Origin of the sequence: Microbacterium sp. Beta (assembly GCF_005502545.1) — a bacterium.
Taxonomy (GTDB): Bacteria; Actinomycetota; Actinomycetes; order Actinomycetales; family Microbacteriaceae; genus Microbacterium; species Microbacterium oxydans.
The window spans coordinates 167346-394136 of the sequence record NZ_SCOG01000001.1; the positions used below are offsets into that span (position 1 = coordinate 167346).

The 226791-nt window shown below is 68.1% G+C and carries 215 protein-coding genes, 2 tRNA genes, 1 other RNA gene and 1 pseudogene (2 of these 219 running past the window's edge); 75 read left to right on the forward strand and 144 right to left on the reverse strand.

Translation table 11 applies throughout. The features are described from left to right. Both FFS56_RS00850 and FFS56_RS00855 read left to right on the forward strand, forming a co-directional pair. Positions 1 to 590, forward strand: the 3' portion of a protein-coding gene (locus FFS56_RS00850) for an MFS transporter (RefSeq protein ID WP_046748389.1). Its footprint begins 640 nt before the window's first position; 590 of the gene's 1230 nt are visible here — the last part of the coding sequence; its start codon lies beyond the left edge, outside the window; the stop codon is at positions 588 to 590. 76 nt (positions 591 to 666) lie between these two features. Further along, the gene (locus tag FFS56_RS00855; protein WP_046748388.1) at positions 667 to 1149 is read left to right on the forward strand and encodes a YbaK/EbsC family protein; all 483 of its coding nucleotides are present in this window, start codon (positions 667 to 669) and stop codon (positions 1147 to 1149) included. Between the two features lie 140 nt (positions 1150 to 1289). Here FFS56_RS00855 and FFS56_RS00860 read toward each other — a convergent pair whose 3' ends face one another. Continuing rightward, positions 1290 to 2795: an Ig-like domain-containing protein gene (locus FFS56_RS00860; RefSeq protein WP_127012264.1), complete on the reverse strand. Its 1506-nt coding sequence runs from the start codon at positions 2793 to 2795 to the stop codon at positions 1290 to 1292. Positions 2796 to 3077: 282 nt separating this feature from the next. Next, positions 3078 to 3150, reverse strand: a tRNA-Lys gene (locus tag FFS56_RS00865). A gap of 156 nt (positions 3151 to 3306) precedes the next feature. Here FFS56_RS00865 and hisN point away from each other — a divergent pair. Beyond that, positions 3307 to 4104, forward strand: a complete 798-nt coding sequence (gene hisN, locus FFS56_RS00870; RefSeq protein WP_127012265.1) for a histidinol-phosphatase — start codon at positions 3307 to 3309, stop codon at positions 4102 to 4104. Between the two features lie 41 nt (positions 4105 to 4145). Next, a complete protein-coding gene (locus FFS56_RS00875) occupies positions 4146 to 4712 on the forward strand; it encodes a hypothetical protein (RefSeq protein WP_127012266.1) in 567 nt (188 codons plus the stop codon). Between the two features lie 7 nt (positions 4713 to 4719). Here the strand turns inward: FFS56_RS00875 and FFS56_RS00880 are convergent, their stop codons facing one another. Continuing rightward, complete coding sequence (locus FFS56_RS00880) at positions 4720 to 7590, reverse strand: HAD-IC family P-type ATPase (protein ID WP_233437290.1); 2871 nt, start codon at positions 7588 to 7590, stop codon at positions 4720 to 4722. Positions 7591 to 7669: 79 nt separating this feature from the next. Then, positions 7670 to 8039: a transfer-messenger RNA gene (ssrA, locus tag FFS56_RS00885) on the reverse strand. 141 nt (positions 8040 to 8180) lie between these two features. Here ssrA and FFS56_RS00890 point away from each other — a divergent pair. Further along, a complete protein-coding gene (locus FFS56_RS00890) occupies positions 8181 to 8849 on the forward strand; it encodes an SIMPL domain-containing protein (protein ID WP_127012268.1) in 669 nt (222 codons plus the stop codon). 4 nt (positions 8850 to 8853) lie between these two features. Here FFS56_RS00890 and hflX read toward each other — a convergent pair whose 3' ends face one another. Then, entirely contained in the window at positions 8854 to 10365 is a 1512-nt protein-coding gene (hflX, locus tag FFS56_RS00895) for a GTPase HflX (protein WP_127012269.1), read from the reverse strand. 68 nt (positions 10366 to 10433) lie between these two features. On the opposite strand from hflX, the gene FFS56_RS00900 reads away from it, so the two are divergent. Next, positions 10434 to 11075, forward strand: a complete 642-nt coding sequence (locus tag FFS56_RS00900; protein WP_046748333.1) for a methyltransferase — start codon at positions 10434 to 10436, stop codon at positions 11073 to 11075. 45 nt (positions 11076 to 11120) lie between these two features. On the opposite strand, the gene dapF is transcribed toward FFS56_RS00900, so the two are convergent. The 15 genes from dapF to FFS56_RS00975 form a co-directional block, all read right to left on the reverse strand. Further along, positions 11121 to 11993 (reverse strand): diaminopimelate epimerase, encoded by an 873-nt coding sequence (dapF, locus tag FFS56_RS00905; RefSeq protein WP_127012270.1) that lies wholly within the window; start codon positions 11991 to 11993, stop codon positions 11121 to 11123. A 35-nt stretch (positions 11994 to 12028) separates the two neighbouring features. Further along, a complete protein-coding gene (locus FFS56_RS00910; protein WP_046748331.1) occupies positions 12029 to 12565 on the reverse strand; it encodes a dihydrofolate reductase family protein in 537 nt (178 codons plus the stop codon). 51 nt (positions 12566 to 12616) lie between these two features. Continuing rightward, on the reverse strand, positions 12617 to 13528 hold the full coding sequence (gene miaA, locus FFS56_RS00915) for a tRNA (adenosine(37)-N6)-dimethylallyltransferase MiaA (protein ID WP_127012271.1): 912 nt from the start codon (positions 13526 to 13528) through the stop codon (positions 12617 to 12619). After that, complete coding sequence (gene miaB, locus FFS56_RS00920; RefSeq protein WP_046748472.1) at positions 13525 to 15072, reverse strand: tRNA (N6-isopentenyl adenosine(37)-C2)-methylthiotransferase MiaB; 1548 nt, start codon at positions 15070 to 15072, stop codon at positions 13525 to 13527. The genes miaA and miaB overlap by 4 nt, the downstream gene beginning before the upstream one ends. 49 nt (positions 15073 to 15121) lie before the next feature. Beyond that, complete coding sequence (locus tag FFS56_RS20735) at positions 15122 to 15595, reverse strand: regulatory protein RecX (protein ID WP_231589704.1); 474 nt, start codon at positions 15593 to 15595, stop codon at positions 15122 to 15124. A 407-nt stretch (positions 15596 to 16002) separates the two neighbouring features. Continuing rightward, positions 16003 to 17052, reverse strand: a complete 1050-nt coding sequence (gene recA / locus FFS56_RS00930; protein WP_046748328.1) for a recombinase RecA — start codon at positions 17050 to 17052, stop codon at positions 16003 to 16005. 267 nt (positions 17053 to 17319) lie between these two features. Next, positions 17320 to 17544, reverse strand: coding sequence for a DUF3046 domain-containing protein (locus FFS56_RS00935; RefSeq protein WP_046748327.1), 225 nt, complete (start codon positions 17542 to 17544; stop codon positions 17320 to 17322). Between the two features lie 18 nt (positions 17545 to 17562). Further along, entirely contained in the window at positions 17563 to 17871 is a 309-nt protein-coding gene (locus FFS56_RS00940) for a helix-turn-helix transcriptional regulator (protein ID WP_026049981.1), read from the reverse strand. A 141-nt stretch (positions 17872 to 18012) separates the two neighbouring features. Then, positions 18013 to 18498, reverse strand: a complete 486-nt coding sequence (locus FFS56_RS00945; RefSeq protein ID WP_046748326.1) for a CinA family protein — start codon at positions 18496 to 18498, stop codon at positions 18013 to 18015. Next, entirely contained in the window at positions 18495 to 19070 is a 576-nt protein-coding gene (pgsA, locus tag FFS56_RS00950; RefSeq protein ID WP_046748325.1) for a CDP-diacylglycerol--glycerol-3-phosphate 3-phosphatidyltransferase, read from the reverse strand. Before pgsA ends, FFS56_RS00945 begins: the two co-directional genes overlap by 4 nt. Next, positions 19070 to 21805, reverse strand: coding sequence for a DNA translocase FtsK (locus FFS56_RS00955; RefSeq protein ID WP_046748324.1), 2736 nt, complete (start codon positions 21803 to 21805; stop codon positions 19070 to 19072). Before FFS56_RS00955 ends, pgsA begins: the two co-directional genes overlap by 1 nt. Positions 21806 to 21879: 74 nt before the next feature. After that, a complete protein-coding gene (locus FFS56_RS00960; RefSeq protein WP_046748323.1) occupies positions 21880 to 22374 on the reverse strand; it encodes a GNAT family N-acetyltransferase in 495 nt (164 codons plus the stop codon). 72 nt (positions 22375 to 22446) lie between these two features. Continuing rightward, positions 22447 to 24123, reverse strand: a complete 1677-nt coding sequence (locus FFS56_RS00965) for a ribonuclease J (RefSeq protein WP_046748322.1) — start codon at positions 24121 to 24123, stop codon at positions 22447 to 22449. 53 nt (positions 24124 to 24176) lie between these two features. After that, positions 24177 to 25154 (reverse strand): 4-hydroxy-tetrahydrodipicolinate synthase, encoded by a 978-nt coding sequence (gene dapA / locus FFS56_RS00970; RefSeq protein ID WP_046748321.1) that lies wholly within the window; start codon positions 25152 to 25154, stop codon positions 24177 to 24179. Between the two features lie 28 nt (positions 25155 to 25182). Next, positions 25183 to 25602: an EF-Tu/IF-2/RF-3 family GTPase gene (locus FFS56_RS00975; RefSeq protein ID WP_127012272.1), complete on the reverse strand. Its 420-nt coding sequence runs from the start codon at positions 25600 to 25602 to the stop codon at positions 25183 to 25185. Positions 25603 to 25647: 45 nt separating this feature from the next. Here FFS56_RS00975 and FFS56_RS00980 point away from each other — a divergent pair, with 45 nt between their 5' ends. Then, positions 25648 to 26211: an NUDIX hydrolase gene (locus FFS56_RS00980; RefSeq protein WP_127012273.1), complete on the forward strand. Its 564-nt coding sequence runs from the start codon at positions 25648 to 25650 to the stop codon at positions 26209 to 26211. Positions 26212 to 26243: 32 nt separating this feature from the next. Here FFS56_RS00980 and FFS56_RS00985 read toward each other — a convergent pair whose 3' ends face one another. Genes FFS56_RS00985 through FFS56_RS00995 form a run of 3 tightly spaced genes read right to left on the reverse strand, consistent with a single transcriptional unit; the run spans position 26244 to position 28287 of the window. Then, complete coding sequence (locus FFS56_RS00985) at positions 26244 to 27005, reverse strand: SDR family oxidoreductase (RefSeq protein WP_127012274.1); 762 nt, start codon at positions 27003 to 27005, stop codon at positions 26244 to 26246. Further along, on the reverse strand, positions 27005 to 27481 hold the full coding sequence (locus FFS56_RS00990) for a dihydrofolate reductase (protein WP_046748317.1): 477 nt from the start codon (positions 27479 to 27481) through the stop codon (positions 27005 to 27007). Before FFS56_RS00990 ends, FFS56_RS00985 begins: the two co-directional genes overlap by 1 nt. Further along, entirely contained in the window at positions 27478 to 28287 is an 810-nt protein-coding gene (locus tag FFS56_RS00995; protein ID WP_046748316.1) for a thymidylate synthase, read from the reverse strand. Before FFS56_RS00995 ends, FFS56_RS00990 begins: the two co-directional genes overlap by 4 nt. A gap of 117 nt (positions 28288 to 28404) precedes the next feature. On the opposite strand from FFS56_RS00995, the gene FFS56_RS01000 reads away from it, so the two are divergent. From FFS56_RS01000 to FFS56_RS01010, 3 genes are all read left to right on the forward strand, one after another. After that, on the forward strand, positions 28405 to 28818 hold the full coding sequence (locus FFS56_RS01000; RefSeq protein ID WP_046748471.1) for a thioredoxin family protein: 414 nt from the start codon (positions 28405 to 28407) through the stop codon (positions 28816 to 28818). 20 nt (positions 28819 to 28838) lie between these two features. Continuing rightward, positions 28839 to 29414 carry a DUF4395 domain-containing protein gene (locus FFS56_RS01005; RefSeq protein WP_046748315.1) on the forward strand — a complete coding sequence of 192 codons (576 nt, stop codon included), beginning with the start codon at positions 28839 to 28841 and terminating at the stop codon, positions 29412 to 29414. 80 nt (positions 29415 to 29494) lie between these two features. Further along, positions 29495 to 29920 carry an OsmC family peroxiredoxin gene (locus tag FFS56_RS01010; RefSeq protein ID WP_046748314.1) on the forward strand — a complete coding sequence of 142 codons (426 nt, stop codon included), beginning with the start codon at positions 29495 to 29497 and terminating at the stop codon, positions 29918 to 29920. 32 nt (positions 29921 to 29952) lie between these two features. Here FFS56_RS01010 and FFS56_RS01015 read toward each other — a convergent pair whose 3' ends face one another. From FFS56_RS01015 to FFS56_RS01035, 5 genes are all read right to left on the reverse strand, one after another. Beyond that, positions 29953 to 30387, reverse strand: coding sequence for a hypothetical protein (locus FFS56_RS01015; protein ID WP_052748741.1), 435 nt, complete (start codon positions 30385 to 30387; stop codon positions 29953 to 29955). Beyond that, positions 30387 to 31127, reverse strand: a complete 741-nt coding sequence (gene dapB, locus FFS56_RS01020) for a 4-hydroxy-tetrahydrodipicolinate reductase (RefSeq protein WP_058630523.1) — start codon at positions 31125 to 31127, stop codon at positions 30387 to 30389. The genes FFS56_RS01015 and dapB overlap by 1 nt, the downstream gene beginning before the upstream one ends. A gap of 99 nt (positions 31128 to 31226) precedes the next feature. Continuing rightward, a complete protein-coding gene (locus FFS56_RS01025; protein WP_046748311.1) occupies positions 31227 to 31829 on the reverse strand; it encodes a histidine phosphatase family protein in 603 nt (200 codons plus the stop codon). A 69-nt stretch (positions 31830 to 31898) separates the two neighbouring features. Further along, entirely contained in the window at positions 31899 to 32927 is a 1029-nt protein-coding gene (locus tag FFS56_RS01030) for an aldo/keto reductase (protein ID WP_218867343.1), read from the reverse strand. Between the two features lie 219 nt (positions 32928 to 33146). Then, positions 33147 to 35423: a polyribonucleotide nucleotidyltransferase gene (locus tag FFS56_RS01035; RefSeq protein WP_046748310.1), complete on the reverse strand. Its 2277-nt coding sequence runs from the start codon at positions 35421 to 35423 to the stop codon at positions 33147 to 33149. A 359-nt stretch (positions 35424 to 35782) separates the two neighbouring features. On the opposite strand from FFS56_RS01035, the gene FFS56_RS01040 reads away from it, so the two are divergent. Next, complete coding sequence (locus tag FFS56_RS01040) at positions 35783 to 37093, forward strand: UDP-glucose/GDP-mannose dehydrogenase family protein (RefSeq protein ID WP_127012275.1); 1311 nt, start codon at positions 35783 to 35785, stop codon at positions 37091 to 37093. A gap of 12 nt (positions 37094 to 37105) precedes the next feature. On the opposite strand, the gene FFS56_RS01045 is transcribed toward FFS56_RS01040, so the two are convergent. Then, positions 37106 to 39046: a GDSL-type esterase/lipase family protein gene (locus tag FFS56_RS01045; RefSeq protein WP_127012276.1), complete on the reverse strand. Its 1941-nt coding sequence runs from the start codon at positions 39044 to 39046 to the stop codon at positions 37106 to 37108. 140 nt (positions 39047 to 39186) lie between these two features. On the opposite strand from FFS56_RS01045, the gene FFS56_RS01050 reads away from it, so the two are divergent. Together FFS56_RS01050 and FFS56_RS20395 are read left to right on the forward strand one after the other, a co-directional pair. Then, positions 39187 to 39771: a VTT domain-containing protein gene (locus FFS56_RS01050; protein ID WP_127012277.1), complete on the forward strand. Its 585-nt coding sequence runs from the start codon at positions 39187 to 39189 to the stop codon at positions 39769 to 39771. A gap of 31 nt (positions 39772 to 39802) precedes the next feature. Beyond that, a complete protein-coding gene (locus FFS56_RS20395; protein ID WP_017830923.1) occupies positions 39803 to 39979 on the forward strand; it encodes a DUF5302 domain-containing protein in 177 nt (58 codons plus the stop codon). Positions 39980 to 40033: 54 nt separating this feature from the next. Here the strand turns inward: FFS56_RS20395 and FFS56_RS01055 are convergent, their stop codons facing one another. Continuing rightward, complete coding sequence (locus FFS56_RS01055; RefSeq protein WP_127012278.1) at positions 40034 to 41473, reverse strand: cation:dicarboxylase symporter family transporter; 1440 nt, start codon at positions 41471 to 41473, stop codon at positions 40034 to 40036. Positions 41474 to 41618: 145 nt separating this feature from the next. Here FFS56_RS01055 and FFS56_RS01060 point away from each other — a divergent pair, with 145 nt between their 5' ends. Continuing rightward, entirely contained in the window at positions 41619 to 42908 is a 1290-nt protein-coding gene (locus FFS56_RS01060) for an ATP-binding protein (protein ID WP_127012279.1), read from the forward strand. Continuing rightward, the gene (locus FFS56_RS01065; protein WP_046748305.1) at positions 42905 to 43594 is read left to right on the forward strand and encodes a response regulator; all 690 of its coding nucleotides are present in this window, start codon (positions 42905 to 42907) and stop codon (positions 43592 to 43594) included. The genes FFS56_RS01060 and FFS56_RS01065 overlap by 4 nt, the downstream gene beginning before the upstream one ends. A gap of 1 nt (position 43595) precedes the next feature. Here FFS56_RS01065 and FFS56_RS01070 read toward each other — a convergent pair whose 3' ends face one another. From FFS56_RS01070 to FFS56_RS01080, 3 genes are read right to left on the reverse strand one after another with little or no spacing between them, the layout of a single operon-like run. Beyond that, positions 43596 to 44948, reverse strand: a complete 1353-nt coding sequence (locus FFS56_RS01070; protein ID WP_164734096.1) for an FAD-binding oxidoreductase — start codon at positions 44946 to 44948, stop codon at positions 43596 to 43598. Positions 44949 to 44999: 51 nt separating this feature from the next. Further along, positions 45000 to 45644 carry an FMN reductase gene (locus FFS56_RS01075; protein WP_046748304.1) on the reverse strand — a complete coding sequence of 215 codons (645 nt, stop codon included), beginning with the start codon at positions 45642 to 45644 and terminating at the stop codon, positions 45000 to 45002. 1 nt (position 45645) lies between these two features. Next, positions 45646 to 46872 (reverse strand): LLM class flavin-dependent oxidoreductase, encoded by a 1227-nt coding sequence (locus FFS56_RS01080; RefSeq protein WP_046748303.1) that lies wholly within the window; start codon positions 46870 to 46872, stop codon positions 45646 to 45648. A gap of 110 nt (positions 46873 to 46982) precedes the next feature. Between FFS56_RS01080 and FFS56_RS01085 the strand changes: the two genes are divergently transcribed. Then, positions 46983 to 48125 (forward strand): acyltransferase family protein, encoded by a 1143-nt coding sequence (locus FFS56_RS01085; protein WP_046748302.1) that lies wholly within the window; start codon positions 46983 to 46985, stop codon positions 48123 to 48125. A 10-nt stretch (positions 48126 to 48135) separates the two neighbouring features. Beyond that, a complete protein-coding gene (locus FFS56_RS01090; protein WP_046748301.1) occupies positions 48136 to 49011 on the forward strand; it encodes a serine hydrolase in 876 nt (291 codons plus the stop codon). Positions 49012 to 49015: 4 nt separating this feature from the next. Here FFS56_RS01090 and efeB read toward each other — a convergent pair whose 3' ends face one another. From efeB to efeU, 3 genes are read right to left on the reverse strand one after another with little or no spacing between them, the layout of a single operon-like run. Next, on the reverse strand, positions 49016 to 50320 hold the full coding sequence (gene efeB / locus FFS56_RS01095; protein ID WP_171010954.1) for an iron uptake transporter deferrochelatase/peroxidase subunit: 1305 nt from the start codon (positions 50318 to 50320) through the stop codon (positions 49016 to 49018). Between the two features lie 37 nt (positions 50321 to 50357). Then, positions 50358 to 51590: an iron uptake system protein EfeO gene (efeO, locus tag FFS56_RS01100; RefSeq protein ID WP_127012281.1), complete on the reverse strand. Its 1233-nt coding sequence runs from the start codon at positions 51588 to 51590 to the stop codon at positions 50358 to 50360. Then, on the reverse strand, positions 51587 to 52531 hold the full coding sequence (gene efeU / locus FFS56_RS01105) for an iron uptake transporter permease EfeU (protein ID WP_046748299.1): 945 nt from the start codon (positions 52529 to 52531) through the stop codon (positions 51587 to 51589). The genes efeO and efeU overlap by 4 nt, the downstream gene beginning before the upstream one ends. Positions 52532 to 52682: 151 nt before the next feature. Between efeU and FFS56_RS01110 the strand changes: the two genes are divergently transcribed. Further along, a complete protein-coding gene (locus FFS56_RS01110) occupies positions 52683 to 53687 on the forward strand; it encodes a 2-oxoglutarate and iron-dependent oxygenase domain-containing protein (protein ID WP_046748298.1) in 1005 nt (334 codons plus the stop codon). A gap of 6 nt (positions 53688 to 53693) precedes the next feature. On the opposite strand, the gene FFS56_RS01115 is transcribed toward FFS56_RS01110, so the two are convergent. The 6 genes and pseudogenes from FFS56_RS01115 to FFS56_RS01140 form a co-directional block, all read right to left on the reverse strand. Next, complete coding sequence (locus FFS56_RS01115) at positions 53694 to 54023, reverse strand: transcriptional regulator (protein ID WP_046748297.1); 330 nt, start codon at positions 54021 to 54023, stop codon at positions 53694 to 53696. Further along, positions 54016 to 54885, reverse strand: a complete 870-nt coding sequence (locus FFS56_RS01120) for a hypothetical protein (protein ID WP_127012283.1) — start codon at positions 54883 to 54885, stop codon at positions 54016 to 54018. The genes FFS56_RS01115 and FFS56_RS01120 overlap by 8 nt, the downstream gene beginning before the upstream one ends. Positions 54886 to 55054: 169 nt before the next feature. Beyond that, the gene (gene rpsO, locus FFS56_RS01125) at positions 55055 to 55324 is read right to left on the reverse strand and encodes a 30S ribosomal protein S15 (RefSeq protein WP_017830938.1); all 270 of its coding nucleotides are present in this window, start codon (positions 55322 to 55324) and stop codon (positions 55055 to 55057) included. Between the two features lie 154 nt (positions 55325 to 55478). Beyond that, positions 55479 to 56068 (reverse strand): annotated as a pseudogene (locus FFS56_RS01130) (IS5 family transposase); the annotation flags it as partial. A 52-nt stretch (positions 56069 to 56120) separates the two neighbouring features. Further along, a complete protein-coding gene (locus FFS56_RS01135; protein WP_046748295.1) occupies positions 56121 to 56954 on the reverse strand; it encodes a type II CAAX endopeptidase family protein in 834 nt (277 codons plus the stop codon). A 10-nt stretch (positions 56955 to 56964) separates the two neighbouring features. Beyond that, positions 56965 to 57732 carry a CPBP family intramembrane glutamic endopeptidase gene (locus FFS56_RS01140; RefSeq protein ID WP_231589703.1) on the reverse strand — a complete coding sequence of 256 codons (768 nt, stop codon included), beginning with the start codon at positions 57730 to 57732 and terminating at the stop codon, positions 56965 to 56967. A 236-nt stretch (positions 57733 to 57968) separates the two neighbouring features. Here FFS56_RS01140 and FFS56_RS01145 point away from each other — a divergent pair, with 236 nt between their 5' ends. After that, positions 57969 to 59261 carry an MFS transporter gene (locus tag FFS56_RS01145; protein ID WP_127012284.1) on the forward strand — a complete coding sequence of 431 codons (1293 nt, stop codon included), beginning with the start codon at positions 57969 to 57971 and terminating at the stop codon, positions 59259 to 59261. A 32-nt stretch (positions 59262 to 59293) separates the two neighbouring features. Here the strand turns inward: FFS56_RS01145 and FFS56_RS01150 are convergent, their stop codons facing one another. The 4 genes from FFS56_RS01150 to FFS56_RS01165 all read right to left on the reverse strand — a co-directional run bounded on the left by FFS56_RS01150 (position 59294) and on the right by FFS56_RS01165 (position 62548). Further along, entirely contained in the window at positions 59294 to 59848 is a 555-nt protein-coding gene (locus tag FFS56_RS01150) for a YceI family protein (RefSeq protein ID WP_045265072.1), read from the reverse strand. Positions 59849 to 60028: 180 nt separating this feature from the next. Then, on the reverse strand, positions 60029 to 60397 hold the full coding sequence (locus tag FFS56_RS01155; RefSeq protein ID WP_046748293.1) for an FKBP-type peptidyl-prolyl cis-trans isomerase: 369 nt from the start codon (positions 60395 to 60397) through the stop codon (positions 60029 to 60031). 218 nt (positions 60398 to 60615) lie between these two features. Beyond that, on the reverse strand, positions 60616 to 61296 hold the full coding sequence (locus tag FFS56_RS01160) for an alpha/beta hydrolase (protein WP_127012285.1): 681 nt from the start codon (positions 61294 to 61296) through the stop codon (positions 60616 to 60618). A 49-nt stretch (positions 61297 to 61345) separates the two neighbouring features. Next, on the reverse strand, positions 61346 to 62548 hold the full coding sequence (locus FFS56_RS01165) for a PrsW family intramembrane metalloprotease (protein ID WP_046748291.1): 1203 nt from the start codon (positions 62546 to 62548) through the stop codon (positions 61346 to 61348). Between the two features lie 202 nt (positions 62549 to 62750). On the opposite strand from FFS56_RS01165, the gene FFS56_RS01170 reads away from it, so the two are divergent. Further along, positions 62751 to 63620, forward strand: coding sequence for a fumarylacetoacetate hydrolase family protein (locus FFS56_RS01170; RefSeq protein ID WP_046748290.1), 870 nt, complete (start codon positions 62751 to 62753; stop codon positions 63618 to 63620). An 18-nt stretch (positions 63621 to 63638) separates the two neighbouring features. Here the strand turns inward: FFS56_RS01170 and FFS56_RS01175 are convergent, their stop codons facing one another. From FFS56_RS01175 to FFS56_RS01215, 9 genes are all read right to left on the reverse strand, one after another. Next, entirely contained in the window at positions 63639 to 64772 is a 1134-nt protein-coding gene (locus tag FFS56_RS01175; protein ID WP_046748289.1) for a LacI family DNA-binding transcriptional regulator, read from the reverse strand. 53 nt (positions 64773 to 64825) lie between these two features. Further along, entirely contained in the window at positions 64826 to 66664 is a 1839-nt protein-coding gene (locus FFS56_RS01180; RefSeq protein WP_127012286.1) for a glycoside hydrolase family 3 N-terminal domain-containing protein, read from the reverse strand. Positions 66665 to 66709: 45 nt separating this feature from the next. After that, positions 66710 to 67603, reverse strand: coding sequence for a carbohydrate ABC transporter permease (locus FFS56_RS01185; RefSeq protein ID WP_046748287.1), 894 nt, complete (start codon positions 67601 to 67603; stop codon positions 66710 to 66712). Between the two features lie 4 nt (positions 67604 to 67607). Continuing rightward, positions 67608 to 68558 (reverse strand): sugar ABC transporter permease, encoded by a 951-nt coding sequence (locus FFS56_RS01190; RefSeq protein ID WP_046748286.1) that lies wholly within the window; start codon positions 68556 to 68558, stop codon positions 67608 to 67610. A gap of 4 nt (positions 68559 to 68562) precedes the next feature. Continuing rightward, the gene (locus FFS56_RS01195) at positions 68563 to 69828 is read right to left on the reverse strand and encodes an extracellular solute-binding protein (RefSeq protein WP_127012287.1); all 1266 of its coding nucleotides are present in this window, start codon (positions 69826 to 69828) and stop codon (positions 68563 to 68565) included. A 167-nt stretch (positions 69829 to 69995) separates the two neighbouring features. Beyond that, complete coding sequence (locus FFS56_RS01200; protein WP_046748284.1) at positions 69996 to 71456, reverse strand: aspartate ammonia-lyase; 1461 nt, start codon at positions 71454 to 71456, stop codon at positions 69996 to 69998. Positions 71457 to 71518: 62 nt separating this feature from the next. After that, positions 71519 to 72439: a phosphodiesterase gene (locus FFS56_RS01205; RefSeq protein WP_127012288.1), complete on the reverse strand. Its 921-nt coding sequence runs from the start codon at positions 72437 to 72439 to the stop codon at positions 71519 to 71521. Between the two features lie 59 nt (positions 72440 to 72498). Beyond that, positions 72499 to 72834 carry a hypothetical protein gene (locus tag FFS56_RS01210; RefSeq protein ID WP_046748282.1) on the reverse strand — a complete coding sequence of 112 codons (336 nt, stop codon included), beginning with the start codon at positions 72832 to 72834 and terminating at the stop codon, positions 72499 to 72501. Continuing rightward, positions 72831 to 74222 carry an inorganic phosphate transporter gene (locus tag FFS56_RS01215; RefSeq protein ID WP_046748281.1) on the reverse strand — a complete coding sequence of 464 codons (1392 nt, stop codon included), beginning with the start codon at positions 74220 to 74222 and terminating at the stop codon, positions 72831 to 72833. Before FFS56_RS01215 ends, FFS56_RS01210 begins: the two co-directional genes overlap by 4 nt. 155 nt (positions 74223 to 74377) lie before the next feature. Between FFS56_RS01215 and FFS56_RS01220 the strand changes: the two genes are divergently transcribed. Then, positions 74378 to 76477, forward strand: coding sequence for a S9 family peptidase (locus FFS56_RS01220; RefSeq protein ID WP_127012289.1), 2100 nt, complete (start codon positions 74378 to 74380; stop codon positions 76475 to 76477). 217 nt (positions 76478 to 76694) lie between these two features. On the opposite strand, the gene FFS56_RS01225 is transcribed toward FFS56_RS01220, so the two are convergent. The 7 genes from FFS56_RS01225 to FFS56_RS01255 all read right to left on the reverse strand — a co-directional run bounded on the left by FFS56_RS01225 (position 76695) and on the right by FFS56_RS01255 (position 83697). Next, positions 76695 to 77723 (reverse strand): 6-phosphofructokinase, encoded by a 1029-nt coding sequence (locus FFS56_RS01225; RefSeq protein WP_046748279.1) that lies wholly within the window; start codon positions 77721 to 77723, stop codon positions 76695 to 76697. 203 nt (positions 77724 to 77926) lie between these two features. Then, positions 77927 to 80071 (reverse strand): DEAD/DEAH box helicase, encoded by a 2145-nt coding sequence (locus FFS56_RS01230; RefSeq protein WP_127012290.1) that lies wholly within the window; start codon positions 80069 to 80071, stop codon positions 77927 to 77929. Between the two features lie 226 nt (positions 80072 to 80297). Further along, entirely contained in the window at positions 80298 to 81248 is a 951-nt protein-coding gene (locus FFS56_RS01235) for a bifunctional riboflavin kinase/FAD synthetase (protein ID WP_046748277.1), read from the reverse strand. Beyond that, a complete protein-coding gene (locus FFS56_RS01240) occupies positions 81245 to 81655 on the reverse strand; it encodes a hypothetical protein (protein WP_171010960.1) in 411 nt (136 codons plus the stop codon). Before FFS56_RS01240 ends, FFS56_RS01235 begins: the two co-directional genes overlap by 4 nt. Positions 81656 to 81740: 85 nt before the next feature. After that, the gene (locus FFS56_RS01245) at positions 81741 to 82109 is read right to left on the reverse strand and encodes a hypothetical protein (protein WP_046748275.1); all 369 of its coding nucleotides are present in this window, start codon (positions 82107 to 82109) and stop codon (positions 81741 to 81743) included. Next, positions 82106 to 82999, reverse strand: a complete 894-nt coding sequence (truB, locus tag FFS56_RS01250) for a tRNA pseudouridine(55) synthase TruB (protein WP_127012291.1) — start codon at positions 82997 to 82999, stop codon at positions 82106 to 82108. Before truB ends, FFS56_RS01245 begins: the two co-directional genes overlap by 4 nt. A gap of 44 nt (positions 83000 to 83043) precedes the next feature. After that, the gene (locus FFS56_RS01255) at positions 83044 to 83697 is read right to left on the reverse strand and encodes a hypothetical protein (RefSeq protein WP_127012292.1); all 654 of its coding nucleotides are present in this window, start codon (positions 83695 to 83697) and stop codon (positions 83044 to 83046) included. Positions 83698 to 83751: 54 nt separating this feature from the next. On the opposite strand from FFS56_RS01255, the gene FFS56_RS01260 reads away from it, so the two are divergent. Then, positions 83752 to 84648, forward strand: a complete 897-nt coding sequence (locus FFS56_RS01260) for an A/G-specific adenine glycosylase (RefSeq protein WP_046748272.1) — start codon at positions 83752 to 83754, stop codon at positions 84646 to 84648. 51 nt (positions 84649 to 84699) lie between these two features. Here FFS56_RS01260 and FFS56_RS01265 read toward each other — a convergent pair whose 3' ends face one another. From FFS56_RS01265 to nusA, 5 genes are all read right to left on the reverse strand, one after another. Next, on the reverse strand, positions 84700 to 86739 hold the full coding sequence (locus tag FFS56_RS01265; protein ID WP_137771843.1) for a helix-turn-helix transcriptional regulator: 2040 nt from the start codon (positions 86737 to 86739) through the stop codon (positions 84700 to 84702). A gap of 200 nt (positions 86740 to 86939) precedes the next feature. Next, positions 86940 to 87365 carry a 30S ribosome-binding factor RbfA gene (gene rbfA, locus FFS56_RS01270; protein ID WP_127012294.1) on the reverse strand — a complete coding sequence of 142 codons (426 nt, stop codon included), beginning with the start codon at positions 87363 to 87365 and terminating at the stop codon, positions 86940 to 86942. 98 nt (positions 87366 to 87463) lie between these two features. Next, on the reverse strand, positions 87464 to 90214 hold the full coding sequence (gene infB, locus FFS56_RS01275; protein WP_127012295.1) for a translation initiation factor IF-2: 2751 nt from the start codon (positions 90212 to 90214) through the stop codon (positions 87464 to 87466). A gap of 94 nt (positions 90215 to 90308) precedes the next feature. Then, positions 90309 to 90692 carry a YlxR family protein gene (locus FFS56_RS01280; protein ID WP_307723508.1) on the reverse strand — a complete coding sequence of 128 codons (384 nt, stop codon included), beginning with the start codon at positions 90690 to 90692 and terminating at the stop codon, positions 90309 to 90311. Further along, positions 90625 to 91608, reverse strand: coding sequence for a transcription termination factor NusA (gene nusA / locus FFS56_RS01285; protein ID WP_046748267.1), 984 nt, complete (start codon positions 91606 to 91608; stop codon positions 90625 to 90627). Before nusA ends, FFS56_RS01280 begins: the two co-directional genes overlap by 68 nt. A 131-nt stretch (positions 91609 to 91739) precedes the next feature. Between nusA and FFS56_RS01290 the strand changes: the two genes are divergently transcribed. Then, positions 91740 to 93095 (forward strand): FAD-dependent oxidoreductase, encoded by a 1356-nt coding sequence (locus FFS56_RS01290; RefSeq protein WP_052748739.1) that lies wholly within the window; start codon positions 91740 to 91742, stop codon positions 93093 to 93095. Here FFS56_RS01290 and FFS56_RS01295 read toward each other — a convergent pair. Both FFS56_RS01295 and FFS56_RS01300 read right to left on the reverse strand, forming a co-directional pair. After that, a complete protein-coding gene (locus FFS56_RS01295; protein ID WP_127012296.1) occupies positions 93064 to 94104 on the reverse strand; it encodes a TIGR00730 family Rossman fold protein in 1041 nt (346 codons plus the stop codon). The two genes, FFS56_RS01290 and FFS56_RS01295, sit on opposite strands and share 32 nt — an antisense overlap. Before the next feature lie 53 nt (positions 94105 to 94157). Then, entirely contained in the window at positions 94158 to 95318 is a 1161-nt protein-coding gene (locus FFS56_RS01300; protein ID WP_127012297.1) for a P1 family peptidase, read from the reverse strand. Positions 95319 to 95469: 151 nt separating this feature from the next. Between FFS56_RS01300 and FFS56_RS01305 the strand changes: the two genes are divergently transcribed. From FFS56_RS01305 to FFS56_RS01315, 3 genes are all read left to right on the forward strand, one after another. Beyond that, complete coding sequence (locus FFS56_RS01305) at positions 95470 to 96930, forward strand: APC family permease (protein ID WP_127012298.1); 1461 nt, start codon at positions 95470 to 95472, stop codon at positions 96928 to 96930. A gap of 21 nt (positions 96931 to 96951) precedes the next feature. Then, positions 96952 to 97551, forward strand: a complete 600-nt coding sequence (locus FFS56_RS01310; RefSeq protein WP_046748263.1) for a TetR family transcriptional regulator — start codon at positions 96952 to 96954, stop codon at positions 97549 to 97551. A 100-nt stretch (positions 97552 to 97651) separates the two neighbouring features. Next, the gene (locus tag FFS56_RS01315) at positions 97652 to 98155 is read left to right on the forward strand and encodes a pyridoxamine 5'-phosphate oxidase family protein (protein WP_127012299.1); all 504 of its coding nucleotides are present in this window, start codon (positions 97652 to 97654) and stop codon (positions 98153 to 98155) included. Between the two features lie 29 nt (positions 98156 to 98184). Here FFS56_RS01315 and FFS56_RS01320 read toward each other — a convergent pair whose 3' ends face one another. Together FFS56_RS01320 and FFS56_RS01325 are read right to left on the reverse strand one after the other, a co-directional pair. Next, positions 98185 to 99945, reverse strand: coding sequence for a proline--tRNA ligase (locus FFS56_RS01320; protein WP_058631274.1), 1761 nt, complete (start codon positions 99943 to 99945; stop codon positions 98185 to 98187). Positions 99946 to 99987: 42 nt separating this feature from the next. Then, a complete protein-coding gene (locus FFS56_RS01325) occupies positions 99988 to 100758 on the reverse strand; it encodes an isocitrate lyase/phosphoenolpyruvate mutase family protein (protein ID WP_127012300.1) in 771 nt (256 codons plus the stop codon). 68 nt (positions 100759 to 100826) lie between these two features. Between FFS56_RS01325 and FFS56_RS01330 the strand changes: the two genes are divergently transcribed. After that, entirely contained in the window at positions 100827 to 102242 is a 1416-nt protein-coding gene (locus FFS56_RS01330; protein WP_127012301.1) for an RNB domain-containing ribonuclease, read from the forward strand. A gap of 44 nt (positions 102243 to 102286) precedes the next feature. Here FFS56_RS01330 and FFS56_RS01335 read toward each other — a convergent pair whose 3' ends face one another. The 3 genes from FFS56_RS01335 to ispG all read right to left on the reverse strand — a co-directional run bounded on the left by FFS56_RS01335 (position 102287) and on the right by ispG (position 104708). Further along, positions 102287 to 103153 carry a hypothetical protein gene (locus FFS56_RS01335; protein ID WP_127012302.1) on the reverse strand — a complete coding sequence of 289 codons (867 nt, stop codon included), beginning with the start codon at positions 103151 to 103153 and terminating at the stop codon, positions 102287 to 102289. 74 nt (positions 103154 to 103227) lie between these two features. Then, positions 103228 to 103560, reverse strand: coding sequence for a nuclear transport factor 2 family protein (locus FFS56_RS01340; RefSeq protein ID WP_127012303.1), 333 nt, complete (start codon positions 103558 to 103560; stop codon positions 103228 to 103230). A gap of 17 nt (positions 103561 to 103577) precedes the next feature. Beyond that, positions 103578 to 104708, reverse strand: a complete 1131-nt coding sequence (gene ispG, locus FFS56_RS01345; protein ID WP_045265366.1) for a flavodoxin-dependent (E)-4-hydroxy-3-methylbut-2-enyl-diphosphate synthase — start codon at positions 104706 to 104708, stop codon at positions 103578 to 103580. 81 nt (positions 104709 to 104789) lie between these two features. Between ispG and FFS56_RS01350 the strand changes: the two genes are divergently transcribed. After that, complete coding sequence (locus tag FFS56_RS01350) at positions 104790 to 105416, forward strand: pyroglutamyl-peptidase I (protein ID WP_127012304.1); 627 nt, start codon at positions 104790 to 104792, stop codon at positions 105414 to 105416. A gap of 171 nt (positions 105417 to 105587) precedes the next feature. Continuing rightward, on the forward strand, positions 105588 to 107471 hold the full coding sequence (locus FFS56_RS01355; protein WP_127012305.1) for a chorismate-binding protein: 1884 nt from the start codon (positions 105588 to 105590) through the stop codon (positions 107469 to 107471). 106 nt (positions 107472 to 107577) lie between these two features. Here the strand turns inward: FFS56_RS01355 and FFS56_RS01360 are convergent, their stop codons facing one another. Continuing rightward, a complete protein-coding gene (locus FFS56_RS01360; RefSeq protein ID WP_127012306.1) occupies positions 107578 to 108891 on the reverse strand; it encodes a M50 family metallopeptidase in 1314 nt (437 codons plus the stop codon). Positions 108892 to 108955: 64 nt separating this feature from the next. Here FFS56_RS01360 and FFS56_RS01365 point away from each other — a divergent pair, with 64 nt between their 5' ends. The 3 genes from FFS56_RS01365 (at position 108956) to FFS56_RS01375 (ending at position 112023) form a co-directional block, all read left to right on the forward strand. Further along, entirely contained in the window at positions 108956 to 109540 is a 585-nt protein-coding gene (locus tag FFS56_RS01365; RefSeq protein WP_052748738.1) for a hypothetical protein, read from the forward strand. A gap of 93 nt (positions 109541 to 109633) precedes the next feature. Next, complete coding sequence (locus FFS56_RS01370) at positions 109634 to 110308, forward strand: YcnI family protein (protein ID WP_058631282.1); 675 nt, start codon at positions 109634 to 109636, stop codon at positions 110306 to 110308. 92 nt (positions 110309 to 110400) lie between these two features. Then, positions 110401 to 112023 carry a UDP-N-acetylmuramoyl-L-alanyl-D-glutamate--2,6-diaminopimelate ligase gene (locus FFS56_RS01375; RefSeq protein WP_046748254.1) on the forward strand — a complete coding sequence of 541 codons (1623 nt, stop codon included), beginning with the start codon at positions 110401 to 110403 and terminating at the stop codon, positions 112021 to 112023. Positions 112024 to 112094: 71 nt separating this feature from the next. Here the strand turns inward: FFS56_RS01375 and dxr are convergent, their stop codons facing one another. Further along, entirely contained in the window at positions 112095 to 113177 is a 1083-nt protein-coding gene (dxr, locus tag FFS56_RS01380) for a 1-deoxy-D-xylulose-5-phosphate reductoisomerase (RefSeq protein WP_046748253.1), read from the reverse strand. Positions 113178 to 113214: 37 nt separating this feature from the next. Then, positions 113215 to 114177, reverse strand: a complete 963-nt coding sequence (locus FFS56_RS01385; RefSeq protein WP_046748252.1) for an FKBP-type peptidyl-prolyl cis-trans isomerase — start codon at positions 114175 to 114177, stop codon at positions 113215 to 113217. 123 nt (positions 114178 to 114300) lie between these two features. Between FFS56_RS01385 and FFS56_RS01390 the strand changes: the two genes are divergently transcribed. After that, positions 114301 to 115098, forward strand: a complete 798-nt coding sequence (locus FFS56_RS01390) for a lysophospholipid acyltransferase family protein (protein ID WP_046748251.1) — start codon at positions 114301 to 114303, stop codon at positions 115096 to 115098. A gap of 29 nt (positions 115099 to 115127) precedes the next feature. Here the strand turns inward: FFS56_RS01390 and FFS56_RS01395 are convergent, their stop codons facing one another. Further along, positions 115128 to 115622 (reverse strand): OsmC family protein, encoded by a 495-nt coding sequence (locus FFS56_RS01395; RefSeq protein WP_058631286.1) that lies wholly within the window; start codon positions 115620 to 115622, stop codon positions 115128 to 115130. A 67-nt stretch (positions 115623 to 115689) separates the two neighbouring features. On the opposite strand from FFS56_RS01395, the gene FFS56_RS01400 reads away from it, so the two are divergent. Beyond that, complete coding sequence (locus tag FFS56_RS01400; RefSeq protein WP_046748249.1) at positions 115690 to 116685, forward strand: asparaginase; 996 nt, start codon at positions 115690 to 115692, stop codon at positions 116683 to 116685. 33 nt (positions 116686 to 116718) lie between these two features. Here the strand turns inward: FFS56_RS01400 and FFS56_RS01405 are convergent, their stop codons facing one another. The 16 genes from FFS56_RS01405 to prmC form a co-directional block, all read right to left on the reverse strand. Next, complete coding sequence (locus tag FFS56_RS01405; protein WP_127012307.1) at positions 116719 to 119478, reverse strand: FtsK/SpoIIIE domain-containing protein; 2760 nt, start codon at positions 119476 to 119478, stop codon at positions 116719 to 116721. 58 nt (positions 119479 to 119536) lie between these two features. Then, complete coding sequence (locus tag FFS56_RS01410) at positions 119537 to 120334, reverse strand: protein phosphatase 2C domain-containing protein (RefSeq protein WP_046748247.1); 798 nt, start codon at positions 120332 to 120334, stop codon at positions 119537 to 119539. A gap of 299 nt (positions 120335 to 120633) precedes the next feature. Continuing rightward, a complete protein-coding gene (locus FFS56_RS01415; RefSeq protein WP_212742656.1) occupies positions 120634 to 121446 on the reverse strand; it encodes a DUF5684 domain-containing protein in 813 nt (270 codons plus the stop codon). A 142-nt stretch (positions 121447 to 121588) separates the two neighbouring features. Further along, positions 121589 to 122335 carry a peroxide stress protein YaaA gene (yaaA, locus tag FFS56_RS01420; RefSeq protein WP_127012308.1) on the reverse strand — a complete coding sequence of 249 codons (747 nt, stop codon included), beginning with the start codon at positions 122333 to 122335 and terminating at the stop codon, positions 121589 to 121591. Positions 122336 to 122411: 76 nt separating this feature from the next. Then, on the reverse strand, positions 122412 to 122672 hold the full coding sequence (locus tag FFS56_RS01425) for a F0F1 ATP synthase subunit epsilon (RefSeq protein WP_046748245.1): 261 nt from the start codon (positions 122670 to 122672) through the stop codon (positions 122412 to 122414). A gap of 2 nt (positions 122673 to 122674) precedes the next feature. Next, complete coding sequence (gene atpD, locus FFS56_RS01430) at positions 122675 to 124129, reverse strand: F0F1 ATP synthase subunit beta (protein ID WP_058631290.1); 1455 nt, start codon at positions 124127 to 124129, stop codon at positions 122675 to 122677. Positions 124130 to 124150: 21 nt separating this feature from the next. After that, positions 124151 to 125047, reverse strand: a complete 897-nt coding sequence (locus tag FFS56_RS01435; RefSeq protein ID WP_046748243.1) for a F0F1 ATP synthase subunit gamma — start codon at positions 125045 to 125047, stop codon at positions 124151 to 124153. A gap of 18 nt (positions 125048 to 125065) precedes the next feature. Beyond that, positions 125066 to 126706: a F0F1 ATP synthase subunit alpha gene (gene atpA / locus FFS56_RS01440; RefSeq protein WP_046748242.1), complete on the reverse strand. Its 1641-nt coding sequence runs from the start codon at positions 126704 to 126706 to the stop codon at positions 125066 to 125068. A 47-nt stretch (positions 126707 to 126753) separates the two neighbouring features. After that, positions 126754 to 127545 carry a F0F1 ATP synthase subunit delta gene (locus FFS56_RS01445; protein WP_046748241.1) on the reverse strand — a complete coding sequence of 264 codons (792 nt, stop codon included), beginning with the start codon at positions 127543 to 127545 and terminating at the stop codon, positions 126754 to 126756. Beyond that, complete coding sequence (locus FFS56_RS01450; RefSeq protein WP_046748240.1) at positions 127545 to 128102, reverse strand: F0F1 ATP synthase subunit B; 558 nt, start codon at positions 128100 to 128102, stop codon at positions 127545 to 127547. Before FFS56_RS01450 ends, FFS56_RS01445 begins: the two co-directional genes overlap by 1 nt. A gap of 27 nt (positions 128103 to 128129) precedes the next feature. After that, the gene (gene atpE, locus FFS56_RS01455; protein ID WP_028502887.1) at positions 128130 to 128366 is read right to left on the reverse strand and encodes an ATP synthase F0 subunit C; all 237 of its coding nucleotides are present in this window, start codon (positions 128364 to 128366) and stop codon (positions 128130 to 128132) included. 59 nt (positions 128367 to 128425) lie between these two features. Continuing rightward, positions 128426 to 129145, reverse strand: a complete 720-nt coding sequence (atpB, locus tag FFS56_RS01460) for a F0F1 ATP synthase subunit A (RefSeq protein WP_230977929.1) — start codon at positions 129143 to 129145, stop codon at positions 128426 to 128428. Between the two features lie 210 nt (positions 129146 to 129355). After that, complete coding sequence (locus FFS56_RS01465; protein WP_058631294.1) at positions 129356 to 129874, reverse strand: hypothetical protein; 519 nt, start codon at positions 129872 to 129874, stop codon at positions 129356 to 129358. Then, entirely contained in the window at positions 129874 to 131037 is a 1164-nt protein-coding gene (locus FFS56_RS01470) for an MraY family glycosyltransferase (RefSeq protein WP_046748237.1), read from the reverse strand. The genes FFS56_RS01465 and FFS56_RS01470 overlap by 1 nt, the downstream gene beginning before the upstream one ends. Next, the gene (locus tag FFS56_RS01475) at positions 131034 to 131783 is read right to left on the reverse strand and encodes an L-threonylcarbamoyladenylate synthase (protein WP_046748236.1); all 750 of its coding nucleotides are present in this window, start codon (positions 131781 to 131783) and stop codon (positions 131034 to 131036) included. The genes FFS56_RS01470 and FFS56_RS01475 overlap by 4 nt, the downstream gene beginning before the upstream one ends. A gap of 52 nt (positions 131784 to 131835) precedes the next feature. Continuing rightward, entirely contained in the window at positions 131836 to 132696 is an 861-nt protein-coding gene (prmC, locus tag FFS56_RS01480; protein ID WP_127012309.1) for a peptide chain release factor N(5)-glutamine methyltransferase, read from the reverse strand. Positions 132697 to 132796: 100 nt separating this feature from the next. Here prmC and cysK point away from each other — a divergent pair, with 100 nt between their 5' ends. Together cysK and epsC are read left to right on the forward strand one after the other, a co-directional pair. After that, positions 132797 to 133735: a cysteine synthase A gene (gene cysK, locus FFS56_RS01485; RefSeq protein WP_127012310.1), complete on the forward strand. Its 939-nt coding sequence runs from the start codon at positions 132797 to 132799 to the stop codon at positions 133733 to 133735. An 8-nt stretch (positions 133736 to 133743) separates the two neighbouring features. Beyond that, entirely contained in the window at positions 133744 to 134316 is a 573-nt protein-coding gene (gene epsC, locus FFS56_RS01490) for a serine O-acetyltransferase EpsC (protein WP_046748233.1), read from the forward strand. 10 nt (positions 134317 to 134326) lie between these two features. On the opposite strand, the gene FFS56_RS01495 is transcribed toward epsC, so the two are convergent. Together FFS56_RS01495 and FFS56_RS01500 are read right to left on the reverse strand one after the other, a co-directional pair. Further along, entirely contained in the window at positions 134327 to 134734 is a 408-nt protein-coding gene (locus FFS56_RS01495; RefSeq protein ID WP_046748232.1) for a phage holin family protein, read from the reverse strand. Between the two features lie 67 nt (positions 134735 to 134801). Next, a complete protein-coding gene (locus FFS56_RS01500) occupies positions 134802 to 136346 on the reverse strand; it encodes a CitMHS family transporter (protein WP_137771878.1) in 1545 nt (514 codons plus the stop codon). 166 nt (positions 136347 to 136512) lie between these two features. On the opposite strand from FFS56_RS01500, the gene FFS56_RS01505 reads away from it, so the two are divergent. Together FFS56_RS01505 and FFS56_RS01510 are read left to right on the forward strand one after the other, a co-directional pair. Further along, entirely contained in the window at positions 136513 to 138174 is a 1662-nt protein-coding gene (locus FFS56_RS01505) for a sensor histidine kinase (protein WP_231589702.1), read from the forward strand. Next, positions 138171 to 138824: a response regulator gene (locus tag FFS56_RS01510; protein WP_127012312.1), complete on the forward strand. Its 654-nt coding sequence runs from the start codon at positions 138171 to 138173 to the stop codon at positions 138822 to 138824. Before FFS56_RS01505 ends, FFS56_RS01510 begins: the two co-directional genes overlap by 4 nt. Positions 138825 to 138842: 18 nt before the next feature. Here the strand turns inward: FFS56_RS01510 and prfA are convergent, their stop codons facing one another. The 5 genes from prfA to lysA all read right to left on the reverse strand — a co-directional run bounded on the left by prfA (position 138843) and on the right by lysA (position 145749). Beyond that, the gene (gene prfA / locus FFS56_RS01515) at positions 138843 to 139922 is read right to left on the reverse strand and encodes a peptide chain release factor 1 (protein ID WP_046748229.1); all 1080 of its coding nucleotides are present in this window, start codon (positions 139920 to 139922) and stop codon (positions 138843 to 138845) included. An 11-nt stretch (positions 139923 to 139933) separates the two neighbouring features. Next, entirely contained in the window at positions 139934 to 141859 is a 1926-nt protein-coding gene (gene rho / locus FFS56_RS01520) for a transcription termination factor Rho (RefSeq protein WP_212742657.1), read from the reverse strand. A gap of 180 nt (positions 141860 to 142039) precedes the next feature. Then, positions 142040 to 143002, reverse strand: coding sequence for a homoserine kinase (thrB, locus tag FFS56_RS01525; protein ID WP_046748227.1), 963 nt, complete (start codon positions 143000 to 143002; stop codon positions 142040 to 142042). 2 nt (positions 143003 to 143004) lie between these two features. Further along, the gene (locus FFS56_RS01530; RefSeq protein ID WP_046748226.1) at positions 143005 to 144309 is read right to left on the reverse strand and encodes a homoserine dehydrogenase; all 1305 of its coding nucleotides are present in this window, start codon (positions 144307 to 144309) and stop codon (positions 143005 to 143007) included. A gap of 21 nt (positions 144310 to 144330) precedes the next feature. Further along, on the reverse strand, positions 144331 to 145749 hold the full coding sequence (lysA, locus tag FFS56_RS01535) for a diaminopimelate decarboxylase (protein WP_127012314.1): 1419 nt from the start codon (positions 145747 to 145749) through the stop codon (positions 144331 to 144333). Positions 145750 to 145896: 147 nt separating this feature from the next. Here lysA and FFS56_RS01540 point away from each other — a divergent pair, with 147 nt between their 5' ends. From FFS56_RS01540 to FFS56_RS01555, 4 genes are all read left to right on the forward strand, one after another. Next, on the forward strand, positions 145897 to 146958 hold the full coding sequence (locus tag FFS56_RS01540) for a YihY/virulence factor BrkB family protein (protein ID WP_127012315.1): 1062 nt from the start codon (positions 145897 to 145899) through the stop codon (positions 146956 to 146958). Positions 146959 to 147026: 68 nt separating this feature from the next. Then, positions 147027 to 147929, forward strand: coding sequence for an alpha/beta hydrolase (locus FFS56_RS01545; protein WP_046748224.1), 903 nt, complete (start codon positions 147027 to 147029; stop codon positions 147927 to 147929). Continuing rightward, positions 147907 to 148488 carry a TetR/AcrR family transcriptional regulator gene (locus FFS56_RS01550; RefSeq protein WP_127012316.1) on the forward strand — a complete coding sequence of 194 codons (582 nt, stop codon included), beginning with the start codon at positions 147907 to 147909 and terminating at the stop codon, positions 148486 to 148488. The genes FFS56_RS01545 and FFS56_RS01550 overlap by 23 nt, the downstream gene beginning before the upstream one ends. A 2-nt stretch (positions 148489 to 148490) precedes the next feature. After that, entirely contained in the window at positions 148491 to 149237 is a 747-nt protein-coding gene (locus tag FFS56_RS01555; RefSeq protein ID WP_127012317.1) for an alpha/beta hydrolase, read from the forward strand. 17 nt (positions 149238 to 149254) lie between these two features. Here FFS56_RS01555 and FFS56_RS01560 read toward each other — a convergent pair whose 3' ends face one another. Together FFS56_RS01560 and argS are read right to left on the reverse strand one after the other, a co-directional pair. Beyond that, positions 149255 to 150103 carry a DUF2993 domain-containing protein gene (locus tag FFS56_RS01560; RefSeq protein WP_127012318.1) on the reverse strand — a complete coding sequence of 283 codons (849 nt, stop codon included), beginning with the start codon at positions 150101 to 150103 and terminating at the stop codon, positions 149255 to 149257. Between the two features lie 40 nt (positions 150104 to 150143). Continuing rightward, positions 150144 to 151808: an arginine--tRNA ligase gene (gene argS / locus FFS56_RS01565; protein ID WP_046748220.1), complete on the reverse strand. Its 1665-nt coding sequence runs from the start codon at positions 151806 to 151808 to the stop codon at positions 150144 to 150146. 92 nt (positions 151809 to 151900) lie between these two features. Here argS and FFS56_RS01570 point away from each other — a divergent pair, with 92 nt between their 5' ends. Then, a complete protein-coding gene (locus FFS56_RS01570; RefSeq protein ID WP_127012319.1) occupies positions 151901 to 152716 on the forward strand; it encodes an SGNH/GDSL hydrolase family protein in 816 nt (271 codons plus the stop codon). A 16-nt stretch (positions 152717 to 152732) separates the two neighbouring features. Continuing rightward, positions 152733 to 152805 (forward strand) — tRNA-Arg (locus FFS56_RS01575). Between the two features lie 81 nt (positions 152806 to 152886). Here FFS56_RS01575 and FFS56_RS01580 read toward each other — a convergent pair. The 3 genes from FFS56_RS01580 to FFS56_RS01590 form a co-directional block, all read right to left on the reverse strand. Continuing rightward, positions 152887 to 154401, reverse strand: coding sequence for a DUF4041 domain-containing protein (locus FFS56_RS01580; protein ID WP_127012320.1), 1515 nt, complete (start codon positions 154399 to 154401; stop codon positions 152887 to 152889). 51 nt (positions 154402 to 154452) lie between these two features. Continuing rightward, positions 154453 to 155907 carry a hypothetical protein gene (locus tag FFS56_RS01585; RefSeq protein ID WP_127012321.1) on the reverse strand — a complete coding sequence of 485 codons (1455 nt, stop codon included), beginning with the start codon at positions 155905 to 155907 and terminating at the stop codon, positions 154453 to 154455. Positions 155908 to 156085: 178 nt separating this feature from the next. Then, positions 156086 to 156412, reverse strand: coding sequence for a hypothetical protein (locus FFS56_RS01590; protein WP_127012322.1), 327 nt, complete (start codon positions 156410 to 156412; stop codon positions 156086 to 156088). Between the two features lie 555 nt (positions 156413 to 156967). Here FFS56_RS01590 and FFS56_RS20400 point away from each other — a divergent pair. Then, positions 156968 to 157141, forward strand: coding sequence for a hypothetical protein (locus tag FFS56_RS20400; protein WP_164734097.1), 174 nt, complete (start codon positions 156968 to 156970; stop codon positions 157139 to 157141). A gap of 66 nt (positions 157142 to 157207) precedes the next feature. Next, positions 157208 to 158485 (forward strand): Na+/H+ antiporter NhaA, encoded by a 1278-nt coding sequence (nhaA, locus tag FFS56_RS01595; protein WP_127012323.1) that lies wholly within the window; start codon positions 157208 to 157210, stop codon positions 158483 to 158485. A 2-nt stretch (positions 158486 to 158487) separates the two neighbouring features. Here nhaA and FFS56_RS01600 read toward each other — a convergent pair whose 3' ends face one another. Beyond that, positions 158488 to 160026, reverse strand: a complete 1539-nt coding sequence (locus FFS56_RS01600) for an amino acid permease (RefSeq protein ID WP_127012324.1) — start codon at positions 160024 to 160026, stop codon at positions 158488 to 158490. 7 nt (positions 160027 to 160033) lie between these two features. Continuing rightward, complete coding sequence (locus FFS56_RS01605; protein ID WP_233437291.1) at positions 160034 to 161404, reverse strand: glutamate decarboxylase; 1371 nt, start codon at positions 161402 to 161404, stop codon at positions 160034 to 160036. Between the two features lie 271 nt (positions 161405 to 161675). On the opposite strand from FFS56_RS01605, the gene FFS56_RS01610 reads away from it, so the two are divergent. After that, complete coding sequence (locus FFS56_RS01610; RefSeq protein WP_046748216.1) at positions 161676 to 162170, forward strand: DUF1269 domain-containing protein; 495 nt, start codon at positions 161676 to 161678, stop codon at positions 162168 to 162170. Between the two features lie 82 nt (positions 162171 to 162252). Here the strand turns inward: FFS56_RS01610 and FFS56_RS01615 are convergent, their stop codons facing one another. From FFS56_RS01615 to FFS56_RS01635, 5 genes are all read right to left on the reverse strand, one after another. Next, positions 162253 to 164421, reverse strand: a complete 2169-nt coding sequence (locus FFS56_RS01615; RefSeq protein WP_137771879.1) for a heavy metal translocating P-type ATPase — start codon at positions 164419 to 164421, stop codon at positions 162253 to 162255. A gap of 70 nt (positions 164422 to 164491) precedes the next feature. Continuing rightward, positions 164492 to 164752: a YHS domain-containing protein gene (locus FFS56_RS01620; RefSeq protein ID WP_046746401.1), complete on the reverse strand. Its 261-nt coding sequence runs from the start codon at positions 164750 to 164752 to the stop codon at positions 164492 to 164494. 19 nt (positions 164753 to 164771) lie between these two features. Continuing rightward, positions 164772 to 167099: a heavy metal translocating P-type ATPase gene (locus FFS56_RS01625; protein ID WP_046746402.1), complete on the reverse strand. Its 2328-nt coding sequence runs from the start codon at positions 167097 to 167099 to the stop codon at positions 164772 to 164774. 64 nt (positions 167100 to 167163) lie between these two features. Next, the gene (locus FFS56_RS01630; protein WP_127012327.1) at positions 167164 to 168126 is read right to left on the reverse strand and encodes a heavy-metal-associated domain-containing protein; all 963 of its coding nucleotides are present in this window, start codon (positions 168124 to 168126) and stop codon (positions 167164 to 167166) included. After that, complete coding sequence (locus FFS56_RS01635; RefSeq protein ID WP_046746404.1) at positions 168126 to 168335, reverse strand: heavy metal-associated domain-containing protein; 210 nt, start codon at positions 168333 to 168335, stop codon at positions 168126 to 168128. The genes FFS56_RS01630 and FFS56_RS01635 overlap by 1 nt, the downstream gene beginning before the upstream one ends. Before the next feature lie 207 nt (positions 168336 to 168542). Between FFS56_RS01635 and FFS56_RS01640 the strand changes: the two genes are divergently transcribed. Continuing rightward, positions 168543 to 169478, forward strand: a complete 936-nt coding sequence (locus FFS56_RS01640) for an HAD family hydrolase (RefSeq protein ID WP_127012328.1) — start codon at positions 168543 to 168545, stop codon at positions 169476 to 169478. Here FFS56_RS01640 and FFS56_RS01645 read toward each other — a convergent pair whose 3' ends face one another. After that, positions 169479 to 171062, reverse strand: a complete 1584-nt coding sequence (locus FFS56_RS01645; RefSeq protein WP_233437292.1) for a sulfatase-like hydrolase/transferase — start codon at positions 171060 to 171062, stop codon at positions 169479 to 169481. Between the two features lie 33 nt (positions 171063 to 171095). Between FFS56_RS01645 and FFS56_RS01650 the strand changes: the two genes are divergently transcribed. The 3 genes from FFS56_RS01650 to FFS56_RS01660 are packed head-to-tail and all read left to right on the forward strand — an operon-like array spanning position 171096 to position 173018. Continuing rightward, a complete protein-coding gene (locus FFS56_RS01650) occupies positions 171096 to 171554 on the forward strand; it encodes a MarR family transcriptional regulator (protein WP_227750928.1) in 459 nt (152 codons plus the stop codon). A gap of 29 nt (positions 171555 to 171583) precedes the next feature. Next, complete coding sequence (locus tag FFS56_RS01655; protein ID WP_127012329.1) at positions 171584 to 172561, forward strand: zinc-binding dehydrogenase; 978 nt, start codon at positions 171584 to 171586, stop codon at positions 172559 to 172561. A gap of 55 nt (positions 172562 to 172616) precedes the next feature. Further along, complete coding sequence (locus FFS56_RS01660) at positions 172617 to 173018, forward strand: RidA family protein (protein WP_046749442.1); 402 nt, start codon at positions 172617 to 172619, stop codon at positions 173016 to 173018. A 35-nt stretch (positions 173019 to 173053) separates the two neighbouring features. Here FFS56_RS01660 and FFS56_RS01665 read toward each other — a convergent pair whose 3' ends face one another. The 5 genes from FFS56_RS01665 to FFS56_RS01685 form a co-directional block, all read right to left on the reverse strand. Further along, positions 173054 to 174127: a DNA polymerase IV gene (locus FFS56_RS01665; RefSeq protein WP_127012330.1), complete on the reverse strand. Its 1074-nt coding sequence runs from the start codon at positions 174125 to 174127 to the stop codon at positions 173054 to 173056. A 45-nt stretch (positions 174128 to 174172) separates the two neighbouring features. Continuing rightward, complete coding sequence (locus FFS56_RS01670; protein ID WP_046749444.1) at positions 174173 to 174565, reverse strand: DUF1304 domain-containing protein; 393 nt, start codon at positions 174563 to 174565, stop codon at positions 174173 to 174175. A gap of 67 nt (positions 174566 to 174632) precedes the next feature. Beyond that, entirely contained in the window at positions 174633 to 175505 is an 873-nt protein-coding gene (locus FFS56_RS01675) for a CPBP family intramembrane glutamic endopeptidase (protein ID WP_046749445.1), read from the reverse strand. Further along, the gene (gene trmB / locus FFS56_RS01680; protein WP_046749446.1) at positions 175502 to 176227 is read right to left on the reverse strand and encodes a tRNA (guanosine(46)-N7)-methyltransferase TrmB; all 726 of its coding nucleotides are present in this window, start codon (positions 176225 to 176227) and stop codon (positions 175502 to 175504) included. The genes FFS56_RS01675 and trmB overlap by 4 nt, the downstream gene beginning before the upstream one ends. Positions 176228 to 176280: 53 nt before the next feature. After that, a complete protein-coding gene (locus FFS56_RS01685; protein ID WP_137772320.1) occupies positions 176281 to 177120 on the reverse strand; it encodes a DUF3097 domain-containing protein in 840 nt (279 codons plus the stop codon). Between the two features lie 122 nt (positions 177121 to 177242). On the opposite strand from FFS56_RS01685, the gene FFS56_RS01690 reads away from it, so the two are divergent. From FFS56_RS01690 to FFS56_RS01705, 4 genes are all read left to right on the forward strand, one after another. Next, entirely contained in the window at positions 177243 to 179279 is a 2037-nt protein-coding gene (locus FFS56_RS01690; RefSeq protein ID WP_127012332.1) for a TPM domain-containing protein, read from the forward strand. Between the two features lie 58 nt (positions 179280 to 179337). Beyond that, on the forward strand, positions 179338 to 180081 hold the full coding sequence (locus FFS56_RS01695) for a PspA/IM30 family protein (RefSeq protein WP_046749449.1): 744 nt from the start codon (positions 179338 to 179340) through the stop codon (positions 180079 to 180081). Positions 180082 to 180145: 64 nt separating this feature from the next. After that, positions 180146 to 180949, forward strand: coding sequence for an arginase family protein (locus tag FFS56_RS01700; protein ID WP_046749450.1), 804 nt, complete (start codon positions 180146 to 180148; stop codon positions 180947 to 180949). Then, entirely contained in the window at positions 180946 to 181389 is a 444-nt protein-coding gene (locus FFS56_RS01705) for a hypothetical protein (RefSeq protein WP_058631339.1), read from the forward strand. Before FFS56_RS01700 ends, FFS56_RS01705 begins: the two co-directional genes overlap by 4 nt. A gap of 72 nt (positions 181390 to 181461) precedes the next feature. On the opposite strand, the gene FFS56_RS01710 is transcribed toward FFS56_RS01705, so the two are convergent. Genes FFS56_RS01710 through FFS56_RS01720 form a run of 3 tightly spaced genes read right to left on the reverse strand, consistent with a single transcriptional unit; the run spans position 181462 to position 183193 of the window. After that, complete coding sequence (locus FFS56_RS01710) at positions 181462 to 181932, reverse strand: SIP domain-containing protein (protein WP_046749452.1); 471 nt, start codon at positions 181930 to 181932, stop codon at positions 181462 to 181464. A 59-nt stretch (positions 181933 to 181991) separates the two neighbouring features. Beyond that, on the reverse strand, positions 181992 to 182720 hold the full coding sequence (locus FFS56_RS01715) for a tyrosine-protein phosphatase (RefSeq protein WP_082682561.1): 729 nt from the start codon (positions 182718 to 182720) through the stop codon (positions 181992 to 181994). After that, a complete protein-coding gene (locus tag FFS56_RS01720) occupies positions 182717 to 183193 on the reverse strand; it encodes a carboxymuconolactone decarboxylase family protein (protein ID WP_046749454.1) in 477 nt (158 codons plus the stop codon). The genes FFS56_RS01715 and FFS56_RS01720 overlap by 4 nt, the downstream gene beginning before the upstream one ends. A 172-nt stretch (positions 183194 to 183365) precedes the next feature. Between FFS56_RS01720 and FFS56_RS01725 the strand changes: the two genes are divergently transcribed. The 6 genes from FFS56_RS01725 (at position 183366) to FFS56_RS01750 (ending at position 189321) form a co-directional block, all read left to right on the forward strand. Further along, complete coding sequence (locus FFS56_RS01725; protein ID WP_046749455.1) at positions 183366 to 184292, forward strand: alpha/beta hydrolase; 927 nt, start codon at positions 183366 to 183368, stop codon at positions 184290 to 184292. Positions 184293 to 184384: 92 nt separating this feature from the next. Beyond that, the gene (locus FFS56_RS01730) at positions 184385 to 185905 is read left to right on the forward strand and encodes an ABC transporter substrate-binding protein (RefSeq protein ID WP_046749456.1); all 1521 of its coding nucleotides are present in this window, start codon (positions 184385 to 184387) and stop codon (positions 185903 to 185905) included. Positions 185906 to 185922: 17 nt separating this feature from the next. Next, positions 185923 to 186873: an ABC transporter permease gene (locus FFS56_RS01735; protein ID WP_127012334.1), complete on the forward strand. Its 951-nt coding sequence runs from the start codon at positions 185923 to 185925 to the stop codon at positions 186871 to 186873. Then, positions 186870 to 187739, forward strand: a complete 870-nt coding sequence (locus tag FFS56_RS01740) for an ABC transporter permease (RefSeq protein ID WP_046749458.1) — start codon at positions 186870 to 186872, stop codon at positions 187737 to 187739. Before FFS56_RS01735 ends, FFS56_RS01740 begins: the two co-directional genes overlap by 4 nt. Next, positions 187736 to 188527 carry an ABC transporter ATP-binding protein gene (locus tag FFS56_RS01745; RefSeq protein WP_046749459.1) on the forward strand — a complete coding sequence of 264 codons (792 nt, stop codon included), beginning with the start codon at positions 187736 to 187738 and terminating at the stop codon, positions 188525 to 188527. Before FFS56_RS01740 ends, FFS56_RS01745 begins: the two co-directional genes overlap by 4 nt. Further along, a complete protein-coding gene (locus tag FFS56_RS01750; protein WP_046749460.1) occupies positions 188524 to 189321 on the forward strand; it encodes an ABC transporter ATP-binding protein in 798 nt (265 codons plus the stop codon). The genes FFS56_RS01745 and FFS56_RS01750 overlap by 4 nt, the downstream gene beginning before the upstream one ends. A 35-nt stretch (positions 189322 to 189356) precedes the next feature. Here FFS56_RS01750 and FFS56_RS01755 read toward each other — a convergent pair whose 3' ends face one another. Genes FFS56_RS01755 through FFS56_RS01765 form a run of 3 tightly spaced genes read right to left on the reverse strand, consistent with a single transcriptional unit; the run spans position 189357 to position 191477 of the window. Further along, on the reverse strand, positions 189357 to 189974 hold the full coding sequence (locus FFS56_RS01755; protein ID WP_046749461.1) for a GNAT family N-acetyltransferase: 618 nt from the start codon (positions 189972 to 189974) through the stop codon (positions 189357 to 189359). 4 nt (positions 189975 to 189978) lie between these two features. After that, a complete protein-coding gene (locus tag FFS56_RS01760; protein ID WP_137771880.1) occupies positions 189979 to 190692 on the reverse strand; it encodes a uracil-DNA glycosylase in 714 nt (237 codons plus the stop codon). A 2-nt stretch (positions 190693 to 190694) separates the two neighbouring features. Continuing rightward, a complete protein-coding gene (locus tag FFS56_RS01765) occupies positions 190695 to 191477 on the reverse strand; it encodes an SDR family oxidoreductase (RefSeq protein ID WP_171010962.1) in 783 nt (260 codons plus the stop codon). 197 nt (positions 191478 to 191674) lie between these two features. Here FFS56_RS01765 and FFS56_RS01770 point away from each other — a divergent pair, with 197 nt between their 5' ends. The 3 genes from FFS56_RS01770 to FFS56_RS01780 all read left to right on the forward strand — a co-directional run bounded on the left by FFS56_RS01770 (position 191675) and on the right by FFS56_RS01780 (position 195324). Next, entirely contained in the window at positions 191675 to 192997 is a 1323-nt protein-coding gene (locus FFS56_RS01770; RefSeq protein ID WP_046749463.1) for a bifunctional o-acetylhomoserine/o-acetylserine sulfhydrylase, read from the forward strand. 124 nt (positions 192998 to 193121) lie between these two features. Then, the gene (locus tag FFS56_RS01775) at positions 193122 to 194078 is read left to right on the forward strand and encodes an endonuclease/exonuclease/phosphatase family protein (protein ID WP_164734098.1); all 957 of its coding nucleotides are present in this window, start codon (positions 193122 to 193124) and stop codon (positions 194076 to 194078) included. 40 nt (positions 194079 to 194118) lie between these two features. Further along, on the forward strand, positions 194119 to 195324 hold the full coding sequence (locus FFS56_RS01780) for a homoserine O-acetyltransferase (RefSeq protein ID WP_046749464.1): 1206 nt from the start codon (positions 194119 to 194121) through the stop codon (positions 195322 to 195324). Between the two features lie 9 nt (positions 195325 to 195333). Here FFS56_RS01780 and FFS56_RS01785 read toward each other — a convergent pair whose 3' ends face one another. From FFS56_RS01785 to FFS56_RS01810, 6 genes are read right to left on the reverse strand one after another with little or no spacing between them, the layout of a single operon-like run. Continuing rightward, complete coding sequence (locus FFS56_RS01785; protein WP_127012337.1) at positions 195334 to 195942, reverse strand: NUDIX domain-containing protein; 609 nt, start codon at positions 195940 to 195942, stop codon at positions 195334 to 195336. A gap of 9 nt (positions 195943 to 195951) precedes the next feature. Continuing rightward, positions 195952 to 197286: an MFS transporter gene (locus FFS56_RS01790; RefSeq protein WP_127012338.1), complete on the reverse strand. Its 1335-nt coding sequence runs from the start codon at positions 197284 to 197286 to the stop codon at positions 195952 to 195954. 9 nt (positions 197287 to 197295) lie between these two features. Then, positions 197296 to 197772 carry a GNAT family N-acetyltransferase gene (locus tag FFS56_RS01795; RefSeq protein WP_127012339.1) on the reverse strand — a complete coding sequence of 159 codons (477 nt, stop codon included), beginning with the start codon at positions 197770 to 197772 and terminating at the stop codon, positions 197296 to 197298. Beyond that, on the reverse strand, positions 197765 to 198124 hold the full coding sequence (locus FFS56_RS01800; protein ID WP_046749467.1) for a thiamine-binding protein: 360 nt from the start codon (positions 198122 to 198124) through the stop codon (positions 197765 to 197767). Before FFS56_RS01800 ends, FFS56_RS01795 begins: the two co-directional genes overlap by 8 nt. Positions 198125 to 198128: 4 nt before the next feature. Then, a complete protein-coding gene (locus FFS56_RS01805) occupies positions 198129 to 199361 on the reverse strand; it encodes a hypothetical protein (protein WP_233437293.1) in 1233 nt (410 codons plus the stop codon). Next, positions 199358 to 200191 (reverse strand): NAD(P)H-hydrate dehydratase, encoded by an 834-nt coding sequence (locus tag FFS56_RS01810; protein ID WP_046749468.1) that lies wholly within the window; start codon positions 200189 to 200191, stop codon positions 199358 to 199360. Before FFS56_RS01810 ends, FFS56_RS01805 begins: the two co-directional genes overlap by 4 nt. Positions 200192 to 200247: 56 nt before the next feature. Here FFS56_RS01810 and FFS56_RS01815 point away from each other — a divergent pair, with 56 nt between their 5' ends. Next, entirely contained in the window at positions 200248 to 201315 is a 1068-nt protein-coding gene (locus FFS56_RS01815) for an NADH:flavin oxidoreductase/NADH oxidase (RefSeq protein WP_127012340.1), read from the forward strand. Positions 201316 to 201379: 64 nt separating this feature from the next. On the opposite strand, the gene FFS56_RS01820 is transcribed toward FFS56_RS01815, so the two are convergent. From FFS56_RS01820 to FFS56_RS01830, 3 genes are all read right to left on the reverse strand, one after another. Beyond that, positions 201380 to 202441 carry a hemolysin family protein gene (locus FFS56_RS01820; protein WP_127012341.1) on the reverse strand — a complete coding sequence of 354 codons (1062 nt, stop codon included), beginning with the start codon at positions 202439 to 202441 and terminating at the stop codon, positions 201380 to 201382. Next, positions 202438 to 203754, reverse strand: a complete 1317-nt coding sequence (locus FFS56_RS01825; protein ID WP_058631355.1) for a hemolysin family protein — start codon at positions 203752 to 203754, stop codon at positions 202438 to 202440. Before FFS56_RS01825 ends, FFS56_RS01820 begins: the two co-directional genes overlap by 4 nt. A gap of 113 nt (positions 203755 to 203867) precedes the next feature. Further along, a complete protein-coding gene (locus FFS56_RS01830; RefSeq protein ID WP_058631356.1) occupies positions 203868 to 205322 on the reverse strand; it encodes a GuaB1 family IMP dehydrogenase-related protein in 1455 nt (484 codons plus the stop codon). A gap of 160 nt (positions 205323 to 205482) precedes the next feature. Between FFS56_RS01830 and FFS56_RS01835 the strand changes: the two genes are divergently transcribed. Continuing rightward, a complete protein-coding gene (locus FFS56_RS01835) occupies positions 205483 to 209169 on the forward strand; it encodes a multifunctional oxoglutarate decarboxylase/oxoglutarate dehydrogenase thiamine pyrophosphate-binding subunit/dihydrolipoyllysine-residue succinyltransferase subunit (protein ID WP_046749473.1) in 3687 nt (1228 codons plus the stop codon). A gap of 57 nt (positions 209170 to 209226) precedes the next feature. On the opposite strand, the gene FFS56_RS01840 is transcribed toward FFS56_RS01835, so the two are convergent. Genes FFS56_RS01840 through FFS56_RS01850 form a run of 3 tightly spaced genes read right to left on the reverse strand, consistent with a single transcriptional unit; the run spans position 209227 to position 211415 of the window. Then, the gene (locus FFS56_RS01840) at positions 209227 to 210534 is read right to left on the reverse strand and encodes a GNAT family N-acetyltransferase (RefSeq protein ID WP_127012342.1); all 1308 of its coding nucleotides are present in this window, start codon (positions 210532 to 210534) and stop codon (positions 209227 to 209229) included. Positions 210535 to 210567: 33 nt separating this feature from the next. Next, on the reverse strand, positions 210568 to 210813 hold the full coding sequence (locus tag FFS56_RS01845) for a zf-HC2 domain-containing protein (RefSeq protein WP_046749475.1): 246 nt from the start codon (positions 210811 to 210813) through the stop codon (positions 210568 to 210570). Continuing rightward, positions 210810 to 211415: a sigma-70 family RNA polymerase sigma factor gene (locus FFS56_RS01850; protein ID WP_227751106.1), complete on the reverse strand. Its 606-nt coding sequence runs from the start codon at positions 211413 to 211415 to the stop codon at positions 210810 to 210812. Before FFS56_RS01850 ends, FFS56_RS01845 begins: the two co-directional genes overlap by 4 nt. 129 nt (positions 211416 to 211544) lie before the next feature. Here FFS56_RS01850 and aroA point away from each other — a divergent pair, with 129 nt between their 5' ends. From aroA to bcp, 3 genes are read left to right on the forward strand one after another with little or no spacing between them, the layout of a single operon-like run. Continuing rightward, positions 211545 to 212861, forward strand: coding sequence for a 3-phosphoshikimate 1-carboxyvinyltransferase (aroA, locus tag FFS56_RS01855; protein WP_127012343.1), 1317 nt, complete (start codon positions 211545 to 211547; stop codon positions 212859 to 212861). Positions 212862 to 212863: 2 nt separating this feature from the next. Continuing rightward, positions 212864 to 213934 carry a ribosome small subunit-dependent GTPase A gene (gene rsgA / locus FFS56_RS01860; RefSeq protein WP_127012344.1) on the forward strand — a complete coding sequence of 357 codons (1071 nt, stop codon included), beginning with the start codon at positions 212864 to 212866 and terminating at the stop codon, positions 213932 to 213934. Positions 213935 to 213943: 9 nt separating this feature from the next. After that, positions 213944 to 214417: a thioredoxin-dependent thiol peroxidase gene (gene bcp / locus FFS56_RS01865; protein WP_046749479.1), complete on the forward strand. Its 474-nt coding sequence runs from the start codon at positions 213944 to 213946 to the stop codon at positions 214415 to 214417. A 54-nt stretch (positions 214418 to 214471) separates the two neighbouring features. Here bcp and FFS56_RS01870 read toward each other — a convergent pair whose 3' ends face one another. After that, on the reverse strand, positions 214472 to 214858 hold the full coding sequence (locus tag FFS56_RS01870; protein ID WP_231589744.1) for a hypothetical protein: 387 nt from the start codon (positions 214856 to 214858) through the stop codon (positions 214472 to 214474). Positions 214859 to 215088: 230 nt separating this feature from the next. Here FFS56_RS01870 and FFS56_RS01875 point away from each other — a divergent pair, with 230 nt between their 5' ends. Beyond that, complete coding sequence (locus FFS56_RS01875) at positions 215089 to 215337, forward strand: WhiB family transcriptional regulator (protein ID WP_017203224.1); 249 nt, start codon at positions 215089 to 215091, stop codon at positions 215335 to 215337. Positions 215338 to 215400: 63 nt separating this feature from the next. On the opposite strand, the gene FFS56_RS01880 is transcribed toward FFS56_RS01875, so the two are convergent. Together FFS56_RS01880 and FFS56_RS01885 are read right to left on the reverse strand one after the other, a co-directional pair. Next, complete coding sequence (locus tag FFS56_RS01880; protein ID WP_046749481.1) at positions 215401 to 216885, reverse strand: PAS domain-containing sensor histidine kinase; 1485 nt, start codon at positions 216883 to 216885, stop codon at positions 215401 to 215403. Positions 216886 to 216909: 24 nt separating this feature from the next. Further along, on the reverse strand, positions 216910 to 217296 hold the full coding sequence (locus FFS56_RS01885; protein ID WP_045262053.1) for an Rv3235 family protein: 387 nt from the start codon (positions 217294 to 217296) through the stop codon (positions 216910 to 216912). A 130-nt stretch (positions 217297 to 217426) separates the two neighbouring features. On the opposite strand from FFS56_RS01885, the gene FFS56_RS01890 reads away from it, so the two are divergent. Continuing rightward, the gene (locus FFS56_RS01890; protein ID WP_046749482.1) at positions 217427 to 218038 is read left to right on the forward strand and encodes a hypothetical protein; all 612 of its coding nucleotides are present in this window, start codon (positions 217427 to 217429) and stop codon (positions 218036 to 218038) included. Here FFS56_RS01890 and FFS56_RS01895 read toward each other — a convergent pair. Further along, entirely contained in the window at positions 218026 to 218304 is a 279-nt protein-coding gene (locus FFS56_RS01895) for a helix-turn-helix domain-containing protein (RefSeq protein ID WP_046749818.1), read from the reverse strand. The two genes, FFS56_RS01890 and FFS56_RS01895, sit on opposite strands and share 13 nt — an antisense overlap. A 97-nt stretch (positions 218305 to 218401) precedes the next feature. Here FFS56_RS01895 and FFS56_RS01900 point away from each other — a divergent pair, with 97 nt between their 5' ends. Next, positions 218402 to 219022: an SAF domain-containing protein gene (locus FFS56_RS01900; protein WP_127012345.1), complete on the forward strand. Its 621-nt coding sequence runs from the start codon at positions 218402 to 218404 to the stop codon at positions 219020 to 219022. Further along, positions 219019 to 220254 carry a P-loop NTPase gene (locus FFS56_RS01905; RefSeq protein WP_127012346.1) on the forward strand — a complete coding sequence of 412 codons (1236 nt, stop codon included), beginning with the start codon at positions 219019 to 219021 and terminating at the stop codon, positions 220252 to 220254. The genes FFS56_RS01900 and FFS56_RS01905 overlap by 4 nt, the downstream gene beginning before the upstream one ends. Here the strand turns inward: FFS56_RS01905 and FFS56_RS01910 are convergent. Then, complete coding sequence (locus FFS56_RS01910) at positions 220178 to 221404, reverse strand: pyridoxal phosphate-dependent aminotransferase (RefSeq protein ID WP_061015948.1); 1227 nt, start codon at positions 221402 to 221404, stop codon at positions 220178 to 220180. The genes FFS56_RS01905 and FFS56_RS01910 overlap by 77 nt on opposite strands. Positions 221405 to 221469: 65 nt before the next feature. Then, positions 221470 to 224271 carry a preprotein translocase subunit SecA gene (gene secA / locus FFS56_RS01915; RefSeq protein ID WP_046749819.1) on the reverse strand — a complete coding sequence of 934 codons (2802 nt, stop codon included), beginning with the start codon at positions 224269 to 224271 and terminating at the stop codon, positions 221470 to 221472. A 188-nt stretch (positions 224272 to 224459) separates the two neighbouring features. On the opposite strand from secA, the gene FFS56_RS01920 reads away from it, so the two are divergent. Together FFS56_RS01920 and FFS56_RS01925 are read left to right on the forward strand one after the other, a co-directional pair. After that, positions 224460 to 225080 carry a PadR family transcriptional regulator gene (locus FFS56_RS01920; protein ID WP_046749486.1) on the forward strand — a complete coding sequence of 207 codons (621 nt, stop codon included), beginning with the start codon at positions 224460 to 224462 and terminating at the stop codon, positions 225078 to 225080. Between the two features lie 101 nt (positions 225081 to 225181). After that, entirely contained in the window at positions 225182 to 226507 is a 1326-nt protein-coding gene (locus tag FFS56_RS01925) for a hypothetical protein (RefSeq protein WP_046749487.1), read from the forward strand. A gap of 81 nt (positions 226508 to 226588) precedes the next feature. Here the strand turns inward: FFS56_RS01925 and raiA are convergent, their stop codons facing one another. Beyond that, positions 226589 to 226791, reverse strand: the end of a protein-coding gene (gene raiA / locus FFS56_RS01930; protein WP_046749488.1) for a ribosome-associated translation inhibitor RaiA. 454 nt of this gene lie beyond the right edge of the window; only the last 203 of its 657 coding nucleotides appear in the window; its start codon lies beyond the right edge, outside the window — the gene reads right to left on this strand; the stop codon is at positions 226589 to 226591.

The window sequence follows — 226791 nt, forward strand, 5'->3', positions numbered from 1 at the left end:
TCGCGGTCACGGCCCTGCTCTACAACATCGGCTTCTTCGTCCTCCTCGCCTTCTCCCCGTTCCCGCTGGGCTTCGGCGCGATGGGCATCGGCTTCACCTTCTTCGGTTGGGGAGTCGCACTCGCGGTCACCAGCGTCTGGGTCGCACCTCTCCTCATGCGCCGCATGCCCAGGACGCGCATCATCCTGGTCGTCCTCCCCCTGTTGGCGGTCGATCTGATCGCTGCCGGGCTCGTGGTGGAGAATGCCGCGGCGCTGGTCACCTGCATCGTGGTGGGCGGGCTTCTGCTCGGCGTGATGAACACCGTGCTCACCGAAGCGGTGATGGAGGCGACCGATCTGCCGCGCTCCGTCGCTTCGTCGGCGTACTCCGCCGTCCGGTTCCTCGGAGGCGCCATGGCTCCCCCGATCGCCGCCCTCCTGTGGCACGCGTTCAACGCAACGGTTCCCTATCTGTTCGCCGCGGCCTCCGTCCTGCTGGCCGCGCTCACCGTCTTCCTGGGTCGGCGGGTACTCGCCCACATCGACGACGAGCCCGACGACACGGTGACGGAGGATGCGGCGGCCATCCTGGTGGGGGACGCCGGCTGATCCGGACTCCTGGCGTCGGAGTGGTCACCGAAGACCGCTCCGACGCCAGGGCACGAGCGTTGGATATCGTGGATCGATGACCGAGACCCCCGCACTCCCCGAACGCAGCAGGCAGGTGCACCGGCAGCTCCTGGAGGCAGGCGTCGATGTCCGGATCCGGGTGCTCCCCGAGTCTGCACGAACCGCAGCCGAAGCAGCCGCCGCGATCGGCTGTGAGATCGCGGCGATCGCCAACAGCCTGGTCTTCGTCGCGGACGATGTGCCGCTGCTGGTCATGACCAGCGGCGGGCACCGGGTGGACCTCGACGCGCTGAAGGCGAGCATCGACGCGGAGGAGGTGACGATGGCTCCGCCCGCCCTGGTCCGCTCGGCCACCGGCCAGGTCATCGGCGGCGTCGCACCCATCGGTCACCCGACACCGCTTCGCACCTACATCGATGAGGCGTTGCGGGCCCACGACGAGCTGTGGGCGGCGGCAGGCCATCCCCACACGGTCATGCCCTTGACCTTCGACCAGCTCGCCGCCCTGACCCGGGGAACAGTGATCTCCGTCGCGTGACCTCTATCGCGTGATCTCCGTCGCGTGAGTTCCGCCCCCCTCACCTCACGCAGGGGCCGGGCCCGCATCCGGACACGCTGCGGTTCGCCCTGAGAGCCGGGTCGCGAAGCGCATGCTCCACGACCCGGCTCTCTCGACGATCAGCTGTGTGCTGCCCGCTTCCGAGCACGAACGGCTCCGAGCAGGGTGAGGGCGATTCCGAGCAGGAGCGCCGATCCTCCGGCCCACAGCAGCCCACCGGGGGCATCGGCGCCCGTGGTCGCCAGCGACGATCCGCCCGTGAGGGGCAGCTCCTTCGGCGGAGAGACCACGGGCGGCGGTGTCGTCGGCGGTGTCGTCGGCGGTGTCGTCGGCGGAATGACCGGCGGCGTCGCGGTCGCGGTGTTGGTGAGGGTCACCGAGAGAGTCGCACCGGCGCCGACCGTGATCTGCGTTCCACCGTCGGGACGTACCTGCACACCTGTGCCCGAGAACGCGGGTGTTCCCCAGTCGATGCCTTCGATCGCGGGCGGGGTGAGCTCGACGAGGGTGACCACGGTGCCGGCGGGCAGCGGGATCAGCGGCGAGGTGGCGCCGGCGGTGACGGCGACCGTCCGCTCGACGACCGGATCGCCGAAGCTGTATCGCACCGTGTACACGGAGTCGGCGGGCACAGTCGGCGCGCCGGATCCGGACATCGCCTTGGTCACGGTGAATGCCCCGGTGGCGTCGCCGTCGCCGGTTCCCCCGCCCGTGACGTTCCACACTTCCTTGTCCTCGAGCTTGATCCCGTTCACGTCGGCGGTGTTGGCGAAGGTCGCCCCGTCCACATGGGTGCTCGGCACGGTGAAGTACTTGACGAAGTAGATCCGGGTCGGGTCGATCGGACCGGGGATCTCGAGGTGGAATGCCGTGCCCTCAGCGTTCCACGACCCCGTCCAGTCCGTGATCGTCTGCGCGTCCTGATCCTGCATGGTGGCGCTGCGCACAGCGAGCTGGCCGTCCTCGTTGTGGTGCTCGGCGAGCCCGTCACCGGCGCCGACGAGGGTGTCATCGATCACGATCGACTCCGCTCCGGTGAAGCTCGCTTCCGGGAGGGCCAGTTCCCACGCGATCCTGCCGTCGTCCGTCTGCCAGGACCACTTCTGCGGTTCGGTGGGCAGCGGTGCGGAGGGTCCGATCCCCCCGCCGGGGAGCTCGACCGGTGTGATCGTGCCGTCGACGGTGAACTCGACGGTCGACTGCGTCGTCTGCTCATCCGCAGAGGCGACGAACCACAGCGAACCCGTGACGCCGGTTCGGCCGTTCACGTAGTCGGTGAGGGTGCAGGTCACGACGGGAGCCGCATCTGTGCTCACCGTGCACTGGGCGATCGCCACGCTCGGGTCCTCAGCCGATGGCACGGAGAAGGAGGTCCCCGCGCGGGCGAACTCCTTCGGGAGTGTGAACCCGAACGTCTGGCCTCCTGTCGCTCCATCCGGCACCGCCCAGTCGGCATCGACACGCACCTGATCCCACTGCGAGACGCCTCCGCCGCCGTTGACGGTCGTCACGGAGATCGACGCAGGATCGATGGCCGCGGGATAGTCGTACTCCGCTGCCGAAGCGCTCCCGGCGCCGGCGAGAGTGATCACGGCGGTGAGCGCCGCGGCGGCCGCAGCGATCATCGCGGTTGTCTTTCGGCGCACGACGGCGCCGCCATTTCTTTCGTACAAGATCTTCCCCAGTTCTTGATGAAGCCCGCGGCTCGGTGCTGACGCTGTGGAACGGCAGTACGGAGGCGCAAGGCATGTGTCCCCATATGAGAGACGACGGGGTGCGCGATCTATTACGCGATTCTCGAACTCTCGGAGCAGGAGGCGATCGGAGTCGTGCTCGACGAGGTGTGGGAAGGTGCTCAGGAAGCAGAAAAGCCTCGGTAGATGGCGAGATCTACTGAGGCTGTTCCGTGCACCCCCTGGGACTTGAACCCAGAACCCACTGATTAAGAGTCAGTTGCTCTGCCGATTGAGCTAGAGGTGCGTGGCCCGGGATAACCCCGACCGAGGAATTACATTACCAGCCGACCGGGTCCATGTGAAATCGGCGTCGGCACCCGGGCGCGCCGCGACGATGAGAGACCGCAGACATGGTCTTTCGGCCCTCGGGCGCCGCGGAGTCGACGACTATTCTTAGACCGTGAACACCTCTCCCCACGCCGATGCCCTGCGTCACGACCTCGAACTCGCGCTCCGCCTGGCTGACGCCGCGGACGCCCAGTCCCTCCCGCGTTTCGACGCATCGGATCTCGAGATCTCGACCAAGGCCGACAACTCGCATGTGACGGATGCCGACCTCGCCACGGAGCGCGCGATCCGCAGCATCCTCGAGCAGGAGCGGCCCGAGGACGGCATCTTCGGCGAGGAGTTCGGCGCCCAGGGCAGCACTCAGCGCCAGTGGATCATCGACCCGATCGACGGAACCGCCAACTTCCTCCGCGGGGTCCCGCTGTGGGGAACGATGATCGCTCTCGCGGTGGACGGCGTGCCCCAGGTCGGTGTGGTCAGCATGCCGGCGCTCGGTCGACGCTGGTGGGCGTCGACCGGTGGTGGCGCCTGGACGGACGGCGAGAACGGACCGCGCCGGATCCAGGCGTCCTCGGTCTCCTCCCTCGACAACGCGAGTGTGAGCTTCCAGAGCATCGCGCAGTGGTCGGATGCCGGGCGCCTCGACACGCTCCTCGCGGTCGCCGCACGGGTCTGGAGGGACAGAGCGTACGGTGACGTGTACTCGTACATGCTCCTTGCGGAGGGCCGCATCGACATGGTGGCCGAGTTCGGCGTCAAAGAGTACGACATCGCTGCTGCCGTCCCCATCGTCCGAGAGGCCGGCGGCCGGATGACGGCGATCGACGGCGCGGAGACGATCAGCGCGCGCTCGACACTCGCAACCAACGGGACTCTGCACGAGGAGTTCCTGAGCTTGACGCAGAGCTGATCGGCCTGCTGCAGCCCCGACCGGAACGACGAGGCCTCGCGATGAATCCCCGCATCATGTCCGCCGCCGCGGGCGTCCTGCTGCTCGTCGCAGCGCTCTCCGCGTGCGCGGCCCCCGAGCCAGGCCCCTCCTCGACGCCCGACGCCGGCGACACGCGCCCGTCGCAGTCTCCCGTCCCGCCCTCCTCGCCGACATCGCCGGCCGCCGAGGATGAACTCACGTGCGAGTCGATGATCTCCGACGGCACCGTCACCGCGCTCGCTGATGCCGGTTGGACCGCCGAGACGAAGGAGTTCGTCGCCGGCGGCGTCGAGCTGACCGAAGGACTGCTCTGCTTCTGGGCCGACTACTCCGTCGGTTCGGATCACGGACAGCTCTACGGCTGGTCGGCGATCGACGGTGCGGACGCCGCGACGGCGCAGGCCGCTCTGCTCGCCGAGGGGTGGAAGCGAGAGGACGGCCCTGACGGCGTCTACTTCACAGAGGATGCGCAATACGCGATGGGTACCGACGAGGACGGCTACGGGATGACGTACCTGTTCGGGGACGGTTGGGTTCGGCTCGCCGACACTCGGCAGGGACTCATCCTCATCGAATGGCCGCGCTGAAGACGCTTCAGCGACCCGGCGACCCCATCGAGCTCTCGAGAACACGGCCGAACGTCCGCGAGACGGGCGGCGTCCACAGGAGCACGATGATGCCGGTAGCGACCACTGCAGTGAGCGCGGCACCCCAGTCCCAGCGGTCTCCCCCCACGAGCACCACGGTGCTGAGTGCGACGGCGAGGCCGAGGAAGATCGTGAGCATGAGGCGGGAGAGCCCGCTTCCTCGGCGGACGCCGGCGGCGACGGCCAGGATGAGCAAGCCGAACAGCGCAATCGCGGCTCCGGTGAGCGAGAAGGCGGAGGTGCTCGCATCCGGGTCGTAGCGCCCCAGGAACACGAGGATGCCGAGGGCCGTCGCCAGTAACCCGGAGCCGTAGGCGAGGACGGCGACCACCGTCGTGATCACGGTCGCGACGCCGGAAGGAACGGGATCGGACGGCGTGGGTGCATGCGTCGCCGCACCGTGGGTGGGGTTCGACGCCGGGGACAGCACGAGACGACGATGCAGCAACCGGACCACCTCGATCGCCAACACCATCGCGATCGTGATCCCGGTGAGCGCGACCGCGAGCTCCGCGCCGGGATCGACGAGCACGAAGAACTGGCGGGCGAGCGGGATCGTGAAGACCGCGACGAGCAGGACGAACATCGCACCCACGACAGCCACCTTGAAGCGGTTGAGCGGACGGGAGAGAACGGCCAGCACCCAGATGCCGACGACGGCCAGGATCACAGTGGCTCCGGTGCGCAACTGCTCCTCGTGCGCCCCGAGCCCGCGGGCGACGAACGTGTACCAGGTCAGTCCCAGCGCGACGACGACGCCTGAGGGTATCGCGAAGCTCAGCGAACGGCGGAGGAAGCCCGGCTGGTAGCGGGCAGCGTTCGGCATGAGCGCGAGGAAGAACGCGGGAATGCCGATCGTGAGGCCATCGGTGATGGAGAGCTGGCGCGGCAGGAATGGGAACTCGAGGACGAACACTCCGAAGATGATCGCGAGCAGCGTCGCGTAGACGGTCTTGTTCAGGAAAAGCATCGACACGCGCTCGATGTTCGCGATGACCTGACGTCCTTCGGCGACGACATCCGGCAGGTGCGAGAACTGCCCGTCGAGCAGCACCAGTCTCGCCACGGCCTTCGTGGCAGCTGACCCCGAGTTCATCGCGATTCCGATGTCGGCGGCTTTGATCGCGAGAGCATCGTTGACGCCGTCGCCGGTCATCGCAACGGTGTGTCCATGGCTCTGCAGCGCGACGACCATCCGCTTCTTCTGTTCCGGTGTGACACGGCCGAAGACCGTATGCCGGTCGAGCACATCGGCGAGCTCCGCGTCGTCGTCGGGCAGTTCCCTGGCGTCGAACCCGTCGGCCACGTCGAGACCGACTTCGCGGGCGATGGCGGCGACGGTGCGGGGATTGTCGCCCGAGATGATGCGGATGCCGACCTGTTGGCGTCCGAAGTACTCGAGGGTCTGTGCGGCGTCGGGGCGAACCTGTTCCCGGAAGGTGAGCACCATGGCGGGCCGGAGTCCGCCGGGGAGCTGCTCGGAGTCGATGTCGGCCGACGAGAGCCCAGAGTCCGCATGCCCGAGCACCAGCGTGCGCCGCCCTGTCTCCGCGAGGCCGGTCACCGTGCGCCCGAGCTCCGTGCGCGGTGACGTGGCCTCGTCGCCGAACACCATCTCCGGCGCACCCATCACCCATGTGCCGGAGACGCCGTCGAACGACACGGCGCTCCACTTCCGCGCGGACGAGAACGGAATGTATCCCGAGACCGAGAGCGGTGACGCGACCGGATAGGCCGCTCGCATCGACCGCGCTGTCGCGTTGGCGTCGGGAGACGCCGCATACCAGGCCAAGGCAGCCGCCGCGTCGTCGGTCAGCTCCGTCGCGGCATCGTCGAGAGAATGCACCGCGTCGAAGCCGATCTCCCCCACGGTGAGCGTGCCCGTCTTGTCGAGGCAGACGACATCCACGCGCGCGAGACCCTCCACCGCCGGCAGCTCGTTCACGAGCACCTGCCTGCGAGCCAGTCTCGACGCGCCGACAGCGAAGGCGATGCTCGTCATGAGCACGAGGCCGAGCGGGATCATCGCCGTCAGGGAGGCGATCGTGTTGACGACGGCCTGCACCCAGGCATCGGTCGAGAACACCCTTGAATACCCACCGAGGACGAGGATCTGGGCGTTCAGTACCAGCAGGCCGACAGGGCCGATGATCCAACTCACCCATTTCAAGACCCGGTTGACCGACGTGCGAAGCTCGCTGGAGACCAGGGAGAATCTCTTGGCCTCTCCGGCGAAGTGATTCGCATACGAGTCAGCGCCCACCCGCGTGGCGATGGCCGTCCCCTCCCCGGCGACGACCACGGCGCCGGACAGCGCATCGTCGCCGGGCTGCTTCTCCACGGGGTCCGATTCGCCGGTGAGCATCGACTCGTCGATCTGCAGGCCGCGCGAGGTGAGGACCCGCGCGTCAGCCGGGACCTGCTCGCCCGCTCTGAGCACGAGCACGTCGTCGAGCACCACCTCTCCCGGTGCGATCTCCCGCTCGTCGCCGTCGCGCAGCACCAGTGCGCGCGGAGCGTTCATCAGGGCGAGCCGATCCAGAGCCGACTTCGCGCGGAACTCCTGGATGCATCCGATGATCGCGTTCGCGAAGGCCGCGAGACCGAAGAGAGCGTCCTGCCACCTTCCGACCAGGAACAGCACGAAGAAGCAGGCGAACACGATGCCGTTGAAGAGGGTGAAGACGTTCGCGCGCACGATGCTCCACGCGCTGCGACTGGTGTCCGCGACGAACGCGTTCGTCTTGCCCGCAGCCACCCGCTCCGCGACCTCGGTTTCGGAAAGGCCGGAAGGGCGCGCAGGAGCAGTGGTGTCCACAGACCTCAATATAGACGCGAAGAGGCCCGCCTCCCCTTGTTTCCAAGGGGAGGCGGACCTCATTCCTGTGACAGCGACCTTGTGGAGCTGGGGGGAATCGAACCCCCGTCCAACGCTGAGTCTCCACGCCTTCTCCGGGCGCAGTCTGTGAAGACGTTCTGCTCGGCTCCGACCTTTGTCACAGACACCTAAGTCGACGAGCCCAGCCTGGGAAGAGTCCCACGTGACGTCCAGACGCCATCACGCAGCAAGATTCCTAGATGACGCCAGGATCCGTATCGGAATCACATACGGCCTGACGGACTATCGGGCTCGCTTATGCAGCGAGGGCGAAGTCGTTGCGCTTGGTTTCGGCAACTATTTTTTTGCAGAGAGCGTTTACGAGATAACTCTGCATCCTCGGCCCGCTTCTCGTGGATTCACAGGCGCTGTCGAAACCGATCAGCCCCGTGGTCCTTCTCTCGAAGGAGCCGCTGTCACACTGTGGAATTACCATCTCGGGCGGCGACCGCCCGAGCATCTCAGACTACAACGTTCTCCGCCGCTGCACCATTCCCCTGTCGCACCGAGGGCTGGCGTAGAGTCGCCCCATGAGCAGCGAAGTCACCGTCACCGTCCGCGGCGAGCACGAGGCGCGAGTGGCGCCAGAGCGCGCCACCGTCAACGTGAGCGTTCGCACCGACGGCTCCGAACGAACCGACGTCGTCGAGAGCGCACTGCGGCTCGCAGACCCGGTGCGCCGCAGCATCAGCGATCGGTCGGATGCCGGCACCGTGGTCGACTGGTCGAGCAAGCGCATCTCCGTTCGGGCCGAACGCCCCTGGAGCAGCGAGGGCACAAGACTCGATCCCGTGTACTACGCGAGCATCGACTTCACGGCGACGTTCGCCGAGGCCTCGGAGCTCTCCCTCTGGGTCTCCGACGTGTCAGCCTGGGACGGCGTCGAGATCGGCTGGGTGGACTGGCACCTGACCCCGGAGACGCGCACGCAGGTGGAACGTGACGTCGCCGCATCGGCCGTCGGCGTGGCTGTCACCCGCGCCGAGGCCTACGCCGGGGCGCTCGGCCTGGATGAGGTCACCCCGCTGGAGATCGCTGACGTCGGTCTCATCTCCAGCGGGCAGCCCGCGCCCGGCGCCCCGATGCTCAAGGCCCGAGGAGCCGCGGCATTCGCCGCCGACTCTGCACCAGCCATGGAGTATGAGCCGGAGGAGATCGTGATCTCCGCCACCGTCGAGGCCAGATTCCTCGCCCGCTGACCGATCAGATCGGCGCGACGAAGGGCGCGAGCTCCGCAGCCAAGCGCTCCGAGACGCGCGCATGCACAGCCGTGCCGTCCTCGCGGTGCACCACGGAGAGCAGCATGCCCGACTCGTGGATCGATGCGATGAGGTCGCCACGATCGTACGGAATCACCGCTTCCACCTCGACCGCGGGCTTCGGCAACGCCGCTTCGACCGCTGCCCGCAACTCTGCGATCCCGTCGCCCGACCTCGACGACACGAAGTGAGCGTGAGGTTGCAGGCCACGGAGGACGAGACGTTCATCCTCCGTGATCAGGTCGGCCTTGTTGAAGACGACGATCTCCGGCAGGTCTCTGACGCCCACGTCGCCGAGGACGTCACGCACCGTCTGCAGCTGCCCCGCAGGATCGGGGTGCGACCCGTCGACCACGTGGAGCACGACGTCGGCCTCACCCACCTCTTCCAGAGTCGAGCGGAACGCTTCGACGAGCTGATGGGGGAGATTGCGGACGAACCCGACCGTATCGGTCAGCGTGTAGACGCGGCCGTCTTCCGTCTCCGTCCGGCGGACGGTGGCGTCCAGCGTCGCGAACAGCGCGTTCTCGACCAGGACACCCGCGCTCGTGAGGGCGTTGAGCAGACTGGACTTGCCGGCGTTCGTGTATCCGGCGATGGCGACGGACGGAATGGTATTGCGCTTGCGCTCGGCGCGCTTGGCGTCCCTGGCGGGACCGAAGTCGCGGATCTGTCGTCTGAGCAGCGCCATCTTGGTGCGGATGCGTCGACGATCCAGCTCGATCTTCGTCTCACCAGGACCGCGCGAGCCCATACCTGCACCACCCGCGCCCACCTGGCCACCGGCCTGACGGCTCATCGAGTCGCCCCACCCACGCAGGCGTGGGAGCAGGTACTCGAGCTGAGCGAGCTCGACCTGAGCCTTGCCCTCACGGCTCTTCGCGTGCTGACTGAAGATGTCGAGGATCACCGTCGTGCGGTCGATCACCTTGACCTTCACGACGTCTTCGAGCGCACGCCGCTGACTGGGCGCGAGTTCGGTATCGGCGATGACCGTGTCGGCTCCGACCGCGGCGACGATGTCCTTGAGCTCCTGCGCTTTGCCCCGACCGAGATAGGTTGCGGCATCAGGGTGCGGGCGACGCTGCAGCACACCGTCTAGCACCACGGCGCCGGCCGTCTCGGCGAGGGCGGCGAGCTCTCGGAGCGAGTTCTCCGCGTCTTCCTGGGCTCCCTGGGGGTAGACACCCACGAGGACGACGTTCTCCAGCCGCAGCTGCCGGTACTCGACCTCGGTGACGTCCTCGAGCTCCGTCGACAGACCTCCGACGCGTCGAAGCGCATGACGGTCCTCCAGATCCCACTGCGCGCCGTCTGCGCTCCCGTGTGATGCGGTCGATTCGTCCTGCAGCGCCTGAGCGGCGCCGAACACTCGGACGTCCGAGCGCTTCTCCGCGTTCGCGAGCACACGATCGACCGTCTGATCGTCGGTGGAGGGGGTTGTGGTCTCCGTCATCCGTTCCTTGTCTCTGGGTTTCGTTGCGAGCCTTAACCTTAGCCCGCGGTGTCCGGTACGCTCACCGTATGGGGTCAGATCACTACTTCACTGCGGCCCCGGCAAGCCCCGAGAATCTGCGCAAGCTCCGTGTGACTCTCGCGGGTCGAGAGCTGGAAGTCACCACCGCCGGTGGCGTCTTCAGCCCAGACCGTCTCGACGCCGGCACTGCAGTGCTCCTCGCCAACATGCCCCCGGTTCCGCCGGGCGGCGATCTTCTCGACCTCGGCAGCGGCTGGGGGCCGGTGACGCTGTCGATGGCTCTGGCTGCTCCCCACGCGACGGTCTGGGCCGTCGACGTCAATGAGCGTGCCCTCGATCTCGTGCGTCGCAACGCGGCAGCTCTCGGGCTCACCAATGTCAACGCTTCGCTGCCCGACGATGTTCCCGAACACGTGTCATTCCGCACGATCCGCTCCAATCCGCCGATCCGCGTCGGCAAGAACGAGCTCCACGGGCTTCTCGAACGGTGGATCCCGCGCCTCGATGAGCGCAGCGACGCCTGGCTGGTCGTGCAGCGCAACCTCGGAGCCGATTCTCTCCAGCGCTGGATCGGATCGACGTTCCACCCCGGCTACAGCGTGTTCCGAACCGCCACGGGCAAGGGATACCGCATCCTCAAGGTGCGAAAGCACGGAAACCCGCCGACGGAGCCGATTCTCCTCAGCTGAGCAGACCGAGGCCGAGTCGATCCGCGCGATGGCCGGACGGAGCCGTCAGACGAGGTCGACCTCGCCCTGGAAGACGAGTTGCGCCGGCCCCGACAGGGCGACGTGCTCGCCGTCTTCTGCGGGGAACATGCGAACGCCGAGCGTACCTCCAGGCACCTCGACCTGCCAGTTGCTCGGAGCGTTCGCTCCCGCCCAGTGCCTGACCGCGAGTGCCGTCGCGGCGACACCCGTGCCACAACTGAGGGTCTCCCCCACACCACGCTCGAACACCCGCATGCTCACGTGACCGATTCCATCGCGCACGAGCGGCTCACCCGGAACCACGAACTCGATGTTCGCACCCTCGGGGAGCGGAGGCTCGAGATCGGGCGCCCTGTGCAACTCGAGTGACGCGAGCTCGACCTCCGAGGCGAGGGCGACCACGACGTGCGGGTTGCCGACGTCGATACCGAGTCCCGGTCGCGTCACGGACAGGCCGTCCACACGAACCAGCGGGTCATCGCCGGAGAGCTTCCAGCGCCCGAGGTCGACCTGGTATCCGGTAGCGCTGCGCGTGACGTCGCGCACGCCCGCCCTCGTCCCGATCGGCAGCGTGGAGCCGGGTTCGATCGTCGCCAGACCTGAGCGCACGAGGTAGTGGGCGAACACGCGGACACCGTTCCCGCACATCTCGGCGATCGATCCGTCCGCATTGCGGTAGTCCATGAACCACTCCGCCTGCGGCTCCTCCTCCAGGGTAGCCTCGCCCTCGGGGATGGCCGAGGACCTCACGACACGGAGAATCCCGTCGGCACCGATGCCGAAATGACGATCGCACAGCACCGCGACCTGCTCGACGGTGAGGTCGAGCTCGGCGTCGGGGTCGGCGATGATGATGAAATCGTTGCCCGTGCCGTGACCCTTGGTGAATGCGACCATGGCTCCAGTCTAGGGATCGTGAAGAGCAGCTCCCGTCACGAACGCCCGTCGCGAGCAACCCGATAGCGCCCGCAGAGGAAGTTGCGATTGCGTGCCACCTCCAGCAGTTCGAGGTCGAGCCTGCGCGGAAGCAGCGGGGCGCCAGAACCGAGCGTCACGGGGGCGTACTGCACCCAGACCTCGTCGAGCAGCCCGGCATCGGCGAACTGGCCTGCCAGGTCTCCCCCACCGACGACCCAGAGGTCTTTTCCTCCGGCGGCCTCCTCCATCTGAGAATGCACCGTCCGGATGTCGGCCTGGGTCAGCCGCACGTCTGCGCCGGTGGGCAGATCGAGCTCGCGGTGAGTGAACACCCACGTGGGCTGCGAGTATCCCCAACGCCCCTCTTCGTGGCGCATCACCCACTCATACGTCGAGGCCCCCATCGCCAGGGCGCCGATGTTCCGCTCGAACCCCGTGTAGGCCATCGGTCCGTCCTGGTCGATGTCCTGCGTGAGTAACCAGTCCAGCGAATGCTCGTCGGTGGCGATGAATCCGTCGAGGCTGGATGCGGTGTAGAAGTGAGTCGTCATCCATCGAGACTGTCAGGGACTACCGACATCGCAGGCCACCGACATCGCAGATCAGGACGGGAGGAGCGCAGCAACCTCCGCGGGGGCGTCCCACCACTCGAGGTCGGGATACCGCTTGAACCACGACACCTGTCGACGGGCGTATCGCCGCGTGAGGGCCTGGGTCTGCGCGATGGCCTCGTCCTGCGTGAGACGACCGTCGAGCTGGTCCAACGCCTGCGCGTAGCCGATGGCGCGCGGCGCTGTTCCTCCGCGCTCGAGCCCGCGGGAGCGCAGCCCGGCGACCTCGTCCGGCAGACCTTCGGCCCACATGCGCTCGACCCTGGCGTCGAGGCGCTCCACCAGTGCGGGGCGATCGACGCGGAGTCCGATCAGTCTTGTGTGCGGGTGCCACAGCACTGGCGTGTCGGGCAGCGCCGCACCATGGGTCGCGCTCCCCTGTTCCAGCACCTCGAGAGCGCGGATGACGCGGCGGGGGTTGCGCCGATCGACACGGTCGGCCGCTTCGGGATCCAGCCCGCGCAGCCGCTCGATCATGACCGCGGCTCCGAGCATCTCGAACTCCTGCTCGAGGCGCTCGCGCAGCGCCGTGTCCCGCGGCGGGAAACGGAAGTCGTAGACGACGCTCGACACGTACAGGCCCGAGCCACCGACGAGGATCGCATCACCCCCGCGACGGTGGATGTCCTCCACGGCGGCGCGCGCTCGGGGCTGATACCAAGCGACAGCCGCGTCCTCATCGACATCGAGCTCGTCGAAGAGATGATGCGGGATCCCCCGCCTCTCCGCCGACGACACCTTCGCTGTGCCGATGTCCATACCGCGGTAGAGCTGCATGGCATCGGCGTTCACGATCTCAGCCGGGTTCCCTCGGGCTCGCAGCGCCTCGGCCAGCTCTATCGCGAGGTCGCTCTTCCCGGTACCGGTCGCCCCGACGATCGCCCAGAGGCGAGGTTCGGTCACACCCCGACGCGCAGTGTCGGAAGCCCGAGTGACACAGCCTTTTTCTCGCCGTTGCCGCTCGGGGCGGGTACCGCGCACGACTCCGACTGCGAACGGTCCCAGGCGTCTCCGCCTCGAGTGCGACGGATCTTGAGAGGCGCTCCCGTCGGGTCGTCTGCGAGCAGGTGGAACGGAGCTCCATGGGTCACCGTCACGGTAACGACGTCTCCTGGACGAGGAAGGTCCGACCCCGGTGTCACCTCGAAGTGCACGAGTCTGTTGTCCTCCGCGCGACCGGTGAGCCGGTGGGTCTCGGTGTCCTTCTTGCCCTCACCCGTGGAGACGAGAACCTCGATCTGCCGACCCACCTGCTTCTGGTTCTCTTCCAGCGAGATGCGCTCCTGAAGGGCGATCAGGCGGTTGTAGCGCGCCTGGACTACGTCCTTCGGAACCTGATCCTCCATGGTCGCCGCAGGCGTGCCTTCGCGGATCGAGTACTGGAAGGTGAAGGCGCTGGAGAAACGAGCCTGCTCGACGACACGCATGGTGTCTTCGAAGTCCTCCTCGGTCTCCCCCGGGAACCCGACGATGATGTCGGTCGTGATGGCGGCGTTCGGGATGCGCGCGCGGACGCGGTCGAGGATCCCGAGGAAGCGCTCACTGCGGTAGGAACGTCGCATCGCCTTGAGGATGCGATCGCTCCCCGACTGCAATGGCATGTGAAGCTGCGGCATGACGTTCGGAGTCTCCGCCATGGCATCGATCACGTCATCCGTGAAGGCTGCGGGGTGCGGGCTGGTGAATCGGACGCGCTCGAGGCCTTCGATCTCACCGGCCGCGCGCAGGAGCTTGCCGAACGCCTGTCGATCGCCGAATTCGACGCCGTAGGAATTCACGTTCTGCCCGAGAAGCGTCACCTCGATCGCACCGTCTTCGACCAGAAGCCGGATCTCGTTCAGGATGTCGCCGGGACGACGGTCCTTCTCCTTGCCGCGCAGGCTGGGCACGATGCAGAACGTGCAGGTGTTGTTGCACCCGACCGAGATCGACACCCAGCCGCTGTGCGCCGAGTCTCGCTTCGTAGGCAAGGTTGAGGGGAACACTTCGAGCGACTCGAGGATCTCGAGTTCGGCATCCCCGTTGTGGCGGGCGCGCTCGAGCAGCCCCGGAAGGGAACCCATGTTGTGGGTGCCGAACACGACATCGACCCACGGCGCCTTGTCGAGCACAGCCTGCTTGTCCATCTGTGCGAGGCAGCCGCCGACGGCGATCTGCATCCCGTCTTTGCGGCGCTTGACCGACGCGAGATGGCCGAGTGTGCCGTAGAGCTTGCCTGCGGCGTTGTCGCGGACCGCGCAGGTGTTGATGATCACCACATCGGCTTCCGCACCGTCGACTGCCCTGACGTAACCTGCGCTCTCCAACGAGCCCGAGAGGCGCTCGGAGTCGTGCACGTTCATCTGGCACCCGAAGGTGCGTACTTCATACGATCGCTGTCGTCCGTCGACGTCGACGGCTGCCGACGACGCGCCGATGATCGTCGGTTCGCTGCGCGGGATAGTCATGATCACCCCATTGTACGAGCCGTTTCCGTGCGGAAGCGGCGCTCACTGCTCAGTCGGAATCGACGAACCGCACCCCTGAGGTCGCTCCGCCGAACGAAGCCTCGCGCAGCGCGACCTTCGCCGCCTTCATGGCGACCGCTCCGCCGTAGCCACGACGAGAAAGCTGTCCCACCAGACGACGGAGCGCCGCGTCGGGGTCGAGTCGAGTCATCGACCGCGCCTTGGTGCGGGCGAACTCCAGTGCGCGTTCGTCGTCGTCGTCCGGAAGCTCTTCGAGCGCGCTATCGATGACCTCACGCGGAATCCCCCGCTGAGCGAGCGCGCGAGACAGAGCGACTCTCCCCTGCCCCTTTCGATCCACTCCCGACCTCACGAGGACGCCGGCCAGGGCCGCATCATCGAGGTAACCACGACGGCAGAAGTCGTCGATCACATCGCTGATCGCACTACCTTCGAGGCCCGCACCACGCAGCACCTGCCGGGCTTCAGAGATCGACAACGACCGGGCTCGCAGCTTTCGCACGAGCGACTCCTCGGCCGCGACCCGGATCTCAGCGTGTGACGCCTCTTGCTGAGTCGCGCCGTCTCCTTCCGTCGCGTCGAGCGCGCGGAGCCTGGGAGCCGGCCGCGAGGGATGAGAGCTCCTGGCGCCGGAGGGATCCCTGCGCCCGCGCGCCGGATGGCGCTCACTCGGGGTTCCCGCGTGAGCTGCATCGTCGGCTGTGTCGATGGAAGCAGGGTCGCCTGGAGGAGAGTCCCAGGTCGTACGCCAGACCGCATCCCCGTCGCCTCGCGATGATGGCAGTGTCGCTGATTCGCCGTACTGCGTGACCGGCGTGGAAGGCGTCGCTCCTGGTTTCTTCGCTGTTCCGCCGAAGAGGGGGATGATGGGGGCGATCCGGTCAGGATCGCCCCCACGCGAGTCGTTCATCAGGCCGGACGACGCTCTGCGAGCTCATCGGCAGCTGCCGGGGCACCGGACGGCCCGCCGATACCGAGCTTCTGCTTGATCTGCGTCTCGATAGCCAGAGCGATGTCGGGGTTGTTGAGCAGGAACGTGCGTGCGTTCTCCTTGCCCTGACCCAGCTGATCACCGTCATAGGTGTACCAGGAACCCGACTTCTTCACGATGGCGTGTTCGACGCCGAAGTCGATCAGGCTGCCTTCGCGGGAGATGCCGACGCCGTAGAGGATGTCGAACTCCGCCTGCTTGAACGGCGGCGCCATCTTGTTCTTCACGACCTTGACCCTGGTGCGGTTTCCGACGGCATCGGTTCCGTCCTTCAGCGTCTCGATACGACGGATGTCCATGCGGACCGAGGCGTAGAACTTCAGCGCCTTACCGCCGGCGGTGGTCTCGGGGGAACCGAAGAAGACGCCGATCTTCTCACGCAGCTGGTTGATGAAGATCATGGTGGTGTTGGTCTGGTTCAGACCACCGGTGAGCTTACGAAGGGCCTGCGACATGAGTCGCGCCTGCAGACCCACGTGCGAGTCGCCCATCTCGCCCTCGATCTCGGCACGAGGCACGAGCGCCGCGACGGAGTCGATGACGATGAGGTCGATGGCTCCGGAGCGCACCAGCATGTCGGCGATCTCGAGCGCCTGCTCACCGGTGTCGGGCTGCGACACCAGGAGAGCATCGATGTCGACGCCCAGCTTCGCGGCATAGTCGGGGTCGAGCGCGTGCTCGGCATCGATGAACGCCGCGATTCCCCCGGCGCGCTGAGCGTTGGCGATCGCGTGCAGCGTGAGAGTCGTCTTACCCGAGGACTCCGGTCCGTAGATCTCTACGATTCGGCCACGCGGCAGTCCTCCCACGCCGAGGGCGACGTCGAGGGCGATGGAGCCGGTCGGGATGACGGCCACAGGGGCACGCTCATCGCTGCCCAGCCGCATGACCGAGCCCTTTCCGAACTGGCGGTCGATCTGAGCGAGGGCGGTCTCGAGGGACTTCTCGCGGTCGGCGGGTGATGGCATGATGTGCTCCTTCTGCGCGCGTGATGCCGCCTGTAGGCTGTCGCGGCTCTTCCGGTTGGGAGAAACTCTCCGACAAGGCGTAATGGCTCTTCGGCTTGTTTCCACCGTAGGAGGGACCACCGACATCGGTGCGACGATCTCACATACAGTGCAGAACAAACGGTCCGGACCACTTGTGCAGAAGACTACGCCCGCTTCGAACGAATCTTCGACGACACGCCGCAAATGGTGCGTCGTGTTCCGTAGAGGGCGGACGAGGAACGTAGGTCAGCGCCGCCGCGGCTCCTGCCGTCCGACTCCGTGGCGCCTGTCCTCGGGAACGTCCATCTCCGCGCACAGCGCCAGCCAGATGTCTCGCGGCGGCGTGCCGTCGGCGAGAGCTTCGAGAGCGGTACGCCCACCTACGGCACTCAGGCCGAGGTCGTTGACCAGAGAGGAAGCCCTCAGCCCGAACTCGGTATCGACGGCGCGAAGGAACTCGCTACGACGCATCACCACCCCATTCGGGGGTCAGTGCAGCGAGAGCTGAGGCTCGACCGACGCCACGAGGTCGTCGGGAACGACGTCAGGGAAGACCTGAATGCCCTCGAGCACCGAAATGCGGTCACCGACTTCGCGCATGATCGTCGAGATGGGGACGTCGAGAGCGTCTGCGACCGAGGCGAGAATCTCGCTCGAAGCCTCTTTCTGACCGCGCTCCACCTCGCTGAGGTAGCCGAGTGCGACCGATGCCTTGCTGGCGACCTGCCGGAGCGTACGCCCCTTCTGCAGGCGGAAGTCCCTCAGCACATCGCCGATTTCCTGTCGTACAAGAATCATCGGAACCTCCTCCCCCTGTGTTCGCTCGAGGTCTCCCCCGATGAGACAGCCAGTCTAGTACCCCTGGCGTGCACAGAATCTACTCCTGCACTCTGTGGTTTACGTGTGAGCACATCAGAGATAACCAGCCGCAGGGCTCTGCTATTCCGAGAGCAGGGCGAGCATCTCCTGGAGTGCCGCGTCCACCGTCTGCGCCCGGATCGATTCCCGGTCGCCGACGAAGAGAAAGGCCCTGGTCCGCGATGCCGCGGGGGTGACGACGCCGATGTGCACCGTGCCGACGGGCTGCCCGTCCGGAGACACCGGTCCGGCGATCCCGGTCGTGGACACCCCCACATCGGCAGCCTCGCCGTCGACGCCGACGACGCGTCTGACGCCGTCTGCCATCTCCAGTGCGACCTGCGGATGCACCGGCCCGTATCTCGACAGCAGGCCCTCATCCACGCCCAGCACGGACGACTTGACCGGCGTGGCATATGCCACGACGCCTCCGAGCAGCACGGCTGACGCTCCGGGAACCGCGACGAGATCGGCGCACAGGGCGCCCCCGGTCAGGGATTCGGCCACGCCGAGCTTCCATCCTCGTCGGCCCAGCGCAGCGAGGACCTCGGCTGCCGCCTGACTCATGACTTCCGGCGCGACCCGCGTACCTGCGCCACGACGTAGTCGATGCCGCTCGCCACCGTGAGGACCAGGACGATGAGCATGAGGATGAACGTGATCAATGTCCAGGCGTCGAGACCGATGACGTAGTGCAGCGGGAGGAGTGCCCACCCGAGCGCCACCCCTTGGAACGCGGTCTTGATCTTGCCCATCCAGGCCGCGGCCACGACGTGTTCGCTGGCCACCATGAGCCGATGGATCGTGATGCCCCATTCGCGCACGAGGATGATCGCAACGATCCACCAGTTGACCTCGCCCAGAATCGCGAGCCCGATGAAGCCGGCACCGGTGAGCATCTTGTCGGCGATCGGATCCCAGAGCTTGCCGAAATCACTGACGATGTCGTACTTGCGGGCGAGGTACCCGTCGACCCAGTCCGTCGAGATCCCGACGATGAAGATGACTCCGGCCGTCCAGCGGAGACCCGGGTCCGAGAACCCATAGGTGCCACCCAGCAGGAGCAGGACGAAGAAGACGACGGCCAGCGGGATGCGCGCGACCGTGATGGCGTTGGGGAGCTGCCGTGGGATCGCCATCAGTCGCGTCCCGTCAAGCCCCAGGCATCTTCGTCGCCCTCAGCTTCCACCTCGGGAAGACCCTCGTACTGAGCCGCGATCGGGTCATGCGTCTGCGGGAGCGGCGGGACGGGCGGAACCGCAGGCGCAGCCGATGCCGATGTCGGTGCCGGAACGTCCTCTCCGCGCAACTTGGCCATCACCTGCGGGAGCTGCTCGGCGGTCGCCAGCACGTCTCGCGCCTTCGACCCCTCGGAGGGGCCGACGATCTCGCGCGACTCGAGCAGATCCATGAGACGACCTGCCTTCGCGAACCCGACGCGGAGCTTGCGCTGGAGCATCGACGTCGATCCGAACTGCGAGGAGACGATGAGCTCGGCGGCTGCGAGCAGCAGCTCCAGGTCATCCCCGATGTCCTCGTCGACTTCCTTCTTCTTCGTCGGCTCCATCGCCTCCTGCACGTCCGGACGGTAGTCCGGACGTGCCTGACGTGTGACGTGCTTGACGACCGCGTCGATCTCCTTCTCATCGACCCACGCGCCCTGCAGGCGGAACGGCTTCGATGAGCCCATCGGTGAGAAGAGGGCGTCACCTTGACCGATGAGCTTGTCGGCACCGGGGCTGTCGAGGATGACCCGGCTGTCCGTGACGCTCGTCACGGCGAAGGCGAGTCGTGACGGGACGTTGGCCTTGATCAGGCCCGTCACGACGTCGACGCTCGGGCGCTGAGTCGCTAGCACGAGATGGATGCCGGAGGCACGTGCGAGCTGCGTGATGCGGACGATCGAGTCCTCGACGTCGCGAGGGGCGACCATCATGAGGTCGGCGAGCTCATCGACGACCACCAGAAGGTACGGGTACGGCTTCAGGACACGCTCGCTGCCCACCGGGAGCTCGACCTCGCCCGCGCGGACAGCCCGGTTGAAGTCGTCGATGTGCCGGAAACCGAACGACGCGAGATCGTCGTACCGCATGTCCATCTCCTTCACGACCCACTGCAGCGCCTCCGCCGCCTTCTTCGGGTTCGTGATGATGGGCGTGATCAGATGCGGGACACCGGCGTAGCTGGTCAGCTCGACACGCTTCGGGTCGATCAGCACCATGCGCACGTCGGACGGGCGGGCACGCATCAGCAGACTCGTGATCATGGAGTTCACGAAGCTCGACTTACCCGAACCGGTGGAGCCGGCCACGAGGAGGTGCGGCATCTTCGCGAGGTTCGCGATGACGATGTTGCCGCCGACGTCTTTGCCGACGCCGATGGTCATGGGGTGCGTGCTCTTCTGCGCAGCGGGCGAGCGCAGCACATCGCCGAGAGCCACCATCTCCTTGTCGGCGTTCGGGATCTCGATGCCGATTGCGCTCTTGCCCGGGATCGGCGAGAGGATGCGCACGTCGTTCGAGGCCACGGCGTAGGCGAAGTTGTTGCTCAGCTGCAGGATCTTCTCGACCTTGACGCCGTGGCCCACCTCGACCTCGTACTGCGTGACCGTCGGTCCGCGGGAGAAGCCGGTCACCTTGGCATCGACCTTGAACTGCGACAGCACGCTGGTGATCTGCTCGATCACCTTGTCGGTCGCCTCTGAGCGCATGACGGGCGGCGGGCCTTCGACCAGGAGTCCGGGAGACGGGAGGATGTATGGCGTGACGGGGGCCTGCGGGCCGCGGTCGCCCGGACCATCGGTGCCGAACCCGTCGAGACCGGGTAGTTCCGGCACCTCTCCTGTCTCAGAGGAGTCATCGAGCAGGGCCGTGGTCTGCTGCTCGGCGAGCGAGTCGGCGACCGACCTGACCTCGGACAGCACCTCGGTGGCCGCGTCGTAAGGATTCTCGACGACCACTGCCTGGTCGTACGCAGGCGTGGGATCGGAGGTGGTCAGGAGCGCGGTGATGTCGTCGGAATCGAGTGTGCCCTCATCCGGGTCCTCTTCGCGGCCGGTCTTGTTCCGGCGCCACCACGGCAGTACGTCGGGGTCATCGGTCTTGTCCGCGTCGTCGATCGCTGCGGCGTCCTTCGTCGGCTTCTCCGGTCGCTCCGCGTCGAACATCCAGGCGTAGAGATCCCCGAGGCGCGAACCGATGCGATTCGGCGGTGTCTTGGTGAGGATCAGGATGCTGAGTGCCACGAGCAGCGACAGCACGATGTACGCCGGGATGTCGGTGAGGTACGTCAGCGGCTGCCCCACCAGCCAGCCCAGCAGACCGCCCGACTCGCTGAGCGCAGGCATCCCCTGGTTCGGATGCGGGCGAGGCCCTGCGACATGGAAGATCCCCGCGAGGGCGAGGACGAACATGCCGAAGCCGATGCCGATACGACCGTTGTCGTGGACAGAGGACGGGTGCCGGAACAGCCATCCGGCGAGCAGGAGGAGCAGCACGGGCATGATGAAGGCCACGCGTCCGACGAAGAGACCCACCGAGTAGGCACTGATGTTCGCTGCGACCTCGTTGCCGATGAAGAACCACTCGTTGACCGCACCGAGCACGGCGAGGAGCACGAGGAAGAACGGGAAGCCGTCGCGACGGTCGTCCTTCTCGAGGGTCTCAGGGCCGAACGCGCGGAAGAGTCCTCCGACCCCGTGCGCCAGCCCGACCCAGGCACGGACGGCGACTGGAGGCTTGTCGGCCTCGTCGATGTACTTCTTGGGAGCGGGTTGGGCCTTGCGAGCGGGCGTGGCCTTGGGAGCCGTCTGCCGCTTGGGGCGCGACGGTGCGCTCGTCGACGCGCGCTCTGTCTTCGTGGTACTCCTGGCCATGCTCTCACGTTACGTCCAACAGGCGACATCGCCGCGTAATGACGCGGCTTTCCACGGATCGGAGAGAGCGTACGCTACCCCGTACCGCGAGCCATCGTGTCGCGCGTCGACCCCTGACCCACCACGGCGAACCCTTCCGCACGATACAGATTGCGCGCGAAGTTGTCCCGCTCCACGCTCAAGCTGATCCTGGCATGGCCTTGGGACCCGGCGAGCTGCACGATGCCGCGCAGCAGGGACCGACCAACACCCCGAGCGCGCCAGAGCGGGTGCACGCCGACGATCAGCTCGGGGACCGCGATGCCGATGAAACCGAATCCCGGCTCGTTCTGCGGAAGCACCCGATACCAGGCGGCACCGACCGCGACGTCATCGTCACCCAGCGCGACGAGGCCGTCGTCTGACATGCGTTTCCACCCCGCGAGGTAGCGGCGATGCTCCGTCGAGGTCAGCACCTCGTGCCGTGGCCGCACTCCTCCGGCTCGCCAGTTCGCCGCCTCGACGAGCATGTCGCCGAGGAACATCGCATCCGTCTGCGACGCCCTGCGAAGCGAGAAGCCCCTGTGCATGACGCGAGCATAGGCCGACGGTGTTACGTCGGCATGACGACTACCCGTGAGTGCGAGAGGACCGCGCCGCCGTCACGCCTCGATGACGAGCGGCACGATCATGGGGCGACGACGAAGCCGCTGATTGACCCAGCGACCGATCGTGCGTCGCACGACCTGCGACAGCGCATGGGTGTCACGGACACCATTGCCGGACGCCTCCTTGAGCGCGGCGACGATCTTGGGCGTGACGTCGTCGAACACGGAGTCGTCCTCGGCGACGCCGCGCGCATGGATCTCCGGGCCCGAGATGATGCGCCCGGTCGTGGCGTCCACCACGACGATGACCGAGATGAAGCCCTCCTCGCCGAGGATCCGGCGGTCCTTGAGGTCGGCGTCCGTGATCTCGCCGACGGTTGAGCCGTCGACGTACACGAACCCGAGATCGAGCTGACCTGCGACCTTCGCGACCCCGCCCTTGAGGTCGATCACGGTGCCGTTCGAGGCGATGATCGTGTTGTCCTCCGGCACGCCGGTGTCCTGCGCCAGCTTGGCGTTCGCGATGAGGTGGCGGTACTCGCCATGGACCGGGAGGACATTCTTCGGCTTCAGGATGTTGTAGCAGTAGATGAGCTCACCCGCGGCGGCGTGCCCGGAGACGTGCACCTTCGCGTTCGCCTTGTGCACGACGTTGGCGCCCAGCTTGGTCAAGCCGTCGATCACGCGGTACACCGCGTTCTCGTTGCCCGGGATGAGGCTGGAGGCGAGGATGACGGTGTCGCCCTCGCTGATCTCGATCGCGTGATCCATGTTCGCCATCCGGCTGAGCACGGCCATCGGCTCTCCCTGCGAGCCCGTCGACATGTAGACGATCTGCTCGTCGGGCAGATCACGTGCCTTCTTGAAGTCGATCAGGACGCCGTCCGGCACCTTCAGGTAGCCGAGCTGCTCGGCGATCGTCATGTTCCGGACCATGCTGCGGCCGAGGAACGCGACGCGGCGCCCGTTGGCGTGTGCGGCATCGATGACCTGCTGCACACGGTGGACGTGGCTGGAGAAGCTGGCGACGATGACGCGACGCGGCGCCTTCGCGATCACCTGATCGAGCACGGGGCCGATGGAGCGTTCCGTCGGGGTGAAGCCGGGAACGTCGGCGTTGGTCGAATCGACGAGGAACAGATCGACGCCCTCTTCCCCGAGGCGGGCGAACGCGCGCAGGTCGGTGATCCGGCCGTCGAGGGGAAGCTGGTCCATCTTGAAGTCGCCGGTCGCGAGGACCATGCCGGCGGGGGTGCGGATGGCGACGGCCAGCGCGTCGGGGATGGAGTGGTTGACCGCGACGAACTCCAGGTCGAACGGACCGACCCGCTCCTCCTGCCCCTCCTTCACGGTGAGGGTGAAGGCCTTGATGCGGTGCTCCTTGAGCTTCGCCTCGACCAGCGCGAGGGTGAGCCCGGAGCCGATCAGAGGGATGTCGCTCTTCAGGCGCAGGAGGTAGGGCACGGCGCCGATGTGATCTTCGTGGCCGTGCGTGAGCACGACACCGACGATGTCTTCGAGGCGATCACGGATGGGCTCGAAGTCCGGGAGGATCAGGTCGACGCCCGGCTGGTGCTCCTCCGGGAAGAGCACACCGCAGTCGACGATCAGGATCTTCCCGTCGTACTCGAACATGGTCATGTTGCGACCGATCTCTCCGAGCCCGCCGATCGGGATGACCCGCAGCGTCCCTTCATCGAGAGCGGTCGGTTCTACCAGGGGAATGGACATGCTGTCTCCTCAGTCGGACACTCCGCGCGTCCGTTCGTTCATGGCGACGCGACTCAGCGCGTCGTGCCGTGCACCTTCGGCAGGGCACCGCCCGCGGCCGCATTGCGGTCGGGACGGAAGTTCGAGAAGTCGGCACCGGGAACGTCCTGGACGAGGTCGAGCTCATCCTCGATGAGCGCCGCCTCCCATTCCTCGGGACCGACCAGGGGAAGTCGGACGCGCGGACTCGAGATGCGACCGAGTCCGTGCAGGATGTACTTGGCCGCGACGGTCCCAGGCACATGCGTCATCACGGCGCGGACGAGCGGCTCGAGCCGCTTGTGCTCCGCCGTGGCCGTGGCGAGGTCTCCCGCGTTCACCGCGTCGATGATCGTGCGGTACGGCGCCGCGGCGACGTTGGCCGTCACGCCGATCAACCCGGTCGCCCCGATCGCGAGGTGCGGCAGCACGTTCGCGTCGTCGCCCGAGAAGTACATGAGATCGGTCTGGTTCAGCACCCGACTCACCTCGGAGAAGTCGCCCTTGGCATCCTTCACAGCGAGGATGTTCGGGTGCTTCGCCAGACGCAGGATCGTCTCGTACTTGATCGGCACACCGGTCCGGCCCGGGATGTCGTAGAGGATCACCGGGAGGTCGGTGGCGTCGGCCACCAGACGGAAGTGTGTGAGGATGCCCGCCTGCGTGGGCTTGTTGTAGTACGGCGTGACGATCATGATGCCGTCGGCGCCTGCCTTCTCGCTGGCCTTGTAGAGCTCGATCGCGTGCGCGGTCTCGTTCGACCCGCCACCCGTGATGATCTTCGCCCGACCTGCGGAGACGGACTTGCCGACCTCGACGAGCTTGAGCTTCTCGGGGTCCGTCAGAGTCGAGGTCTCGCCGGTCGTTCCCGTCACGACGATGCCGTCCGCTCCCGCGGTGATCACGTCATCGATGTGCTTCTCGACGGCGGGCCAGTCGACTTCGCCGTCGGCCGTCATCGGAGTGACAAGCGCGACGAGAACCTGTCCGAAGGGGTTGCCCGAGTGCGTCATAGACCCAGCGTATCGGTTCGACCACCGGTCATGCGGACGCGAAGACGCGGATGACGTCCCCGCGGGCGACGTCGTTCTTCCCTGCCAGGAGCACCCCGACCATGTCACCGGCCCTCGCCTCGTTCGCGCGCTTACGGAACATCTCGATTCCGGTGATCTCGGTCGTCGACAGCGCGGCACCGTCACGGATGACCGAGACGGCGTCTCCGACGCGGACGACACCGCGGCTCACTTTGCCCGTGGCCACGAGACCGCGGCCGGTGATCCTGAACACGTCCTCGACGGCGACCTCTCCGGCTCCGGCCTCACTGCCGACAGTCAGGGGCGCGGCCGTATCGGCGGAGATCCCCGCGGTGAGGTCCGCGAGGCGAGCGGCCTCCGCAGCGTTGTACGCCTGAAGCATCTCATCGGCACCCTGAGGATCGCGCTTTCTCCTGAACAAACCCATGCACCGATCGTACGGACCGGGGGCGCTCCGCCGTACGCTCGTGGGATGGGCTGGCTCACACGAAGCACCGACACGAAGTACGAGAACGCATGGATCCGCGTGCGAGAGGACCGGATCACGGGGCCCTCAGGCGACGAGGGCATCTACGGTGTCGTCTCCATGCAGCATCCGGCCGTCTTCGTCGTCGCGATGGACGAGGGCGAGCGCGTGTGCCTCGTCACGATCGACAGATACACCGTCGGCACGAGCGTCGAGATTCCGGCCGGTGGCAGCGACGGGGAGGACCCACTCGTCGCGGCTCAGCGCGAACTCCGCGAGGAGACGGGGTACGAGGCGGCCGACTGGACCCCTCTCGGCGGCATGCTGGCTCTGAACGGCATCGCCGAGGCCCCGGAGCACGTCTTCCTCGCCCGCGACCTCCATCCGATCACGGGCGAAGACGCATCACGCGGCGTCTCCGCCGAGACGCAGGCGGAAGAAGGCATCCGCGCCGTCTCCTGGGTACCGTTCGAGGACGTCCTCACGATGATCGCCGAGGACACGATCACGGACGGCGAGACGATCGCCGCCATCGCGAAAGCCGGGATCCGGCTCGGAAGGTTCCGCTGAACCTCGCGGATCGACCCCGGAAAGGTCTGTGATCAGACCCGGCCGCGACGGGCCACACCGGAGGTGAGTGAACTCGGCAGCACGCGCGCCAGAGCGACGATCGCTTTGTATCGCAGCGACGGCACCGACACCGACTTGCCGAGCGCCGCATCGCGAAGGCCGATCCTGACGACGTCTCGCGCATTCAGCCACATGATGGCGGGAACACCCTCCTGACCCACCGGCAGCCCCATCCGCTCATGGAACGACGTGTGGGTGAAACCCGGGCACAGCGCCGTCACGGAGACTCCGTCCCTCGCGTACTCGGTGTTGGCCCAGCGGCTGAAGCCGATGAGCCATGCCTTGCATGCGGAGTAGGTCGAGCGCGAGATGAATCCCGCGACCGAGGCGACGTTGATGATGCGCCCGCCGCGACCGCGCATGGACTGGAGCGCCGCATGCATGAGGCGCATCGACGCCTCCACATGCAGCCGTAGGTGACGGACCTCGTCGTCGATGTCGTTGTCGGCGAACTGCAGAGGCAATCCGAACCCCGCGTTGTTCACGAGAAGGTCGACAGGGTCCGTGGTGTCGCGCAGCCTTTCCGCGACCTTCTCGACTCCTGCCTCTTCCGCCAGATCGGCGGACACGATCTCGACCGCGACCCCGTACTCGCTCCGCAGTTCCGCCGCCAGCTTCTCGAGGGCGCCCACCGAGCGCGCCACCAGGATGAGGTCGGCCCGCCGCCGCGCCAGCTGACGGGCGAACTCGGCGCCCAGCCCTGCGCTTGCTCCGGTGATCAGCGCGGTGGGCATCAGCGCTCGTATCCCAGGAAGCGGTACCGGACGCCGGTGCGGGAGGTCTGCCACTCCCCCTCGTCGACCAGGCGCCAGCCCTTCTTGTCCGGGGCGTACACGTCGCCGGCGACGTCCAGGTCGAGCTCGGTGACCTCCAGACGGTCCGCGTCGCCGATCACCTGTCGGAAGATCTCCGCACCGCCGATGATCCATGCCCGGTCGAGTCCGCGGACCGCCTCGGCGACCGTCGCCGCGCGACGCGCGCCCTCCTCGGACCAGTCCTGCTGCCGGGTCACCACGATGTTCTCGCGGCCGGCGAGCGGACGGAAGCGCTCAGGGAGAGAGTCCCAGGTCTTGCGCCCCATCACGACCGGAGCGCCGAGGGTGACTTCCTTGAAGTGAGCCAGGTCCTCTGGCACATGCCACGGCATGCCGCCCTCCGCGCCGATCACGCCACCGTGCGCTTCGGCCCAGATCAAGCCCACCCACGTCATACCGCGACCGCCGCCCTGATCGGCGCGTGGTGCTGGTAGTCCTCCACGATGAAATCCTCGTAGCGGTAGTCGAAAATCGACTCGGGCTTCCGCGCGAAACGCAGCGTCGGGTATGCGTAAGGCTCACGGCTCAGCTGCTCGCGCACCTGCTCCACGTGGTTGTCGTACACGTGGCAGTCGCCGCCGGTCCAGACGAAGTCGCCGGGCTCGAGCCCCACCTGCTGAGCGATCATCAGCGTGAGGAGCGCGTAGGAAGCGATGTTGAACGGCACTCCGAGGAACATGTCCGCGCTGCGCTGGTACAGCTGGCAGGAGAGCTTGCCGTCGGCGACGTAGAACTGGAACAGCGCGTGGCACGGCGCGAGCGCCATGTCGGGGATGTCGGCGGGGTTCCATGCCGAGACGATCAGCCGCCGCGAATCGGGCGACCGTCGGATCTGCTCGATCACCTCGGAGAGCTGGTCGATGCTGCCGCCGTCGGGCGTCGGCCAGGAACGCCATTGCACCCCGTAGACAGGACCGAGGTCGCCGGATTCGTCCGCCCACTCATCCCAGATCGTGACGCCGTTCTCTCGAAGCCACCCCACGTTCGAATCGCCCTGCAGGAACCAGAGGAGCTCGTAGGCGATGGACTTGAAGTGCACGCGCTTGGTCGTGATGAGCGGGAACCCCTTCGACAGATCGAAGCGGATCTGTCGACCGAAGACGCTCGTCGTGCCGGTGCCGGTGCGATCGGACTTGTGCGTGCCGCTCTCCAGGACGTCTCGGAGCAGATCTTCATAAGGAGTCGGGACGGCTGCGCTCATGACAGCCACGATACCGCCACCCTCACCCTGTCGGGCGGATGAGCGCGCCCCCGGGACGTCGCCGTCATCGTCGGAAACATCGGCCCCGAGCGCCCTGGAGCGGCATATCCTCGACCCATGTCTCCCGCCCTGGCCCTCGGCTTCGCTGCTGCACTGCTCGTGCTCGCGACGCTCATCGGTGTCGCGCTGCGACGCCGTGACGGTCGGCGACGCGACGGCGGCACGCTTCACTTCGTCCCCACGGATGCGGACTCCGCCGAACTCGGGTCCCGGGCGACCCTGGTGCAGTTCAGCACTGAGATGTGCGCGCGGTGTCCGCAGGTGCGCAGGCTGCTCGGCGCATACGCCGCCGAACACGAGGGTCTCCGCCATGTGGAGGTGGATCTGACTCACCGTCCCGACCTCTCGACCCGCTACAAGGTGCTCCAGACACCGACCACCTTCGTCGTGGACGGGTCGGGTGCCGTGCGCGCGCGATTCCACGGTGTCCCTCACCGGCATGCCCTCACCGACGCCCTCGCAACCCTCTGAGCCGAAGAAACGGAGCATCCATGAGCAATCCCGCCGGCATCGACCCCAGAGGCCCCCGATTCGCCGCAGCGATCACCGCGGTGCTGCTGCTGGTGGCGACGTTCCTCGCACTGACGGGGATATCCACAGCGCAGGCGGGTGCCGCGACGTTCGGCTGGTTCGCGTACCAGCCGCTCGCCGATGCCTCCTTCACGCCGACGGGGTGGGCGATCTCCTCCGCCTCCTTCGCGCAGCGCGCTCTCGATCCCGGTTTCCTCCTCACCGCCGTCGCCGCCGCGCTGTTCCTGTGGGGTGTGGTGTCGCCGCGGACCGCTCCCTGGGGCGCGCTGTTCCGCACAGCGGTGCGACCGCGTCTCGCTCCGCCCGCCGAGCTCGAAGACCCCCGCCCTCCGAGGTTCTCGCAGGGTGTCGGACTCTTCGTGGTGGGTATCGGTCTCGTGCTGCACCTCCTCGGCGTTCCGTGGGCTCTGCCGATCGCGACCGCTGCCGCCTTCGTAGCGGCCTTCCTCAACGCGGCATTCGCCTTCTGCCTGGGCTGCCAGCTCTACCTCGTGCTGCAGCGAGCGGGGCTCATCGGCAGGCCTGCCGCCGCCTGAGGCTGTTCCCCGCCCCTCCGCCGCTCGGTAGGCTGGCGACCAGCCGACGCTGCGCCCGCAGTGCGAGAACCGGAGGAATCATGCCTGTCACCAGCGAAGCCGCCAGCACCTGGACCGGATCGCTCATGGAGGGGTCGGGTACGGTCGCGTTCTCGTCGTCCCATCTCGGCACCTTCCCGATCAACTGGAAGGCGCGCAGCGAGGGCAGCGACACGACCACGACGCCCGAGGAGCTCATCGCGGCCGCGCATGCATCGTGCTTCAGCATGGCGCTCTCCCACGCGCTCGCCGAGAACGGCACTCCGCCGGAGCGCGTCAACACCACGGCGTCGGTCACGTTCAAGCCGGGCGTCGGCATCACCGGCAGCCACCTCAACGTCAATGCGACGGTCCCGAATCTCACGCCCGAGGCGTTCCAGGAGATCGCGAACGGAGCCAAGACGGGCTGCCCGGTGTCTCAGGCGCTCTCGGGGATCGATATCACCTTGGAGGCGACACTCGCCTGATCGCGGCGCGGAATCCGTTCAGGGCACCAGGGTCAGCGGCGCGAGAGCCGGATCGCCTCGCGAATGCTGGCCCTGGCGTCTTTCCGGCGGCCCGCCGCGTCCTGGACCACACCCAGCCGATAGCGCGCCCGCCAATCGTCACCCGCCGCATCCGCTTCTGCGGCGTACCGGGCGATCAGCGGATCGGCATCCGCGCGGGCGATCCGCCCGCTGGGCGTCAGTTCCGTCTCGACCGGAGGCATCCCGCCCTCCGCATCGAGGAGGCGTCCCAGACGATCGGCGCCGAAGCCGAACATCATCTCCCGGACCAGCGCCCATGCTCCGATCGGTGCCAGCACGAGCAGGGTGACCCCCATGCCGATGGACACGCCGGTGCCGACCGAGATGAACATCACCGCGAGCCAGATCGCGACGGCGAGATAGAGGAGCAGCGCCGCGGCCATCAACGCGACGCCGATACGCGACATCACGATCGGATGCCGATGTCGATCATGTGCTCAAGACCCACGAACACGCCGTCGGCTTTCAGCGCGAAGGGCACGGCGAGCCGAATCCCCGGGGCATAGGCGAGAGCCGAGTCCACTGTGTCGTGTGTGAAGGTGAGCGACTCCCCCGGGCCGGAGAGGATGACTTCCTGCTTGGCGACGACCCCGGGGCGCCGCAGAGAGTGGACGGGCACACTGCCGACCTGCTGCCCCCTGGCACGCTGGTCCGCATGCGGTGCGCTGACGGGCCCCTGCTCCGCGCGCGCGGTCGCGATCAGTTCCGCGGTCCGCACGGCCGTTCCGCTCGGCGAGTCGATCTTGGTCTCGCGGTGCGCTTCGATGATCTCTGCCGAGCCGAAGAAGGGCGCAGCGGCCGCCGCCAGCGCTGACCCGAGGACCGAGCCGAGAGAGAAGTTCGGGATGAAGACGGCACCGGTGCCGGCCGCCTCGACGAGAGGACGTACGAGCGCGATCCGCTCCGCCGACCAGCCCGAGGTCGCGACCAGCACGTTGATGCCACGTTCGACGGCTGCGCGCACCACCTCGATGCTCACCTGCGGCGTCGATGCATCGACGACCAGGTCAGCACCGTCGATCTCCGCGAGATCGCTGGAAGAGGTCAGCACACGGCTCACCTCGAACCCGTCGAGCTCATCGATCACCGCACCGATGATCGTGCCGAGCTTCCCGGTTCCGCCGACGAGTGCTACCTGCGTGGTCATGCATCCAGTCTATTTCGCGGCCGACAGCGCACGGTCAGGGGCGCGCGGGCAGACACCTCGGATTCCGCGACACCGCGGAGGCGCGTCGGAGCGGGGCGCTCAGACCAGCAGCGCATCGGGGATCCCGGTGCGCAGTTCCACCGGAAGGTGGCCGGTGTCGTTGTGCGTGAGCAGCGTCCACGGCCGCCCCTGCTTCTGAGCGATCACCGTCAGCCCGCAATGGGACTGGTTCAGGGTCATCCACCGCCACTCCGGTGCGGCGAGCACCTCCCGCACGAACCAGGAGATCACGAAGTTGTGGGTGATGAGCACCTCGTGCACGTCTCCGGTCTTGCGCACCAGGAACTCATTGACGGCATCGGACATCTGCGCCCGCCCAGCCTCGATCTCGGCCTCGGTGACGGAACCGAAGAACGGCTCGAACACGGAAGGAGTCTCCTCCGTCATCCCGGTCGGGACGCAGTCGAACAGCAGCGCGGTGGGCTCGGGATCCACCGACGGCAGACGAGCCGCGATCGCCCGCGCCGTCTCGTTCGCGCGCAACAGCGGGGAATGCCAGACGGCGTCGAGCGGGAGCCCGGACAGCCGATCCGCGATCAGCTCCGCCTGACGTTGCCCCCTCGGCGAGAGGGGTCCGTCTGCGAGCCCGTACTCGGCATCCTGATGTTCACCGTGTCTGACCAGATAAATGTAGTGCGTCACAAATCGCTCGCTTCATCGCCAGCATCCGCCGGACCTCTCTTCCACCCTATGTCACGGGCGGCTGGAAGCTCAGTTACCCGCCCGGGTGAGATCGGACACCTGGCTGCGCGAGAGCGAGACACCCGCTCCCTGCATCAGCTCATCGACGTGATCGCTCGCGAACGCGTTGACGATGGGCGCGGCGATCGTACGCTGAGCGAGCAACCAGGCGATGGAGACCGCCGCGACAGGAGCACTCACTTCCTCGGCGACCTGATCGAGAGCGCGCAGGATCTTGATCCCCCGGCGGTTCAGATGACCACGCAGTTGCTCGCCCCGCACACCGCGCGACGTGAGCGCTTTGCTGCGATGCCGACCCGACAGGAATCCGTGCTCGAGCGCGTGAGACGGCGTGACGGCGAGGTTCTGCGCACCGGCCACGAGGCGAAGATCACCCTCGAACGGCTGACGGCGGACCAGGTTGTAGGGAGTGTCGATCACCTGGATGCGCGGGTAACCGGCCGCGGCCAGGATGCGTGCTTCCACGAGTCGCTCCGGGGCGAAGCCGAATGCACCGACCGAACCGATCTTCCCGGCATCCGTCATCCATTCGACGGTCGCCAAGGTGTCTTCGAGGTTGGTCGTCGCGTCGAGGGTGGCATCGAGATAGAGCACATCGATGCGGTCGACACCGAGCCGGGTCAGCGATCCCTCGACGGCACGCACGAGGTTGACCGAACCGAGGCCGGGGTTGTCGGCGTGGGCGCCGATGCGGACGCTCAGGACACTGCGCTCGCGCTGACCGCGCGACCGCAACCATTGCCCGATGATGTGCTCGCTGCGTCCGCCGGAGAAGCCGTCAGCGGTGTGGATGGCGTTTCCGCCGAACTCCACATAGCGGTCGAGAATGCCGTGACTGGTCTCGAGGTCGACGTTCCAGCCGAACTCCGCCGCGCCGAGCATCAGAGGGAACGTCTCGAAACCCGTTTCGCCCAGGGCGACGCGGATGGACTCCCCTATCCCCGGTCCGACGATCGGGATGGGCGCGGACGGATGCTCGGCAACGCCCTGCTTGGCGCCTTCCTCAGACGCTCCTGCGCCTACGCTGAACAACCGCATTCTCTCTCACCCCCGCGTCGATCGGTGCGTGCCGACCTGCGTACCTGCTGGATCTGCACCCCCCGGTGCGTACTTCGAGAGTAAGCGAATTCCCCGGACGCCCCGACCAATCCGGGGAACGGCGCGGAAACTCCAGATAACGATTTGGTCACACCACTGGACGATGAAACCCGGGCCCCCTCTTCGCGAAGAGGCCCGGGTTCCGTTCGAACGTCGCGCTTACTCGGCGGCTGCGTCCTCTGCAGGGGCAGCCTCAGCGGCAGGAGCGTCGTCGAGGACGGGCTCGAGCGAGAGCTTGCCACGGTCGTCGATCTTCGTGATCTTCACGAGGATCTTCTGGCCGACCGAGAGCACGTCGTCGACGTTCTCGACCCGCTTGCCACCGGCGAGCTTGCGCACCTCGGTGACGTGCAGGAGGCCGTCCTTGCCCGGGAGCAGCGAGACGAACGCACCGAAGGTGGCGATCTTCACGACGGTGCCGAGGAACTGCTCCCCGACCTCCGGGTTGGTGGGGTTGGCGATCGCGTTGACCTGGGCACGAGCGGCCTCAGCCGACGGGCCGTCGGTGGCGCCGATGTAGACGGTGCCGTCCTCCTCGATGGAGATCTGCGCGCCGGTCTCATCCTGGATCGCGTTGATCGTCTTGCCCTTCGGGCCGATCAGCTCGCCAATCTTGTCGACCGGGATCTGCACGCTGATGACGCGAGGCGCGGTGGGCGCCATCTCGTCGGGAGCGTCGATCGCAGCGTTCAGGACGTTGAGGATCGTCAGACGAGCCTCACGAGCCTGGGTGAGCGCACCGGCGAGAACCTGCGTCGGGATGCCGTCGAGCTTGGTGTCCAGCTGGATGGCCGTGACGAACTCGCTGGTTCCGGCGACCTTGAAGTCCATGTCGCCGAGTGCGTCCTCCGCACCCAGGATGTCGGTCAGAGCCGCGTAGCGGGTCTCACCGTTGACCTCGTCCGACACGAGACCCATCGCGATACCGGCGACGGGGGCGCGCAGCGGCACACCCGCGTTCAGCAGCGACAGGGTCGACGCGCAGACGGAGCCCATCGAGGTGGAACCGTTGGAGCTGAGCGCCTCGGACACCTGACGGATCGCGTACGGGAACTCCTCGCGGCTCGGCAGCACCGGCACGAGGGCGCGCTCGGCCAGGAAGCCGTGCCCGATCTCGCGACGCTTCGGCGAACCGACACGGCCGGTCTCACCGGTCGAGTACGGCGGGAAGTTGTAGTGGTGCATGTAACGCTTGCTCGTCACAGGCGACAGCGAGTCGATCTGCTGCTCCATTTTGAGCATGTTCAGCGTGGTGACACCCAGGATCTGGGTCTCGCCGCGCTGGAAGATCGCAGAGCCGTGCACGCGCGGGATGACCTGCACCTCGGCGTCGAGCGGACGGATGTCCGCCAGCCCACGACCGTCGATACGAGCGCCCTCCGTGAGGATGCGACCGCGGACGATCCGCTTGGTGACCGACTTGTACGCGGCCGAGAACTCGAGCGGGGCTGCGGCCGGGAGCGAACCCGCCTCGGTGGCCTCGATGAGCTCCGCCTTCACGCGGTCCTTGATCGCGTCGTCGGCGGTCTGACGCTCGACCTTGTCGGCGATCTGGTAGACGTCGCTGAGCTCGGCGAACGCACGCTCGGACACGAAGCTGTAGACCTCGTCGCTGTACGCCGGGAAGACCGGGTACACGCCCGGCTCCTTCGACGCCGTGGCGGCGAGCTCGGCCTGAGCCTTCACGAGCTGAGCGATGAACGGCTTCGCGGCCTCGAGACCCTGAGCGACGATCTCTTCGTTCGGCTTGGTGGCGCCGGCCTTGATCAGGTTCCAGCTGTGCTCGGTGGCCTCAGCCTCGACCATCATGATCGCGACGTCTTCGGTGCCATCGGCCTTGGTGACGACACGACCGGCGACGATCAGGTCGAACACGGCCTCCGCGACCTGCTCGGCGGTCGGGAACGCGACCCACTGGTCGGCGTGCTCGCCCTGGCCGGGGATGAACGCGAGGCGCACACCGGCGACGGGACCCGAGAACGGGAGACCCGAGATCTGGGTCGACGCGGATGCGGCGTTGATGGCGAGAGCGTCGTAGAACTCGCCGGGAGCGATCGACATCACGGTGATGACGACCTGGACCTCGTTACGCAGGCCGTCGACGAACGACGGACGCAGCGGACGGTCGATCAGACGGCAGACGAGGATCGCCTCGGTGGAGGGACGACCCTCACGACGGAAGAACGAGCCGGGGATCTTGCCGGCGGCGTAGGAGCGCTCTTCGACATCGACCGTCAGCGGGAAGAAGTCGAAGCCCTCGCGCGGGTGCTTGCCTGCGCTCGTGGCCGAGAGGAGCATGGTCTCGCCGTCGAGGTACGCGGCGACTGCGCCCTGAGCCTGCTGCGCGAGGCGGCCGGTCTCGAAGCGGATGGTGCGGGTGCCGAAGCGGCCGTTGTCGAGAACGGCCTCGGTGGCGGTGATTTCAGGACCTTCCAAGAGGTCTCTCCTTCTTTGTTTAGACTCGCGAATCCATGTGACGCGCGAGCATGTTCAAAGGAGCGGAACGGAAGGGTTCGGGCGCGCGGGCATTCCCGCGAATCTCGCCTGCGCTGGCCACCAGTAGAAAGCCACCCGACATCTGCCGAGGAACCCACCACAGGGGACCAGCTTCTCCGCCGATCGCTCCATGAGTCGATATGAAATTGTGCGGTTGACAGACATCAACCTCATCCACTCTATCAGCGCGGACCTCGAATCCTGCGAGTCGGCGCGCGACGCGGATCCGCCATCGACCGGCCACGACACGTTCACCCCGTGGATGCCGAAGCGAGGGGGGCATCCGCTGTGGTGGGTTCATGCGCCTCTCCGTCATCGGCTGCGGATATCTCGGAGCCGTTCATGCCGCCGCCATGGCCTCCCTGGGACACGACGTCGTGGGCATCGACGTCGACCGGGACAAGGTCGCCGCGCTCGCGTCGGGCGCTGCGCCGTTCTTCGAACCACGACTCGCCGAGCTCATCGCGCAAGGCCTGTCGACCGGAAGGCTCCGCTTCAGCGCGCGGATGGCCGATGCCGGGGGCGCAGACGTGCACTTCCTCGCTGTCGGCACCCCACAGACCCCGGGTGCGCACTCCGCAGATCTCCGCTATGTCGACGCGGCTGTCGACGATCTGCTCCCCCACCTGCGCCCAGGAGACGTGGTGGCCGGCAAATCCACTGTTCCCGTCGGCACCGCAGGCGAGCTCGCCGCTCGCATCTCCCCCACGGGTGCGACGCTCGTCTGGAATCCGGAGTTCCTCCGCGAGGGCTGGGCCGTGCACGACACTTTGACACCGGACCGTCTCGTCGTGGGTGCCGAGTCGGATGCCGCCGGCGAGCGCGCGGTCTGGATCCTCCGTGACGTGTACGGTGCCGCCGTCGAAAGCGGGGTGCCGTTCCTGGTGACGGATCTCGCGACCGCGGAACTGGTCAAGGGAGCGGCGAACGCCTTCCTCGCCACGAAGATCTCCTTCATCAACGCGATGGCGGAGATCGCGGAGGCGTCCGGCGCAGATGTCACTCTGCTCGCCGATGCGCTCGGCCATGACACACGGATCGGGCGGCGCTATCTCGGCGCGGGCATCGGATTCGGCGGCGGTTGTCTGCCCAAGGACATCAGGGCGTTCGCCGCGCGGGCGGAAGAGCTGGGCCGCGGCGAGGCGGTCGGCTTCCTGCGTGAAGTCGACACGATCAATCTCCGGCGTCGCGATCGAGCCGTGCAGCTCGTCGTGGATGCACTGGGCGGTCTGGTGTTCGGTCGCAGGATCGCCGTGCTGGGAGCGGCGTTCAAGCCCTTCAGCGACGACATCCGGGACTCACCGGCCCTCGACGTGGCCGTGCGTCTTCGCGGTCTGGGCGCTGATGTCGTGGTCACCGACCCCGCTGCCGTCGACAACGCGGCCAAGGCGCATCCGCAGCTGGGCTACGCCCGTGACCGCGACGAGGCGCTGCGGGAGGCCGATGCCGTCGTGGTCGTCACCGAGTGGGATGAGTATCGACGGGACCTCTCGCCGGAGCACGCCGGGGCACTCGTACGGGGCCGGGTCATCGTGGACGGCCGCAACTGCCTCGACTCGACCGCGTGGCGCGCCGCCGGCTGGCAGTACCACGGCATGGGTCGGCGCTGAGCGAGCGGGGTCTCAGGGCACGACCGCAGCGAACGCCGCAGACGGCCGACCGAGGTACACGTAGCCATCGTGCTTCGCGATCCTCCCGTCACCCGCCGCGCGACCGTTGAGGCGGCGCCAGACCCACGGAAGCGCATGCCGTCGCCACCACACACCGGCACCGATGGTCTCATGGTCGTGCATCGCTGCGTCGAGCACCCCGAGCGCATCGGCATCGGGGACACCGAGCACTTCGGCGCCACGGTAGGCGAGGAAACGGTGGCCCCGGCTGCTCAGGTGGACCAGATCCTCGCCCCAGTTCGCGCGCTCGGCCAGCGAGGGGTGCAGATCCGTATCGATCAGGATCGCGCCGGTGCGGGCGGCGATCCCGCTCAACGCGGTGGCGAAGGCGGAGAACCTCCGCGTATAGATCGACGCAGCGCGACGGCCGGGGAGAAAGGGCGTGACGAGGAGCACGTCCGCCCCGATTCCCCGCAGCCGGCGCACGGCGTCCTCGAGCTCCGCGGCGAGCGCGGTGACATCGACGCGGGGCTTCACGAGGTCGTTCGCACCGATCAGGATCGACACGAGGTCGGGCCGAAGCTCGAGTGCCCTGGCCAGTTGCAGTCCGGCGACGTCCCGGACGCGCTTGGACCTGATGGCCAGGTTCGCGTAGTGCAGACCTCCTCCGGCGGCGAGCAGGAGCGCGAGACGGTCGGCCCATCCTCTCAGCGCACCATCGGGGGCCGGATCGCAGAGCCCTTCCGTGAGAGAGTCACCGAGCGCGACGTACCGCCGCCACCGACGGGAGACGATCGTCGCGGGCGGCTCGGGCCGCACGAGGCGACGAGCGCGAGCCCGGGAGTCCACCGCATGCAGCGTCCTCGCCTCGTCGAAGTGGTCGAGGAGCTGGTCGCATACCTTCTCCCAGCTGCGCTCCTGCACGGCTTCGCGCCCGGCCTCGCCGAAAGCCCGCCTCTTGCGCGCATCGCCGGTGAGGTCGGACACCCGACCCCGCAGGTCGTCGAGGTCCCCCGGCCGGTAGAGCCATCCGTCGACGCCCATGCGCACGAGACCCAGCGGACCGCCGCGACCCGTCGCGATCACGGAGACACCGCTCGCATGGGCTTCCTGCAGGGTCTGACCGAATGTCTCGCTCTCGCCGGGGTGGACGAACAGGTCGAAAGATGCCATCGCCGCGGCGAGCGCGTCCCCGTCGAGGTGGCCGAGGAAGAGGGCATCGGGAAGCAGCCCCTCCACCTTCGCTCTGCTGGGCCCGTCCCCCACGATCACCAGGCGTGTGCCGGGGATACCGCGGAGTGCGACGAGGTCTTCGACCTGCTTCTCCGGCGCGAGACGTCCGACGTAGCCGATGACGACGTCGGCGCCCCAGCCGGCTCGGAGCGCGCCGTCGCGTCGCGACGGCTGGAACCGCTCGGCGTCGACGCCCCTCCCCCAGCGACGCACGCGGTCGATACCCAGCGCGGTGAGCTGCCTGGCCGAGTCGGCGGAGGGCGCGAGGGTGATGGTGGCGCGTCGATGCAGGCGGGCGATGTGAGCCTGGGCGATGCCCGTGGTCGCCGCGACCCGATAGCGCTCGGTGTATGCGGCGACGTCGGTCTGATAGGCGGCGACGGCCGGCAGCTCCAGGCGCTCGGCGGCCAGCACCCCACGCCACCCCAATGCGAAAGGGGAAGCGAGGTGCACGACATCGGGCTGGAAGCGAGCGAGCGAGGTGGCGATGCGGTGAGCGCTCGACGTTCCCACCCTCACGTGCCGGTACCCCGGAAGAGCGAGACTCGGTATCGGTTCGACGGGGGCACCGCTGATCTCGGACGGTGCGCCGACGGCCGCGGGCGCGACGACATGAGCTTCATGCCCTCGCCGTTCGAGGTGTCGCAGGATCTGCAGCACCGAGCCGGTGACACCGTTCATGTGCGGAAGGAAGGACTCGGTGACGATCGCTACTCTCACAGGCCCAGGATGACGGTCCGCACGAGCGGGGACGCCCGCAGACGCCCTTCTGCACCGGATGTTCACCGGATGCTGGAGAACGGGTCACCGGCTATCCGTTCTTTGGTTCCCGTTCACCCTCTGGGGGCAGAGTGGGCGACGTGCCGACGGATCTGCTGACCGCCTCACTCGCTGGCCCTTGGAGCCTGGTCCTGATGAGCGTGCTCGTGGTGGGGGACGCCTTCTTCGTCGTGGTGCCCGGTGAGGTCGCGGTGACCGCCCTCGGTGCGATCGCGGTCACGACGGGCTCCCCGCCCCTGTGGGCTGTGGTCGTGTGTGCCGCCGTCGCCGCTGCTCTGGGTGACGCCTGCTGCTACCTCATCGGGTGGTCGGTGGGCACCGAGCGCTGGCGGTGGATGCGGGCACCACGAGTGCTCCAGGCTCTGGATTGGGCTCGCCGCCGCTTGGACGGCGGGATGGCCACGGTGCTGTTCACCGCGAGGTTCGTGCCGTTCGCGCGGCTTGCGATCAATCTGGTCGCCGGGGCATCGCGTGTCCACCCGCCGCGCTACCTCGCGCTCGTCAGTCTCGCTGCGACCGGGTGGGCGCTGTACCAGGCCGCGGTGGGCGCAACTGTCGCGACGCTCGTCCCCGGAGGTCCGCTCGTGGCCGTGCCCGTCTCCATCGTGCTCGCGATCGGGATCGGGGCGCTGATCGACCTGTGCGTGCGTCGCTCCAGAGGGTGACCCACCCGGGCACGTGCCCTAGGCTCGGGTCATGAGCACCGAAGAAGGCGCCTCCTCTTCTGAGGAGATGAAGCGCAAGTTCAAGGAAGCGCTCGAGAAGAAGAACGCGCACCACCGGCAGGGCGAGGCACACCTCGACGGCGATTCCGCCGTGCACAGTGCGAACGCCCCGCAGACGCGGCGCGAGTTCCGACGCAAGAGCGGTTGACCGCGCGGATGCGGGAGCCGGCTCGGCCGGGCTCCCGCATCCCCCACTTCCGTCTCAGCGGCGGTCGGCGCGGAGCCGGGCCCGCTCCTCCTTCGCCGCCATCTCGGAGACCGCCGCTTCGCGGAGCTCCTGCATGTCAGCGGCCTGGGCGCTGCCCACCGGCTCGTGCGCATCGACGCCGTCGAGCAGAGACTCGTCGAAGGGCAGCTCCCCGCTGAGCACGCGTCGCACGCGGTCGCGGTCGATCTGCTTCGTCCACGTGCCGATCAACAGGGTCGCGACCGCATTGCCGGTGAAGTTCGTGAGTGCTCGCCCCTCCGACATGAACCGATCGATGCCCACGATCACCCCGACACCGTCCACCAGGTCGGGGCGGTATGCCTGGAGGCCGCCGGCGAGGGTGGCGAGGCCCGCGCCGGTGACTCCGGCGGCGCCCTTGCTCGCGATGATCATGAACACGAGCAGACCGATCTGCTCGCCGATCGTCATCGGCTGGCCCATGCCCGTGGCGATGAACAGCGAGGCCATCGTCAGGTAGATGGCCGTGCCGTCGAGGTTGAACGAGTACCCGGTCGGAACGGTGATGCCCACGACCGGCTTGGAGACGCCGACGAACTCCATCTTCGCGATCAGCCGGGGCAGCGCGGATTCCGAGGAAGACGTGCCGACGATGAGCAGGTACTCCCTGGCGAGGTACTTCATGAGCGCGAAGATGTTCACCCGTGTGACGGTCCACAGCAGTACCCCGAGGATGACGACGATGAACAGGACGCAGGTGATGTAGAAGGCGACCATCAGCGTGCCCAGGCTCCAGATCGCGGCGACACCGGTCTTGCCGACCACGGCGGCGATCGCACCGAAGGCCCCGAGCGGAGCCAGCCACAGGATCATGCCGAGGATGCGGAAGACGAGCTTCTGGAGCTGCTTGACCGCGTCCATGATCGGGGCGCCACGGTCGCCGAGCCCCTGCAGGGCGAAGCCGACGAGGAGCGCGATGAACAGCACCTGCAGCACGCTCTCACCCGTGAACGCCGAGAAGAACGTGGTCGGGATGATGCCGAGGATGAACTCCTGTGTCGTCTTGGCCTCCGCCTCGACCGCATCGTACGTCGACGAGGCCATGTCGAGTCCGGAGCCCGGGTGGATGATGTTCCCCACGACGAGACCGATCGCGAGGGCGAAGGTCGACATGACCATGAAGTACAGCAGCGCGAGTCCGCCGATCTTGCCGACGGTGGCCGCCTTGGCTATCGACCCCACTCCGACCACGATCGTGCAGAAGATGATCGGGGCGATCATCATCTTGATCAGAGCCACGAATCCCTTGCCCAGCGGCTCGAAAGCCTGTCCCACCTCGGGCCAGACGAGACCGACGACCGCACCGAGCACGACCGCCAGGAGCACCGACACATACAGCCAGGTGTGCCGGTCCCACGATTGCTTCCCTCGCCGCCAGTTGAACTTCGGCAGTGAGAATCCTGTTGTGAGCGCCATCGCGTCCTCCTCGATCATCGACGTCATCGTCCGGTGGGCGGCTGCTTCGCCGCCGATCAGAGTTCACGGTCCTCGACTTCCCGCATCGGGGCGAGTTGTGGTCGTATTGGTCACGGCACCTGAGCATCGACGATCGGAGGAAGCGATGGCGCGCCCCTCCCGCACCCGCAGCACCGCCTCCCGTGTGTTCGCCGTGCTGCTGGTCGCCGCCGTCGTGATCGGCATCCTCGTCGCGGGCTTCCTGGTGCTGGAGGCGCAACGATCGATCCGCGCCGAGGCGGAACGGGTCACGGCCGCCACTGCCGTCTCGCTCGCTGCCTCCCCGGACGTGATCGACGGTCTGAGCTCGGACGACCGGGAAGCGGCCACACGGGTGCTCGAGCCCTACTCGCTGACCGTGGTCGCCGGTGCGGGGCTCGACTTCATCACGGTGATGACTCCCGACGGCACGCGGATCACCCACCCCGACGCCGACCAGATCGGCGGAACCTACCTGGGCACGATCCCCGCGTCGCCGCGCACGCTCACCGAGGAGTTCACCGGCACCCTGGGACCATCGGTACGGACCATCGTCCCGGTCACCGCGCCGGATGACGACCTGATCGGCTGGGTCGCCGCAGGGGTGACGACCGAGTCCATCAGCGATACGCTGATCCGCCGCCTGCCTCTCACGCTCGGCATCACGATCGCCCTCGTCGCCCTCGGCGCCGGTGGCGCGATCATCGCTCGCCGCGTGACCCGCCGAATCGCCGGCGACCTCCCGCCCGGCCAGCTGCGCGACGCCGTGTCGTCGTACGAATCGATCCGCACCCTGGGGGAAGCGCTGCGAGCGCAGACGCACGAACACGGGAACAGGATGCACGCCGCGGTGGCCCTGCTCGAACTCGGACGCCGTGACGAGGCGATCGAGATCCTCACGGAGACGTCCCGTCAGAGCCAGTCCCTCGTCGACCAGGTGACCGCGCGACGCCACGGCGATCCGGCCGTCGGAGCGCTCCTCCTCGGAAAGGCCTCGCAGGCCAAGGAACGCGGCATCGACTGGCGGGTGCACATCGAGCCGGACACTCCCCGCACTCCTCTCTCGACCGTGGACGCCGTGTCCGTGCTCGGCAACCTCGTGGACAACGCCATGGATGCCGCGGCCGAGTCGGACGACCGGTGGGTGCGGGTCTCGCTGCGCGCGCACGACGGCCACGGAATCGTGCTGGAGGTCTCCGACAGCGGTCCCGGAATAGCGCCGGCCGTGCGCGAGCGGATGTTCGACCAGGGATTCTCCACGAAACCCGCCGATGCGCAAGGGCGCGGCATCGGCCTGGCCCTCGTGCGCTCGGTGGTGAGCGGGGCAGGTGGCTCGGTGACGGTGACGGATGCCCCGACGACCTTCCGAGTCGTCCTCCCCGCCGCGGGCGAACGGCAAGGGCGGCGGCGGCGATGATCCGCACGCTCCTCGTCGACGACGACGCACTCACGCTCGAACTGCACCGCGACTACCTTGCCCGTCTCGACGGCTTCGAGGTGACCGGCGAGTGCACGGGCGCCCGCGCCGCGATGACGGCAGTGCTCGATCGACCCGGCGCATTCGATCTGGTACTGCTCGACATCACGATGCCGGACGGCTCGGGTGTCGACGTGCTCCGTGCGCTCCGAGCACGCTCCGCAGCGCTGGACGTGATCGCGATCACCAGTGTGCGCGACGCCGAGTCGGTGCGGCAGATGGCTGCGCTCGGGGTGTTCCAGTATCTCGTCAAGCCGTTCCCGTTCACCGTGTTCCGCGAGCGGATGGAACAGTACCGCGCATACAGGGAACAGGCGCGCTCCACCGAGGGCGAGGCCACCCAAGCGGAGATCGATGCACTGCTCGGCCGCTCCACGGGAACGATCGCGCTGCCCAAGGGACTCTCGACGACCTCCTTGGACAGGGTCGCCGCGGAATTGCGCGCCGGCGGACCGCTCTCGGCGCGGGAGGCAGCCGAGCGACTCGGCATGTCTCGGGTCGCGGTGCGCCGTTACCTGGAGCATTTGGTCGCCGAGGGTGTGCTGACACGGGGCGCACGCTACGGCACACGGGGACGACCGGAGACCGAGTACGACTGGAGACGCCCCGGACCGCCTCCCGCTTAGGTCAGCGCGGCAGTCGTCCTTCGTGGAGCAGTCCCTCGGGGTCGACGCGCGACCGCACGCTGCGCAGTCGGGCGACATCGTCGGCGGTGCCGCATCGGTCGAGCGACTGATCAGGGCCGAGGAAGGTCGCCACGGTCTGCGGGGCCTCGTTCGGCGCCAGGAGCTCGCGGAACGCCACGAGACTCGCGTCGCCCGGCTCGGTCGGCACACCGGGGATGACCGGGACGAGAGCGTGCAAAAGCCAGCCGACGGACTGCAGCGATGCGAAGCCCGAGCGGCGCGGGGCGTTCAAGGCACCGCCGAGCATGCGGAGGTCGATGCCCATGATCGGCCAGTGCTCCGGGAGCTCCCTGAACTCGAGGAGGGCATCGATCGTCTCGTCGTCGAGGATGCTCAGAGCCATCGAAGCGCCCCGGCCAGGGGTCGGCTCCGTGGGCTCGTTCGAGGCGGCGGCCAGTGCAGCGGGCGAAGTCGGACCGGTGATCTCCCTGCGCACCTCCCCTGCTCTACGCACCGTGTCGACCAGTTCGTCCTGCGGCCCATCGGTCGACAGCACCTGGACGGTGAGGAAGCTGCGTCCCCTGATCTGCTCCGGCAGCTCCGGCGCATCCGGCATGCGCATCGAGTTGACGAACACGTTGAGCGTCGCGGCTGCTGATGCGGCGAGGTCGCGGACCGCACGGACGACCGCGGGAGCGTCGACGACATCGAAGGTGAGGTTGGCGCCCCAGGTGTCCGGTGCCGGCACGAGCTCGACCTCGAGCGCGGTCACGATCCCCACCAGGCCTCCGGCTCCGCGCAATGCCCACATGAGGTCGCTGTCGGTGTCATCGTCAATGCGCTCATGCGTGCCGTCAGGGCGGAGCACCCATGCCGCGCGCAGGTTGTCGGAGCCGAGACCGACCGTGCGGCTGAACCAGGAGTGCCCGCCGCCCAGTGTGTACCCGGCCACGCTGACGACCGGGCTGGTGCCGGCCGGCGCGACCCAGCCGGTTCCCTCCAGCGCCTCGACGACCGCGCCCCAGCGCACGCCGGCGCCGACCGTCGCGACCCCGCTCTCGAGGTCGAGGGACAGCTCGTCGAATGCGCTCATGCGCACCAGGACGGCACCACTCAGGTCGCCGGATGCGCCGTGGCCGCTCGGCTGGATCGCGAGGCTCGTCCCCGCTTCCCGTGCTGCGCGCAGGAGGACACGGAGGTCGTCGACGTCGGCGGGCGTCGCGACCGCATCTGGATGCTGCTCGATCGCGAGGTTCCACGGTCGACGCGCCGCGGCGTACGCCGTGTCTGCGGGAAGGACGAGGGTTCCGGTCAGTCGGTCCTGGAGCGCGACGATGGCGGGGTGCGTTGGCATGACGCCACCGTACGACATCCCTCGGACATCGTCGATGGCGTCATGCGCGACTCACTCGCCCGCCAGACCGCCGAGCATGTGGCCGAACGAGCGCCCTTCACCCAGGTACGTGGCAGGGTCGTAGGGATCGACTGTCTCGGAGGCTCCACGACGTGCGATCGCCTCCGCGAGCTCCTTCGCCCCCTTCTCCACACGCTTGGCGAGCGGAGCGACGTCGTCGCCCGCGCCGCCCCAATCGCTTGATGCCGCGAACACTCCGGTCGATACGGCCTCGGCGTGGAGGTACGCGAACAGCGGGCGGATCGCATAGTCGATCGCCAGCGAGTGCCGGGCGGTGCCCGCGTTCGCACCGATGAGCACGGGCTTCCCGGTGAGGGCGTCCGGGTCGAGCACGTCGATGAACGACTTGAACAGGCCCGAGTAGCTCGTCGAGAAGATCGGCGTCACAGCGATCAGCGCATCGGCGGAGACCACGGTGTTGATCGCCGTCTCGAGCGCCGGCGGCGCGAAGCCGGTGAGCATGTTGTTCGTGATGTCGTGCGCATAGTCGCGCAGCTCGATCACGTCGACGCTCGCCTCGATGTCGTGTGCGGCGAGGGCTTTCACGGTCTCGGCCGCGAGGCGATCGGCGAGCATCCTGGTGGACGACGGGTTCGACAATCCCGCCGAGACGACGGCGATACGACGCGTGGTCATGTCAGGCCTCCTTCCGGCCGAGTCCGAAGGCAGCACCCGCGGGCGCCGGGGTGTCCTGGTAGGGCGAGTCCCCGGTGAGGTTGTCTCCGCGGTTCGCACCGGGGCGCGCCTGACGGGTCGGCCCGTCACCGAACTCGGCCTTGACGCGCGCGGCATGGGTCGGCGCGTCCGGCACGGATGCGGGGCGGTCCTTCGCCAGTTCCTTGCGCAGCACGGGGACGACCTCGGAACCGAGGATGTCGAGCTGCTCGAGAACCGTCTTCAACGGCAGACCAGCGTGGTCGATGAGGAACAGCTGGCGCTGGTAGTCGCCATAGTGCTCGCGCATGCCGGCGTAGCGGTCGATCACCTGCTGCGGAGAGCCCACCGTCAGCGGGGTCATCTCCGTGAAGTCCTCCATGCTCGGACCGTGACCGTACACGGGCGCGTTGTCGAAGTACGGGCGGAACTGGTTCACCGCGTCCTGCGACTTCGCGGCCATGAACACCTGGCCGCCGAGTCCCACGATCGCCTGCTCGCGCGTGCCGTGGCCGTAGTGCTCGAAGCGCTGACGGTACAGCTCGATGAGCCGCTGGTAGTGCTCCTTCGGCCAGAAGATGTTGTTCGCGAAGAACCCGTCTCCGTAGTAGGCGGCCTGCTCCGCGATCTCCGGGGTGCGGATGGAGCCGTGCCACACGAACGGGGCGATGCCGTCGAGCGGACGGGGCGTCGAGGTGAAGCCCTGCAACGGGGTGCGGAACTTGCCCTCCCAGTCGACGACGTCCTCACGCCACAGCTTGTGCAGCAGGGCGTAGTTCTCGATCGCGAGCGGCAGACCCTGACGGATGTCCTGCCCGAACCACGGGTACACCGGGCCGGTGTTGCCGCGGCCGAGCATGAGGTCCATGCGGCCGTCGGACACGTGCTGCAGCATCGCGTACTCCTCGGCGATGCGCACAGGGTCGTTCGTGGTGATGAGCGTCGTCGACGTGGAGACGATGAGGCGCTCGGTCTGCGCGGCCAGTGCCGCCAGGAAGGTCGTGGGGCTGGAGGACCAGAACGGCGGGTTGTGGTGCTCGCCGATCGCGAAGACGTCGAGTCCGACCTCTTCGGCGTGCACGGCGATCGCCGTCGTCGCCTTGATGCGCTCCTGCTCGCTGGGGGTGATTCCCGTGGTGGGATCGCGGGTGATGTCGCTGACCGACATGATGCCGAACTGCATCGCCTGCGCGCCTGACTGCTCGCTCATGATTGCTCCGTGTCTCCGAACCGGACGACTCGCATCCCGTTCTATTCATTTGAATGTATCTGTGTCAACGCGCTCACATCAACTTTATTCCCGGCCTGTAGCCTCGAACGATGAGCAGTGCCGGCGCCGACGTCTCAGGGCCCACCACAGGATCGGTCCCCCGCAGGCGGAGGCGTGTGCCGTTCTGGGACAACGCACGATACGTCTGCATCGTGCTCGTCGTGCTCGGTCACGCGATTCAGCGCCTCACGTACGACTCCGACATCGCCTTCGCGTTCTACCTGGCGCTGTACGCGTTCCACATGCCGGCGTTCGCGATCATCTCCGGCTACTTCTCGAAGTCCGGCTCCCCCTCCAAGACGCAGATGGCGAGGGTGATCACGGACATCCTGCTCCCCTACGTCATCTTCGAGACGCTGTGGACACTCACCAAGTGGCTCGTCGAGGGACAGGTCGATCCGAACATCACGAAGCCGAGCTGGACGCTGTGGTTCCTCCTCGCACTCGGGATCTTCCGGCTCGTGCTCCCGTACCTCGCGCTGCTTCGGTGGCCACTGCTGTGGACAGTGGTGATCTCGGTCGGCGTGGGATACCTGCCGAACGTCGACAGCACGTTCTCGCTGTCCCGCACCCTGGGGCTCCTCCCCTTCTTCACTCTGGGCTGGTGGCTGCGCGAGCACGACATCGTGGACAGGTTCCGTCTCCTCGACTTCCGTCCCTGGTGGATCCGCGGCGGCGCCGTCGCGATCTTCGCACTGGCCGGCTGGGCGGCCTGGAACTGGCTTCCGCTGTGGCAGGCGGCCGATCTGCGGCACTGGCTCTTCTACGAGGACTCCTATGCCGATCTGGGCGGGGAGCAGTGGTGGGCCGGCGGGGTGCGGATACTCCTGATGATGCTCGCCGTCGTGCTCAGCGCCGCCTTCTTCGCCCTCATCCCGCGGGGCGCCCACTGGTGGACGACATTCGGCCAGTACACGATGTACGTGTTCCTGCTGCATTCGTTCGTGTTGTACCCCTTCCGCGAGAGCGGGATCCTGCAGAGCCTCGAGCCGACCTGGATCTGGCTCCCCCTCGTCACCGTGTCGTCGGTGCTGATCGCCCTCGCGCTGGCGACGAAGCCGATCAGATGGGTCTTCCGCCCCCTGGTGGAACCCCGGCCAGGGTGGCTGTTCGCCGACCCGGCGCTCGCCTCCAAGGAGGGGCGCCGGAACGACCCGACGGGCTCGCGGCGCCCCCGCCAGCCAGGGCGATAGCCTCGAAGGCGTGAGCCGCGCACAGACCGTCCGAGACCGCATCGTCGAACGCATCGAGGAGACCGGGTTCGGCGCTCACGGGCTGCACGTCCGCATCGCCACCGAGTCCGCTGAACATCGCTGGACCGACGACGTGCGGGAGGACGTCCACTCCATCGCGAAAGGTGTCTGCGTTCTGGCTGCGGGAATGGCAGCCGACGAGGGCGCGGTGTCGCTCGACGTGCCCGTCGGCATCTACCTCCCCGACTTCGAGCTGGGAGATGGCGTCGAGGACGTCACGCTGCGGGATCTGCTCTCGATGACCAGCGGGATCGATCTGCCGTGGTCCGAGACGCTGCTGACGGACTGGCCGGACCTGGCCCGCGAGTTCCTGCGACGCCCGTCGGGCGGACGCTCGTTCCAGTACTCGAACGCGAGCACGTACACCGCCATGGCCGCGCTTGGCGCACGCGTCGGAGATGTGGGCGAATACCTCGACGCCCGACTGTTCCGCCCGCTCGGCATCGATGACGTGGAATGGGAGCGCAGCCCTCAGGGTCGCATCGCTGCGGGAGGGGGCCTGCCCCTGCGCACCGATGAGCTGGCGCGCCTCGGCCTGCTCATCAGGGAGCGCGGCGCGTGGGAGGGCCGACAACTGATCTCTTCGGGATGGATCGACGCGATGCACACGGAGTGGCGGGTCGCCGGCGAGAACGCGGGCTACGATCGCTACGCCCTCGCAGGATGGGGCGGCCCCGGGCCGGCGTGGAGACTTCACGGCGCCTACGGCCAACTGCTCATCTTCCTCGACGATGCCGTGGTGACGATCACGGCCGACGATCACTTCGGCGCCGATGCCATCGCCGCGTACGCGGTGGAGACGCTCACGAGCACACGCGAGCCGTGACCGCTCAGGAGAACAGCGCGGCTCCCACGTAGGAACCGGGGCTCGCGCCTGCCGGCACCGCCCAGATACCCGAACCGACATGGCGGATGTACTCGTTCATGAGGTCGGTCGACAACCGCCGCTGCAACGCGATGAACTGCGCGGGGTCGCGCTGATACGAGAGGAAGAACAGCCCGGCGTCGAGACGACCGAGCTCGTTGTTGCCGTCGACGTAGTTGTAGCCGCGGCGGAGGATGCGGATGCCGTCGTTGTGTTCCGGGTGCGCGAGGCTCACGTGACTGTTGGCGTCGATCGCCTTGCCGTGGAAGTCCGGAGCGGTGAACTCATCGCCGCCGGAGAGCGGTGCACCCTCACCCTTGTCGCGGCCGATGATCGTGTCCTGCTCGGAGAGCCGCACCCGGTCCCACGTCTCGATGAGCATCGCGATCTTCCGGGCCACGAGATAGGAACCACCGGCCAGCCACGCCGGCTCGTCCTTCGCGGCGACCCAGACGTGATCCCTCAGCGCCTCGGTGTCGTCGGCGAGGATGTTCGCGGTGCCGTCCTTGAATCCGAAGAGGTTGCGCGGGGTCGCCTGCATCGCCGTGGTGCGCGACGTCTTACCGAAGCCGAGCTGCGACCAGCGCAGGCGCGCGCGGCCGAACGCGATGCGACTGAGATTGCGGATGGCGTGCACCGCCACCTGGGGGTCGTCGGCACAGGCCTGGACACAGAGGTCACCGTGAGAGGTCTGAGGATCGAGGTCGTCGCCGAGGAAGGCGGGCAGACGCTCCAGCCCCGCCGGCCGTTGCGCGGCAATGCCGTACCGGTCACCGTCCTCGTTCTCGAAGAGACCGGGTCCGAAGCCGAACGTGATCGTGAGTCCTGCAGCGGGCAGCCCCAGCGCCTCTCCCGTGTCGTCCGGAGGCGCCTCGGCCGGTCCGCCGACCGCGCCGGTCGCGCTGACCTCGAGTCCTTGCGCCATGCGCGACGCCGCATACGACCAGTCCTGCAGCAGGGAGATCAGGTCATCGCGGTCGGTGCGCGGCATCATGTCGAAGCTGGCGAAGTGCAGATGGTCCTGCACCGGAGTGGTGATGCCCGCCTGATGCTCTCCGAAGAAGTCGTAGGCCGAATGCGCGTCATCGGCAGCCCTGGCGCGCCCCAGTGCGACTCCCCCGGTGAGGCCGGCGCCGGTCCCGACAGCGAGCCCCGCGACACTGCCACCGATGGCCAGCCCGAGAAGGCCGCGCCTGCTCAGTCCGGTCGGGGTGGATGCCCCGCCCGACGCCGATTCACCGTGCGCGGCATCCGCTTCTGACTCGTTCACGTCCGTGATCGTATCCGGTGGGCCGACTCGACGCTGATCAGTCGAGGACCGTGCTGGTGAGCTGCGACAGCGGCTCGGCCAGGGCGTTGATCAGATCGGTGAACTCGCGCTTGTCGGCCTCGGTCAACTCCGAGTAACCCACGAATCCGGCTGCGAGCGAACCGTGGGTCGCGAGCGAGTCCTCGAGCGCGGTGTAGCCGGACTCGATCTCGGTGACCAGTTCCTTGCCTTGATCGCCCTGTGCGGCGGCGAACTCCTGCACGAGCGAGAACGCCATTTTGGAGCCCTCCACGTTTGCCGCGAAGTCGTAGAGATCCGTGCCGGACCACCAGTCCTCCTCGCCGGAGATCTTGCCGGTCGCGACCTCATCGAGCAACGCGATCGCTCCGTTGGAGATGCCGCCGATGCCCTGGTCGTCGAGCGCGGTGGTGAAGTCGTCGGAGTGCACGTAGTCGTACAGCTCCTGCGCGTCGGCGAGCAGCAGGTCGCCGTAATCGGCACGCTCTTCCGGTGTCGACGGCGCCCAGTCCTGCCACGCAGGGGTCTCACCGTCCGCGTTCAGCGCGTCCTGCGCAGGCACCCACAGATCCTTCTCGATGCGGTGGAAGCCCGTCCAGTCCAGCCCCTCGGCCACGGCGTCGACCTCGCGGTAGTCGATGCGCGGGTCGAGGTCGCCCAGCGCCTCGGCTACCGGCTCGATGCGCTCGTAGAAGGCGCGAGTCTGCGGGAACAGGGTGCGGGCGGTCTCGTCGTCGCCGGACTCGTAGGCGGCGACGAAGTCCTCGACGGCGGGGACGAGCTGACCGACCTGATCCTTGACGAAGGCACCGTAGAGATCGACGGCCTTCTGCTTCTGCTCGGCATCGGGCCCGTCGACCGCGACACGGTCCCCGGTGACGGTGAACGCCGTCTTCCCGACGCCGTCGCCGACCATGCCCGGCTTGCAGAGGGTGAAATAGTCGCCCGGCTGGGCGACCACGGTCAACGTGCGCGATGCTGCCGGTGCGATGTTCTCGACCTCACCCACGATGCGGAGCCCGTCCTCGGCGAGAAGGTAGAACTCCGTCACCTGACCGGTGTCGTTCTTGACGTCGAAGGTGAGAGTCCCGCTCTCGGCTGTCGACGCCGACACGGCGCAGTCGCTGTCGGTCGACGAGACGTCGAACGCCGCCGTGGCCTGTGCATCGCTCTTCGCGACGCAGCCGCTGAGGACGAGCGCCGCGGCGCCGGTGGCGGCCAGCACCCCCAAGATCCGGTGCGAGGTGGTCATGCTGCTCCTTGAGGTGAGAGGGAGGGAGATGTCGATGAGGGCTCCGTCGGGCTCTGCGGCTTCGCCGCACGGCTCGAGCGGAGGCCGCGGATGTACAGCCATCCGACGACGGAGATGTAGAGGACCCAGGCGACGACCTGCAACCAGGTCATCGCCGGCATGAATCCGATGGTCGCCTGCAGGATCGAGGCGAGAGGGCCGCCCGGGGCGATCGTCGCCGACACGTCGAATGCCCAGCCGAAGGGGAAGGCCGCCCATCCGACGGCCACGCCCCCGGTCACCGCATCGATCGGGGCCAGAGCGGTGAACGGGCCAGGGAGCGCTCCGGCCTCTTGGAGGTCCATGAGCGCGTAAGCGAGGACACCGGCGGCCACGATCACCAGGAAGCCCCCCGTCCAGGCGAAGAAGCGGCGGAGATCGAGTCGCAGCGCGCCGCGAGAGATCAGCCAGCCGATGATCACGGCAGCGATCAGTCCGAGCAGCGCGCCCAGCAGCGCCGAGGGGGCGTCTCCGAAGGACTGGACCATCGACCACAGCAACAGCGTGGTCTCGATACCCTCGCGCGCGACCGACACGAAGCCGATGGCGATCAGGGCCCAGAGCCCACCGGCGGTGAGGGCGCGATCGATACCGCCCTCCAGCGTGGCCTTCATGCTGCGACCAGCGCGCTGCATCCAGAAGATCATCCAGGTCACCATGGCCACGGCGAGCAGCGAGAGACCTCCGCCGATCAGCTCCTGCGCCTGGAACGTCAGTTCGTAGGCACCGAATGTGAGCACAGCTCCGATGCCGAGCGCCAGGACGATAGCGAGACCGACTCCTGCCCACATCTTCGGGAGGGCATCCTTCCGGCCGAGACGACGGAGGTAGGCGACGAGGATACCGACGACGAGCGCGGCTTCGAGACCCTCGCGGAGCCCGATGAGAAAAGTGGCGAGCACGGAAAACACTCTCTGCGGTGACTGAGGTAAGGCGGCCCTTACCGAAGGATGACTCTAGCACCGCGATCGACGTGCTCCGAACCCCGACGGCGGGAAGTAATGGATTGCAACACAGGGCACCCTCCCCGTCCAGGCGACGTAGCCTCGGTCCATGGCTGAACTCTCGCTCCCCGTCCTCGACCTCTCCCAGCTCGACGAAGGCCCCGACGCCGCCGCACGATTCCGTGAAGAGCTGCGGGCCGCGACGCACGACGTCGGCTTCTTCTACCTCACCGGCACCGGGATCTCCTCCGAGCTCGAGGCCCGGCTCCATCAGGCGGCGCTCGACTTCTTCGCCCTGCCCGAAGAGGACAAGCTCGCGATCGAGAACGTGAACAGCCCGCATTTCCGCGGGTACACCCGAGTGGGCGGCGAGCGGACGCAGGGGAAGGTCGACTGGCGCGAGCAGATCGACATCGGCCCCGAGCGCGAACCCGTCGACGGCGGCCCCGCCTTCAACCGGCTCACCGGCCCCAACCTCTGGCCCGCAGCCCAGCCGGAGCTGAAGGAGATCGTCACGGAGTGGCACGACACCCTGACCGAGATCGCGCGCAAGCTTCTTCGCGCCTGGGCTGTCACTCTCGGCGCAGACGAGACCTACTTCGACGAGCCGTTCCGCGATCCGTCGACTCTGATCAAGATCGTGCGATACCCGGGCACGGACGAGCCGGAACCGCAGCAGGGCGTCGGAGCGCACAAGGATTCCGGTGTGCTGACGCTGCTGTGGGTCGAGCCCGGCAAGGGCGGACTCCAGGTCGAGCGTGACGGCGAGTGGGTCTCTGCTCCCCCGGTGCCCGGCGCCTTCGTCGTCAACATCGGCGAGCTGCTGGAGTACGCCACCGGCGGATACCTCAAGGCCACGAACCACCGTGTGATCTCACCGCGGACGCCGGAGGAGCGCATCTCGATCCCGTTCTTCTTCAACCCCGCGCTCGATCAGCAGCTGCCACTGCTCGAGCTCCCCGCTGACCTCGCTGCGCAAGCGACCGGAGTCACCGAGGATCCCGGCAATCCGATCCATGCGACCTACGGCGAGAACGCGCTCAAGTCTCGGCTTCGGGCGCACCCCGATGTCGCGGCGATCCATCACCCCGACCTCGTCGGCGCGACCGCCTGAGGGACGTCACAGTTCCACCCCACCGCTGAGGGCGACGATCTCGCGCAGTGCCTGAAGGTGCGCGGCGAAGGCATCACGCCCCGCCTTCGTCGGACGCACCCAGGTGCGCGAGCGCCCCCCGACCGTGCCTTTGCGCGCGACCACATACCCGGCGGCCTGCAGGTGCGCGATCGCCTTGCTCAGGGGCGAGTCGCCGCACTGCAGCATCTCCCGCAGGGCTGAGAAGTCGAGCTCCATCCCGTCGCCCAGTCCGGCCATGAGGGAGAACCGGATCGGCGAGGCGAAGTTGTCGTCCAGCCGCGTGCGCGGGTGCGGGACGGAGGCGGACTCACGCACGTTCGCCGTGCCCCGCGACGAAGGAGACAGCCACGAAGGACGCGGTCACGCCAACTCCGGCGCACATGCCGGCGAGTCCCGCGTTGTCGAGCACTCCGGATCCCAGGACGATGCCCACGGGTATACAGGCGGCGACGAAGAAGACGGTGAGGTGCGGCCAACGCCATGACGCGCCGACAGCGGGGAGACCGAGGTCGGAGGCGGAGGCCGCGATCCACGCCACGAGGCACAGCATCACGAGCAGGGTGATGACACTCCTCAACACGTCGTCCGGCGATCCCGCGAGCACCGTCAGCACGGCGAACGCGACGCCGACGAGCACGGTGCCCCAACGAAGCCGACGCGGCAGCGGCCGGGGAGCCGGACGCGGACGACGCGGGTCACCCGCAGCCCGTATGAGCTGCACGACGCCATGCCCTCCGACTCCGACGAGCACGATGGCTGCCGGGATGAGCACCACCCCGACGGGAAGTCGCGTATCCAGAGCAGCGAACCCGAACACCACGAAGGCACCGATGACGATCATTGCGCCGCCGACCAACAGCGGCCACCGCGAGCGCGTCATCCGCCACTGCATACCCGTGCGCTGCGCCATCCCGGTGGACAGCTGCCCCCAGACCAGGAGAATGAACAGCACGATCTGCGACGCCAGCACGTCGTCCTGCCGGAGTACGAGCGCGAAGGCGACGAAAAACGCCGCCATGACCACGGCGTTGCCGATCTGCAGTCGGGCGAGAGCGCGTCGGTCGACGGCACGGTCACGGCGGTCTACCACCGCCTCCACCGTCTCGAGGTAGCGCCGAGCGGTCTCCGGGTCCGGTGGCACCAGAGCGTCCTGACCTTCGATCGGCTTCTGCTCCATGAGGACCTCCCCCGCTTTCCAGGTGGAAAGCTCTATGACTTTCCTATCGGAAAGTCAGGCGGGTCGCAACCGGCACCGCTACGCACGCGGGCACGACGAAGGCCGCCCCACACCGTGGGACGGCCTTCTCAAGAATGTTCTGCGCGATTGAACGCAGGGTCGCGGTGCCTTAGCGGCGAAGTCCGAGACGCTCGATCAGCGAGCGGTAGCGCGCGATGTCGATGTCCTGGAGGTAGCCGAGCAGACGACGGCGCTGACCCACGAGCAGGAACAGACCACGACGCGAGTGGTGGTCGTGCTTGTGCTCCTTCAGGTGCTCGGTGAGGTCCTTGATGCGCTGCGTCAGCATCGCGACCTGCACCTCGGGGGATCCGGTGTCACCGGGGTGCGTCGCGTACTCTTCGATGATCGCCTTCTTGACGTCTGCTTCCAGTGCCATAGATTCGATCCCCTTTCAGCTTGTTGCGCGGCGCCCGACGCCTGATGCGTGGGCTCTCTTTATCCGCGGCCGATCAAACGGCAACCTGACGAGTCTACCAGTCGTCGGCTCGCTCGGGTGACACGGGCACCGAAGGGATGTCGGCGGTGGTCGACTAGGGCGTGTCTGACAGAGCTCCAGTCCATACGATGACGGTGTTGAGGCGGACGGCCGCGCGGTAGTTCACCGCGTGTTCGTCGACGCGGGTCGCGAGGCCTCGCCATTGTTTCAAACGGGCGTGGTTGCGCTCGATCACGTTGCGGTTCCTGTAATCGACGGCATCGAGTCCGATGGGTCTGCCGCCGCGTGGTCCTCGACGCTTGCGGTGCCCTTTCTGTCATCAGGCTCGGGGATGACGGCCTTGATACCGCGGGCGCGGAGGTGGCTACGGATCGCGCGGGACGAGTACGCCTTGTCACCGCGGACCGCCTCCGGTCGAGTGCGCGGGCGACCGACGTCACGCGCGACACACAACTGCCTCATCAACGGCAGCAGCATGGGTGAGTCACCTGCCTGCCCCGGAGTGATCAGGGGGACCAGCGGAATACCGTTGCCGTCAACGAGCTGATGGATCTTCGTCGATAACCCGCCCCGGGAGCGGCCGATCCCGTGAGCGCGAGCGATGGTGGAGTCCACCGACCACGACCAGTCGACCAACCCCGCCGCGTCTGCTGCCGCGGTCAGTTTCGCCAGCAGGTCATCCCACATGTGCGATTCACCAGAGCGTCTCGGTGTCGGTGGGCCTCACGTCAGCCCACTAGTGCGGCAGCTGCGGCCGAGCGATCTTTGCCTCGGTTTTGCGTCGGTCTTCTCGGATGACGCTGATGATGCTGATGGTGGTCGCCACGAGCAACAGGATCTGGAACGTGACCTGGAAGGGATCCGGGCTCTCCGAGGAGTGGGCCTGCGGCATGGACGCGCCTGGTGTTCCTGCACCCGACGCGAGGTACAGCACCCAGTCGGTGAAGGCGTGGGCGAGCATGGCGACCCAGAGTCGTCCGGTGACGCGGCGCACCCAATAGTAGGCGGCACCGGCCGCGGCGAGGAAAGACACCTGGAACGCGATGGTGGCGAGCGAGGCGCCGGCGATGATGCTGCCGGGGATGTGCGCGAGCGCGAACACGAGGCTGGTCCCGAGAAGGGTGACGAGCTCACCGTGACGCGCGCGCAACGCCGTGAGCAGGACCCCACGGATGAGCAGCTCCTCACCGAACCCGACCATCAGGGTGCCTGCCGCGATCACGAGAACGTATCCGATAGGACGAGATGCCCAAGGGATGTCGCCAAGTTGGCTGATAGGCAGCAGCACCACGAGGACGGGTATCGAGACCAACCACCAGCGCTTCGGCGTGAGTGACGGAGTCGGACGCTCCCGCCATACATCTTCACCCCAGCTCGCCCAGCGCAGGAACAGAAGCAGACCGATGATCGCGATGGCGAGTGGTATGAAGTGGCCGAGCGAGAACTGTGCAAGTTCCTGATCGTCGCTTGCGAGTCCGCTCAGCAGACTGCCGAGGCCAGCGGCGAGGAGGACGTATACGACGACCGCGGCGAGGGCGAGCCAGATGCTCCGCGGGCGCCCGGATGTCACCGCTGACTCGTTATGCACGTGCGCCGATCTTCTCGTTCGCGCCGCGGATGACGAACGGGACGAAGATCAGGGCGAGCACGCCCGCGCCCAGGTAGACGATGGAGCCGAACCCGGCAAAGGGACCAGGAGTACCGTGCAACACGGCGAACGTCGAGAAGTCCCAGAGGCCGTGCAGGACCATTGCCCAGATGAGCGTGCCGGTCGTCCGGCGCACGATGTAGAAGATGGTGCCGCCGAGGAACGCGAAGGCTACCTGCTGCACAGTCGCGAGGAGCGCCTGGCCGGATGCGGCGTTGATGAGGTGCATGAGTGCGAACAGTGCAGAGGTGAGGAACCACACCCACCCCTCGCTGAGCGTGCTGCGCAGGGACGTGAGAAGCAGACCGCGAGTGGTGAGTTCTTCGGTGAAGCCGACGAGGATCAACACGATGGACGCCGCGAAGAACGCCCCGTCATAGGAGGCCCAGTCGGTGGAGGCGAGATTGATGAGGAGCGCGACGACCATGATGATCGGCGCGATGATCGGCCACCGAACGCTACGCTTCTGCTCGCGGAGCGCGGGCCGCCACCAGCCCAGGAGCGTCGTCGTGATCGCCAGCAGGATCGCGGCGACGATCAGCGAGAGGCCTGCCCCGAGGAACAGGTTGCCGCCGCTCTCGCCGAGCTCGGTGTACGGCACACCGCTCAACTGCTGCACGAGGAACACGACCGCGACGTAGCCGATGTAGATGGCGAGGCCGATCCACACCCGAGGACGCACCTTCAGAGTCTCAGTCATAACCCACATCCTGGCAGAGCCCCGTTTCGAACACATGACTTCTACGCACCGCAGCCGGTATCCCGCAAGATCGTGCAGGACGAAGGCCGAGCAATCTTCACCGCCTTTCGGCTCAGCGTCAATGCAACTTAGACCAACGGCGCCGCGAGCCACTCTGTAGCCCTCGACGCTGTCTTCGCCTGGCTCATATTGTCAGACACGCCCTAGTCTCGAACCGTGCAGAAGCAGTCCGAAGCGTGACCCCCAGACGCGGTCATCTGATCGACCTCTCCCCTCTCGCATCCAGCCCCGCATTCGCCCGGATGTGGATCGGCTCGACCCTGGCGGGCATCGGCGGCCAGCTCACCATCGTGACGGTCATGCTGCACGTGTTCGAGCTCACGCAGAACACCTTCGCCGTGTCCATGATCGCCGTCGCCGGACTGGTACCCATGATCCTCGCCGGCCTGTACGGCGGGATGCTCGCCGACGCGTTCGACAGGCGCCGGGTAGCCCTCATCGCCGCCACCGTCACCTTCGCCTCCACAGCGCTCCTGGCCGCGCTCACCTGGACGGGCACGGAGACGATCTGGTGGCTGTACGCCCTGAGCATGATCAACTCGGCCGCCAACTCCGTGGGCATGGCGACGCGCACCGCGATCGTCCCGCGTCTCATCCCGCGGGAAAAACTCGCCGCGGCATCGGCACTCAACGGCGTCGCCTTCGGGCTCACCGTCATGGCGGGTCCCGCGCTGGCGGGCCTCCTCGTGGCCCTCACCGGCTACGGATGGACCTACACGATCGACGTGGTGCTGATGCTGTCGATGTTCCTCGGGCTGTGGACGCTGCCGGCGTTGCGCCCGGAGGGCGAGGCCGTCCGCCCCGGACTGGAGTCTCTGGTCGACGGCTGGCGGTTCCTCCGCAAGGCCGACAACATCCGCATGCAGTACATCATCGACATCATCGCGATGACGTTCGGACAGCCGCTCGTGCTGTTCCCGGCGCTCGGCACGGTTCTCCTCGGCGGCGGTGCACTGACCACCGGCATCCTGACGGCCGCGGTCGCCGTCGGGACCTTCACCTCGAGTCTGTTCTCCGGCCGCGTCGTGCAGTACCGCTGGCACGGTCGAGGGATCGCGAGAGCCGTCGAGGCTTACGGCGGATCGATCCTGCTCTTCGGCGCCGTGCTGCTCATCGGCGCGCTCTCCGCCCCTGCGAGCGAGGCTGTGCCGAACTTGGGCCTCATCATCGCCGCGTGCATCGCACTGGCGCTCTCCGGCGCCTCCGACAACGTCAGCTCGATCTACCGCAACACGATGATGCAGGCCGCCGTGCCCGACGCGATGCGCGGACGCCTCCAGGGACTCTTCGTCGTCGTCGTCGCCGGCGGCCCCCGCGTCGGGGCGCTGTACGCGGGGACGCTCGCGACACTGACGAGCCTCTGGTTCCCGCCCATGCTCGGCGGCTTCCTGGTGATCGCTCTGGTGGCGACGCTCGCCCGCCGCAGCCGTCGTTTCCACGACTACGACGCAGAGAACCCCGAGCCCTGACGGGCCCGGGGTTCCGGTCTCTATCCGACGCGTCAGTCCTGCTGCAGCGCGCCCTGGAGGTCGAGGCTGATGGTCACGTCCTTGCCGACGAGAACGCCGCCGGTCTCGAGCGCAGCGTTCCAGGTCAGGCCGAAGTCCTCGCGGTTGATGACCGTCTTGGCGGATGCGCCGGCCTTGTAGTTGCCCCACGGGTCGCTGCCGAATCCGCCGAAGTCGAGCTCGAAGGTCACCGGCTTCGTGATGCCGCGGATGGTGAGGTCGCCGTCGACGAACAGGTCGCCGCCCTCGGCGCGTGCGCCGGTCGAGACGAACTCCATGGTCGGGAAGTTCTCGGTGTCGAAGAAGTCGGCGGAACGGAGGTGCTGGTCGCGGCCCTCATCCTTGGTGTCGACCGACGTGACGTCGACGGATGCCTCGACCTTGGCCTCGAGAGGGTTCTCCGGAGCAATCAGGGTGGCGCTCTTGACGCCGAAGGTGCCACGCACCTTCGAGATCATCATGTGACGGACACTGAAGGTGACCTCGCTGTGCGAGGGGTCCAGGACCCAGGTGCCGGGACGGTAGCCGGGGATGTCGATGCTGGTCATTGCTTCTCCTCTGGAGACGTCAGCCGCAGCTGCGGCAAGGGACAGGGGCCGCGTTCACCGCGACCACTGTGACAACTTACATTCAGAAGCATGTATTCCCCTGAATGAAGAAACTTTTCCCGAACAGCACGAGGCGCCCCTCTCCCGAAGGAGCGGGGCGCCTCGTTGAGCGAGCCCGGATCAGCCGACGGCGACGAGATCGATGATGAAGATCAGGGTCTTGCCGGAGAGGAAGTGGCCTCCGCCGACGGGGCCGTAGGCCAGGTGCGGCGGGATGATCAGCTCGCGGCGGCCACCCACCTTCATGCCGGGGATGCCGTCCTGCCAGCCCTGGATGAGACCCCGCAGCGGGAACTGGATGGTCTCACCACGACCCCAGGAGGAGTCGAACTCTTCGCCGGAGTCGAACTCGACCCCCGCATAGTGCACGGTGACGGTGTCGCCGGGCTTCGCCTCGGCACCGTCACCCTCGATGATGTCGCGGATGACGAGGTCCGCGGGCGCAGGGCCGGTGGGGGCGTCGAACTCAGGCTTTGTGCGATCAGTCATACGTCCATCAAACCCGAGCGCGATGGACCGGGTCAACGCACCGGCACCTGCTCACAGCGAACACCTCGCAACTTCATCGAGGCGCCGGGGGAAGAAGCTCTTGACACTCGCGCGGGGCCGGGTGCACCCTGTTTACAGATCAACTCAGCGCCCGGGAGACTCGCAGGCATCGCCGCAGCACCGGGCGCTGAGTCTTGCCACAGGCCTGCGCTCCGCGGTCACCCGGCGTCTCCGCACAGCAGGTCTGCGATCTCCACGGGGTGGCTCAGCATCGCGCAGTGACCACCCGGGAGTTCATCCGCGGTCAGCCCGAGGCGGGTCGCAGCCAGGTCGCGCAGGAACCCGGAGGGGAAGAAGCGGTCGTCCGAGAACACCACCACTCGCGTCGACACGTCGGGCCACTCCCGAAGCGGCCACGGCCGCTCCATCGCCTCCTGCGACGGGTGCGCGCGCTCGCGCCGCAATGCCTCCTCTGCAAGCGCGCGCGGGACGCCGTTGTAGAAGCTGACGAGCGGATCCTCATTGCCGGTCAGCCCTCCGTCCTGCGCGGATCGGGACGCGGAAGCGACCGTGTACCCGGAGTTCTCCCACCACTGACTCGGGGACTCGTCCGGCGTGGGGATCATGCCAGCGAACAGGACGAGCTCATCGGCGGCGAGCTGTGCCGCGACCAGGGGCGCGGTGAACGCCCCGAAGGAGTGCCCGACGACCGTCACCTCCCGGCGTGCACCGACGATGTCCACGACCGCTTCGGCATAGTCCTCGAGCGTGAGGGTGTCGTCGTCGGCGGGCAGGTCAGGGGCGAACACCGCGTGACCACGCCTGCGCAGCTCGGCTGCCACGAGATGCCACGACCAGCCGACGTCACCACCGCCGTGGATCACGACGTACGTCCTCATCCGCCACCGCCCTTCCTTGCCAGAAGAGTACGCCGGCCGCGGCCGCACGTCAGTAGGCCAGGAGAGCCGCCCTCGTGGCCCTGGTGCGGATCAGCAGCGCACGCTCGTCGTTGACGGCCATCGGGTCGCGTCCCGTGATAGCCCGCTGCCGGACGGAGGCGAGCTCGGTCGCGTCCTTGATGAACGCCCGCATCAGCGGACGCCGGTCGCCGCGCAGCTGGGATGCCCACGCGAGACCCACCTTGCGTCCGCCGGGTGTGGCCAGCATCGTGACTTCCTCCGGGGTGAACCACCCCGCTGCGGCGTAGTCCTCCAGGCGGGCTCTCGTGAGTCGCGCCTCCTCCCGTCGCAGCGCGACGATGCCCAGGATGAAACCGATGAACAGCGGCACCTGGAGAGTGAAGTAGAGCCCGAAGAAGTCCGCGAAGGTCGCTGACCCGTTCCAGAGCGCGTGCAGCAGGATCGCTCCGACCAGACCCAGTGCTCCGGCTCCGGCCGCAGCCCGCGCCGAGCCGTGGCGACGAGCGACCATGCCGATCGCGAAACCGGTGATCGCGGTGAACATGGCGTGAGCGAAGGGCGAGAGGAGTCCGCGCACGACGAAGGTCACGGTCAGCTGCTCTCCCCCGCCCTCGATCAAGCTCACCCCGAAGTACTGGATGTTCTCGGTGAAGGCGAAGCCCGCACCGACCAGGGCTCCGTAGACGATGCCGTCGACAGGACCGTCGAACGCCCTACGGGCGAGCAGGAAGATGAGGAAGACGCCGAGGCCCTTCCAGAGCTCCTCCACGACAGGTGCCTGCACGACAGCACCGAACTCCTCAGACCGGATGCCGAGCAGGAGCGTGAGCGCCGTGTCGACCAGCAGCGTGAGCCCGACCGCGGCCACCGCACCCCAGGCGATCGCGAACGCGACGAGCCGCTTGGGCTCGGGCTCCCAGCGATCGATCAGCCGGACGCCGAGGAACACGATCGTGAGCGGGATGAGCGCGAGGACCAGACCGACCACGGAGGCGAAGGATCCGAGCGCCCACACGAAGTAGCCCACGAGCGCGATCAGCAGGAAACCGAGCACGCCGAAGAGCCAGAGCGATATCGTGCGGCCCTTCCTCGTCGGCACGGGCAGAGCGGGAAGCGACTCCGCGGGCGATGGGGCGACCGGAGCCGGCGGCGTGTACGGAGTCGGCTGCGCGAGAGGAGAGGCGTAGCCCGCGACAGACCTCCTCGCAGCGGTCGGCGGCGTCGAGGCCACGGGATAAGCGGGTGAGTAGGGAGGCGGCGGTGTCGGTCCGGACGTCGGCTGCGACGCGGGCGGAGGAGCATACGGCGAGGGCTGCTGCGGCTGGGTCGGTCCTCCGGAACTCATAGGCAAAGCTTATGGGCACAACGTCGATGGTCCGGATATGGCGACGCCCTCCACCCGGCTACCTGCACCCACCCGGTAGCGTAGGAGCATGCGGTTCGCTCACCTGCGCCGTCCTGACTCCCCCCACGCGGCTCTCGCCGTGGTCGAGGGATCGGACGCCATTCTCGTCTCTGACCTCCTGACAGACCCTCCTGCCACCCTGCAGCAGCTGATCGAGGGAGGAGATTCGGCTCTCGACGCTCTTCGCGGGGCCCTGGAGAACGGCTCAGCCCCGCGGCACCCGCTCGACGGGTGGGCCTTCGACTCCGCGGTGCTCACTCCCCCCGCAGTGCTGGCCGTCGGCCTCAACTACGCCGCCCACTCGAGCGAGCTGGGGTTGAAGACGGACGCCGCGCCGACGGTCTTCACGCTGTGGCCGAACTCGCTCACCGGTCACGACCAGACCACGTCGTGGCCGCGCGCTCTGAGCGAAGCCGTCGACTACGAAGCCGAGCTCGGCGTGCTCATCGGCACCCCCGCCAAGGACGTCGCCGAGGCCGATGCCCTGACTCACGTCTGGGGCTACACGGTGGTGAACGACATCACGGCCAGGAACATCCAGTTCTCCGAGGCGCAGTGGTCCCGCTGCAAGTCGTTCGACGGATTCACTCCGACCGGGCCCTTCGCCGTGACCGCCGACGAGGTGGCAGACCCGCAGGACCTCCACATCTGGACCGTCGTGGACGGCCACACCGTGCAGGACGCGAGCACCGACCAGATGGTCCGGTCGGTCGCGAAGCTCATCGCCCACCTCTCGCAGTCGCTCACGCTGCTCCCCGGCACCCTGATCTCGACCGGCAGCCCCGGCGGTGCCGGATACTCACGCGACCCGCAGATCTTCCTCCGCGACCACTCCACCGTGACCGTCGGCATCGACGGCATCGGCGAGTTGACCACGCACTGCCGGATCACCGACTGAGCCACCGCGCAACACGACTCAGCTCGTGCAGCCGCAGCTCTGTCCGGTCTGGAGGCCGACACCGAGGCGCACGGTGCGCGGCGGCGTCGAGCCGTCGCCCGGGTCGGTGAGCAGCAGATGGGCAGCGACCCGTCCCATGAGTTCCATCGGCTGGCGGATCGTCGTGAGCGTCGGAGTCGACGTGCGCGCCGCGAGGATGCCGTCGAACCCGGCGATGAGCACATCTCGGGGCGCCTCCACACCTTCGGCGCGCAGCACACCGATGAGCGCGATGGCGACCTGGTCGCTCGCGCAGACAAGGGCATCGGGGAGAGTGCCGGCACGGGCACGGTCGATCACCGTGCGGAAGTCCGGAGACGCCTCGACGTCGACCTCGTCGAACAGCTCACCGGTCACGCCTTCCCCGCGGTCCGCGATGATCTGGAAGAACGCGTCCATCCGCTCCGCATAGTCGTGCGAGAGGTGGGCGCCGACCCAACCGAGCGAGGACACGCCGTGCCGGTCGACGAGGTGGTCGATCAGCATCCGCTCACCGCCGGCGTTGTCGACGAGCACTCGGTGCCCTTCCCCCGCCTCGCTGCTGAGCACGACGACCGGCAGGTTGGCGGCAACCGATGCGAGTGATGCCGTAGCCGAACGCCCCGGCAGCACCGCCAGCCCGTCGACGCGTCCAGCCGTGTCGGCGACGTCCGGCAGATCGGTGCCGCCGTTGCTCAGCAGCACCGCCCGACCGTTCCTTTTGCACTCGAGCACGAAGCCTCGCTGCACCTCGTCGACGTACAGCGGGAACGTCTGCGGTTCGCTGAGCCGTCGGTCCTCCGCCTCATCCCAGGGCACCGGCGCGGCGTCGAGATCGAGGGTGTTCAGGTCGACCCTCGTCTCACCGACGCCCGGGTTCTGCGGCGACGTGCCACCCGGTCGACCGTCGAGGAGCATGTCGAACAGGTGAAGACCGAGCACGCCGGTCTTCCCCCTGGCCAGGTTGCGCGCGGATCCGCTGGGGAGGTATCCGATCTCCCTCGCCGCCTGCAGCACCGACTCCCTGGTCTCCGGACGGACCTTCTCGGGCCGGCGGAAGGCGAAGGATACGGTCGCGATCGACACGCCGGCTCGTTCGGCGACGTCGTAGACGGTGGGGCGGCTGATCGCCATGGGCACCTCGCTCTCTGGGCGATTCTACTGACGGCCCCGCCGACGTCGGGGAGTCAGCGCAGGGTGAGTCCGCTGCGCAACGGGTACAGCGGATCGACCGTGTCCCCCGCCATATCAGGCCGTGCACGGCGCACCGCGTCCATGGAGCTCGGGATCTCCACCGGGAGCGTGCCCCGCGGAGGGATGGATCCGCTCAGCGCCGCGAGGACCGCCTCATCCGAGCTGCCGAACTCCACGGCTAGTGCCGACGCGAACGGCACGAACGGTGTGAGTATCCCCGGACGGTCGAGGGTGACGACCAGAACGAGCGGGCAGTCCGCCGCGATGCGTCGGAGGCGGACGACGAGTCCCGGCGGGAACTCGAGGGATCCCTGGTGGAACCAGCGCTCGAGGAAGAGATCGTCCCTGGGCTCGAAGGGCGCTCCGATGCGCACGATCGCGAGGTCGGCATCCTCGGGACCGAGCACCGGTTCCGCGAACTCCCGCAGTGCGCCGTCGCTCACGCCCTCCGCATACACGCGGGGACGCTCACCGGCGAACAGCGGCAGCGTGCCATCGCGGTTCTCCAGCACGGTGACGGATTCCGCCTGTGCCCGGAACCCCTCTTCGCGGAACGTCGCGGATCCGACGATGCGTTCGGCCTCGCCCTCGTCGACGTACGGATCATCGAAGAGTCCCAATCGGAACTTCACGAGCAGGATCCGCCGCACCGACACGTCGATGCGTGCCTCCGGAACCGCGCCGCTCTCGACGAGTTCGCGGAGCAGCTCGACGCACTCCTCTCCCCCGAACTGGTCGACGCCGGCATCCAGCAGCATCCGCATCCGCTCGATCGGCGTGAGGTGCTCCACCCCCCATGCTCTGGCAGGGAGCACCTGATCCCCGACGTGGTTGTCGTTGACCAGCTCCCAGTCGGTGACGACGACGCCGTCATAGCCGAGCTCCTCGCGCAGCAGCTCGGTGATGATCTGTCGGTTGTAACCGAAGCCGATCTCGGCGATGTGCTCACCATTGCGCGCCAGGCCGACCGGCATCCCGTAGTACGGCATCATGCCGGCGGTGCCGCGACGGATCGCTTCGACGAAAGGCTTGAGGTGCTCCTCGAATCGCCCGCCGGGATAGACCTGCTCCCGGCCGTAGGGGAAGTGCGGGTCCTCCCCGTCGAGCTGCGGTCCGCCGCCGGGGAAGTGCTTCGTCGTGCACGCGACGCTCGAGGGACCGAGGTCCGCCCCCTGGAACCCGTCGAGGTACGCGGCGGTGATCTCGGCGACACGGTCGGCGTCGTAACCGAAGGTCTGCGCCTGCCGGCCCCACCGAGCCTCGGTCGGCAGGTCGATCTGCGGATGCAGCGCCGCCCTGATTCCGACAGCCAGATACTCCTGCCGTGCCGTGTCCGCGAAGCGTCGGATCAGTTCGAGGTCGTCGATCGCCGCCAGCCCCATCGCCTCCGGCCACTGTGAGAACGGACCAGCCGAGAAGGCGACGCCGGTGTTCTCCACGAAGGCGTGACGTGGGTCCGTGCTGATCGTGACAGGGACACCGTGTGGCGTGTCCTCGGCGAGCCGCTGCAACGCATTGTTCCAATGGGCGCCCTCGCGTGCCGTGCGCATGGCATGCACGTTGAAGTGGCTGAGGTGCTTGCGGAGCACCACCTCGGATGTCGGGGACTTCGAGATGGCACCCGGCGTCTCCAGCAGCTCCCCCTCCGGCCCGATCTCGATGACGGTCTGGAACATCAGACCGATCTTCTCGTGGAGTGAGAGTCGAGAGACCAGGTCTTCGGTACGCTCCGTCGCGGGAAGGCGCGGATCCTCGTAGGGATCCATGACGCCGTTGCCGTTGAGGTCGCGATAGGCGACGCCATCGCTCGAGGTGGAGACGTGCGGTTTCATCTGTCGTTTCTTTCTGTCGGCGGAGAAGGTCGAGAGCGCTGTCGCCTACTTCAGCCCGGTCGTGGCGACGCCACGGATGAACCAGCGCTGCAGGAACACGAACAGCAGGAGGATCGGCGTGATCACCAGAACCGACCCCGCCAGCAGCAGGCCGTAGTCCGTGGCGTTCTGACCGGTCGAGTACAGCGACAGCGCCACCGGAAGGGTGTACATGTCCTGGGTCTGAGCCGCCACCAGCGGCCAGAGGAAGTTGTTCCATGACGAGAGGAACGTGAGGATGCCGAGGGTGGCGAGCGGCGGCCCGCACAGCGGCATCACGATGCGCGCGAAGATCCGCCACTCCCCTGCTCCGTCGAGACGAGCGGCCTCCAGCAGCGGATCCGGGATGCCCAGCATGAACTGGCGCATCAGGAAGACGCCGATAGGTGCGGTGAGGAAGGGCAGGATGAGGCCGGGGAAGGTGTTCACCAGTCCGAGCCTGGAGACCATCACGAACAACGGCACGAACGTCACCACGCCGGGAACCATGAGGGTGACCATGACGAGCGCGAACAGCGCCTTCTTCCCCGGGAACTCCATCTTGGCCAGTGCGTAGCCGACCATCGAGCAGAACACCATGTTGCCCAGCACGGTCGCCACGGCGACGATGAGGCTGTTGGCGAAGAAGTGGCCGAAGTCCAGCGGGCCGAACCATGCGGCGAAGTTCTCACCGGTCGGAGTCTCGGGCCACCACGTCGGAGGCCGGCGCAGGATCTCGCCCTGCGTCTTGACGGAGCCGAGCAGCATCCATACGAACGGGATGAGCCACAGCACGAGCCCGACGGCCAGGACCGAGTAGGTGAGGATCCTGCCCTTGTTGTGCCCGGCGCGTGGGCGCCGGCGCGTCCGCTGCGGAAGCTCGGCGGAATCGGCGGGGGGAGCCGTCGTCGGTGTCGTCATGACGTCAGTCCTTCGAACGGAGCAGTCGGAACTGCAGCAGGCTGATCAGTGCGATCGCGAGGAACAGCACGTAGCTCGCCGCGGATGCCAGTCCGTACTCGCCGAATCCGAACTGCTGATAGGTGTAGAACGCCACGGACAGCGTCGAGTCGAGAGGGCCGCCCTTCGTCATCACGAACGCCTCCTCGAAGAACTGGAGATAGCCGACCGAGATGAGGACGGCGCCCAGGAGCAGGGTGGGTCGCAGCAGCGGCAGCGTCACGGAGATCAGGCGCCGCCATGCAGAGGCGCCGTCCATCGTGGCCGCTTCGTTGACATCCTCCGGCACCGCCTGCAGACCGGCCAGGAAGATCACCATCAGTGTGCCGACGTTGCGCCAGACCGCCATCATGATGAGCGACGGCAATGCGAACGAGGGGTCATTGAGCCAGTTGGGCCCGTCGATGCCGATGAGGGCGAGAGCGGAGTTGAGCAGGCCTTCCGGTTGCAGGATGTAACGCCAGACGACGGATATCGCGACGATGCTGGTCACGACGGGTGCGTAGAAGCCCACGCGGAAGACGGAGACGATGCGCCCCTTCCCGCTGTTGAGGGCGAGCGCGAGGGCGAGGGCGACGATCATCGTGATCGGGATGCCGACCAGGACGAAGATGCCGGTCACGCCCAACGAGGTCAGGAACCGCGAGTCGGAGAACAGCGTGAAGAACTGCTGCAGTCCCACGAAATTCACCGCGAACGGGGAACTGATGTCGCGGGCGGTGAAGTCGGTGAACGACATTGCGAACGATCCGACGATCGGGAACAGCATGAAGACGGCGAACACGATGACGAAAGGAAGGGCGAAGCCCCAGGCGACGAGCGCCTGCCTGCGTCGCGACCGGACGCCCAGCGTCTGATCCCCCGCGCTGCGGGAACCGCGAACGGTCCCCGCAGCAGGGGTGGTGGATACGGACATCGAGTCAGTCCAGCCCGATGGCGTCCGCTTCGCCCTGGAGCGTCTCGAGGACCGACGACACGTCGCCGGTCCCGCGCCGCAGGGCCTCCAGTGCCTGATCGCCCTTCGCGGCGACCTTCACCCAGCTGGTGGTGACCGGCGGCGCCTTCGCCGTCTCGAGCTGCGTGCCGAACGTGGCGAGACTCGCGTCGTCGGCCACCGCCGTCTCATCCCACGCGGCCTGGGACGCCGGCAGATCACCTGTCGCCTCGAAGAACGCCGCTTGGGTCTCCGGCTGGCTCAACCAGTCGACGAGCTTCCAGGATGAGGACGCGTTGTCGCTGTCCTTGAAGACGACCAGGTTCGCCCCACCGCTGAAGGACACCGAGCCCTCCGCGGCCGGCAGCACGGCGGTCGCATACTTGTCGGCGAAGCCCTCACCGCCGACGGCTTCGAGCTGTCCGCGCAGGAAAGGCCCTTCGACCACCATCGGCGCGGAGCCGTCGACGAACTCCGCCTCGGTCGATCCGGGCGACGTGTCGACGTTCGGATCGGCGATGCCATCGGTGAAGAAGCTCTGGTAGTACTCCAACCCCTCGGCCATCTCCGGGGTGTCGAGCGTCCACGCATCACCATCGGTGAGTTCGGCACCAGCGGACCACGGCATCCACATCGCTCCCTGGAAGGAGTCGTTGCCCGCGGGCAGCCTCATGCCCCACGTCGATCCACCCTTGCTCTGCATGTCTGCGGCCATCCGTGTGAGGTCCTCCCAGGTGGTGGGCGCCTCTGTCCAGCCGGCTTTCTCGGCGATGTCGGTGCGGTAGTAGAGCACCCGGGTGTCGACGTACCAGGGCACCCCGGCCGCGCGCTCGCCGATCTTCGTCGTGCCCAGCGCACCCTCGAAGAAGTCATCGGTGGAGATCTGCTCCGGGACCGTGGCGAAGGCATCGCCGAAGTCGGCCATCCACGTGGACCCCATCATCGCGATATCGGGGGTGTTTCCCCCGGCGATCGCCGTCTGGATCTTGTTGTGAGCCGCGTCCCAGGGGATCGGCGTGACGTCGATCTTGACGTCGGGATTGTCCTTCTGGAAGGCCTTCACGAAGTCGGGAAGGGCTTCGCCCTCCGCGCCCATCGCCCAGATCGAGATCGTGCCGGTCGCCGGCCCGTCCTCGATGGACGTGACCTCGTCCGGCCCGGAGGCCGCGTCGTCGGCCCGGCCGCAACCGCTCAGCAGGAGCGATGCCGCAGCCAGAGCCGCCACGCCTCCCAGAACACTCGTGAACTTCACGTCTTCCTCCTTGAATCGCAGGTTCTGAATCTATGCGCTTAAACACGCGTCACAGATAATTTAAGCGCATAGATTCCTGGCGGGCAACCCCTCGTGAGGACTCCGATGCACGGCAGACGACGAGCGGCCCCGACGAGAATCCGTCGGGGCCGCTGGAAGAGGAGGGGTCAGATCTCGATCAGGTCTTCCGACGCCACCACCGGGATCGCCGCCGTGATCGTCTCGAGGCCGGAGAGACGTGCCGGCGACAGCTGCTTGACGACCTCTTCGCGAGACATCAGACCGGCTTCGACCACGAGGTCGGCAACGCTGCGGTTGGTCAGCAGCGCCGTCTTCGCCAGAGCGGCCGCCGCCGCGTAGCCGATGAAGGGCGTGAGGGCTGTGATGACGCCAACGGATGCCCCCACCATGGCGCCGAGGCGGTCACGGTTGGCGGTGATGCCGTCGACGCAGTTCACGCGCAGGGTCCACATCGCCTGACGCATCCAGGTGATCGACTGGAAGATCGAGTGCGCGATCACCGGCTCGAAGGCGTTCAGCTGCAGCTGTCCTGCCTCTGCCGCCATCGTCACGGTCATGTCGGCGCCGGCGACCGCGAACGCCACCTGGTTCACGACCTCCGGGATGACCGGGTTGACCTTGCCTGGCATGATGCTCGAGCCCGCCTGCATGGCGGGGAGGTTGATCTCTCCGAGACCCGCCTGCGGTCCGGACGAGAGCAGACGGAGGTCGTTGCAGATCTTCGAGAGCTTCATCGCGTTGCGCTTCAGCGTCGAGGAGAACGACATGAACGACCCGGTGTCGCTGGTGGCCTCGACGAGGTCGCCGGCCGTGCGCAGGTCGAGACCGGTGATCTCACGCAGGTGCTTGAGGACGGCGGGTGCGTACCCCGGGTGGGTCGTGATCCCCGTACCGATCGCCGTCGCGCCCATGTTGATCTCGAACATGAGGGACGCGTTCTCGGTGAGTCGCGTGTGGTCGTACCCGAGGGTCGTGGCGAAACCGTTGAACTCCTGCCCCAGCGTCATGGGCACGGCGTCCTGGAGCTGGGTGCGACCGACCTTCAGCACATCGTGGAATTCGCGCGACTTGCCCAGGAAGGACAGCCGCAGCAGGTCGAGCTCCTCGAGCAGTGAGCGCAGGGTCAGCGAGAGGCCGATCTTCACCGCGGTCGGGTACACGTCGTTCGTGGACTGGCTGCGGTTCGTGTGGTCGATCGGCGAGAGGAAGGCATAGTCGCCCTTCTCGTGACCGGCCATCTCGAGCGCGATGTTGGTGATGACCTCGTTCGCGTTCATGTTCGTCGAGGTTCCGGCACCACCCTGGATGACGCCGACCGTGAACTGCTCATGGAACTCGCCGTCGATCACGCGCTGCGCTGCGCGATCGATCAGATCAGCCCGCTCCGGATCGAGCACGCCGATCTCCCGGTTCGCACGCGCGCTCGCCTGCTTGACCATCGCGAGACCGACCACGAGGTCGGGGTACACGGAGATCGGCCGCTTCGTGATCGGGAAGTTCGCGTCGGCGCGGGCGGTATGGATCCCCCAGTACGCGTCGACGGGAATCTCCATGCTCCCGAGCGAATCGGTCTCGGTACGGGTCAGGGTAGGCGCGGCAGAAGCCATGTCACATCCTCGTGGGTCGTGGCGGGTGAGAAGGGTGGGGGATGCCCCTCAGTCTACGCCGCTCAGCGTCCTGGTTTGCGGGAGAAGGCCTCGAGTCGCCCTTCCGGGCTGAGCTCCGCCATGCGTTCGAGCCAGTCCGCGGAGAAGTAGTCGCCGGTCTCGGCGCCGGTCACGGGGACGACGGTGTGCGTGATGGTGTCGGCGTACACGTGGACGAGCTGGAATGCCTGCGCGGCATCCATGCCGTTCACCTCGGCGGCGGGGCGCGCGACGTTCATCGTGTAGCAGGTGGCGGATGCGACGCTGACCGGAACACCGGCGAAGGTGCCGTGGGACGAGTAGTGCAGGTGGCCGGCGAGGATTCCGCGGACGTCGCTTCCCCGGATGACGTCGGCGAGCTCGTCCTGGTGCCGCAGCTCGAGGATGTCGAACAGCGGCAGGTGGCTCGGCAGCGGCGGGTGGTGCATGGCCAGCATCGTCCCGAGCGGCGCGGGTTCGGCGAGCACGTCGGCCAGCCACGAGAGCTGGCCCTCATCGAGGTCGCCGTGATGCCAGCCCGGCACACTCGTGTCCAGCGCGATGACCCTCAGGCCGTCGAGGTCCCAGATTCCCGTGACAGGGTCTTCCGTCGGCTCCAGACCGAGCAGCTCGGCGCGCAGTGCAGGGCGTTCGTCATGATTGCCGGCGACCCAGACGACCGGCGTGTCCAGTTGATCGGCCACCGGCTCGACGGCTGCCCGCAGTCGCCGGTACGCGTCGGGCTCCCCCAGGTCGGCGAGGTCGCCCGTCACGACGATCGCAGCAGGGTGCGGATGCACTGCCCGGATCGCCTCCAGCGTGCGGGCGAAGTTCGCCTCGACGTCGTAGCGTCCGCCCAGCCGGATCCCCCCGGCGAGGAAATGCGGGTCGCTGACGTGGACGAGCACATGAGATGCGGGCTCGTGCCTGCCGAACACGTAGGGGCTGCCTGTTCCTGCGGACATGAGCCCCAGCCTATGGCCGAGCGTTCACCGAGGAGCGGGACCGTGCGGTTCGCCGTCGATCAGTGTCCGAGGACCAGGAGCAGGATCCCGCTGACGACGGCGACACCGCACAGCGCGAAACAGGCATAGGCGCCGATCAGTGCGAGGGACTTCTGCCCCTCGGTCAGCGGGCTCTTGCGGGCGGCCTTGGCAGCCTGCTTCTCGGCGCGCCTCAGCTCCTTCTCCGTGATCACCGTGATCGCGTCGGTGAACTCGGCGGGGCTCACGACGGGTGCGCGACCGCTGCGGACGAGGAGGCGGAGCCCCAGTGCGTAGAACGTCACGATGGCGGCGGCGCCGATGAGGGCGGCCGCGAACACCTGGAGGAACGCGAACCAGTCGATCGAGACGCTCATTCGGACTCTCCGTTCCGGCCGGCATCGGGCTTCTGCGTCGTCGACGCGGTCTTCGATGCCTTGGTGGTCGCTTTGGCGTCGGCCTTCTTCTTCGCCTTCGCCGCCGCGTCCTTCTTCGCCTGGGCCTTGGCCTCGGCCTTCGCCTTGTCACGCGCCTCGGCCCGGGCCCGAGCCTCAGCCTTGGCCTGCTCGATGCGCTGCTGACGCCTCGTCGGCGGAGGTGTGTCCGGCAGCTCGATCGCACGGCCCGACTCGGCGACGTCACTCATGGCGTTCGCCGGCGTCACGGCGTTGCGGCGTGACCGCATGAAGAGTCCGAGGATGATGGCGAGCGCGATGACGGCATCGATCACGACACCCCAGTTGCCGAGCCAGACGACGAGCAGCGCTGCAAGAGCGCCGACGCCTCCTGCCGCGGGGAGCGTCAGCAGCCAGCCGACACCGATACGGCCGGCGGTCCGCCAGCGAACGGTGGAGCCACGACGTCCGAGACCGGAGCCGATGACCGAGCCGGAGGCCACCTGCGTCGTGGAGAGGGCGAAGCCGAGGGCGCTGGAGGCGAGGATGGTGGCTGCGGTCGAGCTCTCCGCAGCGAAACCCTGCGCCGGCTTGACGTCGGTGAGCCCTTTGCCGAGGGTGCGGATGATGCGCCAGCCGCCGAGGTAGGTGCCGAGAGCGATCGTGAACGCACAGGCGATGATGACCCACAGCTCGGGCTCGTGGTGCGCTCCCGACTGCCATCCGATGGTGATCATCGCCAGCGTGATCACACCCATCGTCTTCTGCGCGTCGTTCGTCCCGTGCGCGAGCGCGACGAGGGACGAAGTGAAGATCTGCCCCCACCGGAAGCCATCGCGCCCATCGGGCTTCCCGTCGTAGCGACGGGTGATCGAGTAGGCGATCTTGGTGGCCGCGAATGCGATGAGGCCGGCGGTGACAGGGGCGATCAGAGCCGGGAGCACGATCTTCGAGAGCACCATCCCGAAGTCGATCCCGCTGATGCCCGCGCCGACCATGGTCGCGCCGATCAGTCCGCCGAAGAGGGCGTGGGACGAGCTCGACGGCAGACCCAGCAGCCAGGTCAGCATGTTCCAGGTGATGGCGCCGATCAGTCCGGCGAAGATCAGCGACAGGAACAGGTCGGTCCCCGCGTCTATGATCGCGTCTTCGCGGATGATGCCACCGGAGATCGTCTTGGAGACCTCCGTCGACAGGAATGCGCCGACGAGGTTGAGGACCGCGGCGAGGAGGACGGCGGTCTTGGGCTTCAGCGCACCTGTGGCGATCGGCGTCGCCATGGCGTTCGCCGTGTCGTGAAAGCCGTTGGTGAAGTCGAAGAAGAGTGCCAGCGCGATGACAAGCACGACGATGAGGGCTGCGGTTTCCACCGTTCGCTTTCGGTCGTTGAGGAAGAAGGAGATGTCGACGTGATCGACGTGACGAACGAAGAGTTCACCGTGGGTTTGACTTCCGTTAACCGGCCCCGGTAAATCCTCCCACCCTCCCCCGTGCCGGTCAACTCGACCTGGGATAGCGTGAGACGGTGACTGAAGCCCCCGCCACCGACCGCCGTTCGACGCTCCGCACCCACCACGGCGATACCTTCGATGATCCATACGAATGGCTCCGCGCCAAGGATTCCGCGGAGGTCATCGCCCATCTGGAAGCGGAGAACGCCCACACCGATTCCGAGACCGCACATCTCTCCGCGCTCCGCGAGACGCTGTTCCAGGAGATCAAGGGACGGGTGCAGGAGACGGACCTCTCCGTCCCCACCCGCCGTGGTGACTGGTGGTACTACAGCCGCACCGAAGAGGGCGCGCAGTACGGCATCCACTGCCGCGCGGCCGCCGAGCCCGGCGACTGGACTCCCCCGCGCCTCGAACCGGGAGTCCCCGTCCCCGGCGAGGTCGTGCTCCTAGACGGCAACCACGAAGCCGAGGGCCACGAGTTCTTCTCGCTCGGCGCCTTCGACACCTCCGACGATGCGACGAAGCTGCTCTGGTCCACGGACTTCGAGGGCGACGAGCTCTACACGGTGCACGTGCGCGACCTCGCCACCGGCACCACCCTCGACGACGAGATCCCGAACACGGGCGGCGCCTTCTTCACCCCGGACGGCACCGGTGTGCTCTACACGACCCGTGACGAGGCCTGGCGCCCCGATACCCTGTGGCTGCACCGACTCGGCACCCCGGTGTCCGAGGATGTGAAGCTCTTCCACGAACCCGACGAGAAGTTCTGGCTCGGCGCCGGGATCACCCGCAGCCGCCGGTACCTGGTGATCGCCGTGGGATCGAGCATCACGAGCGAGGAGTATCTGGTCGATATGAACGGCGACCTCACCGCTGAACCGCGTCTCGTCTGGCCCCGACGAGAAGGGGTCGAGTACTCGATCGAGCACGCGGTCGTGGACGGCGATGACCGGCTGCTCGTGCTCCACAACGACGGGGCGCTCGACTTCGAGCTCGTCTCGGTCTCCGCCTCCGACCCGCAGGGCCGACGACGGGTGGTGCTCCCCCACGAGCAGGGACGGCGACTGCTCGGGGTCGAGGCCTTCCGCGACTTCGCCACCGTGGAGTACCGCAGCGAAGGTCTGGAGCGTGTGGGCCTGCTCGACTACGTCACGGATGCGGTCGAGGAACTCGCCTTCGACGAGCCGCTCTACTCGGCGGGCGTGAGCGGAAACCCGGAATGGCACTCGCCGTTCCTCCGCCTCGGGTACACGTCGTTCGTGACGCCGGGAACCGTGTACGACCTCGAACTCGCCACCCGTGAGCTGATGCTGCGCAAGCAGGTACCCGTGCTGGGTGGCTACGACCCGACGGACTACGGCCAGCGACGCGAATGGGCCACCGCGGCCGACGGCGTGCGCGTGCCGATCTCACTCGTCTGGAAGCGCTCGTTCGGGGAGCCGGGAGCGGAACCGCGCCCTGTGCACCTCTACGGCTACGGATCGTACGAGCACTCGATCGATCCCGGATTCTCGGTCGCGCGTCTTTCCGAGCTGGACCGCGGTGTGATCTTCGCGGTCGCCCATGTGCGCGGAGGCGGCGAGATGGGCAGGCAGTGGTACGAGGACGGGAAGCTCCTCCACAAGCGCAACACCTTCACCGACTTCGTCTCCTGCGGCGAGCATCTGGTCGAGACGGGTGTGACCACTCCGAGCCGGATGGTGGCAGAGGGTGGCAGCGCCGGCGGTCTGCTCATGGGCGCCGTGACGAATCTCGCGCCCGAGCTGTTCGCCGGGATCCTCGCCGGCGTGCCTTTCGTGGACGCCCTGACGACGATCCTCGATCCGTCGCTGCCACTGACCGTGATCGAGTGGGACGAGTGGGGCGACCCGCTTCACGACAAGGATGTCTATGCCTACATGAAGTCGTACAGCCCGTACGAGAACGTTCGCGACGGCGTCCGGTATCCGCGGATCCTCGCGGTCACCTCGCTGAACGACACCCGGGTGCTCTACGTGGAGCCGGCGAAGTGGGTTGCCCGTCTGCGCGAGGCCGGGGCCACCGACGTGCTGCTCAAGTGCGAGATGGTCGCGGGGCACGGCGGCGTGAGCGGACGCTACAACTCCTGGAAGGAGCGGGCGTTCGAGCTCGCCTGGCTCCTCGACACTCTCGGCCTCGCCGAGGTGTGACACCGGACTGTCCTCGCGTTCGCGCCTGAACGAACGCGAGGACAGGCCTGCGTGAGTGCGACCGCGAGAACAGGCGATCACGCAGGAACAGGCAGGTTTCGACTCAAGCGGCCTGTTCCGGCGCGGTGGCCCGTCGCCGCGTCGTCCCGAGAATGCGGGTCGAGGATGATTCCGCGAGGTGGCCTGAACCGGCGCGAGCTGCAGACGGGACCCGGGCTCAACCGAAGAGTGCAGCCGCCTCGTCGTAGCGGTAGCGGGGAACCGTGTTCAGCTCACCGAGCGCGTCGGCGAACGGCACACGCACGATGTCGGTGCCCTGCATCGCGACCATCTGACCCCATGCACCGTCGACGATCGCGTCAGCCGCATGCAGTCCGAGCCGCGTCGCGAGCACGCGGTCGAAAGCGGAGGGCGATCCGCCACGCTGGATGTGTCCGAGGATCGTCGCCCGCGTCTCGATCCCGGTGATGCGCTCGATCTCAGGGGCGAGCTGGTCTCCGATACCGCCGAGGCGCGGGCGATTGAACGCGTCGAGCCCCTTGTCGCTGTATGCCTCGTCCATGCCGAGCAGCTTGAAGCCCTCCGAGACGACGACCAGTGGTGCACGTCCGCGATCATGTGCACTGGTCACGAGCTCCGTGATGTCATCGATGGACATCGGCACCTCGGGGATGCAGATCACGTGAGCGCCTGCGGCCATGCCGGCATGCAGCGCGATCCAGCCGACGTGCCGGCCCATGACCTCTGCGACCATGCAGCGCTGGTGCGAGTCGCCGGTCGTGCGCAAGCGGTCCATGGCGTCCGTGGCGATGTTGACCGCGGTGTCGAAGCCGAACGAGTAGTCCGTCGCCTGCAGGTCGTTGTCGATCGTCTTGGGGACGCCGATGACCTTGATCCCGTCCTTCGCGAGACGGTCGGCCGCGGCGAGTGTGCCCTCGCCGCCGATCGCGATGATGCCGTCGATCTTGTGCCCGTAGAGAGTCTTGGCGATGTTCTCGGCTCCCCCGCGCTCGCCCTCGTAGGGGTTGGTGCGGCTGGTGCCCAGGATGGTGCCGCCGACCTTCGACAAGCCCTTCACCTCGTGTCGGGTCAACGGCATGAAGTCACCGTCGACCAGGCCACGCCATCCATCTCTGATGCCGACGAACTCCAGGTCGTACGTGGTGGTGCCCTTGAGCACGATGCCGCGGATGACCGCGTTGAGGCCGGGGCAGTCGCCGCCGCTCGTCAGGATGCCGATCTTCATGCTGGTGCCTTCAGACGTTCGGGAGATGGGGGGAAAAGGCGACGCTGCCTTCGATCGACCCTAGCGCCCCGGCACGTCCGGGCGCCATTCGGGAGCGACGAAAAACGTCGATCTTGACGGCTGGATTCTCCGAAATCGATGAACTTCCCGTTCGCCGGCGATCTGACCCTCCGCAGCGCGTTAAGAACAGTGGTTCTTGACGCTCAGATCTCGCCGAGCGCCTGACGCAGCAGATGCATGAGTGCCGCCAGCTGCACCGGTTCGGCCGCCGACTCGTCGACCGCTTCCCCGTCGAGCGCGCGAGCCGCGAGCCCCTGCTTCTGGTCGATCAACTCCGCGATCTTGGTGTCGATCGTGTGCGCGGCGATGATCCGCCATGCAGTCACCGGCTCATCTTGGCCGATCCGATGCACGCGGTCGATCGCCTGCGTCTGCTCGGCAGCCGTCCAGGACAGCTCGGCGAGGACCACGTTCGACGCGGCCTGCAGGTTGAGACCGACGCCCGCCGCGGTGAGCGAGCAGACGGCGATGCCGACCTCGGGGTCGCCGTTGAAGTCGTCGATCGCCTGCTGCCGGACCGCGGTGGTCTGGTCTCCACGGATCGACACCGAGCGGATGCCCGCGGCGGCGAAGTGCGCCTCCGCCTGGTCCATGACGTCGATGTGCTTCGCGAAGAAGACCACCTTGCCCACCGAGCGCTGGAGCTGTGCGGCGTAGTCCGCTGCGAGCGGAGCCTTCGCCTGACCGATACGGCGCACCATGGTGAAGACGTTGTCTCCGCCTGTGCCAGCGGCCTTCGACTCCTCGAGCTCGTTCTGAGCGACCAGCCGCACGATGTCGTCGTCGATCTCGCCGGGGGCGAGGCCGCGATCTCCCCGCGCCTCGATGATGCGACGGTAGCGAGCGGCGAGCCGCTCCCCCAGCTCGCGTTCGGCCTGGCGGATGCTGCGTCCGAACTCGTCGTCGAGCTGGACCGGCAGATCGGCGATGAGCTTGTCCGGAAGGTCCGCCGCCACGTCCTTCTTCTTGCGACGGACGATGCCCATCGAGATGACGGCGTCGCGCGCTTCCGGGTAGAAGGCCTTGTCTGCCGGCGTGAAGCCCGTCGCGTCGAGCTTCTCCATGAGCTCAGGGCCCGGCTTCTCACCGGTCGTCCACCCAAGGAAACGCCAGATCGCATCGAAGTCCTCGACATCGTTGATCAACGGCGTGCCGGTGAGGGCGAGCATCAGAGGGTTGTGACCCGGAGTGCGCTCGCGCACCTGAGCGGCCAGCGACAGCACGTTCTGCGACCGCTGCGACGAGAGGTTCTTGATGAAGTGGGCCTCGTCGACGACCATGCCTCGCAGGCCGATCGACGCGAGCCACGACATGTGCCGGTCCAGGATCTCGTAGTTGACGATGAAGACGTCGGCGAAGGCGTCGATGTCGTCGCCGTCTCCCTGGATGACCGTCGCACGACGCTGCGGCGTCCACCGCTCGACCTCGCGTGCCCAGTTCATCTTCACGACGTTGGGCACCACGACCAGGAGCGGGTATGCACCGGCGACGGAGGCTGCGAGCACGGACTGCGCGGTCTTGCCGAGACCCGGCTCGTCCGCCAGCAGGAAGCTGCGGTGCCCGGCCTTCACGGCTTCGAGGAACCGCGACTGGTGCACCATGACCTCGAGGCCCTTGGGCGAGATGTGGTCGAACTCCGGTGCAGGCGGCAGCTCCATCGACGCCGCAGCGCCGCCGGCCCCTGTCTCGAACGCCTTGTAGAGCGGACCCATGAGCTCCCAGCCGTCCAGACGACGGCGCGGGGTGGCGGCCGGACGCGGCGTGAGGTCGGGAGCCAGGAACGGGTTGGCCAGTTGCCGCGCCTCGACCGAGGGCGGGGTCACCTGTCGCTCGGCGATCGCGGCGGGAACCACCGAGATCTGCACCGGGGCAGCGTCGGCGATGATGAGCTCTTCCGGCGCCAGTTCGGCTCCGGATTCGAGCAGCCAGTCCCGACGCATGCGCTTCGCCACCGGCGACGTCGCCTGGTCGGCCTCGAGCAGCTGGATGAGCGACGTGTCGCGGGCTGCCGTCTTGGCGAGGATCGTCGCGACTCCGTCGAGCCGCTTGAGCAGCTCCGCGCGTGCGGGATCGGTGATCTCGCTGTCGGCCTTCACTCTCGCGCGCTCCTCGCGCACCAGGAAGGCGATCACCTGGAACTTCACCCGGTTCGTGGGTCCGAGCTTGCCGCGCTGCGACTTCGCCTCGATCTCGCGCACCTTGCGGGCGAGGATCGGGATGAGGGGTGCCTCGTCGTCGCGACGGGACGTCTTCTTGCGCCGCGTGGCGGCGGTTGCCGTGGTCGGCATGCTCCTCCTGAGCGTGAAAGCTCCGGCTTCCCCCGGGAAGCCATGGGCCGTTCTCGTTGTCCGCGTGTGGCACGAGCCAGGACCGTACGAACAGTGGGTCTTCTTCCCGTCGTGGTACGCGAGATTCGCGAAGTCCGGCGGGAGCCGATATCCATTCTATGTCATGACGCTCGCCCGAACGCGATTGCCCGCGCCGCGCCGCGCCGGAACTCGGACAGCGGGCCCGTTAGCCCGGGAGCCCCAGGGCACGCGCGGCGTCCGTCACGTCGGCACCCATCTGCGCCATGAGCTTGTCGATGCCTTCGAAGGCCACCATCCCCCGCAGCCTGTCGACGAACTCGACCGTGACGTCGTGCCCGTACAGGTCGAGGCCCGTCTCGCCCAGCACGTGAGCCTCCACCTGCCGGACGAGCACGTCGTCGAATGTGGGGTTCGTGCCGACGGAGATGGCGGAGGGGTGCCGGATACCGGTGTCGTGGTCGACGAGCCACCCCGCGTACACCCCGTCTGCCGGCACGAACGCGTCGACGATGGTCGACAGGTTCGCGGTCGGGAAACCCAGCTCGCGTCCGCGCTTGAGCCCGTGCACGACCTCTCCGCGCACGTCGGGGTACCGACCGAGCACGGTTGCCGCCGAGGCGACATCGCCCTCCATCAGCAGTTCGCGGATCCAGCTCGACGAGACGCGTCGCTCGGAGCCGGGGAGGTACACATCGTCGACGACCTCGACGGAGAAACCGTACAGCGGGCCCATCTCCCGTAGAAGCTCCGGAGTGCCCGCTCCCCTGTTGCCGAAGCGGAAGTCCTGCCCGACCAGAACCGTCGAGACCTGAAGGGCTCCGACGAGGATGTCGACGACGAAGTCCTCGGCACTGCGGGCAGCGAGCTGCTCGTCGAACGTGAGGACCAGGGTGGCGTCGAGTCCGAGCTCCCCCAGGAGTTCGAGCTTGCGCTCCACCGTGACCACGTTCTCCGGGCACCGGTCGGGCCGGATGACTGCGAGAGGGTTGCGGTCGAAGGTGACCGCGACCGCCCGACTTCCCGTCGCGGCCGCGGCTTTCTCGAGGCGTTCGATAACCACACGATGGCCGGCGTGAACACCGTCGAACTTGCCGATCGCGACCGCGCTCGGACCGAAGTCGCTCGGCACGTCCTCCGGGCTGCGGAAGACGATCACGCGCCCACCTCGACCGGACGCACGACATCGGCGGGCCGATGCGTGCGCAGCCACCAGATGCCGAAGACGGGAAGGATCAGCGGGATGAACAGGTAGCCCCGTCCGAAGAGCGACCACACGGTCTCGTGCTGGAAGAGATCGGGGAGAAGGATGCTCAACAGCCCGACGACGAGCACGCCGGTCAGCTCGAAGACGATGGCGACCCAGGCGACCGTGTACCAGCCACGGCGACGGGCCAGGACGAGGGCGAGCGTGGCGAGGATGTAGACGACGGCGGCGAGTGCGGAGAGCGAGTACGCCAGCGGCGCCTCGTCGAACCGGCGCACGATCTGCACGAAGCTGCGACCTGTCGCCGCCAGCGCCATGACGGCGTAGACGATGACGAGGACGCGACCGATTCCGGTCATCCGAGAGGAGGGGGCGGTGGGGCTCATAGCGCATTCCATCCTAGAGCCGCGGGAGGCCGCCGGGCTCCCGCGGCGACCACTCGCGTCACGCGATCTGGACCGCCCAGATGACCTGCATGCGCCACAGCATGATGGCGATCGCGAGTGCCGCGACCCCGAGGATCACCGTGCTCCAGCGGCTGCGCTCCATGAGCGCCCACAGCACGGCTCCGACCGGGAGCAGGGCAGCCGAGACCAGGTACACCCAGTACTCCAGGAGGTCTCCGGTCGGCGGGTTGCCCGCCAGCGGTGCGATGATGGCGACGATCACCTGGACGACGAGGAGCGCCTCGACGAGGGCGAGGGCACCGACGCTGAAGTCGCTCGGCCTTCTGCCGAGCAGCCCCGCGGCGACGCAGAACACACCGGCGGCGACCGCGATGACGATCTGCGCGATCGTGAACCACAGGATCATGGTACGACCTCCGGCATGTTCATGGCGCTCTTGAGATCCGCGCCGCGCTTCTCGACGATGCCGATCAGGGCACCGTCCTGGTCGATCGCCGCGCCCATCGCCTCGTGCAGACGTGCAGCCTGTCCGCTCAATCGCTTGCCGTGGCGGAGGTCGCGCGCGTCGTCGGAGGACATCTCGAGCACGGGCAGGATCCGCGCCGCTGCTTCGCCCGGAGTCAAGGTCGGCGCGCCCTCGAGTGCATCGAGCCCGACGGCCTCGGTCACATCGAACGGCCCGACCCTCGTGCGCCGCAGTGCCGTCAGATGACCGCCGACGCCGAGGCCCGCCCCGAGGTCTCGGGCGAGGGAGCGGATGTAGGTCCCGGACGAGCACTCGACGATGACATCGAGATCGACGTGCCCCTCTCCGCGGCGAGTGGCCAGCAGGTCGAACCGCGAGATCACGACGTCCCGTGCCGCGAGTACGACCTCTTCTCCCGCGCGCACCCGATCGTAGGCACGGCGACCGTCCACCTTGATCGCCGAGACGGCACTGGGGACCTGGGAGATCTCCCCCGTGAGCTCGGCGATGCCGGCCGACACTGCGTCGTCGGTGACCGAGGCCCAGGCATCGGCGGAGGCCGTCGTGAGGATCTCCCCCTCCGCATCGTCGGTGCCGGTGGTCTGGCCGAGACGGATCGTCGCCGTGTAGGTCTTGTCGGCACCCACGATGTACGTCAGGAGCCTGGTCGCCCCTTCGATGCCGATCACCAGCAGACCCGTCGCCATCGGGTCGAGGGTTCCGGCATGCCCCACCTTGCGGGTGCCGAACGCCCGCCGCGTGCGGGCGACCACGTCGTGACTGGTCAGCCCAGCGGGTTTGTCGACGAGGAGGATGCCGGGCGAGACCATCCTCCCAGCCTACCGACGGTGACGGGGCGGAGCGGTCACGGCGCTCAGCCGCAGACCTCGTACGAGGGCTCCGCACCGGTCGTCACCGTGACGTCCCAGGCGGTATCCGCACCCTCCCGGAACGCGAAGAACACGTGGGCGTCGGTCTCACTCGGGAGCATGATCCAGCTGTCGCTCCCGATCGTCGACGTCCCCTGCTGCGCGGCGGGGTATGCCGCGAGCAGATCGTCCCTGGTGGCGCCGACGCCCAACCCGGTCATCGTCTGGGGACCTGGAACCCCCTCGAGCGACTCACTCGTAGAGGAGACGGAGATCTCGCGGATGGGAGCGCTCGGGCTCTCGGTGCCCCGCACGAAGGACATGCCGTAGGCGGAATCCGACGCCGTCCACCACGCCGACCATGAGCAGTCGACCGCGTCGTTGGTCCATCCCGGTGCGAGACCGTCGAGCGTCGAGGCGAAGTCGCCACCGATCTCGATCGGCCCGACACCGGCGTCGTCGATGACCCAGGTGCTCGGGTCTGTCGCAACCTCGACTCTGGCTTCCGTCGTCGGGCTCGGAGAATCGGACGGTGTCTGGCTGGGACTGACTTCCCGGCTGTCGGATGGCGCGGGCGTCGCACCCCCGGTGCAACCGGTGAGACCGCTCGTGGCGAGAGCGGTGAGGAGGATGAGCTCGGCGGCGCGTGCACGGATCATGAAGCCCCTGACTCCGGTCTCGGGCCCCTCGGCCCGCTCACGTAGGCTGGAGGGATGCCCGACGCGCAGGTCCCTTCCGACGTGGTGTCGGCCCTGCCCGAATGGTACCGATCCACCGCCAGGGACCTGCCGTGGCGACGCCCCGAGTTTCACGACGAGTTCGGGGCCTGGGGTGTGCTCGTGAGCGAGTTCATGCTGCAGCAGACGCCGGTCGTGAGGGTCATCCCGCACCTCGATGCCTGGTTGAAGAGATGGCCGACGCCCGCGAGGATGGCCAGCGCGTCGACGGCGGACGTCGTGCAGCAGTGGGCGAACCTGGGCTATCCCCGGCGTGCGCTCTGGCTGCATCGCGCGGCCGTCGAGATCACCGACCGGCATGGCGGGGTCGTACCGCGCGGGGTGGACGATCTGCTGGCGCTGTCGGGTATCGGCGACTACACCGCCCGTGCTGTGGCCGTGTTCGCCTACGGCGACCGCCACCCGGTCGTCGACACGAACACCCGAAGGGTGCTCGCTCGTGCCGTCGAGGGCCGCGCACAGCCGGGCGCGCCGTCACGCCGAGACCTCGATCTGATGGCCTCGCTGCTGCCCGATGACATCGATGCCGCTGCGATGTTCAACGCCGCGGCGATGGAACTCGGCGCCACCGTGTGCACGTCACGATCACCACGATGCGAGCTGTGCCCGTTGGCAGGCAGTTGCGCCTGGCTGGCGGCCGGCAGACCCGACACCGGGGATGAGCGGCGACGCCAGGCGGCTTACGAGGGGTCGGACAGACAGGCCCGCGGCGCGGTGCTGCGGCTGCTGCGGACCCTGGATCCGGAGCCTGTTCCGCTGGCGGCCGTGCTGCCGGACTGGCCTGACGCGGGTCAGCGGGATCGCGCCATCGACTCCCTCATCGCGGACGGCCTCGCGGAAGCCGACGGGTCAGCGCTGTTCCTGCCGCGCTGAACGTCTTCCGCAGGCGATCACGGCAGCCGACGCCTCGACGGGTCCGCACGCTCAGACGTGGTGATCCGTGCGATGCGCGAGCACCGTCAGCTCGACCCTGCTCCGCACGTCGAGCTTGACGAAGACCCGACCGAGGTGCACCTCCACGGTGCGTACCGAGACACGCAGCGCCTCCGCGATCTCGCGGTTCGCGGCTCCTCGGACGGCGCGCATCGCGACCTCCAGTTCGCGCGCCGTGAGCCGGAGCGCCCAGGCCGAACGGCACGCGGAGAGAGCCTCCGCCACGGGGAGGATGCTTCCTTCCCTGGCATCGAGGCGATCCAGCCTGTTCCGGATGGCTCTGGCCCAGGCGGTTGCGCCGGAGATCTCGAACAGCCGCTCCGCGTACTGGAGGTGGATCCTCGCTGACGCGTGATCGTCACGGATCGCCTGCTGCGTCCCGAGCATCATCTCCACCCGCGCCCTCGCGAACGGCGAAGTGAGAGTACGCGCGATCTCGCTCACCTCTTCGCTCTCGGAGGGCCACCGCCCGTCCCCCGCTGTCGCGATGCGTATCCGCAGCTCCTGCGCGAGGGCGATCTCGGGAGGCTCGACCGCCGCGGTCCTGACGCTCTCCTGACCGACGAACGCCATCTCCTCCAGCCCCGGCACCACCAACGTCGGCTGCGGTGCGCCGCGATCGGACCAGAGCCGGAACGTCGCGGCAGCCTCGTCGAACGAACCGGCGAGGAACGAGCGGATGCCGCGGTCCACGAGCAGATCGACCTTCACTCCCACGGGGAGGGCCGCCGTGAGCGAACGGGCGAAAGGCCCGAGCTCACCGAGCACGGCCAGGTCGAGGCGCCGGGCGAGGACCACGCCGAGGCCGGCGAACGGCATCGCGATCGGAAGCCGGAGAGCCGATTGCATCAGTCGGTCGCGCGCAAGCCCGATGTCGCCCCGCCAGACCAGCAGCAGCACCTCGATGACCGCGCGATAGGCCTGGATGACCGGGCTGTTCTCGTACCCAGGGACGAGAGGATCGGGGCCGACGGACAGGACCGATCCATCGGTCGACAGCAGGCGGAGCGCACGATCGATGTCTCCGTCCGTCGCGGCGCGCAGTGCGCGGAGCATGCCCCCGCTCGCCGGACCGGCTCCACTCACGGCGTCGCCGCCGCGATCGCCCACGATGAGCCAGCACAACGCGACGGCGGGATCGCGGAGCTCATCGCCTGCATCCGCGCGGGCGGCCCCGTCTCGCAGGACATCGAGCCAGGTGCGCATCCCGATCCGGTCGCCGCGCTCGGCGCACAGGACGGCCGCGAGAGCAGCAGCCCTGGTCCAGTGGCGCCAGTCCTCCTGATCGAGCGTTCTCGACCGCAGCGTGGTCGGATCGACGGCGGGTACTGCGCCCTGCACGAACGTCCGAGCGACGATCAGCGCGCCGAGGCCGGCGATTCGATGATGCGTGCTTCCACGCGGATAGAGACCTCCCAGCCATGCTGCGGCCTCCGCAGCGAGTCCGGCGCTCAGGGCCGAGGCGCCGGCGACGAGACATGCCTCGTCCTTGGCATCGTCCACGGCGTGTCTATGCGCCTCGGTCGCGAGCAGCAGCGCACGGTCGGGTTGTCCGGCCTCGGAGAGCCGCCGGGCGAGCCGCGTGAGTCCAGGTGCGGTGGACGGGGCTCCCTCGAGTGAAGCCCGCGCCTGGTGCCAGTCCGCACTCGCGCGTTCGCCCCGAGCACGGAAGAGCGCGCTCAACCGCTGGTGAACCGCCGCAGTCCTGGCCGCGCAGGTCGTCGCCTGCACCCAGACGGAAAGTCTCGCATCGACGAGCCGTGCGCGACCGGCGTGCACGAGCACGTGATCTGCGACAGATGCATCGGCCAGTTCGGTCGCCGTTCGTCCGTCGAAGGCGAGCAGCGGACCGAGAGCGTCGTCCAGGCGCACCGCGAGCGCGAGCAGCAGCTCACGATCACGTTCGTCGAGTTCCAGGTCGGCGAACCGGAGCGCGATGGCCGGCACCAGCGGGAGCGGCGTCGGCAACGACTGCAGCCCGTGACGTTGAGCCGGTGTCAGACGCTGGACCACCTCGCGAATCGTCGGCACGTCGCCATCGACGGCGTCGGACAGACGCGCGAGAACGTGCGGAGCGCATCCGAGATCCTGCTCGAGGAGATCCGCCAGGAGAAGTCCGGCCGCGGCGGGCGCGACGAACGGCCCCCCAGTCGTGTCCGTACCCTCGATGCGTCGATCCCCCTCAGCTTCGCGGGATCGGGTCCCGCGGAGCCGAGCGTATCAAACGGCTCTCACTCCGAGTTGTCTTCCGTGCGGTAGGGGTCGGCGTCGCCGGCGTGCGAAGCCGAAGAAGCCAGCTTCGCGACGTCCGCATCGCGCTGCTGCGCCTCGCGGAGCAACGCACCGATGTGGTCGGCGTTCTCCGGCAGCGCGTCCGGGATGAACTCGAGCGTCGGCACGAGTCGTGTGCTCAGCTGTCGTCCGACCTCGCTGCGCAGCATGCCGGTCGCGGAGGTCAACGCGGCTCCGCTGGAGATGCGCTCCTCCTCCGTGCCGAGCACCGTGTAGAACACGGACGCGTGCTGGAGGTCTCCGCTCACACGGACGTCGGTGATGGTGACGAAGCCGAGGCGTGGATCGCGCAGCCCCTTCTCCAGCCGCTCCGCGAGGATCACGCGGATTCGATCCGCAAGTCGGGCCTGTCGTTCGCCTGCCATTGTTCTCTCCCTGTCCAGGAACCCTCAGGGCGTCCCCCGTCTCCCACGAACCGGAAGGAACGGGGAGACGGGGAACGCCCGAGAGTGTTTCGAATAGATCAGCCGCGAGGCTTCTCGATGAGCTCGGTCGTCTCGATCTCGTCACCGATCTGGATGTCGTTGTACTTCCCGAGTCCGATACCGGCCTCGTAGTCCGTACGGACCTCGGTGACATCGTCCTTGAAGCGACGCAGCGACTCGATGGCGAGACCATCGGCGATGACGACGCCGTCGCGGATGACGCGAGCCTTGGCGTTGCGGGTGATCGTTCCCGATCGCACGATGACACCGGCGATGTTGCCGAACTTCGAGGAGCGGAACACCTCGCGGATCTCGGCGACACCCGACTGGACCTCTTCGTACTCCGGCTTGAGCATGCCCTTGAGCGAGCTCTCGATCTCGTCGATCGCGTTGTAGATGACGGAGTAGAAGCGGATGTCCACGCCCTCACGAGCGGCGCGCTCGCGCGCCTTCGTGTCCGGGCGGACGTTGAAGCCCACGATGATCGCGTTGTCGATCGTCGCCAGGTTCACGTCGGACTCGGTGATCGCGCCGACACCGCGGTGGATGATGCGCAGCTGCACCGAGTCGTCGACCTCGATCTTGAGCAGCGACTCCTCGAGTGCCTCGACGGCACCGGAGACGTCACCCTTGATGATGAGGTTGAGCGACTCGACCTTGCCCTCTTCGAGAGCACGGGTGAAGTCCTCGAGCGAGATGCGCTTGCGGGCCTTGGCCAGCTGGGCGTTGCGCTCGACCGCTTCACGCTTCTCAGCGATCTGACGGGCCATGCGGTCTTCCTCGGTGACGATGAAGACGTCGCCGGCGCGCGGTACAGAGTTCAGACCCTGCACCTGGACCGGACGCGACGGGTAGGCCTCGAGGACCTGCTCGCCGTTCTCGTCGGCCATCGCACGCACACGGCCGTAGGCCGTACCCGCGACGATCGCGTCGCCGACCCGGAGCGTTCCGGACTGGATGAGCACCGTGGCGACCGAACCGCGACCCTTGTCGAGCTTCGCCTCGATGGCGACACCGCGAGCGGCCTTGTTCGGGTTCGCGGTCAGGTCGAGGCCGGCATCCGCCGTGAGCAGCACGGCATCCAGGAGATCCTGGATACCCGTGTTCGCCCGAGCGGAGACGTCGACGAACATGACGTCGCCACCGAACTCCTCGGCGACGAGACCATACTCGGTCAGCTGCTGACGCACCTTCGAGGGGTTGGCGTCGGGCTTGTCGACCTTGTTCACCGCGACCACGATCGGCACGTTCGCCGCCTGTGCGTGGTTCAGCGCCTCGACCGTCTGCGGCATGATGCCGTCGTCGGCTGCGACCACGAGGATCGCGAGGTCGGTGACCTGCGCACCACGGGCACGCATGGCGGTGAACGCCTCGTGACCCGGGGTGTCGATGAACGTGATGGCTCGCTCGATGCCCTCGTGCTCGGTCCAGACCTGGTAGGCACCGATGTGCTGGGTGATGCCGCCGGCTTCTCCCTCGATGACGTTGGTCTGACGGATCGCGTCGAGCAGTCGCGTCTTACCGTGGTCGACGTGACCCATGACGGTGACGACGGGAGGACGGATCTCGAGGTCTTCCTCGCTCTCCGCCTCCAGCTCGGCCTCGAGGTCGAGACCGAAGCCCTCGAGGAGCTCCTTGTCCTCGTCCTCGGGCGAGACCATCTGGATCTTGTAACCGAGCTCCTCGCCCAGCACCTCGAACGTCGCCTCATCCAGCGACTCGGTGGCCGTGGCCATCTCGCCGAGGTTGAAGAGGATCGTCACGAGGGTTCCGGGCTGCACCGTGTAGCCGGTCAGCGTCTCGATCTTGTCCGCGAAGTCCGCGATCGATGCGCCGCGACGCATGCGGATGATCTCTCCGTTGCCGCGGGTGACGTTGACGCCACCGACGACCGGAGCACTCCGCATCTCGAACTCTTGCCGCTTCGCCCGCCGCGACTTGCGCTGCTTGCTCTTGCCGCCGCCCTTACCGAAGGCACCTGCCGTGCCACCGCCGGGTCCACGGCCGCGACCGCCGCCACCACCGGGACGACCGGCGAAACCGCCGCCGGGACGTGCACCGGGGCCGCCTGCTCCACCGGGTCCACCGGCGCCGCCGGGACGACCGGGGCCTCCGGGACGCTGCTGGAACGGAGCACCGGGACGACCACCCTGGCCACCGCGGGGTGCACCAGGACGAGGCGAGCCGGGCCGAGGCGTACCCGGACGGGGTGCACCGGGACGAGGCGCCTGAGGACGCGGGATGTTCCCCGGAGTCGGACGCTGGCCCATGCCCTGCGCCGAGGCGAAGGGGTTGTTGCCGGGACGGGGACCGGCGGGACGCTGGCCCATGCCCTGGGCGGACGAGAAGGGGTTGTTACCCGGACGCGGAGCGCCCGGAGTCGGTGCACTGCTCTCGGCGGGTGCCGCCGCCTCCGGAGCTGCAGGCGCGGGAGCCGCTGCTGCAGGTGCAGGAGTCGGGTCCGCGGGTGCTGGAGCAGCGGGGGCCGGAGCCTCCGGGGCGGGCTTGGGACCGGGCTTGGGGCCGGGCTTGGGGCCCGGTTTGGCGCCGGAACTCGCACCGGGCTTCGCCGCAGACGCGGCCGGCTTCGCGGCCGGAGCAGCAGGGGCTGCGCTCTTGAGCGAGCTGTCGGCCTCGATCGCCGCGCGCAGCTTGCGCGCCACCGGCGGTTCGATGGTCGAAGAGGGGCTCTTCACGAACTCGCCGAGTTCCTTGAGCTTTGCAAGTGCGATCTTGCTGTCGACGCCGAGTTCGGCGGCGATCTCATGTACGCGTGGTTTACCAGCCACAATTCTCCTGTCTGAGTCGGTCCACCCAGACAGGGCAGACCACTAGTCGCGGACGGGTCTCATTTCGAGCCGTTCACTTTGTTTCCATAGCTGTTCAGCCTTTGTTTCTTGGTGGGTGCTGTTCGAAGGTCCGTGTGTCCAGCTGAGTGTTCACACGCAGTGCTCGTCCGAAGGCTCGTCGCCGCAGAGCGGCCTCCATGCATTCGGGTGTCGGATGCACCCACGCGCCGCGCCCCGGCAGGACAGCACGCTCATCGGGGATGAGGGTGTCGTTCTGGGCAACCACCCGGAGAAGGGCGGAGCGGGGAGCACGCGTGCGACAACCGACGCACGTTCGTACGGGTTCCATCTTACACCTGCGTTTCACCCCGCCTCGCCCGTTCCCGGGCGCGGCGGAAGGCCGAAGCCGGTCAGTCGAGGACGCTGTCCGGCTGGATGTCGATCTTCGCCCCCGTGAGCTTGGCGGCCAGGCGGGCATTCTGGCCCTCCTTGCCGATCGCGAGCGACAGCTGGTAGTCGGGCACCAGCGCGCGGACGGCCTTGGTGCCGGCATCGAGCACGAAAGAGCTCGTGACCTTGGCGGGTGAAAGCGCGTGCGCCACGAAGGTCGGGAGATCCGCGTCATAGTCGACGATGTCGATCTTCTCGCCGGCGAGCTCCTCGGTCACCGCGCGCACACGACGACCCAGCTCACCGATGCAGGCGCCCTTGGCATTGATCGAGGGGTCGTTCGCCTTCACCGCGATCTTCGTGCGGTGTCCGGCCTCCCGGGCCAGCGCCACGATCTCGACCAGACCGGCCGCGATCTCCGGCACCTCCAGGGCGAAGAGCTTGCGGACGAGCCCAGGGTGCGTACGCGAGACGGTGATCTGCGGGCCCTTGAGCCCCTTGGCCACACTCGTGACGTAGACGCGCAGGCGCGAGCCGTGCGTGTACTCCTCGCCGGGCACCTGCTCCTCAGGGGGAAGGATCGCCTCGACGGAACCGAGGTCGACGTGGATCATGCGGGGATTCGGGCCCTGCTGGATCACGCCGGCGACGATGTCGCCTTCCTTGTCCTTGAAGTCGCCGAGCACGACGTCGTCCGCGATGTCACGGAGACGCTGGCTGATGACCTGCTTGGCGGCGAAGGCGGCGATGCGGCCGAAGTCATCCGGCGTCGCGTCCTCTTCGCCGATGATCGCGCCCTCTTCGTCCTTGACGACCTGCAGGACGGCGACGTGGCCGGTCTTGCGGTCGAGGTCGACGCGGACACCCTCGGGCGTGACGCCGTCGGCTGCGACGTGCTTGGAGTACGCGGTCAGGATCGCCTGCTCGATGATGGCGACGAGCTCATCGAAGGGAATCGCCTTCTCCTTCTCGATCCCTCGCAGCAGACTCAGTTCGATGTCCATGACGGCCTCTCTATTCAGCTCTCGTCGCGCCTGTTCGCACGCGCGACATCCGTACCACGATACCCTGTGCCCACCGGCTCCCGCACGGCGGCGGCGGTGGCGGAATCCCGGAGCCGCTCGAGGAGGAGCACGTGAGCACATTCGACACGGTCGTGATCGGCGCAGGCATGTCGGGGCTCACGAGCGCCCGGATGCTCGCCGACGCCGGTCAGCGCGTCGTGGTCCTCGAGGGGCGCGACCGCATCGGAGGCCGCATGCACACCGACCGCAGCGCCGGATTCCCGGTCGATCTCGGCGCCTCATGGATCCACGGCATCGAGAACTCCCCGCTGTGGGACCTCGTGCATGCGCTGCGCATCCCGGCGATCGAGTACACGGTGGGCAGCTTCCAGGTGGGAGGTCGCCCGATCGAGAACTACGACGGCCGGGGCCGCCGTCTGGACGAAGCCGCCACCGCGCAGTGGGTCAGCGACGTCGACCTGGCCGACCGCCTGCTCGTGGAGGAGATCGCCGCATCCTCCTCCGGCGACACGTACCTGGACGTCACGGAGCGCGCTCTGGACAGGTCGGGGCTCTCCCCTGATCGCATCGACGACATCCGCGAGTTCTTCCGCCATCGCGTCGAGGAGCAGTGCGGCGCCTGGATCGGCGATCTCGATGCCCATGGCCTCGACGAGGATGCGATCGAGGGCGACGAGGTCATCTTCCCCCGCGGTTACGACGAGCTCCCCCGCCGCATCGCAGACGGCCTCGATGTGCGCCTGGAGACGGTCGTGACCCGCGTGAGCCGTTCCGCAGCGGGCGTCGTCGTGCGCGCCGGTGATACCGAGTACCGCGCGGACCGCGTCATCGTCACCGTGCCGCTCGGGGTCCTCAAGGCGGGAACGATCTCGTTCGATCCCGAGCTCCCCGAAGCGGTCTCCGGCCCTATCTCCCGCCTCGGGATGGGCGTGTTCAACAAGGTGTTCGTCCAGTTCCCCGAGCGCTTCTGGGACGAGGAGACGTACGTGATCCGCGCACTCGGCGACGCCGGCGAGCACTGGCACTCCTGGTACGACGTGTCGGCAGTGAGCGGGATCCCCACGCTCCTCACCTTCGCCGCCGGCCCTTTCGGTCGTCGGATGCAGGACCTCGCTGATGCCGAGATCGTCGCCGACGCGGTCAGCGCTCTCCACGTCCTCTACGGAGACGCCGTCGGTGAACCGCTCGCGCACTGGGTCACGCGTTGGGGCGAGGACGAGTTCTCGAACGGCTCGTACTCCCACCTCGCCCTGGGATCGACGCACCACGATCACGATGCTCTGGCGGGCCCCGTCGACGGGGTGCTGCACTTCGCCGGCGAAGCCACCTGGGGCGATGAGCCGGCCACGGTCGGGGCGGCGTTCTACTCCGGCCACCGCGCTGCGGAGCGCATCCTCGATCGCCCGGTCGATCTCGCCGACTTCGCCGCCCGCATCACCGCGCGGGAGCAGACGGTAGGGCGTTGATCGCGCCGATCAGTCGGAACAGATTGCCCACCTGCCGCTGATCCAGGTGCAGGATCAGGCGCGGGAGGTCGAGGTTGTCGGCGTCGGCGACCTCCGGCTGACGCGGGCCCGTCCGCTCGATCCTCCCCGATGACAGCATCGAGCCGAACTCCTCGTTGAGCCGATCGATCTCCTCGTCCGTCGGCTCCGCCTTGAGCCGCAGCACCAGCGCATCGCCCACCCAGCGCAATGAGTCGTAGTTGTGCCAGAAGCCCGTGATCTCCGCCCTGGCCGCATCGACCGAATCCGTGATCACGACGCGATCGAAGTCGCCCTCCGAGATGACCCCGGTCGGGGCGAGATGGTCGTCGATGAAGCTGCGAAGCCCCTGCCAGAAGGTGCCACCCGGCTCGTCGAGCAGAACGATCGGCGTCGGTTCCGCCTTGCCGGTCTGCTGCAGGGTGAGCAGCTCGAACATCTCGTCGAGGGTGCCGAACCCACCCGGCAGGCAGATGAACCCGAGCGATTCCTTGATGAGCATGAGCTTGCGGGTGAAGAAGTACTTCATCGCGACCACGTGGTCCTGGCCGGCCACGAAGCCGTTGGGCTTCTCCTCGAACGGGAGCCTGATCGAGACGCCCAGCGAGAGGGCAGGACCCGCTCCCTCGGAAGCCGCCTGCATGATGCCGGGCCCCGCCCCCGTGACGACCATCCATCCATCCCCCGCGAGGGCCGAGGCGACGTCGCGCGCCGTCAGATACAGCGGATCGTCCTGCCTGGTTCGCGCCGAGCCGAAGACCGTGACCTTGGGGACGCCGCGGAACGGAGCGAAGAGATGGAACGCATCACGCATCTCGGCGAGCGCTGCCGAGGCGATCTTCAGATCGAGGCGGTCGGCGCCGTCCTCCCCCAGAAGGATCGCGGTGCGCAGCATCCGCATCACGAGCCTGCGGTCGGTGTGCACTCCCGCATCGTCGAGGACGGCGTTGATCTCGGCGCTGAGCGCTTCAGGGAGGGGTTCGTCGATCATGCCTCCAGGGTGTCATGCCCCGGGGCGACCGTGGCCTCCTGCCACGCCGTCGCTCAGACTCCGCGGGACTCGTCGACGGCCGCCCGGATCTCGTCGTGCGGGAGCGCGACGCTCCTGTGCCCGTCGCGTCCTGTCATGTCCTGCGCTGCGACGAGTGCGTTCCACACCGCCTCGTCGACGGCCTGCACCGCTGCCGTCAGGAAGGGATCGATCCGCCCCCACGGGATCAGGCGCATGGTCTCGTAGACCTCGTCGCTCCCCTCCGGGAACTGCGACGTGAGCGCACCCTCGTTCGCGGTGGAGAACGCGAGGACGATGTCGCCCGAGAAGTGACTGCCCGCGGTGCCGCTGCGGCCGAGACCCAGGGCTCCCCGACGAGCCAGTGCCGCGCACTGACCGGGAAGGAAGGGGGCGTCAGTGGCGATGACCACGATCGCGGATCCGGCTCCTCCCGGGGCATGTTGGCGCCGCTCCCGAGCGAACCAGTCGTCGTCGCCCATCGGGTTCGGCGCCGACGATCGTGCGCCCAGGTCGATGCTGCCGAGCCGAAGCTCGTCGCGCGCACCGAAGTTCGCCTGGATGAGGACTCCGACGGTGTACTCGGCACCGCCGTACGCCACCGTCCTGGATGCCGTGCCGGTGCCTCCCTTGAAGCCGTAGCAGTTCATCCCCGTCCCTCCGCCGACGTTCCCCTCCGCCGGTGCGGCGGTGCTGGCCGCCTCCAGGGCCGACCACGCGTCCGCCGGCGTGACGTGACCGCCGTTGATGTCGTTGAGGTATCCGTCCCAGGTCTCCCCGACGACAGGCAGCATCCACTGGGCGGCGACGTGCGGGGCGACCTGCGCCACCCAGGAGTCGATACCGCTGTGCACGGCTCCGACCGCATGCGAGCTGGTGATCCCGATCGGCATGGACAGCGATCCGGACTCGTCGATCCATGCGCGGCCGGTGAGCTCGCCGTTCCCGTTGAAGGCGTGGACGGCCGCAGCACAGGGCACGCCCACCCCCTCGCGGCCCCGGGGCAGGACGGCGGTGACCCCGGTGCGGACGGCGTGCGCTCCCTCCCCCGCGATCATTGTGCGATATCCGACGGCCACACCGGGGACGTCGGTGATCGCGCCGTGGGTGCCGCTGCGTCCCGCGAACGGGACTCCCAGATCCCTTGCCCTGATACGCCTGCGTGACGACTCCGACGCCGATGAGGAAACCACCATGTACTCCACTCTGACCTGAACGTATGTTCAGAGAGTATGTCATCCAACGCATTTTTTGCTTGACTTAACCCGGCTTTGCCTTTTGAATCACTGTTCAAGATCTCGTACCGTCCGATACGCACCCTCCCGACAGCAGATTCCGGAGCCGCAGATGTCTCAGCCGAATCCCTCCGTCCCCACGACCACGACCACGACGCTCGCCCAGCGGCGCCTCGGAGTCTGGGCGATCGTCTTCTTCGTGGTCTCCGCCGCAGCTCCCCTCACGGTCGTCGCCAGCGCTGCAGCCACGGACTTCCGTCTCGCCGGCATCGGCGGCCCGGGCGCGATGCTCGCCAGCGGTGTCGTGCTGATGCTGTTCGCCTTCGGTTTCACCGCCATGTCGAGGTATGTGCGCAACACCGGCGCCTTCTACGTCTACGGCGCTCGAGGACTCGGCAAACCCGTCGGCATCGGCATCGTGTTCGTGACGATCTTCTCCTACACCGCCCTGTGCATCTGCTTCTACGGCTTCGTCGGGTTCTTCGGGGAGATGACGTTCTCCGCGCTCTTCGGCATCGATCTGCCCTGGACCGTCTACGCGCTGCTGGCGCTCGTCATCGTCGGGGTGCTCGGCTACCGCAAGATCGATGTCGGTGCCAAGGTTCTGGGCGTCCTGCTCACGGCCGAGGTCGCCATCCTGCTCGTCCTCGCAATCGCCGTGCTCGCCTCGGGCGGCCCCGAGCCGATCTCGTTCGCCTCCTTCGCCCCCGAGAACGTCTTCTTCGCCGCCGGGAGCGGCGCGCTCTTCGTCTTCGGGTTCGGTGCCTACCTCGGCTTCGAGAGCACGGCGATCTACGCCGAGGAGGCGCGGGATCCGGCACGCACCGTGCCGATCGCGACATACATCTCGATCGCGTTCCTCGGCGTCTTCTACGCCTTCACGTTCTGGATCCTCACGGTCGCCTTCGGCATCGAGGGCGTGCTGCGCCTCGCCCTGCAGGAAGACTTCCAGGACATGGTCTTCCACGCCGGCGACGCGTACCTGGGCGCCTGGGCGTCCGTGACGATGCGGGTGCTGATCGTCACGAGCTTCTTCGCCTGCCTCCTCGCGTTCCACAACGCCAGCTCCCGGTACCTCTTCTCGCTCGGACGGGAGCGTCTGCTGCCGTCGTGGCTCGCGCAGACCCAGCCGACGACGCAGGCACCTCACCACGCAAGCCTCGTGATCTCGATCGTGTCGCTCGTGGCCATCGCGGTGACGATCATCAGCGGAGCGGATCCCTTCCTCGGCTTCGCGCTCCCTGTGTACTCGATCGGCGTGGCCGGGTTGGTCTTCGCCCAGGCCGTGGCCGCCATCGCCGTGGTCGGCTTCTTCCTGAGAGGGCGGCGAGGCCACAGCATCTGGCGGGTACTGGTCGCACCGGCGCTCGGGGCGCTCGGTCTGATCGTCGGATTCGTCCTCATCGCGACCAACTTCGATCTCGTCACCGGTCTCCAGGGGCCCGTCAACCTCGCGCTCCTCGCCCCCACCCCCGCCCTGTTCGTGGCCGGCATCGTCGTCGGGATCGTCCTGAAGCGACGTCGTCCCCGCCACTATGCTGAACTCACCACGCTCGTTCCCGACGACGAGTAGCGCCAGGCGCGAGGAGGATACGTGGCCGAGCAGCGCAAGCACGCCACCCGACGGGCGGAGCTCATCTCCGCGACCAGGCGCGTCGCCGGGCGCAGCGGTCTCCTCGGCACGAACGTGCGCGCGGTCGCCGCGGAGGCCTCGGTCAGCGCGGGGAGCGTGCTGTACTACTTCTCCACCTTCGACGAGCTGATGTATGCGACCGTCGAGGGTGTCCTGGAGGAGATGTACGAGAGACGACGCGCACTCGCCGAGAACGAGCCCGACCCGGCGAAGCGTCTGGTCGCTCTCGTCACGGCCGGGATCCCGGACGAGATCAGCGACCATCTGCGCATGGCGTACGAGAGCATCCCCCTGCTGCGGGAGCAGCCTCAGTACCGTCCCCTGCACCGCTCCATCGTCGAACGGCAGGTCGCGCTCTACAGATCGACGATCGAGATCGGCACGGCGCTCGGCACCTTCCGCCCCACCGCCGACCTCACCGTGATCGCACGGAACATCGTCGCTCTCGAGGACGCGTACGACCTCTACCCGCTGATCGGCGTCGAGCTGGGAGCGCAGACGTACCGGTCGAACATCCTCTCCTACGCCCGCACTGCCCTCGACTGCGACTTCGGCGCCTGAGCCCCGCCGTCCACTCGTCTGCCTTCGGCGATGTCGAGCACGGCGGCTGCTCCCTGTCAATGCCCGTGTGCCCGCACGCTCCGCACGGCACGCTGACGTCATGACGGAGATCACAGGACCCGAAGCCCTCGCCCGCATCGCCGAACTCGTGGAGGACATCGACATCACGATGCTCACCACGACCGACGACGACGGCAACCTCGTGAGTCGGCCGATGTCGACCAGGCAGATGGACGACGCGGGCGACATCTGGTTCTTCACCGCTGAGGACACCGAGAAGGTCCACGAGGCCCGAAAGCACCACGACGTGGGCCTCGCCTACTGCGATGCCAAGGGCATGCGATACGTGTCGGTCGCCGGCACCGCAGAAGTGGTGCACGACCGCGCCAAGATGGAGGAGCTCTACTCCGCGTCCCTGGAGATCTGGTTCGCGGACGGCCTCGACACCCCGGGCATCGCCCTCCTCAAGGTCACGCCGAAGGTCACCGAGTTCTGGGAGCCGTCGAAAGGCAGGCTCGCGCTCGCGGCGGGTGCGCTGAAGTCGCTCGTGACCCGGGACACCCCGGACGACGACACCATGAACCACGGCCGCATCGTCTGCTGACGATGCGGCCGTGAAGGCTCACTGTGGGGTCAGAGCGCGGCGGAGAGTCGCGGCACGACCTCGTCGACGGAGACGGCCTCGCGCTCCCCGGTGGCGCGGTCCCACAGCTCGACCTGGCCCTCCGCGGCCCCGCGGCCGACGATGACGATCTTCGGCACACCGACGAGCTCGGCGTCTCCGAACTTCACTCCGGGCGAGACCTTCGGCCGGTCGTCGTAGAGCACGTCGAGCCCCGCGGCTTCGAGCTGAGCGGAGATCCCCTCCGCGACCTCGAACGCGACCTGGTCGCGGCCCGCGGCGACGACCTGCACGTCGAACGGCGCGACGGACGCCGGCCAGATGAGGCCCTTGTCGTCGTTGTTGAGCTCGGCGATGATCGCGAGGATACGGGTCACGCCGATGCCGTACGAGCCCATCGTGACGGTGACGAGCTTGCCGTTCTCGTTCAGCACCTTGAGGCCCAATGCCTCGGCGTACTTGCGTCCGAGCTGGAAGACGTGCCCGATCTCCATGCCGCGAGCGAGCTCGACCGGACCGGAGCCGTCGGGGGCGGGATCGCCTGCACGCACGTTCGCGATCTCCACGATGCCGTCGGCGGCGAAGTCGCGGCCGGCCACCACGGAGTGCGCGTGCTTCTCGTCGATGTTCGCGCCGGTGATCCAGCTCGTGCCCTCGCTCACGCGCGGATCGACGAGGTAACGGATGCCGGTGGCCGACTCCTCGCCGAGCACTGCTCCCGTCGGCGACCACGGACCGATGTAGCCCTTGACCAGCAGCGGGTTGTTCTCGAAGTCGTCCGCGGTGGCCGTCTCGACCTCGGCGGGCGCGAAGGCCACCTCGGCGCGCTTCTCATCGACCTCGCGGTCACCGGGGATGCCGACGATGACCAGTTCGCGGGTGCCATCGAGGTGCGTGAGGGCGAGGACGACGTTCTTGAGCGTGTCCGCAGCGGTGTACTCGCCGTCGAGTTCGCGGTTGGCGTGAGCCACCAGCGTGTCGATGGTCGGCGTGTCCGGGGAGTCGAAGATGACCGGGGACGCCTCGGCGTCGTAAGCGATGGCCTCTGGCACCGCCGTGGTGAAGGCCTCGACGTTCGCCGCGTACCCGCCCGCGCTCCGCACGAACGTGTCCTCCCCGACAGGCGTGGGGTGCAGGAACTCCTCGCTCCGGGAGCCGCCCATCGCGCCGGCGTCGGCCTGGACGATGACGTACTCGAGTCCGAGGCGCTGGAAGATGCGCTCGTACGCGTCGCGCTGCGCCTGGTAGCTGACGTCCAGGCCCTCGTCTGACGAGTCGAACGAGTACGCGTCCTTCATCGTGAACTCGCGTCCGCGGAGCAGACCCGCCCGCGGGCGTGCCTCATCGCGGTACTTGTCCTGGATCTGGAAGATCGTGAGGGGCAGGTCCTTGTACGAGGAGTAGAGGTCCTTCACGAGCAGCGTGAACGCCTCCTCGTGCGTGGGCGCGAGCAGGTAGTCGCCGCCCTTGCGGTCCTGCAGACGGAAGAGCAGGTCGCCGTACTCGTCCCAGCGCCCGGTGGCCTCGTAGGCCTCACGCGGCATGAGAGCGGGGAAATGCACCTCCTGCGCGCCGGCGGCGGCCATCTCCTCCCGGACGACGGTCTCGATCTTCGACTTGACGCGCAGCCCCAGTGGCAGCCACGCGAAGATGCCGGCGGCCTGCGGGCGGATGTATCCCGCCCGGATCAGCAGCCGATGGCTGGCGACCTCTGCGCCTGCAGGGTCTTCACGGAGCGTGCGGAGGAAGAAGTTCGAAAGACGAGTGACCACGGAGCAAGTCTAGTGAGCCGTGGTCACCCGTCTTCGACCGCGTCAGTTGAGAGCGGGGAGGTTCGCCGGGACGACGCCACCCGCGTAGAGGTCGGCCGCCAGCTCCTGCAGGGCCGTCAGAGCCACCCGCTGCGGAAGCGGGCCGTACGAGATGCGTGCGACGCCGAGCTTCTCGTACTCGGACGCGGCGAGGGCGCCGGGGATCCCGATGACGCTCACCTTGCGCTCGCCGATGCCCTCGACGAGCTGGCGGGTCACGTTCATGTCGAGGATGCCGGGGACGAAGACCGCCGTCGCGCCGGCATCGAGGTAGGCGCGACCACGCTGGATCGCATCGGCGATGCTCTCCTGCACGGAGCGACCACCGGCGCGGACGAATGCATCGGTGCGGGCGTTGAGAGCGAAGGAGACGCCCTCCGACTGTGCGGCCTTCACGATCGCCTCCACCGCTGCGACGGACTCGTCGAGCGGCTTGAGGCGATCCTCGACGTTCGCACCGACGACGCCGACTCCGATCGCGAGGCGGGTGGTCTCTCCCGCATCCCCGTACCCGTCGTCGAGGTCTGCCGTGACGGGCACCGGGACGGCGGCCGCGATGCGACCCACCATGTCGATCATGATGTCGCGAGGCGTCGAGCCGTCCTCGTAGCCGAACGATGCGGCGATCCCGTGTCCGGCCGTCGCGATCGCCTTCGTCTCGGGAAGAGCGGCGACCGCTCGTGCGGAGACGACGTCCCACACGTTGACGACACGGAGGATCTCCGGTGCGTCGTAGAGTCCGACGAGGGTCTGGGCTTTGGCTGCAGTGATCATGACTCCACGCTAACGCGGGATGGCTTCGGCAGGGCCGGTTCACCCGCACCCGCGCCTAGGCTGGAACCATGCCTCAGCGCCGATCGCACGTCGCCCCGTCCGCCGCGCAGACCGATTTGGCATCGGCGCTCGCTGCTCTGCGCGAGTCGATGGATGCGCCCCTCGACTTCCCCGACGACGTCATCGCCGAGGCGGAGGCCGCGACCACCGTGGTCCCGGAGCTCGATCTTCGCGAGATCCCCTTCGCCACGCTCGATCCGGAGGGCTCCCGAGACCTCGACCAGGCCTTCCATCTCGAGCGCGCCGGAACGGGGTACACCGTCCGGTATGCGATCGCCGACGTCCCGGGGTTCGTCGTCCCCGGTGGAGCCGTGGACGTCGAGGCGCGCCGGCGAGGACAGACCCTGTACGCCGCCGACGGCACGATCCCGCTCCACCCGCGCGTGTTGAGCGAGGATCGCGCCTCGCTGCTCCCCGACGTCGACCGTCCGGCGCTCGTCTGGACCTTCGAGCTCGACCCCGCGGGCATCGTCTCGGACTTCCGTCTGCAACGCGCCCTGATCCGCTCGCGCGCGCAGCTCGACTACGGGACCACCCAGGATGCGCTCGACCGCGGAGAGGACGGGCCCGCCGCGCTGCTGCCCGAGATCGGTGCTCTGCGGCTCGAGCAGGAGCGACTGCGCGGCGGGGCGAGCCTGAACCTGCCGGACGAGGAGGTGGTGCGCGGAGACGACGGCACCTACGCGATCGAACGTCGACGCCCGCTTCCCGTCGAGGAATGGAACGCCCAGCTCTCGCTCATGACGGGGATGGCCGCTGCCACGCTGATGCTCGACGCCGGAGTGGGCATCCTGCGGACGATGCCGGAACCGGATGGAGCGGCCTTCGACACGTTCCGACACCAGACCGAAGCTCTCGGCCGCCCGTGGACCTCCGGCGCGTACGGGGACTATCTCCGGGCCCTGGACCGTACCGACCCGTTGACCCTCCCGGTGCTGGAAGCCGCGTCGTCGCTCTTCCGTGGCGCCGGGTATCTGGTGTTCGACGGCCAGGCGCCGGACGATGCCGTGCAGGCGGCGATCGGCGCCCCTTACGCGCACGCGACCGCTCCCCTGCGCCGCCTGGTCGATCGCTGGGTCCTCGCGATCTGCCTCGCGGTGTCGAACGGCGAGCCGATACCCGCGTGGATCCGCTCCTCGCTCGCACAGCTTCCCGCGCTGATGCAGGAGTCGGGACAACGGGCGTCGCGGCTGAACGCGGCCACCGTCAACAGCGTGGAAGCCGCGCTCCTCACGCCTCTGATCGGCTCGACGGTCGATGCCACCGTGATCGAGCTCCGCGGAGAGCGCGCAGCCGTCCAACTCACCGAGCCGGTGGTCACGGCGACCGCGCCGATTCCCTCAGAGGCACGACCGGGCGACGTCGTCCGGCTTCGCATCATCAGTGCCGATATCGGCACGGGAGAGGTCGAGTTCGCTCTCTGACTCGGTGACAGCAGCGTCCGACGCGGGAGCGCCGTCCGCTGACGTCAGCGCGCGGGAGCCGCCACGGTCGTCATGACCAGCAGCTGAGGATCGCTCAGGTCCAGGCTCACGACGATGGAGGCGAACTCCGAGAGCGACTCCGCGTGCGTGCCCCCGCAGAGGATCACGGCCTCTCCTTCCGGGAGATCGCAGTGCCAGCGCCGCCGATCGACGATCGTGGGCCCTTCCGTCACGATGCTGCTCACAGCACCTGAGGCGACCCATGCCGCGAGCTGCTCATTGATCCGTCGCTCGCGCTCGGACAGGGTCGTGGCGAAGGTCTCGGTATCGAAGCCGGCCCGGCGCAGGCTCTTCCCGAGCCGGTACTCGTCGACAGCGCCATCTTCGTGGATGCGGCTGGACTGGTTGGCGCGACCCTCGAAGTCGGGGTTGCCGAGAGCGTCCTCCCCCGGTTCCTTGCGCCAGAGATCGGCGAGGGCCAGATCGAGCGCCAGCGAGGCGACATGGCATGCGGTGTGCCCGCGGCTGAGTCCGGCACGACGAGCGGCGTCGACGGTCAGGTCGGCTCGAGCGCCCTCCGTGAAGGATGCCGGGGCGGCCCCCTCGATCAGGTGTCCGACGAGCCAGGTCCAGCCCTCAGCACCGCGCTTGACGGGGATCGCGCTTCCCACCGCGAACTCCCCCTCGTCCGAGATCGCGGCCATGACGGCTTCGACCACTCGGACGGTGTCGTCGCCGACGGCGATGCTCCCTGTGTCACCCGGCTGGTCGGGCCAGGTGTGGTCGACCGGGTGGAAGGGCGTCTCGTCGACCACGACGATCGTGCCCTCGGGCGTCTGCTCCACGCGGGCGATGACCCCGTCTCCGGTCACGGTCCCTGTCGGGAAGGTCACGATGGTGGTCGTCGACATGGTTCTCCTCGCATACGACGTCGGGGTCTCGAGATGGCGGCGCGTTCGACGCCCGCGGACCTCGGTCAGATCGGTCAGTGGGACGGCGGAATGGTGAAGCTGGCGAGCTTGTCGCCGTCGACCACGAAGATGCCGTCGGATTCGCCGTTGAAGACCCGACTCGCCCAGCCGAAGCGGATGCGCGTGGTGTCTCCCTCGGTCGTGGCCGAGAGCACGGTCATACGCGCGCCGGCGCCGATCGCATCGCTGCCCGCCCATGCGCGGACCCCGTCGGAACCGGCCTTGACCGTGCCCCAGTCGCTGACGAACCCGTCGGCCGTGAAAGCGGCGACGAACGCATCCGTGTCCGCGGCGTTGATCGCGTCGATCATCGCCCTGACGGGAACAGGGAGGGCGGAATCCGACATCTCGTGCTCCTCGCCGCTCAGACCGTGACGACCTGGGCGGTGCCGAGCGGCGCCTCTGGGCCCATCTCGGCGGCGATCCGGTTGGCCTCTTCGATGAGAGTGGCGACGATGTCCGCCTCCGGCACGGTCTTGATGACCTCGCCCTTCACGAAGATCTGGCCCTTGCCGTTGCCCGAAGCCACGCCGAGATCGGCCTCACGAGCCTCACCTGGACCGTTGACGACGCAGCCCATCACCGCGACCCGCAGGGGAACGGTCATGTCCTTGAGGCCTTCGGTGACGTTCTCGGCGAGCGTGTACACGTCGACCTGTGCGCGACCGCACGAGGGGCATGAGACGATCTCGAGCTTGCGCTCGCGGAGGTTGAGCGACTGCAGGATCTGGTGGCCGACCTTGACCTCTTCCGCCGGCGGTGCGGAGAGAGATACCCGGATCGTGTCGCCGATCCCCTCGCCGAGGAGGATGCCGAAGGCGGTGGCGCTCTTGATCGTTCCCTGGAAAGCGGGTCCGGCCTCGGTCACTCCGAGGTGCAGCGGCCAGTCGCCCCGCTCCGCCAGCTGACGGTACGCCTTCACCATCACGATGGGGTCGTTGTGCTTGACCGAGATCTTGAAGTCGTGGAAGTCGTGCTCCTCGAACAGCGATGCCTCCCAGACGGCACTCTCCACGAGGGCCTCAGCGGTGGCCTTGCCGTACTTCGCCAGGATCCTGCGGTCCAGCGAGCCGGCGTTAACACCGATTCGCAGGGAGACACCGGCGGCCTTGGCGGCCTCCGCGATCTTCCCGACATTGCCGTCGAACTCGCGGATGTTGCCGGGGTTCACTCGCACCGCACCGCACCCGGCATCGATGGCCGTGTAGATGTAGCGCGGCTGGAAGTGGATGTCAGCGATCACCGGGATCTGGCTCTTCATCGCGATGATCTTCAGCGCATCGGCGTCATCCTGGTGCGGTACCGCGACACGCACGATCTCGCAACCCGACGCGGTGAGCTCGGCGATCTGCTGGAGCGTCCCGTTGATGTCCGTCGTCTTCGTGGTGGTCATCGACTGCACGCTGACGGGAGCGTCGCCGCCCACGAGAACCTTGCCCACCTTGATCTGCCGTGACTTACGGCGCGGGGCGAGGACTTCGGGGATCTTCGGCATTCCGAGGTTCACTGCTGGCACCCCTCAAGACTACGCCGCCAGGATGCATGTGGGCTGGACGGACGCACCTACCCTGGAACCATGGCAGTCATCCTCCTCACCGGCTTCGAACCGTTCGACGGCGCCGAGCGCAATCCGTCGGCGGATGCGGTGAACGCGGTGGCGGTCGACTACGAGGGACCGCACGAGCTCGTCATCGCGACTCTTCCTGTCGCATTCGAGTCATCCGCCCAGCGGCTTCGCGCCCTCATCGCCCGACACGCACCGGACGTCGTCATCTGCACCGGGCTCGCCGGCGGAAGCGCCCACGTCGCGGTGGAGCGCATCGGCGTGAATCTGATGGACGCGCGCATCCCCGACAACGACGGCGCCCAGCCGATCGACGTTCCCAGCGAGGCGGGCGGTCCCGAAGCGCGGTTCTCGACACTTCCCGTCAAGCATCTGGTGCAGGTCATCGACGCGGCGGGCATCCCTGCCCGGTCCTCGCTGTCCGCCGGCAGCTACGTCTGCAATCACGTGTTGTACACCGCGCTGGGGGCCGTGCACCCCGACGCCGTCGCCGGGTTCGTGCATCTTCCCTGGTCGACGGGGACCGCGCCGTCCGGCTCTCCTCATCTGAGCGAGGAGCAGCTGGCTCGCGCCGTGCGCCTGGTCGTCGATCACGCCCTCGATGCCGAGACGAAGGAGCCGGGCGGCAGCATCTGGTGACGTCATGCCGCGCGGGTCATCGCGGCCGATGTGGTAGTTTCGGCCCCATGCTCGCGAACTTCACCTGGTGGCCCGCCTTCTAGGCGGTGTGTTCGCGTTCCCACGAATTCAGACCGCCCCCGGGGCGGTCTTTTCGTTGCGCCGAGCCGGAGCACAGCACAGGAGATACTCATGACCCTCTCGCGACTCGCCGAGCTCCGCGCCGATCCGACCGCGTCCTTCGTCCTCATCGCCCGCGATGGAGCCGACACCGTCGAGCTGCTCAGCGGCGACGTGCGGGATGTCGACCTGCTCGCCGACATCCCCCTCGCCGTCGACGGCACGCCTCGTGAGGTGTTCGCGATGGTCCCTTACCGCCAGGTTCGCGAGCGCGGCTTCGTCGCCCAGGACGACGCCGCACCGCTGCGGTGCGTGGTCGTCGACGAGCACCTGCACCTTCCGACCGCCGAGCTCCTCTCCGCGCTGCCGAGTGAGCCGGTCGCCTTGCACGACGAGGGCTTCGACATCGCCGACGCAGAGTATGCGGCGATCGTCGAGAACGTCATCGCGGACGAGATCGGCCGCGGAGAGGGCGCGAACTTCGTCATCCGCAGGGACTTCACCGCGAATGTCGACGTCGATGACCGGACGGCGGCCCTGACCTGGTTCCGTGCGCTGCTCACACACGAGCGCGGTGCGTACTGGACCTTCGCGGTCTTCACCCCCGGTCACATCGCCGTCGGCGCCAGTCCCGAAGCGCATGTGGTCGCCCAGGGCGGCATCGTCACCATGAACCCGATCTCCGGAACCTTCCGTCACCCGGCGGGTGGGGCGACGAAGGAGACGCTGGTCGACTTCCTCGCCTCCACGAAGGAGACCGAGGAGCTGTTCATGGTCGTGGACGAGGAGCTCAAGATGATGAGCGCCGTCTGCTCCGACGGAGGACGGATCACCGGTCCGCACCTCAAGGAGATGTCGCGGCTCACGCACACGGAATACATGCTCCGCGGACGCAGCACGCTCGACCCCCGCGACATCCTGCGCGAGACCATGTTCGCTCCCACGGTCACCGGCTCGCCCATGCAGAACGCCTGCGCTGTGATCCGCCGTCACGAGCAGAAGCCGCGAGACTACTACTCGGGTGTCGCGGCGCTGTTCTCCCCGAACGCGGACGGCGGCCATGACCTGGACGCCCCCATCCTCATCCGCACCGTGTATCTCCAGGACGGCGCGCTCAGCGTGCCTGTCGGAGCCACGCTGGTCCGACACTCGGACCCCATGGGCGAGGTGTCCGAGACGCACGGCAAGGCCGCGGGTGTGCTCGGTGCCATCGGGGCGATCGACCGCGATCATGTGGCCGAGGCTCGCAGCGATGCGGACGCTCCCGGTGACGCGCACGCCCTCGCCGACGACCCGACCGTTGCCGAGCTGCTGGAATCACGAAACGCGCGCCTGGCCGAGTTCTGGCTCAACCCGCAGGGCGAGGACTTCACCGGTCCGTTCGCCGGACGCTCCGCCGTCGTCGTCGACGCGGAGGACCGCTTCACCACCATGCTCGCGCACCAGCTCCGTCATCTCGGACTCGCCGTGAAGATCGTGCCCTGGAATGACGCACAGGATGCCGACCTGGATGCCGCCGACCTGGTCGTCGCCGGCCCCGGCCCCGGTGACCCGCGGGATGCGCAGAGCGCCCGCATCGCCAGGATGCGCGACGTCGTCACCCGTCGCCTCGACTCCGGCATGCCGCTGCTCGCCGTGTGCTTGAGCCACCAGATCCTCGCCGACCGCCTCGGCATCGCCCTGACTCCTCTCGACGCACCGCACCAGGGGCTGCAGAAGTCGGTCCCGGTGTTCGGCGAAGACGCATCGATCGGCTTCTACAACACCTTCACCGCGCGTGTCGCCCCGGGCACGAGCGCGGTCGGCGACGCCGAAGTGTCCGCAGACGCGGATTCGGGCGATGTCTACGCGCTCCGAGGAGACCGTTTCGCCTCCGTGCAGGGGCATCTCGAGTCGATCCTCTCGCGAGACGGCATCCGGACGCTCGAACGCCTCGTGACCCACGCCCTCGCCTGAGGCTGACGGTCGCGGGCTGTCCGCTGCCAGCGTGTCGGCACTGTCGGCATGTCCGCCGCGGCAAGGCCGAGGTCCAACGCGCCGGGAAGAGACACCCCCGAAGGAATCAGCCGAGCAGGTTCACCGGGTTGAAGAGGTCGGCGACCAGGAGCAGGGCACCCATCGCGATCAGGGCCACGGCGACCACCACGGTGAGTGGTACGAGCTTGGTCGCGTCGACGGGTGCCGGCGGGGGTCGACGGAAGAGCTTGGCCCATGCGCGCTTGATCCCGTCCCACAGCGCGACCACGATGTGGCCGCCGTCGAGCGGGAGCAGCGGGATCAGGTTGAACACGAACAGCGCGATGTTCAGCGAGCCCAGCAGCCCGAGCAGGAACGCGAAGCGGTTGAGGATCGGCGCATCGGTCGCGGCGACCTCGCCGGCGAGGCGACCGACGCCGACCACGCTCAGCGGGCCGTTCGGATCGCGTTCACCGCCGGTCACGAGGGACACGCCGACATCCCAGAGACGCACAGGGAGCGTGACGATCATCGATGCGACGCGCGCCGTGCTGTCCGCAGCCATCTCCGGCCCCGCGGTCAACGGCTGCTGCACGTATCCCATCTGCGCGCCCATGCCGACGTAGCCGACCTCCTTGACCACGGGCTTGCCTGTGTCGTCCAGGATCGGCTGGCCACTCGCATCCGTGATCGTGCGTTCCGCGGCGATCGGCGTGAGATTCAGCGACTTCTCGGCTCCGTCGCGCCGCACGACCATGTCGATCGTCTCACCCGGGGACGCCTGCACGATCGCGGTGGCCTCGGCGAAGGTCGACACCGGCTTCCCGTCGACCGACACGATCACGTCGCCCGGTCTGATGCCGGCTTCCGCTGCCGGAGACGCGGGATCATCCGGCGTGCACTCGGTCGCTGTGGAACCCGCCGGGACCACGCACTCGGTCACCGAAGCGATCGTGGTCGTCCCCTGCTGCACACCGATGCCGGACAGCAGCACGGTGAAGATCACCGTCGCGAGCACGAGATTCATGGCGGGCCCGCCGAGCATGACGACGACGCGCTTCCACACCGGCAGCCGGTAGAAGACGCGGTCTTCGGCGCCTTCTGCGATGGTCTCGTCGTTGGCACTGCGAGCATCTTGGATCAAAGAGCGGAAGACGCCCGACGCCGGACCGGAGTTCTTCGATGCCGGATACATGCCCGACATCGAGATGAAGCCCCCCAGAGGCAGCAGCTTGAAACCGTACTCGGTCTCGCCGATGCGCTTGGACCACAGCCGCGGCCCGAAGCCGATCATGTACTGGCCGACGCGCACGCCGAAGAGCTTCGCGGGGACGAGGTGCCCGACCTCATGCAGGCCGATCGACAGCCCGAGGCCGATCAGCATGAAGAGGATGCCGGCCAGATAGAGCAGGAATTCCACGTGCCAACGTTAGTGCCCCCAGCTAGGAATCCGCCCGGCGCTGCGGCACGACTAGGCTGTCAGCGTGAATGCCCGGCAGCTGCGACTCGTGCGTGCTGCCGCCGTCTCCTCCGTGGCGACACTGCTCGCGGCGCTGTCCCACACGCTCGGGGGCGGTGCGGCTCCGCATGTGCTGCTGATCGTCGCGGTCACGAGCCTGATCACCCCGCTCGCGGCTCTCCTGGTCGGAGTCCGACAGTCACGCGCCAGGGTGGCCCTCGCCGTGTTCCTCGGGCAGGCCGCCTTCCACGTCGTGTTCCAGGTGCTGGGCTCGCCCACCGTGGCGGCGCCGATCGCCGACGGTGGACACGCCCATCACCTCGACCTCTCCCTCCTCGCATCGCCGTCCCCTGCTGCGGCCCCCGGCGCGCTCATGCTCTCGGCGCACCTCGTCGCGGCTGTGCTGACCACGCTGCTGGTGTGGCACGGCGAGGCGATCGTCCGGGTGGTCGCGCGCTGGGTCGATGCCCTCCTCCGACGTGCGTCCGCAGTGGTGCCCGCGCTGCACCGCCGTCCGGCGCGTCTGCGCTCGATGGTCTTCTCGCCGTTCGACGCCGCGGTCTCGTCCGCTCTGCCGCGACGCGGACCCCCTGCTCTCCTGCGCGACTGATCCGTCGCACTCGAACACGCCACCCGGACACGCGTGGCATCCCTTTCGCGGAGACGCGCCATCGGCGTGCCCGCACATCGATCAGGAGATCTCATGACCCGCAACACCCGTACCCACCGTCTGCGCCTCGCCACCACCGGCCTCGTCGGCGGCCTTGCCCTTGCCGTCACCGCACCCCTCATGGCCGGAGCGCACGTCGGGGTCAGCCCCGACGAGCTCGCCGCCGGGGACCACGGCGTCCTCACGTTCTCGTTCTCGCACGGCTGTGAGAACTCGCCGACGACCGCGCTGCGCATCACGATGCCAGAGGGTCTCGCGTCCGTCTCACCGACCATGGACTCCGACTGGGACATCCAGGTCGAACGGGGCGACGACGGTCTCGTCAGCGCTGTCACCTACACCGCGGTCGCGCCCGTTCCCACGGATCTCCGCGGCGCAGTGAGCATGGGCGTCGGACTGGATGAGGACACACCGGACACTCTGGCGTTCCCCGTCGTGCAGACGTGCGTCGAGGGTGCCACCGAGTGGACGCAGCTCGCCGAGAACGGCGAAGATCCGCACAGCCTCGATGCGCCGGCGCCGGTCGTCTCGGTGACCGCTGCCGCAGCGGACGGACACGGTGAGCACGCCGGATCCGATGCCGCGGCGGAGGCCTCGAGCCCGGCCACGGCGTCCGACCCCCTGGGCGTGGCGCTCGGAGCCGGAGGGCTGCTTGCCGGCTTCGCCGGACTGGTCGTCGCGATCGTCGCCTACCGCCGTCGCGCCTGACCGTGGGAGCGGCCTCTCGTGCTCCGGGATCCGGCACGCGAGAGGCCGCTCGCGAGAGGTTCTCACCCCGGTCATGAGATCATTGATGCGCCATGTCGATTGAACAACAACCGAGCCTGCCTCCCGTGCTCCGCCCCGCGAACCCGCCCCGGCGTGAGCTGTCCGAACTCGCCTCCCGCTTCGCCCGCACCGTCCGCGGCGATGTCGACGGCGTGGCCCTCACCGGCATCACCCTCGCCACCGCGGACCTGCGCCCCGGCGAGGCGTTCGTCGCGATCCAGGGCGTCAACCGGCACGGCGCGGACTTCGCCGCGACCGCCGCCGAGAAGGGCGCCGTCGCCGTCATCACCGACGAGGCCGGAGCGGTCATCGCGGAGTCCGCCGGCCTCCCGATCCTCGTGGTCGACGATCCTCGCGCGGTCCTCGGCAACCTCAGCGCCTGGGTCTACGGCACCGGCGCGGACGATCCGCTTCCTCTGCTGTTCGCGACGACCGGGACCAACGGGAAGACCAGCGTCTCCCACCTGCTCGAGGGCATCCTCGACCAGATCGGCGTCGTCACCGGACTCTCCTCCACTGCGGAGCGCCACATCGCCGGCGAGGTCATCGTGTCGCGCCTGACCACCCCCGAGGCCTCCGAGATGCATGCACTGCTCGCTCTCATGCGGGAGCGAGCGGTCGAGGCCGTCGCCGTCGAGGTCAGCGCGCAGGCTCTCTCCCGTCACCGCGTCGACGGCATCCTGTTCGATGTCGCCGGATTCACCAACCTCAGCCACGACCATCTCGACGACTACGCGGACATGGAGGAGTACTTCGAGGCGAAGCTGCCGCTCTTCCGTCCCGACCGCGCCAAGCGGGGCGTCATCTGCCTCGACTCGCCGTCGGGAGCGATCGTCGTCGAACGTTCCGAGATCCCCGTCGTCACGGTGGGCACTCCGTCGATCGCCGCCGACCCCGAGGCCGCCCGCGCCGCGGACTGGGTCGTCGTCATCGACGACGAGCGTGCGGCCGGAACCACGTTCACGATGACCGGTCCGGCCGGCTCCCTCACGACGACGGTCCCGGTGATCGGTCCGCACATGGCCGCCAATGCGGCTCTGGCGATCGTGATGCTCCTCGAGGGCGGCTATGCCTGGGATCGCATCACCGAGGCCCTGACCCGCGACGGCGGCATCCGCGCCTATCTGCCAGGACGCACGCAACTGGTCTCCGGCGACACGGGCCCCGCGGTCTTCGTCGACTTCGGCCACTCCCCCGACGCGTTCGAGAAGACGCTCGCCGCCGTCCGCCGCGTGACTCCCGGCAAGGTGCTGATGCTGTTCGGCGCCGATGGCGACCGGGACGCGAGCAAGCGGTTCGACATGGCGCGCACAGCCGTGGAGGGCAGCGACATCCTCGTCGTCACCGACCACCACCCCCGCTTCGAGGACCCCGCATCCATCCGGGCCACTCTCATCGACGGTGCGCGCCGCGCGCGACCGGACGCTGAGATCCATGAGGCCTCACCGCCGGAGAACGCCATCGTCACCGCCGTCGGCCTGGTCGGCGACGGCGACGCCATACTCTGGGCGGGACCGGGACATCAGGACTACCGCGACATCCGCGGTGTCCGCACTCCCTACTCCGCACGCGAGCTCGCCCGTCGTGCGCTCCGCGCGGCCGGGTGGCCCGTTCCCGACTCCCGCTGGCCCGTCCCCTACCCCGACGAAGACTGATCGGGATCACCGGGGCGCACCCGCGCTCCGGTGCCGGTGTGCAGGACGATGCGACGAGGATGCCCCCGCGGTCAGGCCGCAGCGATCATCCGGTCCGCCGTCGCGCGCGCCCAGGCCTCCGCCTCGGCGAGCGTCTCGACGGTGAGCACATCGGGCGCGTCATGCGCGTCGACGACGCGGGCGATGGTGTCGACGATCCCGAGGAACGGGAGCCGGCCCTCGTGGAAGGCGTCGACAGCCTGTTCGTTCGCCGCGTTGTAGACCGCGGGGAACGTGCCGCCGGCGCGTCCGACCGACTTCGCGAGAGCGACGGACGGGAAGGCCTCGCCGTCGAGCGGTTCGAACGTCCATGAGGTCGCAGCGGACCAGTCGAGCGGTCGCCCTACGCCTCCGACGCGGTGCGGCCAGTCCAGACCGAGGGAGATGGGCAGACGCATGTCGGGCGGTGAGGCCTGTGCGATGGTGGACCCGTCGATGAACTCCACCATCGAGTGCACGATCGACTGCGGGTGGACCACGACCTCGATGTCGTCGTAGGCGATGTCGAAGAGCAGATGCGCCTCGATCACCTCGAGCCCCTTGTTCACCAGGGTCGCGGAGTTCGTCGTGACCATGCGTCCCATGTCCCATGTCGGATGCGCGAGCGCCTCCGACGGAGTCACCTGGGTCAGCTCGCCACGGCTGCGTCCTCGGAACGGGCCGCCGGACGCGGTGACGACGAGACGGCGCACTTCGGCATGAGTGCCCGCGAGCAGAGCCTGCGCGAGGGCCGAGTGCTCGGAGTCCACCGGGACGATCTGTCCGGGGGCAGCGGCGGCGAGCACCAGGTCGCCACCGACGATGAGGGATTCCTTGTTCGCGAGGGCGAGAGTGCGGCCCGCCTTCAAGGCGGCGAGCGTCGGCCCGAGTCCGATCGAGCCCGTGATGGCGTTGAGCACCACATCGGCTTCGACGTCACGGACGAGCTGCTCCGCCTCGACAGCACCGAGAGCGGTGGATTCGATCTGGAACTGCGCGGCCTGCGCCTCCAGCAACTCGGCGTTGGAACCAGCGGCGAGACCGACCAGCTCGAAGCGACGAGGATTGGCACGGATCACATCCAGCGCCTGGGTGCCGATGGAGCCGGTGGAGCCGAGGACGATGACGCGACGCATACCGCCAGCCTAGGTCACGCCCGCGGCTCCGCACCGGCTACTGCTGAGCCTGAACCGGTGTCGTCGCGAGGATGTCGACGACGAACACGAGGCTCTCCTTCTGCAGTTCGTGTCCCTCGCTCGCGCCGTACCCGTCGGAGGGCGGCATGACGACGACGACCTGCGAGCCGACCTTCTGGCCCTCGAGGGCCTTCTGGAAGCCCGCGACGACGCCCGTGGTCTGGAACTGCGTCGGAGCGGCATCGCGGCTCCAGCTGGAGTCGAACTCCTTGCCGTCGGACCACTTCACGCCCAGGTACTGCACGACGACGAGATCGCCCGCGCCCACGGTCGCGCCATCGCCCTGCTTGAGGACGGCGACCTTCGTCTCGGTCGGCGCGTCGCCGTCCGGGATCGTGACGGTCGGAGCGCCCTTGTCGTCGAGCTTCACCGTCGGCATGCCGGGTGTCGGGTCGACCGGTGTGCCCGTGGCCACCTCCGGCAGCTTCTCGACCGCCTCCGCATAGACGACCTTGTTCGTGCCGCCGTCACCGAAGACCTTGCCGGGCAGCGCGAGCACCACCTGTGTGCCGAGCGGCTGGCACTCGAGCGCGGCGATGAAGAGCGACGCGCTGTTCTGGTCGAGGAGGACGGAGGCCTCGCCGCCTTCGTTCCGGGCGGAGGAGTCGACCACCTCGCCGGTCGCGGCATCCACGATCTGGAACTTCACGCCGACGAGATCGTTCGCGAGCACCTCATCCCCATCGCCCTTGGCCACGATGGTCCGTTCCACGTCAGCGAAGGCGGCATCGGCGGGGACGGTGATCTTCGCGTCAAGACCTTCGCCATCGACCGTCACCGCATCCGACGTCTCTCCGGGCTGCGCGTTCAGCAGACACCCGCTCGACGCGGACGGCGAAGGGGTGCCCGAACTCTCGGGCGCACCGCCACCGGCACAGCCGGCCAGCAGGAGGGTCGCCGCAGCGACAGTGGACAGGACGAGGAGCGGACGCTTACGCACAGTGAGACCTCAGGATCGCGGGCGGGAATCTCCATCCTGCCTCATACCCCTTTGCCCGCGCTGGGAGGCGCGGCGCAAGTCTTCATTCCCACGCCGGCATGGATCCGGGAGTAATCTGCTCTGATGACCTCTGAGCAGTCCGTCGAGCCCGAAGCCTCGTCAGAAGAGGAATCCTCACCCGAGACGACTGCGAAGCCCCGTCACGCCGGGTTCGCCTACACCCTGGGGCGGAGCCTCATCACCCCGCTCGCTCGTCTGGTCTATCGGCCGCGGATCGAGGGGCGAGAGAACGTGCCGCTCGAAGGCCCCGTGATCTTCGCGAGCAACCACCTCTCGTTCATCGACTCGATAGCCATCCCGGTGGCCGCGCCCCGCCCCGTGCACTTCCTGGCGAAGTCGGCGTACTTCGAGGGCACCGGCTTCAAGGGCTGGATGAGCAAGACCTTCTTCGAGTCGATCGGCGCGATCCCCGTGCGCCGGGGAGCGGGACAGGCCGCGCTCGATGCCCTCGACCTTCAGCGCCAGCTCCTCGATGAGGGCCTGGCCGTCGCCCTGTACCCCGAGGGCACCCGCTCCACCGACGGTCGTCTGTACAAGGGCCGCACCGGAGTCGCGTTCCTCGCGTTGCAGACGGGCGCTCCGGTGGTCCCGGTCGGACTCATCGGCACCGACAAGGTGATGCCGGTCGGAGCGAAGATGCCGACCCTCAAGGAGCGCATCACGGTGCGCTTCGGCGAGCCGCTCGACCTCTCGCCGCACGGCCCGGCCACCAGCGGGCGCGCTCGGCGCCTCGCGACCGACCAGATCATGGCCGCGATCCACGGCCTCTCCGGCCAGGAGCTCGCGGGTGCGTACAACGAGGCACCCGCGCAGGGAACCATCGAAAAGATCAAGCAGGCTCTTCCGCACGAGCGTCGCTGACCGTCCCGTCGTCGCGATCGCGGCGCGGCTCAGGAGAGAGCGCTGACCCTCGCCTCGTGACGCACGGGGAAATTCATCGAGTTCGCGATGAAACACCATTCGTTCGCCTGGGTGTGGGCGCGTTCCGCAGCCTCGATCATCGACTCCTCGGCGACGACGACCTCAGGATGCAGCATCACCTCGACGAACGATCCTCCGCCCGCTCCGTCCTCGCGCATCATTCCTGTCGCCCGGTCGCGATAGGACACCACCACGACGCCGGCCGTGACACACGCGTGGAGGTAAGACAGCAGGTGACACTCGGAGAGCGACGCGAGCAGCAGGTCCTCCGGATTCCAGCGTGACGCGTCGCCGCGGAAGGGCTTGTCCGCGGAGGCGAGGAGATCGGGCTTGCCCTCGATCTCGATCGTCACATCGCGTCGGTAGTCGCGGTATCCCGTTGTCCCGGTACCGGTGTTGCCGGTCCAGGTCGATGTGAGCGCATAGCGGTGTTCGCCGAGAGTGCGAGGACTGGTCTCTGCCATGCGACCAGTCTGTCAGGCTCGTCCGACGCGACGCGAGCAGCCTCGCACGCCGAGCTAGAGTTGACGGGTGCTGGAGACTCTCACCGTTCAGGATTCCGTGGAACTCGCCGTCGTCGAGCGGAGCGGATTCGTCGAATCCCGCCACGCCGGCGCGGCCGTCGTCCTCTCCCCCGACGGCGACATCGTCGCCCGACACGGCAACGCCGACGCCCTGATCCTGCCGCGTTCGAGCCTCAAGCCGCTGCAGGCGATCGCCTGCGTCACGGCGGGCGCCGTCCTCGAGGGCGAACAGCTCGCGCTCTCGACGGCGAGCCATGTCGGCACCGATCGGCATGCGTCCGTGGTGCGCGACATCCTCACAGAGGGCGGACTGACAGAGGACGACCTGGGCTGCCCCGCGTCGTGGCCGAGCGACTCCTCGACGCGCGATGAACTCGTGCGCGAGCACGGTGAGCCCACGCGCGTGCGCATGAACTGCTCGGGCAAGCACGCCGCGATGCTCCGCGCCTGTGTCGCGACCGGCTGGCCCACCGACGGCTACCTCGACCCCGCCCACCCGTTGCAGCAGCACATCAGGGACGTCGTCGAGCGCCTCACGGGTGAGAAGATCGCGCACACCGCGATCGACGGGTGCGGCGCGCCCGTACATGCGACGACCCTGACCGGTCTCGCACGCGCGATCCATCGAATCGGAACGGCGTCCGACCGCTCGCCGTTCGCCCTGCATCGCGTCGCCGGTTCCCTGGTTCGCGCTGTACGGGAGAACCCGTGGACGATCGAGGGCCCGGGTCGCCCTGACACGATCGCGACGGAGAAGCTGGGCGTGTTCACGAAGCACGGCGCCGAGGGCGTCATGGTCATGGTCGCCCCGAACGGGACGACGGTGGCTCTGAAGATGCTCGACGGCGCGACTCGTGCCTCGACGATCGTGGCCGCCACCCTCCTGGCGCGCGCGGGCGGTCTGACCGATGCGGATGTGGCCGCCCTCGGCGAGGCTCTCCCCCTCACTGTGCTCGGCGGCGGTGCCGACGTCGGTGCCATCCGCCCTGGCGCGGGCATCTGACCGGGAGCCCCACCTCCGACCTCCCAGAGCTCCTCACGGCGACAGCTCGGCCACGTGCACTCTTCGTGGCAGCTCAGCCCCGATCACGGACCACGCTCGACCCGCATGCGGACGGGCGTACGGGGGCAACTCGCGGGCGCCGATCAACTGGCGGAGATCAGCCGGACGCTCGCAGCGGATGAGGACCTCGCCCAGGGATCGCACCCGTTGCCAGAGTGTCCAGTTCCGCTGCCAAGCCTCCGCATCGCCCACCACGACGCACGGCCGATCGGTCTCCGCCGGCTCCGCCCCCGGTTCCCTCACCTCGCAGTCCGGATGCGCGCGACGCAGACGGGCGATGACCTCCTGAGCCCCGGCGGTGACGATCGCTGTGAGCGCGGACGTCGGCCGCCACACCGCTGCCGTCTGGTCCGTGGGCCGATGGGACTCCGTTTCGTCGGCCCACGCCAGCTGAACCTCCTGATCGCCGATCCTCGCGCGCCCCGGAGCACGATCACGAAGGAATCCGGACGGCTCGCCTCCTGCCGCCAGATGCTCCAGCTTCGTCGACATACGCAGCAGCGCGCGACGCGGCAGGAGATCGAGCATACGTCCCCAGGCGCCGCTCGCCCTGGCCGCGGTCACCACGAAGGTCGTGCCGTGGGCCGTGCGAAGCACCTGCTCCCAGCGCTGGACGAGCTGATGGCCGTACTCCGGCGGCAGGCTCCCCACCAGCACATCGACATCGTCGCAGAGAACCACGGTCGGAGGTCGCCGGCTGCCGTCCGCCCATGCGGAGAGCAGATCCCACGCCTCCTCGGCATCGCCGGACATCCATGAGGTGTCATCGCACTGGGATGCCACAGTCCTCAGCAGTGTGGTTCGGCCGGAACCGGGCCCGCCCAGAACCGCGATCCCCCGTTCGCGCCCGCATTGCAGGAGAACCGGAGGTTGCGCCTGCCGGTCGGGGTCGTCAGCGCGTCCGATGACCACGGTGTCGGAGCCCACGCCGGCCTCGCCGAGGAGCTCACCGAGTGGGAGAAGCGAGGGCAACGACGGCAGCCAGGGACTGGACGGCTGACCTCCTGCCGCCCATCGCTTCGCCACCTCTCGGAGGTCGGATGCCTCCGTCAGGGCGACCCGCAGAGCGAGGGCCTCCTGGTCCGTCGGTCTCCGCACCAGAGCGAGCCCCCGTGATCCCGGGTCCCCGGGGAGCGCTGCTGCCGCCTCGCTGCCGAGCATCAGCCGGCTGTCGGCAGCGTCGCTCACGCGGAGGCTGATGCGAAGGGGGCAGTTCGCCGCCAGGGCCTCTCTGACCACACCGGAAGCTCGCTGCGTGCCGAGGATCAGATGCATGCCGAGCGCACGGCCACGGGCGGCGATATCGGTGAAGACCGCGCCCAGGTCGGCGTGCTCCGCGAGCAGCGCTGCGAACTCGTCGACGACGATCACCAGCCTCGGTATCGAGACCTCCCGCACATCGCGAGCCCCCGCCGCCGCGAGCAGTGCCTCCCGTCGGCGGAGCTCCGCCGTGAGGCTGGAGACGCCACGTCGTGCCCCCGCGTCATCGAGATCCGTGATGACGGCGACGACATGCCGAAGTGCACGCAGCGGCTCGAACGCGGTGCCACCCTTGAAGTCCGCGAGGACGAAGGTCACCCGGTCCGGCCCGTGTACCGATGCCATCGCGGCGACCCAGCTCACGAGCAGTTCACTCTTCCCCGTCCCCGTCATGCCGGTCACGAGCGCGTGAGGACCGTCGTCGACGATGTCGACCACGATGCTCCCCCGCTCGCCCCGGCCGATCGCCGCCGCCAGCCCTTCCACCTCGTGCGGTTGTTCGAGTTCGTGAAGCGCCACCGAATCGGGAGGCGCGCCTGCCTCGTCACCCCGGTGCGCGATCTCGCTGGACAGCACTTCGGCCTGCCTCGACGAGAGGAACTCGACGGCGACGGCTGTCGTCCCGCTCGCCGTACGCAGCGTTGCGAGCCCCGGCTCCACGATGTCGATCACCGCCGTGACACCCTCCGGCACCTCCCCACCGGGAGCGGCTGTGCAGATCAGCGCGTCCGCGTCCGGTCTCTCCCCGGCGCAGGGCCCGACCCCCAGCCGGAACGCCCTGCGACGAGTCCGTCGTGCATGGGGCAGGCCGCCGAGTCCCCAGCCGACGAGATCGACCTCGAGGAGGTCGACGCCACCTGTCGGAACGAGCGAGAACTGCGCGGACCCGAAGCGTAGACACAGCTGCAGGATCAGAGCTCGCGCGGCGGCGGCCGTCAGCGGACCCGCTCCTCTGAGACAGATCCCTCCCCCCAGTGGCACGATGACGGGCGAGGCGTCGAGGACACGGCATCGTTCGCGGAAGGCTCGTCCGCGCTCATCTTCGCCCCCGGTGCAACGGACCTCGCTCGCTGTCGGGGCCGAGCCGACGACGACCCAGGTCTCCTCATCGACGGGTTGCGTTCCTCGAAGCGGGGATCGCACGATGCAGGTCGCGGTGTCAGGGCGGCGCTGCCACAGCGCCCTGCGCTCCTCGCTGTGGCGGCGGACCAGCTCGGCCTCCGCCGTGGCCCACCCCTCCTCGATCTTCTGCTCTCCGCGTCGCCGTTCCCGACGCCGGAGGCGAGCCGCGTCCACCAGCGATGCCCCGATCATCAGGGGCCCCAGTGCCGCGAAGCACAGAGCCAGGAGCGAGCCCGAGATCGACCACAGCACCACGCCGGCGGCGATCGGCACGATGGCGGCCAGGAACGGCACAGGAGCGCGGTGATGTGGTGCCTGCGCGGACGGCAAGGCGATCGGGAGGGAATCCATGCCCTCTTGTCGATCGCATCGCAGGCCGTGGGCGCGCAGTCTCCACAGCCTCAGGACACTATTGAGCGGTGTCCTCGATCGGGGAGGAGGAGTCGTCCTCAGACGTTACCTGGACGATGATGAGCGTCACGTTGTCGCGACCGCCGTTCTCCAGGGCCGCCGCGAGCATCGCATCGACGGCCGCCCCCGGGTCGTCGTGCTCGCGGAGGAAGTGCTGGATCCCGTAGTCGGTGAGCTCCTTGGTGAGACCGTCGGAGCAGACGACGAACCGGTCACCGGGTCGCACGTCGATGGAGACGTAGTCCGGCGCCGTGAGTTCGCTCGCACCCACCGCGCGGGTGATGACGTTGCTGTAGGGGTGCCCTTCGGCTTCCTCCGGGCTGAGCTTGCCTGCCGTGATCAGTTCCTGCACGACCGAGTGATCCGTCGTGATCTGCACCAGCTTGTCGTCCCGAAGGAGGTAGACGCGGGAATCGCCGATGTTCAAGGCGATCCACTGGGCCTCGTCGCCCTCGGTATCGAGGTAGACGCCCGTGAGCGTGGTGCCCGTGCCCTCGTCCGTGGTCTCGGGGTGGTCGGCGATGTCGCCGACAGCCAACTCGAGTGCGCTCTCGATCGACGGACGATCGACCTTCCCCGACGAGACGATGGCCTGGAGCCGCGACACCGTGCTCTGACTTGCGATCTCGCCACCGGCATGGCCGCCCATGCCGTCTGCGACGATGAACAGCGGATAGTCGGCCAAGAAGGCGTCCTGGTTCGTCTCGCGACGGCGCCCCTGATCGGTGATACCGGACCAGGAGAGCAGCAGCGTGCGCTGCGCAACCGTGATCCGTTGCGTCTTCGTCTCAGCCACGTGCTGCCTCCGATGGGCCTGCGGCGGGTCGGACGGTCGCAGGATACTCACAACACATCGTAGTAGAAGTCACGTACACCGCGATCACGCTCGTGCGTCCGGAGCCGCCGACGAAGGCAGCGAGCCCGCGAGAACTGAGCCGAGAAGCAAGATGTGACCGGGGGTGCCTGCGCGGTACGGGGACGAGAGCATATCGTCCACGTTAGCGGGCGCCGCGGGTGGAGAACCAGCCGCGACAGCACAGAGCCCCCGACAGGAGTCGGGGGCTCTGTGCCAGACGATGCCGTCTCGTCAGATGATCACGCCGGCGGCTGTGTGGGATCCGTGGGCGGAGTCGTGGGCGATGCCGGCGGTGCGGCGGGGGGAGCCGTCGGCGCCGCGGGCGGAGCCGACGGCGCCGCGGGCGGAGCCGACGGCGCCGCGGGCGGGGTGGCCGGAGGGACCGGTGCGCCGGTTGCCGGTGCAGCAGGCTGCGCGTAACCGGGCTGTGCAGGCGGCGCGTAACCGGGCTGCGCCGGCGGGGCGTAGCCCTGCGGGCCGGGCTGAGCGTAGCCCTGGGGCGAACCGTAACCAGCGTTGGGAGCTGCAGCCGATGCCTGAGCGGGGATGCCGTCCCAGACCGTCCGGTCTCCGAGCAGGCCGTTCGCTGCCCAGGACGCGGGCTGGATGGCCGGGTTCCACCGCGACTTGTCGAAGGCGTTGATACCGAGCCACACCGGCGGCAGGAAGAAGTAGAGCACGACCCAGACGGCGTCCTTCTGCAGCTTCAGACCAACGCGCCATGCGGCGATCAGGTCGATGACGCGACCGGCGATGCCGACGAGCGGGAGGATCAGGAACCAGCCGAGGAACGGGATGATCGCCCCGACGATGCCGGCGCCCATGAGGTACAGGACGAGCCAGGGGCTCAGATCACCGAGCTTGTAGAAGATCATGGTGCTGTAGACCGGCACCCAGGCGCGCCACTTGCCCTGCACGCCTGCCTTCTCGAAGATCTTCATGTAGAACCACGAGTAGAGCGCGTAGATGGCGAGTGGCAGGATCGTGTAGACCAGGATCAACGCGACGACCGCGCCGCCTGACAGGCCGTCATAGCCGTAGTAGTCGTTCATGGTTCCCTCCAGAAGTTCATGACGGGTCATCATGCGCTGAACACACTAGCGCTTCCCGGGGTTTCCGCGCATGTCCCTTACGCCGTCGGGCGCGTTCGGGGGAATCTCTCCCGCGGAAACGCGATCGTCCACGGTGAGCCGGTCACTCCTCGACGACCAGCTCCCAGACACCGTCGTCCTCACCGTCCCGGAAGACCAGCCCCCGCCTGTCCGCCCACGCACGGAAGCCCCGAGCGGACGTGACGCGCGGTCGCTCCTCGGCGATCGCACGCACGAGCAAGCCCTTGGACTTCTTGTTGAAGTGATTGAGGGCTCTCCCCTGCTCCGTCACGACACGGACGTACGCAGAAGCGACCGAATCGGGCACCGGGCCCAACGCGGCATAGGCCTCGCTCCGCAGGTCGAGGATGAACGCGGGTGCGGCGTCCGCCACAGCAGCGGATGTCGCGGTGGCCCAGTGGCGTCGAAGGGCAGGAAGCCCGGGAACCGACGTCCCCGCCGCGAGCCGGTACATGGGCACCTGATCCAGAGCGCCGACAGGGCCGAAGGGCGCACTGTGGATCAAGACATGCTCACCGAGCCATCTGCGGGAGGCTGATGACAGGGATCGGGCATCGAGAGCATCGAACAGCACCCCCGTATAGCGATCGATCGCCGGCATCGTGGGCGCCGACCGAAGCGCCCGATTGTGGGCGATGTCGACGCTCTGACGCTCACTCAACTTGAGCACCCGACGCGCAGTCTCCGCGTCGGAAGCGAGCTCGATCAGCGCATCGATGACGGCGGTGCGATGCGCCGACAGAGACGGCAGCTCGAGCGACTCGAGATCGAGTGGCGAACCGTCGCCACCCTCGCGCTTGGTCTCGGACGGCGGGAGCAGGATCTTCATGAAACCTCGGTGGATACAGACGCGTCCGCCTCGGGACCCTTGAGGGTGCCGAGGCGGACGCGTGGAACAGATGCGGCTAGGCGATGAGAGCCGCGTTGCCGGCGACGATCGTCAGGGTGTCGCCCTCCATGGAGAGGAACCCGTCCTGAGCGTTGGCCAGCACCTTGGTGCCATCCGACTGGGTGATGCGAACCTGGCCCTCGGCGAGGATGGCCAGCACCGGCTCGTGGCCGGACATGAAGCCGATCTCACCCTCGACGGTCTTGGCGACCACGAGGCTCGCCTCTCCCGTCCAGACCTCCGCATCAGCGGAGACGAGGCTGACGTGCAGCGCCATGGTCAGCCGTTCTCCTTCTGGATCTTCGCCCACTGCTCTTCCACGTCGGAGATGCCACCGACGTTGAAGAAGGCCTGCTCGGCCACGTGGTCGAAGTCACCGCGGGTGATCGCGTCGAACGACTCGATGGTCTCCTTCAGCGGGACGGTCGAACCCTCGACGCCCGTGAACTTCTTGGCCATGTAGGTGTTCTGCGAGAGGAACTGCTGGATGCGGCGCGCACGCGACACGACGATCTTGTCTTCCTCGGAGAGCTCGTCGACACCGAGGATGGCGATGATCTCCTGCAGCTCCTTGTTCTTCTGGAGGATCTGCTTGACGGTCGTCGCGACGCGGTAGTGGTCCTCGCCCAAGTAGCGGGGGTCCATGATGCGCGACGTCGAGGTCAGCGGGTCGATGGCCGGGTACAGACCCTTCGAGGCGATCTCACGAGAGAGCTCGGTCGTCGCGTCGAGGTGGGCGAACGTGGTCGCCGGAGCCGGGTCGGTGTAGTCATCGGCGGGCACGTAGATCGCCTGCAGCGAGGTGATCGAGTGACCACGCGTCGAGGTGATGCGCTCCTGGAGCACACCCATCTCGTCGGCGAGGTTCGGCTGGTAACCCACGGCGGAGGGCATGCGGCCCAGCAGCGTGGAGACCTCGGAACCGGCCTGCGTGAAGCGGAAGATGTTGTCGATGAAGAGCAGCACGTCCTGCTTCTGCACGTCACGGAAGTACTCCGCCATCGTCAGAGCCGACAGGGCGACGCGCAGACGCGTCCCCGGCGGCTCGTCCATCTGGCCGAAGACGAGGGCGGTCTTGTCGAAGACACCCGCCTCTTCCATCTCGTGGATCAGGTCGTTGCCCTCACGGGTACGCTCACCGACACCGGCGAACACCGACACACCACCGTGGTCCTGCGCGACGCGCTGGATCATCTCCTGGATCAGGACGGTCTTGCCGACACCGGCACCACCGAACAGACCGATCTTTCCACCCAGCACGTACGGGGTCAGGAGGTCGATCGACTTGATGCCGGTCTCGAACATCTGAGTCTTGGACTCGAGCTGGTCGAAGTTCGGCGCCTTGCGGTGGATGGGCCAGCGCTCGGTGACCTCGATCGTCTCACCGGGCTCGAGGTTCAGCACCTCGCCGATGACGTTGAACACCTTGCCCTTGGTGACGTCGCCGACGGGGACCGAGATGGCCTCGCCGGTGTCGCTGACTTCCTGTCCGCGGACGATGCCGTCGGTGGGGTTCAGCGCGATGGCGCGGACGAGATCGTCGCCCAGGTGCTGCGCGACCTCGAGAGTGATCTCGGTGGACTCTTCGCCCATCGCGATGGTGGTCTTCAGCGCGTTGTAGATGTCGGGGATCGAGTCGTGCGGGAACTCGATGTCGACAACCGGACCGTTGACGCGTGCGACGCGCCCGACGACCGCGGTCGCCGGCTGGTCAGCCGGAGCGGTGAGGGTCATTTTCGTCTCTTTCCTGATGGTCTATTTGCTCGCGAGAGCGTCGGCCCCGCCGACGATCTCGGCGATCTGCTGCGTGATCTCCGCCTGACGCGCGTTGTTGCGCAGACGGGTGTAGTCGGTGATGAGCTTGTCGGCGTTGTCGCTGGCCGACTTCATCGCCTTCTGCGTCGCTGCCTGCTTGGCGGCGGACGACTGCAGGAGAGCGTTGAAGACGCGGCTCTGGATGTACACCGGCAGGATCGCGTCGAGAACAGTCTCGGCGTCCGGCTCGAACTCGTACAGCGGGTAAACGGTGTTACCGGCTTCCGACTCATCGGCTTCCGTGATCTCCAGCGGGAGCAGACGCACGGACTCCGGCGACTGCGTCATCATGCTGACGAAACGGTTGTACACGAGGTGGATCTCATCGACGCCGCCGTCCTGTCCTCCACGGGAGAACGCTTCGAGCAGTGTCGCCGAGATCTCCTCGGCGGTGTGGAACGACGGGGTGTCCGTGTCGCCGGTCCACTCCGCGGCCGCAGCGATCCGTCGGAACTGGAAGTATCCGACGGCCTTGCGGCCGATGAGGTAGAACACCGGCTCCTTGCCCTGCTCGCGCATGAGCTCTGCCACCTCGAGACCCTCACGGAGGATCTGCGAGTTGAAGGCTCCGGCGAGACCGCGGTCCGAGGAGAAGATCACGACCGCGGAGCGGGTGATGTTCTCGGACTCGCGGGTCAGCGGGTGATCCACGTTCGAGTGCGTCGCGACGGCCGACACGGCCCTCGTCACGGCTCGCGCGAAGGGGGTGGACGCCTTGACGCGTGCCATCGCCTTCTGGATGCGCGAAGCCGCGATGAGTTCCATCGCCTTCGTGATCTTCTTGGTCGTCTGAGCAGAAGAGATCTTCTGCTTGTAGACCCGGAGTTGAGCGCCCATATCTAGTACCTCACGCGATTACGCGCGACGACCCTTGACGATCTTCTCCTGGTTGACGTCCTCAGCCTCGGCTGCAGCGTGCTCCTCGTGACCGGGGGCGCCGATCGCGTGGCCCTTGCCACCCTGGAACTCCAGGACGAAGGCGTCCGTCTGCTTCTCGAGCTCTGCGACCGTGGCGTCATCGAGGACGTTGGTCTCACGCAGGGTGTCGAGAACCTTGGTGTTGCGACGCAGGTAGTCGAGCAGTTCGCGCTCGAACCGGAGCACGTCCTCGACCTCGACCGTGTCGAGCTTGCCGTTCGTTCCGGCCCAGATCGAGACGACCTGCTCCTCGACGGGGTACGGCGAGTACTGCGGCTGCTTGAGCAGCTCGGTCAGACGCGCACCGCGGGACAGCTGACGACGCGAAGCCGCGTCGAGGTCGGATGCGAACATCGCGAAGGCCTCGAGGGAGCGGTACTGCGCGAGCTCCAGCTTCAACGTTCCGGAGACCTTCTTGATCGACTTCACCTGCGCGTCGCCACCGACTCGCGACACCGAGATACCCACGTCGACCGCCGGACGCTGGTTGGCGTTGAAGAGGTCGGACTGCAGGAAGATCTGGCCGTCGGTGATCGAGATCACGTTGGTCGGGATGTACGCGGAGACGTCGTTCGCCTTGGTCTCGATGATCGGGAGTCCCGTCATGGAACCGGCGCCCAGCTCGTCGGACAGCTTCGCGCAACGCTCCAGCAGACGGGAGTGCAGGTAGAAGACGTCACCCGGGTATGCCTCGCGGCCCGGCGGACGACGCAGGAGGAGCGACACGGCACGGTAGGCCTCAGCCTGCTTCGACAGGTCATCGAAGATGATGAGGACGTGCTTGCCGCCGTACATCCAGTGCTGGCCGATGGCCGAACCGGTGTACGGAGCCAGGTACTTGAAGCCGGCAGGGTCGGACGCGGGAGCGGCCACGATCGTGGTGTACTCCAGAGCGCCGGCCTCTTCGAGCGCGCCCTTCACCGAGGCGATGGTCGAGCCCTTCTGGCCGATCGCGACGTAGATGCAACGGACCTGCTTGTTGACGTCGCCGGACTCCCAGTTGGCCTTCTGGTTGATGATCGTGTCGATCGCGATGGCGGTCTTGCCGGTCTGGCGGTCACCGATGATCAGCTGACGCTGACCACGGCCGACCGGGATCATCGCGTCGATCGCCTTGATTCCGGTCTGCATCGGCTCGTGCACCGACTTGCGCTGCATGACGCCGGGCGCCTGGAGCTCGAGAGCGCGGACGCTCTCGGTCTCGATCGCGCCGAGTCCGTCGATCGGGTTGCCGAGCGGGTCGACCACGCGGCCGAGGTAACCGTCACCGACGGGGACCGAGAGGACCTCACCCGTGCGGGTGACCTCCTGGCCGGCCTCGATGCCGGTGAACTCGCCGAGGACGACGACACCGATCTCGTGCTCGTTCAGGCTCTGCGCGAGACCCTTGGTGCCGTCGGCGAAGACGACGAGCTCGTTCGCCATGACGCCGGGCAGTCCCTCGACGTGAGCGATGCCGTCCGCAGCGTCGACGACGGTGCCGACCTCGGTCGCACCGGCCGCGGTGGGCTCGTATGCGGCGGCGAAGTCCTTCAGCGCGTCACGGATGACGTCGGGGCTGATCGATAGTTCTGCCATTGTCTTCCCTTTGTATCTGGGTGCGCGGTTCCCCGCGCGAAGTCGTGTTAGCCCGCGAGCTTCTGGCGAAGGTCGGCGAGTCGTGCGGAGATGCTGCCGTCGATGACGTCATCGGCGATCTGCACGCGCAGACCTCCGACGACGGCAGGGTCGATGACGACGTTGAGCGAGACCTGACCGTCATAGCGACGCGAGAGCGAGTCGCTCAGACGGTCACGCTGCGCGTCGCTGAGGGCGGTGGCGGTGTGCACGGTGGCGACGACGCGGCCGTGCTGGTTCGAGACGATGTTCATCGCCCTGTCCAGCAGACGACGAACGCGGCGCTCACGCGGCTGGCGTACCAGCGACGTGATGACCAGAGTCGCTGCGGTGCTGGTGGAGCCTTCGGCCAGGAGACGCTCGACGAGCGTGCTCTTGGCGTCTTCTCCCCCGACGCGGCTTCCCAGAGCGAGTTCCAGCTCGGGGTTGGCTGCGATCACCCGGGAGAACCCGAAGAGCTCGCCCTCGATGTCCGTGTCCGGCTCGGCGACCGCTGCGGCGCGGATCGCGAGCTCCTCGATACCGTCGACGAGTTCATCCGCGTTGGACCAGCGTTCTGCGACCACGGTCGACAGAACGCCCTTGGCGCCTGCGGAGAACCCGCCGAACACCGCTGCGACGACATTCTGTCGTGCCGCGGCGGGAGCGGAAGGATCAGCAAGCGCGCCGCTCAGCTGGGACGAGTCGCTCACGGCCCGGGCGGCGGCGAACAGCTCCCGCGCCGTGTCGAGAGTGATGTCCTTCGCTGCGGCAAGCGTCTTGATGGATGCCGCGAGTGCCTGAGTGGTCGCGCTGCCCATTACTGAGCCGCCTTCTCGGATGCCTCGAGCTCGGCGAGGAAGCGATCGACGACAGCGGTCGCGCGTGCGTCGTCGGAGAGCGTCTCGCCGACCACGCCACCGGCGAGGTCGAGGGCGAGCGATCCGACCTCGCTGCGGAGCGAGACGAGAGCGGTCTGACGCTCCGCCTCGATCTGCGTGTGCGCGGTGGCGGTGATGCGTGCGGCCTCGGTGGTCGCAGCTTCCTTCGCCTCGGCGACGATCTTCTTGCCGTCCTCACGGGCGGCCTCGCGGATCTCGCCGGCCTCGGTGCGCGCCTCAGCGAGCTGACGCGTGTACTCCTCGAGTGCCGCCTCCGCCTGCTTCTGCGCCTCGTCGGCCTTGGCGATGTTGCCCTCGATCGCGGCGGACCGCTCATCGAGCATCTTCGTCAGCTTGGGAAGGGCGACCTTCCACACGACGATCAAGATGATGAGGAACCACAGACCCGACCAGATGATGTCGTACCACGCGGGGATCAGCGGGTTGTTCGCCGCCTCACCCTCAGCCGCGAGGTTCGTGACAAGAGCGTTCAGCATCCTGTCTCCTTCAGAAGTCGGTTCGGATTACGGGAAGGGGATGAATCCGACGGCGATGCCGACGAATGCAAGCGCCTCGGTGAAGGCGATACCGATCCACATGAGGACCTGGAGACGGCCGGCCAGCTCGGGCTGACGAGCGACGCCCTCGATGGTCTTGCCGACGACGATACCCACGCCGATGGCCGGGCCGATGGCAGCGAGGCCGTAGCCGATCACCGCGAGGTTGCCGTTGATTTCAGCGAGAACCGTAGTTGCGTCCACGGGTTTTTCCTTTCGTTGGGTGGGAAGGCTGATGCCTGCCCGCTCAGTGTCTAGTGGGCTTAGTGCTCTTCTGCGACCGCGAGCTGGATGTAGACCGCGGTGAGGACGGTGAAGACGTACGCCTGGAGGACGGCGACCAGAATCTCGAAGAGAGTGAAGGCGCCGCCGAAGGCGAGGGTTCCGACACCGAGCGCGGCCCAGCCGCCGCCTGCGGTGAAGAAGAAGAACTGGGTCGCTGCGAAGCAGAGGACCAGGATCATGTGGCCGACCACGAGGTTCATCAGCAGTCGCAGGGTGAGCGTCACCGGGCGGATGATGAAGGTCGAGATGAGCTCGATCGGGGTGACGATGAAGTACACCGGCCACGGGACACCGGCGGGGAAGAGCGAGTTCTTGAAGAAGTTCTTCGGGCTCTTCTTGATGCCGGCGTAGATGAACGTGACATAGCTGACCACGGCGAGCGTGAGCGGCACCGCGATGATGGCCGTTCCCGGCATGTTCAGGAACGGGATGATGCCGGTGATGTTCATGAACAGCGTCATGAAGAAGATCGTCATCAGGATCGGGAGGAACCGATCGCCGTCCTTGCGGCCGAGCAGGTCGTGGGCGATGCCGCCGCGCACGAAGCCCATGCCCATCTCCACCAGGCTCTGGAACCGGCCGGGGACGACCTTCATGCGGCGGGTACCGAGCCAGAGGATGAGGACCACGGCGATCACGGAGAGCAACTGGATCAGGTGGATCCGGTTCACCGGGATGGGGCCTACGTTGAAGAGGATCTCCGGAAAGAACTCATCGATCGAAGGGCCGTGGAACTCGCCGTCGGTGGCAAGTCGGGGGGTCAGGGTCGCAGCGATATTAAACAGCGCGGGCTCCAGCTTCGGGGCACCGGTCAGAACCGGGGCGACGATGGTCGGTGTGCTTCACAGCGCAAGCGCTCGCGGGCGAGCGGCGGGCACGTCTCAACACTATCAGAATCTGAGGGTCCCCTAAGACCGCTGGCCGTCCTCGACGGGGCCGCCGTCGATGTGATTGGCGTTGCCGGGGGCGCGATCTTCGGGAACCTCGGTCGGCAGCGTGGTGTCGCTGACGTGCGGCAGACGCATCTGCGTGAGCACCACGACGTCGATGACGAGCGACATCAGCACACCGGCCACGATCGAGAGGAAGAACACCATCGGCTGCAGCCAGGGCTGACCGGCGAGCAGGATCATCACCACGACGAAGACGCCCAGCTTGAGCAGCCAGCCGCCGAGCACGATCGCGAAGAACAGCTGCACGTAGAGCGGGTCTCCGAACCAGCGATTCGCGATGAGGATGCTGAGGCCTGTGATGCCGAGGAACACGGCCGCCAGCACGACGCCGAGCAGACCGCTGATGAGACCCTCGCCCTGGGCGACGAGGAAACCGACGCCGCCTGCGACGATCGCGAGCACGACGGTGGCGATCGCCGACCAGATCAGGGTCCGACGCAGGATCGGGGTGCTGGAAACGGGGCTCGGGCTCATCAGGACTCCACGGGTGTCGGATCGGGTTCGGCATCCGCAGCACTGCGGCGGGTGGGGCTCAAGGTGACGACGAGGCAGGCGGCGATGCCCAGGACGCCGAAGCCGACGCCGGGCAGGTACTGGCCTGGCCAGTCCTCCCGTGCGCCCACGTACATCATCAGGACCGCCAGGGAGACGACAGCCGTCCAGGCGTAGAAGATCAGCACGGCGTCGCGGTCCCGGTGGCCGAGATCGAGCATGCGGTGATGCAGGTGCTTGCGGTCGGGCGAGAAGGGCGAGCGTCCCGCGCTCATGCGCCGGAGCACCGCGAGGCCGAAGTCCAGCAGCGGCAGCAGCACCACGAGCAACGGGAGCAGGATCGGCAGGAACGCACCGACCAGCTGCGACCGGCCGAGACGCTCGGGGTCGAGGGCCGACGGGTCCATCTGGCCGGTGATCGCGATCGCGGACGTGGCCATGAGGAGGCCGATCACCAGTGCTCCCGAGTCGCCCATGAAGATCTTGGCCGGGCTCCAGTTCAAGGGCAGGAACCCGAGGCACGCACCGATGAGGACCGCCGCGAGGAACGTCGAGAGGTTGAAGTAGCTGGAGGCCCCGGAGTCGCGCGTGAAGATGTATGAGTAGGCGAAGAAGACGCCGTTGGAGATCAGGCACACACCGGCCACGAGGCCGTCGAGGCCGTCGATGAAGTTCACCGCGTTCATCACGATGACGATCGCGAACATCGTGATGGTGATGCTCAGCCAGCTGGACACGACGATGAGGTCGCCGAACGGCAGCGAGAGGATCTGCAGTCCGCCGCCGACCGTGATGACGCCGGCGGCGAGGAACTGCGCGCCCAGCTTGATCATCCAGTCGATGTCCCAGAGGTCGTCGACCACGCCGATGATCGCGATCAGAAGCGAGGCGCCGAGGATAGACCACATCGTCTGCGGGGGGATCCAGATGCTCTGGAAGAAGGGGTTCATCGCGGAGAAGCCGAAGGCCGCGGCGATGGCGAGGAAGATCGCGACGCCGCCCAGCCGGGGCTTGGGCGTGGTGTGCACGTCACGGTCGCGGATGGCGGGGTAGAGCTTGAACCGGAGGCTCACCTTCAACACCGCCCAGGTCAGCGCGAACGTGATCAGGGCGGTGAGGATGATCGTGAAGAGATACTGCTTCACGAATCCCCGTCCTGCTCCTGCGGGTGGTCGTGCCCAGTGTGCGCGTGCTCGGTGTGCTCCTGCCCGTCGTCCTCGGGCTCGAGCAGATCGCCGAGCACCTCATGCAGCTGCTCGCGCGTGACCGCGCCGTCACGGAGGATCCGCACCACGCCCTGGTCGGAGTCGGCGCCTCGACGCACCAGCGACGTCGCGTCGACGATGGTGGACGCGATGCCGTCCTTGCTCAGTCCGTCCGCGAGGTACACCGCGACGCTGTCGCCGAGCATCTTCTCAGCGTCGTACGCGGAGATGGCGGCCGACTCCCCTGTGAGGTTCGCGCTGGAGACCGCCAGTGGTCCCGTCTCCGCGAGCAGTTCGAGGGCGACGCGGCCCTCCGGCATGCGCACCGCGACCGTGCCGAGGGTCTCCCCCAGGTCCCACACCAGCGACGGCTGGGCCGGCAGCACGATCGTGAGTCCCCCGGGCCAGAACGCCTCGACCAGACGCTCCACGGGCTCGGGAACCGACTCCGCGAGGGCGGCGAGGGTCTCCTTGGTGCCGATGAGAACGGGCGGCGGCTGGTCGCGGCCGCGCCCCTTCGCGTCGAGGAGCCTCTGCACCGCCGCCGGGGAGAAGGCGTCGGCGGCGACACCGTACACCGTGTCCGTGGGGATGACGATGAGGTCGCCTCGGCCGATCGCCTGGCGCGCATTGCGCATGCCGGCGAGAAGCTGCGACTCGTCGCTGCAGTCGAAGATGGTTGACATGACGGTTCGATTCTATGCGGCGCGGCCGATGAGCACGCTCGGAGGTTGCTGATCAGGGGCGGAGCGCGGTCGTGGCGCGATCCCGCAGCGTCAGGTCGCGATGCGTCGCCGCCGCACGCCAGCCGTCGACGGTGAGGATCTCCCTGATCGATTCGCCCTGCAGCTCGCCGTGCTCGATGACGAGAAGGCCGCCGGGGCGCAGCAGGCCGAGCGCGCGTCCGCTGAGCACGCGGACGATGTCGAGGCCGTCCTCTCCCCCGTACAGCGCCATGGCCGGGTCGAAGAGTCGCACCTCCGGGTCGCGAGGTACGGCCGCGTCAGGGACGTACGGTGGGTTCGAGATGACCACGGACGCCGTGCCGTCGAGCTCGGGGAACGCGTCTCGCAGATCGGAGAGGACCAGCGTCAGGTTCTCCACTCCCTCCACGTTGCGAGTCGCCCACGCGTGGGCGTCTTCGGACAGTTCGGCGGCGAAGATCCGGGCGTGCGGGACCTCCGTGGCCATCGCGAGGGCGATGGCCCCGCTTCCGGTGCCGAGGTCGATGCCGATCGGGGCGGGTTCCGCGGAGTTCACCAGCGCGTCGATCGCGTATTGCACGACGGTCTCGGTCTCCGGACGCGGCACGAAGACGCCGGGGCCGACGGCGAGATCGAGGTGACGGAAGGGAGCGGTCCCGGTGATGTGCTGGAGGGGCTCGCGTGCGGCTCGACGGGCGACGACCGAGTCCAGCGCCACCGCATCGGCATCGTCGACACGGTCGCCGCGGACGATGGCGGCCTGCACCTCGCCGCGCCGCCTGCCGAGCACGTGCCCGGCGAGGAGCTCGGCATCGACCAGGGGATCGGGGACGCCGACGTCGGTCAGACGCTGGGCCGCCGCGCGGACGACCGCAGCAAGAGAGTTGTCGGACATGACTTCCAGCGTAGGGTGCGGGCGACCGTCACAAAGCCTCACCCATAGACCCCCTCCCCTAGGCTGGTCCCGCAGCGACCCCCGCACAGGAAGGCTCACCATGCCCGGCATCCACTCCGACATCACGACCGCTTTCGGCAACACCCCGCTCGTCCGGCTGAACCGGGTGACCGAGGGTCTCGGTGCGACCGTCCTCGCCAAGCTCGAGTACTACAACCCCGCCTCGAGCGTGAAGGATCGCATCGGCATCGCGATGATCAATGCCGCCGAGGCGTCGGGTGAGCTGCAGCCTGGCGGCACGATCGTGGAATCGACGAGCGGCAACACCGGTATCGCCCTCGCCATGGTCGGCGCGGCGCGCGGGTACCGTGTCATCCTCACGATGCCGGCCTCCATGTCGAAGGAGCGCCGCGTGCTGCTGAAGGCGTTCGGGGCACAGATCGTGCTCACCGACCCCACCAAGGGCATGAGCGGCGCGATCGAGGAGACCAAGCGCATCGTCGCGGAGACCCCTGGCGCGATCTGGATCCGCCAGTTCGCGAACGCCGCCAACCCGCAGATCCACCGCGAGACCACGGCGCAGGAGATCCTCCGCGACACGGACGGCACCGTCGACATCCTGGTGGCAGGCGTCGGCACCGGAGGGACCGTCACCGGAACCGGACAGGCTCTCAAAGCCGCGAAGCCGGGCGTCCAGGTGATCGCCGTCGAGCCCAAGGACTCCCCCGTGCTGACCGAGGGACACCCCGGGCCCCACAAGATCCAGGGCATCGGCCCGAACTTCGTCCCGGACGTGCTCGACCGCGAGGTGCTGGACGAGATCCTCACCGCGGAGTTCGACGAGTCGATCCGCGTCGCCCGCGAGCTCGCCGCGAAGGAAGGTCTGCTCGTCGGCATGTCTTCCGGCGCAGCCGTCGCCGCCGCGCTGAAGGTGGCCGCCCGCCCCGAGAACGCCGGCAAGACGATCGTGGTCGTGATCCCGGACACCGGTGAGCGTTACCTGTCCACCGCACTGTTCGAGGATCTGCGCGAAGACTGAGGCCGTCGATGGGAATGATCGGGCGGATGCGCGAAGACATCGCCGCAGCTCGCCTCCGGGACCCGGCCGCGCGCAGCGCCGTCGAGGTCGCACTGCTGTACCCCGGGCTGCACGCGATCTGGGCGCACCGCGTATCCCACGCGCTCTGGCGGCGCCGGCTGCGTCTGCTCGCGCGAGCCGGGTCACAGGTCTCACGCTGGCTCACCGGGATCGAGATCCATCCCGGTGCACGCATCGGTCGCCGGTTCTTCATCGACCACGGAATGGGTGTCGTGATCGGCGAGACCGCCGTCGTGGGCGATGACGTGATGCTCTATCACGGTGTCACGCTCGGAGGACGCACACGCACCTCGGGCAAGCGGCATCCCACCCTCGAGAACGGCGTCGCCGTCGGAGCGGGGGCCAAGATCCTCGGACCCGTCACGATCGGCGCGGGGTCAGTGGTCGGCGCGAACGCGGTCGTGACCCGAGACGCCCCGGCGGACAGCATCCTCGTCGGCATTCCGGCGAAACCGCGTCACCGCACGGCCGGTGAGGACACCAGAGCGCTCCTCACCGCCCCGGACCACTACGCGATCTGACGCGCGTGCGCTAGCGGCGTTCTCCCTTGACCGACTCGACCTTCTTGCGGAGGAAGATCAGCGGGAGCAGCACACTTCCGAGGGCCGTGATCAACCACACGATGACCGAACCCAGCAACCATCCGGTGAGGTCGGTGATGCGCAGACCACCGATCGGGAGCAGCACGACGATGATCAGCGAGATGAGCGTCGACACGATGCCGATGCCACCCATGAGCACGGGTGCGTAGCGATTGGCGATCTTCATGACCCACGGCGAGAGCACGCTCTGCAGGATCGCGAAGATCAGGATGCAGATGACGAATCCCCACCACTTGTCCCACTCGATCTCGAAGCCGTCGAGCAGCAGGTCGGCGGCGATCAGGCCGAGGCCGGCGGACACCAGGTAGAGCAGGCCGCGGAAGAGGAATGTGATCACGGGCTGAGCATAGCGCCCCGGCTCCAGGAGAGCGGGGAGTGCGCTGTCCGCACTCCCCGCCGTCCGGTCACTGGGCCACGAAGAACGGGACCGCTCCGCTCAGGATGCCGACGCCGAGCATCACGAGCGAGACGATGGTCGCGCGCCACAGGACCTTGCGGTGGTGATCGCCCAGGTTCACGCTCGCGAGGGACACGAGCAGCAGGATCGCCGGCACGAGCGGACTCTGCAGGTGCACGGGCTGACCGGTGATCGACGCCCTCGCCATCTCCACCGGATCGATGCCGAAGTTGGCAGCGCTCTGGGCGAGCACCGGGAGGATGCCGAAGTAGAACGCGTCGTTCGACATGAAGAACGTGAACGGGATCGACAGGAGTCCGGTGATCGGTGCGAGGAACGGGCCGAGAGCAGGAGGAAGCACGTTCGTGATCCACGCGGCCATCGCGTCGACCATTCCGGTGCCGGTGAGCACGCCCACCAGGACACCGGCCGCGATCACCATGGAGACGACGCCCACGATGCTCGGTGCGTGCGCGACGATCTCGGAGGCCTGCTCCTTGATGCCCCGGAAGTTGATGACGAGGGCGAGCCCGGCCCCCACCATGAACACGTACGGCAGCGGCAGGATGTCGAGCACCAGCAGCACCATCACCGCGAGTGTGAGGGCGAGGTTGAACCAGATGAGCTTCGGTCGGAGCGTGGGGCGGGCGGGGTCCAGCATCGTGTCCGCCATGGCCGTGTCCGCAGGGTCGACGCTCGCAGCGGAGACCGGAGCATGGCCGCCGGCGACGACCACGAGGTTGCCGGTACGCAGCGACGCGCGCGCTCCGGGCTTCGGCTCCGCACCGCGGAAGATCTTCGGCACGGTCGACAGCGATCCGCCGTCGGCACCGACGAGCAGGCCCTCCGAGTCCAGGCGCCCGAGGCGGCGACGCTCCTGCAGTCCGAGGATCCACGCGAACCCGAGAGTCACGACGATACCGGCGCCGAGCGCGGGCAGCATCGGCACGAAGATGTCTGTCGGCTGCACTCCGAGCGCTGTCGCGGCGCGCACGGTCGGCCCGCCCCAGGGAACGATGTTCAGCGTGCCGTTCATGAGGCCGGCGACGCACGTCAGCACCACGGGGCTCATCCCGAGCCGGAGGTAGATGGGGAGCATCGCCGACGTCGTGATGATGAAGGTCGTTGAACCGTCGCCGTCCAGGGAGACCGCGCCGGCGAGGATCGCGGTTCCGAGCACCACCTTGGCCGGGTCGTCTCCGAGCAGCCGCGTGATGAGGCGGATGAGCGGATCGAACAGCCCCACGTCGATCATGATGCCGAAGAACATGATCGCGAACATCAGCAGCGCCGCGGTCGGCGCCATCTTGCCGATCGAATCGAGGATCATGTCGCCGAGGCCGAGACCTGCGCCGGCGAAGAGCCCGAACGCGGTCGGAACCAGGATCAGCGCCACCATGGGAGTGAGACGCTTGGTCATGATGAGCGTCATGAACGCGAGGACCATCGTGAACCCGAGCAGCACGAGCACCCACTCCGGCGGCACGAACGCCACATCGTAGGTCGGCGCCTTTTCGGCGGCCGCGAACAGACCGGTGAGTGCGTCTGGCATGCGTTGACTCCTTCGTCGTGTCTCCATCTGCGTCGACGGATCCCGACGAGAATAGGCAATCCGCGCGCCGAGGGAGCGGTATGTCGCATTCCCTGTCGTTGTGCGCGTAGCGTGGGTTCTGCGCATATTGCGCGAGCGCAGCATGGAGAGAATCACGGTGCCGAGGATGACGTCGACCAGACCGCGGTTCGCCACGCGCGCCCTGCTCCTGCAGCTTGCGACGGTGGCCCTCGTCGTCGCCCTGTGCACCGGGGTGTATCTCCTCCTCGCCGTGCAGCAGCTGCGTGCCGAGGCGGAGTCGACGGCGCTGGGAATCGCCCGCACCCTCGCAGAGGATCCGCAGGTGCGCGCAGAGGTCGCTCGCATCTCCCTCCAGGAGGGCACACCCGACGCGGCAGAATTGCGCGAAGGCGACCTGCAGCGCATCGCATCCGATGTCACCGCGCGCACTGGCGCACTGTTCGTGGTGCTCACCGATGACAACGGGATCCGTCTCGCGCATCCCACCCCCGCACGGATCGGCGAAGAGGTCAGCACGCCATACGAAGAGGTGCTCGCCGGCGCCGAGATCGTCGACTGGCAGACCGGGACACTCGGCGAGTCCGCCCGCGCGAAGGTTCCCGTCCGGGACGAGACCGGCACTCCGGTGGGCGAGGTCAGTGTGGGGTTCGAGCGTGCGGGTGTCTTCGACGACCTGCCGCCCCTGCTCGCCGTGATCGGGGGTACGGCTGCGGGCGCCCTCGCTCTGGCTGTGCTCGCATCCCTCCTGCTCCGCAGACGATGGGAGCGTCTCACCCTCGGCGTGCAGCCGGAAGAGCTGGTCGCGCTCGTGCAGAACCAGACGGCCGTGCTGGACGGGGTCGACGACGGCGTCATCGCCATAGACACACGCGGCATCGTCCGGGTCAGCAATGCCGCCGCCGATCGGCTGCTCGACCTCGACGACCCGGTCGGACGTCCCGTCGACGACCTCGGTCTCCTCCCGGCCGTCCTGGACACCCTCACGGGTACCGGCGCCCGCACGAGCGCCCTCGTCGGAGACCGGATGCTGTATCTCGACTCGCGGAGCGTGGTGCGCGAGGGGCAGCAGCTCGGCACCGTGCTCATCGTGCGCGACCGCACGGACCTGGTCGCCTTGGCCGAGCGCCTGGAGACGGTCAGGACGATGACCGCCGCGTTGCGCGTGCAGAGACACGAGTTCGCCAACCGCATGCACGTGGCCGCCGGACTCATCGATGCCGGCCGGGTCACAGATGCCAGGGCGTTCCTCGGCGAGCTCGTGGAGCGGGGTCCTGTGGCGTTCCCGGTCGTGGGGCTGGACCTCCTGCGGGACCCCTTTCTGCACTCGTTCCTGGGCGCCAAAGCCGTCGAAGCCGGAGAACGCGGCGTCGCCCTGCGCATCGCGGACGACACGCACCTGATCGGCACGGTGATCGCTCCCGAAGACGTCGCAGCAGTCCTCGGCAACCTCGTGGACAACGCCGTGACCGCCGCGGTCTCGGGAGAGCGGACTCCGCGCTGGGTCGAGGTGGCGGTCCTGGACGACGACGATGCACTGGTGTTCACCGTCTCCGACTCCGGCCCCGGACTCGGAGACGTCGATCCTTTCGCCCCGCGGACGCGGGACCAGAAGACCACCGACACCGTGCACGGGCATGGGATCGGACTTCCGCTGTCGACGGAGATCGCCCGTCGGAACGGGGGCGACCTCTGGGTCATCGACCCCGGCGGTATCGACAGCCGCGGAGTCGAAGGCGGCGCTGTCTTCGCCGCGCGCATCAACGGAGCAGTCGACCGCAGCTCCCCCGATCCTGAGGAGAACACATGACCGTCCCCCTGCGCGTACTCATCCTGGACGACGACTTCCGCGTCGCCCAGCTTCATCAGGGCATCGTCGAGGAGCACGCAGGAGTCGGCGTCGCCGAGACCGTGCGATCGCTCGCCGAAGCCCGCGACAGCATGCGTGCTTCCCGACCGGACCTGCTCATCGCCGACGTGTTCCTTCCCGACGGGGACGGCATCGCGCTCGTCCGCGAGTCCGGCATCGACGCGATCCTGATCTCCGCCGCCGACGACGCTCCGACGGTACGCAGAGCACTGCGGTCGGGAGCTGTCGGCTATCTCGTGAAGCCCTTCGAGCGACGGGCTCTGTCAGGACTCCTGGATCGCTACGTGCGATACCGCAACCTCCTCGACGGTGATCGCATCCTCCGCCAGGAAGACGTCGACCGCGCCCTCGCCATCCTGCACGGTGCGGGCGAACCGGTGTCCGTCTCGCGGTCGGCGACGGAGCAGCTCGTGCTCGCCGCACTCGGCGACGGAGAGCGTTCGGCAGCGGAGATCGGGGAACGCGTCGGAATCTCGCGCGCGACCGCGCAACGGCATCTCGCAGCTCTCGCGGCGAGAGCCGTCGTCGACGTGCGCCTCAACTACGGATCGACGGGCCGCCCCGAACACCGCTACGCCGCACGCGTCTGACGTCAGCGGATGGACGGCTCAGGAATCGGAGCCGACGGCTGCGAGGCGTGCTTCCTCGTCGGCGGCGATCGCGCTCTCGATGATCGGGTCGAGCGCGCCGTCCATGACCTGATCGAGGTTGTACGCCTTGAATCCGGTCCGGTGATCCGCGATCCGGTTCTCCGGGAAGTTGTAGGTGCGGATGCGCTCCGAACGGTCCATGCCCCGGATCTGCGACTTGCGCGCGTCGGAGGCGGCTGCGTCGAGCTCCTCCTGCTGCTTGGCCAGCATTCGGGCGCGCAGCACGCGCATCGCGGCCTCGCGGTTCTGCAGCTGCGACTTCTCGTTCTGCATCGACACGACGATGCCGGTGGGCACGTGCGTGATCCGCACCGCGGAGTCCGTGGTGTTCACGGACTGACCGCCGGGCCCCGAGGAGCGGAACACATCGATCTTGAGGTCGTTCTGGTCGATGTGGATCTCCTCCGGCTCATCGACCTCGGGGAAGACCAGCACACCGGTCGTCGAGGTGTGGATGCGGCCCTGCGACTCCGTCGCCGGCACCCGCTGCACACGGTGCACCCCTCCCTCGTACTTCAGGTGCGCCCAGACGCCCTGCGCCGGATCGGAGGAGGAACCCTTGATCGCGACCTGCACGTCCTTGTACCCACCGAGGTCTGACTCGTTGCGCTCGAGCAGCTCGGTCTTCCAGCCCTTGGATGCGGCGTACTGGATGTACATGCGCAGGAGGTCGGCGGCGAACAGCGCGGACTCCGCGCCGCCCTCCCCTGCCTTGATCTCCATGATCACGTCGCGGGCATCGTCGGGGTCACGCGGGATCAGCAGACGCCGCAGACGCTCCTGAGCACCCTGCAGCTCTTCTTCCATCGCAGGGATCTCCGCCGCGATGGACTCGTCCTCCCTGGCGAACTCCCGCGCCGTCGCCAAGTCGTCGGTCGCCGCGACCCAGGCCTCGTAGGCGGAGACGATGCGCGAGAGTTCCGCGTATCGACGGTTGACGCGCTTCGCGCGTGCCGCGTCGGCGTGCACCGCCGGGTCGGAGAGCTCCTCCTGCACCCGGCGATGCTCGTCGATCAGAGTCTGGACGGACTCGAACACGGGTCGGCCGCTCAGCGGATGTTGTTGTCGTGTCCGTGAGCGCCCGAGGGCAGCGTCGGGATCGACTTCTGCATCTGCACGAGGAACTCGACGTTCGAGTTGGTCTCCTTGAGCTTGCCGAGCACGACCTCGAGCGCCTGCTGCGGGTCGAGTCCGGCGAGGGCGCGACGGAGCTTCCACGTGATCTTGACCTCGTCGGCCGAGAGCAGCATCTCCTCGCGGCGGGTGCTGGACGCGTTCACGTCCACGGCCGGGAAGATCCGCTTGTCGGCGAGCTGACGCGACAGACGCAGTTCGCTGTTGCCGGTGCCCTTGAACTCCTCGAAGATGACCTCGTCCATCTTGGAGCCGGTCTCGACGAGCGCGGTGGCGAGGATCGTCAGGGATCCGCCGTTCTCGATGTTGCGGGCTGCACCGAAGAAGCGCTTCGGCGGGTAGAGCGCGGACGCGTCGACGCCGCCGGTGAGGACGCGGCCGGACGCCGGGGCGGCCAGGTTGTACGCGCGTCCGAGGCGGGTGATCGAGTCGAGGAGCACGACCACATCGCGGCCCAGCTCGACGAGACGCTTGGCCCGCTCGATCGCGAGCTCGGCGACGGTGGTGTGGTCTTCGGCGGGGCGGTCGAAGGTCGAGGCGATGACCTCGCCCTTCACGGTGCGCTCCATGTCGGTGACCTCTTCGGGGCGCTCGTCGACGAGCACGACCATGAGGTGGACCTCGGGATTGTTCTGCGCGATCGCGTTGGCGATCTGCTGGAGGACGATCGTCTTGCCGGCCTTCGGCGGCGCGACGATCAGTCCGCGCTGGCCCTTTCCGATCGGCGCCACGAGGTCGATGATGCGCTGCGTCAGCTTCTCCGGGGCCGTCTCCAGACGCAGACGCTCCTGCGGGTAGAGCGGGGTGAGCTTGCCGAACTCCACGCGGGTGGCCGCGTCGTCGACCGACAGGCCGTTGATCGAATCGACCTTGACCAGGGCGTTGTACTTCTGGCGCCCCTGCTGCTCGCCCTCGCGCGGCTGCTTGATGGAGCCGACGACCGCGTCGCCCTTGCGGAGGTTGTACTTCTTCACCTGGCCGAGCGAGACGTAGACGTCGCTGGGACCGGCGAGGTAGCCGGTGGTGCGCACGAAAGCGTAGTTGTCGAGCACGTCGAGGATGCCGGCGATCGGGATCAGGACGTCGTCCTCGGTGATCTCGGTCTCGAACTCGTCGGCCGGTGCACCGTTGCGGCGCTTGTTGCGCTGACGGTTGCGGTTGTTGCCACCGGACTGCTCGTCGTCGGCGGCGGGCTGCGTCTGCTGCTGCTCCTGGGCCGCGCCGTTCTGACCGCGTCCGCGGTTGCGGCTGCGGCTGCGGTTGCGTCCGCGACCGCCCTGCTCCTCGCCGCTGTCCCCGGAGTCGGAGTCGGCGTTCTGCGGAGCCTCAGCGGGTGCCGATTCGGCAGCGGACTCCGCTGCCGGCTCCGCAGCGGGCGCCTCGGCGTCGGCTGCGGGCTTCTGCGCACCGCGGCGTCCGCGTCCCATGCTCTTGGGCGCGGCCTCGGCGGGAGCCTCGGCGCCAGCGGAGTCGGAGGCCTCGGCGGGCGCCGTCTCCGCGGAAGGAGCCTCGGCATCGGCCTTCTTCGCACGGCTGCGACTCGGACGCTTCGCCTTCGGTGCAGCCTCGGTGGTCTCTGCAGTGGCGGACGCTGCTGCGGTGGCGGACGCTTCCGCGGGCACGGACGCTTCCGGAGCGGCGTCCGACTTCGCGGCCTTCTCCGCCTTCGCGGCATCGGCCTTCTCCGCCTTCTCGGCCTTCGCAGCCGCGGTCGCGGTGCTGGCACGGCGAGGCGCACGCTTGCGCGCCGGTGCTGCTTCGCCCGTCGGCTCCGCGGATGTCGCCGGTGCTTCCGAAGCGGGCGCAGACTGTTCGTTCTGGGTCTCGGAGAGGTTCTCCACGAGTACTCCCTTATATGTCATGGGGAATGAGCGTTGAACGCGCACAACGGGTGCTGCGCGCGATCGCACGGGCTGACGCTCGGCGCCAGCCAGCCTCGGCAGGCGGCTCAGGAATGAACTCTGCCACAGGGGTTTGCGTGCGGGTCTTGCAAGAGTTGCAATGGGGCCAGATTCACGCAGTTACGTGGAGCCCTCCGCTCGAGACCCCACTGTACCACCACGCACGTCGACTGCGAGCAGGAGAGCCTCCCACGGGGTGTCGGTGACGCGTTCGGCGAGCTCGACCGCGTCCTGACGACTTCCGGGGCCGTCCGCGAGGACCAGCACACTGGGGCCTGCGCCGGAGACCACCGCGGCGAAACCGGCAGCGCGCAGCGCCTGCACCAGACGCTGCGTCTCCGGCATCGCTCCGGCACGGTAGTCCTGGTGGAGGCGGTCGGCAGTCGCATCCAGGAGCAGCTCCGGGCTCTGCATCAACGCGGCGATCAGCAGCGCGGAGCGGGAGACGTTGAACACGGCGTCGGCAGTGGAGACCTGCGGCGGCTGGAGCGACCGCGCCTGCGAGGTCGACATCGTGTACGTGGGGACCAGCACCAGAGGCGAGACTCCCCTGTGCACGAGGAGCTTCTTGTGCTGCGGTCCCCGCTCCGACATCCATGCGATCGTCAGGCCGCCGAAGAGCGCCGGCGCCACGTTGTCCGGGTGGCCTTCGAGCTCGGTCGCCAGCCGGAGGAGATCCGTATCATCGATCTCCACATCACCCTCGAGCAATCCCTTCGCGGCGAGCACGCCCGCAGCCACGGCGGCACCGGATGAGCCGAGGCCCCTGCCGTGCGGCACGGCGTTCTCCGCGATGATCCGCAGACCGGGAACAGGGCGTCCCGCGTCGGCGAACACATAGGCGATGGTGCGGACGATCAGGTTCGACTCATCACGAGGGATCTCGGCCGCTCCGGAACCGGAGACCTCGATCTCGAGCTCGCCGGCCGGCAGCGCCGTGACCAGAAGCGTGTCGTAGATGCTGAGCGCGAGGCCCAGCGTGTCGAAGCCGGGGCCGAGGTTCGCGCTCGTCGCCGGCACCCGCACCTCGACGGTGCGTCCTTCGACGGCTCCGCCCTCCGCGGGGACGACGGGCGCTGTCATCGTCACTCGCCTTCCACCCGGAGCACCGAGACCACGCGTGCGACGACCTCGCTGTCCGCGAGAGCGTCGACGGTGGCACTCAGGGCCTGCTCCGTCGCGCGGTGCGTTCCGATGATCAGACGGGCTGTGGGCTCGTCCTCGCCTTCCACGGTCTGCACGACGGTGGCGACCGAGACATCGCCGTCGCTGAGGATGCTCGCGACCGTCGCGAGCACACCTGGCGCGTCCGCGACCTCGAGCGTGATCTGGTACCGGGTGGTGACGTGACCGATCGGCACGACGGGCAGGTTGGCGCGAGTGGACTCTCCCACCCCGACCCCGCCTGCGATGTGACGACGGGCCGCGGAGACCACGTCGCCGAGCACGGCCGACGCGGTCTGCACGCCACCGGCACCGGCACCGTAGAACATCAGGGAGCCCGCAGCCTCCGCCTCGACGAAGACCGCGTTGTTCGCACCGTGCACGGAGGCGAGGGGGTGCGATGCCGGGACGAGGGCCGGGTACACGCGCACCGAGATCGACTCGGCACCGTTGGCCTCGATCCGCTCGCACACGGCCAGCAGTTTGATCACGAAGCCTGCAGCTCTGGCCTCTTCGATCATCGATGCCGTGATCGAGGTGATGCCCTCGCGGTAGACGGCTTCGAGCGGCACGGCCGTGTGGAAAGCCAGGCTCGCGAGGATCGCCGCCTTCTGCGCCGCATCGTAGCCCTCGACGTCCGCCGTCGGGTCGGCCTCGGCATAGCCCAGTCGCTGCGCATCGGCGAGCACGTCGGCGAAGTCGGCGCCCTCGGTCTCCATCCGGTCGAGGATGTAGTTCGTCGTGCCGTTCACGATGCCCATGATGCGCACCACGCGGTCGCCGGCGAGCGAATCGCGCAGGGGACGGATGATCGGGATCGCCCCCGCCGCGGCGGCCTCGTAGTAGACGGAGGCGCCCACCCGGTCAGCGGCCTCGAAGAGCTCGGGCCCATGAGTGGCCAGGAGAGCCTTGTTCGCGGTGACCACGTCGGCCCCGGAGCCGATGGCCTGCAGGATGTTCGTGCGGGCCGGCTCGATGCCGCCGATGAGCTCGATCACGATGTCGGCGCCCAGGATGAGCGACTCGGCGTCGGTCGTGAAGAGCTCCTTGGGCAGGTCGACGTCGCGTGGCGCGTCGAGGTTGCGCACCGCGATCCCGGCGAGTTCCAGTTCGGCGCCCGCGCGGTCGGCGAGTTCGTCGCCGTGGCGCAGCAGGAGGGCCGCGACCTGAGAGCCGACCGCTCCGGCACCCAGCAGCGCCACACGAAGTCGTCGGTATTCAGTCATGGTTGCTCCTTCGGAGGTGGGTCATTGGTCTCCCTCGGGGGCGTGCGCCCCGTCGATGCCCGCGTCGCGGGCCAGCACGTCGTCGATGGTCTCGCCGCGGACGATGACCGCGGAACGTCCATCGCGTACGGCGACGACCGGCGGACGCGGGACGTGGTTGTAGTTGCTGGCGAGCGAGACGCAGTAGGCGCCGGTCGCCGGCACGGCGAGCAGGTCCCCGGGCACGAGGTCGTCCGGAAGGTACTCGTGATCGACGACGATGTCGCCCGACTCGCAGTGCTTGCCGACCACGCGGCTGAGGCGCGGCTCGCCCGCTCCGACACGTGAGGCGATCCGCGCCGAGTACTGGGCGCCGTACAGCGCCGGACGTGCGTTGTCGCTCATCCCGCCGTCGACGCTGATGTAGCGGCGGACGGCTCCGGTGTCGATCGTCACGTCCTTGGTGGTGCCGACCTCGTAGATCGTGACACCGGCCGTGCCGACGATGGCGCGGCCGGGTTCGAAGGACAGGGCGGGAATGGGGATGCCCCGGGCGGCGCAGTCGTCGGCGACCGCGGTGATGATGGCACCGGCAAGGTCTTCGATGGGTGTCGGGTCGTCCACACGCGTGTACGCGATGCCGAAGCCGCCGCCGAGGTTGAGCTGGGGCACGGGGCCGTCCTCGAGCAGGGCTGCATGCAGGTCGAGCACGCGCGACGCGGATTCGCGGAAGCCGGCGACGCCGAAGATCTGCGAGCCGATGTGGCAGTGCAGTCCGGCGAACACCAGGCCGGGGATCTCCCGGATCCGCGCCACGGCCCGCTCGGCGTCCGGCAGGGGGAACCCGAACTTCTGGTCCTCGTGGGCGGTGGCGAGGAAGTCGTGGGTCTCGGCGTGGACGCCGCTGATCACACGCACGAGCACGCGCTGCGTCGCGCCGGTACGCGCCGTGATCGCTGCGAGGCGTTCGATCTCGATGGCACTGTCCACGATGATCGTGCCGACCCCGACCTCGACCGCGCGTTCCAGCTCGGCGACCGACTTGTTGTTGCCGTGGAAGCCGATGGAAGCGGGAGCGACCCCCGCGGCGAGGGCCACGGCCAGCTCTCCCCCGGTGCACACGTCGACGCGCAGTCCCTCGTCGACGACCCAGCGCGCCACGGTCGTGCACAAGAACGCCTTGCCCGCGTAGTACACCTGCGCCGTGGTGCCGTTCTCGGCCGCTGCCCTGTCGAACGCCAGGCGGAATCTGCGCGCACGCCCGCGAACCTCGTCTTCATCGAGCACGAGGAGCGGAGTGCCGTAGGTGCGGGCCAGGTCCGTGGCGCTGACGCCGGCGATGTCGAGCACGCCGTCGTCGTCTCGTACTGCTGAGGCCGGCCAGACGCCGTCGGCGAGATCGTTCGCGTCCTCGGGGACGGCGAGCCATTCCGGGGCGAGCGAATCGGCAGGGAGAAGCACTGATCACCAATCGTGGGAAGGATCTCGGGCAGGGCACGCACATCGAGGTTGACCCGATTCTAGGGCACCCACCCCGTCGCCTTGATCACGGTGACTCGCCGCGTCAAGCCCCTGCAGCACTCCGCAGGCGCCTCCTAAGGTGGGGGCGTGACGAACAGCGAGACAGCACACCACGACACGGAGTCCTCCGCGAAGCCGAAACCCGGACTTATCGCGCGCATCACGACGCCGGCCATCGCGTGGGCACTCTCCCGGCGACCGGTCAGGGCCGCACTGCTCTACTCCGAGCGACGGGGTCCGATGCTGGCCGACAGCGTCACGTACCGCGCCCTGTTCAGTGTGTTCGCGGGCGTGCTGCTGGGCTTCTCGATCGCCGCGCTCTGGCTCGCCGGCAACCCCGACGCGTGGCGCGCCATCATCCAGGCAGTGCAGTCCGCCGTCCCCGGCCTGATCGGGAAAGACGGCGCGATCAATCCCGAGGATCTGAAGGCCCCCGCATCGCTCTCCGTCGCGGGCATCATCTCGCTCGTCGCCCTAGTCGGAGCCGCTCTGGGAGCGATCGGCTCTCTCCGCACCGCCGTGCGGGTGATCGCCGGGACCGTCCAGGACGACATCCTCTGGGTGTGGGTGATCCTGCGCAACCTCGCCCTGGCGCTCGGGATCGGACTCGCCTTCGTCGCCTCCGCCGCGCTCACCTTCGTCGGTCAGCTCGGAGTCGAGTGGATCGCCGACCTCCTCGGCCTGCCCGCCGACTCCGCCGCGGTCGCCTGGACCGTTCGGCTGCTCTCGCTGCTCGTGGTGTTCGCTCTCGACGCCGTGCTCATCATCGGTGTGTTCCGCGTGCTCTCGGGCGTGCGTCCCGCCGCCGGTTCCCTGTGGCCCGGTGCCCTGATCGGCGCCCTCGGTCTGCTGGTACTCCAGGAGCTGTCCGGTCTGTTCGTGGGCGGCGCGACCAGCAACCCGCTGCTCGCCTCGTTCGCGTCCCTCCTGGCGCTGCTGATCTGGCTGAACTTCTCGACCCAGGTGATGCTGTTCGCCTGCGCCTACATCGTGACCGCCGAGGAGGAGAGGTCCGATCGCGTTCATGCGAGGTTCGCCGCGACCACGTTCCCCCAGCGGCGGCTCCTGCGAGCCGAGGCCGAAGTGCAGATCGCGACGGCCGAGCTGCGGGCGGCACAGAAGGCTGCGGCCTCCGACGCGGGGTCCTGATCGGCGTCGGTTGGCCCCACCCTCGTTGTGACCCTATCGGGTAACCTGGTCACAACGAAAGGGGCTTCATGGAGCCACGTCGCACGAGCATCACCCTCCCCGGCACCACGGTCTCGGTCCTGGAATGGCGCCCCTCATCCGAAGCCGGCCTTCCCGTCCTGCTTCTGCATGGCGGTGGCGCCGACAACGCGCAGCTCTCGTGGGGAGAGGTCGGCCCTGCGCTCGCCAGCGCCGGACACCGCGTGATCGCCCCCGACCATCCCGGTTTCGGCCGCAGTCCCCGTCCCGGCTGGCCACTCACCCAGGAACACCTCGTGCGATACGTGGGCGACCTCGTCGACGAACTCGGCCTCGTCGACTACGCCATCGCCGGCCTGTCGCTCGGCGGTGGCATGACGCTCGGCCATCTCCTCGATCGGCCGAGCCATGCGAAGTCCGCCATCCTGCTGGGGTGCTACGGATTGATGCCGCGCCTGGCCGACGGGCTCTCCGGCCGGATGACGCACTTCGGCACGTTCCTGCTGCTGCGCACAGGACTGCTGACGGCCGCCACCCGGTCCTACGCGCGCAACGCGCCCGCGATGGAACGAGGCCTGGCCACGCTCGTGCGGAATCCTCAGGCGCGCACTCCCGATCTCGTGAAAGCGGTGCTCGACGAAGCGTCCACCGGCACGGGCCTGACGAGCTTCGCGGAGTGGCAGCGCGATCAGGTGCTCTGGAATCGACTGCGCACCGTGTACACGCCTCGACTCCCGTCCATCACGACCCCCACGCTTCTCGTGCACGGCGATCGCGACACCGGGGTGCCGCTCCCCCATGCCGAAGCCGCCGCGGAATTGTTGCCCGTCGGATCCCTGACGGTCGCCGCCGGAGCAGGGCACTGGGTGCAACGCGACCGCCCCGACCTCGTCGTCCCGGCGATGCTCGACCATCTGGAGGGACACCGCGATGCCCAGGCCCCGCGTCCCTGATCGCCGCGAGCGGATCCTCGATGCTGCCGAGGAGCTCGTGCTCGCCAACGGTTTCGACGCCATGAGCGTCGCCTCGATCGCCGAACGCGCCGGCATCGGCAAGGGCGCGGTCTACCTGGAGTTCGCCGGCAAGAAGGAGATCCTCGATGCGCTGCTGCAGCGCGGCACGACCCGGATGAACGACCGCGTGCGTCGTGAGCTGGGCGACCGGCCGCGCCTCAGCTCCGCGTACCGCGCGTCCGCGCGCGCTCTGAGCGAGGACGCGCTGATGACGGCGGCCTTCCTCGACGACCGGGGCGTCCTCGGTGCGCACGTGGCGGATATCACAGACGGCCGATACCGTGACCGGCAGAGGCGCGTCAACGAATGGCTGCAGGGGCTGCAGAGCCGAGGCGAGATCGTGGACGACGCGGATGTCGAGGCCCTCGCCCTCGCACTCTCCAGCGCATCGATCGGACTGCTCTCCGCATCCCGGTTGCTCGGCCCGTTCGAACCGACATTGCTCGAACGCGCCATCGACACGATCGGCCGCATGGCCGAGTCCTTCGAGAGGAACTGATCATGCATGTCGCGACCTTCGGCGATCCGGCCGGCCGTCCGCTGCTCCTCCTGCACGGCGGTGGCGTCGCAGGGTGGATGTGGGAGCCCGTCCGCACCCACATCGACAGCGGCGTGCGGGCGATCGTCCCGGACCTCCCCGGCCACGGACACAGCAGGGATGCGACCTACGACTCCCACGCGGTCACGGTCGCCGCGCTCGCCGGCGTGCTGCAGAAAGTCGGCCGACCGGCGACCATCGTCGGATTCTCCCTCGGCGCACAGCTCACCGTGCAGCTCGCCGCAGACTTTCCCGAACTGGTGCGGAACGTCGTCGTCATCAGCGCCCAGGCCATGCCGATGCGGATGACCCGCCCCACTCTCGCGCTTCTCGGAGTGACCGCCGGTCTCGCGTCGAAGGAGTGGTTCGCCCGGCTGCAGGCACGGCAGCTGTTCATCCCAGACGAGCTCCTGGCCGACTATGTGCGCACATCCGCCGCGATCTCGCGCGAGACGCTCCTGCGCTCCGTCGAGGAGAATCTCCGCTTCACGCCTCCTGCCAGCTGGCGGACCTACACCGGAGCCGCGTCGATCCTGGTCGGCGCCGGGGAGAAGTCGCTCATGAAGCGCTCGGCAGCGCTCCTGCACGATTCACTGCCGCACAGCACCCTCGAGGCCGTCGATGGCTGCGGGCACGGCATTCCGCTGCAACGACCCGCCTGGCTCGCCCGCCGCATCGAAGCGATGCTCAACGCCAGCGACTCCCCGTGAACCGAGACCGCTGCCCGTCAGCTCGGGCAGCTGCCCTTGCTCTGAAGAGCCTTGTCGGTGACGATCGCGCCGTTCACGTCGACGTCGATCACGGCCGCGTCGTCGACGATCTCGATCCCTGTGAGCGTGAGTCCTGAGGGCAGCTGATCGGCGATGCACACCCGTTGGGGCTGCGTGAGTCCCTCCCCGAGGGCGCCGAGGGTGGAACCGACCCGGTCGAGGTCGACGTCGAGTCCGCCGATGCTGACGCCGACCGGCGTGAGCTCGAGGTCACCGTCGATGGTGCCGGGTGTGAGAGTGAGGGAGAGCGGCACCGCGGCTCCGAGCACGCTGATCGAACCGCTCACCGTGGCATTCGGCGCCGTGAACTCCACCGAGTCGACCGGCAGATCGGTGCCGGCCAGGAGCGTGGTGAACTGCTCCTGGTCGACGCGGACCGTACCGGAAGCGCCGCCGAGGTCGCCCCCGCGCAGCGGAACACCGGTCGCCGTGACATCCGCGGCGCCCGTGATCCCGTCCAGCGTCACGGAATCGGTCGAGAGATGCAGGGTGTCGAGGGTGCCACCGATCAGCTGGGGCAGCAGGAGTCCCTGCGTCTCGACGTCGAGCTGCTGGTCGGCAGGGAGGTCGAGCTTCTCGACGACGATCGACCGTACGACGCCAGGCAGCACGGCGCGTGCGATGAGCTCCGCCGCGACGACCAGGAGCGCGAGCACGACGACCGCGACGAGAAGCACCCACGGCCACCGCCGCCGCTTCTGCTGCGGGGCGTCTGCACCCTCCTCGGATGCCGAACCCGGGATCACGAGGGTCGGGTGCTCCGTCGCCGCGTCCGGGTAGGGCCGGGTGTGGTTGTCGTCGCTCATGCCTGCCATCCTGCCCCACGGCGACGCACGCCTGCCTGCACTACATGCGCTCCGGAGCCGAGACCCCGAGCAGGTCGAGTCCGTTGCGCAGAACCTGACCGGTGGCGTCGTTGAGCCACAGACGGGTGCGATGCACGCTCTCGATGGGGTCGTCGCTCAGCGGGATGACGCGGCAGTTGTCGTACCAGCGGTGGTACAGACCGGCGAGTTCCTCGAGGTAGCGGGCGACCCGATGCGGCTCGCGCACCTCGGCGGCGAATGCCACGATGCGCGGGAACTCCTGCAGCGCTCCGAGCAGCGCGCTCTCGGTCTCGTGGGTGAGAGTCTCGGGCGCGAACTCGGAGCGGTCGACGCCGGACGCGACCGCGTTGCGTGCCACGTTATGCGTGCGGGCATGCGCGTACTGCACGTAGAACACGGGGTTGTCGTTCGTGCGCTTCTGGAGAAGCTCGGGATCGAGGGCGAGCGGCGAGTCCGCAGGAGAGCGCTCCAGCGAGTAGCGCAGCGCGTCGGTGCCGAGCCACTCGCGCAGATCGTCCATCTCGATGATGTTGCCCGCGCGCTTGCTGAGACGGGCACCGCCGATCGAGACGAGCTGCCCGATGAGCACCTCGACGTTCTTCTCGGGGTCCTCCCCCGCCGCGCCGGCGATCGCCTTGAGGCGGTGCACGTAGCCGTGGTGGTCGGCGCCGAGCAGGTAGATCTTGTCCTGGAAGCCGCGGTCGCCCTTGTTCAGGTAGTAGGCCGCATCGGCGGCGAAGTAGGTGTACTCGCCGTTCGAGCGACGGATCACGCGATCCTTGTCGTCACCGAAGTCGGTGGTGCGCACCCAGACGGCGCCCTCCTGGTCGAAGACATGCCCCTGCTCGCGCAGGCGATCGACGGCCTGGTCGACCAGACTCACACCCTGATCGTTCTTGGCGTGCAGGGTGCGCTCGGAGAACCAGACGTCGAAGTCGACGTTGAACTTCGACAGCGACTGCTTCTGCTCTTCGAGCTGGTACGCGTAGGCGAGCTCGCGGGCGACGTCGACCTGTTCGTCGGCCGGCAGTTCGAGCAGGTCGGGACGCGCAGCGAGCACGCGCGCCGCGAGGTCACCGATGTAGCTTCCCGCGTAGCCGCCCTCCGGGGTCGGCTCTCCCTTCGCCGCGGCGAGGACGGAACTCGCGAAGCGGTCCATCTGCGCACCCGCGTCGTTGATGTAGTACTCCCTGGCGACGGTGGCACCCGACGCGGCGAGCACCCGGGCGATCGCATCGCCGAGAGCGGCCCAGCGCGTGTGTCCGATGTGGAGGGGTCCGGTCGGGTTCGCGCTCACGAACTCGATGTTGATGCTCTGGCCCACCTGCGAGTCGTTCGACCCATACGCGTCCCCTGCGTCGACGATGACCTTCGCCAGCGCACCGGCGGCTGCAGCGTCGAGGCGGATGTTGATGAATCCGGGGCCCGCGACCTCGGCGCTCGCGATGCCGTCGACGCCGGCGAGACCGTCGGCGATCTGCTGAGCCAGCTCACGCGGGTTCGTGCCGAGCGGCTTGGCCAGGCGCATGGCGATGTTCGACGACCAGTCGCCGTGGTCGCGGTTGCGGGGGCGCTCGAGCACGATGTCTGATGCGGAGAGCTCCAGGGGCTCGCCGGGGCGTCGTTCCTCCGCGATGGGTGCGAGGACGGCGAGGAGGGCTGCGGCGAGGGTTTCGGGGTTCATAGCCCCCTCAGTTTACGGGGCAGGACGACGCCGGCCGACGGCACGGACCGGGAGGAATTCGCGTTCGCTCTCCCGTGATCTACTCTCATCACATGAAGCCAGCCGCCGCCCGCCGCCACCGGGGTGTCGCCGCGATCACCGCCGGCCTGATCGTGGCGGTCGCAGCCGTGGCTATCGGCGTCTGGCGCCCGTGGGTTCCCGCCCCTCTCGCCGCCCCGATCAGCGCGGCCGCAGCGGGCGAATCGGACGCATCGGCGGTCATCGCGCCGGCACCGCTCGTCCTCCCGGAGAACCCCACTGTCCTGGTGTTCGGCGACTCCTGGACGTACGGCTCGGCGGCCACCCTCCCCACGCAGGGCTACGCCTATCTCCTCGCCGATCTCCTCGGCGGCCGGACCATCGTGGACGGCGTCCGCGGGAGTGGATACCTCAAGCCCGGTATCGACGGACCGACGTTCGGAGAGCGCATCGCCGCACTCGACCCGTCGCTGTCGCCCGACCTCGTGATCATGCAGGGCTCGATCAACGACCGTGCCCAGGGTGCCGCCGGATACCGCGAGGCAGTGAACGCCGCGTGGGACGCGATGGCCGCCCTCTACCCGAAGGCCACGATCGTGGTGCTCGGCCCGGCCCCGCACGAGCTTCCCGTCGGTGCGACCACGGCCCGCATCGACACCGACCTCGCGGAGCTCGCCGCAGCGCGCGGCTGGTGGTACATCTCCCCCATCGCCCAGGCCTGGATCACCGCGCAGAACTATCTCGACGTGATCGACGTGGAGGTCGGCCGCAAGCATCCGTCCACGGATGGACACCGATACCTGGCCGAGAAGCTGGCCGCCGCCCTCGACGAGCTGCGCGCCGCGCCCATGACGGAGGCCGGTGGGTCGGAGACCACCCCCGACGAGTGATATTGTCGATCGGTACGCCTCCGTAGCTCAGTGGATAGAGCGCCGGTTTCCGGTACCGTAGGTCGCAGGTTCGACTCCTGTCGGGGGCACATAACGCATATCAGCAAGAGGGACCGTCCAGGTGGACGGTCCCTCTTCTGTCTCCCGGGTACCGAGGCGCGATGACGCTACTAGCCGCCCTGCAGCGCCCGAGTCGCCAGGTACTCCTCCGCTGCGGGCTCCAGCTTGAAGTCGAGCAGCTCGACGGAGTGCGCCTTCAAAACCTCGCGCACTTCGGTAGGTGTGGCGCGGAAGTACTCGCGGCGCAGGTTGATCTGGTTGATGCGGCGGTCGGCGAAGTGCTGGTGGAGCATCGCTTCGATGCTGACGGCGTCGTCGGCGAAGAACAGGGCGTGGACGTCGAACCGGAACGGTACGGACGCGTCGCCGAGTTCGTTGACGCGGTCCATCGGTTCGAGGCGGCGGGTGAGGCCGATCTTCACCACGTCAGGTCCGAAGGATCCGACGTTGCTGATGACGTACACGTAGCCGGCTCGGATGTTCGCTGCACGGTAGTCGACGTTCTCGATGGCGTGCTCGACGTCGGCAAGGCGCGCTCGCATGCGCTCGGCGCCTTCGTGGTCGCCGTTGGCTTCAAGCGCGGCGATGGTGTTGGCGTAGTGACCGCGCTCTTTCTCCAGCCGGGCCTTCTCGGCGGCGAGTTCCTTCTCCGCCTTGCGCTGCTCGCGGAGTTCCTCGCGGTGTGCACGGTCGGCTTCCATCTCCGCCTGGACAGCGCGGAGATGCCGGTTGGCGATTTCGAGCTCCCGCAGTCGGAGCTGATGGAAGTACGGCGTGATGCTCAGGTCGATCATGGTGCCGAGACGAGCGATCTGCTCCATCGCGGTCGTAAGGCGCTTCTGGGCGGTGGCCAAGTTCCCGGCGCGGACCGCCTTGACGCAGTTCTCGGCCTCGGCGTTGTAGGAGCGGAGCATGAGCTTCGACATGTCGCGAACGAACTTCGCGCCCTTAGCCGTGCTGTTGTTGAAGGTGAAGTTGCTCGTCGCCTGTGTCGCGCGACCGGTGCGGACGGCTGTCTTGATGTCTGCACGCAGCGCTTCGAGCTGCGTGGCCAGGGCAACAGAGTCTTCGGCGGGATGCTCATAGTCGTAGAGGCCGAGTTCCTGGACCTCGACGGCACCACGCAGGTCGAGGAGTGATGCCTCCGTCGCCGCGATGTCGGCCTGACGGGACGAAAGCTCCGCCGAAGCGGCGGCGACCCGCCCCCGGGCGTCATCGACTTCCTGGTTCAGGTGACGCTTCAGGTCATCGAGGGCGGCCACGTCCTGGAGCCCGTACTGGTCGATGAGCCCTTGAAGTCGCGCGACCTCGGAGCGCAGCTTCTCAGCGTGCTTGCGTGCACCGACCAGTGGGATGTTCTCGAGGACCAACACGTTCTGGGTGCTGCCTGACGAGGGTGCCGGTTCAGCAAGGGCTGCGGGCGCGGCGCTCTGCTCAGCGCGCGGGCTGACCGCAGTCCGCGTCGCGAGCGCCCGGGCCTCTGCTCGACTGCGGGCCAACGGTGCGATGGCCTGAGCGCCGTCGGCGAAGACGTGCTCCGTCCACACCGCGCCATCCCAATACCGCTGTTCGAACTGTCCGGACGGGTCTGGATGCCAACCGGGCTGCGCGCTGTCGCTAGTCACTCGATCAAGCTAGCGCACCGCCAGCCGAAGGCGGCGAGACTGGACAACGGGTCAAGCCTGTTCTCCGAGAGTGCTTGCCTTACGGGGCGACTTCTTCTCGATGATGTTCAGTCCCTTGTGCAGCGACTGATGAATGAAAAGAGCCCCCGAGGCGGGTAGCGTCAGCTCCGGCTCCTCGCTCTTGAACCTGTATCGGCCAGCATCATTAATTCGAATCCCGATGACCGAGTAGTCAAATAGCTTTTCCACGAGGCTTCGGCCGGTTACTCCTGGCGGATCGAGGAGGGCGCCAGCCTTGTCTTCAATGAGCGCAACTAGCTCTTCGACGGACTCGTACCGGTGTGGACCTAGTTTCAGCGAGTCCAGGAGCACGGCAAGGGCCGGATCAGACTTTGAGTACTCCTGCTTGAGGTCCTGCACCTTCCAAGCGCTGTATGGCTTTTCCGCCTCGATCATCTCGGCACCGGTGATGACCGTTGCGTCGGACGGAGCTACTCGAACAGCTTCGCCTAGCAGTTGCAGTACCTCCCGCGGGCGAAGGAATGTCCTTGCCATCACGTATGTGCGAGGTTTTGTCCCCCCGCGGTAGCCCTCGCTACTCATGAGATCGTCGAAACCAACGTCGTGTGGCAATCTTGCTGACACCATCTCGGCCAGAGTGGTTTCGTCCCAGTGCAGCTTCAATTCGAGTCTTCTATGCTTGTCCTTCTCATCGAAGTGCAGGCTGTCATAGATGTCCGAGCGAAGGAAGACCATCACGCGGAGGTGACGTTCCCCTGCCCGCTGAAATCCGTACTTGTCTCCAAGCCGCTTAGCAGCCCTAAGCAACCCGATCATCATCGCTCGCGAATCGTCGCTGCCGTCCCAGCCCTCGTCAACTTGATCAAGAGCGAGCACCAACCCGCATTCGGCAATGGCCGGCTGGATGGCTGACATCACCCTGTCGACGACGACGCGGGCCACATCTTCCGTGTCCTCTTCACCGATCTCAAAGCCCACGCCTATACCGAGAGCACTGAGGTTGAGGGACTTGATCGACCGAACGAATCGCTTCACCATCGCTTGAGGCTTTGGGTCAACGAAGTTCGCCTTCAAGAACTCGTGCGCGGGTACGAAGGCTCTGCGTGCCCTCTCCGAGAGCAAGGGAGCATCCGAGACGATTGCTTGCGCGGAGAGCAGAGCGAGGACGAACTCCCAGGCAGCGACAAAAGCCGCGTCTCGATTCGGATTGGCCTGGTCTTCGTACTGCCGGAGTGTTTTCCAAACCCCGACAGGGGTTTCGAGGTGGACGATGTACTTCTCCGGCACGAGCTGAGGCAGTTGACGAAAGAGCGCGGATTTCCCTGACCCCTTGCGCCCGAGAATATGTTCGTACCGCTGGTCGAGTATCTCGGTGGCGTACCAGGTCTTCACAAAATGTTCGTCAAGGTTGTGGTCGGACTCCGCGTCAATGGAACCGAGATCGATCTTCGCAAGGGTGAGACCGTAATCCGAAAGCGCCGCCATGGGTTCATCTTGGCATACGCCGAACCGACCCAATGGGTTCCGCGAGATCGTGACAGGTACCGATGTTGAAGGAGAGCGGACCCGGGTAATCGCGAATGGCTCTCAGGCCTGGTAGTCCTCGCTTCTCTTCCGGGCGAGGGTTCTTCTGCGTACAGATAGGTTCGACGCCCGGCCTTCGCTAGGAATCTCTACTGACTTCTTCGAAGGTGCCGGTCCACTCGTAGGTGCCCGCGGCCATCTCAGCCTTCAGCCGGTCACGGCGCTCCCACTGTGTAACCCACTTCACCTGTTCATAGGTCAGACGTCCTCGTCCATCACTCGAGGCGAGCGCTCGACGGGTGCCATCGAAGTGAATTCTCGTGCGATACGCGTAGATCTCAACGTCGTGACCGATTTTCGCGATGTTGCCGTCGGCATCCCACTCGACCGCGTAGGCCGGAGTCCTACGAAGGTGGCCGACCATGAGGTCTGGGTCAGCACCGCTGATCATCTGGAAGAGTGCCACGAGCGCACCCTCGACTCGGTCCCGGGACGCACGCGACGGAAGAACGGCGAGCGGATCACCCGGTGGTGTTCCAGGCTCGTTCTGAGAAGCCTGCACACTGCCACGCCCCCAAGAAATGACCCATGCCCGGGTATGGATTGACGATCTGGTTCTTGCCATCCTCCCAACCTAGGGCGACTGTTCTGCGATTTACCGATGCAGCCGCGGCCAGTAATGCGAGCGCCCCGGGTGGAAGCGAACGAACCCTGGCGTCCTAGACATCCGCCCATCGAAGGTGGCGACGTTGCGAAGTAGAGGATTACGACGGACCCCGCAGAGGATCGACCGCGACGAGCCGTGCCAGCGCCCCCGGAACCAAGCGGCAAAACACCTTCCGCGTACAACCCACACATCAGCAGAAGGCCGCTCTTCGGAGCGGCCTTCTCTCGTTTCGCCTCGACTGGCAGGTCGCGCTCAGCTGCGAAACCGCCCGGGATCAGCGGCTGCCGAACGTCCGCGGCGGCCGAAGGTGCGCAGGCCCCGCAGGTTCCCAGGCCTTCCGGATAGGCTGTTGCCGTGCCCCTCCTCTCGATCGCCGGTTCGACGCGTGCCCCGCACCGTCTGCGTTCGGCGACCCCGATGAGGGAGTGGATGCGGATCATCATGCACCCGGGCACGAACGGGTGGACGAGCGTGTGGGGCACCCTCTCGCACGGCGAGATCGCGGGCTGCCCGCCGCCACGGAATTAGACCACGCCTCGAACGGGGCGGTGGTCTTCTGCGCCATTCACCCCTTCTCTCGCGTGAGGTCTTTCCGTGTCCCCGAATCCTTCCCCTGCCCGCTTCTCCCTCGCCCCGCATGCCCTGTGGCAAGGCATCCGTTCCAACGCGCGCAGCGACGTGCTCGGTGGGTCGCTTCTGCTCGCGGCCACGTTCGCCGCGTTGATCCTCGCCAACAGTCCCGCCGCGCCCTGGTACGAGTCCGTGCGCGACTTCACCTTCGGCATCCCCGAGCTGCATCTCGAGCTCAGCATCGGCGCGTGGGCGTCGGACGGACTCCTGGCGATCTTCTTCTTCGTCGTCGGGTTGGAGCTGAAAGAGGAGTTCGTCGCGGGGCGCCTGCGCGATCCTCGCCGCGCTGCCCTCCCCATCGCCGCGGCAGTGGGTGGAGTGGTGGTGCCCGCGCTGATCTTCGTGCTCATCAACACCGCGAGCGGTGCGGATGCGCTGCGTGGCTGGGCGATACCCACCGCAACCGACATCGCGTTCGCGGTGGCCGTGATCGCTGTCGTCGGCAAGTTCCTGCCGCCCGCGCTGCGTGTGTTCCTGCTGACACTCGCCATCATCGACGACCTCATCGCGATCACCATCATCGCGACCTTCTACACCGAGAGCATCAGCTTCCCGTGGCTGATCCTCGCGCTGCTGCCCCTGGCGGGATTCGCCGCCCTGGTGGCGAAGGGCGTGCGCGCATGGTGGCTCCTCCTGCCCCTCGCCATCGCGGTGTGGGTATGCATCCACGCGTCCGGCGTCCACGCGACGGTTGCCGGCGTGCTGCTCGGCTTCGTCGTCCCGGTCACCGCGACGGAGCGCGCCCGGGTGCGCACGGGCACCGACGCGGACGGCCGTCCGATGTACGACGGCATGGCCGCGCACCTCGCCGACCGGTGGGGCATCGTGGCCACGCTGTTCGCGGTGCCCGTGTTCGCGTTCTTCGCCGCCGGCGTCACGGTCGGCGGATGGGACGGACTCGCATCGGCGTTCACCGACCCGATCACGATCGGCATCGTTGTGGGACTGGTCGCCGGCAAGCCGGTCGGCATCCTCGTCACGACCTTCCTGCTGAGCCGGGTCCCCGCTCTGCGTCTCGACGAGACTCTCCGCTGGCCGGACCTGACCGGCATGGCGTTCCTGGCCGGAATCGGCTTCACCGTGTCGCTGCTGGTCGGCGAGCTCGCCTACGGGTCGAGCTCGGTCGCGGACGAGCACGTGAAGATCGGCGTGCTGGTCGGGTCGTTCGTCGCAGCCCTCCTCGGCGGGATCATCCTGGCGCGGCGCAATGCGCTGGCCCGAGCGGCGCGTCGGGTCGAGTGACTCTACCGACCTTCCGGTGAGACCGTGGCCTCCGGATGGGCGTCGCTCAAGAGGCTTCCATCCGGCGGTCGACGGTCCCAGGACGGGCGACGGATCGCGAAGAACACGAGGGGTGGTGCGCCCAGCACCACGATGACAGCGCCGACGACCCACGGATAGGCCGCGGGAGGGAAGGCGGTGAATCCCTCGGGCGGGATGAAGGCGAGCAGGAATGCCGCGAGACACGCGACGAAGCCGATGCCGGCGACCAGTGGCAGCGCAGCGACGCGGTACGCGCGGTGCACCGTCGGCTCCTTGCGACGCAGCACGATCGCCGACGCGAACATGAGCATGTACATGATCAGGTACAGCGCGGCCGCCATATCGATCAGTGCGACGAACGCGGCACTCACGTTCGGGACCACGATGAAGATCGCAGCGAGGATCGTCACGATCGTGCCCTGGAGCATCAGGATCCCGGACTGGACCCCCGCCTTGTTGCGCTTCTGCAGCATCGGTGGCAGCAGGCCCGTCTCGGCGGCGGCGAGCACCCCCTTCGAAGGCCCAGCGACCCAGGTGATCACGGAGGCGAGAGCGCCGGCGGCGATCAGCGCCGAGACGGCTGCCGTCGCCCATCCCATCCCCCAGTGATCGAAGTACACACCGAAGGCGAGCATGATGCCGTTCGTGAGCCCCAGTTCCTTCGACGGGACGGCGACCGAGATCGCCAACGTCGGAAGGATGAACACGAGCAGGATCAGACCGGCGGCGAGGAACACCGAGCGGGGATACCCCTTGCCCGGGTCCTTCATCTGGTTCACGTGGACCGCGTTGACCTCCATCCCGGCGTACGCCAGCACGTTCGACACGATCAGGACGATGGACGCCAGGCCGGTGAAGGGAGGGATGATCGCCGATGCTTCGAGCGGGACCTGGCTCTTCTCGCCGCTGAACACCCAGATCGCACCGAACACGATGAGCAGCGCGGCCGGCAGGAGCGTGCCGAGGATGCCGCCCCAGGAGCCTAGCTTGGCGAAGAGGTTGCCACCGCGGAGGGTGACGAAAGTCGAACCCCAGTAGAACACGATGATCACGACCGCCGTGAAGAAGCCCGAACTCGACAACGACGGATCCATGAACACGAACGCGAGGGCACCCGCGATGAAAGCGAGCTGCGTGGGGAACCACACCACGTTCTGGATCCACTGCAGCCACACCGCGGTGAATCCCCACCTGTTCCCGAGCGCCTCCCGCACCCAGACGTAGATGCCGCCCTTCCATCCGGTGGCGAGCTCTGCGGCGACCAGGGCCGTCGGCACCAGGAACACGATCGCGGGGATCAGATACAGCATGATGCTGCCGAGGCCGTACGTCGCCATCGCCGGAAGCGAGCGCAGGCTGGCGACGACGACCAGGGTGAGCAGGGCGAGCTGGCCGACGCCGAGGATGGCGACGGCCGGCCGCGACACCTGCGTGGCTGCCGACGTGCGCGCAGCAGTGGGGCGAGTCGGCCTCGCTGCCGGAGTCGATTCTGGGGTGGCACCCGTGTTCGAAGTGGACATCGCGGGCTCAGTGGTGGAAGGCCGATTGGGGCTTCTCGGTCGGCATCGGCGACTCGAGTGCGTCGAGGTAGGCGACTTCGGTCGCGATCGCCTGCAGAAGCTCCTCTGCGAGGTCCATGCTCAGCCCGTTGCGCACGACGATGCGCTGCACCGTGATCTGCTCCAGGTCGGCGGGCATCGGATACGCCGGGATCAGCCAGCCCTTCATCCGCAGCCGATCCTGCAGATGGTAGAGCGTCCAGTTCTTCGTGTGTCCGTCCTTCAGACGCCACGCGAACACCGGGATGTCGCTGCCGTCGTTCCAGAGTTCGAACGCGTCGAGCTCGGCGATCCCCGCGGAGAGGTACTTCGCGACGTCCTGGGAGGCCTGCTGCACAGCGCGGTATCCCTCGAAACCGAGACGGAGGAACAGGTAGTACTGCAGCACCACCTGAGCCCCCGGCCGCGAGAAGTTCAGCGCGAACGTCGGCATCTCCCCGCCCAGGTAGCTCACCTTGAACACCAGGTCCTCCGGGAGCCACTGCGCCTCCCGCCACACCACCCAGCCGAGCCCCGGATACACGAGCCCGTACTTGTGCCCTGACGTGCTGATCGAATGCACCCGCTCGAGGCGGAAGTCCCACACCAGGTCCGGCTGCAGGAACGGCGCGATCATCGCCCCCGATGCCCCGTCCACGTGGATGGGGATGTCGAGGCCCGTGTTCTTCTGGATCTCGTCGAGAGCGGCGGCGATCTCGGCCACCGGCTCGTACATGCCCGTGTACGTGACCCCCATGATCGCGACGACGCCGATCGTGTTCTCGTCCACATACTTCGCCAGGTCGTGACCGTCGAGAGTCTTGTGCTCCTCGCTGATCGGCACGTAGCGCGGCTCGACGTCGAAGTAGTTGCAGAACTTCTCCCAGCACACCTGCACGGCCGAGGACATCACGATGTTCGGACTCGAGGCATCCTTGCCCGCCGCGCGCCGAGCCTGCTGCCAGCGCCGCTTGAAGGCGAGACCGCCCAGCATGCACGCCTCCGACGACCCGATGGTCGAGGTACCGATGCTCTTCTCCGCATCGGGCGCGTTCCAGAGGTTGGCCAGCATGTGCCAGCAATTGTCCTCGATCGCCGCCGTCTGCGGATACTCGTCCTTGTCGATCATGTTCTTGTCGAAAGACGCGGCATAGACCTGCTTCGCGTCGTCGTCCATCCACGTGCTCACGAACGTGGCGAGGTTCAAGCGCGCGTTCCCGTCGAGGATCGTCTCGTCCTCCACGATCTGCTTCGCCGTATCGGGAAGCGACTCCCCTGGCGGGATGACGTGGCGCGAGGTGAGCGTCGCCTCCCCCGGCCTCGTGAAGATCGGTTGGTCGGCGCTGGAGGGAGTGCTCATGTCCGTGACCTTTCGCATCGCTGTCGGCGTACCGCCAGCGACACGCTCGATCCTCATCGCTGGCCGTGTGCCGACCACTATCCCAAGAGCGACGATGCCGCGCCACCCCACTTTCGACCACATCGAAGCTCCCCCGGGTGAATTCGGGGCGGAGCCGGACGATCGCGGAAGTGACGTGCCTAGCATGTGCGGAGCGGGGCTCCGCCGCGGAGTGGACTCCCGAGATCATCGGCTGAGGGCGGTCGACTCAGCCCGAAGAAGGGAAGCATCCATGGCTGAACTCATCGTCATCTCGTTCGACAGCGAGCCACAGGCGGAAGGTGCCTACGACGAGATCCTGTCGCTGCAGAACGATCTGGTCGTCGAGCTCGCGGGCCTGGCACTCGTGAAGGTCGACGAGAAGGGAAAGACCAAGGTCGAGTACCCGGGTGCAGCGGGGAACATCGGCGTCGGTGCCGCTGGAGGCGCGCTGTTCGGCATGCTGATCGGTCTACTCTTCTTCGTCCCGTTCGCCGGGCTGCTGTTCGGCGGCCTCTTCGGCGCACTGTTCGCCGGGCTGGACAAGACCGGTATCGACGCCGAGTTCCGGGACCGGGTGAAGAACGCGGTCTCCGAGGGCAAGTCCGCCGTCGTCGTCTACGCGACGAAGATCACGGAGGACAAGTTCGCCGCCGCGCTCGCGCCGTTCAAGGGCACCGTCGTGCAGACCTCCCTCTCGGCGGAGGACGAGAAGGAGCTCATCCACGACCTCGGCGGCGCGAGCTGACCCGCACTGTCGAGGAAGCCAGCACGGACGCGAAGAAGGGCCCCGCTCCTGGAGCGGGGCCCTTCTTCGCGTCCGCCCGGCCTCAGCGATCGAGGATCGCGCGGGTCGTCACCTCGGGCCGCAGATCGAGCCTCCGCAGCAGCTGGGCGTTGAGCGCGACCACGATCGTCGACAGCGACATCAGGATCGCCCCGACCGACATCGGCAGCACGAAGCCGATGGGCGCGAGCACACCCGCAGCCAACGGGACGGACAGCAGGTTGTAGCCCGCGGCCCACCACAGGTTCTGCTTCATCTTGCGGTAGGCCGCGCGCGAGAGCTCGATGACCGAGAGCACGGAACGCGGATCGTCGCTGGCGAGGATGACCCCCGCCGACGCGATCGCGACATCCGTTCCGGCACCGATGGCCAGACCCACGTCGGCCTGCGCGAGTGCGGGTGCGTCGTTGACGCCGTCGCCGACCATCGCGACCTTGCGACCTTCATGCTGCAGCTCCTGCACCTTCGCGGCCTTGTCCTCGGGGCGTACGCCCGCGAAGAACCGGTCGATGCCCAGATCTGCCGCGACCGTGTGCGCGACGGCTTCCGCATCGCCGGTGATCATGACCACCTGCACCCCGAGGGCATGCAGCGCATCGACGGCTTCGCGCGACTCCGGACGGATCTCGTCGGCGAGCTTCAGCGCCCCGATCACCTGCCCGTCCTGCACCACGTGCAGGATGATCGCACCGTCCTCGCGCCACTGCTCGGCGACAGGAAGCTCGTCGGACCGCTCCTCCGTCAGCAGGTGCGGGCCGCCGACGCGCACCGTCGTCCCGTCGACGGTCGCCGTCACGCCGACCGCCGGCGACGACGTGAAGTCGCGACTCGCCGGCACGGACAGTCTCTTCTCGGCCGCGGCGCGCACGATCGCCTTCGCCAGAGGGTGCTCGCTGTCGGCCTCGGCGGCGGCGGCGAGCGCCAGCACCCGGTCGGCGTCATGCCCGCCGGAGACCGAGACCTCCGACACGGTCGGTTCGCCCTTGGTGAGTGTCCCGGTCTTGTCGAACAGGACCGTATCGACGGTGCGCATGCTCTCCAGCGCGAGCCTGTCCTTGACCAGGACGCCACCGCGAGCCGCCCGCTCGGTCGCGATCGACACGACGAGCGGGATCGCCAGGCCCAGGGCGTGCGGGCAGGCGATGACCAGCACCGTGATCGTGCGGATCACGGCGGCGTCGGGGAAGCCGACGAGTGTCCAGACGATCGCGGTGATCGCCGCGGATCCGAGCGCGAACCAGAACAGCCATCCCGCTGCCGTGTCCGCGAGGCGCTGAGCGCGCGAGGACGAGCTCTGCGCCTCGGTCACGAGTCTTTGGATGCCGGCCAGCGTGGTGTCGTCCCCGGTCGCCGTGATCTCCACCCGCAGCCCCGAATCGGTGGCGACCGTGCCGGCGGTGACCTGGTCGCCACTGCCGCGAGTGACCGTGCGGGATTCGCCTGTCACCATCGATTCGTCCATGGACGCACGTCCGTCGACGATCCGCCCATCGGCCGGCACGCTTCCGCCGGGCCGCACGATCACGATGTCGCCGACCCGGAGGTCGACTGGTGAGACCACGACGACCTGCCCGTCCTCCACACGCTCCGCCTCGTCCGGCAGGAGTGCCGCGAGCGAGTCGAGAGCAGAGGTCGTCTGCGCCAGCGATCGCATCTCGATCCAGTGTCCGAGCAGCATGATCACGATGAGGAGCGCGAGCTCCCACCAGAAGTCGAGCTCGTGGTGCAGGACGCCGAGGCTCGCTCCCCACGACGCGAGGAATGCGACAGTGATCGCGAGCCCGATGAGCAGCATCATGCCGGGCTTGCGCGAACGGATCTCGCTGACGGCACCCGTGAGGAAGGGCTTGCCTCCCCACACGTACATCACGGTTCCCAGCACGGGTGAGACCCAGGCCAGGCCCGGCACGTCGGGCAGGGTGTAACCGAGGATCATCGCGAACATGCCGGAGAGCACGACGGTGGGGACGGCGAGGGCCAGCATGATCCAGAACAGTCGCCGGAACTGGGCCACGTGATCGCCGTGCCCGCCGTGACCCGCGTGATCGCCGTGACCCGCATGGGAGTCGTGACCCGCATGGGAGTCGTGACCCGCATGGGAGTCGTGACCCGCATGCGCAGCTGCGCCCTGCGGACGGTCGGGGCTTCCCGGCTCGCTCTGGGCGGTACCGTGCGCCTCATGCGCGGTGTGGTCGTGGTGCGGAGTGCTCATCACCCTCTCCTCCTCGGAAGATCGATGCCGTGCGGGGCCACGGGTGTGCGCCCCCGCACGGGTGAAACGTTCAGGCAGCGGCGGCGTACTTCGCCGGGTCGGCGTCGAACGCCGGTCCGCACCCCGCGCAGCAGAAGTAGTAGCGCGTGCCTTCGTAGTCGCGGAACAGGCCGGCGGCCTCGGCATCCGCGATGACGACGGGACTGCCGACCATCACCGGACACTCCGCCATGTCCCCGGCTGCGGGCGCCAGCAGGTCCTTGCGTCCATCGGCGGACACGGCGGTGGTGCTGTTCACGCTGCAGCAGGAGGCTGCGGGGGAATCGGACATGACGTTCTCCTCTGGGGTATCAACGGGTTCCGGGCGTGGAGACCGATGCCGCGCGATCCTGCGCCGCACCGCTCCGTGCCGGAGAGGGATCCGCCGCCTGGCTCCGGAAGGAGCGCAGCCGGAGGCTGTTGCCGACGACGAAGACGCTGGAGAACGCCATCGCCGCACCGGCGAGCATGGGGTTGAGCAGACCGAGGGCCGCGAGCGGGATCGCCGCGACGTTGTAGGCGAAGGCCCAGAACAGGTTGCCCTTGATCGTGCCGAGCGTCCGTCTCGAGAGGCGGATCGCGTCCGCGGCGCTGCGCAGATCGCCGCGGACGAGCGTGATGTCGCTCGCCTCGATCGCGACGTCGGTGCCCGTGCCCATGGCCAGCCCCAGGTCGGCCTGGGCGAGCGCGGCCGCATCGTTGACGCCGTCGCCGACCATCGCGACGACCTTGCCCTCGCGCTGGAGCCGGGTGACCACGTCGACCTTGTCCTTCGGCAGCACTTCCGCGATCACCTCGGCGATCCCGACCTCCGCCGCGATCTGCTCGGCCACCGCTCTGTTGTCGCCGGTGAGAAGGATGGGCGTCAGCCCCAGACTCTTCAGCTGCGAGATGGCCTGCGCGCTGGTCGGCTTCACGGTGTCGGCCACCACGAGCACACCACGGGCTTCCCCGTCCCATCCCACGGCGATGGCCGTCTTGCCCTGACTCTCCGCCTCCGCCTTCGCCGAAGCGAGGTCGGCGGGCAGATGCTGCGACCACTCCGCCAGCAGCGATCCACGGCCCACCAGCACGGCATGTCCGTCGACGACGCCCTGGACGCCCTTGCCTTCGACGTTGACGAAGTCCTCCGCCGCGGGGAGCGCTCCGATCTCCTGGGTCGCGGCCTTCGCCACCGCCTGCGCGATCGGGTGCTCCGAGGCATCCTCCACCGCACCCGCAAGGCGGAGCAGCTCCCGCCTGTCGACCCCCGCCGCGGTGTGCACCGCGGTGAGTGTCATCCTGCCGCTGGTGACGGTCCCGGTCTTGTCGAGCACCACCGTGTCGACCTTGCGGGTCGACTCGAGCACCTCAGGACCCTTGATCAGGATGCCCATCTGCGCGCCACGTCCCGTTCCCACCAGCAGCGCGGTCGGCGTCGCGAGACCGAGTGCACACGGGCACGCGATGATGAGGACGGCGACAGCGGCGGTGAAGGCGGCCGATGCCGGGAATCCGGCTCCGAGCCAGGCTCCGAGCGTGGCGAGGGCGATCGCGATGACGATGGGCACGAAGATCCCCGACACACGGTCAGCGAGCCGCTGCACCTCGGCCTTCCCGGTCTGCGCGTCCTCGACCAGCTTCGCCATCTGCGCCAGCTGCGTGTCGGATCCGACGCGCGTGGCACGGATGATCAGACGACCGCCCGCGTTGACGGTCGCGCCGGTCACGGCATCCCCCTCGCCCACCTCCACCGGCACCGATTCACCGGTGAGCATCGAGGCGTCCACCGCTGAGGTCCCCGACACGATGATGCCGTCGGTGGCGATCTTCTCTCCTGGGCGCGCGACGAACTCATCTCCCGGCTTCAGGTCGGCGGTGGGGATCCGCGTCTCGATGCCGTCGCGGATCACGGCGACTTCTTTTGCGCCGAGTTCGAGCAGCGCCCGCAGTGCCGCCCCGGCCTGGCGCTTGGACCTCTTCTCGAAGTAGCGCCCGGCGAGGATGAACATCGTCACCCCGGCGCCCACCTCGAGGTAGATGTTCGCCGCACCGTCGCTGGGTGCCACGGTCAGTTCGAACGGGTGCGTCATGCCGGGTGCCCCCGCGGTCCCGAAGAACAACGCGTACAGCGACCACAGCAGTGCGGCGATCGTTCCCATCGAGATCAGCGTGTCCATGGTGGCAGCGCCGTGCCGGAGGTTCGTCCACGCCGCCTTGTGGAACGGCCACGCCGCCCACACGATGACGGGTCCGGCCAGAGCCAGCGAGAGCCACTGCCAGGAGGTGAACTGCAGCGCCGGGATCATCGCCATCGCGATGACGGGCACGGTCAGGATGATCGAGGCGACGAGCCGGTGCCTGAGGCTGGTCAACTCCGCGTCCGACGCGTCGGTCACCTCGCCGGCGGGCGTCTTCGCTTCTGGCATGGGGAGAACGGCGGTGTAGCCGGTCTTCTCCACCTCCGCGATGAGCAGCGCCGGGTCGAATCCCTCCGGTGCGGTCACCTTGGCCTTCTCCGTCGCGTAGTTCACGGTCGCGGTGATGCCGTCGATCCGGTTGAGCTTCTTCTCGATCCGCATCGCGCACGATGCGCAGGTCATGCCGCCGATCTCCAGCTCGACGCTGGTCGGTGCGGCTGCGGACTGCGTGTCCGTCATGGTGATCTCCTCGATCCTCGCGCTGCCCGTACGACGGCGGGAAGCGCACTTCTTGTGGACGGCTTCAGTGCTCGTCGTGCTCGTCTTCGCCCGTGCCCGTCGACGACCCGTCGGCCGGAGCTTCCGCGTCCAGCACGAACGCTGCGGTGTGCACCGTCCCCTCCACCTGGAAGTCGAGGTAAAGCAGGTATCGTCCCGCGGTGGGCGTCTGGGCGGTGAAGGCCACCTCGGGGCCGGCGACGTCGCCGGGAGCCGGCTCATCGCCGTGCGCGTGGACGTGCAGGTAGGCGAGGTCTCCCTCCCGCAGCGCGACGAGGTGGCCGAAGGCGCCCAGGTAGGGCTCGAGCGTCGTGACGGGCACGCCGTCTCGGCTGACCTCGACGGTCAGCTCGCTCGCAGCACCGGCGACGAGGGCGCCGGTGATCGACACGTCGAAGCCGTCGACGGCCACGCGGCTCTCGGTTCCGGTCGGGGGACGCGGTTGGAAAACGCCCGCGACGTCCACCGTCCGTGAAAGTGTCACCGGCGTCCCGCCCGTCGCGGTGAAGTCCGCATAGACGCGGTAGGTTCCCGCCGCATCCCAGGTCCACGGCAGCGACCACGTGCCCGTGTGTTCGTCCCGTTCGGGATGGACATGGCGGTACCCGCTGCCGTCACTGCGCACCACGATCAGGTGCAGCTGCTTGCCGTGCGCGTTCTCATACGAGGTGACGGGGGTGCCGGCGGCGTCCCGGATCACGAAGGACAGCTCCCCCGCGACTCCGCTTTCGTCCGGCGCTTCGACCACGCCCATGGCGTATCCCGATGCGGCGATGGTCGCTCCACTCACGTCGATCTCCTCGTCCATCCCGTTCTGAGTGTTCTGCTCTGCGCCTTGCGGGGACGGCCCGTCATGACCGGCGCCCGCGCGTCCCATCCAGGACGCAACCGCACTGTCCGGGACGATGGCGCCCGCCGCGGCGAATGCGATGCCGAACACCATCACGAGTCCCGCGCCGTAGAGGCCGAGACGGCCAGCGGTGTTCATCAGGCCGGCACCGCCTGGTATCCGGCCTCGTCGACGGCTGCGAGGATCACCGCATCGTCGAGCGGGTGTGCGCTCGTCACGACGAGCCTGCCGGTCTGTGCGCTGACATCGATCGAGTCGACTCCGGGAACCTGGCCGACCTCGCTGCGGATAGCGACCTCGCAGTGGCCGCAGCTCATCCCGCTCACCTGGTACTCGCTCGTGCTCATGACGGTTCCTCTTTCGTTCTCGCATACCCGGGTGGGGTACTCCTTCACGCCAACCCTATACCCTCCAGGGGTATTCCCGTCAACCGGGCGCGCTCGTCTCGCCGATCGCGCGCATCGCCCGTCAGGGGTGATCGAAGCGTCTCGGTCACGCGGCGGGATGACAGCCTGGACCCGCTGCCGACACTCGGCGAGAAACGAGGATCTGACATGACCGGACACCCCTCCCTGCCTTCGTGGCGCGACACTCCGACCCGCACGGACATCGAGGATTTCGTCGCCGCCGTGACCGTGGGGCCGGACGCAGTCCCCGTCGAGGAGCGGATCGCCGTGTTCGACAACGACGGGACGCTGTGGCCCGAGAAACCCATGATCACCCAACTGCACTATGTCGTCGAGCAGTGGCGAGCCGCCGCCGAGCGCACACCCGAACTCGCCGAGCGCCAGCCCTACCTCGCGGCCGTGAGTGGCGATTACGGCTGGCTGGGCACGGCGATCGACAAGCACTACGGCGGCGACGACTCGGATCTGACGATCATCATCCAGGCGCTCGTCGGGCTCACGCACGGGATGAGCGTCGAGGACTACGCGCGTTCGGTGGCCGAGTTCTATCGCACCGCTCAGCACCCGACATTGAAGCGCCCCTATTCCCAGACGGTCTATCAGCCCATGGTCGAGCTGCTCCGATACCTGGAGCACCACGGCTTCACCTGCTACATCGTCTCCGGCGGCGAGCGCGACTTCATGCGTCCCATGACGCAGGCGAACTACGGTATCCCTCCGGAGCGCGTGGTCGGATCGGCCTTCGGCCTAACATGGGACGATGCGGACGCGACGGTGCGGTATTCCTCCTCCCTCGCCTTCTTCGACGACGGTCCGGAGAAACCCGTCCGCATCTGGACGCGCATCGGCAGGCGCCCGCTGTTCGTCGGCGGCAACTCGAACGGCGACACCGCGATGATGGACTTCGCCCGGCGTGGGCCCCGCCCCGGATTCGCGATCCTGATCCACCACGACGACCCGTCACGCGGTGACACCCCCTATGACGCCGGCGCGGAGAAGGCCCTCGCGAGCGCCGACGACAAGGGCTACACGGTGGTCAGTGTGAAAGACGACTGGGCGACGGTGTTCCCCGCGGCTCCCTGATCACTCACGAGACAGCATGGCCGCGGCCTCGAGTTCGAGATCGCGGTACTGCTCGGTGCTGACGTCGACGCCGACACCCATCAACCTGCCGCCCGTGAACGGGAACGGATTGCGGTACTGCCGACTCACCGGATCCGCGCTGTCCCATCCCACGCAGAGCCCGTCCCCGCACAGGGTGAACTTGCCGACCTGCGCGCGCATCGGCCCGGAGGCGACCGCCTCATCGTCCACGTAGAGCGTGGCTGTCCCCACCGACTCACCGTGCTCGCCGGCGCTCTCGCGGGTGAAGTCCACGCCCAGCGTGTGCGGTCCGGGCGTGAGCTCCGCGGAGGTGAACGTCTGCTCTGGGGGGATGCCGAGGAAGTTGTAGACGTACGAGAGACGGTTGTCCTTGATGAACAAGGTGTGACCACCGAATCTCGATCCGTGCGCGAAGATCACTCCTTCCGCGCCCTCTTCCAGCACGACGTCGGCGACGATCTTGTACGACCGCCCGCGCAGGTTGACTGCGACGCTCTCCGGCACCGCATCGGTCCCCGGGTAGTACACGTAGCGTTCTCGAGCCGGTTCCGCCTGCGGGCGCTCGACGTTGAGCATCTCGCGCGCGGAGCGGTCGTCCAAGGGAAGCGCGAAATTCGCCTTCGCCTCGTCGAACCACGCGGCGATGAGTTCCTGCAGCTTCTCGGGATGCTCGGCCGCGAGATCCTGCGACTCCGAACGGTCCGAATCGACGTGATAGAGCTCCCACTCGTCGTCGTCGAAGTGCCCCTTGCCGCTGAGCGGCGCGTGGACGGCGGCCGCCTTCCAGCCGTCCTTCCAGATGCCGCGTGTTCCGAGCATGGAGTAGTACTGAGTCCGCTTCTGCGTGGGCGCGTCCGGATCGGCGTCGAAGCTGTACTTCATCGACACTCCGTCGAGTGGATGCTGCTGCACCCCTCGGAACGTCTCCGGCATCTCGATCCCGATCACGTCGAGCACGGTGGCGACCACATCGACGGAATGGTGGTACTGATGACGCAGCTCCCCCTTCGCGCTGATCCCCTTCGGCCAGTGGATGACCATCGGGTCGCACGTTCCCCCTGCATACTGCGAGTAACGCTTGAACATCTGGAACGGCGTCGAGAACGCGGCAGCCCACCCGGTCGGATAGTGGTTGTAGGTGTCTGCGGATCCGAGGCGGTCGATCATCGCGAGGTTCTCCGCGAGGTCGTCGGGGTACCCGTTGAAGAACTTGTTCTCATTCACCGAGCCGTCCGGAGATCCCTCCCCCGAAGCTCCGTTGTCGGCGCAGTAGAAGACCAGCGTGTTGTCGAGCTGATCCGTCTCCTCCAGGTAGTCGATGATGCGACCCACCTGCGTATCCGTGTACTCGGAGAATCCGGCGAACACCTCTGCGAAGCGGGCGAACAGCCTCTTCTCGTCGTCGTTGAGCTCGTCCCAGGGGCGCACGCGATCCGCGGGGTTCGCCACGTCGTCGGGAAGCGGGTTGAGCGGGGTCATCGCCGTGCCCTCCGGCAGCACCCCCTTCTTGATCATGCGATCGAGCGCCCACTCCCGGTAGGCGTCGCCCGACGAGTTGTGCACAATTGAATGACGTGCAATGCTATCTTGGTGCCGATGACCGATGAGATGCTCTGCTTCTCCCTGTACTCCGCCGCGCGTGCCACCACGCAGGCATACCGGACGCTGCTCGCCCCCTGGGGTCTGACGTATCCGCAGTATCTGGTGCTCGCCGCACTCTGGCTCGACGGCGAGCAGACGATCGGGTCGCTGGGGGCGGTGATGCGCCTGGACTCCGGCACGCTCTCCCCCCTCGTCCGGCGACTCGAGCAGGCCGGACTCGTGACCAGGACACGCGGCCGCGACGACGAGCGTGTGGTGACGGTGACCCTCACCGACAAGGGCCAGGACCTGCGGGCCGAGGTGGCCCCCATCCACACCACCATCGCGTCGATCTCCGGGCTCCAGGACGAGGAGCATCGCCGTCAGCTCATCGCCGAACTGCACGACATCACCGACCGCCTTCAGAAGACCACGAAAGATCTCGCCGACGCCCACCAGAGCGACCGGCCCTGATCGACACCCCGAGAGAGAACGGAATCGCCATGCGCGCACTCATCCACCCCACCTTCGGCACTCCGGAGGAAGTCCTCCGAGTCGAAGATCGACCTCTTCCGGAGCCCGGCGACGGCCAGGTCCGTCTGCGGATCGTGCTCTCCCCCATCCACAACCACGACCTGTGGACCGTTCGCGGCACATACGGCTTCAAGCCGGAGCTCCCCGCCGCGTCGGGGACCGAGGCCCTCGGCGTCGTCGACGCGCTCGGTGCCGGAGTCGAGCACCTCGAGGTGGGCCAGCGCGTCGCCACCGGCGGAACCTTCGGCGCCTGGGCCGAGTACATCGTGACGAATGCCGCCGGACTGATCCCGATCCCGGACGGCCTTCCTGACGAGACGGCGGCTCAGCTGGTCTCGATGCCCTTCAGCGCGATCACGCTGCTGGACTTCCTCGATGTGCAGGCCGGCGGCTGGATCGTGCAGAACGCCGCGAACGGAGCTGTCGGACGCATGCTCGCTCAGCTCGGCTCAGCGCGCGGAGTGAACGTGCTCGGGCTGGTGCGTCGGACAGCGGGGGTCGACGAGCTCCGCGCACAGGGCATCGAAAGGATCGTCGCGACCGATCAGCCCGATTGGAAGGAGCAGGTCGAGGCGATCACCGGAGGTGCGCCGATCACCGCCGGCGTCGATTCCGTCGGTGGTGCATCCGCCGGCCAGGTTCTCTCGCTGCTCGCGGAAGGCGGCACGTTGGTCGCGTTCGGAGCGATGGACTCCCCCACCATGGAGATCGCCTCCTCCGACGTGATCTTCAAGCAGGCCACAGTGAAGGGCTTCTGGGGCAGCAAGGTGATCCCGAGCCTCGATCAGGCCACCCGTAGCGCACTGTTCGGTGAGCTGTTCCAGCGTCTCGCCGACGGCAGCCTGACGTTGCCCGTGGCCGGCATCTTCGACGCCGCCGACATCAGCGCGGCCGTGCGTGCGAGCGACACCCCGGGTCGCGTCGGCAAGGTGCTGCTGCGCTTCTGAGCTGCACGCCGACGAGGGACTTCCGGATGTCGGCGCCCCGGTGCAGAGTGTGGCCATGGAGATCACACTCGGACAGCCCGATGGGCTCGTCGTCAGTCCTGCATTCAGCCATGTGGCCGTCGTCCCGCCAGGGGCGACGACAGTGTACGTCGGCGGCCAGAACGGTGTCGACGTCACCGGAGCCGTCGTCTCGAGCGATGCCGGCGAGCAGTCCGCTCGCGCCGTCGAGAACGCCAGGATCGCCCTCGAGTCCGTGGGTGCAGGGCTCGAAGACGTGATCAGCTGGACGGTGCTGATCCATCAGGACGCGGACCTGCGCGCGGCGTACGGTGCGGTCGCCTCACGGCTGGCGCGGGACGGAGCCCCACCCCTCGTCACCGCGGCGCTCGTGGCGGGCCTCGGAGTCCCGGGTGCCCTGATCGAGGTGAGCGCGGTCGCGGCCGTGCTCCGCCCCTGAGCGGACGACGCTTCCCTCGATGTCCCGGTGCGGGGTCAGATCCTTCCCCGCACGGGTGTGCGCTCGACGCCATCATCCTCCGGCGCCGTCATCTCCGCGCGGACTCCGAGCAGTCGCACCTCTCGCTCCGGATCGAGCGTGCCGGCCAGCGCCGCGGCAACCGCGACGAATTCCGCGCGGTCCGTGGTCGGCGCGGAGAGCTTGCGGCCGAAGGTCTTGGTCTCGAACGGGGCATATCGCACCTTGAGGTGCACGCGGACGACCGGCCGCCCCTCCACCGCGCAGTCGTCGAACGCGTGGGCGGCGAGATCGCGGATCGCCGCATCGACCTGCTCCGGCGTCGTGAGGTTCTCCTGGTACGTCGTCTCCCGGCTGTGGCTTCGCGCAACCCACGGCGTGTCGTCGACGCTGCTCGGGCCGATCCCTGAACCCAGCCCGTGATACCAGACGCCCATCCGCGGTCCGAACTCGGTCACGAGGGTCTGCTCGTCCGCCTCGGCGAGATCTCGCACCGTCGCGATGCCGTGGACCGCGAGACGCTTCTGCACCTTCGGCCCGACACCCCAGAGGTCGCGCGTCGGCCTGTCGCCCATCACCTCGAACCAGTTGTCCGCGGTGAGGCGGAACACACCGCGGGGCTTGCCGAACTCGGTGGCGATCTTCGCCCTGACCCTGTTGTCCCCGATCCCCACCGAGCAGTGCAGCTGTGTCGCCTCGAACACGGCTTCCTGCGCGGACGAGGCCACACCTTCGGGAGAGTCCGTCTGCACCCCGAGGAAGCACTCGTCCCATCCCACCACTTCGAGCACCACGTCCGGCAGCGCACGGAGAGCAGCCATGACCTCGTCGGATGCCCGTGCGTAGGCGTCCCGATCGAGCGGGAGGAACACGGCATCGTCCGGCGCCTTCCGCGCCGCGATCTTCAACGGCATGCCCGAGCCGATCCCGAACGCACGGGCTTCGTAGGAAGCGGTCGACACCACCGCCCGCTCGGTCGGATCGCCGCGTCCGCCCACGATCACCGGGCGACCGGCCAGCTCCGGTCTGCGCAGCACCTCCACCGCGGCGATGAACTGATCCATGTCCACGTGCAGCACCCAATCGGCCATGCAACGAGTGTGACCGGTGCCGACGTGGATGTCACCCCTCGATCGTCACCGGATCGCGAGGCCGATCGCGGTGACCACGACAGCGAACAACGGCAGGGTTCCCTGCATCGCCGCAGCACGCACCTTGGTCCGATCGGAGAGCACGAGCACGAGCGCGGCGGCGAGCATCATCCCGGTTCCGGCGAAGACGAGGGTGAGACCCGCCGTCTCGGCTCCGACGATCACGAGGCCGATGCCGAGCAGGGCCGTCAGTGCGAGGAAGAGGTTGTAGAAGCCCTGGTTGAAGGCCAGCTGCTTCATCGTGACCGCGTCCGCCTCGCTGGGGACGCCGAAGATCTTCCTCGTCTCCGGCTCGGTCCACCGCAGCGACTCGAGCGCGAAGATGAAGACGTGGAAGGCCGCAGCTGCGGCGGCGAGGACGAGACCGACGATGAGCATGGGCTGATTCTTCCGTTCCCGGGGGCCGGGAGCAAGCCGACGGCACCGGCGCGCACGAACCTCCTCGTCACAGGAGGAAGATCGGAAGAAGTCCCGGGTTGTGTGCGTGTACCAGCACGGCGAACACCACAGCATCGAAGAGCAGGTGCACCGTCACGACATAGGCCAGCGAGTGCGTCCGCACGAAGATGTACCCCTGCAGCAGGGCGAACGGGATCGTCAACAGGGGTCCCCACTCTCGGTAGCCCAGCTCCCACAGGAAGGAGACGAAAACGATGGCCTGCAGGACGTTGGCGAGCAGGTCGGGAAAGTGTCGGCGCAGCAGGGCGAACACGGTGCAGATGAAGAACAGCTCGTCCCAGATGCCCACGGCGCCGACCCCGACGAAGAGACGGGCGATGAGGTCAGGAGTGTCCACGACCGGCCAGTTCTGGTACACCCCGCTGGTGATGAAGTAGAAGGGCAGGATCAGCCAACCCAGCAGGAGCACCGCCACGAGCCACCCCCATTGCAGCCGTCCCCAGCGCTTGTGCGTGCGCCAGGGGAAGCCGATGGCACGGTCTCGATAGACGAACCTCGAGATCAGGTAGGGCACCGCCACCGCGCCGCCCAGGGCGAGCGTGAACCGCAGCATCGCGAGGTTGTCGAGTTCCGCTGCCAGCGGGATGATGCTCACGATCAGCATGCCGATCGCGATCAGCGAGAGATCGCGGGTGAGCGAAGGACGGCGTGGGCTCCCGGCTGGATCCGCACCCCGCTCACCGCCGCGACGTTCGACGACACGGCGTTCGAGGAGACCGGCGACTGCGATGCCGGCGGCGAGGAGCGTCCAGCCCAGCCACGGGATCTCCAGCACGAAGAATGCCGGAGCAGCGGCGCACACGAGGAGCGCGGGAAGGAGCCCCGTCCGCGACGCCGTGTCGCGCCGCGTGTCGGTCACGCGCGGGTCCTGCGCCGGTACACGAGATCGCGGATATCCCGTCCCTTCGCGATGCCCTTGCGCTCGAACGCGGTCATGACGCGACCGTCGAAGCGTTCGGCCCACTCCCCCTCGAACGCACGCTCGAACAGCGGATCCGCGTCGAGCACATCGCGCATCTGCAGGGCGTAGTCCTCCCAGTCGGTCGCGAGCCTCAGCAGGCCGCCGTCACGGAGCGCTCGCGCTGCGGCGTCGCCGAATCCCGGTCTCACCAGGCGTCGCTTGGTGTGCTTCTTCTTGTGCCAGGGGTCAGGGAAGAAGATCCACACCTCGCGTGCTGCCGCCTCAGGGAGGAACGATGAGAGGACCTCCGGCGCATTCGCCTCGACGACGCGCAGGTTGCGTGCGCCCTCCCTGTCGGCGTCGAGCATGGTCCTGGCGAGGCCGGCGCGGAACACCTCGACGGCGAGGAAGTCGTCCTCGGGGCGCGACGAGGCCGCGGCCACGATCGCGTGGCCTTGGCCCGATCCGACCTCCACGTAGAGGTCAGCGGTGCGCCCGTACTCGGTCGCAGGATCGAGGCGCGCCTCGGGGTGCACGGAGGTCCAGGCGACGTCACGCGGAACGTCGAGCAGATAGTGCGGGCCGAGCTCGGCGAAGGCGCGCTCCTGCGCGTCGGACATCCGGCCGCTGCGGCGCACGAACGACACCGGCTCGTCTCGGAAGGTACGGGGTTCGGGCATGTTTCCAGGGTAGCCGTCGACGTCCGTCGCTCCGGCGTCCCCGATTCCCGGGCTCAGGCCGTCGGCGCGGTGACGAAGTCGATGAGCTCCTCCACACGGCCCAGCAGCGCCGGTTCCAGGTCCCGGTAGGTCGTGACCTTGGAGAGGATGTGCTGCCACGCGCGCGCGATGTCGGCGTGCGTCTCGTGCGGCCAGCCGAAGGCACGGCAGATGCCGCCCTTCCACTCGATGCCGCGCGGGATCTCCGGCCATTTCGCGATGCCGAGGGCCCGAGGCGTCACACACTGCCAGACATCGACGAACGGGTGGCCGACGATGCGCAGATGGCGTCCGTGCGGGCCCCGGGCGACCGCGTCGGCGATGCGCGATTCCTTCGAGCCAGGGACGAGGTGGTCGACGAGCACGCCGTACCGCCGAGTCGCGCTGGGTGGCTCTGCGGCCAGCAGGTCGTCGAGCAGGTCGACGCCCTGGAGGAACTCGACGACGACGCCCTCGACCCGCAGGTCGGCACCCCACACCTTCTCGACGAGTTCGGCATCGTGCTTGCCCTCGACGAGGATTCGGCTGGGCAGAGCGACGCGGGCGCGCTGATCGGCCACCACGAACGATCCGGATGCCGTGCGCCGCCGCCCTTGATCGGCAGCACCGGGCACGATCAGCCTCACGGGTGCGCCGTCGATGAGGAACCCTCCGCCGAGGGGGAACAACCGCCGACGGCCCACGCGGTCCTCCAACTCGACGTTGCCGCCCTGGACACGTGTGACCGCACCGCAGAAGCCGTCGTCGGCGACCTCGACCACGAGATCCGGCTCGGCCGCGACCTGGGGCACCTTCTTCGCGCCGCGCTCGCGCCAGCCCGCCGCGAGCACATCGGAACCGTAGATGTCGTCCATGCCTTCCAGCGTATGTGCCTCCGCTGAGGGCGAACGGCGAACCCGTGTCGAGTGCTGTCGCGTGTCGGGCCCAGTGCATAGACTCGTGGCATGGGGCTCGGCTGCCGGTCGGAGGGAACACGATGACGAAACGGTGGCTCACGCTGGCCGCACTCGCTCTCGCCGTTGTCGCCGGTGCGTTCAGCACCTCCGCAGCATCCGCGACCGATCCCGTCACGCTCGATGCCGGATACGTCACCGACCAGGCCGGAGTGCTCAGTGCCGACGAAGAGGCGACGGTGGAGGCCCGGCTCCAGGAGCTGACGGACAATTCGAGCGCCGATCTGTTCGTCGTGCTCGTCGACGACTTCACGAACCCATCCGACAACGTGCAGTGGGCCGACACGGTCGCGCAGAACAACAACCTCGGCACCGAACAGTACCTCCTGGCGATCGCGGTCGACGGGCGCAGCTACTACATCTCCGCTGCCCCCGACGGCCCGGTGAGCTTCGGCCAGCTCGACAGCATCGAGGACAAGATGGTCCCCTTCGCCGCGGACGGCGATTGGGTCGGCGCCATCACTCTCGCCGCCGACGAGATCCAGGGCGACGGGGGCGCCGGCGCGCTCCGCATCGGGCTGATCGTCGTCGCCGTCGTCGTCGTCGCGCTGCTCGTGTGGCTCGTCGTGGCACTGGTGCGCGGAGCCCGCCGGCGGGCGGAGATCCGCGAGCGAGGCGCCATGCCGGAGACGCCGGACCCCGCCGACCCCTTCTCCACTCTCACCGACCAGCAGGTCGAGACGCAGGCAGGACTCGCGCTCGTGCAGGCGGACGATGCCATCACCTCGAGCAAGGAGGAGCTCGGCTTCGCCGTCGCGCAGTTCGGCGATGCAGCCACCGAGGAGTTCACTCGGGTCGTCGATGCGGCGAAGGCGAAGATCTCCGAGGCTTTCGATCTGAAGCAGAAACTCGACGACGAGATCGAGGATTCGATCCACGACCGCCGCGCGTGGCACATACGCATCATCCGGATCGCCGACGAGATCGACGACATCCTGGACGACAACACTGCGGCGTTCGACGAGCTCCGAAAGCTCGAGCAGAACGCCCCGCAAGAGCTCGAGCGCGTCCGCGGTGAGCGCGCGGCGCTCGACGCCGCCCTCGCCTCTGCGGAGCCTGCCCTCGACGCGCTGTCCGCCACCTATGCCCCTGCGGCTCTCGCCACGGTCGCGGACAACCCCGTGCAGGCACGCGAACGGGCCGACCTCGCGGATCGGTCGATCGCGGCGGCGGCGCAGGCCATCGCAGCCGGACGTTCAGGCGAGGCCGCGTTCGCGATCCGCACCGCCGAGCAGTCCGTCGCACAGGCCGCCCAGCTCGTCCAGGCGGTGACGGCGCTGGGAGCGGAGCTGTCGACGCTCGAAGCTCAATCTCGTGCCCTCATCGCCGAACTGCAGAGCGACCTCGCGGCCGGGCAGCAGCTGCCCGACCCCTCGGGTGCCATCGCCGCTGCGGCTTCCGCCACGGCCCAGCAGCTCGGGGCGGCGCAGACCGATCTGAGCGGTACCGCCCGCGATCCACAGCGAGTGCTCGAGGCTCTCACCGCCGCGAACACGCAGATCGACGCCGCGATCGCACAGGGCAGGGAGAGCGTCGAACGTGCCCGCCGGGTGCAGCAGCTGCTCGAGCAGACTCTCACGCAGGCGAACTCCGAGATCCGCGCGGCTCGGGACTTCATCGAGACCCGTCGAGGGACGGTGGGCTCCACCGCGCGCACCCGCCTCGCGAACGCGGAGGCGAGCCTGTCGCAGGCGCTGAATCTGCGGGCAACCGACCCCGATGCCGCGCTCGCGGAGGCGAACCGTGCGCTCGCTCTGGCGACGCAGGCCACGTCGGCCGCGCGGTCGGACGTGCAGGCGTACACCCCTTCCGGCTACGACCAGGGCGGCTTCGGCGGCCCGTTCGGCGGGTCCGGATCCTCGTCGGGCGGCTCAGGACTCGGCGGCGACATCCTCGGAGGCATCATCGGTGGGCTACTCGCCGGCGGTGGCGGCGGCTCTTCCCGTCGAGGAAGCAGCAGCGGATGGCGCTCCTCCGGCGGCGGCTTCCGGAGCTCCGGTTTCGGAGGCGGCTCCCGCAGCAGCGGCCGCAGCGGCCGATCAGGAGGTAGACGCTTCTGATCCCCCACACAGACATGTACGACAAGCTCTCGAAGACGCCCTCTGAAAGGAACCACGCATGACCAAGCAGTCCATCTTCGGACGTATCTCGACCCTCGTCCGCGCGAACATCAACTCCTTGCTGGACTCTGCGGAAGACCCGCAGAAGATGATCGACCAGCTCGTTCGCGACTACACGAACAGCATCGCCGACGCCGAGTCCGCGATCGCCGAGACCATCGGCAACCTGCGCCTGCTCGAGCGCGACCACGAGGAAGACGTCCAGGCATCGACCGAGTGGGGCAACAAGGCTCTCGCCGCCAGCCGCAAGGCCGACGAGATGCGCGCGAGCGGCAACACGGCCGACGCGGACAAGTTCGACAACCTCGCCAAGATCGCTCTGCAGCGTCAGATCAGCGCCGAGCGCGAGGCCACCGGCGCCGAGCCGCAGATCGCGGCGCAGACCGAGATCGTGGACAAGCTCAAGAGCGGCTTGAACGGCATGAAGGACAAGCTGGTCGAGCTCAAGAACAAGCGCAGCGAACTCCTCGCCCGCGCCAAGGTCGCCGAGGCGCAGACCCGCGTCCAGGACGCCGTGGGCTCGATCAACGTGCTCGACCCCACCAGCGAGCTGGGACGGTTCGAAGACAAGGTCCGCCGCCAGGAGGCCATCGCTCAGGGCAAGATCGAGCTCGCAGCGTCGAGCCTCGACGCCCAGTTCGAGAGCCTCGAGGATCTCGGCGAGCTGACCGAGGTCGAGGCACGTCTGGCCGAGCTCAAGGCCGGCGGCGGCGCTCCCCGCCAGGCCATCGAAGGCAACTGACATCACCGGGCGGATGCCTCGGCCGCGGGCCGAGGCATCCGTCCCCTCTTCTTCGGAGGCACTCATGGTGCGATTCCTCGTCATCCCGCAGTGGCAGGGCTCGCCCGCAGCGCGCGCGATGCTCCTCACGGACGGCGCTGCAGCGATCGCCGGAGATCTCCCCCGCGCGGCGACGACCGTTCTCGACGTTCCTGTCGAAGCCGGTGAATCCCTCGGCACAGGTGTACGCCGTCTGAGCGCTCTGCTGCGCACTCGTGAACTCGTGCACGGGCACATCGACTCCGACACCGTCGTGATCGGGGGCGATTGCAGCATCACCGTCGCCGCGCTCGACGCATTGCCGGGCGGAACCGACGACCTCGCCGTGGTGTGGTGCGACGCGCATGCCGACATGCACACGCCGGACACGTCCCCTTCCGGTGCCTTCTCGGGCATGGCACTGCGGGCTGTGCTCGGCGAGGGCGAGGAGCAGCTCGTGCTCTCGCCCGCGATCCCCGCCGATCGCGTGATCACCGTGGGCATGCGGAACCTCGATGACGCGGAGGTCGAGCAGCTCGCGCCTCTGACGAATCTCTCCGTCGACGACCTCGCAGATCCCGAGGCGCTGCTCGGCGCGGTCCGCGCGACCGGGGCATCACGGGTCTGGGTGCACATCGACGTCGACGTGCTCGATCCGTCCGACTTCGCCGGTGTCTCGTCGTCGGTGCCGTTCGGGCTGTCCCCCGCCGCGCTGAGCACCGCCATCCGCGCACTGCGCTCGGAAGTGCCGCTCGCTGGCGCGACCATCGCAGGTTTCGCACCGAGGTCACCGGCCGATGCCGTCGATGATCTCGGCGCACTGCTGCGACTGGTCGGAGCGGTGGCATGACGACGGCTCCTGACTGGCGACCCGCGGCGAGTGCCGCCCTGGCCCGGGGCCGACGTCTCGACCGCCGCATCCCCTCCTTCCTGCTGCGCTCCCCGATCAGCCGCCTGGGCTACCTGTGGGGCACCGCCGTCGGCTGGCTGTGGGGCTCGCTGTGGAGCACAGGACCCGTCGAACGGCGGGCGGGCCTGTGGATCTTCCAGGGCATGCCGGCATGGACGTTCAATCGCGGCGGAGTGTGCGTCGGCGGCTGCTTCCTGACCGGAGACGTGCGACCGAGCGAGGCCGTGCTCCGTCATGAGGCTGTGCACAAGGCGCAGTGGCTCCGCTACGGGTTCCTGATGCCGATCCTGTACTTCCTCGCGGGGCGTGACCCCCTGCGCAACCGCTTCGAGATCGAGGCAGGGCTCGAAGACGGCAACTACGTTCGACGGACGCGCTGACCCTACGACGGTCTCTGCACGGACGTCTCAGGCCGCGAGTGTCCGATTCGGATCAGGCGCGCGGACGCGGCGTCAGCGGTCGGCGGGCAGCAGGCCGAAACGCTCGGGGGTACGGATCAGCGTCGGCGAGACCTCGAGATGACTCGTCAGGTGCTCGACGATGTCGGCCGTGCCGAGGTAACCGCCGAGCAGTGTGACGTGGGTCTCGATCTCGTCGTCGCACATCATCTCGTCCGCCCAGGCGCAGGTCGCACGGGTGAGCGCCTGACCGGCTGCGCACGCACGGCTGCTTCCGGGAGCCCCGGAACGCTGCTCACGAGCGAGCCACGTGACCGTCATGCGACCGGGAGCCTCGATGACGCCGATGTCGGCGACCGTCGGCACCTCGATGAAGATGCGCCCGGAGGCGCACAGTGGCAGCGTCGTCAGGAACACCTCGAGCTCCGTGAGGGAGTTCTCATCAGCCGTCACCAGGTGATGGGCGCGCCGACGCGCTGCGCGACGTTCGGCGCGCGTGCCGCGGGTCTCGAGCGAGGTGTTCATGGTGTCTTCATCGTACACCAAGTGAAGGCTTGCCTAACCTGGTAGTCGCTGCGCGATGATCATGCACGCTCCGGCCGCTGCTCGCGCTCGACGAGTGCGACGGCCAGGGCGTCGAGCTCATCGTCGGTCATCCCCTGCGCGCGCAGATACCCGGCAGCCGAGCCCCATCGTTCGTCGACCTGCGCGAGCAGACGGCGCATCACGGGAGCCGGCGATTGCGTCGCTAGCGCCACCGCGTGCACAGCCTCCGGGTGCTGCGTGCGCAGGTAGTCGGCGATCCACCGGGTGCGCTGAGCCGGCAGCTGAGACTCGGTGAGCGCGTAGTCGGCTATGACGGCCTCCCGATCCGCACCGACCGCGGAGAGCGCGAGGGCGACGGTCACGCCCGTCCGGTCCTTACCCACAGTGCAGTGCACCAGCGTGCGCCCGCTCGCCGCGATGATGCGGATGGCCGCGACGAGCCGCTCCCCGCTCTCTTCGAGGAGGTGGAGGTAGAGGTCGTCGAGACTGGTGTCCGCCTCGAAGAAGGAACGGACGGATCCGAGGAACAGCGGGAGGTGGGTGGTGTCCGGCCCGTCGATCTCCGTCGGCTCGGCTGCGACCTCTTCGCCGTCTCGCAGGTCGACGATGTGCGAGACACTCTCCCGCAACGCGGCGGCGCCCGCGGTGGTCGCTCCGGAGAGCTGTCCGGAGCGCAGGAGGACGCCGGAGCGGATCCGACCGCCCTCCGCCGGCATGCCTCCCACGTCGCGGACGTTGGAGACCCCTTCGACGACGAGGATCGTCATCCCGCCGCCTGCGGTCCTCGCGGGGGCACCGGGTAGCGGCCGGCGATCACGATCCTGTTGAAGGCGTTGATCGAGACGCATGCCCAGCTGAGCGCCGCGTACTCCTTCTCGGTGAAGACGCTTCCGACCTGGTCGTACACCTCGTCGGAGATCCCGTCCTCCGAGATGAACGTGAAGGCCTCGGCGAGTTCGAGAGCGGCGCGCTCCCGCTCGCTGAAGACACCGCTCTCACGCCACGTGGGGATCTGGGTCAGTGTGTCGGCGTCGACGCCCGCAGCGACCGCCCTGTCGACGTGGATCCGCGCACAGTAGGCGCAGCCGTTGAGCTGCGAGCAATGGATCATGACGAGCTCTTTGAGACGGTCGTCGATGCCGTTGGCCGCGCAGATCTGGCCCACCGTCTTCGAGAACGCGTCAAGCGCCTGGTACGCGGCCGGCTCGGTCTTGGACAGGTGCACACGCGTCTCGCTCATGACTCCATGATATTCGGCGGACGAGCGGGAAGCTCTGCCGCAGACCAACCGGAGCTTGGATCAATATGCCCATCAAATCCAGTCCTCATGCGACATAATGCGACACGTTGCGAAATATTCTCTTGTCATACTGGTCCGGCATTTCCGACGCCGCTTCCCGAGGGCGCAGAATGTGGAGGTGGCGATCGACAACAGCGAGTTCAGCTATCTTCCCGCACAGGCCGAAGCGCTCGGCGTACCGGTTCCGCCGGTCACGCGCCTCACCCTCCCACTCGCCGACGGCCGCATCCTGAGCGCCCTGCGTTTCGGTAGCGAAGCACCGCGTGTGACGCTGCTCCACGGCGCCGGCCTGAACGCACACACCTGGGACACCACCGCCCTCGCCCTGCAGCAGCCGCTGCTCGCGATTGATCTCGCCGGACACGGCGACTCCTCCTGGCGGGACGACGTCGACTACACGCCGCGCACACTCGCTCGTGACGTGGCCGCAGCGCTCGACGCCTGGGTGGAAGGGCCGCAGGTCGTGGTCGGGCAGTCCCTCGGCGGACTCACCGGCGCTGCTCTGGCAGCAGCGCGACCGGATCTGGTGTCCGAGCTCATCGTGGTCGACATCACTCCCGGCATCGATGTGAGTGCCGGCCCGGCGGCGCTGCGCGAGTTCTACGCGGGCCCGACCGACTTCGCGACACGCGACGAGCTCGTCGACAAGGCGATCTCACTGGGGTTCGGGGGCTCCCGACCCGAGACAGAGCGCGGTGTCTTCCTGAACACGCGAGTGCGCGAGGACGGGCGGGTGGAGTGGAAGCACCACTTCGCACACCTCGCCGCCCAGACACTCGCCGCTCACGACCCCGGGTCCCCGACCACACCGTCGGTGCTGCATGAGACGGGCTGGGATGATCTGACCGCGGTCACCGTACCGGTCACCCTGGTGCGTGCCGCACGCGGATTCGTGAGTGAAGCCGACGCCGTCGAGCTCCAGCGACGCGTCCCCGCGGCTGAGGTGGTCGTGCTCGACGCCACCCACAACGTGCAGGAGACCGCGCCGGTCGCCCTCGCCGGTCTGATCGACGCCGCCGTGCCCGCCCTCGGAATATGACGTTCCGTTCCACACCCGACCCTGACCCCTTCTCACATCTCTAGGCTCGATTCCACGGCACACAGCAGTTGCCGCACCGAGAGGAAACACCCATGTTCCGACGTACCCGACGTCTCGCGCTGATATCCGCCCTCGCGGCCACCGCCGTCATCCTCAGCGCCTGCTCCGGCACCACCGAGCCGGAGACCAGCAGCTCACCCGGTGCCCCCGACCCGAGCGCCACTCTCCACGTCGGCCTCGTCCTCGAGCCCACCAACCTCGACATCCGCCACACCAGCGGCGCCGCACTCGAGCAGATCCTGATCGACAACATCTACGAGGGCCTCGTCACGCGCACGCAGGACAACGAGATCGAGGGGCGTCTCGCCTCCGACTACGAGGTCTCCTCGGACGGGCTCACATACACCTTCACCCTCAACGACGGCGTGGTCTTCCACGACGGCACGCCGCTGACGTCGGCGGACGTCGTCTCCTCGTACGAGACCGTGCGCACGGACGCCACCGTGCAGGGCAACGCGGACTTCGCGTCGGTCACAGCGATCACGGCGCCGGACCCGACCACGGTTCAGATCACCCTGTCCGCTCCGAACCAGAACTTCCTCTTCGCGCTCACCGGCCCGGCCGGTCTCGTGTTCAAGACCGGCGACACCACCGATCTGAAGACCGCGGAGAACGGCACAGGTCCCTTCACGCTGACGCGCTGGAACAAGGGAAGCACCATCACCTTCGCGCGCAACGACGCCTACTGGGGGGATCCTGCCGGCGTCGCCCAGGTCGAGTTCCAGTACATCCCCGACTTCACCGCCGGCGTCAACGCCGCACTGGCCGGCGACGTCGACGTGCTCACGGCCGTCGACCCGAACCTCGCGCCTCAGCTCGAAGACTCCGGGGACTTCACCCTCACCACGGGGCGCACCACCGACAAGGCCACTCTCGCGTTCAACAACAAGAAGGCGCCGCTCGACGACGTGCGGGTGCGCGAAGCCCTGCGCCTCGCCATCGACCATGAGGCTCTCATCGACGCGGTCGGCGCCGGCACGGCACTGTACGGGCCCATCCCCGAACTCGACCCGGGCTACGAGGACCTGTCCGACGTGATCTCCTACGACCCGGAGAAGGCGAAGAAGCTCCTCGCTGAGGCTGGTCAGGAGGACCTCGAGCTGACCCTCACGATCCCCTCGTTCTACGGCACGACCGTGCCCAAGGTGCTGATCTCGGACTTCAAGAAGGTCGGCGTGACGCTCGAGGTGAACTCGGTCGAGTTCCCCACCTGGCTGGAGGACGTGTACACGAACCACGACTACGACCTCAGCTTCGTGCTGCACGTCGAGCCGCGCGACTTCGGCAACTTCGCCAACCCCGACTACTACTTCGGCTACGACAACGCCGAGGTGCAGGATCTGTACACGAAGGCTCTGGCCGAGGTCGACCCCGACAAGTCCGCCGACCTGCTGGCACAGGCAGCGCGCATCGTCTCGGAAGACCACGCCGCCGATTGGCTCTACAACGGAGAGACGATCACCGCCGTGAGCCCCATCGTGTCGGGCTTCCCCGAAGACTCGATCAACTCCCGCATCAACCTCACGGGCGTCACCGTCTCCGCTGAGAAGTAGCAAGCGATCACCGCGTCGTGATCCGCTATGCGCTCGTCCGGGGAGCCCTGCTCATCGCAGGGCTCCTCGTGTCGAGCGCGCTCATCTTCCTGACGCTGCGCGTCTTCCCCGGCGACGTCGCACAGCTCATCGCCGGCACGCAGGCCTCACCCGCCGAGGTCGAAGCGCTCCGCGAATCCCTCGGCCTGAATCGCCCGCTCCTCGCCCAGTACACCGACTGGATCGGGGGCATCTTCCGCGGCGATCTCGGCACATCGCTGCTGTCCGGCGCCTCCGTCGGCGAAGAGATCCTCCTCAAGTCCCAGGTCACCGTTCCGCTCGGAGCGATGTCGCTCCTGATCGCCGTCGTCATCGCTGTGCCGTTCGGGATCCTCGCCGCCCTTCTTCGCAATCGGCGCGGCGGGACGGCGCTCAGCGTCGGAGCCCAGACGCTCGCCGCCGTCCCCGTCGTCTGGGCCGGCATGATGCTGATCGTCGTGTTCTCGGTATGGCTGGGATGGCTTCCTCCCCAGGGCTTCCCCCGCACCGGCTGGTCCACACCGGGGAAGGCGATCGAGTCGCTGCTGCTCCCCGCGCTCACGATCGGGATCGTCGAGGGGGCGATGCTCATGCGGTTCGTACGCAGCGCGACCCTGCAGGCAGCGGGACAGGACTTCGTCCGCACCGCCGCCGCGAAGGGTCTCACCCGTACCCGAGCCCTCATCCAGCACGGCATCCCCGCCGTCGGCCTCTCCATCATCACCGTGCTCGGGCTCCAGGTGGCCGGCATCATCGTCGGGTCCGTCGTGATCGAACAGCTGTTCACCCTGCCGGGGATCGGCCGTATGCTCGTGGCCGATGTCGGCACGCGCGATCTGATCAAGGTGCAGAGCGAACTCCTCGTCCTCACCGGATTCGTCTTGGTCGTCGGTTTCCTGGTCGACCTCCTGCACCGCGCGATCGATCCTCGTCAGCGGGAGTCCGCATGAATCCGCGCTGGCTCTCCCGCCTCTGGGACACCTCCACAGGACGCTTCGGCATCGTCGTCGTCCTGGTGATCGTCATGACAGCGCTGATCTCGCTCCTCTGGACACCGTTCGATCCGCAAGCCTCGGACATCGGCGATCGGTGGCTGCCGCCGAGCTGGCCCCACGTCCTCGGCACCGACGACACCGGACGCGACATCCTGAGTCTGCTGATGGCTGGTGCCCGCACGACGGTGTTCGTGAGCGTGGGGGCCGGTATCGTCGCCACGGCTGTGGGGATCGCCCTGGCCGCACTCGGAGCGCTCACTGCACGGTGGATGCGGGAGACCGTCGCCGTGCTCGTCGACATCCTGATCGCCTTCCCTGTGCTGTTGATCGCGATGATGATCTCCTCTGTCTGGGGCGGTTCGCTCTGGGTCGTGATCTGGGCGGTCGGCATCGGCTTCGGCGTCAACATCGCGAGGGTCACGCGTCCGGAGCTGCGCCGCGTGCAGCAGAGCGACTTCGTCCTCGCCGCCAGAGCCGCAGGGCTCACCCCCGCGCAGAGCCTGGTGCGCCACCTGCTGCCGAACGTGGCACCCGTCTTCATCGTGCAGCTGTCCTGGTCGATGGCCGTCGCCGTCCTCGCGGAGGCCGGCCTGTCGTACCTGGGTTTCGGCGCCTCCGTGGTCGATCCGAGCTGGGGCCTGCTGCTCGCCGACCTCCAGCGCTACATCGGGGTGCATCCGTTGTCGGTCATCTGGCCGGGACTCGCCATCACGATCACGGTGCTCGCGCTGAACCTGCTGGGTGACGGTCTGCGCGAGGCGACGGATCCGACGCTGCGGCACCGCTCCGCCGAGATCCACACTCCGGGGGTGGTCGCATGAGCCTGTCGGTGCAGGACCTCGTGATCGAGATCGACGGTCGGCCGGTGGTCGACGGCGTCTCCTTCGAGGTCGCAGACGGAGCGAGGCTCGGGCTGATCGGGGAATCCGGCTCGGGGAAGTCGCTCACCGCCCTCGCGGTGCTGGGACTGCTCCCCGACGGTGCGACCGCCAGGGGAAGCATCCGCTGGAACGGGATCGAACTGATCGGGATGCCGGACCGCGAGCTCGCGCGCCTCCGAGGAGACGACATCGGCATCGTGTTCCAGGAGCCCCGCACCGCGCTCAACCCGATCAGGACCGTCGGCCGCCAGATCGCGGAATCGATCCGCATCCACGAAGGGCTCGGACGCCGCGCGGCGCGAGAACGGGCGATCGCGGAAGCGGCTCGGGTGCGGCTGCCCGACCCGGAGTCGATCGTCGACCGCTACCCGCACCAGCTCTCCGGCGGTCAGAGGCAGCGCGTCGCGATCGCGATGGCTCTCGCCTGTCGTCCGCGTCTGCTCATCGCAGACGAGCCGACCACGGCATTGGATGTCACGATCCAGGCGGAGATCCTCTCCCTGCTGCTGACGCTCGTCGCGGACGAGGGCATGTCGCTGGTCTTCATCACCCACGATCTCGCCGTGCTCGCCCAGGTCGCGACCGAGGGTGTCGTGCTCGAACATGGCAAGGTCGTCGAAGCCGCACCGGTCCCCACCCTTCTGTCGAGTCCCGCTTCGCCGATCACGCAGGGACTGCTGCGTGATGCGACGGCCACGCTCTGGCGTCCGGACGGGGGCGCCGCATGAGCCTGATCGAAGCACGAGGCCTCAGCCGGGACTTCTTCGCACCGAAGCGCTCCGCGTTCGAGCGTGCCCGAACCGTGACCGCCCTGGCCCCGACCGACCTCGACATCGTCGAGGGGTCAGCGGTCGGCATCATCGGCGAGTCGGGATCGGGCAAGTCCACCCTGGTGCGACTGCTGCTGGGACTCGACCGCCCGACATCCGGCTCTGTGACGGTCGACGGACGTGCCGTGGACGCATCCGCTCCCGCGAAGTCCCTGCACTGGCTGCGGCGGGAGACGGGATTGGTCTTCCAGGATCCCTACGCGTCCCTGGACCCGCGCATGACGGCAGGCCAGATCGTCCGCGAACCGCTGTGGGCGCTCGGCGTCGAAGGCGACCACCGCGCGCGCGTCCGCGAGGTACTGGCCCAGGTGGGCCTCGAGCCCGACATGGCAGACCGGTATCCCCACGAGTTCTCCGGCGGGCAGCGTCAACGGATCGCGCTCGCGAGGGCGATCGTCCACGGTCCGCGGGTCCTGGTCGGGGACGAACCCCTGTCCGCCCTGGACGTCACCGTGCGCGCGCAGATCCTCGAGCTGCTGATCGAGCTGCGACGCACGGGCAACCTCACACTCGTGCTCGTGTCTCACGACATCGGCGTGGTGCAGAACCTCTGCGACACGGTCGTCGTGATGAAGGACGGGCGCGTCGTCGAACGGGGCGCGACGAGCGATGTGCTCCTGCACCCCACGCAGGACTACACCAGGAGGCTGCTCGCGGCGATCCCCGTCATCCCCACCCCGCCGGGCGGTTGAGCGGACGAGGTGAACGGGGTGCGCCCCTCCGGGCATCAGCGTCGCGCGCCGAACAGCTTTCCTCGTCGCCGCCCCGTCGGCGTGAGCACACGACGCATGTACACGGTGCCGAGGTCCCTGCCGAACTTGTAGCCGACCCGCCCCATCCGTCCGGCCTCGACGAAGCCGAGCTTCTCGTGCAGTCGGATCGACGCCTCGGCGCCATGATCGCTGATGACCGCGACCATCTCGCGCAGACCGATCTGCTCGCAGGCGTCGATGAGTGCTTGCAGCAGCGCCGCGCCGAGCCCCTTGCCCCCGGCTCCCGGACCGAGGTAGATCGAGTCCTCGACCGTGTACTTGTAGGCGTTCTTCCCCGCCCAGGGCTGCGCCAGCGCGTAGCCCATCACTTCGCCGCCCGGGGACACCGCCACGAGGAACGGCAGCTGCAGCCTGGTCAGCAGCGCGTACTTCTCGCGCCAGTAGGGGATGCTGCTGCGGCGCTCGTCGAGGGTCACGGCCGAGTTGCTCACGAAGTGGTTGTATATCTCACGCACGTGCGGCAGATCCGCCGGGCGGACCGGGCGGATCGCATAGGAGAACACCTCGGGGGCCGGGGCAGGTCGGAGATGGCGCGGGAGAACGCGGCGACGGTCCCCCGGCTCGAACTGCATGCGCTCAGCTTAGGGAGAGAGGGCCTTCGCCATCCACTCGCCAGTCCACCGCCGCCGCACCCTGCTCCTCGAGAAGGGTGTTGGCACGGGAGAACGGTCGCGACCCGAAGAAGCCACGGCTGGCGGAGAGGGGCGAGGGGTGTGCGGAAGAGATCACCGGCGTCTCGCCCAGGAGAGGCTGCAGGTTCGCCGCGTCCCTGCCCCACATGATCGCGACGAGCGGCTGATCGCGGGCGACGAGGGTGCGGATGGCCAGCTCGGTGACCTTCTCCCACCCCCAGCCTCGATGCGACGCCGCCGCGCCGGGGCGTACGGTGAGCACCCGGTTGAGCAGGAGGACGCCCTGATCGCTCCACGCGGTGAGGTCTCCGTGCGGTGCCGGCGGAATCCCGAGATCGCTCTGCCGCTCCTTGTAGATGTTCGCAAGGCTGCGGGGCAGGGGGCGCACGTCGCGATCCACGGCGAACGACAACCCGATGGGGTGCCCAGGAGTGGGGTACGGATCCTGTCCTGTGATGAGCACCCGCACGTCCGACAGGGGCCGCTGGAACGCTCGGAGCACATTCCCACCCGCCGGGAGGTAGCCGTGCCCTGCCTGCTGCTCGGCACGGAGGCGCTCACCCAGCGCGGTGATCGTGTCCTGCACCGGGGCCAGCGCCTCGGCCCATCCCTCATCGATCCGCCCCTCGGCGGCGAGCTCCGCGAGAGTCTGCGCCATCGTCAGTCGACCGATCGCACGCGCAGCGGCCCGCGGGCGAGCAGGTGCTGTGCGGACTGCGCGACCGGACGCATCGTGATCAGGTCGAGATTCACGTGGCCGGGAGACTCCAGGGCGTAGGCGATCACGTCGGCGACGTCATCGGCCACGAGCGGGGCTTCGACACCGGCGTACACCGCCTCCGCAGCCACGGGGTCACCGCCGAGCCGATTGAGCGTGAACTCCTCGGTGTGCACCATTCCCGGAGCCACCTCGACCACACGGATGGGCTCGCCGTTGAGCTCCTGCCGGAGCACCTTCACCAGCATCCCCTCCGCAGCCTTCGCCGCGTTGTAGCCCGCACCTCCGGCATACGCGGTCTGCGCGGCAGTGGACGTCACGAAGAGCGCATCCGCGTGGCCGTCCGCGGCAGCCGCACGGCGCAGCAGCGGAAGCAGGCCCGCGACGAGACGCTGACTCGCCAGGACGTTGGCGTCGAACATCCACTGCCAGTCCTCGACGGACGCGTCCTCGATGCGATCGGTGCCACGGGCGCCACCGGCGACCTGGACGAGAGCGTGGACCGGGCCGGATCGCTCGATCTCGCCCACGAGCGCCTCGACGGCGGACGAATCGGTCAGGTCGCAGGCGATGGCCGAAGCCCCGGTCTCCGCGGCGAGCGCGGCCAGTCGATCCGCGCGGCGTGCCACACCGACGACGTCCCATCCCCTGGCACGGAGCGCACGCACCGTCGCTGCACCGATGCCCGAACTCGCACCTGTCACCACTGCTCGTCTGTTCACCATGCCTCCACCGTACGGCGTTCTCCCCCGATTGCGATCTCCCCCCACGGCGCTGTCGTGGAACCCTCCCGCCGCGTGATTCCGGGGCTCCCCTCTGTTACGTCACATTTCCCACCTGTTGTTGACAAGCGCCGATATTCCGTACTGTCGCTGCAACGGCATCCGCCATCCGACCTTCCGACCACTTCTGGGGGAATCACATGTCCGCACCCGAGTCCTGGCGCTTCGAGACCAAGCAGATCCACTCCGGCGCTGCCCCCGACCCGGTCACCAAGGCGCGTGCCACGCCGATCTACCAGACCACCTCGTACGTGTTCGACAGCGCCGACCACGCGGCCAACCTCTTCGCGCTGGCGGAGTTCGGCAACATCTACACCCGTATCCAGAACCCGACGCAGGACGTGCTCGAGCAGCGTCTCGCCGCGCTCGAGGGCGGCACCGGGGCGCTCGTCCTCGCGAGCGGCCAGGCGGCATCGACCTTCGCGATCCTCAACATCGCCCAGGCCGGCGACCACTTCGTGGCGTCGAGCTCGATCTACGGCGGAACCTACAACCTCTTCAAGTACACGCTGGCGAAGCTCGGCATCGAGGTCACCTTCGTCGAGAACCAGGACGACGCCGAGGAGTGGCGCCGCGCCGTCCGTCCGAACACGAAGCTGTTCTTCGCGGAGACGATCGGCAACCCGCAGATCAACATCCTCGACATCCGCACCGTCGCCGACATCGCCCACGAGAACGGCGTCCCGCTGATCGTCGACAACACGATCGCCACCCCGTACCTGATCCGCCCGTTCGAGCACGGCGCCGACATCGTCGTCCACTCGGTCACCAAGTTCCTCGGCGGCCACGGCACGACCATCGGCGGCGTCATCATCGACGGCGGCAAGTTCGAGTGGTCGAAGCACGTCGACACCTTCCCCGGCCTCACGGTGCCCGACCCGTCGTACCACGGCGCCAGCTACACGGCTGCTGTGGGCGACCCGCTCGCGTACATCATCAAGGCGCGAGTGCAGCTGCTGCGCGACCTGGGATCGGCGATCGCGCCGCAGAGCGCCTGGAACCTCATCCAGGGCGTCGAGACCCTTTCGCTGCGCATCGAGCGGCACGTGCAGAACGCGCAGGAGATCGCCGAGTGGCTCGACAGCCGCGACGACGTCGCGACCGTCAACTACTCGGGCCTGCCTTCGTCGCCGTGGTACGCCAAGGCGAACGAGTACGCCCCCAAGGGCGTCGGAGCCGTGCTGTCGTTCGAGCTGAAGGGCGGCGTCGAGGCCGGTCGCGAGTTCGTCAACAGCCTGTCGCTGTTCAGCCACCTCGCCAACATCGGCGACGTGCGCTCGCTCGTCATCCACCCGGCGTCCACCACGCACGCGCAGCTGACGCCAGAGCAGCAGCTGACCGCCGGCGTGACTCCCGGTCTGGTCCGGCTCTCCGTCGGCATCGAGAACGTCGATGACCTCAAGGCCGACCTCGAGCAGGCCCTCGCCGCGGCACGTGCCGTCTCGGAGGCCGCCCGCGCCTGATCCCCGCACCACGTCGATGCCCCGGAGCCCAGCGTTCCGGGGCATCGACGTGTGACGGCGGCGGCCTCACCCGGCCGACCCACAGGCGGTTCCGTCGAGAATGGGACTCCGCCCCGAGGAGACCATGATCGACGCTCAGCACCCCCCGCACCGCACGCGGCGGTCACGGACCGTCGCCCGGTGGCTCGCCGTGACCGGTGTCCTCCTGGCACTCGTCGTCGCCTGCGGCTGGATCCCGGGGCTCGTCGGCACCGCGGTCTCGGCTGTCCTCCCGTGGCTGGGGATCATCCTCGTCGCACTGGTGCTGGTCGCCCTCCTGCGTGCGCCGCGAGTTCTCGTCCTGATCCTGGTTCCCGCACTCCTGTGGGTCCTCGCGATGATGCCGGCGTTCCCCGGCCTCCCCGGCGGGGCGGACGTGGAATCGGCTGCCGCATCCGAGCTGACCGTCGTGAGTCAGAACGTGCGAGCGCGCTCCGGTGGAGCCGCATCCTCCGCCTCCGAGCTGGCGCAGAGCGGTGCCGACGTGATCGCCCTCGTCGAGCTCGACGGAGACAGCCTCTCCGCCGCGCAGGACACCCTCGCAGCGGAGTACCCGCACTCCTACACCGTCGGGACGGTGGGCGTCTGGAGCAGGTACCCCCTCGCGGATGCCGAGCCCCTCACACTCGGACTCAGCTGGAAGCGCGCGCTTCGCGTCGAGGTGCAGGCCCCGTCCGCTCCCGTCGCCGTCTATGTGCTGCACGCGGCATCGGTACGGCCAGGGCACCAACAGGACCGTGACACCATGCTGGGCGGCATCGCGGAAGAGGTGGCGTCCGACCCGGCGGAGTCGCTGATCGTCGTCGGCGACTTCAACGCACCGTCGACCGATCCGAGTCTGACCGCCCTGCGCGCGGAGACCGACTGGGTGCGCCCGACCGACGGAAGTCTGGGCTTCACATGGCCCGCGGCCTTCCCACTCGTCCGCATCGACCAGGTGTTCGTACGCGGACTCGACGTCGTCACTTCTGGCACCATGCGCGCAGGCAACAGCGACCATCTGGCGACCGTCACCCGAGCCCGATCCGCGATCACTCCGTAACCTGCCACCGAGGGGTGCCCTGCCAGGCGAGAATGGAAGCATGGACTGGCAGACGACCTCCGAGGACACGGTGCCCTCTGCACCCGTGACGGAGGCCGATGTCAGGCTGCTCCGCGCCCGTCCGCCGGCGACCGGCGCCTGGCGGGACGGCGACCCCGTGGGGGGTCGTCGCTTCGCCGCCTTCGGACCGTTCGCGACCGAGAGCGGCGCAGAGCTCCCCGGCATCCGCATCGCCTACGAGTCCTGGGGCGAGCTGAACGCGGCACGGGACAATGCCGTCCTGGTGCTGCACGCGCTCACCGGCGACAGTCACGTGCGCGGAGCCGCGGGCGCCGGCCACCCCACCGCGGGCTGGTGGGAGGACATCACTGGTCCTGGCGCTCCGCTCGACACGGACCGCTGGTTCGTGATCGCCCCGAACATGCTGGGAGGATGCCAGGGATCGACGGGACCTGCGAGCATCGCCGCGGACGGCTACGAATGGGCGTCGCGCTTCCCCTACTTGACCATCCGCGACCAAGTCGCCGCCCAGGTGCGCCTCGCCGATGCTCTCGGCATCGACAGCTGGGCCGCGGTCATCGGCGGCTCCATGGGAGGGATGCACGCGCTGGAATGGGCGGCCACGCACCCCGAGCGTGTGCAGCGCCTCGCCGTGCTCTCCTCTCCCCCGGTGACCACCGCCGACCAGATCGCGCTCAACACCGTGCAGCTGGAGACCATCCGCATGGACCCGCGCTTCCAGGGCGGCGAGTACTACGACCTCGCGGACGGCGACGGTCCGCACCGGGGGCTCGCCCTCGCCCGACGCATGGCTCTGCTGAACTACCGCAGCCCGATCGAGCTGAATCAGCGGTTCCAGCGCTCCTGGCAGTCCGACGTGTCACCGCTCGGTCACGGCGGACGCTTCGCGGTGGAGTCGTACCTCGACTTCCATGGCAACAAGTTCACACGCCGATTCGACGCGAACAGCTACATCACCCTGGTCGAGGCCATGAACTCGCACGACGTCGGCCGCGGTCGAGGAGGCGTCGAAGAGGCGCTGCATGCGGTCACCGCGACCACGTTGGTGCTCGGGATCGACAGCGATCGACTCTTCCCTGTCGACGGACAGCAGCGCATCGCCCGCAGCATCCCGAACATCATCGACGACGAGGCCGTCGTCATCGCCAGCGACTTCGGACACGACGGCTTCCTCATCGAGACCGAGGCGGTCGGCTCGAATCTGCGGCGCCTGCTCGAGAGCTGACCCCTCCGCTCAGCTCGGTTCGAACCGCCAGGGCAGCGAACCCGCCTCGAGACGCCCCTGCTCCCAGGCGAAACCCCGACCGGCATCGGAGTCGAGCACCCGCGTCTGGAACAGCTGGGCCGAGCCGCCCGAGGAGAGTGCCGAGGACACATCGCCGAACGCCGAGAGCTGATGCAGTGTGATCCAGGTGGGCGGGTACAGGCTCCACGTCCCGACCGCATGGCGCGCGAGCGCCTCAGCCGGGCGCACCCACGCGATCTCCTCGACCTCGTCGGCGGAGGGCGCGGCCTCCCCGGTCGGTGCGTGAGCGAGGAAGAACCAGGTCCGGATGCGCGTCGGTGCCTCCAGCGGCGGCTGCCACTCCGACAGCACGATGAGATCCTCGACCGTGAGGCCGACCTCCTCGGCGGTCTCCCTGATGGCGGCGTGCCGCGCATCGTCGATGTCGCCACTCCCGCGGATGTCACCGGGCTCGACCTTGCCCCCGGGGAACACCCACGCTCCCGCGAACGAGCCGCGATCGGGCCGCCGCATCAGGAGCACCTCGAATCCCGGATCCGACGCCCGCAGCAGGACAACGGTCCCGGCCACGGGCAGAGTCGTCTCGGGAGCACTCACCCCGTCACTCTACGGTGCGGTCGAGGTCGGTGCGGTCGAGGTCGGTGCTGTCGATGTCGGTGCTGTCGATGTCGGTGCTGTCGATGTCGAGACGACCGATGCCGATCCGGCCGATACCGCTGTGACGAGCTCCACCGGCGCGGGACGACGCCCTTCGACGCGATAGGACAGCAGGGCGATCAGCAGACCCGCCACGGCGAGCGCGGCCCCTGTCCACGCCGGTGCCGTGAAGCCCCAGCCTGCGGCGATCACGACGCCACCGAGGAAGGCACCCAGACTGTTGCCGATGTTGAGCGCGGAGTGGTTCATGGCTGCCGCGATCGACTGGTTGTCACCGGCCACATCCATGAGGCGGGTCTGGATCGTCGGGCTCAGCACCGACGAGACGAAACCGACTACGAGCACCACGACCGCCAGGCTGACGATCCAGAACGACAGGAAGGCGAGCAGCGCGAAGACGAGAGCCATGGCGGCGAGACCGAAGAGCAGCGTGCGACGCAGATCGATGTCGGCGAGATGACCACCGACCAGGTTTCCCGCCGTCATCCCGAGCCCCATCAGCACGAGCAGGATCGGCACGACCCACTCCGGCGAGCCGGACACCTCTGTCACCAGGGGCGCGATGTAGCTGTAGACGGCGAAGAACCCGCCGAACCCGATCGCGCCGACACCCAACGTGAACCACACCTGCGGGATCCGGAACACCCGCAGCTCCTGCCGCATCGTGCGCCCTGGATCCCCCGGATGCTCCGGCACGAACAGCGCGATGCAGACAGTGGCGAGCGCGAACACGATGGCGACGACGGCGAAGGCCGAGCGCCACCCCCACTGCTGTCCGAGGAAGGTGCCCAGCGGCACGCCGACGACGTTCGCGACCGTGAGGCCGGTGAGGATGAAGGCCACGCCCTTGGCACGGTTGCCCGGCCCCATCACCTCGGCCGCCACGAGTGCACCGATGCCGAAGTACGCACCGTGCGGGAGACCGGCGAGGAAGCGGGACGCGGCGACGAGCTCGAACGTGGGCAGCACCACGGTGAGGGCGTTGAACACCGTCAGCGCGAGAGCCAGCACGATCATCACCCGATGCCGTGGATATCGCGCGACGAAACCGGCGATGGTCGGGGCGCCGACCACCACACCCAGCGCGTACAGCGAGATCAGCCACCCCGCTTGGCTCAGCGCATCTTCCGGGCTGGTCGCCCAGAGCGAAGGGAGCAGGTCGGCGGCGATGTTGGGAAGCAGGCCCATGACCACGAACTCGGTCATGCCGATTCCGAAGCTGCCTATGGCGAGAGAGAGGAGCGCCCACTTCGCCGCACCCCTCGATTCAGTCGAGGGATTCACCGGAACAGCCTACCGGCCCTCGGACGCCCACCTCGTCTCCCCCTCACGATCGAGCGTCATGAACACATCCACGTCGTCCTCGGAATCGACGACGAACCCGTGGCGCTCGTACAGGCCTCGGGCCGGGCTGCCCCTGAGCACGTTGAGGCGATACCGGCCGGCACCGTCGAGCACCGTCGTGAGCACGCGGCCCCCGACCCCGCGACCCTGGTGCGAGGGAGAGATGTAGAAGTGCTCCAGCCAAAACGAATCGCCGTCTCGGCGGAGGGCGACAGAGCCGACGTCGACGGCATCCACGACGATGATCCGCGTCTGCGCAGGCTCGAACGCGTCGCGGAAGCGCTGCCGCACACGGACCTCGTCATAACGTCCGAGTCGCTCCAGGCCGACTCTGAGCACGTCGGCCCGGAGCTCCGCGATCCACTCGGCGTCCTCGGCGAGCGCCGGTCGAAGAGCGATCGACGTCGCCGGGACGACGTCAGCCATCCGCGCGCGCAGAGCCCGCCTCTTCCGAGCCCGCCTCTGTGATAGCAGCCTCGAGGCGTTCGATCTTCGCGTCGAGCTCTCCGGAGTACCCGGGCCGGATATCGGCCTTCAACACGAGCGATACCCGCGATCCGAACGGCATGACGGCCTCGGTCGCACGCTTCACGACGTCCATGACGGTGTCCCAGTCCGGGCCCTCGATCTCGGTGAACATGCTGGTGGTGCGGTGCGCCAGGCCCGATTCCCGCACCACGCGCACGGCAGCGGCCACGGCGTCGTGCACCGATGCATCGGTGCGCTCGGCACCCTCGGCCGGGGTACCGCTCGGGGCGACGGAGAAGGCGATCAACATGGGTTCACTCCAGGGTTTTCGGTTGGCGGACGGGTACGCGAAGCAGAGCACGGATGCCCAGCACGAGCAGGACGATGAGAAGGGCGTTCCGCACCGTGAGGACGGCGACGGAGAGGGTATCGGCTCGCAGCAGCGCGTCGTAGCCGATCGGGTAGACGAGGCAGGTGAGCAGACAGAGGGCGAGGACGACGACGGCGGGGACGCGCGCCCTGACGCGGTCGAGCACGAGCCACAGGATCATCGGCGCGATCAGCCAGGTCTGGAACTGTGGGGAGCCCACCTTGTTCGTGACGATCAGCAACGTCACGAGCGCGAGGGCGAGCGGAGGGAACAGCCGGGTGAAGCGCGCACCGCGGATCGCCTTGAGCGCGCCGACGGCTGCGACCGCGAGCACGCACACCGCCATCAGGGGCGTGAGCACGGCCGCGACGGCATCGACGCCCGGTGCCGTGATCTGGAAGGTCAGGATCTCGAAGCTGTACTCGATGCGGGCGGCCCCGGTGACGGCGAGCCACAGGAACGGCGTGGCGGCGACCGCTTCGATCTGCAGTCCCCGTCCCGTCTGCTCCGTCAGGAAGCCGAGGATCTCGGAATCCGCTCCGAGCACGAGCAGCGCTGCGACGACTCCGGCCGTGACGGCCAGCGCGGCGAACAGCACCCGCATGCGCGCCCTGAGCGCGATCACGGCGGCGAGCACGAGCGCGCCCGGCCAGATCTTGATCCAGGCGCCGACCGTGAGGAGGGCAGCACCGACGACCGGCCGACTCACGAGCCAGAGCCCGCCGATCACGGCGATCGGCACCGTGATCGCATCGATCCGATAGAGCGCGATCGGTCCGAGGAGGAGTAGCGCCGCGCACCAGAACCAGGCGGCCACGCGGCGCGGGCGCGACGGCGAGCGGCCGACCAGCACTCCGAACGCCACCGCATCGACGATCACGACGAGGGCAGCCCACCCGATCAGGTACGCACCAGAGACCCCGAGCAGCGGCACGAGCGGCGCCGCGAGCATCTTGGCCACGAGCATCGGCATGAGCGCGAGCTGCGGGTACACCCAGGTCTCGGTGACGCCGACGATCGGGCCCCCGTCGAGGGCCGACGAAGCCCAGGGCTCGTAGACGAGGACCACATCGCCCATGGGCTGACTGGGATAGACCCAGCCCGCCCATGCCGTGAGCAGGTGGGCGAGGAGGAAGGCGAACCACAGCACGGCCACCCCGGTCGGCGGGCGATTCACGCGAGGACGTCCGCGATCGCCTGCGGCAGCGCCGCAGCGACGTCCATGGCGACGATCGGATGCCCCGTCCCGCCGTCGCTCATCCCCGCGGCCACTCGGCCCGCATGTCCGTGTATCCACGCCCCGGCGGCGGCGACCTCGGCGATCGGGCGGCCCTGGTTCGCTGCGAGCACGGCACCCAGCACCCCGGCGAGCACATCCCCTGTCCCTGCGGTCGCCAGCCACCCTGTACCCGCGTCGACGGCGATGACGCCGCCGTCAGGAGACGCGATCAGCGTGCGAGCGCCCTTGAGCAGCACGGTGCCTCCGACCCGGTCCGCCGTCCTCCTGGCCGCCGACGCGCGATCCTCTTCGGACGTGGAGATGCCGAGCTGCTCCTGCAGCCGGGCGAACTCCCGCGCGTGAGGGGTCACCAGGAAGGGAGCGCGCGCCTTCCCGGCGAGATCGAGTGCGCCCGCGTCGATCACCACCGCTGCATCGCCCGCGACGATCGCCTCGAGGGCTGCCTGCTCCGCGTCGTCCCGGTCGGTGGGGTCCGTGCCGGAGCCGATCACCCAGGCGTCGATCCGCGACCGGCCGACATCCGCCCCCGCCACCGTCTCCGGACGTCGGGCGAGAACAGCATCTGCCACCCGCTCCGCGCCCACGTACCGGACGAATCCGGCGCCCGTGCGCCACGCGGCCTCCACCCCGAGCACGGCGGCACCCGGATATGCGGGCGACCCGGTGCGAAGCGCCACCACACCACGGGCGTACTTGTCGTCATCGGCTGTGGGAACACGGAACAACCGCGCCGTGTCATCTCGCGTCCACTCGCGCACCTCGACCATGACTCCACGTTAGTGCGACGGCCCTCGGGTCGCCTGCGCGGCGGTAGCGTCGAACGGTGAGTCTTCTCTTCTCCCCGCTGACCATCCGTTCCGTCACCCTGCGCAATCGCCTCTGGGTGTCGCCGATGTGTATGTACAGCGCCGTCGACGGCGTGGCGCAGGAGTGGCATCACACTCACCTCGCGCAGTTCGCCTCGGGCGGCGCCGGGCTCATCATCGCCGAGGCGACCTCGGTCGTCCCCGACGGGCGGATCTCGCCGCGCGACCTGGGGCTCTGGAACGACGAGCAGCGCGACGCGCTCGCCCCGATCGTCCAGGCGATCCACGATCGGGGCGCGCACGCGGGCATCCAACTCGCCCACGCCGGCCGCAAGGCCTCGACGTGGTGGCCCTGGGCTCCCGAACGAGGCACTGTGCCGACCGGTGAGGGTGGATGGACCACGTCCGCGCCGTCCGCCATCGCGTACGAGGGCTTCGACACCCCGATCGCCCTCGATACGGCGGGCATCGACCGCGTGGTGGAGGCCTTCGCCGATGCAGCTCATCGCGCGGTCGCCGCGGGCTTCGACGTGCTGGAGATCCACGGAGCGCATGGCTACCTCCTCCACCAGTTCCTCTCTCCACTGTCCAACCACCGTGAGGACCAATACGGTGGTTCGCTCGAGAACCGCGCTCGTCTACTGCTGCGCGTGGTCGGCGCCGTCCGCGACGCCGCCGGCGCCGACGTGCCGCTGTTCGTCCGCATCTCCGCCACCGACCACGCGGAGGGCGGGTTCACGCCGGAGGAGGCGGAGATCGTCAGTGGCTGGGCGACCCAGCATGGTGCAGACCTGATCGACGTATCGAGCGGTGGCCTCGTGGCGCATCAGCAGATCACCGTGTTCCCCGGATACCAGGTGCCGCTCGCCGAGTGCGTGCGTCAAGGCGGTCGGATCCCGGTCTCCGCGGTGGGCCTCATCACGGCGGCCTACCACGCGGAGCAGGTGCTCGCCGATGGCGCCGCCGACGCGATCTTCGCGGGACGCGAGTGGCTGCGCGACCCGCATTTCGCCCTCCGCGCCGCGCACGAGCTCGACGCCGAGGTCGCCTGGCCGCCGCAGTACGAGCGCGCCCGTCCCCGCTGAGCCCCCGACGACGAAGGCCGCCGATCCGTGCAGGATTCGGCGGCCTTCGTCGTGCGGTGGAGGATCAGCGTCCGCGGAAGCGACGTGTCGCGTCCTGAACCTCGCCGACCAGTTCCTCCAGGATGTCCTCGAGGAACAGGACAGCGGTGGTGTTCCCCTCCGCGTCCCGCACCTTGGCCAGGTGCCGGCCCGCGCGGCGCATGACCGCGAGGGCGTCCTCGAGGTCGGTGTTCTCCTGAACGGGCACCATGTGGTGGATACGCTTGGCCGGGACCGGCTGGATCATCTTGGTCTCGGCGTCCGCTCCCTCGGACGCCCGCAGGATGTCCTTGAGGTGCACGTAGCCGATCGGAACCGACTCGTCGTCGACGATCACGTAACGCGAGAACCCGTAGCGGGCGACCGCCTTCTCGATGTCGTCCGGCGTCGCCGACTGCGGAAGAGTGACCAGATCGCTCAAGGGCACAGCGACATCCCTGGCCTTCTTGTCGGTGAACTCGACGGCGGCGGCGACGGTTCCCGCCGTGTCCATGAGCACGCCCTCGCGACGCGACTGGCTGACGATGGTCGCAACCTCTTCGAGCGTGAACGTGGATGCCGCTTCATTCTTCGGCTCGACGCGGAACAGGCGCAGCACGCCGTTCGCCGCCGCGTTGAGCACCCAGATCACCGGCATGAAGACCTTCGACACCCAGACCAGCGGCGGGGCGAGGATCAGCACAGCGCGGTCCGGCACTGAGAAGGCGAGGTTCTTCGGCACCATCTCACCGAACACCACGTGCAGGAACGAGACGACCAGCAGCGCGACCGTGAACGACACGGCATCGACGGCGCCGTCCGGCCACCCCAGCGCATGCAGCGGCACCGACAGCAGGTGGTGGATGGCCGGCTCCGACACGTTGAGGATCAGCAGCGAGCAGATCGTGATGCCGAGCTGCGAGGTCGCGAGCATGAGAGTGGCATGCTCCATCGCGTAAAGGGCCGTCTTCGCTGCACGCGAACCCTGATCCGCGCGCGGCTCGATCTGCGATCTTCTGGCCGAGATCACGGCGAACTCGCCGCCGACGAAGAACGCGTTCGCGACCAGGAGCACGACGAGCCAGGCGAGTCCGCCCCAATCGCTCATCGGGTCACCTCCTCATCGACAGCGAGCGGTCTCGGCACGTAGCGCACCCGATCGACTCGCCGACCGTCCATGCGCACGACCTGGAGCGTGCCGGTGTCGAGCTCGACCTCGTCGCCGACCGACGGAACCCGTTCGAGCACGCTCATGACGTAGCCGCCGACGGTGTCGTAGACGTCGCCCTCCGGCACCTCGACGCCGGCGCGACGACGCAGCTCGTCCGGTCGGAGCTCCCCGGGGAACGTGATGCCCTCGCGGTTGCGGATCACTCCGGCCCTGGTGCGATCGTGCTCGTCGGCGACCTCGCCCACGAGCTCTTCGACCAGGTCTTCGAGGGTCACCAGACCGGCCGTGCCGCCGTACTCGTCGACGACGACGGCCAGTTGGTAGCCGCGTGCCCGCAGCTCGGCGATCAGGGCGTCGACGTGCACCGTCTCCGGCACCCGGAGCGGTTCCGTCGCCAACGCGCCGGCAGGAACCTCGGTCCGACGCTCTCGAGGCACGGAGATGGCCGCCTTGAGGTGGACGACACCGGTGATGTCGTCCAGGTCGTCGTCGTACACCGGGAAACGGCTGTGCCCGGTGCGTCGGGCGAGCTGGATGACGTCGTCGGCGGAGTCGCCGGCCGCGATCGCATGCATGCTCGGACGCGCCGTCATCACATCGGCGGCGGTCAGCCGGGCGAAGGTGAGCGTGCGGTCGAGGAGCGTCGCTGTATCGGCTTCCAGCAGACCGGCGCTGGCGGAACGGCGCACGAGAGAGGAGAGCTCCTCAGCGCTCCGGGCCCCCGAGAGCTCCTCCTTCGGCTCGATGCCCATGCTGCGCAGCACGCCGTTCGCGCTGCCGTTGAGCACCACGACGGCCGGCTTGAACACGGTCGTGAAGGCGATCTGGAACGGGACCACGAGCTTCGCAGTGGCCAGAGGCAGCGCGAGGGCGAAGTTCTTCGGGACGAGCTCGCCGAGGATCATCGAGAGCACCGTCGCCACCAGCATCGCCACGATGGTCGCGATCGGGGTGACGGCCGCCTCGGGGATGCTCCAGGCGATGAACGTCGGACGCAGCAGGTTCGACAGCGCCGGCTCCATCGTGTACCCGGTGAGCAGGGTCGTCAGCGTGATCCCGAGCTGCGCAGCGGAGAGATGGGTCGACGTGTGCTTGAGGGCGCTGATGGTGAGGGAGAGCCGCGACTCGCCTCTCGCCTGCCTGGCCTCGAGTTCCGCGCGATCGAGGTTCACCAGGGCGAACTCGCTGGCGACGAAGAGGCCGGTGCCGACCGTGAGCAGGAGCCCCACGCCCAACATGATGTAGTCCATCAGAGGTTCCTCTCCTGTGAGAGAGGCGGACAGTGGGGCGATGTTCTACAACTGGGAGGGTCGTCCATTATGCCGACGATTGTACCCAACGCGACCGTGTATGCGCGCAACGATCACCAGCTGACCGGAAGCGCCTTGCCCTCTTCGTAGCCGGCCGCCGACTGCAGACCCACGACGGCGCGGTCATGGAACTCCGGGACGGATGCAGCCCCGGCGTAGGTGAACGAGGATCGCACCCCCGAGGTGATCATGTCGAGGAGATCCTCGACGCCGGGCCGGAGCGGGTCGAGGTAGATCTTCGATGACGAGATCCCCTCAGCGAACAGCTCCTTGCGCGCACGCTCGTAGGCGTCGAGCCTGCCGAAGCGGGCCTGGACCGCCTTGGTCGACGCCATGCCCCACGACTCCTTGAACAGGCGCCCTTCCGCATCGCGCTGCAACTCGCCCGGCGCTTCGATCGTTCCCGCGAACCACGAACCGACCATGACGGAGGCGGCACCTGCGGCGAGGGCCAGGGCGACATCGCGGGGGTAGCGCACTCCCCCGTCTGCCCAGACGTGCGCGCCGAGCTCCCGCGCCGCCTGTGCCGTCTCGAGCACAGCGGAGAACTGCGGGCGGCCGACCGCGGTCATCATGCGGGTGGTGCACATCGCGCCGGGACCCACGCCGACCTTGAGGATCGACGCACCGGCGTCGACCAGGTCGGCCACGCCCTCCGCGGTGACGATGTTGCCCGCGACGACGGGAAGACCGAGGTCGAGCTCGGCGACGGCCCGCAGCGCTCGCAGCATGCCCTCCTGGTGTCCGTGGGCGGTGTCCACCACCAGCACGTCGACGCCGGCGGCGGCGAGGGCCTTGGCCTTGGCCGCGACGTCGCCGTTAATGCCGACCGCGGCGGCGACGGCGAGGCGCCCGTCGGCGTCGACGGCCGGACGGTACAGCGTCGAACGAAGCGCGCTGCGGGCGCTCAGTGTGCCGACGAGGTGCCCGTGGTGCACGACGGTGACCATCTCGACGCCCGCGTCGGTGATGACGTCGAACGCGTGCCGCTCAGAGCCGATGTCGTCCGCGTCGATCGATGGCGTGCCGCGATGCACCAGGTCACCCAGCTGCGCATCGGGGAGCGCGGTCGCCAGCCTGGTCGCGGGCAGGATGCCGAGGATCCGGCCGACGTCGATGGGGGCAGCGCCACGGGCGACGACGATGCCGTGACCGCTGGTCGCCGGCAGCAGGCGGAGCGCGTCAGCAGCCGAGGCTTCCGGGGGCAGCACGATCGGCGTGTCCCAGAGCACGGGCTGCGACTTCACCTCACGGATCGCGGCATCGAGTTCCTGCAGAGGCAGGTCCTGCGGCAGCACCCCGAGGGCGCCACGCCGAGCGAGTACAGCGGCGATGCGCGGACCCGTCACGGAGTTCATGTTGGCCGCGACCAAAGGCAGCGTCGCCGGCGTGCCGTCCTGCGGCGCGAGATCGACCTGGAGACGGCTGGTGACCGCGGATCTGCGGGGTACCAGGAAGACGTCGGAGTAGGTCAGATCGACGGTCGGCTGCGCTCCAGAGAACTTCATGGTTCCACGGTACCCAGATCGCGACGCGGTGGGCGCTCGGCTTCGACGATTCCCCAAGGGAAACACGTTAGGCTTGTTGGTCGAGAGTGTGCGGGCCCGAACGCATCCTGCGTCGACGTCCGCACCAGAGAGCTTCAGCGATGAAAGAGGGCGATCGAGAGTGTCGAACCAGGTGACCGGCGTCAACGGCGACGGGGGGTTCGGAGCCAATTCCTGGCTCGTTGAAGAGCTCTACGAGCAGTTCAAGGTGAACCGCGACTCCGTCGACAAGGAGTGGTGGCCCATCCTGGAGAAGTACCACTCCGAGACGGCGTCCGCTGCTCCCGCCGCAGCGTCCGACGCACCGGCCCAGGCTGCGCACCCCGTGACGGCACCGATCCCCGTGATCGGCTCCCAGCCCGTCGCGCGCACCACCGCCAAGCCCGCCGCAGCCGCCCCCATCCCCGCCCAGGCCCCGAAGCCCGCCGCGAAGTCGGAGTCCAAGGAGGCTCCCGCTCCCGCCGAAGAGGACAAGGTCACACCGCTGCGCGGTCTGCCGAAGACCCTCGCGGCGAACATGGACGAGTCGCTCACCGTGCCGACCGCCACGAGCGTGCGCACCGTGCCCGCGAAGCTGATGATCGACAACCGCATCGTCATCAACAACCACATGGCTCGCACCCGCGGCGGCAAGGTCAGCTTCACGCACCTCATCGGCTGGGCGCTCATCCGCACCCTCGACGAGTTCCGCAGCCAGAACGTGTTCTACGCAGAGGTCGACGGCAAGCCCTCGGTGGTCGCACCGGCGCACGTCAACCTGGGCATCGCGATCGACCTGCCCAAGCCCGACGGCACGCGCGCCCTCATGGTGCCCAGCATCAAGCGCGCCGACACCCTGACCTTCACCGAGTACCTCTCCGCGTACGAAGACCTGGTCACGCGTGCACGAGGCAACAAGCTGACCGCCGCCGACTTCCAGGGCACCACGGTGTCGCTCACCAACCCCGGCGGAATCGGAACCGTGCACTCGGTGCCGCGTCTCATGAAGGGCCAGGGCTGCATCATCGGCGCCGGCGCCCTCGAGTACCCGGCCGAGTTCCAGGGCGCGAGCGAGAAGACGCTCAACGAGCTGGCGATCGGCAAGACGATCACGCTCACGAGCACCTACGACCACCGTGTCATCCAGGGAGCCGGCTCCGGCGAGTTCCTGAAGAAGGTGCACGAGCTGCTCATCGGCCAGCGCGGCTTCTACGACGACATCTTCGCGGCGCTCCGCATCCCCTACGCACCGATCCGGTGGAACCCCGACATCGCGGTCGATCTCGCCGAGCGCGTCGACAAGCAGTCCCGCGTGCAGGAGCTCATCAACTCGTTCCGTGTGCGCGGTCACCTGATGGCCGACATCGACCCGCTCGAGTACGTGCAGCGTTCGCACCCGGACCTGGAGATCGAGAGCCACGGCCTCACCTTCTGGGACCTCGACCGCGAGTTCGTCACCGGCGGTTTCGGCGGACGACGCATCGCGAAGCTCCGCGACATCCTCGGCGTGCTGCGCGACTCGTACTGCCGCACGCTGGGCATCGAGTACATGCACATCCAGGACCCGGAGCAGCGCCGCTGGTTCCAGGAGAAGGTCGAGGTCAAGTACCAGAAGCCCGGCCACGACGAGCAGCTGCGGGTCCTCCGCAAGCTCAACGAGGCCGAGGCGTTCGAGACCTTCCTGCAGACCAAGTTCGTCGGCCAGAAGCGCTTCTCCCTCGAGGGCGGCGAGTCGCTGATCCCGCTGCTCGACGAGATCCTGCAGGGCGCGGCCACGGCAGGCCTCGAAGGGGCTGCGATCGGCATGGCCCACCGCGGCCGCCTGAACGTGCTCACCAACATCGCCGGAAAGACGTATGGTCAGGTCTTCCGTGAGTTCGAGGGCACGCAGACGCCGGGCAACCAGCGCGGATCCGGTGACGTGAAGTACCACCTCGGGACCGAGGGCACCTTCGTCGCCGATGACAAGTCGGAGCTCCCCGTCTACCTCGCCGCCAACCCCTCGCACCTCGAGACGGTCGACGGCGTGCTGGAGGGCATCGTCCGCGCTAAGCAGGACCGCAAGCCCATCGGCACGTTCGCGTGGCTGCCCATCCTCGTGCACGGCGACGCCGCGTTCGCCGGGCAGGGTGTCGTGGTCGAGACCCTGCAGATGTCGCAGCTGCGCGGCTACCGCACGGGTGGCACGATCCACGTGGTGGTGAACAACCAGGTCGGTTTCACCACCACCCCGAACGACGGCCGCACCTCGATCTACTCGACCGACGTGGCCAAGACCATCCAGGCCCCGGTCTTCCACGTGAACGGCGACGACCCGGAGGCGGTCATCCACGTCGCGCAGCTCGCCTTCGAGTACCGCGAGCGCTTCCACCGCGATGTCGTGATCGACCTGGTCTGCTACCGCCGACGCGGCCACAACGAGGGAGACGACCCCTCGATGACGCAGCCTCTGATGACCGACCTCATCCAGGCGAAGCGCTCCGTCCGGCGGCTGTACACCGAGTCGCTCGTCGGCCGAGGTGACATCACCGAGCAGGAGTACGACGAGGCCAAGGCCGACTTCCAGAACCGACTGGAGATCGCCTTCGCCGAGACGCACGCGGCCGAGACCGGCGCCCTCCCCGTCGCGCCGGAGACGCCGCCCGTCGAGGACCAGGTCGGCGCACCGGAGGTCACCGGCGTGCCGAGCGAGGTCATCCAGATGATCGGCGATGCCTTCGTGAACAAGCCAGAGGGCTTCACGGTGCACCCGAAGATCCAGCAGCTGCTCGAGAAGCGCCTCGACATGAGCCGCAACGGCGCCATCGACTGGGGCTTCGGCGAGCTGCTCGCCTTCGGCTCGCTCCTCGTTGAGGGCACCCCGGTTCGTCTGGCCGGGCAGGATGCGCGGCGCGGCACGTTCGTGCAGCGGCACGCGACCCTGCACGACCGCGCGAACGGTCAGGAATGGCTGCCGCTGTCGAACCTCTCCGACGCCCAGGGACGCTTCTTCGTCTACGACTCGCTGCTGAGCGAGTACGCGGCTCTCGGCTTCGAGTACGGCTACTCGGTCGAAGCCCCCGAGGCGCTCGTGCTCTGGGAGGCGCAGTTCGGCGACTTCGTCAACGGCGCTCAGTCCGTCATCGACGAGTACATCTCGGCGGCCGAGCAGAAGTGGGGGCAGCAGTCCAGTGTGACCCTGCTCCTCCCCCACGGCTACGAGGGTCAGGGACCGGATCACTCCTCTGCGCGCATCGAGCGGTTCCTGCAGATGTGCGCGCAGGACAACATGATCGTTTCGCGCCCGTCGACTCCGGCCTCGTACTTCCACCTGCTGCGTCGCCAGGCCTATGCCCGTCCGCGCAAGCCGTTGATCGTGTTCACCCCGAAGGCCATGCTGCGTCTGCGTGGAGCGACCAGCCCGGTCGAGGCCTTCACCCAGGGCCGGTTCGAACCTGTGCTCGACGACGACCGCGGTCTCGACCGCGCCGCCGTCAAGCGCGTGCTGGTGCACTCGGGCAAGGTGCACTGGGACCTGCGGGCCGAGCTCGAGAAGAACCCGAACCCCGCGGTCGCGCTGGTCCGGCTCGAGCAGCTGTACCCGACTCCGATCGACGGCCTCAAGGCCATCACCGATTCCTACCCGAACGCCGAGCTGGTGTGGGTGCAGGAGGAGCCGGAGAACCAGGGCGCATGGCCCTTCCTCGCGCTCGCTTTCGCCGACGTGCCGGGAGACCGTTCGTTCCGTCCGGTCTCGCGCCCGGCTTCGGCCTCGCCGGCGACGGGATCCTCGAAGGTCCACGCGGCAGAGCAGGCTGCGCTGATCCAGGCAGCCGTCACACTCGGCTGATCGTCTGCACGAAAGGGGCGCCGCGACTCAGGTCGCGGCGCCCCTTCTCGTGCGGACTCAATACCAGATGTCGAGAGACGGCGCGGGGAAGGTGATGAAGGCTCGGTCGAGGGCCTCGACCGCAGCGGCATCGGCGGCGATGCGGCCTGCACCGTGCAGCGTCGCAGCGCGGACCCCTCCCGCATACAGGGCGGATAGCGCGGAGACATCGAGCGTGACATCGACGTCTGTCGCGGAGTCGGTCACCGGATCGACGGTCGCGACGCCGGAGTCGTTCACGTGCAGGCGCCAGTCGCCGTTCGCGAAGCCGAGGGAGTCTTCCACGCGGATGACGGTGTCGATCGGCGCCGAGTATCGACGGGCGGTCAGCGCGGCGGGGATGTCGAGCACGCGCAGCCAGCCGTGGTCGTGCACCTCCTGCTTCACGCCGCGGGTGTCGTGCACGAGCCATGGCAGCGGGTCGTCGACCGGGCGGAGGTCGGCGACCACCTCGTCGACGAGATCGTGCTGCAGAGCGAAGCGCCAGAGCGCCGTGCGCGCGTCCGTCGTCTCGGCGACCAGCAGGCGCACGTCCATCCGGAACCGGAAGGTGCCGGCGGCCTCACCGACGGTGTAGGCCATGACGCCACGCAGCACGCCGTCTTCGTCCCGATAACGCACCCCACGTGCCTGGTCGCGGTCCGGGGTGGGAGACACGCCCGCGTACCCCTCCCATCGACCTTGCCAGCCCGGGATCTGCCCCGCGGCCCTCCCCCGTGCACGTTCGTGGACCGTGCCGAGGTCTGCAGCGAGGGTCTCCCGGTCGACGTACTCGAGGGTGCCGAGCGGGGTCGGGCCGCTCCAGCCGGCGCGGCGGGTGTCGACCGTGTGACGCGCGACCGGGATCGCGGAGCCAAAGCCGTAGCGACCGTAGATCGTCGCCTCCGACACCGTGAGGCCGGCGATGGGCACACCGGAGGCTGCCGCAGCGCGAAGCTCTCCTTCGAGAAGCGCCCTGGCTATCCCGCGGCGTCGATGCGTCGCCGACACCGTCACCACGCTGATGGCCCACATGTCGATCTCACGCCCACCGGAAACGGTGAGCGGCGTCACCCAGCCGTTGATGGTCGCGACGGGAAGGTCGGCATCGACGGCGCCCTGCTCGTACACCCCGACGTTCCGCCGTTCGGCGAAGGTCTTGCGCACCTGGGCGATCATCTCGGTGCTCGGCTCAGGCCCGAGGAACCCCCGGTCGACCGCGCGCTCGAATGCCGATGCCTTCGGGTCGTCGCTCAGATCGACGACGCGATAGTCGAGACCGGCTCCGGCCAGTCGTTCCCTCGAGGTGGTGTCAGCGGGTACGTCTCTCGCATCGATGGAGGTCATCCACCCACACTACCGACGCCATCCGACCCGGAGTCAGTGCTGGGCTGCCTGCACTGCCCGCAGCCGCGCGAACACCTGGTCGCGCAGCTCCTCGGGTGCGGTCTCCTTGCAGGCCCGCGCGATCACATCGGTGAGGGTGGTAGCGACGAGAGCCTCATCCCGACAGGACGGGCAGTTCTCCAGATGCTCGCGGATCTCGGTGTGCTCGGTCTTGCACACCTCGTTGCGGAGGTACTCCTCCAGATCCTGACGGGCTTTGTCGCAGCCGCAGTCACTCATTTCTTGCTCCTCGTCTCGGCCGCGGCGATGCCCCGCTCAGCGGCGTAATCTGCCAGCAGCTCCCGCAGCATCCGCCTGCCACGGTGCAGACGGCTCATGACGGTGCCGATGGGGGTCTTCATGATGTCGGCGATCTCCTGATATGCGAAACCCTCGACATCCGCGAGATAGACCGCGAGACGGAAGTCCTCCGGCACGGCCTGCAGCGCGTCCTTGACGACGGAGGCGGGCATCCGGTCGATGGCCTCCGCCTCGGCCGACCGGCTGTGCGACGCCGTCGTCGACTCCGCTCCGCCCAGCTGCCAGTCTTCGAGCTCGTCGATCGTGCCCTGGAACGGCTCCCGCTGACGCTTGCGGTAGATGTTGATGTAGGTGTTCGTGAGGATCCGGTAGAGCCACGCCTTGAGGTTCGTACCCTGCGAGAACGTCGCCCAGGACCCATAGGCCTTGACGAAGGTCTCCTGCACGAGGTCTGCGGCGTCGGCGGGATTGCGCGTCATACGCATCGCGGCGGCGTAGAGCTGGTCCATGAACGGGAGCGCCTGCTCTTCGAACTCGCGCCGAGGGTCGCCGACGGTGTCTGCGGTTGCGGTGTCATCCATCACCGGCCAGTCTAGGCCGCTGAGGTCGATCACCTCGCGCTCCAACGTCGCCGTCATACTCGCTCCTTCGGTGGGGTGGGAGCCTGTCGTTCGCGACGAAGCTCCCTGCGTTTACTAAGGTGAGAACCGATGAGCGCCAACAGGTATTCCCCCTCCCGCGTGCAGGGCGCCTACACCGCGCCCTCGACCGACGTGCCCGTGCACGCCGAGCTCACGATCCCCGGTTCGAAGTCGCTGACGAACCGCGAGTTGATCATCGCCGCGATCGCCGACGGTCCCGGCCGCCTGATCGCCCCTCTGCACTCCGACGACTCCGCGCGCATGGTCGACGCGCTGCGTGCCCTCGGGGTGGGCATCGAGGAGGTGGATGCCGGTCATGAGTTCGGGCCCGACCTCGTCGTCACCCCTGCGAGACTCGACGGCGGCACCACGATCGACTGCGGGCAGGCCGGCACCGTCATGCGCTTCATCGCTCCGCTGGCCGGACTCGCCGAGAACGACGTGCATCTCACCGCGCACGAGACCGCCCTCCATCGGCCGATGGGGGGCCTCATCAGCGCGCTGCGCGACCTCGGAGTCGACATCGACGACGAGGGCACCTGGGCTCTTCCGTTCACGATCCGCGGCCACGGGCGCATCCGCGGGGGTCGCATCGAGATCGATGCCTCCGCGTCGAGCCAGTTCGTCTCCGGGCTCCTCCTCGCCGCTCCGCGTTTCGACGTGGGACTGCACCTCGTCCACACCGGCGAGCACCTGCCGAGCCTTCCGCACATCGACATGACCATCGAGGCTCTCAGCCGCCGAGGCATTCGCATCGAGCGCCCAGCCGTCGGCGAATGGCTCGTCGAGGCGGGCGTCCCCCGCGCCAAGGAGATCGCGATCGAACCCGATCTCTCGAACGCCGCACCGTTCCTCGCCGCCGCGCTCGTCACCGGTGGATCCGTGTCGATCACGGGCTGGCCTCCGCACTCCACCCAACCGGGCGCCCTCCTGCCGGAGATCCTCCAGGCGACCGGAGCTCACGTCGGGCGGCACGGCGGAACGCTCACGGTGCGCGCGGGCTCCGGCATCCGCGGTCTCGACCTCGATCTCTCGGCGGCGAGCGAGCTCACCCCGACACTGGTCGGCCTCGCCGCCTTCGCGGACTCCCCGACGACGATCCGCGGCATCGGGCACATCCGTCTGCACGAGACCGATCGAATCGCCGCGCTGATCGGGAACCTGCGTGCCCTCGGCGGCGAGGCCGAGGAACTGCCGGACGGACTCCGCATCATCCCGCGCCCACTGCACGGCGGACGCTGGGCTGCGCACCACGACCACCGCATGGCAACGACCGGCGCGCTCATCGGTCTCCGTGTCCCCGATGTGGAGATCGACGACATCGGCACCACTGCGAAGACCCTCCCGGAGTTCACGATGCTCTGGGAGCGGATGCTGCGGGGCTGACGGTGAGCTGGCTCGACGACGCCGACGACCTCGAAGACGACTTCGAGGACTTCGACGAGAGCAGCATCCGCACCCGCCCGAACCCCAAAGCCAACCGGCCGCGCACGAAGCGCCGTCCCGCGCACGAGGACGCGCAGGTGGGGCGAGTGCTCGGTGTGGATCGGGGTCGCTACTCCGTCCTGCTCGGGGAGGACACGGCGGAGGAGCGCACGATCACCTCCACACGTGCGCGCGAGCTGCGCCGAACACCCATCGTCACGGGCGACCAGGCCCGAGTGGTCGGCGACACCTCGGGAGACGATGGCACCCTCGCCCGTATCGTCGGCATCGTGGAGCGGACCTCGCTTCTCCGACGCAGCGCGGACGACACGGACCAGGTCGAGCGGGTGATCGTCGCCAACGCGGACCAGATGCTCATCGTCGTCGCGGCCGCCGACCCCGAACCCCGTGCGCGCCTGGTCGATCGCTATCTCGTGGCAGCACTCGACGCCGGCATCCGCCCCCTTCTCGTCGTCACGAAGACCGACATCGCCGACCCGACCGAGTTCCTCACGCATTTCGAGGGGCTGGACCTTCGGGTCTTCACGAGTTCCCAGGACGAGATGCCCGTCGAGGAGATCGGCGAGGCTCTCATCGGTCACTCCACGGTGTTCGTCGGACACTCCGGAGTCGGCAAGTCGACACTCGTCAATGCACTCGTCCCCACAGCGCTGCGCGCCACGGGACACGTGAATCAGGTGACAGGACGCGGACGCCACACGTCGTCGTCGACCGTGTCCCTGCGTTACCAGGGAGCGGGTGGCACCGGCTGGGTGATCGACACCCCTGGGGTGCGCTCGTTCGGACTCGGCCATGTCGATCCGGCCAACATCCTCGCGGCCTTCACCGAGCTCGCGACGATCGCCGAGGACTGCCCCCGCGGCTGCACTCATCTGGCCGATGCCCCCGACTGCGCGCTCATCGAGGCGGCGGAACGAGGGGAGCTGGGAGAGACCGGTCGTGCGCGACTCGACTCTCTGCAGCGGCTGCTGCAAACGTTCGCAGACAAGGCGGAGCAGACGCCCGGGCGTTAGGCTGGAGGCGTGACCCAGCGCCTCGAACCAGGAACCGCCGCCCCCGACTTCTCACTCCTCGACCAGGACGGGAACACCGTCCGCCTCAAGGATCTGCGCGGCCAGAAGACCGTGCTGTACTTCTACCCGGCGGCGATGACCCCCGGATGCACCACCGAGGCCTGCGACTTCCGCGACAGCATCTCTTCCCTCCAGGGCGCCGGCTACCGCGTGGTCGGCATCTCGCGTGACGACCCCGCGACGCTGACGAAGTTCCGCGAGCGCGACGCCCTCACCTTCCCGCTCCTCAGCGACCCCGATCACGCGGTCCACTCCGCGTACGGTGCGTGGGGAGAGAAGATGAACTACGGCAAGCTCGTCGAAGGCGTCATCCGCTCGACCTTCGTCCTCGACGAGGACGGCACGATCGTGCTCGCGCAGTACAACGTCAAGGCCACCGGCCACGTCGCGCGTCTGCGCAAACAGCTCGGCATCGACGCCTGACCTGCCCCGTAGGCACCTCCCGAGCCTCGGAGATCCGAGCTCCGAGCTCCGAGCTCACTCCGCCGCGCGCTGCGGCCCTTCGCGACGGGCGCTCGTGATCAGCAGCGCGAAGCCGACCAGGCCGGGGAGCCCGACTCCGAGCGTGAACGGCCAGGAGATCGGCTGCAGCGTGAGAGAAGCCAGCGCGAGCGCCACGGCGAGCACCTGGAAGACCACTCCCCCTGATCGCGCCCAGGACTTCCCGGAGCGCGTGCCCACCGCGAAGGCGACGAGGGCTGCGGCACCGATCAGCGTGAGCACGATGAGCGCGAGGGCGGTCGGGAGAGAGGCCGCGTCACCCGCACCGAGGCCGGCGAGTTCGATCACCGCGAAGACCAGGAGCGCCACTGCCTCGAGAGCGAGGACGGCTGCTGCCGCGAGGGCGATTCCGGGTGCGCGCACGGTGTCTCCCATGGATCGAATGAGGAGAAAACCCTTGATTTCACGGTTTTCATGTAACAGAATAGAGAAAGTCATGTGCTCCCACAGCGGCGTGGGGCGAGCGTTCACGCTCGCATCACAATTCGCGGGCATTCCGTCCGCATCTCAACAGGGTAGCGGAACCCGAACTACTACCCGAATCCGAGAGGTCGCATCGCGACATCTCATGAAATCCACACCGAGGAGCCCCCATGGACTGGCGCGATAAGGCCGCCTGCCTGACTGTCGACCCCGAGCTTTTCTTCCCCGTGGGGAACACCGGCCCGGCCGTCGATCAGATCGAGAAGGCGAAGACCGTCTGCGCCACCTGCACGGTCACCGAGATCTGCTTGCAGTACGCCCTGGAGACCAGCCAGGACTCCGGCGTCTGGGGCGGCCTCTCCGAGGACGAGCGCCGCGCTCTCAAGCGTCGCGCCGCCCGCGCACGCCGCGCCTCCTGAACTTCCGGAAGCGGCCTGAGATCGACCCTCAGGCCGCTTCCGTCTGTCCGGACCCTGCTGCGCTCAGCGTTCCAGCCAGCGCAGCGGGATGTCGATGACCACCTCGGTGCCGTCGCCGTCGCTCCCGTGCCACTCGATGGTGCCGCCGAGCTCGCCCTGGATCAGGGTGCGGATGATCTGCGTGCCGAGCCCCTGACCGATCCGCCCTTCCGGCAGACCGAGGCCGGTGTCGCGCACCGTGACACGGAGGTTGTCCTCTGTGCGCTTCGCGTCGATCGTCACGACACCCTCCTGGCCGGCGAGCCCATGCTCGACCGCGTTCGTGACGACCTCCGTCAGTGCGAGCGCGAGCGGGGTCGCGTACTCGCTCGGCAGGACTCCGAACCGCCCGGTCGACTGCGTCCGTGCCCGGGTGTTCGGCGCGGAGGCGACCTCGGCGACGAGCTTGAGCACACGGTGGAAGACCTCGTCGAAATCGACCTTCTGGGTGAGGCCCTGAGCGAGGGTGTCGTGCACCACGGCGATCGCGTCCACGCGGCGCATGGCCTGCGTCAAGGCGTCGCGTGCCTCGTCGGAGTGCGTGCGGCGAGCCTGGATGCGCAGGAGCGAGGCCACGGTCTGCAGATTGTTCTTGACCCGGTGATGGATCTCGCGGATCGTGGCGTCCTTCGTGATGAGCTCCTGCTCCTGATGGCGGAGCTCCGACACATCACGGCACAGCACGATGGCGCCGATGCGCGTGCCATGGTCCTTGAGGGGGATGGCGCGCAGGGATACCGTCACGCCGCGGGCCTCGATGTCCGTGCGCCACGGAGCGCGCCCCGTGACGACCACGGGCAGCGACTCGTCGACCTGGCGGGAGGGCGGGACGAGTCGGGTGGTGACCTCGGCCAGCGATTCCCCCTCGAGCTCATCGTCGAAGCCCATCCGGTTGAATGCGGAGAGCGCGTTCGGGCTGGCGAAGGTCGTGATCCCGTCGACATCGATGCGGATGAGGCCGTCGGAGGCGCGAGGGGCTCCTCGGCGGGGCGAGGTGGGGGCCGTCAGGTCAGGGAAGCTGCCGTCGGCGATCATGCGGAACAGATCGTTCGCGCACTCGTCGAACGTGATCTGCTGTCGCGAGGGCGTGCGCACCTCGCCGAGGTTCGTGTGGCGGGTGACGACCCCGATCACAGTGGACTGGGCGTCAGCTCCGCGCTTCACGGTGACGATCGGCACCGCTCGCACCCTCGTCGGTGTCTCCTCGAACCAATCGGGCGAGGAGGAATCGACGATCTCGGCGGACTCGAATGCCCCCTGCACCTGGGTGCGCCACTGGGGCCGCACCCGCTCTCCCACGATGTCGCGATAGAAGAGCGTGGCCGCACCGCTGGGCCGGGCATGCGCGACGGCGATGAACGACCCGTCCTCGGTCTGGATCCAGATCACGATGTCGGCAGAGGCGAGGTCTGCGAGAAGCTGACCGTCGCCGGCGAGTCGGTGGAGCCATTCGACATCGCTGTCGTTCAGGCGCCCCTGGGCATGGGCGAGATCACTGAGGGTTGACACCTGACCAGCCTACGGTCAGATGCCTCAGAGAATCGCCAGCGAAGTCGCGCGCCACCGACGATCGATTCCCTCCAGCCGGACGGCGACCGCCCGGGTGCGGCCGGGCCCCGCCACCACGACGACGGCCTCGATCACCCCGTCGAGAGGTTCTGTGACCCTCAGCGCCCTGATCTCGAACGTCGGCCGCGCGGGCACCACCCCGCGCGCGCTGCGTGCCCTGGCGGACAGGTTCGCGCGGGTCACCAGGCTCCGGAACGCGTCTTCGCTGAGCCATCGGGCGAGCTGGTCGACCTCCCTGACCCCGGCGAGGACCTCGAGGACGCCGTGTGTGAGGCTGCGCAGAAGCGGTACAGGATCGGGAAGCTCGCTGGTCGACGTCGGCTGGGGTGCGAAGTACTCGTGCGGCATCATGACGGACTCTCGATCGGGACGGTCTGCGAGTGAGCCAGTACAGCAGCGCGTGCATCTCGACAGGGCCGGGATCGACGAAGAATGTGGATAACTCGTATGCCCCGTATCCCGGTCGCCTACGCTCTGTCGAATGCACTGGGACCGACTGTTCGAAGACCTCGAGGGCCAGCTCGCCTCGGAATGGGAGGCGGAGCGTGCGGTGCTCGATGCCGAGTCGGAGCGGCTGCGGATCGCGCGGCTGGATCTGCGCCATCGCCTGCGCGCACTGTGCGGCGGCGGCGCCGAGGCCACCATCGACCTCATGAGCGGGCGACGGATCCCCGTCTCGCTGCAGACCCTCGGAGCGGACTGGATAGCCGTGAGGACGAGAGGAACCGGCAGCGGCAGCCCCGCTTCCGGCACATCGATCCTCCCCCTCCTCGCGGTCGCGGGGATCACGCTGGATCACGGGATGATCCTCGCGAGTCTCGATGAGCCCACGGCCGCCGACGTGCCACTGCGGGAACGGATGACGCTCGGCTTCGTGCTGCGCGATCTCGCCCGGCGTCGTGTGCCGGTGCGCATCACCACACTCGTCGGTGACGACCTCCACGGAACCATCGATCGTGCGGCCGCCGACCATCTGGATCTGGCCGTGCACGATCCCGGCGAAGCGCGATCGGCCGCGGCGGTGCAGGCGTTCCGCGTCGTCCCGTTCTCTTCGCTCGTCGCGCTGCGGGCTTCGAGCGGTCAGATGCCCTGAGCGGCGGACGTTCCCCAGACCTCGGGGAAACTCGCCGTCTGAGACTGTCGCCACAGCGCCATCCGGCGGGCGATCTCCGATTCCTCGGACAGATAGCCGTCGAGGCTGGACTCCTCCACTCGCCACCGAGGCGGCGAACCGAGCCGAGCGCCCCTCAGCCTCCCCTCCTGCACGAGGGTGACCACCTCGTCGACGCCGATGCTCAGCAGCTCCGCCACCTGCGCCGGCGCGAGATAACGCGGTGCGCGAACGGGGGTGGCAGCCATGTGCCCATTCTCTCCCAGGCGCTCCCGCAGGTGCCGCCGGATCCTTCGCTGTGGATAACTCGCGAAGCGCCGAAGCCGATTCTGTGACGATATCGCCATGGCTTCCCTCTCTCCTCCCCGTCGCGCCTTCTGGGGCGACGTGCGATTCCTGATCGGCATCGCCCTGGTCGCCCTGTCGATCGGCGGGGTCTGGCTCATCGTCTCCGCCGCCGACGATGCGGTACCCGTTCTCCAGACCACCCGGACGATCACGCAGGGCCAGCCCGTGACCGCCGCGGATTTCCAGGTCGTCGACGTGCGACTCGGCGCTGCCGGTGAGGGATACCTCGGTCCCGACGACCTCCTTGCGGACAGCGTGGCGACCCGCACCCTCGACGGCGGCGAACTCGTCCCCGTCTCGGCGCTGACCGATGCGGAGGACAGCCGATCGACGACGGTGGTCATCCAGAGCACGACGGGAATCCCGGAAGGCGTCGCCGCGGGAACAGTCGTCGAGATCTGGCAGGCACCGCCGGTGGATGAAGGGCGCTCGTACGATGTCCCGCGCATCCTGGTCGCAGACGTGATCGTCCGCGACGTGCTCGAACCCGAGGGCGTGCTCGCCGAGGCCGGAACCCGGCTCGAGGTCGTGATCGACCGCGCCGATGTCGCCGACGTGCTCGCGGCGATCACGGGAGGCTCCGCGCTCTCGGTGGTGCCGGTCGGGGCGGGATCGTGACGGGCGTCGTCGTGGCCATCCCGCAGCCACGGGCGGATGAGCTGGCAGCGGAACTCGCCCTCGAAGGCGTCGATGTCATCGCGACCGTCCCCGCCGCCCCACTCGCAGAGATCCCGGACGGGGTGGAAGCGATCATCGTCCCCGCCACTCGATCGATCCTGAATGCGGACCTGATCGCACTGTGCGACCGTGCCGGAGTCCGTATCCTGGCTCTCGGCGCCGAGGACAGCCGACTGCTGGGCCGTCTCGGCCTCTCCACAGCGCTGCGACCTGACGCGGCGGGGTGGGAGATCGCAGCCGCGCTGCTGGCCGAGACGGACACGCCACCGCCACCAGAGGCCCAGCTCCCCCCTCGTATCGTCGCCGTCTGGGGACCACATGGGGCGCCGGGGCGGTCGACCCTGTCGATCCAGCTGGCCGTGGAGCTCTCCCGCACCGGACGCCGCACGGCCCTGGTCGACGCGGATACCGTCGCTCCTTCGCTCGCGATGCTCCTCGGTCTCGGCGACGACGCTCCCGGCATCGCCGCCGCCTGCCGGAGGGCCGAGCGCGGCGCGCTCGATCCGGCGGAGCTGACGCGACTGGCGACGACGGTGACGACGAGCGCGGGTGAGATCGAAGTGCTGCCGGGGATCAACCGCCCCAGCCGTTGGCCCGAGCTGTCATCCGCGCGCCTCGTCGCCGCGCTCGTCACCTGTCGCGGGTGGATCGACGAGACAGTGGTGGACGTCGCCGGTGCGTTCGACGCCGACGACGAAGTCACGTACGACCTTGCCGGACCACGACGTCACGCGGCGACCACGGCGGCGCTGCAGGAGGCGGATCTGATCGTGGCGATCGCATCGGCCGACCCGCTCGGTATCAGCAGGTTCATCCGCGATCATGCCGAGCTTCGCCGCCTCACCTCCCCCACGCCCGTCATCGTCGTGGTGAATCAGGTGCGCCCCGGCCCCCTCGGGATCGATGCGCGCGGGCAGGTGCGACGCACCCTGGAGAGGTTCGCCGGCATCACCGACGTCTTCTTCCTCCCCTTCGACCTGCGCGCGGCGGATGCGGCTCTGCTGCACGCCCGGCCGATGACCGATGTCGCGCCCCGCTCGCCGTTCGCCGCCGCCGTGCGGAGACTGGCGGCATCCCTCTCCCCGCCGGCGACGGCTACTGCCGGTAGCTCGAGAGGAAGTTCCCCAATCGTTCGACGGCTTCGCTCAGCACTCGGGGTTCGGGGAGCGTGACCAGTCGGAGGTGGTCGGGGGTCGCCCAGTTGAATCCGGTGCCCTGGACCAGCAGGATGTGCTCCGAGACCAGCAGGTCGTACACCAGACGGGCGTCGTCCCTGATCTCGTGCACGTTCGGGTCGAGTCGAGGGAACGCGTACAGCGCACCCTGGGGCTTGACGCACGACACTCCGGGGATCGACTCGAGCCCCTCCCACGCGATGTCCCGCTGTTCATGAAGACGTCCCGTCGGCGCGATGAGCGCCTCGATCGACTGCACTCCGGAGAGCGCCGCCTGCACGGCGTGCTGCGCCGGCACATTGGGGCAGAGTCGCGTGGACGCGAGCAGCGTGATGCCCTCCAGGAAGCCCTTCGCGTGATCCTGCGGCCCTGTGATGACCATCCAGCCCGACCGGTATCCCGCGACCCGATAGGTCTTGGAGAGGCCGTTGAAGGTCAGGCACAGCAGGTCGGGAGCGAGCGTGGCCGTGGGGATGTGCACCGCTCCGTCGAACAGGATCCGGTCGTAGATCTCGTCGGAGAGCAGCAGCAGCTCGTGCTCCCTGGCGATCTGCACCAGCCCCTCCAGGATCTGGCGCGAATACACGACGCCGGTGGGGTTGTTCGGGTTGATGATGACGAGAGCCTTGGTCCGCGGTGTGATCTTCGAGCGGATGTCTTCGAGGTCGGGCTGCCACTCGTCTTCCTCGTCGCAGAGGTAATGCACCGGTGTGCCGCCAGCGAGACTGGTCATCGCCGTCCAGAGGGGGTAGTCCGGTGCCGGGATGAGGACCTCGTCGCCTTCGTCCAGCAACGCCTGCATCGTCATGGTGATGAGCTCGGACACACCGTTTCCGAGGTACACGTCATCGGGGTCGAACCGGGGGAAGCCCTCGATCTCCTCGTACCGGCTCACCACGGCACGTCGGGCCGAGATGATGCCCTTGCTGTCGCTGTATCCGTGTGCGGTCGGCAGCGCCGCCAGCATGTCGCGCACGATCTGGTGCGGGGCGTCGAAGCCGAAGATCGCCGGGTTGCCGGTGTTGAGCTTGAGGATCTTGTGGCCCTCCGCCTCCAGCCGCGCCGCCTCGACGAGGGCGTTTCCGCGAATCTCGTACAGGACGTTCTTGAGCTTCGACGACTGGTCGAAGTTGCGCGTTGGGGTCATCGGCCAAGCCTACAGCGACGAAAGGAGGGCCAATCCACGCGGACTGGCCCGCCTCTGCGCACGCCCTACTTCTTCTTCTTGCCCTGGGCCCGACGCTGCTCGCGGTTGCCTGCGGCCGGAGTCGCTGCATCGGTGCGCTGGCCGAAGGCTCCTCTCGGCGCCTCCTCCGGCTCGCTCTGCGGAGCCTGAGCGCGGGCAGCGGCCTGGCGTACGCGATCCGTCGCCGCCTGCTGGACCTGGCCGCGGTCGTTGCGGACCTCGACCTCGCCCGCATCGTTGGCCGCCGAGTACTCGAGACGCTGCTCTCCCCCATCGGTGGCGAGCCCCTTGGCTTCGACCTCCGCCGTCTGGGAGTCGCCGGCACGACGCACCTCGACTTCGAGGTTGTAGAGGTAGCCGACCGACTCCTCCTTGATCTGCCCCATCATCGACTGGAACATGGCGTAGCCCTCGCGCTGGTACTCGATGAGCGGATCGCGCTGGGCCATGGCCCGCAGACCGATGCCGTCCTTGAGGTAGTCCATCTCGTAGAGGTGGTCGCGCCAGCGGCGATCGAGCACCTGCAACACGACGCGACGCTCCAGCTCACGCGTCGCCGCTTCACCGAGGGCCTCTTCACGCGCTTCGTACGCGATCTTGGCATCGGAGAGCAGCTCGCGGGTCAGGCCGTCGGCGTCGATACCGCCCTTGCGGTCGGCAGCCTCGGCGACGACCTCATCGATCGTCACCCCCACGGGGTAGAGGGTCTTGAGCTCGGTCCAGAGCGCGTCGAAGTCCCAGCTCTCGTTGTGGCCCTCGCCGGTGTGGTCACGGACGACACCGCTGATGGCGTCCTCGATGAAGTGCTGCACCCGGTCGGCGATGTCGTCGCCCTGGAGGATCTGACGGCGGTCGGCGTAGATGGCCTCGCGCTGACGGTTCAGGACGTCGTCGTACTTGAGGACGTTCTTGCGCATCTCCGCGTTGCGGGACTCCACCTGCGACTGAGCGCTGCGGATCGCACGCGACACGAGACCGGACTCGATCGGCACGTCGTCGGGGAAGTTGGTCCTGGCGAGGATCGCCTCGGCAGCGCCCGACTGGAACAGACGCATCAGGTCGTCGGTGAGGCTCAGGTAGAAGCGGCTCTCGCCCGGGTCGCCCTGACGTCCGGAGCGACCGCGGAGCTGGTTGTCGATACGGCGGGACTCGTGGCGCTCCGTGCCCAGCACGTAGAGGCCACCGGCCTCGATGACCTTCTCGGCCTCCTCGGCGACGACGGCCTTCATCGCTTCGTACGTCTCGTCCCAGGCGACCTCGTACTCCTCGGGCGTCTCCACGGGGTCGAGCCCCTTGCCCTTGAGCTCCTGGACCGCGAGGAACTCGGCGTTTCCACCGAGCATGATGTCGGTTCCTCGTCCTGCCATGTTCGTGGCGACCGTGACGGCACCGAGGCGACCGGCGCGCGCGACGATCTCGGCCTCGCGCGCGTGGTTCTTCGCGTTGAGGACCTCGTGCTTGATGCCCTTCTTGGCGAGCAGACGCGAAAGGTACTCGCTCTTCTCGACGCTCACCGTTCCGACCAGCACCGGCTGGCCTTCGGCGTGCCGTTCGGCGATGTCCTCCACCACCTGCGCGAACTTCGCTGTCTCGTTCTTGTAGACGAGGTCGGACTGATCCTTGCGGATCATCGGCTTGTTGGTCGGGATCGGGATGACGCCGAGCTTGTAAGTCGACATGAACTCGGCGGCCTCTGTCTCGGCCGTACCGGTCATGCCGGCGAGCTTGTCGTAGAGACGGAAGTAGTTCTGCAGTGTGACGGTCGCGAGGGTCTGGTTCTCGGCCTTGACCGGCACCCCCTCCTTCGCCTCGATCGCCTGGTGGATGCCCTCGTTGTAGCGGCGACCGACCAGGATGCGGCCGGTGTGCTCGTCGACGATCATGACCTCGTCGTTCATGACGACGTAGTCGGTGTCCTTCTTGAAGAGCGCCAGCGCCTTGATCGAGTTGTTCAGGAACGAGATCAACGGCGTGTTCGCGGACTCGTAGAGGTTGTCGATGCCGAGGTAGTCCTCGACCTTTTCGATGCCGGGTTCGAGGACGCCGACCGTGCGCTTCTTCTCGTCGACCTCGTAGTCCTCGCCGACCTCGAGGGTGCGGGCGATCTTCGCGAACTCGGCGAACCACCGGTTCGCCTCGCCCGATGACGGGCCGGAGATGATGAGCGGGGTGCGCGCCTCGTCGATGAGGATCGAGTCGACCTCGTCGACGATCGCGAAGAAGTGCTCGCGCTGGACGAGATCCTCCTTGCGCCAGGCCATGTTGTCGCGCAGGTAGTCGAAGCCGAACTCGTTGTTCGTGCCGTAGGTGATGTCGGCGGCATACTGCTCGCGGCGCACTGCCGGAGTCTGACCGGAGACGATGATGCCGGTGGTCATGCCGAGCGCGCGGAACACGCGCCCCATGAGCTCGGCCTGGTAGCTGGCGAGGAAGTCGTTGACCGTGATGACGTGAACGCCCTTGCCGGCGATCGCATTCAGGTACGCGGGCAGCGTCGCGACGAGGGTCTTGCCCTCACCGGTCTTCATCTCGGCGATGTTCCCGAGATGAAGGGCGGCCCCACCCATGATCTGCACGTCGTATGCGCGCATGCCGAGGGTGCGCTTGGCGGCCTCGCGCACGGCGGCGAAGGCCTCCGGCATCAACTGGTCGAGCGTCTCGCCCTTCTCGAAGCGCGCGCGCAGCTCGGTGGTCTCGTTGCGCAGCTCGTCGTCGGTGAGCTTGGAGATGTCCTCTTCCAGTGCACCCACTGCCTTGACGACCTGATTCAGGCGGCGGATGACCCGCCCTTCGCCCGCACGCAGGAGCTTCTCAAGAGGATTGGCCACGGATGTCATCTCCCTGTCGGTGGGTGAACCGCCGGTCGTCGGTGAACCCGACGCCAGGCATACTTCGCCATGTTACCGGGCTGTGACCTGCACGTCGCCTGCATAGCCGTCCCGCGCGTCGAATCGGACGTTCGCGCGCCGACCATATACTCGGTATCGCATTCCCGGACGGCCACAGGAGACGAACGATGTCAGTACGCCAGAGTCTGCTCGCGATCCTCGCGCAGGGGCCGTGCTACGGCTATCAGCTCCGCCATGAGTTCGATCGCCGGACCGGTTCCATCTGGCCGCTGAACGTCGGGCAGATCTACAACACGCTCGAACGTCTCGAACGCGACGGCCTGGTCTCGCGTGGAGAGGCAGACGACCGGGGCCATGTGTACTGGCAGATCACCGACGCCGGACGGACGGAGGTCGACCGCTGGCTCTCCTCCCCCGTCATGCGCCCCCAGGGCACCAGAGACGAACTCGCCATCAAGGTCGCGGTCGCCGCCACGTTGCCCGGCGTCGACCCCGCAGCCGCGATCCAGTCCCAGCGATCCGCATCGCTCCGACAGCTGGAGGCGTTGCAGACGCAGCGACGCGCACATCGGGACGTCGACGCCCCTGAGGGACTCGCGTGGTCGCTCGTCGCCGACTCGATGATCTTCGCCGCCGAGGCCGAGATCCGATGGCTGGACCATGCCGCACAGCGTCTGGGCGCCCACCCTCGCCACGCGATGACGCTCGAGCTCACCGCCGATCGCCCGAAGCGGGGACGCCCGACGAAGGCCGAGACGGCGACGGCCGACGCGATCGCGGCGTCCTGACCCGGCCCGATGTCGCCCGGCTCGCTCACACGGACCGGTTCCGCGTTCGCCCCGAGCGGATGCTCAGCCACCGCCGGCCCCCGGGAAACTAGGATCGGGTCATGGCTGGATTTTGGGGCAGACGCAAACGCGAACAGGAAGAACTCGCCGCTCAGGACGCCGATCTCGCGCGCCGTGCTGAGCAGGCCCTGGTCAGCGCAGACGAGCGGATCCGCACGACCTCCGATGAGCTCGCCTTCGCGGAGGCCGAACTCGGCGAGTCGCTCACAGCCGATCTGCGCAGGGCGCTCGCGGCTGTACGCACCCATCTGCGGGAAGCGTTCCAGCTCCACCAGCTGAACCACGACGAGATCCCCGACACCGACGAAGAGCTGCGCACACGCAACGCGCGCATCCTCCAGCTCTGCGACTGGGCGCAGGACCTTCTCGACGAGAAGACCTCCGTGCTCGCCGAGTCGGTCGCCAAGGTACGCCGCGCGCCCGAGATCATCGCCCAGGTGCGGGCAGACGCGGCGGCGCTGAGTGCTCGCATCCCGCAGACCAGCGAAGCCATCTCCCGCCTCTCGTCGCGGTATGCGGACTCCGCCATGCATCAGATCACCGCGAGTGCCGCCGAAGCGGAACAGCTCATCAGCTTCGCGACCCACAGCGCCGACGTGTCGGAGCGCCGTCGGGCCGCGAAGCAGAACGAGGAAGCCAACGTGGCGCTCGAGACGGCAACCGAGGCCACCCGCCGTGCCTCCGCCCTGCTCGACGCCGTGGAGGACTTCGAGATCGAGGCACTTCGCGCGGAATCCACCCTCGCCGAGGTCGTCGCCGACTCGCGCGGCGATCTCATCGCGGCGCGAACAGCACCGAACGTCCCGGCCGTCGCCGACGCCGTCACCGCCCTCCAGAGAGCGTTGGCCGCGCTCACACCCTCTGGGCAGCCGAACGACCCCTTCGCCGAGCTGTCCCAGCTTCGTGACGCCAACTCCGCGCTCGACGAGGCGATCGCCAAGGCCCGTCACAGGGCGGAGAACCCGCTGCCGAGCCTCGCTCAGGTGCAGCATGCCATCGACGACGCCGACCGCCAGCTGGGCGTCGCGCGAGGCCTCATCTCCGGCCATCGGGGGTGGATCGGCGCGGATGCCCGAACCCGACTCGCGGAGGCGGAGCGGCTGCGGGTCGACCTCTCGGACCTGCTGCCCGCAGAGGACACCCGCGAAGCCGCGCTCGTCCAGGCGCGCCGCGTGGCTCATCTGGCTTCCGAAGCACTGCAGCTCGCGCAGCGCGACATCGACTCCTCCCGTCCGCAGGATCAGGACTGGGGCGGCGGTGGCGGCTGGGGCGGCGGCGGACGACGAGGAGGCGGAGGCGGAGACCTCGCCTCCGGCATCCTCGGCGGGCTCGTGATCGGCAGCCTGCTCGACGGCATCTTCGACTGACGCGCCCTTCTCGGCTTTCGCACACCAGAACGGCCCGGTCCCCTGCGGGACCGGGCCGTTCTGCGATTCTGCGATTCCGGATCAGGAAGCGAGCGCCTCGGACGGCGGAGCCTGGGTGCTCAACGCGATCACTCCGTAGTCCCAGCCCTTGCGTCGATAGACGACACTCGGGTGGTCGGTGCGGACATCGACGAACAGGAAGAAGTCGTGTCCGACCAGTTCCATCCTGTCGACGGCTTCCTCGACGGTCATCCACTCGGCATCGAAGCTCTTCGTGCGGATGA

Excerpts from the sequence above, each read along its gene's own strand:
- FFS56_RS01700 (WP_046749450.1), top strand. The coding sequence starts at position 180,146 with ATGGTGCGATTCCTCGTCATCCCGCAGTGGCAGGGCTCGCCCGCAGCG.
- FFS56_RS01665 (WP_127012330.1), bottom strand. The coding sequence starts at position 174,127 with ATGGCCGATTGGGTGCTGCACGTGGACATGGATCAGTTCATCGCCGCG.
- FFS56_RS01610 (WP_046748216.1), top strand. The coding sequence starts at position 161,676 with ATGGCTGAACTCATCGTCATCTCGTTCGACAGCGAGCCACAGGCGGAA.
- FFS56_RS01730 (WP_046749456.1), top strand. The coding sequence starts at position 184,385 with ATGTTCCGACGTACCCGACGTCTCGCGCTGATATCCGCCCTCGCGGCC.
- dxr (WP_046748253.1), bottom strand. The coding sequence starts at position 113,177 with ATGCGTCGCGTCATCGTCCTCGGCTCCACCGGCTCCATCGGCACCCAG.
- FFS56_RS01085 (WP_046748302.1), top strand. The coding sequence starts at position 46,983 with ATGAGCAGTGCCGGCGCCGACGTCTCAGGGCCCACCACAGGATCGGTC.
- FFS56_RS00890 (WP_127012268.1), top strand. The coding sequence starts at position 8,181 with ATGAGCAGCGAAGTCACCGTCACCGTCCGCGGCGAGCACGAGGCGCGA.
- FFS56_RS01670 (WP_046749444.1), bottom strand. The coding sequence starts at position 174,565 with ATGCTCATCGTCGGTCTCGTCCTCGCCGCCGCAGCTGCGGCCTTCCAC.
- FFS56_RS01030 (WP_218867343.1), bottom strand. The coding sequence starts at position 32,927 with ATGCGGTTGTTCAGCGTAGGCGCAGGAGCGTCTGAGGAAGGCGCCAAG.
- FFS56_RS01570 (WP_127012319.1), top strand. The coding sequence starts at position 151,901 with ATGAAGCCAGCCGCCGCCCGCCGCCACCGGGGTGTCGCCGCGATCACC.
- yaaA (WP_127012308.1), bottom strand. The coding sequence starts at position 122,335 with ATGAAGATCCTGCTCCCGCCGTCCGAGACCAAGCGCGAGGGTGGCGAC.
- FFS56_RS01005 (WP_046748315.1), top strand. The coding sequence starts at position 28,839 with ATGAGCAATCCCGCCGGCATCGACCCCAGAGGCCCCCGATTCGCCGCA.
- FFS56_RS01445 (WP_046748241.1), bottom strand. The coding sequence starts at position 127,545 with ATGGGCAGCGCGACCACTCAGGCACTCGCGGCATCCATCAAGACGCTT.
- FFS56_RS00910 (WP_046748331.1), bottom strand. The coding sequence starts at position 12,565 with ATGACGACTCACTTCTACACCGCATCCAGCCTCGACGGATTCATCGCC.
- FFS56_RS01415 (WP_212742656.1), bottom strand. The coding sequence starts at position 121,446 with ATGAACGACTACTACGGCTATGACGGCCTGTCAGGCGGCGCGGTCGTC.
- FFS56_RS01175 (WP_046748289.1), bottom strand. The coding sequence starts at position 64,772 with ATGGCGATCAGCCGCCCCACCGTCTACGACGTCGCCGAACGAGCCGGC.
- ispG (WP_045265366.1), bottom strand. The coding sequence starts at position 104,708 with ATGCCGAAGATCCCCGAAGTCCTCGCCCCGCGCCGTAAGTCACGGCAG.
- FFS56_RS01010 (WP_046748314.1), top strand. The coding sequence starts at position 29,495 with ATGCCTGTCACCAGCGAAGCCGCCAGCACCTGGACCGGATCGCTCATG.
- FFS56_RS01110 (WP_046748298.1), top strand. The coding sequence starts at position 52,683 with ATGGCTGAACTCTCGCTCCCCGTCCTCGACCTCTCCCAGCTCGACGAA.
- hflX (WP_127012269.1), bottom strand. The coding sequence starts at position 10,365 with ATGACGGAGACCACAACCCCCTCCACCGACGATCAGACGGTCGATCGT.
- FFS56_RS01830 (WP_058631356.1), bottom strand. The coding sequence starts at position 205,322 with ATGAAGTTCTCTGGAGCGCAGCCGACCGTCGATCTGACCTACTCCGAC.
- FFS56_RS00900 (WP_046748333.1), top strand. The coding sequence starts at position 10,434 with ATGGGGTCAGATCACTACTTCACTGCGGCCCCGGCAAGCCCCGAGAAT.
- FFS56_RS01710 (WP_046749452.1), bottom strand. The coding sequence starts at position 181,932 with ATGAACACCTCGCTCGAGACCCGCGGCACGCGCGCCGAACGTCGCGCA.
- FFS56_RS01240 (WP_171010960.1), bottom strand. The coding sequence starts at position 81,655 with ATGACCGGAATCGGTCGCGTCCTCGTCATCGTCTACGCCGTCATGGCG.
- FFS56_RS01185 (WP_046748287.1), bottom strand. The coding sequence starts at position 67,603 with ATGACGACACCGACGACGGCTCCCCCCGCCGATTCCGCCGAGCTTCCG.
- FFS56_RS01810 (WP_046749468.1), bottom strand. The coding sequence starts at position 200,191 with ATGGTCGAGGTGCGCGAGTGGACGCGAGATGACACGGCGCGGTTGTTC.
- FFS56_RS01205 (WP_127012288.1), bottom strand. The coding sequence starts at position 72,439 with ATGTCCGCAGGAACAGGCAGCCCCTACGTGTTCGGCAGGCACGAGCCC.
- FFS56_RS00875 (WP_127012266.1), top strand. The coding sequence starts at position 4,146 with ATGAATCCCCGCATCATGTCCGCCGCCGCGGGCGTCCTGCTGCTCGTC.
- FFS56_RS00855 (WP_046748388.1), top strand. The coding sequence starts at position 667 with ATGACCGAGACCCCCGCACTCCCCGAACGCAGCAGGCAGGTGCACCGG.
- FFS56_RS01425 (WP_046748245.1), bottom strand. The coding sequence starts at position 122,672 with ATGGCGCTGCACGTCAGCCTCGTCTCCGCTGATGCGGAGGTCTGGACG.
- FFS56_RS01795 (WP_127012339.1), bottom strand. The coding sequence starts at position 197,772 with ATGGCTGACGTCGTCCCGGCGACGTCGATCGCTCTTCGACCGGCGCTC.
- FFS56_RS01295 (WP_127012296.1), bottom strand. The coding sequence starts at position 94,104 with ATGATCGACGAACCCCTCCCTGAAGCGCTCAGCGCCGAGATCAACGCC.
- FFS56_RS01260 (WP_046748272.1), top strand. The coding sequence starts at position 83,752 with ATGCCCGACGCGCAGGTCCCTTCCGACGTGGTGTCGGCCCTGCCCGAA.
- FFS56_RS00955 (WP_046748324.1), bottom strand. The coding sequence starts at position 21,805 with ATGGCCAGGAGTACCACGAAGACAGAGCGCGCGTCGACGAGCGCACCG.
- FFS56_RS01705 (WP_058631339.1), top strand. The coding sequence starts at position 180,946 with ATGACGACGGCTCCTGACTGGCGACCCGCGGCGAGTGCCGCCCTGGCC.
- miaB (WP_046748472.1), bottom strand. The coding sequence starts at position 15,072 with ATGACTATCCCGCGCAGCGAACCGACGATCATCGGCGCGTCGTCGGCA.
- FFS56_RS01070 (WP_164734096.1), bottom strand. The coding sequence starts at position 44,948 with ATGCCAACGCACCCCGCCATCGTCGCGCTCCAGGACCGACTGACCGGA.
- FFS56_RS01505 (WP_231589702.1), top strand. The coding sequence starts at position 136,513 with ATGACGTCGACCAGACCGCGGTTCGCCACGCGCGCCCTGCTCCTGCAG.
- FFS56_RS01530 (WP_046748226.1), bottom strand. The coding sequence starts at position 144,309 with ATGACTGAATACCGACGACTTCGTGTGGCGCTGCTGGGTGCCGGAGCG.
- FFS56_RS01625 (WP_046746402.1), bottom strand. The coding sequence starts at position 167,099 with ATGACGGACACGCAGTCCGCAGCCGCACCGACCAGCGTCGAGCTGGAG.
- FFS56_RS01545 (WP_046748224.1), top strand. The coding sequence starts at position 147,027 with ATGGAGCCACGTCGCACGAGCATCACCCTCCCCGGCACCACGGTCTCG.
- FFS56_RS01695 (WP_046749449.1), top strand. The coding sequence starts at position 179,338 with ATGACCAAGCAGTCCATCTTCGGACGTATCTCGACCCTCGTCCGCGCG.
- FFS56_RS01450 (WP_046748240.1), bottom strand. The coding sequence starts at position 128,102 with ATGCTGAACGCTCTTGTCACGAACCTCGCGGCTGAGGGTGAGGCGGCG.
- FFS56_RS01375 (WP_046748254.1), top strand. The coding sequence starts at position 110,401 with ATGTCGATTGAACAACAACCGAGCCTGCCTCCCGTGCTCCGCCCCGCG.
- FFS56_RS01280 (WP_307723508.1), bottom strand. The coding sequence starts at position 90,692 with ATGCCCGCCTGGCCGCCAAGCTCACGGGGGCGAAGATCGACATCCAGC.
- FFS56_RS01635 (WP_046746404.1), bottom strand. The coding sequence starts at position 168,335 with ATGAGCACGAGCGAGTACCAGGTGAGCGGGATGAGCTGCGGCCACTGC.
- FFS56_RS01015 (WP_052748741.1), bottom strand. The coding sequence starts at position 30,387 with ATGTCGCGTATCGGCGTCGCGTTGATGGCCGCGGCGCTGCTCCTCTAT.
- FFS56_RS00995 (WP_046748316.1), bottom strand. The coding sequence starts at position 28,287 with ATGAGCGCAGCCGTCCCGACTCCTTATGAAGATCTGCTCCGAGACGTC.
- FFS56_RS01040 (WP_127012275.1), top strand. The coding sequence starts at position 35,783 with ATGCGCCTCTCCGTCATCGGCTGCGGATATCTCGGAGCCGTTCATGCC.
- FFS56_RS01890 (WP_046749482.1), top strand. The coding sequence starts at position 217,427 with ATGCACTGGGACCGACTGTTCGAAGACCTCGAGGGCCAGCTCGCCTCG.
- truB (WP_127012291.1), bottom strand. The coding sequence starts at position 82,999 with ATGGTCTCGCCCGGCATCCTCCTCGTCGACAAACCCGCTGGGCTGACC.
- FFS56_RS01055 (WP_127012278.1), bottom strand. The coding sequence starts at position 41,473 with ATGGCGCTCACAACAGGATTCTCACTGCCGAAGTTCAACTGGCGGCGA.
- dapB (WP_058630523.1), bottom strand. The coding sequence starts at position 31,127 with ATGACCACGCAGGTAGCACTCGTCGGCGGAACCGGGAAGCTCGGCACG.
- pgsA (WP_046748325.1), bottom strand. The coding sequence starts at position 19,070 with ATGGCGATCCCACGGCAGCTCCCCAACGCCATCACGGTCGCGCGCATC.
- FFS56_RS00940 (WP_026049981.1), bottom strand. The coding sequence starts at position 17,871 with ATGATTCTTGTACGACAGGAAATCGGCGATGTGCTGAGGGACTTCCGC.
- dapA (WP_046748321.1), bottom strand. The coding sequence starts at position 25,154 with ATGACGCACTCGGGCAACCCCTTCGGACAGGTTCTCGTCGCGCTTGTC.
- FFS56_RS01750 (WP_046749460.1), top strand. The coding sequence starts at position 188,524 with ATGAGCCTGATCGAAGCACGAGGCCTCAGCCGGGACTTCTTCGCACCG.
- trmB (WP_046749446.1), bottom strand. The coding sequence starts at position 176,227 with ATGCCCGAACCCCGTACCTTCCGAGACGAGCCGGTGTCGTTCGTGCGC.
- FFS56_RS00945 (WP_046748326.1), bottom strand. The coding sequence starts at position 18,498 with ATGAGTCAGGCGGCAGCCGAGGTCCTCGCTGCGCTGGGCCGACGAGGA.
- FFS56_RS01825 (WP_058631355.1), bottom strand. The coding sequence starts at position 203,754 with ATGGACTACATCATGTTGGGCGTGGGGCTCCTGCTCACGGTCGGCACC.
- FFS56_RS01390 (WP_046748251.1), top strand. The coding sequence starts at position 114,301 with ATGACCTCTGAGCAGTCCGTCGAGCCCGAAGCCTCGTCAGAAGAGGAA.
- FFS56_RS01820 (WP_127012341.1), bottom strand. The coding sequence starts at position 202,441 with ATGAGCGATTGGGGCGGACTCGCCTGGCTCGTCGTGCTCCTGGTCGCG.
- rpsO (WP_017830938.1), bottom strand. The coding sequence starts at position 55,324 with ATGGCACTGGAAGCAGACGTCAAGAAGGCGATCATCGAAGAGTACGCG.
- FFS56_RS01225 (WP_046748279.1), bottom strand. The coding sequence starts at position 77,723 with ATGAAGATCGGCATCCTGACGAGCGGCGGCGACTGCCCCGGCCTCAAC.
- FFS56_RS01605 (WP_233437291.1), bottom strand. The coding sequence starts at position 161,404 with ATGAGCACTCCCTCCAGCGCCGACCAACCGATCTTCACGAGGCCGGGG.
- FFS56_RS00935 (WP_046748327.1), bottom strand. The coding sequence starts at position 17,544 with ATGCGTCGTAGCGAGTTCCTTCGCGCCGTCGATACCGAGTTCGGGCTG.
- FFS56_RS01140 (WP_231589703.1), bottom strand. The coding sequence starts at position 57,732 with ATGACTGAGACTCTGAAGGTGCGTCCTCGGGTGTGGATCGGCCTCGCC.
- FFS56_RS01655 (WP_127012329.1), top strand. The coding sequence starts at position 171,584 with ATGCGCGCACTCATCCACCCCACCTTCGGCACTCCGGAGGAAGTCCTC.
- FFS56_RS01875 (WP_017203224.1), top strand. The coding sequence starts at position 215,089 with ATGGACTGGCGCGATAAGGCCGCCTGCCTGACTGTCGACCCCGAGCTT.
- prmC (WP_127012309.1), bottom strand. The coding sequence starts at position 132,696 with ATGTCCGACAACTCTCTTGCTGCGGTCGTCCGCGCGGCGGCCCAGCGT.
- FFS56_RS00960 (WP_046748323.1), bottom strand. The coding sequence starts at position 22,374 with ATGCACAGGGGCTTCTCGCTTCGCAGGGCGTCGCAGACGGATGCGATG.
- FFS56_RS01800 (WP_046749467.1), bottom strand. The coding sequence starts at position 198,124 with ATGTTGATCGCCTTCTCCGTCGCCCCGAGCGGTACCCCGGCCGAGGGT.
- FFS56_RS01585 (WP_127012321.1), bottom strand. The coding sequence starts at position 155,907 with ATGGCGGCGCTTTCGGATTACGGTCTCACCCTTGCGAAGATCGATCTC.
- FFS56_RS01720 (WP_046749454.1), bottom strand. The coding sequence starts at position 183,193 with ATGAGCGAGACGCGTGTGCACCTGTCCAAGACCGAGCCGGCCGCGTAC.
- FFS56_RS01340 (WP_127012303.1), bottom strand. The coding sequence starts at position 103,560 with ATGTCGGATTCCGCCCTCCCTGTTCCCGTCAGGGCGATGATCGACGCG.
- FFS56_RS01600 (WP_127012324.1), bottom strand. The coding sequence starts at position 160,026 with ATGTCCACTTCGAACACGGGTGCCACCCCAGAATCGACTCCGGCAGCG.
- FFS56_RS00985 (WP_127012274.1), bottom strand. The coding sequence starts at position 27,005 with ATGCCCACCGCGCTGATCACCGGAGCAAGCGCAGGGCTGGGCGCCGAG.
- FFS56_RS01065 (WP_046748305.1), top strand. The coding sequence starts at position 42,905 with ATGATCCGCACGCTCCTCGTCGACGACGACGCACTCACGCTCGAACTG.
- FFS56_RS01845 (WP_046749475.1), bottom strand. The coding sequence starts at position 210,813 with ATGAGTGACTGCGGCTGCGACAAAGCCCGTCAGGATCTGGAGGAGTAC.
- FFS56_RS01775 (WP_164734098.1), top strand. The coding sequence starts at position 193,122 with ATGATCGACGCTCAGCACCCCCCGCACCGCACGCGGCGGTCACGGACC.
- FFS56_RS01465 (WP_058631294.1), bottom strand. The coding sequence starts at position 129,874 with ATGAGCCCGAGCCCCGTTTCCAGCACCCCGATCCTGCGTCGGACCCTG.
- thrB (WP_046748227.1), bottom strand. The coding sequence starts at position 143,002 with ATGACAGCGCCCGTCGTCCCCGCGGAGGGCGGAGCCGTCGAAGGACGC.
- FFS56_RS01305 (WP_127012298.1), top strand. The coding sequence starts at position 95,470 with ATGTCTCAGCCGAATCCCTCCGTCCCCACGACCACGACCACGACGCTC.
- FFS56_RS01715 (WP_082682561.1), bottom strand. The coding sequence starts at position 182,720 with ATGACGATCCTCGTCGTCGAAGGGGTCTCCAACGTCCGCGACGTGGGA.
- FFS56_RS01190 (WP_046748286.1), bottom strand. The coding sequence starts at position 68,558 with ATGTCCGTATCCACCACCCCTGCTGCGGGGACCGTTCGCGGTTCCCGC.
- atpA (WP_046748242.1), bottom strand. The coding sequence starts at position 126,706 with ATGGCAGAACTATCGATCAGCCCCGACGTCATCCGTGACGCGCTGAAG.
- FFS56_RS01160 (WP_127012285.1), bottom strand. The coding sequence starts at position 61,296 with ATGAGGACGTACGTCGTGATCCACGGCGGTGGTGACGTCGGCTGGTCG.
- argS (WP_046748220.1), bottom strand. The coding sequence starts at position 151,808 with ATGAACCCCGAAACCCTCGCCGCAGCCCTCCTCGCCGTCCTCGCACCC.
- FFS56_RS01500 (WP_137771878.1), bottom strand. The coding sequence starts at position 136,346 with ATGCCAGACGCACTCACCGGTCTGTTCGCGGCCGCCGAAAAGGCGCCG.
- FFS56_RS01355 (WP_127012305.1), top strand. The coding sequence starts at position 105,588 with ATGACCCTCTCGCGACTCGCCGAGCTCCGCGCCGATCCGACCGCGTCC.
- FFS56_RS01335 (WP_127012302.1), bottom strand. The coding sequence starts at position 103,153 with ATGTCGACGACCACCATCGTGACCTTCCCGACAGGGACCGTGACCGGA.
- FFS56_RS00990 (WP_046748317.1), bottom strand. The coding sequence starts at position 27,481 with ATGACGTGGGTGGGCTTGATCTGGGCCGAAGCGCACGGTGGCGTGATC.
- FFS56_RS01230 (WP_127012290.1), bottom strand. The coding sequence starts at position 80,071 with ATGCCGACCACGGCAACCGCCGCCACGCGGCGCAAGAAGACGTCCCGT.
- FFS56_RS20395 (WP_017830923.1), top strand. The coding sequence starts at position 39,803 with ATGAGCACCGAAGAAGGCGCCTCCTCTTCTGAGGAGATGAAGCGCAAG.
- FFS56_RS01850 (WP_227751106.1), bottom strand. The coding sequence starts at position 211,415 with ATGGATGACACCGCAACCGCAGACACCGTCGGCGACCCTCGGCGCGAG.
- FFS56_RS01620 (WP_046746401.1), bottom strand. The coding sequence starts at position 164,752 with ATGTCCGATTCCCCCGCAGCCTCCTGCTGCAGCGTGAACAGCACCACC.
- FFS56_RS01550 (WP_127012316.1), top strand. The coding sequence starts at position 147,907 with ATGCCCAGGCCCCGCGTCCCTGATCGCCGCGAGCGGATCCTCGATGCT.
- FFS56_RS01200 (WP_046748284.1), bottom strand. The coding sequence starts at position 71,456 with ATGGCTTCTGCCGCGCCTACCCTGACCCGTACCGAGACCGATTCGCTC.
- rbfA (WP_127012294.1), bottom strand. The coding sequence starts at position 87,365 with ATGGCAGGCGAACGACAGGCCCGACTTGCGGATCGAATCCGCGTGATC.
- FFS56_RS01900 (WP_127012345.1), top strand. The coding sequence starts at position 218,402 with ATGGCTTCCCTCTCTCCTCCCCGTCGCGCCTTCTGGGGCGACGTGCGA.
- FFS56_RS01925 (WP_046749487.1), top strand. The coding sequence starts at position 225,182 with ATGGCTGGATTTTGGGGCAGACGCAAACGCGAACAGGAAGAACTCGCC.
- FFS56_RS01765 (WP_171010962.1), bottom strand. The coding sequence starts at position 191,477 with ATGGTGAACAGACGAGCAGTGGTGACAGGTGCGAGTTCGGGCATCGGT.
- FFS56_RS01760 (WP_137771880.1), bottom strand. The coding sequence starts at position 190,692 with ATGGCGCAGACTCTCGCGGAGCTCGCCGCCGAGGGGCGGATCGATGAG.
- FFS56_RS01315 (WP_127012299.1), top strand. The coding sequence starts at position 97,652 with ATGACGGAGATCACAGGACCCGAAGCCCTCGCCCGCATCGCCGAACTC.
- FFS56_RS01330 (WP_127012301.1), top strand. The coding sequence starts at position 100,827 with ATGCCTCAGCGCCGATCGCACGTCGCCCCGTCCGCCGCGCAGACCGAT.
- dapF (WP_127012270.1), bottom strand. The coding sequence starts at position 11,993 with ATGGTCGCATTCACCAAGGGTCACGGCACGGGCAACGATTTCATCATC.
- FFS56_RS01370 (WP_058631282.1), top strand. The coding sequence starts at position 109,634 with ATGACCCGCAACACCCGTACCCACCGTCTGCGCCTCGCCACCACCGGC.
- nusA (WP_046748267.1), bottom strand. The coding sequence starts at position 91,608 with ATGGACATCGAACTGAGTCTGCTGCGAGGGATCGAGAAGGAGAAGGCG.
- FFS56_RS01690 (WP_127012332.1), top strand. The coding sequence starts at position 177,243 with ATGACGAAACGGTGGCTCACGCTGGCCGCACTCGCTCTCGCCGTTGTC.
- atpD (WP_058631290.1), bottom strand. The coding sequence starts at position 124,129 with ATGACCCTCACCGCTCCGGCTGACCAGCCGGCGACCGCGGTCGTCGGG.
- recA (WP_046748328.1), bottom strand. The coding sequence starts at position 17,052 with ATGCCATCACCCGCCGACCGCGAGAAGTCCCTCGAGACCGCCCTCGCT.
- FFS56_RS00965 (WP_046748322.1), bottom strand. The coding sequence starts at position 24,123 with ATGTCCATTCCCCTGGTAGAACCGACCGCTCTCGATGAAGGGACGCTG.
- FFS56_RS01350 (WP_127012304.1), top strand. The coding sequence starts at position 104,790 with ATGGCAGTCATCCTCCTCACCGGCTTCGAACCGTTCGACGGCGCCGAG.
- FFS56_RS01745 (WP_046749459.1), top strand. The coding sequence starts at position 187,736 with ATGAGCCTGTCGGTGCAGGACCTCGTGATCGAGATCGACGGTCGGCCG.
- FFS56_RS01170 (WP_046748290.1), top strand. The coding sequence starts at position 62,751 with ATGCGGTTCGCTCACCTGCGCCGTCCTGACTCCCCCCACGCGGCTCTC.
- FFS56_RS01685 (WP_137772320.1), bottom strand. The coding sequence starts at position 177,120 with ATGGACGACATCTACGGTTCCGATGTGCTCGCGGCGGGCTGGCGCGAG.
- FFS56_RS01555 (WP_127012317.1), top strand. The coding sequence starts at position 148,491 with ATGCATGTCGCGACCTTCGGCGATCCGGCCGGCCGTCCGCTGCTCCTC.
- FFS56_RS01000 (WP_046748471.1), top strand. The coding sequence starts at position 28,405 with ATGTCTCCCGCCCTGGCCCTCGGCTTCGCTGCTGCACTGCTCGTGCTC.
- FFS56_RS01395 (WP_058631286.1), bottom strand. The coding sequence starts at position 115,622 with ATGGCAGAGACCAGTCCTCGCACTCTCGGCGAACACCGCTATGCGCTC.
- FFS56_RS01180 (WP_127012286.1), bottom strand. The coding sequence starts at position 66,664 with ATGAAACCGCACGTCTCCACCTCGAGCGATGGCGTCGCCTATCGCGAC.
- FFS56_RS01770 (WP_046749463.1), top strand. The coding sequence starts at position 191,675 with ATGTCCGCACCCGAGTCCTGGCGCTTCGAGACCAAGCAGATCCACTCC.
- FFS56_RS01840 (WP_127012342.1), bottom strand. The coding sequence starts at position 210,534 with ATGACCTCCATCGATGCGAGAGACGTACCCGCTGACACCACCTCGAGG.
- FFS56_RS01075 (WP_046748304.1), bottom strand. The coding sequence starts at position 45,644 with ATGACCACGCGTCGTATCGCCGTCGTCTCGGCGGGATTGTCGAACCCG.
- FFS56_RS01885 (WP_045262053.1), bottom strand. The coding sequence starts at position 217,296 with ATGATGCCGCACGAGTACTTCGCACCCCAGCCGACGTCGACCAGCGAG.
- FFS56_RS01405 (WP_127012307.1), bottom strand. The coding sequence starts at position 119,478 with ATGGATTCCCTCCCGATCGCCTTGCCGTCCGCGCAGGCACCACATCAC.
- efeO (WP_127012281.1), bottom strand. The coding sequence starts at position 51,590 with ATGACCACCTCGCACCGGATCTTGGGGGTGCTGGCCGCCACCGGCGCC.
- FFS56_RS01920 (WP_046749486.1), top strand. The coding sequence starts at position 224,460 with ATGTCAGTACGCCAGAGTCTGCTCGCGATCCTCGCGCAGGGGCCGTGC.
- FFS56_RS01660 (WP_046749442.1), top strand. The coding sequence starts at position 172,617 with ATGGAGATCACACTCGGACAGCCCGATGGGCTCGTCGTCAGTCCTGCA.
- FFS56_RS01255 (WP_127012292.1), bottom strand. The coding sequence starts at position 83,697 with ATGATCCGTGCACGCGCCGCCGAGCTCATCCTCCTCACCGCTCTCGCC.
- FFS56_RS00860 (WP_127012264.1), bottom strand. The coding sequence starts at position 2,795 with ATGATCGCTGCGGCCGCCGCGGCGCTCACCGCCGTGATCACTCTCGCC.
- FFS56_RS01615 (WP_137771879.1), bottom strand. The coding sequence starts at position 164,421 with ATGAGCACTCCGCACCACGACCACACCGCGCATGAGGCGCACGGTACC.
- FFS56_RS01060 (WP_127012279.1), top strand. The coding sequence starts at position 41,619 with ATGGCGCGCCCCTCCCGCACCCGCAGCACCGCCTCCCGTGTGTTCGCC.
- aroA (WP_127012343.1), top strand. The coding sequence starts at position 211,545 with ATGAGCGCCAACAGGTATTCCCCCTCCCGCGTGCAGGGCGCCTACACC.
- FFS56_RS01780 (WP_046749464.1), top strand. The coding sequence starts at position 194,119 with ATGGACTGGCAGACGACCTCCGAGGACACGGTGCCCTCTGCACCCGTG.
- FFS56_RS01630 (WP_127012327.1), bottom strand. The coding sequence starts at position 168,126 with ATGAACACCGCTGGCCGTCTCGGCCTCTACGGCGCGGGACTCGTGATG.
- FFS56_RS01120 (WP_127012283.1), bottom strand. The coding sequence starts at position 54,885 with ATGGAGCAGAAGCCGATCGAAGGTCAGGACGCTCTGGTGCCACCGGAC.
- FFS56_RS01910 (WP_061015948.1), bottom strand. The coding sequence starts at position 221,404 with ATGACCCCAACGCGCAACTTCGACCAGTCGTCGAAGCTCAAGAACGTC.
- FFS56_RS01300 (WP_127012297.1), bottom strand. The coding sequence starts at position 95,318 with ATGGTGGTTTCCTCATCGGCGTCGGAGTCGTCACGCAGGCGTATCAGG.
- FFS56_RS01895 (WP_046749818.1), bottom strand. The coding sequence starts at position 218,304 with ATGGCTGCCACCCCCGTTCGCGCACCGCGTTATCTCGCGCCGGCGCAG.
- FFS56_RS01435 (WP_046748243.1), bottom strand. The coding sequence starts at position 125,047 with ATGGGCGCTCAACTCCGGGTCTACAAGCAGAAGATCTCTTCTGCTCAG.
- FFS56_RS01155 (WP_046748293.1), bottom strand. The coding sequence starts at position 60,397 with ATGACTGATCGCACAAAGCCTGAGTTCGACGCCCCCACCGGCCCTGCG.
- FFS56_RS01210 (WP_046748282.1), bottom strand. The coding sequence starts at position 72,834 with ATGAGCGTCTCGATCGACTGGTTCGCGTTCCTCCAGGTGTTCGCGGCC.
- FFS56_RS00980 (WP_127012273.1), top strand. The coding sequence starts at position 25,648 with ATGGGCTGGCTCACACGAAGCACCGACACGAAGTACGAGAACGCATGG.
- cysK (WP_127012310.1), top strand. The coding sequence starts at position 132,797 with ATGCCCGGCATCCACTCCGACATCACGACCGCTTTCGGCAACACCCCG.
- FFS56_RS01650 (WP_227750928.1), top strand. The coding sequence starts at position 171,096 with ATGACCGATGAGATGCTCTGCTTCTCCCTGTACTCCGCCGCGCGTGCC.
- FFS56_RS01510 (WP_127012312.1), top strand. The coding sequence starts at position 138,171 with ATGACCGTCCCCCTGCGCGTACTCATCCTGGACGACGACTTCCGCGTC.
- FFS56_RS01150 (WP_045265072.1), bottom strand. The coding sequence starts at position 59,848 with ATGACCAGCATCGACATCCCCGGCTACCGTCCCGGCACCTGGGTCCTG.
- FFS56_RS01325 (WP_127012300.1), bottom strand. The coding sequence starts at position 100,758 with ATGATCACTGCAGCCAAAGCCCAGACCCTCGTCGGACTCTACGACGCA.
- FFS56_RS01245 (WP_046748275.1), bottom strand. The coding sequence starts at position 82,109 with ATGATCCTGTGGTTCACGATCGCGCAGATCGTCATCGCGGTCGCCGCC.
- FFS56_RS01640 (WP_127012328.1), top strand. The coding sequence starts at position 168,543 with ATGACCGGACACCCCTCCCTGCCTTCGTGGCGCGACACTCCGACCCGC.
- FFS56_RS01475 (WP_046748236.1), bottom strand. The coding sequence starts at position 131,783 with ATGTCAACCATCTTCGACTGCAGCGACGAGTCGCAGCTTCTCGCCGGC.
- FFS56_RS01080 (WP_046748303.1), bottom strand. The coding sequence starts at position 46,872 with ATGAGCGAGCAGTCAGGCGCGCAGGCGATGCAGTTCGGCATCATGTCG.
- epsC (WP_046748233.1), top strand. The coding sequence starts at position 133,744 with ATGGGAATGATCGGGCGGATGCGCGAAGACATCGCCGCAGCTCGCCTC.
- FFS56_RS01740 (WP_046749458.1), top strand. The coding sequence starts at position 186,870 with ATGAATCCGCGCTGGCTCTCCCGCCTCTGGGACACCTCCACAGGACGC.
- FFS56_RS01560 (WP_127012318.1), bottom strand. The coding sequence starts at position 150,103 with ATGAGCGACGACAACCACACCCGGCCCTACCCGGACGCGGCGACGGAG.
- FFS56_RS00975 (WP_127012272.1), bottom strand. The coding sequence starts at position 25,602 with ATGGGTTTGTTCAGGAGAAAGCGCGATCCTCAGGGTGCCGATGAGATG.
- FFS56_RS01755 (WP_046749461.1), bottom strand. The coding sequence starts at position 189,974 with ATGCAGTTCGAGCCGGGGGACCGTCGCCGCGTTCTCCCGCGCCATCTC.